213 protein-coding genes, 2 tRNA genes and 1 pseudogene (2 of these 216 only partly in view) are annotated in these 228,509 nt (G+C 61.6%); 100 read left to right on the forward strand and 116 right to left on the reverse strand.

Annotated features, from left to right (window positions below; translation table 11 throughout):
* From V6607_RS14845 to gloB, 7 genes are all read right to left on the reverse strand, one after another.
* Positions 1–1,544, reverse strand: the 5' portion of a protein-coding gene (locus V6607_RS14845; protein WP_134326412.1) for an ABC transporter ATP-binding protein. The gene continues 61 nt to the left of window position 1, outside the view; the window shows 1,544 of its 1,605 coding nt (coding positions 1–1,544); the start codon lies at positions 1,542–1,544; its stop codon lies off the left edge, out of view.
* 1 nt (position 1,545) lies between these two features.
* Entirely contained in the window at positions 1,546–2,565 is a 1,020-nt protein-coding gene (locus V6607_RS14850; protein WP_008435209.1) for an ABC transporter permease, read from the reverse strand.
* Between the two features lies 1 nt (position 2,566).
* Complete coding sequence (locus V6607_RS14855) at positions 2,567–3,640, reverse strand: microcin C ABC transporter permease YejB (RefSeq protein ID WP_134326413.1); 1,074 nt, start codon at positions 3,638–3,640, stop codon at positions 2,567–2,569.
* 1 nt (position 3,641) lies between these two features.
* A complete protein-coding gene (locus V6607_RS14860; RefSeq protein WP_134326414.1) occupies positions 3,642–5,480 on the reverse strand; it encodes an extracellular solute-binding protein in 1,839 nt (612 codons plus the stop codon).
* Positions 5,477–7,306 (reverse strand): extracellular solute-binding protein, encoded by a 1,830-nt coding sequence (locus V6607_RS14865; protein WP_008435204.1) that lies wholly within the window; start codon positions 7,304–7,306, stop codon positions 5,477–5,479. The genes V6607_RS14860 and V6607_RS14865 overlap by 4 nt, the downstream gene beginning before the upstream one ends.
* Before the next feature lie 168 nt (positions 7,307–7,474).
* On the reverse strand, positions 7,475–8,887 hold the full coding sequence (locus V6607_RS14870) for a lytic transglycosylase domain-containing protein (protein WP_008435202.1): 1,413 nt from the start codon (positions 8,885–8,887) through the stop codon (positions 7,475–7,477).
* A gap of 98 nt (positions 8,888–8,985) precedes the next feature.
* Positions 8,986–9,753, reverse strand: coding sequence for a hydroxyacylglutathione hydrolase (gene gloB, locus V6607_RS14875; protein ID WP_134326415.1), 768 nt, complete (start codon positions 9,751–9,753; stop codon positions 8,986–8,988).
* A gap of 65 nt (positions 9,754–9,818) precedes the next feature.
* Between gloB and V6607_RS14880 the strand changes: the two genes are divergently transcribed.
* The 3 genes from V6607_RS14880 (at position 9,819) to dnaQ (ending at position 11,941) form a co-directional block, all read left to right on the forward strand.
* Positions 9,819–10,577: a methyltransferase domain-containing protein gene (locus V6607_RS14880; protein ID WP_008435200.1), complete on the forward strand. Its 759-nt coding sequence runs from the start codon at positions 9,819–9,821 to the stop codon at positions 10,575–10,577.
* 101 nt (positions 10,578–10,678) lie between these two features.
* Complete coding sequence (gene rnhA / locus V6607_RS14885) at positions 10,679–11,140, forward strand: ribonuclease HI (RefSeq protein WP_134326416.1); 462 nt, start codon at positions 10,679–10,681, stop codon at positions 11,138–11,140.
* A gap of 60 nt (positions 11,141–11,200) precedes the next feature.
* Entirely contained in the window at positions 11,201–11,941 is a 741-nt protein-coding gene (gene dnaQ, locus V6607_RS14890; protein WP_162835175.1) for a DNA polymerase III subunit epsilon, read from the forward strand.
* Positions 11,942–11,944: 3 nt separating this feature from the next.
* On the opposite strand, the gene V6607_RS14895 is transcribed toward dnaQ, so the two are convergent.
* The gene (locus V6607_RS14895; RefSeq protein WP_032899368.1) at positions 11,945–12,811 is read right to left on the reverse strand and encodes a LysR substrate-binding domain-containing protein; all 867 of its coding nucleotides are present in this window, start codon (positions 12,809–12,811) and stop codon (positions 11,945–11,947) included.
* 233 nt (positions 12,812–13,044) lie between these two features.
* Here V6607_RS14895 and V6607_RS14900 point away from each other — a divergent pair, with 233 nt between their 5' ends.
* The 17 genes from V6607_RS14900 to V6607_RS14980 all read left to right on the forward strand — a co-directional run bounded on the left by V6607_RS14900 (position 13,045) and on the right by V6607_RS14980 (position 36,687).
* Complete coding sequence (locus tag V6607_RS14900) at positions 13,045–13,881, forward strand: transporter substrate-binding domain-containing protein (protein WP_134326417.1); 837 nt, start codon at positions 13,045–13,047, stop codon at positions 13,879–13,881.
* A gap of 3 nt (positions 13,882–13,884) precedes the next feature.
* On the forward strand, positions 13,885–14,691 hold the full coding sequence (locus V6607_RS14905) for a transporter substrate-binding domain-containing protein (protein WP_102605662.1): 807 nt from the start codon (positions 13,885–13,887) through the stop codon (positions 14,689–14,691).
* Positions 14,684–16,105, forward strand: a complete 1,422-nt coding sequence (locus V6607_RS14910; protein ID WP_134326418.1) for an FAD-binding oxidoreductase — start codon at positions 14,684–14,686, stop codon at positions 16,103–16,105. Before V6607_RS14905 ends, V6607_RS14910 begins: the two co-directional genes overlap by 8 nt.
* Positions 16,102–17,313: an aminotransferase class I/II-fold pyridoxal phosphate-dependent enzyme gene (locus tag V6607_RS14915; RefSeq protein ID WP_134326419.1), complete on the forward strand. Its 1,212-nt coding sequence runs from the start codon at positions 16,102–16,104 to the stop codon at positions 17,311–17,313. Before V6607_RS14910 ends, V6607_RS14915 begins: the two co-directional genes overlap by 4 nt.
* Positions 17,310–18,044 (forward strand): amino acid ABC transporter permease, encoded by a 735-nt coding sequence (locus tag V6607_RS14920; RefSeq protein ID WP_134326420.1) that lies wholly within the window; start codon positions 17,310–17,312, stop codon positions 18,042–18,044. Before V6607_RS14915 ends, V6607_RS14920 begins: the two co-directional genes overlap by 4 nt.
* The gene (locus V6607_RS14925; protein WP_003207487.1) at positions 18,034–18,726 is read left to right on the forward strand and encodes an amino acid ABC transporter permease; all 693 of its coding nucleotides are present in this window, start codon (positions 18,034–18,036) and stop codon (positions 18,724–18,726) included. Before V6607_RS14920 ends, V6607_RS14925 begins: the two co-directional genes overlap by 11 nt.
* A complete protein-coding gene (locus V6607_RS14930) occupies positions 18,713–19,537 on the forward strand; it encodes an amino acid ABC transporter ATP-binding protein (RefSeq protein ID WP_003207489.1) in 825 nt (274 codons plus the stop codon). The genes V6607_RS14925 and V6607_RS14930 overlap by 14 nt, the downstream gene beginning before the upstream one ends.
* A gap of 16 nt (positions 19,538–19,553) precedes the next feature.
* Positions 19,554–20,150 carry a cysteine dioxygenase gene (locus V6607_RS14935; protein ID WP_134326421.1) on the forward strand — a complete coding sequence of 199 codons (597 nt, stop codon included), beginning with the start codon at positions 19,554–19,556 and terminating at the stop codon, positions 20,148–20,150.
* 135 nt (positions 20,151–20,285) lie between these two features.
* Positions 20,286–20,933 (forward strand): glutathione S-transferase family protein, encoded by a 648-nt coding sequence (locus tag V6607_RS14940; protein ID WP_134326422.1) that lies wholly within the window; start codon positions 20,286–20,288, stop codon positions 20,931–20,933.
* Positions 20,934–20,958: 25 nt separating this feature from the next.
* Positions 20,959–23,673 (forward strand): cystathionine beta-lyase, encoded by a 2,715-nt coding sequence (gene metC, locus V6607_RS14945; protein WP_134326423.1) that lies wholly within the window; start codon positions 20,959–20,961, stop codon positions 23,671–23,673.
* A 108-nt stretch (positions 23,674–23,781) separates the two neighbouring features.
* The gene (tpx, locus tag V6607_RS14950) at positions 23,782–24,282 is read left to right on the forward strand and encodes a thiol peroxidase (RefSeq protein ID WP_134326424.1); all 501 of its coding nucleotides are present in this window, start codon (positions 23,782–23,784) and stop codon (positions 24,280–24,282) included.
* A gap of 230 nt (positions 24,283–24,512) precedes the next feature.
* Complete coding sequence (locus V6607_RS14955) at positions 24,513–25,823, forward strand: MdtA/MuxA family multidrug efflux RND transporter periplasmic adaptor subunit (RefSeq protein ID WP_003207498.1); 1,311 nt, start codon at positions 24,513–24,515, stop codon at positions 25,821–25,823.
* Positions 25,820–28,921, forward strand: coding sequence for an MdtB/MuxB family multidrug efflux RND transporter permease subunit (locus tag V6607_RS14960; protein ID WP_087692387.1), 3,102 nt, complete (start codon positions 25,820–25,822; stop codon positions 28,919–28,921). The genes V6607_RS14955 and V6607_RS14960 overlap by 4 nt, the downstream gene beginning before the upstream one ends.
* On the forward strand, positions 28,918–32,025 hold the full coding sequence (locus V6607_RS14965; RefSeq protein ID WP_003207502.1) for an efflux RND transporter permease subunit: 3,108 nt from the start codon (positions 28,918–28,920) through the stop codon (positions 32,023–32,025). Before V6607_RS14960 ends, V6607_RS14965 begins: the two co-directional genes overlap by 4 nt.
* Positions 32,022–33,500, forward strand: coding sequence for an efflux transporter outer membrane subunit (locus V6607_RS14970; protein WP_338743960.1), 1,479 nt, complete (start codon positions 32,022–32,024; stop codon positions 33,498–33,500). The genes V6607_RS14965 and V6607_RS14970 overlap by 4 nt, the downstream gene beginning before the upstream one ends.
* Positions 33,501–33,774: 274 nt before the next feature.
* Positions 33,775–35,868: an EAL domain-containing protein gene (locus V6607_RS14975; RefSeq protein WP_003207505.1), complete on the forward strand. Its 2,094-nt coding sequence runs from the start codon at positions 33,775–33,777 to the stop codon at positions 35,866–35,868.
* A gap of 72 nt (positions 35,869–35,940) precedes the next feature.
* The gene (locus V6607_RS14980; protein ID WP_008435175.1) at positions 35,941–36,687 is read left to right on the forward strand and encodes an SDR family oxidoreductase; all 747 of its coding nucleotides are present in this window, start codon (positions 35,941–35,943) and stop codon (positions 36,685–36,687) included.
* A gap of 49 nt (positions 36,688–36,736) precedes the next feature.
* Here V6607_RS14980 and V6607_RS14985 read toward each other — a convergent pair whose 3' ends face one another.
* From V6607_RS14985 to V6607_RS15000, 4 genes are all read right to left on the reverse strand, one after another.
* On the reverse strand, positions 36,737–37,108 hold the full coding sequence (locus V6607_RS14985; RefSeq protein WP_008435173.1) for a hypothetical protein: 372 nt from the start codon (positions 37,106–37,108) through the stop codon (positions 36,737–36,739).
* 188 nt (positions 37,109–37,296) lie between these two features.
* On the reverse strand, positions 37,297–38,706 hold the full coding sequence (gene mapR / locus V6607_RS14990) for a GntR family transcriptional regulator MpaR (protein WP_003207510.1): 1,410 nt from the start codon (positions 38,704–38,706) through the stop codon (positions 37,297–37,299).
* A gap of 170 nt (positions 38,707–38,876) precedes the next feature.
* Positions 38,877–40,292, reverse strand: a complete 1,416-nt coding sequence (ccoG, locus tag V6607_RS14995; RefSeq protein WP_023658783.1) for a cytochrome c oxidase accessory protein CcoG — start codon at positions 40,290–40,292, stop codon at positions 38,877–38,879.
* A gap of 184 nt (positions 40,293–40,476) precedes the next feature.
* Complete coding sequence (locus V6607_RS15000) at positions 40,477–40,716, reverse strand: DUF3203 family protein (RefSeq protein WP_003207514.1); 240 nt, start codon at positions 40,714–40,716, stop codon at positions 40,477–40,479.
* A gap of 120 nt (positions 40,717–40,836) precedes the next feature.
* On the opposite strand from V6607_RS15000, the gene V6607_RS15005 reads away from it, so the two are divergent.
* Complete coding sequence (locus tag V6607_RS15005) at positions 40,837–41,331, forward strand: MgtC/SapB family protein (protein ID WP_087692384.1); 495 nt, start codon at positions 40,837–40,839, stop codon at positions 41,329–41,331.
* Positions 41,332–41,417: 86 nt separating this feature from the next.
* On the opposite strand, the gene V6607_RS15010 is transcribed toward V6607_RS15005, so the two are convergent.
* Positions 41,418–42,254, reverse strand: coding sequence for a hypothetical protein (locus V6607_RS15010; protein WP_134326425.1), 837 nt, complete (start codon positions 42,252–42,254; stop codon positions 41,418–41,420).
* A gap of 195 nt (positions 42,255–42,449) precedes the next feature.
* Positions 42,450–42,608: a hypothetical protein gene (locus tag V6607_RS15015; protein WP_166742161.1), complete on the reverse strand. Its 159-nt coding sequence runs from the start codon at positions 42,606–42,608 to the stop codon at positions 42,450–42,452.
* A gap of 205 nt (positions 42,609–42,813) precedes the next feature.
* Between V6607_RS15015 and V6607_RS15020 the strand changes: the two genes are divergently transcribed.
* The 3 genes from V6607_RS15020 to glgB all read left to right on the forward strand — a co-directional run bounded on the left by V6607_RS15020 (position 42,814) and on the right by glgB (position 50,563).
* Positions 42,814–44,811, forward strand: coding sequence for an alpha-1,4-glucan--maltose-1-phosphate maltosyltransferase (locus tag V6607_RS15020; RefSeq protein ID WP_134326426.1), 1,998 nt, complete (start codon positions 42,814–42,816; stop codon positions 44,809–44,811).
* A gap of 173 nt (positions 44,812–44,984) precedes the next feature.
* The gene (treS, locus tag V6607_RS15025; protein WP_008435160.1) at positions 44,985–48,332 is read left to right on the forward strand and encodes a maltose alpha-D-glucosyltransferase; all 3,348 of its coding nucleotides are present in this window, start codon (positions 44,985–44,987) and stop codon (positions 48,330–48,332) included.
* On the forward strand, positions 48,329–50,563 hold the full coding sequence (gene glgB / locus V6607_RS15030) for a 1,4-alpha-glucan branching protein GlgB (RefSeq protein WP_003207521.1): 2,235 nt from the start codon (positions 48,329–48,331) through the stop codon (positions 50,561–50,563). Before treS ends, glgB begins: the two co-directional genes overlap by 4 nt.
* Before the next feature lie 129 nt (positions 50,564–50,692).
* On the opposite strand, the gene V6607_RS15035 is transcribed toward glgB, so the two are convergent.
* The 19 genes from V6607_RS15035 to V6607_RS15125 all read right to left on the reverse strand — a co-directional run bounded on the left by V6607_RS15035 (position 50,693) and on the right by V6607_RS15125 (position 75,283).
* Positions 50,693–53,278 carry an autotransporter outer membrane beta-barrel domain-containing protein gene (locus V6607_RS15035; protein WP_134326427.1) on the reverse strand — a complete coding sequence of 862 codons (2,586 nt, stop codon included), beginning with the start codon at positions 53,276–53,278 and terminating at the stop codon, positions 50,693–50,695.
* A gap of 95 nt (positions 53,279–53,373) precedes the next feature.
* Complete coding sequence (locus tag V6607_RS15040) at positions 53,374–54,135, reverse strand: PIG-L family deacetylase (protein WP_003207524.1); 762 nt, start codon at positions 54,133–54,135, stop codon at positions 53,374–53,376.
* Between the two features lie 187 nt (positions 54,136–54,322).
* Positions 54,323–54,982, reverse strand: a complete 660-nt coding sequence (locus V6607_RS15045) for a glycosyltransferase (protein ID WP_003207526.1) — start codon at positions 54,980–54,982, stop codon at positions 54,323–54,325.
* Positions 54,979–55,578: an SAM-dependent methyltransferase gene (locus tag V6607_RS15050; RefSeq protein WP_003207530.1), complete on the reverse strand. Its 600-nt coding sequence runs from the start codon at positions 55,576–55,578 to the stop codon at positions 54,979–54,981. Before V6607_RS15050 ends, V6607_RS15045 begins: the two co-directional genes overlap by 4 nt.
* Complete coding sequence (locus V6607_RS15055; protein WP_134326428.1) at positions 55,575–56,333, reverse strand: PIG-L family deacetylase; 759 nt, start codon at positions 56,331–56,333, stop codon at positions 55,575–55,577. Before V6607_RS15055 ends, V6607_RS15050 begins: the two co-directional genes overlap by 4 nt.
* Entirely contained in the window at positions 56,330–57,328 is a 999-nt protein-coding gene (locus V6607_RS15060) for an acyl-CoA dehydrogenase family protein (protein ID WP_134326429.1), read from the reverse strand. Before V6607_RS15060 ends, V6607_RS15055 begins: the two co-directional genes overlap by 4 nt.
* A gap of 1 nt (position 57,329) precedes the next feature.
* Positions 57,330–59,489, reverse strand: a complete 2,160-nt coding sequence (glgX, locus tag V6607_RS15065; RefSeq protein WP_003207536.1) for a glycogen debranching protein GlgX — start codon at positions 59,487–59,489, stop codon at positions 57,330–57,332.
* A gap of 123 nt (positions 59,490–59,612) precedes the next feature.
* Positions 59,613–59,879, reverse strand: a complete 267-nt coding sequence (locus tag V6607_RS15070; protein WP_003207537.1) for a DUF2934 domain-containing protein — start codon at positions 59,877–59,879, stop codon at positions 59,613–59,615.
* A gap of 23 nt (positions 59,880–59,902) precedes the next feature.
* Positions 59,903–62,659: a malto-oligosyltrehalose synthase gene (locus tag V6607_RS15075; protein ID WP_134326430.1), complete on the reverse strand. Its 2,757-nt coding sequence runs from the start codon at positions 62,657–62,659 to the stop codon at positions 59,903–59,905.
* A complete protein-coding gene (gene malQ / locus V6607_RS15080) occupies positions 62,656–64,740 on the reverse strand; it encodes a 4-alpha-glucanotransferase (protein WP_134326431.1) in 2,085 nt (694 codons plus the stop codon). Before malQ ends, V6607_RS15075 begins: the two co-directional genes overlap by 4 nt.
* The gene (gene treZ / locus V6607_RS15085) at positions 64,737–66,488 is read right to left on the reverse strand and encodes a malto-oligosyltrehalose trehalohydrolase (protein WP_338743961.1); all 1,752 of its coding nucleotides are present in this window, start codon (positions 66,486–66,488) and stop codon (positions 64,737–64,739) included. Before treZ ends, malQ begins: the two co-directional genes overlap by 4 nt.
* A 17-nt stretch (positions 66,489–66,505) precedes the next feature.
* Positions 66,506–68,065: a glycogen synthase GlgA gene (gene glgA, locus V6607_RS15090; protein ID WP_102605558.1), complete on the reverse strand. Its 1,560-nt coding sequence runs from the start codon at positions 68,063–68,065 to the stop codon at positions 66,506–66,508.
* A 439-nt stretch (positions 68,066–68,504) separates the two neighbouring features.
* A complete protein-coding gene (locus V6607_RS15095) occupies positions 68,505–69,458 on the reverse strand; it encodes a D-2-hydroxyacid dehydrogenase family protein (protein ID WP_134326433.1) in 954 nt (317 codons plus the stop codon).
* A 27-nt stretch (positions 69,459–69,485) separates the two neighbouring features.
* The gene (locus V6607_RS15100) at positions 69,486–70,499 is read right to left on the reverse strand and encodes an alpha/beta hydrolase (protein ID WP_087692370.1); all 1,014 of its coding nucleotides are present in this window, start codon (positions 70,497–70,499) and stop codon (positions 69,486–69,488) included.
* Between the two features lie 55 nt (positions 70,500–70,554).
* Positions 70,555–70,986, reverse strand: a complete 432-nt coding sequence (locus V6607_RS15105; RefSeq protein ID WP_134326434.1) for a YqaA family protein — start codon at positions 70,984–70,986, stop codon at positions 70,555–70,557.
* A 3-nt stretch (positions 70,987–70,989) separates the two neighbouring features.
* Positions 70,990–71,436: a DUF411 domain-containing protein gene (locus tag V6607_RS15110; protein ID WP_003207550.1), complete on the reverse strand. Its 447-nt coding sequence runs from the start codon at positions 71,434–71,436 to the stop codon at positions 70,990–70,992.
* Positions 71,437–71,590: 154 nt separating this feature from the next.
* Positions 71,591–72,046 carry an SRPBCC family protein gene (locus V6607_RS15115; RefSeq protein WP_003207553.1) on the reverse strand — a complete coding sequence of 152 codons (456 nt, stop codon included), beginning with the start codon at positions 72,044–72,046 and terminating at the stop codon, positions 71,591–71,593.
* An 81-nt stretch (positions 72,047–72,127) separates the two neighbouring features.
* On the reverse strand, positions 72,128–74,122 hold the full coding sequence (locus tag V6607_RS15120) for a methyl-accepting chemotaxis protein (RefSeq protein WP_134326435.1): 1,995 nt from the start codon (positions 74,120–74,122) through the stop codon (positions 72,128–72,130).
* A 165-nt stretch (positions 74,123–74,287) separates the two neighbouring features.
* The gene (locus tag V6607_RS15125) at positions 74,288–75,283 is read right to left on the reverse strand and encodes an aldo/keto reductase (RefSeq protein WP_102605556.1); all 996 of its coding nucleotides are present in this window, start codon (positions 75,281–75,283) and stop codon (positions 74,288–74,290) included.
* A gap of 118 nt (positions 75,284–75,401) precedes the next feature.
* Here V6607_RS15125 and V6607_RS15130 point away from each other — a divergent pair, with 118 nt between their 5' ends.
* Complete coding sequence (locus V6607_RS15130) at positions 75,402–76,319, forward strand: LysR family transcriptional regulator (protein WP_134326436.1); 918 nt, start codon at positions 75,402–75,404, stop codon at positions 76,317–76,319.
* Here V6607_RS15130 and V6607_RS15135 read toward each other — a convergent pair.
* Positions 76,310–77,215 carry an AraC family transcriptional regulator gene (locus tag V6607_RS15135; RefSeq protein WP_087692364.1) on the reverse strand — a complete coding sequence of 302 codons (906 nt, stop codon included), beginning with the start codon at positions 77,213–77,215 and terminating at the stop codon, positions 76,310–76,312. The two genes, V6607_RS15130 and V6607_RS15135, sit on opposite strands and share 10 nt — an antisense overlap.
* A gap of 102 nt (positions 77,216–77,317) precedes the next feature.
* On the opposite strand from V6607_RS15135, the gene V6607_RS15140 reads away from it, so the two are divergent.
* Genes V6607_RS15140 through V6607_RS15160 form a run of 5 tightly spaced genes read left to right on the forward strand, consistent with a single transcriptional unit; the run spans position 77,318 to position 81,745 of the window.
* On the forward strand, positions 77,318–77,878 hold the full coding sequence (locus tag V6607_RS15140; protein ID WP_003207562.1) for a carboxymuconolactone decarboxylase family protein: 561 nt from the start codon (positions 77,318–77,320) through the stop codon (positions 77,876–77,878).
* Positions 77,879–77,930: 52 nt separating this feature from the next.
* The gene (locus V6607_RS15145) at positions 77,931–78,992 is read left to right on the forward strand and encodes an acyl-CoA dehydrogenase family protein (RefSeq protein ID WP_003207563.1); all 1,062 of its coding nucleotides are present in this window, start codon (positions 77,931–77,933) and stop codon (positions 78,990–78,992) included.
* On the forward strand, positions 78,989–79,792 hold the full coding sequence (locus V6607_RS15150; RefSeq protein WP_134326437.1) for an ABC transporter ATP-binding protein: 804 nt from the start codon (positions 78,989–78,991) through the stop codon (positions 79,790–79,792). The genes V6607_RS15145 and V6607_RS15150 overlap by 4 nt, the downstream gene beginning before the upstream one ends.
* Positions 79,779–80,978 carry an ABC transporter substrate-binding protein gene (locus tag V6607_RS15155; protein WP_010171568.1) on the forward strand — a complete coding sequence of 400 codons (1,200 nt, stop codon included), beginning with the start codon at positions 79,779–79,781 and terminating at the stop codon, positions 80,976–80,978. The genes V6607_RS15150 and V6607_RS15155 overlap by 14 nt, the downstream gene beginning before the upstream one ends.
* Before the next feature lie 14 nt (positions 80,979–80,992).
* The gene (locus V6607_RS15160; protein WP_172834573.1) at positions 80,993–81,745 is read left to right on the forward strand and encodes an ABC transporter permease; all 753 of its coding nucleotides are present in this window, start codon (positions 80,993–80,995) and stop codon (positions 81,743–81,745) included.
* A gap of 47 nt (positions 81,746–81,792) precedes the next feature.
* Here the strand turns inward: V6607_RS15160 and V6607_RS15165 are convergent, their stop codons facing one another.
* Both V6607_RS15165 and V6607_RS15170 read right to left on the reverse strand, forming a co-directional pair.
* Positions 81,793–85,221 carry a membrane-targeted effector domain-containing toxin gene (locus V6607_RS15165; protein WP_134326438.1) on the reverse strand — a complete coding sequence of 1,143 codons (3,429 nt, stop codon included), beginning with the start codon at positions 85,219–85,221 and terminating at the stop codon, positions 81,793–81,795.
* A 247-nt stretch (positions 85,222–85,468) separates the two neighbouring features.
* A complete protein-coding gene (locus V6607_RS15170; protein ID WP_003207572.1) occupies positions 85,469–85,606 on the reverse strand; it encodes a hypothetical protein in 138 nt (45 codons plus the stop codon).
* 173 nt (positions 85,607–85,779) lie between these two features.
* Between V6607_RS15170 and V6607_RS15175 the strand changes: the two genes are divergently transcribed.
* On the forward strand, positions 85,780–85,974 hold the full coding sequence (locus V6607_RS15175) for a hypothetical protein (RefSeq protein WP_003207574.1): 195 nt from the start codon (positions 85,780–85,782) through the stop codon (positions 85,972–85,974).
* Position 85,975: 1 nt separating this feature from the next.
* Here the strand turns inward: V6607_RS15175 and V6607_RS15180 are convergent, their stop codons facing one another.
* Positions 85,976–86,353 (reverse strand): hypothetical protein, encoded by a 378-nt coding sequence (locus V6607_RS15180; RefSeq protein WP_032899365.1) that lies wholly within the window; start codon positions 86,351–86,353, stop codon positions 85,976–85,978.
* 243 nt (positions 86,354–86,596) lie between these two features.
* On the opposite strand from V6607_RS15180, the gene V6607_RS15185 reads away from it, so the two are divergent.
* The 5 genes from V6607_RS15185 (at position 86,597) to V6607_RS15205 (ending at position 93,326) form a co-directional block, all read left to right on the forward strand.
* Positions 86,597–88,894 carry an acylase gene (locus V6607_RS15185; RefSeq protein WP_134326439.1) on the forward strand — a complete coding sequence of 766 codons (2,298 nt, stop codon included), beginning with the start codon at positions 86,597–86,599 and terminating at the stop codon, positions 88,892–88,894.
* Positions 88,895–89,108: 214 nt separating this feature from the next.
* A tRNA-Cys gene (locus V6607_RS15190) sits at positions 89,109–89,182 on the forward strand.
* Between the two features lie 641 nt (positions 89,183–89,823).
* Positions 89,824–91,926: a TonB-dependent siderophore receptor gene (locus tag V6607_RS15195; protein ID WP_256662415.1), complete on the forward strand. Its 2,103-nt coding sequence runs from the start codon at positions 89,824–89,826 to the stop codon at positions 91,924–91,926.
* A gap of 69 nt (positions 91,927–91,995) precedes the next feature.
* The gene (locus V6607_RS15200; protein WP_134326483.1) at positions 91,996–93,147 is read left to right on the forward strand and encodes a PepSY domain-containing protein; all 1,152 of its coding nucleotides are present in this window, start codon (positions 91,996–91,998) and stop codon (positions 93,145–93,147) included.
* Complete coding sequence (locus V6607_RS15205) at positions 93,144–93,326, forward strand: hypothetical protein (protein WP_023658797.1); 183 nt, start codon at positions 93,144–93,146, stop codon at positions 93,324–93,326. Before V6607_RS15200 ends, V6607_RS15205 begins: the two co-directional genes overlap by 4 nt.
* Positions 93,327–93,396: 70 nt before the next feature.
* Here the strand turns inward: V6607_RS15205 and V6607_RS15210 are convergent.
* The 3 genes and pseudogenes from V6607_RS15210 to V6607_RS15220 form a co-directional block, all read right to left on the reverse strand.
* Positions 93,397–93,490, reverse strand: a pseudogene (locus tag V6607_RS15210) (DUF159 family protein); the annotation flags it as partial.
* A gap of 28 nt (positions 93,491–93,518) precedes the next feature.
* Positions 93,519–93,857 carry a hypothetical protein gene (locus V6607_RS15215; protein WP_008435088.1) on the reverse strand — a complete coding sequence of 113 codons (339 nt, stop codon included), beginning with the start codon at positions 93,855–93,857 and terminating at the stop codon, positions 93,519–93,521.
* Positions 93,858–93,978: 121 nt separating this feature from the next.
* The gene (locus tag V6607_RS15220) at positions 93,979–94,911 is read right to left on the reverse strand and encodes an alpha/beta hydrolase (protein ID WP_256346303.1); all 933 of its coding nucleotides are present in this window, start codon (positions 94,909–94,911) and stop codon (positions 93,979–93,981) included.
* A 172-nt stretch (positions 94,912–95,083) separates the two neighbouring features.
* Here V6607_RS15220 and V6607_RS15225 point away from each other — a divergent pair, with 172 nt between their 5' ends.
* Both V6607_RS15225 and V6607_RS15230 read left to right on the forward strand, forming a co-directional pair.
* Complete coding sequence (locus tag V6607_RS15225; RefSeq protein WP_166742164.1) at positions 95,084–96,040, forward strand: helix-turn-helix domain-containing protein; 957 nt, start codon at positions 95,084–95,086, stop codon at positions 96,038–96,040.
* A 263-nt stretch (positions 96,041–96,303) separates the two neighbouring features.
* Positions 96,304–96,840, forward strand: a complete 537-nt coding sequence (locus tag V6607_RS15230; protein ID WP_134326484.1) for a spore coat protein U domain-containing protein — start codon at positions 96,304–96,306, stop codon at positions 96,838–96,840.
* Positions 96,841–96,940: 100 nt separating this feature from the next.
* On the opposite strand, the gene V6607_RS15235 is transcribed toward V6607_RS15230, so the two are convergent.
* The 3 genes from V6607_RS15235 to V6607_RS15245 form a co-directional block, all read right to left on the reverse strand.
* Entirely contained in the window at positions 96,941–97,321 is a 381-nt protein-coding gene (locus V6607_RS15235) for a DUF1090 family protein (protein WP_003207691.1), read from the reverse strand.
* Positions 97,322–97,560: 239 nt separating this feature from the next.
* Positions 97,561–97,881, reverse strand: coding sequence for a hypothetical protein (locus V6607_RS15240; protein ID WP_134326485.1), 321 nt, complete (start codon positions 97,879–97,881; stop codon positions 97,561–97,563).
* Positions 97,882–97,887: 6 nt separating this feature from the next.
* A complete protein-coding gene (locus V6607_RS15245; RefSeq protein ID WP_134326486.1) occupies positions 97,888–98,844 on the reverse strand; it encodes a glycoside hydrolase family 6 protein in 957 nt (318 codons plus the stop codon).
* A 145-nt stretch (positions 98,845–98,989) separates the two neighbouring features.
* Between V6607_RS15245 and V6607_RS15250 the strand changes: the two genes are divergently transcribed.
* Positions 98,990–99,508, forward strand: coding sequence for a DUF1993 domain-containing protein (locus tag V6607_RS15250; protein WP_003207698.1), 519 nt, complete (start codon positions 98,990–98,992; stop codon positions 99,506–99,508).
* An 80-nt stretch (positions 99,509–99,588) separates the two neighbouring features.
* Positions 99,589–99,912, forward strand: a complete 324-nt coding sequence (locus V6607_RS15255) for a transcriptional regulator (protein WP_003207700.1) — start codon at positions 99,589–99,591, stop codon at positions 99,910–99,912.
* Between the two features lie 34 nt (positions 99,913–99,946).
* Here the strand turns inward: V6607_RS15255 and V6607_RS15260 are convergent, their stop codons facing one another.
* From V6607_RS15260 to V6607_RS15270, 3 genes are read right to left on the reverse strand one after another with little or no spacing between them, the layout of a single operon-like run.
* The gene (locus V6607_RS15260; protein WP_134326487.1) at positions 99,947–101,320 is read right to left on the reverse strand and encodes a hypothetical protein; all 1,374 of its coding nucleotides are present in this window, start codon (positions 101,318–101,320) and stop codon (positions 99,947–99,949) included.
* A 4-nt stretch (positions 101,321–101,324) separates the two neighbouring features.
* The gene (locus V6607_RS15265; protein ID WP_134326488.1) at positions 101,325–102,512 is read right to left on the reverse strand and encodes a DUF6384 family protein; all 1,188 of its coding nucleotides are present in this window, start codon (positions 102,510–102,512) and stop codon (positions 101,325–101,327) included.
* The gene (locus tag V6607_RS15270) at positions 102,512–103,651 is read right to left on the reverse strand and encodes a merozoite surface protein 3b (protein ID WP_134326489.1); all 1,140 of its coding nucleotides are present in this window, start codon (positions 103,649–103,651) and stop codon (positions 102,512–102,514) included. Before V6607_RS15270 ends, V6607_RS15265 begins: the two co-directional genes overlap by 1 nt.
* 216 nt (positions 103,652–103,867) lie before the next feature.
* Here V6607_RS15270 and V6607_RS15275 point away from each other — a divergent pair, with 216 nt between their 5' ends.
* Positions 103,868–104,476 (forward strand): LysE family translocator, encoded by a 609-nt coding sequence (locus V6607_RS15275; RefSeq protein ID WP_338743962.1) that lies wholly within the window; start codon positions 103,868–103,870, stop codon positions 104,474–104,476.
* 822 nt (positions 104,477–105,298) lie between these two features.
* A tRNA-Leu gene (locus V6607_RS15280) sits at positions 105,299–105,385 on the forward strand.
* A gap of 165 nt (positions 105,386–105,550) precedes the next feature.
* Here V6607_RS15280 and V6607_RS15285 read toward each other — a convergent pair.
* Both V6607_RS15285 and V6607_RS15290 read right to left on the reverse strand, forming a co-directional pair.
* Positions 105,551–106,378 (reverse strand): hypothetical protein, encoded by an 828-nt coding sequence (locus V6607_RS15285; RefSeq protein ID WP_134326554.1) that lies wholly within the window; start codon positions 106,376–106,378, stop codon positions 105,551–105,553.
* Between the two features lie 82 nt (positions 106,379–106,460).
* Positions 106,461–106,595, reverse strand: a complete 135-nt coding sequence (locus V6607_RS15290; RefSeq protein WP_023658805.1) for a hypothetical protein — start codon at positions 106,593–106,595, stop codon at positions 106,461–106,463.
* Positions 106,596–106,814: 219 nt separating this feature from the next.
* Between V6607_RS15290 and V6607_RS15295 the strand changes: the two genes are divergently transcribed.
* Positions 106,815–107,843, forward strand: coding sequence for an alpha/beta hydrolase (locus tag V6607_RS15295; RefSeq protein ID WP_134326555.1), 1,029 nt, complete (start codon positions 106,815–106,817; stop codon positions 107,841–107,843).
* A 73-nt stretch (positions 107,844–107,916) separates the two neighbouring features.
* Here the strand turns inward: V6607_RS15295 and xth are convergent, their stop codons facing one another.
* A complete protein-coding gene (xth, locus tag V6607_RS15300; RefSeq protein WP_102368989.1) occupies positions 107,917–108,735 on the reverse strand; it encodes an exodeoxyribonuclease III in 819 nt (272 codons plus the stop codon).
* A 354-nt stretch (positions 108,736–109,089) separates the two neighbouring features.
* Here xth and V6607_RS15305 point away from each other — a divergent pair, with 354 nt between their 5' ends.
* Together V6607_RS15305 and V6607_RS15310 are read left to right on the forward strand one after the other, a co-directional pair.
* Positions 109,090–109,251 carry a hypothetical protein gene (locus V6607_RS15305; protein ID WP_166742167.1) on the forward strand — a complete coding sequence of 54 codons (162 nt, stop codon included), beginning with the start codon at positions 109,090–109,092 and terminating at the stop codon, positions 109,249–109,251.
* 5 nt (positions 109,252–109,256) lie between these two features.
* Complete coding sequence (locus V6607_RS15310) at positions 109,257–109,574, forward strand: hypothetical protein (protein WP_032899360.1); 318 nt, start codon at positions 109,257–109,259, stop codon at positions 109,572–109,574.
* A 51-nt stretch (positions 109,575–109,625) separates the two neighbouring features.
* Here V6607_RS15310 and V6607_RS15315 read toward each other — a convergent pair whose 3' ends face one another.
* Positions 109,626–110,084, reverse strand: a complete 459-nt coding sequence (locus V6607_RS15315) for a GNAT family N-acetyltransferase (protein ID WP_134326556.1) — start codon at positions 110,082–110,084, stop codon at positions 109,626–109,628.
* A 92-nt stretch (positions 110,085–110,176) separates the two neighbouring features.
* On the opposite strand from V6607_RS15315, the gene arr reads away from it, so the two are divergent.
* The 5 genes from arr (at position 110,177) to V6607_RS15340 (ending at position 112,349) form a co-directional block, all read left to right on the forward strand.
* Complete coding sequence (arr, locus tag V6607_RS15320) at positions 110,177–110,593, forward strand: NAD(+)--rifampin ADP-ribosyltransferase (protein WP_023658807.1); 417 nt, start codon at positions 110,177–110,179, stop codon at positions 110,591–110,593.
* A gap of 71 nt (positions 110,594–110,664) precedes the next feature.
* Positions 110,665–110,871 carry a DUF1737 domain-containing protein gene (locus tag V6607_RS15325; RefSeq protein WP_008435062.1) on the forward strand — a complete coding sequence of 69 codons (207 nt, stop codon included), beginning with the start codon at positions 110,665–110,667 and terminating at the stop codon, positions 110,869–110,871.
* 48 nt (positions 110,872–110,919) lie between these two features.
* Entirely contained in the window at positions 110,920–111,288 is a 369-nt protein-coding gene (locus V6607_RS15330; protein WP_008435061.1) for a VOC family protein, read from the forward strand.
* A 104-nt stretch (positions 111,289–111,392) separates the two neighbouring features.
* Positions 111,393–111,815: a hypothetical protein gene (locus V6607_RS15335; protein ID WP_003207738.1), complete on the forward strand. Its 423-nt coding sequence runs from the start codon at positions 111,393–111,395 to the stop codon at positions 111,813–111,815.
* Between the two features lie 132 nt (positions 111,816–111,947).
* A complete protein-coding gene (locus tag V6607_RS15340; protein ID WP_003207740.1) occupies positions 111,948–112,349 on the forward strand; it encodes a TonB family protein in 402 nt (133 codons plus the stop codon).
* A 138-nt stretch (positions 112,350–112,487) separates the two neighbouring features.
* On the opposite strand, the gene deoC is transcribed toward V6607_RS15340, so the two are convergent.
* A complete protein-coding gene (deoC, locus tag V6607_RS15345; protein WP_003207741.1) occupies positions 112,488–113,168 on the reverse strand; it encodes a deoxyribose-phosphate aldolase in 681 nt (226 codons plus the stop codon).
* Between the two features lie 143 nt (positions 113,169–113,311).
* Here deoC and deoR point away from each other — a divergent pair, with 143 nt between their 5' ends.
* The 10 genes from deoR to V6607_RS15395 all read left to right on the forward strand — a co-directional run bounded on the left by deoR (position 113,312) and on the right by V6607_RS15395 (position 123,257).
* Complete coding sequence (gene deoR, locus V6607_RS15350) at positions 113,312–114,070, forward strand: DNA-binding transcriptional repressor DeoR (protein WP_134326557.1); 759 nt, start codon at positions 113,312–113,314, stop codon at positions 114,068–114,070.
* 171 nt (positions 114,071–114,241) lie between these two features.
* The gene (locus tag V6607_RS15355) at positions 114,242–115,216 is read left to right on the forward strand and encodes a substrate-binding domain-containing protein (RefSeq protein WP_003207745.1); all 975 of its coding nucleotides are present in this window, start codon (positions 114,242–114,244) and stop codon (positions 115,214–115,216) included.
* A 93-nt stretch (positions 115,217–115,309) separates the two neighbouring features.
* Entirely contained in the window at positions 115,310–116,326 is a 1,017-nt protein-coding gene (locus V6607_RS15360; RefSeq protein WP_023658808.1) for a galactitol-1-phosphate 5-dehydrogenase, read from the forward strand.
* A gap of 96 nt (positions 116,327–116,422) precedes the next feature.
* Positions 116,423–117,943 (forward strand): FGGY-family carbohydrate kinase, encoded by a 1,521-nt coding sequence (locus V6607_RS15365; RefSeq protein ID WP_134326558.1) that lies wholly within the window; start codon positions 116,423–116,425, stop codon positions 117,941–117,943.
* Entirely contained in the window at positions 117,940–118,926 is a 987-nt protein-coding gene (locus tag V6607_RS15370) for a sugar-binding domain-containing protein (protein ID WP_003207750.1), read from the forward strand. The genes V6607_RS15365 and V6607_RS15370 overlap by 4 nt, the downstream gene beginning before the upstream one ends.
* On the forward strand, positions 118,919–120,415 hold the full coding sequence (locus tag V6607_RS15375) for a sugar ABC transporter ATP-binding protein (protein ID WP_003207752.1): 1,497 nt from the start codon (positions 118,919–118,921) through the stop codon (positions 120,413–120,415). The genes V6607_RS15370 and V6607_RS15375 overlap by 8 nt, the downstream gene beginning before the upstream one ends.
* A complete protein-coding gene (locus V6607_RS15380; RefSeq protein WP_003207754.1) occupies positions 120,412–121,440 on the forward strand; it encodes an ABC transporter permease in 1,029 nt (342 codons plus the stop codon). Before V6607_RS15375 ends, V6607_RS15380 begins: the two co-directional genes overlap by 4 nt.
* A gap of 10 nt (positions 121,441–121,450) precedes the next feature.
* Positions 121,451–122,134, forward strand: a complete 684-nt coding sequence (locus V6607_RS15385; protein ID WP_008435051.1) for an HAD-IA family hydrolase — start codon at positions 121,451–121,453, stop codon at positions 122,132–122,134.
* A gap of 87 nt (positions 122,135–122,221) precedes the next feature.
* Complete coding sequence (locus V6607_RS15390; RefSeq protein ID WP_023658809.1) at positions 122,222–122,413, forward strand: hypothetical protein; 192 nt, start codon at positions 122,222–122,224, stop codon at positions 122,411–122,413.
* A 208-nt stretch (positions 122,414–122,621) separates the two neighbouring features.
* Positions 122,622–123,257, forward strand: coding sequence for a LysE family translocator (locus tag V6607_RS15395; RefSeq protein ID WP_134326559.1), 636 nt, complete (start codon positions 122,622–122,624; stop codon positions 123,255–123,257).
* A gap of 1 nt (position 123,258) precedes the next feature.
* Here the strand turns inward: V6607_RS15395 and V6607_RS15400 are convergent, their stop codons facing one another.
* On the reverse strand, positions 123,259–123,543 hold the full coding sequence (locus tag V6607_RS15400; RefSeq protein WP_003207761.1) for a hypothetical protein: 285 nt from the start codon (positions 123,541–123,543) through the stop codon (positions 123,259–123,261).
* 99 nt (positions 123,544–123,642) lie between these two features.
* Positions 123,643–124,608: an AraC family transcriptional regulator gene (locus tag V6607_RS15405; protein ID WP_003207763.1), complete on the reverse strand. Its 966-nt coding sequence runs from the start codon at positions 124,606–124,608 to the stop codon at positions 123,643–123,645.
* Between the two features lie 100 nt (positions 124,609–124,708).
* Between V6607_RS15405 and V6607_RS15410 the strand changes: the two genes are divergently transcribed.
* Both V6607_RS15410 and V6607_RS15415 read left to right on the forward strand, forming a co-directional pair.
* Positions 124,709–125,548 (forward strand): SDR family oxidoreductase, encoded by an 840-nt coding sequence (locus tag V6607_RS15410; protein ID WP_087693916.1) that lies wholly within the window; start codon positions 124,709–124,711, stop codon positions 125,546–125,548.
* A gap of 77 nt (positions 125,549–125,625) precedes the next feature.
* A complete protein-coding gene (locus V6607_RS15415; RefSeq protein ID WP_134326560.1) occupies positions 125,626–126,081 on the forward strand; it encodes a GFA family protein in 456 nt (151 codons plus the stop codon).
* A 1-nt stretch (position 126,082) separates the two neighbouring features.
* On the opposite strand, the gene V6607_RS15420 is transcribed toward V6607_RS15415, so the two are convergent.
* Positions 126,083–126,610, reverse strand: a complete 528-nt coding sequence (locus V6607_RS15420) for a DinB family protein (protein ID WP_134326561.1) — start codon at positions 126,608–126,610, stop codon at positions 126,083–126,085.
* 124 nt (positions 126,611–126,734) lie between these two features.
* Between V6607_RS15420 and V6607_RS15425 the strand changes: the two genes are divergently transcribed.
* Positions 126,735–127,454, forward strand: coding sequence for a tellurite resistance TerB family protein (locus V6607_RS15425; RefSeq protein WP_134326562.1), 720 nt, complete (start codon positions 126,735–126,737; stop codon positions 127,452–127,454).
* 156 nt (positions 127,455–127,610) lie between these two features.
* On the opposite strand, the gene V6607_RS15430 is transcribed toward V6607_RS15425, so the two are convergent.
* From V6607_RS15430 to V6607_RS15475, 10 genes are all read right to left on the reverse strand, one after another.
* A complete protein-coding gene (locus V6607_RS15430) occupies positions 127,611–128,414 on the reverse strand; it encodes a hypothetical protein (protein WP_134326563.1) in 804 nt (267 codons plus the stop codon).
* Between the two features lie 144 nt (positions 128,415–128,558).
* On the reverse strand, positions 128,559–128,906 hold the full coding sequence (locus V6607_RS15435; RefSeq protein ID WP_003217865.1) for a DUF2493 domain-containing protein: 348 nt from the start codon (positions 128,904–128,906) through the stop codon (positions 128,559–128,561).
* Between the two features lie 31 nt (positions 128,907–128,937).
* Positions 128,938–129,129 carry a hypothetical protein gene (locus V6607_RS15440; protein ID WP_134327673.1) on the reverse strand — a complete coding sequence of 64 codons (192 nt, stop codon included), beginning with the start codon at positions 129,127–129,129 and terminating at the stop codon, positions 128,938–128,940.
* Between the two features lie 71 nt (positions 129,130–129,200).
* Positions 129,201–131,915: a magnesium-translocating P-type ATPase gene (mgtA, locus tag V6607_RS15445; protein ID WP_023658814.1), complete on the reverse strand. Its 2,715-nt coding sequence runs from the start codon at positions 131,913–131,915 to the stop codon at positions 129,201–129,203.
* Between the two features lie 246 nt (positions 131,916–132,161).
* Complete coding sequence (locus tag V6607_RS15450; RefSeq protein WP_003219143.1) at positions 132,162–132,455, reverse strand: hypothetical protein; 294 nt, start codon at positions 132,453–132,455, stop codon at positions 132,162–132,164.
* Positions 132,456–133,320: 865 nt separating this feature from the next.
* On the reverse strand, positions 133,321–133,932 hold the full coding sequence (locus V6607_RS15455) for a LysE family transporter (protein WP_008432477.1): 612 nt from the start codon (positions 133,930–133,932) through the stop codon (positions 133,321–133,323).
* Positions 133,933–134,006: 74 nt separating this feature from the next.
* Positions 134,007–134,798 (reverse strand): AraC family transcriptional regulator, encoded by a 792-nt coding sequence (locus V6607_RS15460; RefSeq protein ID WP_023658815.1) that lies wholly within the window; start codon positions 134,796–134,798, stop codon positions 134,007–134,009.
* A gap of 80 nt (positions 134,799–134,878) precedes the next feature.
* The gene (locus V6607_RS15465) at positions 134,879–135,349 is read right to left on the reverse strand and encodes an arsenate reductase ArsC (RefSeq protein WP_087693911.1); all 471 of its coding nucleotides are present in this window, start codon (positions 135,347–135,349) and stop codon (positions 134,879–134,881) included.
* 13 nt (positions 135,350–135,362) lie between these two features.
* Entirely contained in the window at positions 135,363–136,646 is a 1,284-nt protein-coding gene (locus tag V6607_RS15470; protein WP_003212605.1) for an arsenic transporter, read from the reverse strand.
* Between the two features lie 18 nt (positions 136,647–136,664).
* Complete coding sequence (locus V6607_RS15475; protein WP_003212604.1) at positions 136,665–137,021, reverse strand: metalloregulator ArsR/SmtB family transcription factor; 357 nt, start codon at positions 137,019–137,021, stop codon at positions 136,665–136,667.
* 177 nt (positions 137,022–137,198) lie between these two features.
* On the opposite strand from V6607_RS15475, the gene V6607_RS15480 reads away from it, so the two are divergent.
* The 3 genes from V6607_RS15480 to V6607_RS15490 all read left to right on the forward strand — a co-directional run bounded on the left by V6607_RS15480 (position 137,199) and on the right by V6607_RS15490 (position 138,490).
* On the forward strand, positions 137,199–137,414 hold the full coding sequence (locus V6607_RS15480) for a hypothetical protein (RefSeq protein WP_003212603.1): 216 nt from the start codon (positions 137,199–137,201) through the stop codon (positions 137,412–137,414).
* A 72-nt stretch (positions 137,415–137,486) separates the two neighbouring features.
* Positions 137,487–138,182, forward strand: coding sequence for an AzlC family ABC transporter permease (locus V6607_RS15485; protein ID WP_003212602.1), 696 nt, complete (start codon positions 137,487–137,489; stop codon positions 138,180–138,182).
* Positions 138,179–138,490: an AzlD domain-containing protein gene (locus V6607_RS15490; protein WP_008432487.1), complete on the forward strand. Its 312-nt coding sequence runs from the start codon at positions 138,179–138,181 to the stop codon at positions 138,488–138,490. Before V6607_RS15485 ends, V6607_RS15490 begins: the two co-directional genes overlap by 4 nt.
* A 152-nt stretch (positions 138,491–138,642) precedes the next feature.
* On the opposite strand, the gene V6607_RS15495 is transcribed toward V6607_RS15490, so the two are convergent.
* Positions 138,643–138,903, reverse strand: coding sequence for a hypothetical protein (locus tag V6607_RS15495; protein WP_003212600.1), 261 nt, complete (start codon positions 138,901–138,903; stop codon positions 138,643–138,645).
* A gap of 109 nt (positions 138,904–139,012) precedes the next feature.
* Between V6607_RS15495 and V6607_RS15500 the strand changes: the two genes are divergently transcribed.
* Positions 139,013–139,366, forward strand: a complete 354-nt coding sequence (locus V6607_RS15500) for a hypothetical protein (protein WP_087693907.1) — start codon at positions 139,013–139,015, stop codon at positions 139,364–139,366.
* A 141-nt stretch (positions 139,367–139,507) separates the two neighbouring features.
* Here V6607_RS15500 and V6607_RS15505 read toward each other — a convergent pair whose 3' ends face one another.
* The 7 genes from V6607_RS15505 to V6607_RS15535 all read right to left on the reverse strand — a co-directional run bounded on the left by V6607_RS15505 (position 139,508) and on the right by V6607_RS15535 (position 146,114).
* Entirely contained in the window at positions 139,508–140,212 is a 705-nt protein-coding gene (locus tag V6607_RS15505) for a YoaK family protein (protein ID WP_003212598.1), read from the reverse strand.
* Between the two features lie 77 nt (positions 140,213–140,289).
* The gene (locus V6607_RS15510) at positions 140,290–141,318 is read right to left on the reverse strand and encodes a DNA topoisomerase IB (protein ID WP_008432490.1); all 1,029 of its coding nucleotides are present in this window, start codon (positions 141,316–141,318) and stop codon (positions 140,290–140,292) included.
* A 91-nt stretch (positions 141,319–141,409) separates the two neighbouring features.
* Positions 141,410–142,489: a molybdenum ABC transporter ATP-binding protein gene (gene modC, locus V6607_RS15515; RefSeq protein WP_134326564.1), complete on the reverse strand. Its 1,080-nt coding sequence runs from the start codon at positions 142,487–142,489 to the stop codon at positions 141,410–141,412.
* Between the two features lie 5 nt (positions 142,490–142,494).
* Complete coding sequence (gene modB / locus V6607_RS15520; RefSeq protein WP_003212595.1) at positions 142,495–143,175, reverse strand: molybdate ABC transporter permease subunit; 681 nt, start codon at positions 143,173–143,175, stop codon at positions 142,495–142,497.
* Entirely contained in the window at positions 143,176–143,943 is a 768-nt protein-coding gene (gene modA / locus V6607_RS15525) for a molybdate ABC transporter substrate-binding protein (protein WP_134326565.1), read from the reverse strand.
* 117 nt (positions 143,944–144,060) lie between these two features.
* Positions 144,061–145,125 (reverse strand): nitronate monooxygenase, encoded by a 1,065-nt coding sequence (locus tag V6607_RS15530; protein ID WP_102604917.1) that lies wholly within the window; start codon positions 145,123–145,125, stop codon positions 144,061–144,063.
* A 110-nt stretch (positions 145,126–145,235) separates the two neighbouring features.
* A complete protein-coding gene (locus V6607_RS15535; protein ID WP_134326566.1) occupies positions 145,236–146,114 on the reverse strand; it encodes an alpha/beta hydrolase in 879 nt (292 codons plus the stop codon).
* A 176-nt stretch (positions 146,115–146,290) separates the two neighbouring features.
* Here V6607_RS15535 and V6607_RS15540 point away from each other — a divergent pair, with 176 nt between their 5' ends.
* Positions 146,291–146,875: an ABATE domain-containing protein gene (locus V6607_RS15540; RefSeq protein WP_087693903.1), complete on the forward strand. Its 585-nt coding sequence runs from the start codon at positions 146,291–146,293 to the stop codon at positions 146,873–146,875.
* 6 nt (positions 146,876–146,881) lie between these two features.
* Here the strand turns inward: V6607_RS15540 and ada are convergent, their stop codons facing one another.
* From ada to V6607_RS15565, 5 genes are all read right to left on the reverse strand, one after another.
* Complete coding sequence (gene ada, locus V6607_RS15545) at positions 146,882–147,946, reverse strand: bifunctional DNA-binding transcriptional regulator/O6-methylguanine-DNA methyltransferase Ada (protein WP_008432501.1); 1,065 nt, start codon at positions 147,944–147,946, stop codon at positions 146,882–146,884.
* A gap of 76 nt (positions 147,947–148,022) precedes the next feature.
* Positions 148,023–148,703: a DNA oxidative demethylase AlkB gene (alkB, locus tag V6607_RS15550; RefSeq protein WP_134326567.1), complete on the reverse strand. Its 681-nt coding sequence runs from the start codon at positions 148,701–148,703 to the stop codon at positions 148,023–148,025.
* Positions 148,693–149,409, reverse strand: coding sequence for a 2OG-Fe(II) oxygenase (locus V6607_RS15555; RefSeq protein ID WP_134326568.1), 717 nt, complete (start codon positions 149,407–149,409; stop codon positions 148,693–148,695). Before V6607_RS15555 ends, alkB begins: the two co-directional genes overlap by 11 nt.
* 82 nt (positions 149,410–149,491) lie before the next feature.
* Positions 149,492–149,656, reverse strand: coding sequence for a hypothetical protein (locus V6607_RS15560; protein WP_166742130.1), 165 nt, complete (start codon positions 149,654–149,656; stop codon positions 149,492–149,494).
* An 11-nt stretch (positions 149,657–149,667) separates the two neighbouring features.
* Positions 149,668–149,970 (reverse strand): DUF1883 domain-containing protein, encoded by a 303-nt coding sequence (locus V6607_RS15565; protein ID WP_003212586.1) that lies wholly within the window; start codon positions 149,968–149,970, stop codon positions 149,668–149,670.
* A 212-nt stretch (positions 149,971–150,182) separates the two neighbouring features.
* Here V6607_RS15565 and V6607_RS15570 point away from each other — a divergent pair, with 212 nt between their 5' ends.
* The 4 genes from V6607_RS15570 to V6607_RS15585 all read left to right on the forward strand — a co-directional run bounded on the left by V6607_RS15570 (position 150,183) and on the right by V6607_RS15585 (position 152,592).
* Positions 150,183–150,533: a hypothetical protein gene (locus V6607_RS15570; protein WP_003212585.1), complete on the forward strand. Its 351-nt coding sequence runs from the start codon at positions 150,183–150,185 to the stop codon at positions 150,531–150,533.
* Between the two features lie 194 nt (positions 150,534–150,727).
* A complete protein-coding gene (locus V6607_RS15575) occupies positions 150,728–151,378 on the forward strand; it encodes a c-type cytochrome (protein ID WP_134326569.1) in 651 nt (216 codons plus the stop codon).
* Positions 151,375–152,298: a c-type cytochrome gene (locus tag V6607_RS15580; protein WP_134326570.1), complete on the forward strand. Its 924-nt coding sequence runs from the start codon at positions 151,375–151,377 to the stop codon at positions 152,296–152,298. Before V6607_RS15575 ends, V6607_RS15580 begins: the two co-directional genes overlap by 4 nt.
* A 63-nt stretch (positions 152,299–152,361) precedes the next feature.
* Positions 152,362–152,592 carry a hypothetical protein gene (locus V6607_RS15585; protein WP_003212582.1) on the forward strand — a complete coding sequence of 77 codons (231 nt, stop codon included), beginning with the start codon at positions 152,362–152,364 and terminating at the stop codon, positions 152,590–152,592.
* On the opposite strand, the gene V6607_RS15590 is transcribed toward V6607_RS15585, so the two are convergent.
* Positions 152,593–152,877: a hypothetical protein gene (locus V6607_RS15590; RefSeq protein WP_003212581.1), complete on the reverse strand. Its 285-nt coding sequence runs from the start codon at positions 152,875–152,877 to the stop codon at positions 152,593–152,595.
* A gap of 144 nt (positions 152,878–153,021) precedes the next feature.
* Positions 153,022–153,207, reverse strand: coding sequence for a hypothetical protein (locus tag V6607_RS15595; RefSeq protein ID WP_003212580.1), 186 nt, complete (start codon positions 153,205–153,207; stop codon positions 153,022–153,024).
* 307 nt (positions 153,208–153,514) lie between these two features.
* On the opposite strand from V6607_RS15595, the gene galU reads away from it, so the two are divergent.
* The gene (gene galU, locus V6607_RS15600) at positions 153,515–154,354 is read left to right on the forward strand and encodes a UTP--glucose-1-phosphate uridylyltransferase GalU (protein WP_003212579.1); all 840 of its coding nucleotides are present in this window, start codon (positions 153,515–153,517) and stop codon (positions 154,352–154,354) included.
* 55 nt (positions 154,355–154,409) lie between these two features.
* On the opposite strand, the gene V6607_RS15605 is transcribed toward galU, so the two are convergent.
* Entirely contained in the window at positions 154,410–155,177 is a 768-nt protein-coding gene (locus V6607_RS15605) for a helix-turn-helix transcriptional regulator (RefSeq protein ID WP_134326571.1), read from the reverse strand.
* Between the two features lie 133 nt (positions 155,178–155,310).
* On the opposite strand from V6607_RS15605, the gene V6607_RS15610 reads away from it, so the two are divergent.
* Positions 155,311–157,449 (forward strand): TonB-dependent siderophore receptor, encoded by a 2,139-nt coding sequence (locus V6607_RS15610; protein WP_134326572.1) that lies wholly within the window; start codon positions 155,311–155,313, stop codon positions 157,447–157,449.
* Positions 157,450–157,505: 56 nt separating this feature from the next.
* Positions 157,506–158,864 carry a glutathione-disulfide reductase gene (gene gorA / locus V6607_RS15615; protein WP_134326573.1) on the forward strand — a complete coding sequence of 453 codons (1,359 nt, stop codon included), beginning with the start codon at positions 157,506–157,508 and terminating at the stop codon, positions 158,862–158,864.
* Here the strand turns inward: gorA and V6607_RS15620 are convergent, their stop codons facing one another.
* Positions 158,865–159,872 carry a DNA-binding protein gene (locus V6607_RS15620; RefSeq protein ID WP_134326574.1) on the reverse strand — a complete coding sequence of 336 codons (1,008 nt, stop codon included), beginning with the start codon at positions 159,870–159,872 and terminating at the stop codon, positions 158,865–158,867.
* Positions 159,873–160,033: 161 nt separating this feature from the next.
* Between V6607_RS15620 and V6607_RS15625 the strand changes: the two genes are divergently transcribed.
* The 3 genes from V6607_RS15625 (at position 160,034) to ahpF (ending at position 163,367) form a co-directional block, all read left to right on the forward strand.
* A complete protein-coding gene (locus V6607_RS15625; RefSeq protein WP_008432517.1) occupies positions 160,034–160,960 on the forward strand; it encodes a tyrosine-type recombinase/integrase in 927 nt (308 codons plus the stop codon).
* Between the two features lie 149 nt (positions 160,961–161,109).
* A complete protein-coding gene (ahpC, locus tag V6607_RS15630) occupies positions 161,110–161,673 on the forward strand; it encodes an alkyl hydroperoxide reductase subunit C (RefSeq protein ID WP_003173835.1) in 564 nt (187 codons plus the stop codon).
* A gap of 128 nt (positions 161,674–161,801) precedes the next feature.
* A complete protein-coding gene (gene ahpF, locus V6607_RS15635) occupies positions 161,802–163,367 on the forward strand; it encodes an alkyl hydroperoxide reductase subunit F (protein ID WP_003212573.1) in 1,566 nt (521 codons plus the stop codon).
* A 63-nt stretch (positions 163,368–163,430) separates the two neighbouring features.
* Here the strand turns inward: ahpF and gloA are convergent, their stop codons facing one another.
* Entirely contained in the window at positions 163,431–163,952 is a 522-nt protein-coding gene (gene gloA / locus V6607_RS15640) for a lactoylglutathione lyase (protein ID WP_008432524.1), read from the reverse strand.
* A 193-nt stretch (positions 163,953–164,145) separates the two neighbouring features.
* Here gloA and V6607_RS15645 point away from each other — a divergent pair, with 193 nt between their 5' ends.
* Positions 164,146–164,682, forward strand: coding sequence for a DUF4946 domain-containing protein (locus V6607_RS15645; protein ID WP_008432526.1), 537 nt, complete (start codon positions 164,146–164,148; stop codon positions 164,680–164,682).
* A 170-nt stretch (positions 164,683–164,852) separates the two neighbouring features.
* On the opposite strand, the gene V6607_RS15650 is transcribed toward V6607_RS15645, so the two are convergent.
* From V6607_RS15650 to V6607_RS15660, 3 genes are all read right to left on the reverse strand, one after another.
* Entirely contained in the window at positions 164,853–165,218 is a 366-nt protein-coding gene (locus V6607_RS15650; RefSeq protein WP_003212570.1) for a histone-like nucleoid-structuring protein, MvaT/MvaU family, read from the reverse strand.
* A 196-nt stretch (positions 165,219–165,414) separates the two neighbouring features.
* A complete protein-coding gene (locus V6607_RS15655; protein WP_134326575.1) occupies positions 165,415–166,959 on the reverse strand; it encodes an EAL domain-containing protein in 1,545 nt (514 codons plus the stop codon).
* 124 nt (positions 166,960–167,083) lie between these two features.
* Entirely contained in the window at positions 167,084–167,956 is an 873-nt protein-coding gene (locus V6607_RS15660) for a LysR substrate-binding domain-containing protein (protein WP_003212568.1), read from the reverse strand.
* Positions 167,957–168,033: 77 nt separating this feature from the next.
* Here V6607_RS15660 and V6607_RS15665 point away from each other — a divergent pair, with 77 nt between their 5' ends.
* From V6607_RS15665 to V6607_RS15675, 3 genes are all read left to right on the forward strand, one after another.
* Positions 168,034–168,957 (forward strand): EamA family transporter, encoded by a 924-nt coding sequence (locus V6607_RS15665; RefSeq protein WP_134326576.1) that lies wholly within the window; start codon positions 168,034–168,036, stop codon positions 168,955–168,957.
* Between the two features lie 249 nt (positions 168,958–169,206).
* Complete coding sequence (gene hppD, locus V6607_RS15670) at positions 169,207–170,283, forward strand: 4-hydroxyphenylpyruvate dioxygenase (protein ID WP_003212566.1); 1,077 nt, start codon at positions 169,207–169,209, stop codon at positions 170,281–170,283.
* Positions 170,284–170,441: 158 nt separating this feature from the next.
* A complete protein-coding gene (locus V6607_RS15675; RefSeq protein WP_256662422.1) occupies positions 170,442–171,674 on the forward strand; it encodes a DUF6543 domain-containing protein in 1,233 nt (410 codons plus the stop codon).
* On the opposite strand, the gene rarD is transcribed toward V6607_RS15675, so the two are convergent.
* The 3 genes from rarD to V6607_RS15690 all read right to left on the reverse strand — a co-directional run bounded on the left by rarD (position 171,643) and on the right by V6607_RS15690 (position 174,651).
* On the reverse strand, positions 171,643–172,524 hold the full coding sequence (gene rarD / locus V6607_RS15680) for an EamA family transporter RarD (protein ID WP_023658818.1): 882 nt from the start codon (positions 172,522–172,524) through the stop codon (positions 171,643–171,645). The genes V6607_RS15675 and rarD overlap by 32 nt on opposite strands.
* Positions 172,525–172,661: 137 nt before the next feature.
* Complete coding sequence (locus V6607_RS15685) at positions 172,662–173,672, reverse strand: aldo/keto reductase (protein ID WP_008432538.1); 1,011 nt, start codon at positions 173,670–173,672, stop codon at positions 172,662–172,664.
* A 76-nt stretch (positions 173,673–173,748) separates the two neighbouring features.
* Positions 173,749–174,651, reverse strand: coding sequence for a LysR family transcriptional regulator (locus V6607_RS15690; protein ID WP_008432540.1), 903 nt, complete (start codon positions 174,649–174,651; stop codon positions 173,749–173,751).
* A 100-nt stretch (positions 174,652–174,751) separates the two neighbouring features.
* Between V6607_RS15690 and V6607_RS15695 the strand changes: the two genes are divergently transcribed.
* Positions 174,752–175,456, forward strand: coding sequence for an SDR family oxidoreductase (locus tag V6607_RS15695; protein WP_087693891.1), 705 nt, complete (start codon positions 174,752–174,754; stop codon positions 175,454–175,456).
* A gap of 65 nt (positions 175,457–175,521) precedes the next feature.
* Here the strand turns inward: V6607_RS15695 and V6607_RS15700 are convergent, their stop codons facing one another.
* Positions 175,522–175,875, reverse strand: coding sequence for a hypothetical protein (locus tag V6607_RS15700; protein WP_023658819.1), 354 nt, complete (start codon positions 175,873–175,875; stop codon positions 175,522–175,524).
* Between V6607_RS15700 and V6607_RS15705 the strand changes: the two genes are divergently transcribed.
* Positions 175,841–176,128 carry a hypothetical protein gene (locus V6607_RS15705; protein ID WP_134326577.1) on the forward strand — a complete coding sequence of 96 codons (288 nt, stop codon included), beginning with the start codon at positions 175,841–175,843 and terminating at the stop codon, positions 176,126–176,128. The two genes, V6607_RS15700 and V6607_RS15705, sit on opposite strands and share 35 nt — an antisense overlap.
* A gap of 1 nt (position 176,129) precedes the next feature.
* Here the strand turns inward: V6607_RS15705 and V6607_RS15710 are convergent, their stop codons facing one another.
* A complete protein-coding gene (locus V6607_RS15710; protein WP_003212559.1) occupies positions 176,130–177,440 on the reverse strand; it encodes an MFS transporter in 1,311 nt (436 codons plus the stop codon).
* 161 nt (positions 177,441–177,601) lie between these two features.
* Between V6607_RS15710 and V6607_RS15715 the strand changes: the two genes are divergently transcribed.
* Both V6607_RS15715 and V6607_RS15720 read left to right on the forward strand, forming a co-directional pair.
* Positions 177,602–178,708, forward strand: coding sequence for a sugar diacid recognition domain-containing protein (locus V6607_RS15715; RefSeq protein WP_134326578.1), 1,107 nt, complete (start codon positions 177,602–177,604; stop codon positions 178,706–178,708).
* Positions 178,709–178,799: 91 nt separating this feature from the next.
* A complete protein-coding gene (locus tag V6607_RS15720; RefSeq protein ID WP_134326579.1) occupies positions 178,800–179,942 on the forward strand; it encodes a glycerate kinase in 1,143 nt (380 codons plus the stop codon).
* Here the strand turns inward: V6607_RS15720 and V6607_RS15725 are convergent.
* The 4 genes from V6607_RS15725 to V6607_RS15740 all read right to left on the reverse strand — a co-directional run bounded on the left by V6607_RS15725 (position 179,939) and on the right by V6607_RS15740 (position 184,218).
* Positions 179,939–181,051 carry a class II histone deacetylase gene (locus V6607_RS15725; protein WP_134326580.1) on the reverse strand — a complete coding sequence of 371 codons (1,113 nt, stop codon included), beginning with the start codon at positions 181,049–181,051 and terminating at the stop codon, positions 179,939–179,941. The genes V6607_RS15720 and V6607_RS15725 overlap by 4 nt on opposite strands.
* A gap of 13 nt (positions 181,052–181,064) precedes the next feature.
* Positions 181,065–182,240 (reverse strand): MFS transporter, encoded by a 1,176-nt coding sequence (locus tag V6607_RS15730; RefSeq protein WP_134326581.1) that lies wholly within the window; start codon positions 182,238–182,240, stop codon positions 181,065–181,067.
* Positions 182,241–182,262: 22 nt separating this feature from the next.
* Positions 182,263–183,138: a transporter gene (locus V6607_RS15735; protein WP_087693884.1), complete on the reverse strand. Its 876-nt coding sequence runs from the start codon at positions 183,136–183,138 to the stop codon at positions 182,263–182,265.
* A gap of 108 nt (positions 183,139–183,246) precedes the next feature.
* Positions 183,247–184,218, reverse strand: a complete 972-nt coding sequence (locus tag V6607_RS15740; RefSeq protein WP_134326582.1) for a helix-turn-helix transcriptional regulator — start codon at positions 184,216–184,218, stop codon at positions 183,247–183,249.
* A gap of 204 nt (positions 184,219–184,422) precedes the next feature.
* Between V6607_RS15740 and V6607_RS15745 the strand changes: the two genes are divergently transcribed.
* Positions 184,423–184,935, forward strand: coding sequence for a GNAT family N-acetyltransferase (locus V6607_RS15745; protein WP_003212556.1), 513 nt, complete (start codon positions 184,423–184,425; stop codon positions 184,933–184,935).
* Here the strand turns inward: V6607_RS15745 and V6607_RS15750 are convergent.
* Positions 184,932–185,627 carry an aspartate/glutamate racemase family protein gene (locus V6607_RS15750; RefSeq protein WP_003212555.1) on the reverse strand — a complete coding sequence of 232 codons (696 nt, stop codon included), beginning with the start codon at positions 185,625–185,627 and terminating at the stop codon, positions 184,932–184,934. The genes V6607_RS15745 and V6607_RS15750 overlap by 4 nt on opposite strands.
* A 126-nt stretch (positions 185,628–185,753) precedes the next feature.
* Between V6607_RS15750 and V6607_RS15755 the strand changes: the two genes are divergently transcribed.
* The gene (locus V6607_RS15755; RefSeq protein WP_003212554.1) at positions 185,754–186,248 is read left to right on the forward strand and encodes a hypothetical protein; all 495 of its coding nucleotides are present in this window, start codon (positions 185,754–185,756) and stop codon (positions 186,246–186,248) included.
* 110 nt (positions 186,249–186,358) lie between these two features.
* On the opposite strand, the gene V6607_RS15760 is transcribed toward V6607_RS15755, so the two are convergent.
* Complete coding sequence (locus V6607_RS15760; RefSeq protein ID WP_102369024.1) at positions 186,359–186,580, reverse strand: CcoQ/FixQ family Cbb3-type cytochrome c oxidase assembly chaperone; 222 nt, start codon at positions 186,578–186,580, stop codon at positions 186,359–186,361.
* On the reverse strand, positions 186,580–188,007 hold the full coding sequence (gene ccoN / locus V6607_RS15765) for a cytochrome-c oxidase, cbb3-type subunit I (RefSeq protein WP_008432550.1): 1,428 nt from the start codon (positions 188,005–188,007) through the stop codon (positions 186,580–186,582). The genes V6607_RS15760 and ccoN overlap by 1 nt, the downstream gene beginning before the upstream one ends.
* A 208-nt stretch (positions 188,008–188,215) precedes the next feature.
* Here ccoN and aldA point away from each other — a divergent pair, with 208 nt between their 5' ends.
* The 4 genes from aldA (at position 188,216) to V6607_RS15785 (ending at position 193,884) form a co-directional block, all read left to right on the forward strand.
* Positions 188,216–189,640: an aldehyde dehydrogenase gene (gene aldA / locus V6607_RS15770; RefSeq protein ID WP_134326583.1), complete on the forward strand. Its 1,425-nt coding sequence runs from the start codon at positions 188,216–188,218 to the stop codon at positions 189,638–189,640.
* Between the two features lie 76 nt (positions 189,641–189,716).
* Entirely contained in the window at positions 189,717–191,027 is a 1,311-nt protein-coding gene (locus tag V6607_RS15775) for an MFS transporter (protein ID WP_087693879.1), read from the forward strand.
* Between the two features lies 1 nt (position 191,028).
* Positions 191,029–192,246: a mandelate racemase/muconate lactonizing enzyme family protein gene (locus V6607_RS15780; protein WP_008432553.1), complete on the forward strand. Its 1,218-nt coding sequence runs from the start codon at positions 191,029–191,031 to the stop codon at positions 192,244–192,246.
* A gap of 27 nt (positions 192,247–192,273) precedes the next feature.
* Positions 192,274–193,884: a GMC family oxidoreductase N-terminal domain-containing protein gene (locus V6607_RS15785; RefSeq protein ID WP_003212548.1), complete on the forward strand. Its 1,611-nt coding sequence runs from the start codon at positions 192,274–192,276 to the stop codon at positions 193,882–193,884.
* A gap of 114 nt (positions 193,885–193,998) precedes the next feature.
* Here V6607_RS15785 and V6607_RS15790 read toward each other — a convergent pair whose 3' ends face one another.
* From V6607_RS15790 to V6607_RS15800, 3 genes are all read right to left on the reverse strand, one after another.
* Positions 193,999–194,919 (reverse strand): pyridoxal-phosphate dependent enzyme, encoded by a 921-nt coding sequence (locus tag V6607_RS15790; protein ID WP_102604900.1) that lies wholly within the window; start codon positions 194,917–194,919, stop codon positions 193,999–194,001.
* A gap of 37 nt (positions 194,920–194,956) precedes the next feature.
* Positions 194,957–196,360 (reverse strand): sodium:solute symporter family protein, encoded by a 1,404-nt coding sequence (locus V6607_RS15795; protein ID WP_134326584.1) that lies wholly within the window; start codon positions 196,358–196,360, stop codon positions 194,957–194,959.
* A gap of 480 nt (positions 196,361–196,840) precedes the next feature.
* Positions 196,841–197,950: a DSD1 family PLP-dependent enzyme gene (locus V6607_RS15800; protein WP_134326585.1), complete on the reverse strand. Its 1,110-nt coding sequence runs from the start codon at positions 197,948–197,950 to the stop codon at positions 196,841–196,843.
* A gap of 57 nt (positions 197,951–198,007) precedes the next feature.
* On the opposite strand from V6607_RS15800, the gene V6607_RS15805 reads away from it, so the two are divergent.
* Positions 198,008–198,634: a PAS domain-containing protein gene (locus tag V6607_RS15805; protein ID WP_003212543.1), complete on the forward strand. Its 627-nt coding sequence runs from the start codon at positions 198,008–198,010 to the stop codon at positions 198,632–198,634.
* 1 nt (position 198,635) lies between these two features.
* On the opposite strand, the gene V6607_RS15810 is transcribed toward V6607_RS15805, so the two are convergent.
* From V6607_RS15810 to V6607_RS15875, 14 genes are all read right to left on the reverse strand, one after another.
* Positions 198,636–199,013 carry a RidA family protein gene (locus V6607_RS15810; RefSeq protein ID WP_008430534.1) on the reverse strand — a complete coding sequence of 126 codons (378 nt, stop codon included), beginning with the start codon at positions 199,011–199,013 and terminating at the stop codon, positions 198,636–198,638.
* Between the two features lie 12 nt (positions 199,014–199,025).
* On the reverse strand, positions 199,026–200,273 hold the full coding sequence (locus V6607_RS15815) for a dicarboxylate/amino acid:cation symporter (RefSeq protein ID WP_008430531.1): 1,248 nt from the start codon (positions 200,271–200,273) through the stop codon (positions 199,026–199,028).
* A 122-nt stretch (positions 200,274–200,395) separates the two neighbouring features.
* A complete protein-coding gene (locus V6607_RS15820) occupies positions 200,396–201,355 on the reverse strand; it encodes a threo-3-hydroxy-L-aspartate ammonia-lyase (protein ID WP_134326586.1) in 960 nt (319 codons plus the stop codon).
* 105 nt (positions 201,356–201,460) lie between these two features.
* The gene (locus tag V6607_RS15825; RefSeq protein WP_023658820.1) at positions 201,461–202,249 is read right to left on the reverse strand and encodes an ABC transporter ATP-binding protein; all 789 of its coding nucleotides are present in this window, start codon (positions 202,247–202,249) and stop codon (positions 201,461–201,463) included.
* 11 nt (positions 202,250–202,260) lie between these two features.
* Positions 202,261–203,019 carry an ABC transporter permease gene (locus tag V6607_RS15830; protein ID WP_134326587.1) on the reverse strand — a complete coding sequence of 253 codons (759 nt, stop codon included), beginning with the start codon at positions 203,017–203,019 and terminating at the stop codon, positions 202,261–202,263.
* Between the two features lie 9 nt (positions 203,020–203,028).
* The gene (locus V6607_RS15835; protein WP_008430524.1) at positions 203,029–203,790 is read right to left on the reverse strand and encodes an ABC transporter permease; all 762 of its coding nucleotides are present in this window, start codon (positions 203,788–203,790) and stop codon (positions 203,029–203,031) included.
* A gap of 259 nt (positions 203,791–204,049) precedes the next feature.
* Positions 204,050–206,512 (reverse strand): TonB-dependent receptor, encoded by a 2,463-nt coding sequence (locus tag V6607_RS15840; RefSeq protein ID WP_003212536.1) that lies wholly within the window; start codon positions 206,510–206,512, stop codon positions 204,050–204,052.
* Between the two features lie 199 nt (positions 206,513–206,711).
* Positions 206,712–208,976, reverse strand: a complete 2,265-nt coding sequence (locus V6607_RS15845) for a TonB-dependent receptor (RefSeq protein WP_338743963.1) — start codon at positions 208,974–208,976, stop codon at positions 206,712–206,714.
* 330 nt (positions 208,977–209,306) lie between these two features.
* Complete coding sequence (locus tag V6607_RS15850) at positions 209,307–210,365, reverse strand: ABC transporter substrate-binding protein (protein ID WP_003212534.1); 1,059 nt, start codon at positions 210,363–210,365, stop codon at positions 209,307–209,309.
* Between the two features lie 126 nt (positions 210,366–210,491).
* Entirely contained in the window at positions 210,492–211,541 is a 1,050-nt protein-coding gene (locus V6607_RS15855; protein ID WP_003212533.1) for an ABC transporter substrate-binding protein, read from the reverse strand.
* Between the two features lie 20 nt (positions 211,542–211,561).
* Complete coding sequence (locus tag V6607_RS15860; protein ID WP_102606528.1) at positions 211,562–212,713, reverse strand: LLM class flavin-dependent oxidoreductase; 1,152 nt, start codon at positions 212,711–212,713, stop codon at positions 211,562–211,564.
* 635 nt (positions 212,714–213,348) lie between these two features.
* The gene (locus V6607_RS15865; protein WP_134326588.1) at positions 213,349–215,196 is read right to left on the reverse strand and encodes an ABC transporter ATP-binding protein; all 1,848 of its coding nucleotides are present in this window, start codon (positions 215,194–215,196) and stop codon (positions 213,349–213,351) included.
* Entirely contained in the window at positions 215,189–216,955 is a 1,767-nt protein-coding gene (locus V6607_RS15870; RefSeq protein WP_134326589.1) for an ABC transporter ATP-binding protein, read from the reverse strand. Before V6607_RS15870 ends, V6607_RS15865 begins: the two co-directional genes overlap by 8 nt.
* A gap of 146 nt (positions 216,956–217,101) precedes the next feature.
* Positions 217,102–218,334 (reverse strand): acyl-CoA dehydrogenase family protein, encoded by a 1,233-nt coding sequence (locus V6607_RS15875; RefSeq protein ID WP_338743964.1) that lies wholly within the window; start codon positions 218,332–218,334, stop codon positions 217,102–217,104.
* Positions 218,335–218,746: 412 nt separating this feature from the next.
* Between V6607_RS15875 and V6607_RS15880 the strand changes: the two genes are divergently transcribed.
* The 7 genes from V6607_RS15880 to V6607_RS15910 all read left to right on the forward strand — a co-directional run bounded on the left by V6607_RS15880 (position 218,747) and on the right by V6607_RS15910 (position 227,074).
* Positions 218,747–219,790 (forward strand): ABC transporter substrate-binding protein, encoded by a 1,044-nt coding sequence (locus V6607_RS15880; protein ID WP_134326591.1) that lies wholly within the window; start codon positions 218,747–218,749, stop codon positions 219,788–219,790.
* 16 nt (positions 219,791–219,806) lie between these two features.
* Positions 219,807–220,538, forward strand: coding sequence for a class II aldolase/adducin family protein (locus V6607_RS15885; RefSeq protein WP_003216972.1), 732 nt, complete (start codon positions 219,807–219,809; stop codon positions 220,536–220,538).
* A gap of 159 nt (positions 220,539–220,697) precedes the next feature.
* Positions 220,698–221,873 carry an LLM class flavin-dependent oxidoreductase gene (locus V6607_RS15890; RefSeq protein WP_134326592.1) on the forward strand — a complete coding sequence of 392 codons (1,176 nt, stop codon included), beginning with the start codon at positions 220,698–220,700 and terminating at the stop codon, positions 221,871–221,873.
* Between the two features lie 3 nt (positions 221,874–221,876).
* Positions 221,877–223,427, forward strand: a complete 1,551-nt coding sequence (locus V6607_RS15895; RefSeq protein ID WP_134326593.1) for an ABC transporter substrate-binding protein — start codon at positions 221,877–221,879, stop codon at positions 223,425–223,427.
* The gene (locus tag V6607_RS15900) at positions 223,420–224,466 is read left to right on the forward strand and encodes an ABC transporter permease (RefSeq protein WP_032898649.1); all 1,047 of its coding nucleotides are present in this window, start codon (positions 223,420–223,422) and stop codon (positions 224,464–224,466) included. Before V6607_RS15895 ends, V6607_RS15900 begins: the two co-directional genes overlap by 8 nt.
* Entirely contained in the window at positions 224,463–225,299 is an 837-nt protein-coding gene (locus V6607_RS15905) for an ABC transporter permease (RefSeq protein ID WP_008430947.1), read from the forward strand. The genes V6607_RS15900 and V6607_RS15905 overlap by 4 nt, the downstream gene beginning before the upstream one ends.
* On the forward strand, positions 225,296–227,074 hold the full coding sequence (locus V6607_RS15910; protein WP_134326594.1) for an ABC transporter ATP-binding protein: 1,779 nt from the start codon (positions 225,296–225,298) through the stop codon (positions 227,072–227,074). Before V6607_RS15905 ends, V6607_RS15910 begins: the two co-directional genes overlap by 4 nt.
* Positions 227,075–227,171: 97 nt before the next feature.
* Here V6607_RS15910 and V6607_RS15915 read toward each other — a convergent pair whose 3' ends face one another.
* Positions 227,172–228,251, reverse strand: a complete 1,080-nt coding sequence (locus tag V6607_RS15915) for an LLM class flavin-dependent oxidoreductase (protein WP_134326595.1) — start codon at positions 228,249–228,251, stop codon at positions 227,172–227,174.
* A 19-nt stretch (positions 228,252–228,270) separates the two neighbouring features.
* Positions 228,271–228,509 carry the 3' portion of a TonB-dependent receptor plug domain-containing protein gene (locus tag V6607_RS15920; RefSeq protein ID WP_087693862.1) on the reverse strand. The gene runs 2,323 nt beyond the window's last position, so 239 of the gene's 2,562 nt are visible here — the last part of the coding sequence; its start codon lies beyond the right edge, outside the window; its stop codon occupies positions 228,271–228,273.

Genomic DNA, 228,509 nt, shown 5'->3' on the forward strand with positions numbered 1-228,509 from the left:
TTGGCGAAGATCGCGGGTGCATCTCCCTGTTCAACCGCCTGCCCGTGTTTTACCACCATCAGTTGGTGACTCAAGGCCTTGACCACCGCCAGGTCGTGGCTGATGAACAGGTAGGTCAGGTTGTACTTGGCCTGCAGGTTGCGCAGCAGTTCCACCACCTGGCGCTGCACGGTACGGTCGAGGGCCGAGGTCGGTTCATCCAGCAAAATCAGCCGGGGCTTGAGCACCAAAGCGCGGGCAATAGCGATGCGCTGGCGTTGGCCGCCGGAAAATTCGTGGGGGTAGCGATTGCGGGTTTCCGGGTCCAGGCCCACTTCCTTCAGCGCGGCGATAATCGCCGCTTCCTGCTCGGCGGCAGTGCCCATCTTGTGGATACGCAGGCCTTCGCCGACGATCTCGCTCACGCACATGCGCGGGCTCAGGCTGCCGAACGGATCCTGGAACACCACCTGCATTTCCCGGCGCAGCGGGCGCACTTGTTGCTGGCTGAGCTTGTCCATCTGATGGCCTTCGAAGCGAATGCCACCCTTGCTCGCAATCAGCCGCAAAATTGCCAGGCCCAGGGTGGATTTGCCCGAGCCGCTTTCACCGACGATGCCCAGCGTCTGGCCCTGGGGCAGGCTGAAGTTGATGCCATCCACCGCCTTGACGTAATCGACGGTATTGCGCAGGAAGCCTTTCTTGATCGGGAACCAGACCTTCAGGTCATCGACTTCCAGCAACGGTGGGCCGACTTCATTGGTGGCGGGGCCGCCGCTGGGTTCCGCTGCCAGCAGCTCCTGGGTGTATGAATGTCGGGGAGACTGGAACAGGGTTTCGCACTCGGCCTGTTCGACGATGCAGCCTTTTTGCATCACACATACCCGGTGGGCAATGCGCCTGACCAGGTTCAGGTCGTGGCTGATCAACAGCAAGGCCATGCCCAGGCGCGCCTGCAATTCCTTGAGCAGCTCCAGGATCTTCAGCTGCACGGTGACGTCGAGTGCCGTGGTCGGTTCGTCGGCGATCAGCAGTTCCGGCTCATTGGCCAGGGCCATGGCGATCATCACCCGCTGGCGCTGGCCGCCGGACAGCTCATGGGGCAGCGCCTTGAGGCGTTTGTGGGGCTCGGGGATGCCCACCAGTTCCAGCAACTCCAGGGTGCGTTTGGTGGCCACCTTGCCGGTAAGCCCCTTGTGCAGGCCGAGCACTTCGTTGATCTGCTTCTCGATGGAGTGCAGCGGGTTCAACGAGGTCATCGGCTCCTGGAAAATCATCGCAATCCGGTTGCCGCGGATATGCCGGATGGTCTTTTCCTTCAGGGTCAGCAAATCGTGGTTGGCGTACTGGATCGTGCCCGACGGGTGACGTGCCAGCGGGTAGGGCAGCAGGCGCAATATCGAGTGCGCCGTGACCGACTTGCCCGAGCCGCTTTCGCCCACCAGTGCCAGGGTTTCGCCGCGCTTGATATCGAAGCTGACGTTGTTCACCACCCGCTGGTGGCTGTTGCCTACGACGAACTCGACGGAGAGGTCGCGGACTTCGATCAGATTGTCCTGATTCATCTCATTTCCTCGGGTCGAAGGCATCGCGAGCGGACTCGCCGATAAACACCAGCAGACTCAACATGATCGCCAGTACGGCAAACGCACTCATGCCCAGCCACGGCGCCTGCAGGTTGGATTTGCCCTGGGCCACCAGTTCACCCAGGGACGGCGAGCCGGCCGGCAGGCCAAAACCCAGGAAGTCCAGCGCGGTGAGGGTGCCGATCGCCCCGGTCAGGATGAACGGCATGAAGGTCATGGTGGAGACCATGGCGTTGGGCAGGATATGGCGGAACATGATCGCGCCGTTCTGCATCCCCAGCGCCCGCGCCGCCCGCACATATTCCAGGTTACGCCCGCGCAGGAACTCGGCGCGCACCACGTCAACCAGGCTCATCCAGGAAAACAGCAGCATGATCCCCAGCAGCCACCAGAAGTTGGGTTGCACGAAGCTGGCGAGGATGATCAACAGGTACAGCACCGGCAAGCCGGACCAGATTTCCAGGAAACGCTGGCCGGCCAGGTCGACCCAACCACCGTAGAAGCCCTGCAACGCGCCGGCGATCACGCCGATGATCGAGCTGAGCACGGTGAGCGTCAGGGCAAACAGCACGGAAATCCTGAAGCCGTAGATCACCCGCGCCAGCACATCGCGGCCCTGGTCATCGGTGCCCAGCAGGTTGTCCCGTGACGGCGGGGCGGGGGCCGGAACTTTCAGGTCGTAGTTGATGCTCTGGTAGCTGTACGGAATCGGCGCCCACAACGTCCACGCGTCCTTGGCCTTGAGCAGCTCTTGGATATACGGGCTCTTGTAGTTGGCTTCCAGCGGGAATTCGCCGCCGAAGGTGGTCTCGGGGTAGCGCTTGAGCGCCGGGAAATACCAGTCGCCGTCGTAGTGCACCGCCAGCGGCTTGTCGTTGGCGATCAGCTCGGCGCCCAGGCTCAGGCCGAACAGGATCAAAAACAGCCACAGCGACCACCAGCCACGCTTGTTGGCCTTGAAACGCTCGAACCGGCGACGATTGAGGGGGGATAGATTCATCTCAATGCTCCCGGCTGGCGAAGTCGATGCGCGGATCGACCAGGGTGTAGGTGAGGTCGCCGATCAGCTTCACCACCAATCCCAGCAGGGTGAAGATAAACAGGGTGCCGAACACCACCGGGTAGTCGCGGTTGATCGCCGCTTCAAAGCTCATCAGGCCCAGGCCGTCGAGGGAGAAGATCACTTCCACCAGCAACGAGCCGGTGAAGAAAATGCCGATGAAGGCCGACGGGAAGCCGGCAATCACCAGCAGCATCGCGTTGCGAAACACATGGCCGTACAGCACGCGGTGGTTGGTCAGGCCCTTGGCCTTGGCGGTGACCACGTACTGCTTGTTGATTTCGTCGAGGAAGCTGTTTTTGGTGAGCAGGGTCATGGTGGCGAAGTTGCCGATCACCAGGGCGGTCACCGGCAGGGCAAGGTGCCAGAAGTAATCGAGGACCTTGCCGCCCCAGCTCAACTCATCAAAGTTGTTGGACGTGAGCCCGCGTAACGGAAACCAGTCGAAGTAACTGCCGCCGGCGAACACCACGATCAGCAGGATCGCAAACAGGAACGCCGGGATCGCGTAGCCGACGATGATCGCCGAGCTGGTCCACACGTCGAAGTGGCTGTCGTGCCGCGTAGCCTTGGCGATCCCCAGGGGGATCGACACCAGGTACATGATCAGGGTGCTCCATAATCCGAGGGAGATGGACACCGGCATCTTTTCCTTGATCAGGTCGATGACCTTCGCATCGCGAAAGAAGCTGTCGCCAAAATCCAGCCGGGCGTAGTTCTTGACCATGATCCACAAGCGTTCCGGCGCCGACTTGTCAAAGCCGTACATCTTCTCGATTTCCTTCACCAGCGCCGGGTCCAGGCCCTGGGCGCCGCGGTAGCTGGAACCGGCCACCGAGACTTCGGCGCCGCCCCCGGCAATCCGGCTGGTGGCGCCTTCAAAGCCTTCGAGCTTGGCGATCATCTGCTCCACCGGGCCACCCGGGGCGGCCTGGATGATCACAAAGTTGATCAGCAAAATGCCGAACAGGGTCGGGATGATCAGCAGCAGTCGACGAAAAATATAGGCCAGCATCTCAGTCGCCCCCGCTCGCCGGATCGGCGCTCTGGTTGGTGTCCACGGTTATCGCAGGTTTCACGTCGGGTTTGCTCCACCAGGTGGCGGTGCCGACGTCATACCGTGGCGAGACCTTCGGATGGCCGAGGTGGTCCCAATACGCCACGCGGAAGGTCTTGATGTGCCAGTTGGGGATCACGTAGTAGCCGAACTGCAGCACGCGGTCCAGGGCCTTGGCGTGGGCCACCAGGCTCTTGCGCGAGTCGGAGTCGATGAGTTCTTCCACCAACTGGTCGATGGCCGGGTCTTTCAGGCCGATGTAGTTGCGGCTGCCGGGCTTGTCGGCGCTGGACGACTTCCAGTACTCGCGCTGCTCGTTACCGGGCGATGAGGATTGCGGGAAGCTGCCCACCACCATGTCGAAATCCCGGGAACGGATGCGGTTGATGTACTGCGAGATGTCGACCCGGCGAATCACCAGGTCGATCCCCAGGTCTGCCAGGTTACGCTTGAACGGCAACAGGATGCGTTCGAACTCGGTCTGTGCCAGCAGGAACTCGATGGTCACTGGCTTGCCGGTGGTGTCGACCATCTTGTCGTCGACGATCTTCCAGCCGGCCTCTTGCAGCAGTTGATAGGCCTCGCGCTGCTGGGTGCGGATCATGCCGCTGGCGTCGGTCTTCGATGGCTCGAAGGCTTCGGTAAACACCTGGGGCGGGATCTTGTCCCGCAGCGGTTCAAGAATCGCCAGCTCATCCGGGCCGGGCAGGCCGGTGGCGGCCATCTCGGAGTTTTCGAAATAACTGCGGCTGCGGGTGTAGGCGCCGTTGAACAGTTGCTTGTTGCTCCATTCAAAGTCCAGCAACAGGCTGATGGCCTTGCGCACTCGCACGTCCTGGAACATCGGCTTGCGGGTGTTGAACACGAAGCCCTGCATGCCGGTGGGGTTGCCGTTGGGAATTTCTTCCTTGATCAGGCGGCCCTGGGTGACGGCGGGGGTGTTGTAGGCATTGGCCCAGTTTTTCGCGCTGATTTCCAGCCAGTAATCGAACTGCCCGGCCTTGAGGGCTTCGAGGGCCACGGTGTTGTCGCGGTAGTAATCGGTGACCCGGTTATCGAAGTTGTAGAAGCCCTTGTTGATCGGCAGGTCCTTGGCCCAGTAGTCCTTGACCCGCTCGTAGCGGATCGAACGCCCGGCCTTGACCTCGGCCACCTTGTACGGGCCGCTGCCCAGCGGAATCTCCAGGTTGCCCTTGGAGAAGTCGCGGCCCTCCCAGTAATGCTTGGGCAACACTGTCAGTTGCCCAAGGATCAGCGGCAGTTCGCGGTTGTTGGTGCGCTTGAACTTGAACAGCACCCGCAGCGGGTCTTCGGCGATCACTTCGTCGACATCGGCGTAGTAGGTCTTGAAGATCGGCGAGCCGTCCTTCATCAGCGTCTGGAAGCTGAACACCACGTCTTCGGCACGGATCGGGTGGCCGTCGTGGAAGCGCGCTTCGGGGCGAATGTAGAAGCGCACCCAGCTGTTGTCCGGGGCCTTTTCGATCTTGCCGGCCACCAGCCCGTATTCGGTGATGGGTTCGTCCAGGCTTTGCTGGGCGAGGGTGTCGTAGATCAGGCCGATATCATCTGCCGGCACGCCCTTGCTGATGAATGGGTTGAGGCTGTCGAAGCTGCCCATGCTGGATACGCGGAAGGTACCACCCTTGGGGGCATCCGGATTTACGTAGTCGACGTGTTTGAAATCGGCGGGGTACTTGGGCGGTTCGTTGTAGAGGGTCAGGGCATGTTGCGGGGCCGCATTGGCCGCGGCGCAAAACAGCAGGCTGCCAAGGATCGCAGTACGCAAAGGTATCATTGGGCTTTCTCCGAAGCTTTCAGCCACCATGCGCTCAGGCCCAGGCTGTAGGGCGGCGTGGTGACGAAGGCGAACCGGTTGCGGTACGCCAGGCGATGATAGTTGAGGTACCAGTTGGGAATACTGTAGTGCTGCCACAGCAGGACGCGGTCCAGCGCCCGGCCGGCGGCCAACTGTTCTTCACGGGTTTGCGCCGCCAGCAGTTGGTCCAGCAGGTGGTCGACCACCGGGTTGGCGATGCCTGCGTAATTCTTGCTGCCCTTGATCCCCGCCTGGCTGGAGTGGAAATACTGCCACTGCTCAAGGCCGGGGCTGAGGGTCTGGTTGAGGGTCATCAGAATCATGTCGAAGTCGAACTGATCGAGGCGTTGTTTGTACTGTGCGCGGTCTACCGTGCGCAAGCGGGCATCGACGCCGATGCTTGTCAGATTCTCGACATAGGGCTGCAGGATGCGCTCCAGGTTCGGGTTCACCAGCAGAATCTCCAGCCTCAGCGGCTGCCCGTCACTGTTGAGCAAGCGTTGCCCGGACAGCTTCCAGCCGGCGTCCGCCAACAATGCGAGGGCGCGGCGCATCGTGTCGCGAGGAATGCCGCGACCGTCGGTCTGGGGCAGGCTGAAGGGCTGGGTAAACAGGTTGGCCGGCAGTTGGTCGCGATAGGGCGACAGCATCAGCCACTCATGACCGGTCGGCACGCCGGTGGCGGAGAATTCGCTGTTGGGGTAATAGCTGAGGCTGCGTTTATAGGCGCCGCTGAACAGGGTGCGGTTGGTCCACTCGAAATCGAACATCAGCCCCAAGGCTTCGCGGACCTTGGCCTGGCTGAAGGCCGGGCGCCGGCTGTTCATGAACAGTCCCTGGCTCTGGGTCGGTATCTGGTGGGCGATCTGCGCCTTGATCACATCGCCGCGGTTGACCGCCGGGAAGTTGTAGCCGTTGGCCCAGTTCTTCGCCTGGTGCTCGATATAGATATCGAACTCGCCGGCCTTGAACGCTTCGAAGGCCACGTCGCTGTCGCGGTAGAACTCCACCTCGACCTTGTCGTAGTTATACAAACCACGGTTGACCGCCAGGTCCTTGCCCCAGTAATCCTTGACCCGCTCGAACACCAGTTGTCGCCCGGGGCTGACCTTGCTGATGCGGTAAGGCCCACTGCCCAGCGGCGGCTCGAAGGTGGTGGCCTTGAAATCGCGGTTTTTCCAGTAATGCTGGGGCAATACCGGTAGCTCGCCCAGGCGCAGGATCAGCAACGGGTTGCCGGCGCGCTTGAACACAAAACGAATGCGATGCCGGTTAAGAATGTCGACCCGGGCCACTTCCTGCAGGTTGGTGCGGTACTGCGGGTGGCCTTCGGTCAGCAGCGTGCGATAGGAAAACGCCACGTCGTAGGCGGTGATCGGCTTGCCATCGTGAAACCGCGCTTCAGGGCGCAGGTTGAACACCACCCAGCTGCGGTCCTCGCTGTATTCCACCGATTGGGCAATCAGGCCGTAGCTGGAGGTGGGTTCATCGCCGGAAGGGGCATATTGGCCGGTGCCGACCATCAACGGCTCATTGAGCTCGTTGACGCCATATTGCAGGAAATTGGCGGTGGAAACCGGGCTGGAACCCTTGAAGGTGTACGGGTTGAGGGTGTCGAACGTGCCAAACGCCATGACCCGCAAGGTGCCGCCCTTGGGCGCTGCGGGGTTTACCCAGTCGAAGTGGGTGAATTTGGCCGGGTACTTGAGCGTGCCGAACTGCGCATAACCGTGGCTCTCGGTAATGGTCGCGTTCGCGGAAAAGCTCAAGGCCAGACTTATTAGTAGAAGGAGGGGACGCTTCAAGTCAGGGATCCGATCCAGGCGGCTTGGGCTTTATGAACCGTACAGTAACAGCTTGTTCCGATTGGAAAAAGGCTGGCGCCGTAGGAGGGAGGCTACAGGCTTGGGTGGGGGTTGGCAGGGTGAAGAACAAAGGGGGAGCTGTTGCCAGTTCCCCCTCGTGTTTGCTGCTTAGCGCGGCCCGGAAACCACCAGCATCTGCCCAGGTTTCAGCGCCTGGCCAGTGCGTGGGTTCCAGCGCTTGAGATGTTGCATCTCGACGTTGAAGCGCTTGGCGACGATGTACAGCGAATCGCCTTTCTTGACCTTGTACTGCACCGGCTTCTTGCTGTCGGCCTTGGCCACCAGCTTGCGGGTGTCCTGCATCACCAGGGTCTGGCCGACCTTGAGCGCCTGCCCATTGAGCTTGTTCCAGCGCTGCAGGTCATGTACATCGACCTTGTTGGCCTTGGCGATCAGCGTCAGGTTGTCGCCGCTGCGCACCTTGTAGTTGCGGGTGCGACCGGCAATGGCCTTGTGCTCAACGTCGTCGAACACCGGCTTTTTCGGGCGCATGCTCAGCAATTCTTCGGGCTTCATCGCCGAAAGGCTGCTGGCCAGCAACTGCGCCTTGGACGTCGGCACCAGCAAATGCTGCGGGCCGTCCAGGGTGGTGCGCTGTTTCAAGGCCGGGTTGAGCTGGAACAGTTCGTCTTCGTCGATCTCGGCCAGCGCGGCGACCCGTGACAGGTCCATGCTGGTCTTGATTTCTACCACTTCGAAGTACGGCGTGTTGGCGATCGGGTTCAGGTTGACGCCATACGCCTCGGGGGCCAGCACTACCTGGGACAGCGCCAGGAACTTGGGCACGTAGTCCTTGGTTTCCTGGGGCAGTGGCAGGTTCCAGTAGTCCGTCGGCAAACCGAGCTTCTCGTTACGCTCGATGGCCCGGCTGACCGTGCCCTCACCGGCGTTGTAAGCCGCCAGGGCCAGCAACCAGTCGCCGTTGAACATGTCATGCAGGCGAGTCAGGTAGTCGAGGGCGGCGGTGGTGGAGGCGGTGATGTCGCGGCGGCCGTCGTAGGCGCGGGTCTGACGCAGGTTGAAATAGCGCCCGGTGGCGGGAACGAACTGCCACAGGCCGACCGCATCGCTGCGGGAATAGGCCATTGGGTTGTAGGCACTTTCAATCACTGGCAGCAGCGCCAGCTCCAGCGGCATGTTGCGTTCTTCAAGGCGTTCGACGATGTAATGAATGTAGAGGCTGCCGCGTTCGCCGGCGTTCTCGAGGAAGGAAGGGTTGCTGGCAAACCACAATCGTTGCTGTTCAATGCGCGGGTTGACGCCTAACCCGTCCTGCAATTGAAAGCCCCGGCGCATGCGTTCCCAGACATCCTGGGGCACTTCCGGGCTTGGCTTCTCTGATAGCCAAAGGGGTTTTTGCTTGATCTTGGCGGTAAGGTTTGGCTTGGGTTGCACGGTGGATTGTGCGGCAAAATGGGTCGATTGGCAGCCCGCCAGAGTAGCGGACACAGCCACCGCCACGGCTTGAGCCAGGCGGGTCAATGCGTCTGAATGGTTGGTTTTACGAATAGATGACGACATTGGCTGGAAGTAAGTTCCGGGCAAAAATGTCGGGCGATTCTAGAAAGCGCGTGGGTTGCGGTCAACCATTCAGAAATTACGTACTAAATTCCGCGCGCTTAGAACGTATCTTTCCACGACCTCAAGCTAGCAAACACCTCACTCCCGGACCGGTTATCGCGGCCATTCCGTTCGTCCGCTTTTTCTTTAACGGATGTTTCAGAGGTCCGCAGAAAAGGGTTGGTGCGTTTTTCCAGGGCCAAAGTCGAAGGCAATGTTATCTGGCCGTTCGCCCGCAGTTGCCGCACGTTCTCCACCCGTTCGGCGATATCCGCGTTATGCGGTTCCACGGCCTGGGCGAATTTCAGGTTACTTTGTGTGTATTCGTGGGTGCAGTACACCAGCGTGTTGGCCGGCAAGGCCGCCAGGCGCTCCAGTGAGGTGTGCATTTGCTGCGGGGTGCCTTCGAACAGGCGGCCACAACCGGCGGCGAAGAGGGTGTCGCCACAGAACAGCACGCCCTCGTGATAAAAGGCGATGTGCCCCAGGGTATGGCCGGGTACGGCAAACACCTCGAAGTCCCAACCCAGCACGTTGATGCGGTCGTTATCCTGGAGTGCCACGTCCCGCGCCGGGATCTTTTCATTTGCCGGGCCGTAGACCGTGGCGCCTGAAACACTTTTAAGTTGCTCGACGCCGCCGACATGATCATGGTGATGGTGAGTCACCAGGATGTCGCTGAGGGTCCACTCGGGATGCTGCTGGAGCCAGGCCAGCACGGGCGCGGCATCACCGGGATCGACCACCGCGCAGCGCTTGTTCGGCTGATCCTGTAACAACCAGATGTAGTTATCGGTGAAGGCGGGCAGGGCACTGATCTGTATCATTCTTTGATTCGCCAAGCTGAACACATTGGTGCATCTTAGAGCTTCTTGGCGCGTTGGAGAATGCAATGACTGATAAAGCGTTCGCCCAGGCCGATCCCGAGTGGCTGGCACTGATCGGTGCCGCCCGTGAATGGCTGTCCGGGCCTGTCGGGCAATTTTTACTGGATGAAGAACGGCGCATGCTCGAAGACGAGCTGGGTCGGTTCTTTGGTGGTTACCTGGTGCATTACGGGCCGTCGGCACAAACCCCGCCGTCGGCACCCCAGGTGCAACGCAATGTGCGCCTGGGGGCGCCGCTGCCGGGGGTTGAAATCGTCTGCGAGGAGCAGGCCTGGCCGTTGAGCGAGCATGCGGCCGATGTGGTGGTGATGCAGCATGGCCTGGATTTCTGCCTGTCGCCCCACGGTTTGCTGCGCGAAGCGGCCAGCAGCGTGCGCCCTGGTGGCCATTTGCTGATCATTGGCATCAACCCCTGGAGCAGTTGGGGCTTGCGCCATGTGTTCGCCCATGACGGGCTGCGCCAGGCGCGCTGCATCTCGCCGTCGCGAGTCGGCGACTGGTTGAACCTGCTGGGCTTTGCGCTGGAGAAACGCCGCTTCGGGTGCTATCGTCCGCCGCTTGCGTCTGCCAAGTGGCAAGGCCGGCTGGCCGGCTGGGAACGCAGGGCCGGCGCCTGGCAATTGTCCGGCGGGGGTTTCTACCTGTTGGTGGCGCGCAAGATCGTCGTTGGCCTGCGCCCGGTGCGCCAGGTGCGTCGCGAGCCGATGGGCAAGCTGGTGCCGATGCCGATGGCCAAGGTCAATCGCAAGCAGAGCGAACAGTAAACATACCTTTTTGATTTCAGGTCGAGCCTCTCGACCTCGGGCACTTGTCGGTCGATTATCGGCAACCCGCTTTGATGGATCCCGCTTTAATGGACAGTGAAATGACCGATACCGTAGAACTCTTCACCGATGGCGCCTGCAAGGGTAACCCCGGCCCCGGCGGATGGGGCGCCTTGCTGGTGTGCAAGGGCGTGGAGAAGGAACTGTGGGGCGGCGAAGCCAACACCACCAACAACCGTATGGAACTGATGGGCGCGATCCGTGGCCTGGAAGAGCTCAAGCGCCGTTGCGACGTATTGCTGGTGACCGACTCCCAGTACGTGATGAAGGGCATCAACGAGTGGATGGTCAACTGGAAGAAGCGCGGCTGGAAGACTGCGGCCAAGGAGCCGGTGAAAAACGCCGACCTGTGGCAATTGCTCGATGAGCAATGCAATCGCCACAACATTACCTGGAAATGGGTGCGCGGGCACATCGGCCATCCCGGCAACGAGCGGGCCGACCAACTGGCCAACCGCGGTGTGGATGAAGTGCGCGGCACAAACAGAGCTGATGCCGGCTGACGTGTTAAGATCCCGCCCCTTGAAATGTACCAAACCGTTGAGAGCTGAACCCTGATGGCCATCCGATCTGTTGTACTCGATACCGAAACCACCGGCATGCCGGTGACCGACGGCCACCGGATCATTGAAATCGGCTGTGTCGAACTGATGGGCCGCCGCCTCACCGGCCGGCACTTCCACGTCTACCTGCAACCGGATCGGGAAAGTGACGAAGGCGCCATCGGCGTCCACGGCATCACCAACGAATTCCTGGTGGGCAAGCCACGGTTTGCCGAAGTGGCGGATGAGTTCTTTGAGTTCATCAACGGCGCGCAACTGATCATCCATAACGCGGCGTTCGACGTTGGCTTCATCAACAACGAATTCGCGCTGATGGGGCAGACCGACCGGGCTGATATTACCCGGCACTGCTCGATCCTCGACACCTTGATGATGGCGCGTGAGCGTCACCCGGGCCAGCGCAACAGCCTCGATGCGTTGTGCAAACGCTATGGCGTCGACAACTCCGGCCGTGAACTCCACGGCGCGTTGCTCGACTCCGAGATTCTCGCTGACGTCTACCTGACCATGACCGGTGGCCAGACCAGCCTGTCCCTGGCCGGTAATGCCTCGGACGGCAATGGTTCGGCGGAAGGCTCGGGCAATCGTCCTTCGGAAATCCGCCGCCTGCCAGCGGATCGCCAGCCCACTACGATTATTCGCGCCAGCGAGCAGGACATGGCCGAACACGCGGCGCGCCTTGAGGCGATCGCCAAGTCTGCTGGCGCACCCGCGCTGTGGACCCAATTGACCCAGCAATAACCTTTAGCCCAGCGCCAGCCCCTGGCTGGCCCTGATCAGGTCATATGCCTTGCGCGCAATCGGGTTCGCCGTGTTCGGACGGATCCACAGGTAGTACGTGACCTCCGGCATCCTCGGCAATCCATCGTTTTCCCCCAATACCCGCATATCCGGCCCTAGCATCTCCATGCTCCGAGGGGTCACGCCGAGCCCTGCGCGGGTTGCCGCCTTGATACCGATCAGGTTCGATGCCAGGTACGCCTGGCGCCACGGGATATTCGCCCGTTCCAGCGCCTCAAGGGCGTAGCGCCGATAAATGCTCGGCTCATCCACCAGAATCAATGGCAGCGGCTCGCTTGGCGAGTGAATGTATTGCGCCGAACAAATCCACCACACCGGCGAGGTGCGCAGCGCAAAGCCTTCGAGGTTGGCATCGGCGCGGGTGGAAATCACCATGTCGACCTTGCCCCGGTGCAGGTCATCCATCAGGAACGGGCTGCGCCCGACGTCGATCTCCAGGCGCAGGCGCGGTGCCGAGCGGGCGATGTGGCTGAGGATCGGCGGCAGGATGGTGTCGGCGATGTCGTGGGGCGAGCCGATACGCAGTACGCCGCTGAGGCTGCTTTCCCGCAGGGAATTGAGTGCATCGTCATTCAGCGAGAGCATCTGCCGCGCATGCCGCAACAGTTGCATCCCGGGTTCTGTCAGTTGTTTTTGCCGGCCACGTTTTTCAAACAGGCTGACGCCCACTTGTTGTTCCAGACGCTGCATATGCTGGGTGACGGAAGATTGTGTGCGTGCCAGGTGAGTGCCGGCTTCGGCAAAGCTGTGGTGGTCGACCACGGCGATAAAGGTGCGGAGCAGTTCAAGATCGAGGGTCGACATGGCCATTCCAGGGCGTTTTTATATCAAGGGTGCGAAGATAAACATTACAGATGTTTATGTTTTGTCGCGCCGGGTTTTTACGAGGGCTAATGAATTCGAGTATATGGCCAAAAGTAAGCGCGTCCATATACGGGAAGTTATAACGATATTAGATATTTGAATTTCCGTTAGCCCGGCACTCTCCCTAGCATGCCCCCACATCAGGTCGGGGTACGCCGATCGCTAATGAGGGGAGTTCCATGGGGTTTGTGCGCGCGGCGGTAAAACGAAGGTTGCCTGTGGTCCTGGGCGCGTTGATCGCCCTGGGCGGCAGCGCAGTGGCTCAGGCCGATGCGACCCTGGACAAGATCCAGCAGCGCCATGTGCTGGTGGTCGGCGTGCTGCTGTCTGGCGGGCCGTTTGGCGGCATCGACCCCACCACCCAGAAGCCCAGGGGCTTGAACGTCGACCTGGCCAACGAGCTGGGCCGTCAGTTGGGCGCCGAGGTGCAGCTGGTGCCGGTATTGCCGGCCAACCGTGTGCAGTTCCTGCAACAGGGCAAGGTCGACCTGCTGATCGCCAATATGGAATGGACCGCCGAGCGTGGCGAGATCCTCGGGTTCGTGCCGACGCCGTTCTACAAGATCGGCGGCACTGCTGCCGTACTCAAGGACAGCAAGATCACCCGCTGGGAAGATCTCAAGGACCAGCCGGTGTGCACCTCCCAGGGCAGCAGCTACATCAAGCCGCTGACCGAACTGGGCGCGCAGATCAAGGCCTTCAAGAGCTCTTCGGAATCCCTGCTGGCCCTGCGCGGCAACAACTGCGTCGCCGCGGTGCATGACTCCACCCTGGTCAACCCGCTGATCAACGACAGCGCCGAATGGAAGGATTACCGCACCCTCAGTCCCGAGCTGAACCCGGCGCCATCGGTAATCTGGACCCGCCGTGGCGAGAGCGACACCCAGGCCAAACTCGACCCGATCGTCAAGGACCTGCACCGCAGCGGCTGGCTGATCGAAGCCCAGACCCGCAACCACATCACCCCGGCGTCCCCGGCGCTGGTGGAGTTGCAAAAACAGTTCAAGGGCGCCTGACACATGACATTGAGAACCCTGACCGCCTTGGGCCTGGCACTGTGCGCCAGCCTGGTCCACGCCGACGCCACCCTCGACAAGATCCAGCAACGCCACGCCATCAGCGTCGGCGTGATCCTCAGCGGTCCGCCGTTTGGCACCATCGACCCCAAGACCGGCGAACACCTGGGCTACAACGTCGAACTGGCCAAGGGCCTGGGCCAGGCGCTGGGTGTGGAGACCAGGACCGTTTCGGTACTGGCGCCCAACCGCGTGCAGTTCCTGCAACAGGGCAAGGTCGACGTGCTGATCGCCAACATGCAGTACACCGACGAACGCGCCGAGATTCTCGACTACGTGCCCACGCCCTATGAAGAGGTCGGCGGCGCGGCGTTGATCCGCAAAGGCGCCGGCATCACCCAGTGGGCCGACCTCAAGGGCAAGCCGGTGTGCGTGTCCCAGGGCAGCAACTTCATCAAGCCGTTGCAGGAAACCTACGGCGCGCAGATCAAGGCGTTCCGCAGCCAGTCCGAATCTTTGCTGTCGTTGCGCGGCAATGGCTGTGTGGCGGCGGTGCACGTCAGCCCGACCATGCACGCGCTGCTCGGCGATGCCGAATGGTCCGGCTACGAGATCCCGTTGCCGGGGGATTTGATCCCGTCCAAATCCGTGATCTGGATCCGCAAAGGCGAACACGACACCCAGGCCAGGCTCGACGCCATCGTGCGCGACTGGCATCGCAGCGGCTGGTTGATCGCCCTCGGCGAACGTACCGGCATGGCTCCGTCCCAAGCCCTGCGTGATCTGCACGAGCAGTACAGCCATGAGTGAAGCGCTATTCGCCACCCTGCAACAACTGCTCGGCGCCGCCCATGTGCAGCGCAGCGAAGACGCCGCCCAGTACCTGACCGACAAACAGGGCCGCTACACCGGCCAGGTGATCGCCGTGGTGCACCCGGCCAACACCGAGGAAGTGGCCGCCGTGGTGCGTGCGTGTGTCGCCCTGGAAGCGCCCATCGTGGTCCAGGGCGGCAACACCGGCCTGATGGCGGGTGCCACACCGGATGCCAGCGGCCGCGCGGTATTGTTGCTGCTCGACCGCATGAACCGGGTGCGTGTGATCGATACCGACAACGACACCCTGACCGTCGAAGCCGGCTGCATCCTGCAAAACATCCAGGACGTGGCCCGTGAAGCCGATCGCCTGTTTCCATTGAGTCTGGGCGCCGAAGGCAGTTGCACCATCGGCGGCAACCTTGGCACCAATGCAGGCGGCACCGCCGTGCTGCGTTATGGCAACACCCGCGAGTTGACCCTGGGCCTGGAAGTGGTGACCGCCGAAGGCGAAATCTGGAATGGCCTGCGAGGGTTGCGCAAGGACAACACCGGCTACGACCTGCGGGATTTGTACGTGGGCAGCGAAGGTACCCTCGGGATTATCACCGCCGCGACCCTGAAGCTGTTCCCGCTGCCCAAGGCCCAGGCGACAGCGCTGCTGGCGTTTGACGAGTTGGCCCAGGCGGTGGCGTTCCTGTCCCATGCCCGCGCCGGTTTTGGTGCAAACCTCACTGCATTCGAATTGCTCAGCGCCGATTGCCTGGCGTTGTTGCGCGAGCAATTTCCCGAGGGCCCGCAACCATTTCTCAACGCCAGTCAACCCTGGTTTGCCTTGCTGGAGCTGTCGGATAACCACGGTGAAACCCACGCCCGCGAAGCCTTCGAAACGGTCCTCGGTGAAGCCTTCGAACAGGCACTGCTGGCCGACGCACTGATCGCCGAAAGCCTGGCGCAAAGCGAAGCGCTATGGCTGCTGCGGGAGAACATGAGCGAAGCGCAGAAGCGTGCCGGACGCAATATGAAGCACGATATCTCGGTGCCCATTTCGCAAATCGTCGCCTTCGTCGCCCATACCGATGCGCTGTTGCAGACGCATTTCCCCGGTGTTCGCAACTTCACGTTCGGGCACCTGGGGGACGGCAACCTGCATTACAACGTGGCCCATCCGCTGGATTCAACGGTTGACGAGCACATGCGCAACTACGCCGAATTGAGCTTGCTGGTACACGACAGCGCCCATGCCCACGGCGGCTCCATCAGCGCCGAACACGGGATTGGCCAGCGCAAGGTCGGCCTGCTGGGCCGCTACAAAAGCCCGGTGGAACTGGACCTGATGCGCCGCATCAAGCGGGCCCTCGACCCGAAAAACCTGCTCAATCCCGGCAAAGTCATTGAGGTGCAGCCATGACCGTTCGCTTGTCCAAGCGGGTGCAGCGCGTGTCGCTGTCGGCCAATGCGGCGGCCAAATCCCGCGCCACGGAACTGCGTGACGCCGGCCGCGACATTCTGGACCTGACCACCGGCGAGCCGGATTTCGATACCCCGGAGCACATCAAGCAAGCCGCCTGCGCAGCCATTGCTGCGGGCGCCACCAAGTACACGCCGACACCCGGGGTAAAAGCCTTGCGCATGGCCGTGCAGCGAAAACTGGCCGAAGAAAACCACCTGGACTATTCGCTGCCGAATATCGTGATCGCCAACGGCGCGAAACAGATCATCTTCAACGCCTTCGCCGCAACCCTCGACGACGGCGATCAAGTGCTGGTGCCGACGCCTTACTGGCCGTCGTTCCCCGACAGCGTGCGCTTCAACGGTGGCGAGCCGGTGTTTATCGAGTGCGGGCTGGAGCAGGGCTGCAAACTGCTGCCCGCCCAGCTGGAGCAACACATCAATCAACGCACCCGCTGGCTGATCCTTAACGGCCCGGGCAACCCGAGCGGTGCGGTGTATAGCGAGGCTGAACTGCATGCGCTGGCCGAGGTGCTGCGTCGCCATCCCCAGGTGCTGGTGCTGCTGGATGAACTCTACGAACACATCCGCTTCGACGGGCGCCCGGCCCAGAGCCTGCTGAACGTTGCGCCGGATTTGCAGGACCGTTGCCTGCTGGTGGGCGGCGTGTCCAAGACCTACGCCATGACGGGCTGGCGCATCGGTTTCGGCGCCGGGCCGCAGGCCTTGACCCATGCAATGGCGGTTGTTCAGTCGCAATCCACCTCCGGTGCTTCCTCCGTGGGCCAGGCTGCTGCATTGGCGGCATTCACCGGCGGACTGGGCTTTTTGGCCGAGCAGGTAGCGGCCTATCAGCTGCGCCGGGACCTGTTGATGATGGCCCTCGGCACCGTCGTGGGCCTGGAAGTACTCGAACCCCAGGGCGGCTTTTTCGTGTTCGTGCGTTGCGCCGGTTTGCTTGGCCGCTATCGCCCGGACGGTCAGTGCCTGAACGATGACGGCGATGTCGTCGCGTACTTGCTGGAGGAGGGCGTCGCCGGAGTAGCGGGCAGTGCCTACGGCCTGTCGCCGTGGTTTCGCCTGTCCATCGCCACGGCGACCGACAGCGTGGCCGAGGCCGGCCGCCGTATCGCTGTCGCCTGCGGCAAGCTGCGGGGCGTCGAATGAGTCATTGGCTGGAGCTTTTTGTGCACTGGGCCGCCGGTATCGGCCTCAACTACAGCTTCCTGCTGGATGCCTATCAGCGCGGCACCCTGGAGCAGGGCGCGTTGACCACCGTGCTGTTGTGCCTGTTCACCGTCGTTGGCAGCCTGCTGGCCGGGATCAGCCTGGCAACGCTGCTGACTTCCGGCAACCCGTGGCTGGCCAAACCGGCGCGGGTGTTTATCGAAGTCACCCGCAACACGCCGACCCTGGTGCAGCTGTACTGCGCATTCCTGGTGTTGAACATGCTGCTGACCCAGGCCGTCGGCGCGGCCAACCCGCTGACGCCGTTTGCCTGGGTGGTGATCGTGATTTCGCTGCACAAGGGCGCGTTCCACGCCGAAGCCCTGCGCGCCGGCATCGAAGCGGTGCCCGCCGTGACCCTGGAAGCCGCCAGCTCCCTGGCGTTCAGCAGTCGGCAATTGCTGTGGAATGTGCAGTTGCCGTTGGCCCTGCGCTTCGCGCTGCCGTCGCTGATCAACAACCTGATCGACCTGGTGAAAATGACCGCCGTGGCCTCGGCCATCGCCGTGGGCGACATCACTTACGCCTCGATCATGATCTGGACCCAGAGCGATAACGTGCTGGAGCTGATGATTCTGATCCTGAGCTTTTTCGGCTTGCTGAGTTTTACCGTCAATTGTGTGGGGCGCTGGCTGGAAGCGCGCCTGAGGATGCCCGGCTATGGCCATTGATTCATTCCCGGTGCTGTCGGCGTTGCTGCAATGGTCGCCGGCGCTGGTGACTGGTTTCGGCCAGAACATCCTGATCAGCCTGGTGGCGATTGGTCTTGGTTCGCTGCTGGGCCTGATGGTGGGCGCGTTGGCCCTGTCACCCCTTCGCCTGCTTCGGTTGCCCGCGCGGATCTGGGTGCAGGTTTTCCGCAATGCACCGTGGCTGGTGCTGATCTATTTCACCACCTACGTGTTCCCGTTCGAGATCCATATCGGCAGCAGCTACGTGTCGTTCCCGGACTGGGTCAAGGTGACGATTGGCCTGGCATTGCCGGCCAGCGCCAACGTGGCGGAGATCTTTCGCGGCGCCATCGGCTCGATCCCCAGCACCCAGTGGGAGGCGGCGCGCTCACTGGCATTTACCCGCGGCCAGATATTCAGCTCGATCATTCTGCCCCAGTGCTTCAAGCGCATGTTGCCGCCGTGGATGAACCTCTACGCGGTGGTCACCATGGGCACCGCCCTGGCGTCGCTGGTGGGCGTGCACGACGTGATCGACACCGCACAGATCGCCAGCAACACCGTGAACATGACCGGCTTTACCGTGGTGATCTACCTGAGTTTGCTGGTGCTGTTCTTTGCCTACTGCTACCCGATTTCCCGTTTGACCCAACGCCTGGAGCGCCGTTATGCCTTCTATTGAACCCCTGGTCAGCCTGCGGGATTTGCAGCTGTCGTTCGGTGACAACCGGGTGCTCAAGGGCATCGACCTCGATGTGCATCGCGGCCAGGCGGTGTCGATCATCGGCCCGTCGGGCTCGGGCAAGTCGACCATCCTGCGTTGCATCACCGGCCTGTTGCAGCCCCAGCGCGGCACCATTCGCGTGGGCGAAACCCGGGTCGATACGCTGACCCAGGAAGCGCAGCGTATCGAGTTGCGCAAGCGTGTGGGTTTTGTGTTCCAGCAATACAACCTGTTCCCGCATTTGTCCGTGCTGGAAAACCTGGTGATCGCCCCGCGCAAAGTGCTCGGTCGCAACCGTGCCGATGCCGAGAAAGATGCCCGGGCGCTGTTGGCCAAAGTGCGCATGGAGCACAAGGCCGATGCCTATCCGGGCCAATTGTCCGGCGGCCAACAGCAGCGGGTGGCGATTGCCCGGGCGTTGGCGATGCGCCCCGAGCTGATCCTGTTCGATGAAGTGACCTCGGCCCTGGACCCGGAAACCGTCGGTGAAGTACTGACGGTGATTCGCGAGCTGACCGAAGAAGGCATGACCTGCGTGCTGGTGACCCACGAAATGCGCTTTGCCGAAGAGATCAGCGACATCGTCTATTTCACCGAAAACGGCGTGATCGTCGAGCACGGCAGCGCCGAGCAGATCTTCCAGCGCCCCACCAGTGAACGGACCCAGGAATTCCTGCGCCATGCCTTGGGCGATCCCGGCCGTCGGCCGCCGATCGCCAACGATCCGTACCTGTTGACCAACCTGAGCCGCTACACCCTGTCCGTCTAACAAGAGGAACCTCGTCATGAGTACCGCAAACCGTGCCGCCGTTATCGAAGACTTCCTGCAGCAGATCCGCGTCATCAACCAGCGTGGCGTAGACCGCGCGGCCCTGGTGGAAATCGTCGGGCTGCTGGAAACCCTGGCCGAGCGCCGGGACCTGTTCAACTTCAGCGAATTCCCCGCGCCGGTGCCGGGCCAGGGCAGTACCGCGTTCCGCTATCGCCTGAACGACGACGGCGACACGCCCACCCTGTACCTGAACTCGTTGCTGCCGGGCAAAAGCACCCTCCCGCACAACCACGAAACCTGGGCGATCATCAGTGCCGTTGAAGGCCAGGAAATCAACTACGTGTATGGCCGCAACGATGAAGGGCGTGAGGAAGGCTTCACCACCCTGACCCTTGAGAAAGAAGTCGTCGTGCAGCCGGGCACCTCTATCTCGTTCCTCGGTGAAGACCTGCACGGGATTCGCGTTGAGGGTGAGCAGCCGACCTTGCATTTCCACCTGTACGGCTTGCCGCTGGAATCCCTCAATGGCCGTTACGGCGTTGAAGCAGACGGCCGGATCCTCAACTACAACGCATCGCAGATGGCGCCTTCAATCCGGGCCTATTCCTGAGCACAACACACATCAAATGTGGGAGCGGGCTTGCTCGCGAATGGGGTGTGTCAGCCAATGAATGCGTTTCTGGCCCACCGCATTCGCGAGCAAGCCCGCTCCCACAATTGGATCCGCGTTCATCCAGGGTTTTTTATGATTGATCTGTATTACTGGCCTACGGGCAACGGCCTGAAAGTCGGCATCCTGCTGGAAGAGCTGGAGGCGGAGTACCGCCTGATTCCGGTCAACATCCGCGAAGGCGCGCAGAAGCAGGAAAGCTTCCAGCGCATCAGTGCGAATGGGCGGATTCCGGCGATTGTCGACCACCGCCTTGAAGCACCCCTGAGCCTGTTCGAGTCCGGGGCGATCCTGAACTACCTGGCGGACAAGGCCGGGCGCTTCCTGCCGCCCGCCGGCAGCGCCGAGCGCCAGAAGGTCCAGGAGTGGCTGTTCTGGCAGGTAGGGCATATCACCCCGTACCTGAGCCAGTTGCAGCTGTTCAAGGAGAAGGCCCCGGAACCGATTCCCTTTGCCCTGGACCTGCTGAACGCCGAAGCCACGCGCCTGTATCGGGTGCTGGAGCAGCGCCTGGCCGAGGTGCCGTATGTGGCGGGCGAATATTCGGTGGCCGACATGGCGATCTTCCCGTGGATCCAGCCCCTGCGCCAAGGCCAGGACCTGGCGGACTACCCGAACATCCAGGCCTGGCGTCTGCGCATCAAGGCGCGCCCGGCAATCCAGCGGGCCTATGCCAAGGGCCGTGAAGTGGCCGCCGGCGAGCGTTCGCTGGCCTTGCAGTAACCCATCTATTTTTTGCGGGACTTCCATGAGCCAGACCATCACACCCGGGCAATTGCAACAATGGCTGTTTGACGGCCAGGAAATCGCCCTGTTCGACGTACGCGAGCACGGCCAATACGGCGAGGCCCACCTGTTTCACGGGGTGAACCTGCCCTATAGCCGCCTGGAACTGGAGGTGCAGCGCCTGGCACCGAATCCCCGGGTGCGCCTGGTGATCTACGACCAGGACGGCGGCGATGTGGCTGCGCGCACGGCACTGCGTTTGCAAGCGCTGGGCTACCGCCATGTGCATGTACTGGAAGGTGGTGCGAACGCTTGGCAGGCGGCGGGTCTGCAGTTGTTCGCCGGGGTGCATGTGCCGTCGAAAGCCTTTGGCGAATTGGTGGAAGAGGCCAGCCACACACCCCACGTCACCGCGCAGCAACTGGCGGACTGGCAGGCCACGGGCGAGCCGCTGGTGGTGCTGGACGGTCGGCCGTTCGATGAATACCGCAAGATGACCATTCCCGGTTCGATCTGCTGCCCCAATGGTGAGCTGGGCTACCGCGTGCACGACCTGGTGCCGGATGAAACCACGCCGATCGTGGTCAATTGCGCCGGGCGTACCCGCAGCATTATCGGTGCCCAGACGTTGATCAATCTGGGTGTGAAGAACCCGGTTTATGCATTGGAAAACGGTACCCAGGGTTGGTACCTGGCGAATTTCAAACTGGAGCATGGCAGTACCCGGCGTTATGCCGATCAGGTCTCGACGGATCTGGCCCGACAGCGCGCGGCTGCCCGGCAATTGGCGGAGCGGGCAGGGGTAGTCAGTGTCAAGGCGGAGCAGGTTCGCCAATGGGCAACGGACCCGGCCCGTAGCCTGTTCCTGTGCGATGTGCGTACCGCTGAAGAATTTGCCGCCGGCAGTTTGCCGGGGGCGCAACACACGCCGGGCGGGCAATTGATCCAGTCCACCGACCTGTACATCGGCGTGCGTCAGGCACGGGTGGTGCTGCTGGACAGTGATGGTGTGCGTGCGCCGATTGTCGCCAGTTGGCTGCGGCAGTTGGGACATGAGGCGTATGTGCTGGAGGGTGGCGTCCACAGTGGATTGGCGCTGGAGGTCAAGGAGGCCGTGCCCTTTGACGCGCTGCCGCTGATCTCGGTGCAGGCGCTGGCCGAGGCGCTGAAGGACGACACCGTGGACCTGGTGGACCTGCGCCCGAGCATGATCCATCGCAAGGGCCGGATTGTCGGTTCGCGCTGGTCGATTCGTTCGCGGTTGACCGCTGGTGGGCGTCCACTGGTGCTGCTGGCTGATGATCCGGCACTGGCCGCTTTTGCTGCGTTGGGCTTGGGCGGCGATGTGCGTTTGCTCGACGGCGGCTATGCCGCGTGGGTTGCGGCCGGTTTGCCGGTGATCGAGGATGCGCAAACGCCTCCGGACAACCAGTGCATCGACTTCCTGTTCTTCACCCACGACCGCCACAGCGGCAACAAGGACGCTGCCCGCCAATATCTCGCCTGGGAAATTGGCCTGTTGGCACAGATGAGCGAAGCGGAAATCGCCAGTCTCAAGCCGTTGTTGCCCGCGTCACGGGTGCGTACCCGGCTGATTCACGCGGCGCGTACCGAAGGCGGCAATGGTGGTCGGGCGGTGAACGTACCGATCACCCGCCTGAGCACCGTGCTGTTCGACAACCTGGCCCAGATGCGTGACGCCCGCTCCCGACGCGACAGTGAGCGGGTCCTGAGTTACGGCGCACGCGGCAATCCCACTGCTTTTGCCCTTGAAGACCTGGTCACCGAACTTGAGGGTGGCTATCGCACACGGCTGTATGGCACCGGGCTCGCCGCCGCGGCGCAGACGTTCCTGGCCTACCTGCGGCCCGGCGACCATGTGTTGATCACCGACGCCGTCTATTCGCCGGTGCGCAAACTGGCCCGGGAGTTCCTCCAGCCATTCGGCATCGAAGTCAGCTATTTCGCCCCGGACGGCAGCGGCCTGGAAGCGCAACTGCAGGCCAACACCAAAATGGTCTACGCCGAAGTGCCGGGTTCGCTGCTGTATGAGCTGTGTGACCTGCCCGCGCTAGCCGCACTGTGCAAGCCGCGGGGCATTCTGTTGGCGGTGGACAACACCTGGGGCTCGGCGTACCTGTACCGCCCGCTGGCGCTGGGTGCCGACATCTCGATCATGGCCTTGACCAAGTACCTTGGCGGCCACAGTGACGTGATGATGGGCAGCGTCTGCACCACCGAAGCGGCATGGCCGGCCCTGGCGAAAATGAGCGATACCTTTGGCAATGCGGTGAGTGCCGACGATGCCTACCTGATCCTGCGTGGCGCACGCACCCTGGCCTCTCGGCTGGACGTGCACGAGCGCCAGGCGTTGAAGATTGCCCAGTGGTTGCAGGCGCAGCCGCAGGTCAAGCGGGTGTTTCATCCGGCACTGGCGGAGCATCCTGGCCACGCGCTGTGGAAGCGTGACTTCAGCGGGAGCAACGGTTTGCTGTCCTTCGAACTCGACCGCGCGGATGCCGGCTACGTCGAACGGTTTATCGACGGCCTGCAGCTGTTTGGCCTGGGCGCATCCTGGGGCGGCTTTGAAAGCCTGGTGACCCTGGCCGATACACAGGATCGCCAGAGCGCCGCCGACCGTGGATTGAACCCGGTGGTGCGCCTGCATGTGGGGCTGGAGGATGTGGAGGCGTTGATCGAGGATCTGCAGCGCGGGTTCGTGGCGGCGGGGCGTTGAGCCTCGCACCATGACAATTTGCGTCCGCCCATAGGTGCCAATCGAACTTTGTGTTTAACTTCGGCACCTGAAATTCGTTTCACTACCACCACTAGAAGGATTCCGTTCATGGCTCAAGTTACCCTCCGAGGCAACCCTGTCCAGGTCGAAGGCGATTTGCCGAAAGTCGGCGCCAAGGCGCCAGACTTCACCCTGACTGCCGGCGACCTGTCTGACGCGACCCTGGCGACTTTCGCCGGCAAGCGCAAAGTGCTGAACATTTTCCCAAGCGTTGATACCCCGACCTGCGCCACTTCGGTTCGCAAGTTCAACGCTCAGGTCAACGACGTGAACAACACCGTAGTGTTGTGCATCTCCACCGACCTGCCATTTGCCCAGGCGCGTTTCTGCGGTGCCGAAGGCCTGGAAAACGTGAAGAACCTGTCGGACTTCCGTGAGGCAGCCTTTGCTGTCGACTACGGTGTAGCGCTTGCTGATGGCCCGCTCCGCGGCCTGACCGCCCGTGCCGTCGTGGTACTGGACGAGAACGACAACGTACTGCACAGCGAACTGGTCAGCGAAATTGGCCAAGAGCCGAACTACGAGGCAGCCCTGGCTGTTTTGAAGTAACTGTTACTACGCATTACTGTCGTTTTGCAGTAACACGCGTGATGCAGTATTACGGCCTGGCCTAGTCCAGGCCGTTTTTATTTGTGCTTCAGAGGCTTAGCCAGATAGCGAATGGACTAAGCACAGAAGTTAAAAGTTGTAATCCAAGGTAAATAGCCGGTAAAGGCGCTTTTCTTAACGCGCCCCAGTGCTTATCTTTCAGCCTCCCGAAGAAGAAGCTCTCGCACCCAATGGTTGATCACTCCATGCAATCCACCCCTCGTCACTCCCGCCGCTGGCTGTTCGGCCTCCTTGTGCTGCTGGTCATTGCCGGCCTGTGCTGGAAGTTCTGGCCTGGCACCAGCCACAAGGACAGCGCCGAGAAGAAGCCCGCCGGGCATGCCGGCAAGTCGGGGATGATGCGCCCGGGCTTTGGGGGTTCTACCGGCCCGGTGCCGGTGCGTGTGGCGCCGGCGGTGCTGGGCGAATTCCCGGTGTACTACAAGGCGCTGGGTACGGTGACGGCACTCAACACCATCAATGTGCGCAGCCGGGTTGGCGGAGAGCTGGTCAAGATCGCCTTTGAAGAGGGGCAGATGGTCAAGGCCGGTGACCTGCTGGCGGAAATCGACCCGCGCAGTTACCAGAATGCCTTGCTCCAGGCCCAGGGCACGTTGCTGCAGAACCAGGCCCAGCTGAAAAACGCCCAGGTCGACGTGCAGCGTTATCGCGACCTGTATGCCCAGGACAGTATCGCCAAGCAGACCCTGGACACCGCCGAAGCGCTGGTGTTGCAGTACCAGGGCACGGTCAAGACCAACCAGGGCGCGGTGGATGACGCCAAGCTCAACCTCGAATTCACCAAGATCCGCGCACCGATTACCGGGCGTGTCGGCCTGCGCCAGGTGGACGTGGGCAACCTCGTCGCCGCCAACGACACCACCTTCCTGGCGGTGATCACCCAGACCCAACCCATCAGCGTGGTCTTCACGTTGCCGGAAAACACTCTGGAAACCGTGCTGGCGCGTTATCACGCCGGCAACAAGCTGCCGGTGGAAGCCTGGGACCGTGGCGATGTCGCAGTGAAAGCCACGGGCGTGCTGCAGAGCCTCGATAACCAGATCGACGTCACCACCGGCACCCTGAAATTCAAGGCGCGGTTCGATAACAAGGACCAGGCGCTGTTCCCCAACCAGTTCGTGAACGTGCACTTGCTGGCCGACACCCTGCACAACGTGGTGCTGGCGCCGTCGGCGGCGATTCAGTTCGGCAATACTGGCACCTTCGTCTACGTGCTCGATGGCGACAAGAAGGTCAAGGTGCGTCCGCTGGTGATCGGTGATTCCGACGGCGACAACACCGTGGTCAAGCAAGGCCTGGCCGCCGGCGACCGCGTGGTGCTGGAAGGCACCGACCGCCTGAAGGACGGCAGTGACATTGAAGTGGTCAACGACAGCACTGAAGTGCCGACCACGCCGACCGAACACCTCCAGGGTCAACCGGCAGCCAAGACGCAACAAGGCCCGGCTGATGCCGCCAAGGCGCAAAAGGGCGGCGCATGAACCTCTCGCGGCTGTTCATCCTTCGCCCGGTAGCCACTACCCTGAGCATGCTGGCCATTGTCCTGGCTGGCGTGATCGCTTATCGCCTGCTGCCGGTCTCGGCCTTGCCCCAGGTGGATTACCCGACCATCCGGGTGATGACCCTGTACCCCGGCGCCAGTCCGGACGTAATGACCAGCGCGGTCACGGCGCCCCTTGAGCGTCAGTTCGGGCAGATGCCCGGCCTGACCCAGATGGCGTCCACCAGCTCCGGCGGCGCCTCGGTGCTGACCCTGCGTTTCAACCTCGACATCAACATGGATGTCGCCGAGCAACAGGTGCAGGCCGCTATCAACGCCGCCACCAACCTGCTGCCCAAGGACCTGCCGGCGCCGCCGGTGTACAACAAGGTCAACCCGGCGGATACCCCGGTGCTGACCCTGGCCATCACCTCCAAGACCATGTTGCTGCCCAAGCTCAATGACCTGGTCGACACGCGCATGGCGCAGAAGATCGCGCAGATCAGCGGCGTCGGCATGGTCAGCATCGCCGGCGGCCAGCGCCAGGCGGTGCGGATCAAGGTCAACCCCGAGGCCCTGGCGGCCAACGGCCTGAACCTGTCGGATGTGCGCACCCTGATCGCCGCCTCCAACGTCAACCAGCCCAAGGGTAACTTTGACGGCCCCACGCGGGTGTCGATGCTCGACGCCAACGACCAGTTGGTCTCGCCCAAGGAATACGCCGAACTGATCCTCGCCTACAACAACGGCGCGCCGTTGCGGCTCAAGGATGTGGCGCAGATCGTCGACGGCGCCGAGAACGAACGCCTCGCGGCCTGGGCCAACGAAAACCAGGCGGTCCTGCTGAACATCCAGCGCCAGCCCGGGGCCAACGTCATCGAGGTGGTGGACCGCATCAAGGCGCTGTTGCCAAGCATCACCGACAACCTGCCGGCGGGCCTGGACGTGACGGTGCTTACCGACCGTACCCAGACCATCCGGGCCTCGGTCAAGGATGTACAGCACGAATTGCTGATCGCCATTGCCCTGGTGGTGATGGTGACGTTCCTGTTCCTGCGCCGCTTCAGCGCGACCATTATTCCGTCCATCGCCGTGCCGCTGTCCCTGGTGGGCACCTTCGGCGTGATGTACCTCGCCGGTTTCTCCATCAACAACCTGACGCTGATGGCGCTGACCATCGCCACCGGTTTTGTGGTGGACGACGCCATCGTGATGCTGGAGAACATTTCCCGCTACATCGAGGAAGGCGATACACCGCTCAATGCGGCGCTCAAGGGCGCCAAGCAGATCGGCTTCACCCTGATTTCCCTGACCCTGTCGCTGATCGCGGTATTGATCCCGCTGCTGTTCATGGCGGACGTGGTGGGGCGCTTGTTCCGTGAATTCGCGATCACCCTGGCGGTGGCGATCCTGATTTCCCTGGTGGTGTCCCTGACCCTGACGCCGATGATGTGCGCGCGGTTGCTCAAGCGTGAGCCGAAAGAGGACGAGCAGGGCCGTTTCTACAAGGCCAGCGGCGCCTGGATCGACTGGCTGATCGAGGCCTACGGGCGCAAGTTGCAGTGGGTGCTCAGGCATCAGCCGCTGACCCTGCTGGTGGCCATCGCCACCCTGGGCCTGACCGTGGTGTTGTACATGGTGGTGCCCAAGGGCTTCTTCCCGGTGCAGGACACCGGTGTGATCCAGGGCATTTCCGAAGCGCCACAGTCGATTTCCTTTGCGGCGATGAGCCAGCGCCAGCAGGAACTGGCGAAGATCATCCTCGAAGACCCGGCGGTGGAGAGCCTGTCGTCCTATATCGGGGTAGACGGTGATAACGCCACCCTCAACAGTGGTCGCCTGCTGATCAACCTCAAGCCCCACGGCGAACGGGACCTGAGCGCGGCGCAGATCATCACGCGCCTGCAGCCGCAACTGGACAAGCTGGTGGGGATTCGCCTGTTCATGCAGCCGGTGCAGGACCTGACCATCGAAGACCGCGTCAGCCGTACCCAGTACCAGTTCAGCATGTCCTCGCCGGACGCCGAGCTGCTGGCCTTGTGGAGTGAAAAGCTGGTACACGCCCTCAGCCAGTTGCCGGAACTCTCCGACGTCGCCAGCGACCTGCAGGACAAGGGCTTGCAGGTGTACCTGGTGATCGACCGTGACGCCGCATCGCGCCTTGGTGTGTCGGTGTCGACCATCACCGACGCGCTGTACGACGCGTTCGGCCAGCGGCAGATATCCACCATCTACACCCAGGCCAGCCAGTACCGCGTGGTATTGCAGGCCCAGTCCGGTGAAACCCTCGGCCCGGACGCCCTGAACCAGATCCATGTGAAAACCACCGACGGTGGCCAGGTGCGGCTGTCGAGCCTGGCCCATGTGGAACAGCGCCAGGCCCAGTTGGCAATCGCGCATATCGGTCAGTTCCCGGCGGTGATGATGTCGTTCAACCTGGCCCCCGGCGTGGCGCTGGGCAAGGGCGTCGACCTGATCAACCAGACCCAGAAAGACATCGGCATGCCGGTGGGCGTGCAGACCCAGTTCCAGGGCGCGGCCCAGGCATTCGAGGCTTCGCTGTCGAGTACCTTGCTGCTGATCCTGGCGGCGGTGGTGACCATGTACATCGTGCTCGGGGTGCTCTACGAGAGCTACATCCACCCGATCACCATCCTCTCGACCCTGCCGTCGGCAGCGGTGGGCGCCTTGCTGGCCTTGCTGCTCAGTGGCAACGACCTGGGGATGATCGCGATCATCGGCATCATCCTGCTGATCGGCATCGTGAAGAAGAACGCGATCATGATGATCGACTTTGCCCTCGACGCTGAGCGCAACCAGGGTCTGGACCCGCAAACCGCGATCTACCAGGCGGCGCTGTTGCGCTTCCGGCCGATCCTGATGACCACCCTGGCGGCGCTGTTCGGTGCCGTGCCGTTGATGCTCGCCACCGGCTCCGGCGCCGAGTTGCGCCAGCCGCTTGGCTTGGTGATGGTGGGCGGGTTGCTGGTGAGCCAGGTGTTGACCCTGTTTACCACCCCGGTGATCTACCTGTATTTCGACCGCCTCGGCCGTCGCTGGCGCAAAGAGCCGGTGCGCCTGGAGCCGGTTGAGTCATGAACCTGTCCGGACCTTTCATTCGCCGGCCGGTAGCCACCATGCTGCTGAGCCTGGCGATCATGCTGCTGGGCGGCGTCAGCTTCAACCTGTTGCCGGTGTCGCCATTGCCGCAGATCGATTTCCCGGTGATCGTGGTGTCGGCCAGCTTGCCGGGGGCCAGCCCCGAGGTGATGGCGTCTACGGTGGCCACGCCGCTGGAGCGTTCCTTCGGCGCGATTGCCGGCATTACCACCATGAGCAGTTCGTCGAGCCAGGGTTCGACCCGGGTGATCCTGGCGTTCGACTCCAATCGCGACATCAACGGCGCGGCGCGGGAAGTGCAGGCGGCGATCAACGCCTCGCGTAACCTGCTGCCCAGTGGCATGCGCAGCATGCCCACCTACAAGAAGATCAACCCGTCCCAGGCGCCCATCATGGTGCTGTCCCTGACCTCGGACGTGTTGCCCAAGGGCCAGCTGTACGACCTGGCCTCGACCATCCTGTCCCAGAGCCTGTCCCAGGTGCCGGGCGTGGGTGAAGTGCAGATCGGCGGCAGCTCGTTGCCCGCCGTGCGTATCGAACTGGAACCCAAGGCCCTCGACCAGTACGGCGTGGCCCTGGACGATGTGCGCAATACCATCGCCAATGCCAACGTGCGCCGGCCCAAGGGTTCGCTGGAGGACAGCCAGCGCAACTGGCAGATCCAGGCCAACGACCAGCTGGAAAAGGCCAAGGACTATGAACCGCTGCTGATCCGCTACCAGAATGGCGCGGCCTTGCGCCTGGGGGATGTGGCGAAGATCAGCGACGGCGTCGAGGACCGCTACAACAGCGGCTTCTTCAACAATGACTCGGCGGTGCTGCTGGTGATCAACCGCCAGTCCGGCGCCAACATCATCGAGACGGTGAAGCAGATCAAGGCACAACTGCCGGCCTTGCAGGCGGTGTTGCCGTCCAGCGTCAAGCTGAACCTGGCCATGGACCGTTCGCCGGTGATCACCGCCACCTTGCACGAAGCCGAGATGACCCTGCTGATTGCCGTGGCCCTGGTGATCCTGGTGGTGTACCTGTTCCTCGGCAACTTCCGCGCCTCGCTGATTCCCACCCTGGCGGTGCCGGTGTCGCTGGTGGGTACGTTTGCAGTGATGTACCTGTTCGGCTTTTCCCTGAACAACCTGTCGCTGATGGCGCTGATCCTCGCCACCGGCCTGGTGGTGGACGATGCCATCGTGGTGCTGGAGAACATTTCCCGGCACATCGACGAGGGTGTGCCGCCGATGAAGGCGGCTTACCTGGGGGCCCAGGAAGTCGGCTTCACCTTGCTGTCGATGAACGTCTCGCTGGTGGCGGTGTTCCTCTCGATCCTGTTTATGGGCGGTATCGTTACCAGCCTGTTCCGCGAGTTTTCCATCACCCTGGCAGCGGCGATCATCGTCTCGCTGGTGGTGTCGCTGACCCTGACCCCGATGCTCTGCGCCCGCTGGCTCAAGCCCCATGTCAAAGGCCAGGAAACAGGCTTGCAGCGCTGGAGCCAGAAGATCAACGATCGCATGGTGGCCGGCTACGCCCGCAGCCTGGACTGGGTGCTGCGCCACAAGCGCCTGACGCTGCTCAGCCTGTTGGTGACCATCGGAGTCAACGTCGCGCTGTATGTGGTGGTGCCGAAAACCTTCATGCCCCAGCAGGACACCGGGCAACTGATCGGCTTTGTGCGTGGCGACGACGGGCTGTCATTCAGTGTGATGCAGCCGAAGATGGAAATCTTCCGCAAGGCGGTCCTGCAGGACCCCGCGGTGTTGAGCGTGGCAGGCTTTATCGGCGGCAACAGCGGCACCAACAACGCGGTGATGCTGGTGCGGCTCAAGCCCATCAGCGAACGCAAGATTTCTGCCCAGGCGGTGATCGAGCGCATGCGCAAGAATGTGCCACTGGTGCCCGGCGGGCGCCTGATGCTGATGGCTGACCAGGACCTGCAATTCGGCGGCGGCCGCGACCAGACCACCTCGCAGTATTCCTACATCCTGCAGAGCGGCGACCTGGCGGCCTTGCGCCTGTGGTACCCGAAAGTGGTTGCCGCGTTGCGTGAGCTGCCGGAGCTGACCGCCATCGATGCCCGTGAAGGGCGCGGCGCGGCCCAGGTGACGCTGATTGTCGACCGCGACCAGGCCAAGCGCCTGGGCATTGACATGGACATGGTCACTGCCGTGCTCAACAACGCCTACAGCCAGCGGCAGATTTCCACCATCTACGACAGCCTCAACCAGTACCAGGTGGTGATGGAGGTCAATCCGAAGTACGCCCAGGACCCGATCACCCTCAATCAGATGCAGGTGATCACGTCCACCGGTGCGCGCGTGCCGCTGTCGGCCATCGCTCACTATGAGAACAGCCTGGCGGACGACCGGGTCAGCCATGAAGGCCAGTTCGCCTCGGAAAACATTGCCTTTGATATGTCGCCCGGCGTCACGGTGGAGCAGGGCACGGCCGCCATTGAGCGGGCGATTGCCAAGGTCGGCCTGCCGGAAGAGGTGATCGCGAAGATGGCCGGTACGGCCGACGCCTTCGCCGCCACCCAGAAAGGCCAGCCGTTCATGATCCTCGGTGCATTGGTGGCGGTGTACCTGGTATTGGGGATTCTGTATGAGAGCTATATCCACCCGCTGACCATTCTGTCGACCTTGCCGTCGGCGGGGGTGGGCGCCTTGCTTTCGATTTACCTGCTGGGGGGCGAGTTCAGCCTGATCTCGCTGCTGGGGCTGTTCCTGCTGATCGGGGTGGTGAAGAAAAACGCGATCCTGATGATCGACCTTGCGCTGCAACTGGAACGCAAGGACGGCATGAGCCCGCTGGAATCGATCCGCGCCGCCTGCCTGGTGCGGCTGCGCCCGATCCTGATGACCACGCTGGCGGCGATTCTTGGCGCCGTGCCGCTGCTGCTCAGCACGGCCGAAGGCGCGGAAATGCGCCAGCCCCTGGGCCTGACGATTATCGGCGGGCTGGTGTTCAGCCAGATCCTGACCCTCTACACCACGCCTGTGGTTTACCTTTATCTCGACCGCCTGCGCCACCGTTTCAACGGTTGGCGCGGAGTGCGTACCGATGCTGCCCTGGACACTGCGCTATGACCGATTCAACGTTTCCCACCGTGCAACGTCTGGCGATGACTCGCGGCTCAAAGCTGCTGAGCCTGGCCCTGTGCGGCGTGATGCTCAGCGCCTGCGCCGTCGGCCCGGACTACAAACGCCCCGAATTGACCGAGCCTGCCCAGTACAAAGAGGCCCAGGGCTGGCGCCAGGCCGCGCCCAGCGACTCGCTGGCCCGGGGCGCCTGGTGGGAGCTGTACGGCGACAAACAACTCAATGAGCTGGTAGAAAAACTCAACAGCTCCAACCAGACGGTGGCCCAGGCCGAGGCGCGTTATCGCCAGGCCGCCTCGCAGGTGCGCAGTGCCCGTGGGGCGTTCTTCCCCACGGTTGACCTGAGTGCCTCGAAAAGCCGGGCCAGCCAGGGTACCGGCAGCAGTAACGCCAGCCTCAGCAGCTCCAGCAGCGGTATTCGCGACACCCTCAACACCCAGTTGGGCGTGAGCTGGGAAGCCGATATCTGGGGCAAACTGCGCCGGGGCCTGGAAGCCAATGAAGCCAGCGCCGAAGCCAGCGCGGCGGATCTTGCGGCGATGCGCCTGAGCCAGCAATCGGAACTGGTGCAGGATTACCTGCAACTGCGGGTCATGGACGAACAGACCCGTTTGCTGCAAGCCACGGTGGACACCTACCAGCGCTCCCTGCAGATGACCCAGAACCAATACCGCGCCGGTGTCTCGGGCAAGGACGCCATCGCCCAGGCCCAGACCCAGCTGAAAAGCACCCAGGCCAGCATGATCGACCTGATCTGGCAGCGGGCGCAGCTGGAAAACGCAATTGCCGTGCTGATCGGTGTGCCGCCGGCCAACTTCAACTTGGCGGTGAGCAAGGACATTCCGGCGCTGCCGCAGATTCCGGTGAGCTTGCCGTCGCAACTGCTGGAGCGCCGCCCGGATATCGCTCAGGCGGAGCGCTCGGTGATCGCGGCCAACGCCAACATCGGCGTGGCCAAGACCGCCTACTACCCGGACCTGACCCTGAGCCTGGCCGGCGGCTACTCCAGCAGCACCTACGCCGACTGGATCAGCCTGCCGAACCGCTTCTGGTCGGTGGGGCCGAAACTCGCCATGACCCTGTTCGACGGGGGCCAGCGTTCTGCCGAAGTTGACCGCGCCGAGGCGTCCTACGATGAAACCGTGGCCAAGTACCGCCAGACCGTACTCGATGGGTTCCGTGAGGTGGAAAACTACATGGTCCAGCTCAAGGTCCTGGAAGACGAGGCGGTCGTGAGTAACGAGGCCCTCGAAGCGGCCCGGGAATCCCTGCGCCTGACCCAGAACCAGTACAAGGCCGGGTTGATCGCCTATCTCGATGTGGTCACCGTGCAAGCCACCGCCCTGAGCAACGAGCGTACGGTGCTGACCCTGCTGCAAACCCGGCTGGTTGCCAGTGTGCAACTGATCGCTGCACTGGGCGGTGGCTGGGATGGCCAAATTCAGCTGAGCGACAAGAAGTAAACACCGCTCTGGCTGGTGTACGGGCTTGTGTGGGCGCGGGCTTGCTCGCGAAAACGGTGGGGCAGTCAACTGTGTATGAACTGACCCGCCGCTTTCGCGAGCAAGCCCGCTCCCACAAGGGTTCTGCGGTGTTTTTGAGCCAGCGGATTGGCGTCAAATTTTGAATGATGGCTATACGACAATATTTCAGGTGTACAAGATTTATTCTCGCTACAATCCCTGACTTTTCAGCCCGGCACGGATGCCGTTCGGCCCATAGGTCACGAGAAGTCCCATGCTCACCGGTAGTTATTCCCCCGCGCTGGTCCTGATTTCCCTGTTCGTCGCGATCCTCGCATCCTATACGGCGTTGGACCTGACCGGCCGCATCGCCACTGCCAGGGGCCGCGCGGTGTACCTGTGGATGGGCGGCGGCGCGCTGGCGATGGGCGTGGGGATCTGGTCGATGCACTTTATCGGCATGCTCGCCTTCCGCCTGCCCATCAGCCTCGGCTATGACGTCGGCATCACGGCGCTGTCGTTGTTGATCGCGATCCTGTCCAGCGGTTTTGCCTTGTGGCTGGTGAGCCAGCCGCGTTTGCCGGCGTGGCAACTGGCATTTGGCGCATTGATCATGGGCGCCGGCATCAGCGCCATGCACTACACTGGCATGGCCGCCATGCGCATGACCCCCGGCATCGACTACGACCCCACGCTGTTCACCGCCTCGTTGCTGATTGCCGTGGGTGCGTCGGCGGCGGCGTTGTGGATTGCCTTCAACCTGCGGCGCAACACGCCGTATGTGCGGTTGGCCCGAGGCGGGGCGGCGATGGTGATGGGCGTGGCGATTGTCGGCATGCACTACACCGGCATGGCCGCCGCGCGTTTCGCCGATGGCAGCTTCTGCGGCGCGGCCCTGGACGGCTTGAGTGGCAAGGGCCTGGATAACCTGGTGCTGGTTACCACCCTGGCAGTGTTGATCATCGCGCTGCTGACCTCCCTGGCCGATGCCCGCCTGGAAGCCCGCACCGCGGTGTTGGCCGACTCCCTGACCCAGGCCAACCAGGAACTCACCCACCTGGCCCTGCACGACATGCTCACCGGCTTGCCCAATCGCACCCTGCTCGCCGACCGGATCCAGCAGGCGATACAGCGGGTGAACGAAGAGGGCGGCTGCTTCGCGCTGATGTTTATCGACCTGGACGGCTTCAAGCCGGTGAATGACGCTTTTGGTCACCATATGGGCGACCAGCTGTTGCAGCAAGTCGGCCTGCGCCTGCGCGAAGACTTGCGCAGCCAGGACACCCTGGCCCGCATCGGCGGTGACGAGTTTGTATTGCTGGTGCAATTGGGCCAGCCCGACGATGCGTTGCGCTTGGCCGAGCGCCAGGTGGGCATGATCAACCAGGCCTTCCACGTCGCCGAGCATGAGCTGAAAATCTCCGCCAGCATCGGCATCGCACTGTTCCCCGGCAACGGCGCCACGCCCCAGGAACTGCTGATGAACGCCGACGCGGCGATGTATCACGCCAAGGGCATGGGCAAGAACGGCTACAGCTTTTTCGACGTGTCGATGAACACCAATGCGCGCAAGCAACTGCAACTGCTGCAGGACTTGCGCAATGCCGTGGAGCACGAGCAGTTCCGGCTTTATTACCAGCCCAAGTTCGACGCCATCAGCGGCCGCCCGGTCGGTGCCGAGGCGCTGCTGCGCTGGGAGCACCCGCAACAAGGCCTGTTGTTGCCGGACAAGTTTATCGAGCTGGCGGAAAAGACCGGGCTGATCATCCCCATCGGCGAATGGGTACTCAACGAAGCCTGCCGCCAGATGCAGGTGTGGTATGCCCAGGGCTATCACGACTGGCGCATTGCCGTGAACCTGTCGGCGTTGCAGTTCTGCCACGCCGGGCTGGTCAAGAGTGTCGCCGCTGCCCTGGAACGCCACCGCTTGCCAGCCAACAGCCTGACCCTGGAAATCACCGAAACCACCGCCATGAGCGATGCCGACGCGAGCATGACGGTGTTGCAGAAGCTTTCGGACATGGGCGTCGACCTGTCCATCGACGACTTCGGTACCGGCTATTCGAGCCTGATGTACCTCAAGCGCCTGCCGGCCAATGAGCTGAAGATCGACCGGGGATTTGTGCGTGACCTGGAGCACGACAGCGACGACGCCGCTATCGTCTCGGCCATCGTCGCCCTCGGTCAGGCCCTGGGCCTGCGCATTGTGGCCGAGGGTGTAGAGACCGACTCACAGCAGAGCTTCCTCACCCGGCTGGGCTGCGATTCGCTTCAGGGGTATTTGCTGGGGCATCCGTTGCCGGCCGAGGGTTTCATGGCCGACATCCAGCGCGCCGAGCAGGTGGTGAGTGTGCATTCGGTGATGTGAGCCCATGCAAAACCTGCAGGGCGCAGGTAGTATTGGATCCATCAGCTCACGTTGAACCAGGAGACCTTACACATGGACAAAGTCGTCGTCATCACCGGTGGCAGTCGTGGGATCGGCGCCGCCACGGCGCTGCTGGCCGCCGCCCAGGGCTATCGCATCTGTATCAATTACCAGGCCGATGAAGACGCCGCCCACCGCGTACTTGAGCAAGTGCGTGCCCTCGGCGCCCAAGCGATTGCCGTGCGGGCTGATGTCAGCATCGAAGACGAAGTGATTGGCCTGTTCCACCGGGTCGATACCGAACTGGGCCGGGTGACGGCACTGGTCAACAACGCAGGTACCGTCGGGCACAAGTCGCGGGTCGATGAGATGTCCGAGTTCCGCATTCTGAAGACCCTCAGGACCAATGTGTTGGGGCCGATCCTGTGTGCCAAGCATGCGCTGCTGCGCATGTCGCCCAAGCATGGCGGGCAGGGCGGCAGCATCGTCAACGTTTCATCGGCCGCCGCGCGGTTGGGCTCGCCGGGGGAGTATGTGGATTACGCCGCGTCCAAGGGCGCGCTGGATACCTTCACTCTCGGGCTCTCCAAGGAAGTGGCGGGCGAGGGGATCCGGGTCAATGGCGTGCGTCCCGGGTTTATTTTCACCGACTTCCACGCCCTGAGCGGCGACCCGGATCGGGTCAGCAAGCTTGAACCGGGCATCCCCATGGCCCGTGGCGGGCGTGCAGAGGAAGTCGCGGAAGGGATTATCTGGCTGCTCTCGGACAAGGCGTCCTATGCGACGGGAACCTTTCTTGACCTGGCGGGCGGTCGGTAGTTTTGTACCGCCTGTGGCGAGGGGCACGCCGCTCGCCACAGCCCAGGTATCAGGCGCCGCGCAGCGCTTCATAGCCCCTGAGGGAAAACGCCTTGAGCAGGCTGGCCTCCGAGTCTGGATGAATGGCGTAGCCGTGATTCGAAAAACCGTCCAGGACACCGTTGCGGCTATGGCTGGCGCTTAATTTGAGATCGTCCACGTTGTCGATAAATCGCAGTACCTTATCCAGGTTGTAGGTGGCGTCGGCGCGAGAGTCCGGGTCTTGGTTGGCCGCGCTCCAGTCACCCACCTGGCGCTTCAGGTCATCGCTCACTTCGTAGTGGTCGCGGTTATCCAGGAAGTTCTTCAGCACAGGGCTTTGTTCGGTAATCTGGTCACTCGATCGATGATCTCCCGCGGGGCGCCCGGTAGCGCCTGTCATTTCGCGCACCTGTTGCTGTTCTGCGGCACGCATATAGTGGGGAGGAACGGGAAGGGGTCGCAGGCCGGCAGCTGAAGAAATAGTCATAAGGCATCTCTGATGTGAACCAAGTGAATGCGTTCTTTCTATCGTAAGAAATAGCGCACTCCTGTGTGGTTCTTAGCCCGGCTACGGTTCCCATCCGTAGGTTAAAACGAACGCACAATCTTCCCCAGCGTCTCCATCGCCTTCTCACACGACTCATCCCACGGGCTGCCGTAGTTCAAGCGAATGCAGTTCCTGAAGCGCTGTGTCGGCGAGAAGATCGGTCCCGGTGCGATGCTGATGCCCTGGGCCAGCGCCATCTGGAACAACTTCAACGAGTCGGTTTGTTCCGGCAATTCCAGCCACAGGAAGTACCCGCCGGCAGGCTGGCTGACCCGTGTCTGCGCCGGGAAATAGCGCGCGATGGCGGCGAGCATGGCGCTTTGCTGTTCTTCCAGCGCGTAACGCAATTTACGCAGGTGCCGGTCGTACCCGCCGTGTTGCAGGTAATCGGCAATCGCCGCCTGGGCGGGCATCGAGGCACACAGCGACGTCATCAATTTCAGCCGCTCGATCTTCTGCGCATAACGTCCGGCGGCGACCCAGCCGATGCGGTAGCCCGGAGCCAGGCTCTTGGCGAACGAGCCGCAATGCATCACCAGGCCTTCGGTGTCGAACGCCTTCGCCGGTTTGGGCGCCTGTTGACCGTAGTACAACTCGGCGTACACGTCGTCTTCGATCAGCGGCACCTGGTGGCTGCGCAGTAACTCCACCAGTTCCTGTTTCCGGGCCTCGGGCATGGTTGCGCCCATCGGGTTCTGGAAACTGGTCATGCACCAGCAGGCCTTGATCGGGTAACGCTCCAGGCTTTGCGCCAGCACCTTGAGGTCGATGCCATCGCGCGGGTGTACGGGGATTTCCACCGCCTTGAGTTTCAGGCGCTCGAGGATTTGCAGGCTGGCGTAGAACGCCGGTGCTTCGATGGCCACCAGGTCGCCCGGCTCGGTCACGGCTTGCAGGCACAGGTTCAGTGCTTCAAGGGCGCCGTTGGTGATCAACAGTTCTTCCATGGGCAGCATCAGCCCGCCCACCATGTAGCGCAAGGCAATTTGCCGGCGCAGTTGCGGGTTGCCCGGCGACATGTCGGTGACCACCATGCGCGGGTCCATTTCCCGGCTGGCGCTGGCCAGGGAACGGGCCAGGCGTTGCAGCGGGAACAGCGTCGGGCTGGGGAAGGCCGAGCCGAAGGGCACGGTTTGCGGGTCCTTGATGGAATCGAGCACCGAGAACACCAATTCGCTGACGTCCACCTCGGTGGACTCGTGCACATGGGCACTCACCACCGGCTCGGAAAACGGGCTGGGCGCATGGGTGTTGACGAAGTACCCGGAGCGCGGGCGGGCGCGGATCAGCCCGCGTCGCTCCAGCAGGTAGTACGCCTGGAACACCGTGGACGGGCTGACACCGTATGTCTGGCTGGCATAACGCACCGAAGGCACGCGCTGGCCGGGCCCGAGCACGCCGGAGCGGATCAGTTCTGCGATGTCGTCGGCGAATTTTTCGTAGCGTTTCATTGGGGCTCAGTGCTTTGAACAGATTTTGCTGATTGAACACAGATCAAACGGTGGGAGCGGGCTTGCTCGCGAAAGCAATCTTTCAGTTGATGTATCCATTGACTGGCACACCGCTTTCGCGAGCAAGCCCGCTCCCACATTTGATCTCCAGTGTTGCTGAAAGCTTGGGCTCAGCGATTCAATGGCGCCACAAACCGGCTGTCCGCCGCGCTGTAAATCCACGGCTCATCCACATCCGAGACCTTGAAGCGGATCGTCTGCGAACTGCTGGCCGGCTTCTCTGCGGTCATCGCCACCGACACCGGCACATCGGTAATCTCACCTGGTGCCAGGCTGATCTCGGTCTTGCCCTGCAGCTGGAAGCCGTCGCCGTCCATCAGCTCCAGGCGGTAATCCTGGCGCTGCTGGGTCTTGTTGATGACCTTGAGGCTGTAGATGTTCTCGATCAAGCCGTCACTGTTCTCGCGGAACATCCCCCGGTCCTTGGTCACGTCCAGCGACACCATCGGGCGTTCCACCAGCGCCACCACCAGCGCGCCGATCATCACCAGCAGCACGGCACTGTAGCCGATCAGGCGTGGCCTGAGCAGATGGGTCTTGCCACCTTGCAACTGATGCTCAGAGGTGTAGCTGACCAGGCCGCGGGCATAGCCCATTTTATCCATGATCGAATCACAGGCATCAATACACGCGGCGCAGCCGATGCATTCCATTTGCAGGCCGTCACGGATGTCGATGCCGGTGGGGCATACCTGCACGCACAGCTGGCAGTCGATGCAATCACCCAGGCCGACGTCCGCCGGTTGCACGTCTCGTTTGCGCGGGCCACGGTTCTCGCCGCGGGCTACGTCGTAGGAAATGGTCAGGGTGTCCTTGTCGAACATCACACTCTGGAACCGTGCATACGGGCACATGTGCATGCACACTGCTTCCCGCAGCCAGCCGGCGTTGATGTAGGTGGCGCCGGTAAAGAACAGCACCCAGAACAGGCTTACGCCGCCCATTTGCCAGGTCAGCAGCTCCTCGGCCAGCGGCCGGATCGGCGTGAAGTAGCCGACAAATGTCAGCCCGGTCAGCACGCTGATCCCCAGCCACAGCGTGTGCTTGGCCGAGCGCCGCGCCAGCTTGTCCAGGCTCCAGGGCGCAGCTTGCAGCTTGATGCGTTGGTTTCGCTCGCCTTCAGTGACCTTTTCGCACCACATGAACAACCAGGTAAACGAGCTTTGCGGGCAGGTATAGCCACACCACACACGCCCTGCGAATACGGTAATGGCGAACAGGCCGAACGCGCAGATGATCAACAGCGCCGACAGCAGGATGAAATCCTGGGGCCAGAACGTGGCACCGAAGATGTGGAATTTGCTTTCAGCCAGGTCCCATAACACCGCCTGCCGTCCGCCCCAGTTCAGCCACACGGTGCCGAAAAATGCCAGGAACAGAAAGCCTGCGCCTGCCACGCGCAAGGTACGGAACAGGCCGGTAAAACTGCGGGTGTGAATCAGGTTGTCGCTGGATTTGGCCTTCATCTTCTTTGGATGTGCAGGCTCAAACACTTCTACGGTTCGGACGGGGATTCTATCGCTCATGGTCTTTCGCTCATCAGCCTCCATCAGGCAGATGAACTATGACCGGCGCTCTGTTTGCATAACAGACTCAGGTATGGCGATAAAAAGCGGATCAGATGGGCCGCCCGTGCATGCCTGCGACAATGTGCTGCACCCGGTGGTGCGCGGGGTGCAGCGCTTTTGAGGCGGGGCTGATCCAGGTCAATCAAATCACCGAATCACCGTCGGTAGCTTTCAAGTGCTTACGGCCGTCTTTGGCACCCGCTACGGTCAATGCGTCGGCTTCGGCTTCGGTGATATAGGTGCGGTCACCGTTCAGCTTCACGAACGACATGGATTTTTCGCTGTCGGTTTCGACCGTGACATGGGTGGCTTCCAGTTGTTTCTCGTGGCCGTCCACATCGACGGTGAAGAAACATTGCTGACCTTCGATACGTACGGGCATATCGATCTCCTTTTTGTGGGCTATTACTGATTAGGGTGGGATGCGCAGGCAATGGTTCTGCGCAACTGACTGACGGTCGATGCTGTCCATGTTCTATCGACCCCCAACAAGGAAACGTCCATGGACGCCTGGTGGCATGAAGTCTGGGTAACCCTGCAAGCGGAATTTGCCGATATCGGCGATGCCCGGCAACTCACGCAAATCACCGTTCGGCTGCTGATTGCGGCGATATTGGGCGGGATCCTGGGTTACGAGCGCGAACAGAAAGGCAAGGCCGCCGGGGTACGCACCCACATGCTCGTGGCCCTGGGCGCCGCGCTGTTCGTGTTGGTGCCGAGCATGTCCGGCTCCCAGGCAGACGCCATGAGCCGTGTGCTGCAGGGCGTGATCGCGGGCATCGGCTTTCTTGGCGCCGGCACCATCCTAAAGGGCAAGGAAGACGAGGAGGGTCAGCACGTCAAAGGGCTGACCACCGCCGCCGGCTTGTGGATGACCGCCGCCATTGGGGTGGCGGCGGGAATGGGGCGGGAATCCACGGCGGTACTCAGCACGTTGTTGGCCTTGGCGGTGTTCAGTGTGATGCCAAGAATCGTCAGGCTATTGGAAAAGAATTAGTCGCCGTATGTTTCATCAGGTCGCGCGTGAATGGGCTGACAGCGTGATATCGAGGCGTGTGCAACTTCACGCTCCTGCTGGACTGATCACTGTACCGGAATGGTGATTTGATCTTCTTTGTGATACGCGAATATGCGTTGGTCTTGAGCGAGCAAGTCAACACGAACCACCGGAAGCAGGCGCTGCGTATAGCCGTAATACTCGCGCTGAAGTTTCTTGGCCGCATCTCTTCCTGGCAAGTTGGCAGCGTTATAGAAGAAAGCCTGGAAGGGGACTTTATCAATCTCGGACACTGTCCAGGCTGAGGTGACGACTTCATTCCAATCTTCAATATAGTTTGCCGGCATCAGTTTTCTGACAGTGATGCTTAGAGAAAACTGCTGCGCCGATCCACGAAACGCACACATAAAAAAATAAGCCGGTTTGACTTTGTTGAAGTGGGCCAGCCAGGTGGGGCCATCCACCACGCCTTGCTCATCGCAGTGCCGGCTCCATTCACGCTGGTAGCCTGGCAGCTCCCTGGAAGTTTCGCCGCATCCATCCGGGCGGTCACCTGTCGCACCATTGGTGGGAAAAGAGCAGCGCACGCTGATTGGGCCCGCTGCGGTGGAGGGCAATGCCGACATTATTACGCCAGCGTCCCGTGCAAACAGCTTCCTGATACCCAGGTCGGCTCGCAGGTAAGAGAATGCGGCGGCATTGCGCTCAAGCTCGCCGGGCGATGCTATGAGGCTGTCAGTGACGCGAATAAGCACCCCATTGCAGTGATACAGGGCCAGGCCATCGGCACACTGAGCAGCGGTGTCCTGGTAGCGGTTGTTTAATTTGCTTGCGATTTCCGTATCGAACGGGCCGGAGGGTTCGGTGGTGCAGGCGGTCAAGGTGCAAAGGGAAAGCAGCAGGTAGGCGGCTGTTCTTTTCATGAGGTATCTCCGAGAGGTTTTATTGTTCTGTTGTTCGCGCGTCGCGCACTTTGATCATGGGCGGCGTTCGTCTCGGCTGATACTGTCGGTTTTGACAGTTCTTTATAATTTTTTGTGAATGAAGTTGCAGCTTATAGATTCAAGTAAACGCGGAAGCCTGAAGCTTCCGCTTTTTACTTCCTGTGATCGGTCTCTTCAGACAATCACCGGCGGCATGGTCGTCGGTGGTTCCTCCACCGGTGGTGGCTGTGTGCCTGGCGGTTCCTGCTCGGGAACCGGGTCGGGTTCGGTCGGCGGTAATGTGGGCTTATCTATATTGGGATCAGGCGTTTCAGCCGGAATAGGGATATTCATCGGTATGGCCTCCTTTGTGCTTTGCTCTATCGGTGGACAATCGCGTGGTGGATTTGATTCCCCGCCCGATGGCGGGATATCCGCCTGAACTTTTCACTCGTCGGCATGCTCGGAACCTAGACGGCCCTGCTCAGGGAGAGTGGCGTCGTTTCAGAATTTGAATCAAGCACAAGAGCGTCCACTGGGCGTTAAGGGGAGATGCTCGATGACTGCTGAAACACTGACTCAAGACGATTCAACCTCCACATTACCGCTGTCCCAGGCATTGTTGCTGCCAAGGATCGCGATTGAAAGCACGACCCCGGTGATCGATGGCGGCGAGTTCGCGGTCAAGACTGTGGTTGGCCAGCGCGTGCAGGTTGCCAGCAAGGTGTTCGCTGATGGCCACGACAAGCTTGCGGTGATGATCCGCTGGCGCCCGCGCAGTGAAGAAAGCTGGCACAGCGTGGTGATGACCGATGTCGGCAACAACGGCTGGGAGGGCGCATTCACCGTGACCGCCCAGGGCCCGCATGAGTATTGCATCGAAGCCTGGATCGACACGTTTGCCAGCTTTCGCTACGAACTGAGCAAGAAACACGAGGCCGGGGTGCCCGTCAGCCTGGAGTTGCAGGAAGGTCGCAGCCAGGTCTTGCAAGCCGCCGAGCGCAGTGACAATGAGCTGCGTGACCGCTTGATGTTGCTGCACCACGAACTCTCCGGTTTGCTGGAAACCGAGCAGGTCGCGTTGTTCCTGCACGAAGACAGTGCACACCTGATGACCCAGGCCGATCACCGCGCCTATTTGAGCATCAGCCCGGTGTATCCGATTGATGTAGAGCGCGAGGCTGCGCAATTTGCCAGCTGGTACGAGTTGTTTCCCCGCTCGATCACCGACGATCTCGCGCGCCATGGCACATTCAACGATGTGCACTCACGGCTGTCGATGATCCACGACATGGGCTTTGACGTGCTGTACTTCCCGCCGATCCATCCGATCGGTCGCAGCCACCGCAAGGGCAAGAACAATTCCCTGACCGCCGGGCCGGACGACCCGGGCAGCCCGTATGCCATCGGCAGCGAAGAGGGCGGCCACGAGGCGATCCATTCGCAGTTGGGCACCCGTGAGGATTTCCGCAACCTGGTCAATGCCGCCGCCGACCATGGACTGGAAATCGCCCTGGATTTTGCCATCCAGTGCTCCCAGGACCACCCGTGGCTCAAACAGCATCCGGGCTGGTTCAACTGGCGGCCCGACGGCACGATCAAATACGCCGAGAACCCGCCGAAGAAATACCAGGACATCGTCAACGTCGACTTCTACGCGGCCGACGCGATTCCCAGCCTGTGGGTCGAGTTGCGCGACATCGTGGTCGGTTGGGTGGAAGAGGGCGTGAAGACCTTTCGCGTCGACAACCCCCACACCAAGCCGCTGCCGTTCTGGCAATGGCTGATCAGCGATGTGCGTTCTAAATACCCCGAAGTGATCTTCCTCGCCGAAGCCTTCACCACCCCGGCGATGATGGCGCGCCTGGGCAAGGTTGGTTACTCCCAGAGCTACACCTACTTCACCTGGCGCAACACCAAGGCAGAGTTGAGCGAGTACCTGAGCGAACTGAACGAGTCGCCGTGGCGCGAGTGCTTCCGGCCGAACTTCTTCGTCAACACCCCGGACATCAACCCCGGCTTCCTGCATGAATCCGGCCGCGCCGGCTTCTTGATCCGCGCCGCGTTGGCCACCATGGGCTCAGGCCTGTGGGGCATGTACTCGGGTTTTGAACTGTGCGAAGCGGCCCCGGTGCCGGGCAAGGAAGAGTACCTGGACTCGGAGAAGTACGAGATCCGCCCGCGAGACTTCACGGCGCCGGGCAACATCATTGCCGAGATCGCCCAGCTCAACCGCATCCGCCGGCAGAACCCGGCCTTGCAGACGCACCTGGGGCTCAAACTCTACAACGCGTGGAACGACAACATCCTGTACTTCGGCAAACGCAGCGAGGATGGCAGCAACTTTATCCTGGTGGCCGTGAGTCTCGACCCGTTCAACGCCCAGGAGGCCAATTTCGAGTTGCCGCTGTGGGAGCTGGGCTTGCCGGACGATGCCCAGACCCAGGGCGAAGACCTGATGACCGGCCACCGCTGGACGTGGTACGGCAAGACCCAGTGGATGCGCATCGAACCGTGGCATCAGCCGTTTGGCATCTGGCGCATTACCGTTTCCTGAATCGACACCGATCTCCAAACCACTGGAGATCAAAGGTGGGAGCGGGCTTGCTCGCGAAAGCGGAGTGTCAGTCTCCGAATCGGTCCACTGATATACCGCTTTCGCGAGCAAGCCAGCTCCCACATTGACCGAGTTCCTTCAGGCAGAATTTTTCGAATTCCCAGGAGTTTCCAATGGCGAAGAAACCCAAGGCTGCCACCTTTATCAAAGATCCGCTCTGGTACAAGGACGCGGTGATTTATCAGGTTCACGTCAAATCCTATTTCGACTCCAACAACGACGGCATCGGTGATTTTCCCGGGCTGATCGCCAAGCTCGACTACATCGCCGACCTTGGTGTGAACACCATTTGGCTATTACCGTTCTACCCCTCGCCACGCCGTGACGATGGCTACGACATCGCCGAATACCGCGGCGTGCACAGCGACTACGGGACCATGGCCGATGCCAAGCGCTTTATCGCCGAAGCCCATAAACGCGGGCTGCGGGTGATCACCGAGCTGGTGATCAACCACACCTCCGACCAGCACCCATGGTTCCAGCGCGCCCGCAAGGCCAAGCCCGGCTCGGCGGCGCGGGATTTCTACGTATGGTCCGATGACGATCAGAAATACGACGGCACCCGGATCATTTTCCTCGACACCGAAAAGTCCAACTGGACCTGGGACCCGGTCGCCGGCCAGTACTTCTGGCACCGCTTTTACTCCCACCAGCCGGACCTCAACTTCGATAACCCGCAGGTCATGAAAGCCGTCCTGTCGGTGATGCGCTACTGGCTCGACATGGGCATCGACGGCCTGCGCCTGGACGCCATTCCGTACCTGATCGAGCGCGACGGCACCAACAACGAAAACCTCCCCGAAACCCACGACGTGCTCAAGCAGATCCGCGCCGAGATCGACGCCAACTACCCCGACCGCATGCTCCTGGCCGAAGCCAACCAATGGCCGGAAGACACCCAGCTGTACTTCGGGGACAAAAAGGGCGACGACGGCGATGAGTGCCACATGGCGTTCCACTTCCCGCTGATGCCGCGCATGTACATGGCGCTGGCCCAGGAAGACCGTTTCCCGATCACCGACATCCTGCGCCAGACCCCGGAGATCCCGGCCAATTGCCAATGGGCAATCTTCCTGCGCAACCACGATGAACTGACCCTGGAAATGGTCACCGACAAAGAGCGCGACTACCTCTGGAACTATTACGCTGCCGACCGCCGTGCACGTATCAACCTGGGGATTCGCCGCCGCCTGGCGCCGCTGATGGAACGCGACCGCCGGCGCATCGAGCTGCTCAACAGCCTGCTACTGTCGATGCCGGGCACGCCGACCCTGTACTACGGCGATGAGATCGGCATGGGCGACAACATCTACCTCGGTGACCGCGACGGCGTGCGTACGCCGATGCAATGGTCCATCGACCGCAACGGCGGCTTCTCCCGCGCCGACCCGGCCAGCCTGGTATTGCCGCCAATCATGGACCCGCAATACGGCTACCAGTCGGTCAACGTCGAAACCCAGACCCAGGACCCGCACTCGTTGCTGAACTGGACGCGGCGCATGCTCGCGGTGCGTAAACAGTCCAAGGCGTTCGGTCGCGGCAGCCTGAAAATGCTCTCGCCCAGCAACCGCCGCATCCTGGCGTATACCCGCGAATACGCAGGCGCCGATGGCAAGAATGAAATCATCCTGTGCGTGGCCAACGTGTCCCGCAGTGCCCAGGCCGCAGAACTGGACCTCTCGGCGTTTGCCGGCATGGTTCCGGTGGAGATGCTCGGTGGCAATGCCTTCCCACCGATTGGCCAGCTGAATTTCCTGCTGACCCTGGCGCCGTATGGCTTCTACTGGTTCGTGCTGGCGGCGGAAAACCAGATGCCAAGCTGGCACGTGGAACCGGCACAAAGCATCCCGGACTTCACCACCCTGGTGCTGAAGAAACGCATGGAAGAATTGCTCGAAGCACCGTGCCGCACCACCCTGGAACAGAATGCGTTGCCGGCGTGGCTGCCCAAGCGCCGCTGGTTTGCCAGCAAGGATACGGCAATCGACAGCGTGCACATCGCTTATGGCGTGCGCTTCGGCGACCCGCAGCATCCGGTGCTGCTTAGTGAAATCGAAGTCACCAGCGCCGGCCAGGTCAGCCGCTATCAGCTGCCGTTCGGCTTCCTTGGCGAAGACCAGTTCACCAGCGCCTTGCCGCAACAACTCGCGCTTGCCCGTGTACGGCGAGTGCGTCAGGTAGGTTTGGTGACCGATGCCTTCAGCCTCGACACTTATATCCGCGGCGTGATCCAAGGCCTGCAGGCCAAAACCGTCCTCGACTCCACCGATGGCGAGATTCGCTTCGAGCCCACGGCGCAACTGGCCAAGCTGGAATTGAACGACGAGTCGGAAGTGCGCTACCTCGCGGCGGAGCAGTCCAACAGTTCCGTGGTGGTGGGCGGCAGCCTGGTGCTCAAGTTGATCCGAAAAGTCAGCGCCGGGGTTCACCCCGAGCTGGAAATGGGCGCCTACCTGACCGAGGCCGGCTACGAGCATATCTCGCCGCTGCTGGGCTCGGTGATCCGCCACGACGCCGATGGCCAGGACAACCTGCTGATGATCGCCCAGGGTTACCTGAGCAACCAGGGCGACGCGTGGGGCTGGACCCAGAATAACCTGGAGCGAGCGATTCGCGACGAACTGGCCGAAGCCATGTCCGAGCAGGAACAGCACTACAACGCCCTTGGCGAGCTGGCGGATTTCGCCGGCTTGCTCGGCCAGCGCCTGGGCGAGATGCACCTGGTGCTGGCGGCGCCCACCACTAACAAGGCGTTCAAGCCCGAGGTCACAACCCTCAAGGACAGCCAGGGCTGGGCCAGGCACGTAGGCGCACAAATCGACCACGCCTTGCAGTTGCTCAAACAGCATCAAACCAAGTTGAACCCTGCCGATCAGGCGTTGGTCAGTGCTTTACTGGAGCAGAAAAAGGCCATCGCCAGTCACGTTCAGGACCTGGCGAAAGCCACGGTGGGCGGGTTGCGCATTCGCGTGCACGGCGACCTGCACCTGGGCCAGGTACTGGTGGTCAAGGGCGATGCCTACCTCATCGACTTCGAGGGCGAACCGGCGCGGCCGTTGCCTGAGCGTCGCGGCAAACACAGCCCGTACAAGGATGTGAGCGGGGTGCTGCGCTCGTTTGATTACGCGGCGGCCATGGCGGTGAATGTGCAGGGCGTCGACCAGTCGCCCGAGGCCAATGCGTCCCGGCAACGTGTGGCGGATCGCTACTTGCATGAGGCCAGGCAGGCATTTATCCAGGCCTATCACGCTGCCACGACTACACTGGCCCATGACTGGCAGGACGCCAAAGGCCAGGACGCAGCGCTGGCGTTGTTCAGCCTGGAGAAGGCCGCGTACGAAGTGGCCTACGAAGCAGAGAATCGCCCGAGCTGGTTGCCGGTGCCGTTGCAAGGTTTGCACGGGCTGCTCAGCGGGTTGAAACCAATATCGAAAACTGCACGCGGTGGGGAGACGTCATGAGTTTTACAAGCAAAGAACCGCTGCAGGAAAAGTTGAGTGTGATGCCCAAGCCTGCTGATATCGAAGCCCTGGTGCGGGCCGAGCACCATGATCCATTCTCGATCCTGGGTCCCCATGACGACGAGCAGGGCGGCCAGTTCATTCGCGCCTTCCTGCCGGAAGCACTGAGTGTCCAGGTCCTGGCCCGCGACAGCGGCGAGCACATCGGCAGCCTCGATGCGACCCAGGTGCCGGGCTTGTTTGTCGGGCATTTCGGCAGCCGTCAGGCGTACTTGCTGAAGATCCAGTGGGCCGGTGGCGAACAGATCACCGAAGACCCTTACAGCTTCCAGCAACTGCTGCTGGGGGAGATGGACCTGTATCTGTTTGCCGAAGGCAATCACCGCGATCTGAGCAGTTGCCTCGGGGCACAAGTGACCAGCGTCGACGGGGTCCAGGGCGTGCGTTTTGCGGTATGGGCACCGAATGCCCGCCGGGTCTCGGTGGTGGGCGACTTCAATATCTGGGACGGGCGCCGTCATCCGATGCGCCTGCGCCATCCGTCCGGGGTGTGGGAGATTTTCATCCCGCGCCTGCAACCCGGCGCGGCCTACAAGTATGAAATCCTCGGTGCCCACGGCATTCTGCCGCTCAAGGCCGACCCCATGGCCCTGGCCACGCAGTTGCCGCCGGATACTGCGTCCAAGGTCGCTTCGCCGCTGCAGGTCGACTGGCAGGACCACGACTGGATGCAATCGCGCAGCGAGCGACAAAAGCCTAGCGCACCCTTGTCGATCTACGAGTTGCATGCCGGTTCCTGGCAGTGCGAGCTGGATGAAGTCGGCGAGGTGTCCCGCCAGTACAGTTGGCGCGAGCTGACCGAGCGGTTGATCCCTTATGTACAGCAGTTGGGCTTCACCCATATCGAACTGATGCCGATCATGGAGCACCCGTTCGGCGGCTCATGGGGTTATCAGGCGCTGTCGCAATTTGCCCCGACGGCACGTTTCGGCTCGCCGGAGGATTTCGCGTTTTTCGTCAACGCCTGCCATCAGGCCGACATCGGCGTGATCCTGGATTGGGTGCCGGCGCATTTCCCCACCGATACCCACGGCCTGGCGCAATTCGACGGCACCGCGCTGTACGAATACGCCAACCCGCTGGAAGGCTTCCACCAGGATTGGGACACCCTGATCTACAACCTCGGCCGCACCGAAGTCCACGGCTTCATGCTGGCGTCGGCGTTGCACTGGCTTAAGCATTTCCATATCGACGGCCTGCGGGTGGATGCCGTGGCGTCGATGCTGTATCGCGACTATTCGCGCAAGGCCGGTGAATGGGTACCCAACCGCCACGGCGGGCGGGAAAACCTCGAGGCCATCGACTTCCTGCGCCACCTCAACGATGTCGTTGCCCTTGAGGCCCCCGGCGCGCTGGTGATCGCCGAGGAGTCCACCGCATGGCCGGGCGTAAGCCAGCCGACCCAACAGGGCGGCCTGGGGTTCAACTACAAGTGGAACATGGGCTGGATGCACGATTCGCTGCACTACATCCAGCAGGACCCGGTGTACCGTGCCCATCACCACAACGAGCTGAGTTTCGGCCTGGTGTATGCCTGGTCCGAGCGTTTTATCCTGCCGATTTCCCATGATGAAGTGGTGCACGGCAAACACTCGTTGATCGACAAGATGCCCGGCGACCGCTGGCAGAAATTTGCCAACCTGCGGGCGTACCTGAGCTTCATGTGGATGCACCCGGGCAAGAAGCTGCTGTTCATGGGCTGCGAGTTCGGCCAATGGCGCGAGTGGAACCACGATCAGCAACTGGACTGGTACCTGCTGCAATACCCCGAACACCGGGGCGTGCAGAAACTGGTGGGCGACCTCAACCGTCTGTACCGCGAAGAGCCGGCGCTGCATGACCAGGACGACGCACCACAGGGCTTCCAGTGGTTGATTGGGGATGACGCGATCAACAGCGTCTACGCCTGGTTGCGCTGGAGCAAGGATGGCAGGCCGGTGCTGGTGGTGGCCAACTTCACGCCGGTGCCGCGTGAGGCCTACAAGGTCGGCGTGCCGTTTGCCGGGCGCTGGAGCGAGGTGATCAACAGCGATGCCGACACCTATGCCGGTTCCAACTTCGGCAACGGTGGCGGGGCGTTTACGGAGGAGGAGCCCAGGCATGGGCAGCCGTTGTCGCTGTCGTTGAACCTGCCGCCGCTGGGTGTGCTGATACTGCGACCGGACGCCTGAATTCCAGACGATGAAGACCCCATGTGGGAGCGGGCTTGCTCGCGAATGCGCAGTACCAGTGCCAGATTTTTTGGCTGACACACTGCATTCGCGAGCAAGCCCGCTCCCACAGTGGGGATGTGTTGTGGCTTAGAAGTCGACCCTTATGCCAATCGTGCCTTTTCGCCCATTCAGCTGATTACTGTCCAGATTGCTGTTGTACCCCACCTCGCCATACACACTGACCGTACTCGATACCTGCAGCGTTGCCCCGGTGCTGACGTCCAGCGTGGTGGATTTCTGTTCGGTGTTGATGTCCGTGCTGTCATTGAACGTGACGGTGTTATTCCCGGCGCTGGCGTGCCACACGTTGGTACGCACATAAGGCAGCAGGGGCATGCCGCTCACGCTGTAGCTGCCCTTGAGGCGGACACCGAGACGGGTGACGACGTTAGTGTCGGCGCGGAATGAGACATCCGAGATTCCGTCATTCTGGCTGTCCACATAGCTTCGATCGACAATCACCTGGGCCTGCGGCTCGACCTCCCACTGTTCAGACACCGCAAACGGCATTCCCACCTCCACAGACCCCAGCACGTTGTGGCCCTTGGTTGGGAGTTTGACGCCCCGGTCGGATTCACTGTGGCCATCGAACCGCGTGCCCATCAGCACGACATCGATATAGGCGCGGTTGGCGCCGATTAGCGTCCAATACGCGCCCAGGCTGTCACCGCGCAGGGTGGTGTTGCCGGCGTCCTTGCCCTGAAAACCGCCATTGAAACCCGCCACATTGCCGGTCAGGCGGCTGTGGCCGACAAAGAAGCCGAAGCGTTGGGTCAGGCCAGCGTCGTTGGTCCAGGCATACAGGTCAGTGCCAACCTGGAAACCGGACAGGGAGCTGTCCAGCGACGGGCTGACGGTGCCGGCGAATGATTGCCGCGTGCTGCTGCCATACACCCGGCCCCAACCGGCCGCTAGTGCACCAGGTTGGCGTTGCAGGCTTTGGTCGCCCATGCGTTCGTGGTAGGTGCCCAGCATGCCCTGGACCATCTGCTGCACGGCGGGAAACAACACGGCATACACCGGGACTTCCGGGCGATAGATGGGTATGGGTTCTTCTCCCGGGAAAATCCCCGGGAGGTCCGGCGTGCCATCGGCGGGGACGGGGGGGAGAATGCCCACTGGGTCGTCAGGATCCTCAGGGTTGGGCAGCGGCGGCGCCACCACCGAGGACCGCAGGAACCAGTTTTGCCCGGTGCCCGGCGTTACGCCTCCTTTGAACAGGTAGTACTCATAGGCGCCTGCGGAAACGGATCCACCGCGCAGGGTAAACGCCAGGTCGCTGCTCGTGGCACCGTTAAGCGCTTCAACCACCTGGATGCCGTTCTGCAGCGTCATGGCGCCGGGGCCGGCAAGGTTGGTGACGGTGATGGTAGTGCCGCCTTGCAGCGTGCCCTGGCTGACTACCAGCTTGTCACTGGCCGAGCCGTCGGCGCCGAGTACCGATTGCAGCGCGAGTTCGCCACCATTGCCGGTGTAGTTGCCGTTGACGGTCAGGCTGTCGGTGGCGCTGGAACTGCCGGTGGTCATGTCGATCAGGCCGCCGTTGTTCAGGTTGGCTGGTTGCCCGGCCGTGAAGGGGCTGATGCTGCCCTGTGTTACCTGCAGGGCGGCACTGCCAAAAATATTCAGGGTACCGGTGGCTGTAGCGCTGTCACCGAGCTTGAAGTCGCCGCCCAGGGTCAGGCGCGAATTGTTGTCCAGGTTGACGGTTTCCCAGTTGACATAGCGGGTTGGCGTGGCGGATCGGGTGTTGTCGAATGTCAGGGTGTCGTTACCCAAACCACCGTCCAGAAGTGGTGTGGAGGCCAGGGTGGTTTCGGTCAGGTTGAGCAGGAAACCCCTGTCAGCGCCATCACCCATGAGGATTTCCTTATGGATCAGACCGCCGCCTTCCCAAGTGAACTCATCGTTGCCAAAGCTGGCGAGGATCTGCCCACTTATTTCCCCTCCGCTGACGTTGATGATGTCGTCGCCGCCGCTGACGCTGATGTTGCCACCAACCGTTCCTCCGGAAACCAGGATGGTGTCGTTTCCGAAGCCAGTAACGAGGTTGCCGATGATCGCTCCACCCCGCAGGTCAAACAGGTTGTTGTCGAGCTTCATGTCGACCCGCCCGATGCTGCCACCGGTCATCAGCGCTACATCTCCATCTTCAAAAGCACCGACAATCCTGCCACTGCTCATGGTGAACTCGTCACGGCCGTCGCCCTGAGCCAGTGAGGCGACGGTGCCACCGCTCTGGAAGTACTGGTCTACCCCGTCACCCTGGGAGATTGCACCGGAGCTGCCGCCGCTGATTTGCGCAATATCACCGCCCGCGCCTTGCGTCACCGTGCCGGAGATATTGCCATTGAACAGCTGGAAAATATTTCTTCCGTCACCTTGATTGATCGCACCGTTGATCGCGCCGGAATCCATCGTGACCCGATCATCTCCCGCTCCATAAGTCACGTTGCCGACGATGATGCCGGTGCCGCCGACGGGGAACTCAAGGATGTTGCTTCCTTGTAAATCCGTCAGCGCGCCAGCACTGCCATCGCTGCACAGGGTGGTGTCGTTGCCTGCGGTTATGACCAGCGTACAGGCGGCGTGCGCGGGGAGGGGCCAATTGAGCAACAGCGTCGTCACGCTGCAGACGCTCAGATACGTCACTGATGAAAACCGCGTGCTCATGATTCGCCCTCCCTGCAAGCCGGTGTTCCAAGCTAGCCACACAGAAAGAGCGTTCGCTACTGTCAGAAGTTACAGGTATAGACGAGTGGGTGCGCCTACAAAAATACAATCTCATAGGGCTCGCGCATGCGCTCCAGCAGCACCTGCGCCAGGATCGGCGCCAGGCCGATTTCCGGGTCGCCTGCCAGTTGGCTGGCATAGGCGTGGGCGGCGTGCAGCTTGCGGGCGACGCTCCAGGTGTCGAGCCGCACCTTGCGCGCGCGCTGCCAGGGGATGGCGGCGGTTTCCCGAAGCGGCCAGTGCCACGCCCAGATCGGCAGTTCGTGCAAGCGCACGCCCTTGACTGCGCAGGCTTTGGCAGCGGCACGGCCGACGGCGTCGTGGTCGTCATTGCCGTCGTTGCGCCAGGTGGTGAACACCACGTCGCCGGGTTGCAGGTAGCGCGCAATGAACTGGCTCATTTGCTGTTCCCGCGCGGCCAGGGCGTTGTCGGCGAAACCGCCGCGGATCCATTTCAGGCTGTGCAGGGGCACGCCCAGGCGGCGCAGGGCTTCGACACTTTCCTGGGGCCGCACCACGCTCAAGCGTTTGGCCGGCCACACGGCAGACCCCGGATGGCTGGCGCTGCCGTCGGTGATGGAGATCAGTTGCAGGGAGTATTCAAGGGTGCTGAGCAATTGCAGCAGACCGCCGCAGGCGATCACTTCATCGCCGGGATGCGGGGCGATGATCACCACGCGGGCGCCCTTGGGCACCAGGGTTGCGGGGTTGATGGCAGGGATTTGCGCGAGTTGCGGGGCGCTGTTCCAGATTTGCGCGGGGCCCCGGCGGTTGTCACTTAACAGTGCAGGCTTCATGGGTGTCACGTCCTTGTTTATCGGTGGTGCAGGCCGTACCCCGTTGACGGGACGGCTCTTGTGGTACGCGAGCGTCAGGTACTGCACGCTCGCGGCGCGACGGCGTTCCAACCCTGGATTGCCGTGCAAGGAATAGTGATGATAGTTATGAATCGCCGCTTTAACACCGCCGGGTGTCGCAATTTTTTCAGGAGGCCTGCATCAGGCTCTTCAGGTAATCACCGAAGCCGCCCTGGGCGCGACAATCCAGGCGGGCACTGGTAATCACCTGGGGCGAGTGGCTCCAGGCAATGGAAGCCCCGCAGCGCTCCAACTGGCGCACCAGCTCCACGTCTTCATGGCAGGGCAGGGGCTCGAAACCGCCGGCCCGCACGTAGGCGCCGGCACTGACGCCCAGGTTGGCGCCGTGGATATGCCGATGCCCGTCCCGGGCGGTGTAGGCCTGGTGATAACGGATCTGCGCCGCCGGGTCGAAGCCCTCGCTCCAGGCGTCCACCGTCACCGTGCCGCACACCGCATCCACGCCCAGGGCCAGTTGCGCCACCAGCCAATCGGGAGCGACGCGGCTGTCGGCGTCGGTGCAGGAAATCCAGCGCGCGCCGTTGTTAAGCAGGTGCCGCGCACCCACACCGCGCACGTGGCCCACGTTTCGCGCCTGCACTTCCAGGCTGTGCACCTGGTATTCGCGGGCGATCATGGCGCTGCGGTCGCTGCAGCTGTCGAGCACTGTCAGAATCTGCACCTCTTCACCCAGCAGGCCCGGATGACTGGCGGCGACCATCGCAGCTTTCAGGCATTCGGGCAGCAGTTTTTCTTCGTTATGCACGGGTATCAGGATGCCGATCATCGCAGTCCCTCCAGGGTCGCAACCGTGGTGCCGTCGCGGCTCCACAAATCCAGTAGAAAATCGCTTTCGTGATGCTGCGCCAGATGTGGCATGCCCAGGCGCTGGCCGAGGCGCGCATGCACCTGTTCGGCGGTCTGCGGGCAGCCTTCGATGATCGGGCGCCAGTGGCAGGCGAGGATTTGTCCATCAGGCGTCAGGGAGGCGAGGGCGCGATCGATCAGCCCATCGAAATCCTTCGGGTCCAGGTAGTAGCAAAGCTCGCTGAGCACGATCAGCTCGAAGGTTTCGCTGGGCCATTGCTGCGGCAGGCGGCTCTGCTGCACGGTGGCATGGCTGAAACCCCGCAGCCGCGCCTGTGCCAGGCTGACCGCCGCTAGCGCCGTGTCACAGCAGAGCAGGCGGTCACAGCGCGGGGCCAGCTCGAAGCTCAGCTCGCCGTTGGCGCAGCCGGGTTCAAAGATCGAGGCATAGCGCGGCCGGGTCAGCAGCGCCAGGGTCAGGGCCCGCTTGCGCTGTTCATACCAGCGTTGCCGAAAGGCCCAAGGGTCGTCGTTGCCGGCAAACAGCTCGTCGAAATAGGGCGTGGCGACACTCATACGAACACCACTTCAAAAGGTTGCAGCAGGCGCTCCAGCACATAGGGCGCGAGCACCGGCGGCAGGCCGATCTGCGGGTCGCCTTCCAACTGGCTGGCGAAGGCATGGATGGCGTGCCGTTTACGGGCCACGGCTTCAGGTGTCAGGAGAATTTTACGAGCGCGATCCCAGGGCACCTGGCTGTCTTCCGGGGTTGCCCAATGCCAGGTCCAAACGGGCAACTCCAGCAGGGTTGCGCCCACCGCCCGGGTCGCCTTGGCACTGGCACGGCCCACAGCCTCGTGGTCGCAATGGCCGTCTTCGCGCCAGGTGGTGAAGACCACGTCGCCGGGCTTGAGGTAACGCTCGATGAAGCGGCTCAGGTCTTCTTCACCTGCGGCGACCTGGCTGTCGCTGAACCCGGCCCGCAACCATTTCAGGCTGTGCAACGGCAATCCCAGCCGGTGCAGGGCCTGCGCCGACTCTTGCGGCCGCACCACGCTCAGGCGTTCCACCGGCCAGCGGCGGGAGCCGGGGTGACTGGCGCTGCCGTCGGTGACGGAGATCAGCAGGATAGGGCGATCCAGCGCGGCAAGGCCTTGCAACAGGCCGCCGCAGCCCAGGACTTCGTCATCCGGGTGTGGCGCGATGATCACGGCGCGGCTGCCTTCAGGCACCAGTTCGGCAATGTCTACGCAAGGCAGCTCGGCCAGTCGCGACGAGCCTTGCCACACATGCAAGGGCGTGCCCTGGCCGACGATTGGATTGATCTTCATAGTTCCCATCTCCCTGGGCGCTCATCGGCGACTTGTTGACCAAGGGCGGCCAGGTCGCGCTCGGCATGACTTTGCCGCAGGTACACCGGCAAGTCGGCCATCAACTGGGCAAAATGCGGGTCCTTGCAATACGGCCCGGCGCCCAGTGCTCGGCCGACATGGTGAATCACCTGGTCGACGGTTTCTTCGATACAGGCCCGTGCCTGTTGTGCCAACAGCCGGGCATCTGCCTTGGGCTGCCGGTCGATATGGGTGGCGCTGTCGCGTAGCACACAGGCCGCGCTGTGCAAGGCACTGTCGACGCTGCCAAGGTGCGCCAGGGCGTGGGGCTCCGGGCGTTTTGCGCACTGCTCGCGCAAGGCCTCCGCCAGGCGTTGTGCCGCGCCGTACCAGCAGGCGGCGATGCCGATGCCGCCTTGCCAGAAGCCCGGGCGCGCCAAATAGTCCCCAGGCTTGCCGATGGCCAGGCCAACGGCGTCCTGGAAAAGCACTTCAACACTGCCGGTAGCGGCCATGCCCACGGCGGCCCAGCCCTCATCGGTGACGGTTACGCCGGGCTGGTGCATTTGCACTGCAACCAGTTGCTGGCGATCCTCTTCATCCCACGCCGTGAGCAACCCGTGGCTGACCACCGCCGCGCCCGAGCACCAGGCCTTGCGGCCCTCCAGCCGCACACGTTGGCCGTCACGCCGGATCCGCACCTTGGCGGTGGGCGGCTCGGCCGCCCACATGCCCCACGTGCTGCCAACCGGCGGCAAGGGGCTGTCGAGTTCAGCGATGATCGCCAGGGCGTCCGTGTGGCCCTCGAACAACTTGCACAACCGCAGGTCATGGCCGGCGACTTGCGCCAGCCGGCTGAAGCGTTCCAACGTTTGTCCGCTGCCCGGCAAGGGCAACTGGTCCAGGCCTTCCTCCACCAAAGCCCTCAGCGCAGCGCCAAGGGCCTGGGTGTCCGGGTAATCCCGGTAGCCGCGAAGAAACTCATGCAAGGCCATGTCACACCTCGTCCTCATGCTGCAATTCAAACAGCAGCAGCGAACGCCCGGTGACCGCGTATTCGTGATCGAAATCGAAGCGTTCCTGGCCACGCACTGCCGGCTGGTTGGTGTCGAGCATGCAGGTCCAGAAGCCGCCATCCGGCACCGGTGGCAGGCGGAAATTGACCATGTCGTGGTGGGCATTGACCACCAGCAACAACGTGGCATCGGCCCCCGGGCGGCGAATCCCGGTTTCCTGGGCGCGGCCATCCATCAGCATGCCCAGGCAACGGCCATGGCTGTCCTGCCATTGCTCGATGGTCATTTCATCGCCGCTCGGCGCGAGCCAGGTGACGTCCTTGACCCCGATATCTTCGTTGTAGTCGCCCACCAGGAAGCGCCCGCGACGCAGGATCGGGTACGCCAGGCGCAACTTGATCAGGCGCTTGACGAACTTGAGCAGGGCCTTGCCGTCTTCATCCAGTTCCCAATTGATCCAGCCGATCTCGCTGTCCTGGCAGTAGGCGTTGTTGTTGCCGTGCTGGGTCCGGGCGAACTCGTCACCGGCTACCAGCATTGGCGTGCCCTGGGCCAGCAGCAGGGTGGCGAAGAAATTGCGCATCTGGCGCAGGCGCAGCGCGTTGATTTCCGGGTCGTCGGTAGGGCCTTCGACACCGTGGTTCCACGACAGGTTGTTGTTGCTGCCATCCTGGTTGTTCTCGTCGTTGGCTTCGTTGTGTTTGTCGTTGTAGGACACCAGGTCGTGCAGGGTGAAACCGTCGTGGGCGGTGATGAAGTTCACCGAGCTGTACGGCCGGCGGCCGCGCTGGTTGAACATCTCGCCCGAGGCGGTCATGCGTCCGGCGAAGTCGGCCAGTTGGCCGTCGTCACCTTTCCAGAACGAGCGCACGGTGTCGCGGAAACGGTCGTTCCATTCCACCCAGCCCGGCGGGAAACCGCCGACCTGATAGCCGCCGGGTCCACAGTCCCAAGGCTCGGCAATCATTTTCACCTGGCGCAGCACCGGGTCCTGGCGGCAGGCCACGAGGAAACTGTGGCGCTCGTCGAAACCGTCGCGGTAGCGGCCAAGGATGGTTGCCAGGTCGAAGCGGAAACCGTCGACGTGCATCTCGGTCGCCCAGTAGCGCAACGAGTCGGTGACCATTTGCAGCACGCACGGGTGGCTCAGGTCGAGGGTGTTGCCGGTGCCGGAATCGTTGATGTAGAAGCGCTTGTCATCGGGCATCAGGCGGTAGTACGAGGCGTTGTCGATGCCGCGCATGGACAGCGTCGGGCCTTGCTCGTTGCCTTCGGCGGTGTGGTTGTAGACCACGTCCAGGATCACTTCCAGCTTGGCTTCGTGCAGGTGCGCGACCATTTCCTTGAACTCGGCGATCTTGCCGCTGGCCAGGTAGCGCGGGTCCGGGGCGAAGAAGGCGATGCTGTTGTAGCCCCAGTAGTTGGTCATGCCTTTTTGCAGCAGGTGCTGGTCGTTGACGAAGGCGTGCACCGGCAGCAACTCGACCGATGACACACCCAACTGGCGAATGTGCTTGAGCACATCGTCGACCATCAGCCCGGCGCAGGTGCCGCGCACTTCCTCAGGCACCGAAGGGTGGCGCATGGTGATGCCGCGCAGGTGGGTTTCATAAATGATCGTGCGATCCCACGGCGTGCGCACTGGCTGGTCGTTGCCCCAGGTGTGGGCCGGGTCGATGACTTTGCACTTGGGCACGAAGGGCGCGCTGTCGCGCTCGTCGAAACTGAGGTCGGCGTCCGGATGGCCGATGGTGTAGCCAAACAGGGCCTCGGACCATTTGAGCTCGCCCACCAGCTGTTTGGCGTAGGGGTCGATCAGCAATTTGTTGTGATTGAAGCGATGACCGTTGGCCGGGTCATAGGGACCGTACACGCGGTAGCCGTAGATCAGCCCGGGGTGGGCGTCGGGCAGGTAGCCGTGGAAGGTTTCGTCGGTGTATTCCGGCAGTTCGATGCGCTCCAGCTCGACTTCGCCGCTGTCGTCGAAGATGCACAGTTCGACTTTGGTGGCGTTGGCCGAGAACAGCGCAAAGTTGACCCCCAGACCGTCCCAGGTCGCGCCGAGAGGGAAGGGCAAACCTTCACGAATCCGCGACGGCTCGTTTTCCGGCGTCGAGTTGGGCTTGTTGGGTTTGCTCATTGAGATGCTCCTGCAAAAGGGTTTTTCCGGGCCGAACGGGGCCATTCCGGCGTGATGCCGGGTAGATATCGGTAGTTGGATAGCCTCCTGCGGTGCGGGCGCACCTGCAGGAGGATCTTTGGGTCAGGGGGCCTTGGGCTTCTTCGCAGCAGGCTTCTTCGCCGCCGGCACTGCGCTCGGCTTGGCTGCCGGTTTCGGCGCTGCCGCTGCGGGCTTGGCTTTTGGCTTGGCCTTGGCGGCGGCCTTCGGTGCCTTGGATGGCGTCAGCGCTTCGGCTTCCGCCAGTTTGCGCGCCATTTCCCAGTGTCGTGCGTCCTCGCCATGGGGTTTACCTTCAGATTCCCAGATCTGATGTGCCAGTTCGCGGATGCGTTTGTCTTCAGTACTCATCGCAATGCTCCTCACAGAAAATTTCAGCTTTCTTGATCATCAGGATTGATAAAGACATTGACCGGGAAATCCCCCAGGGCAGCGCTGATCATGAGCTCCTTGTTTGGTGTGACTGCGCCTGTTCGGAAAAGTCCCTTCCAATTTTGTGTTGGAGCGGCGAACGGTAATCGGACCCGGGTATCGCCCCAAATCTGCGCGTTGATCAGGGGATACACACCGTTTTCAAGCAGCCGGTGAGGCCAGCGTGGCACCACCACCAGCAGCTGTTTGCCCTGGTATTCGCGGTAGAAAGCGACCACCCGCTCGGCGTGTTCGCCCACCACTTCCAGAGGCTCGTACGTGCCCTGGCGAAACAGTTGCGGATGCGCCTTGCGCAACCCCAGGACCAGGCTGATCAACGCCTGTTTTATACGCCCGTCATGCCAGTTGAACATCAGCTCGCCGATGTCCGGCGGCGTGTGCAGCCCCTGTTGCCGTGCGGGGTAGTCCACCGGGCGGCGGTTGTCGGGGTCTACCAATGTGAAGTCCCAGAACTCATCGCCCTGGTACAGGTCCGGCACGCCCGGCACGGTGAGGCGAAGCAAGGATTGCGCCAGCCCGTTGAGCGCGCCGGCCGGGGCGATGGCCTGGGCGGCCTCGCCGATGGCATCGCGCAGGGTCTTGCCGGCGTCCTCCAGCAGCAGCCGTGACAGGAACGCTTCGACACCTTGCTCGTACAACTCGTTGGGGGCGCTCCAGCTGCTGTTGAGCTTGGCTTCACGCAGGGCTTTTTGCTGCCACTGCCACAGGCGCTGGTGATAGTCCGCCAGGCCCTCGGTATCGTCGCGGTGCAGGTCCAGCGGCCAACTGCCCAGCAGCACCTGATAGAGGATCAGTTCGTCACCCGCGGACGGCGTGTTGGCATCGCTGCGCAGGCGGGCGGCGAGGGGGCGCCATTGCTCCACCTGCTCGGCATACCAGTCGGCGGCCTCGCTGAGCACCGCCAGGCGCGCACGGGTATCTTCGCCGCGCTTGTGGTCGTGGGTGGCGGTGGCCAGCAGGTTGTCGGGGAAGGTGCGCAGTCGTTGCTGGTTGACCGCGTGGAAGTCTTCCAGCGGGGCGCTGAATTGTTCGGTGCTGAAACCCACGTCATTGCGCGACAACAACACACCCGAGCGGTAGAACGCAGTGTCTTCCACGGCCTTGGCCGCCGCCGGCGAGGTCAGTTGCTGGAAGCGTACGCAGGCGTGCTTGAGCATCTTGCGTTTGCGGCCCAGGGGGCGGTCGCGCCAGGGTTGGCCGCCGAGCCATTTTTCCAGGTAGTCGAGCACCGGCCAGTCGCCTTCGCTCAAGGTGCTGCGGGCACCGGCCAGGGCTTGCAGGAAAAACACGTCATCCAGTTCGCTGCGGCCCCGGGCGCTGATGTAGGTGCGGTACACCGGGAAATGCACGATCAGTTCCTGCAACGCGCGGCGAATTGCACCCAGGGTCAGGTCGCGGCTCATCACATCGTCCCGGGCCACTTGCAGCAGGGCCTGGGCCACACTTTCAAAATCCCCGGCCAGGGAACCGTTGAGGATCTGCTGCCGGGCCAGCCAGGCTTCTTCGATAAATGAAGACGGGCGTTCGGTGTGGCGGGTCCATAACTCGGCCAGGGGTTCGAAGCCCTTCGGGTCATGTTGCAGCAATGACAGCTGGTTCATGAATTCGTAGCCGGTGGTGCCGTCCACGCGCCAGTCTTCACGCAAGGTTTCGCCTTCGCCGAGGATCTTCTCGACGAAGATCGGCAAGTGCCGCCCACTCGCCAGCGAGTCCACCCGGCGGCGCAGCTTGCGGCAGTAACCGCGTGGGTCGGCGAGGCCGTCGATGTGGTCGATGCGCAGGCCGTCGATCAGGCCTTCGCTGATCAGCTGGAAGATCTTGCCGTGGGTCGCTTCGAACACCGCGCTGCGTTCGACCCGCAGGCCACCCAGCTCGTTGACGTCGAAGAACCGCCGCCAGTTGATATCGTCCGCCGCCGTGCGCCAGCTGGCCAGGCGATAGCTTTGTTGCTCCAGCAGGTGGTGCAGGCGGGCGAAACCTTCGGGCTGGCGGGCGTCGTAGAGGTCGAGGTTCGCTTCGATGGCCTTCAGGGTTTCGGGGTCGCGGGCGGCCTCGATCAGTTCCTGTTTCAGCGCGGCGGCCTGGGGATAGGCGTCCGGCTGGTAGGCCAGGCTGCTGAAGCGATCGGCCAGTGACTTGACGGGCACCAGCTCGCCATATTCCCGCGGGCAGATCGGGAAGCGATGTTCGTAATGCTCGACGTAGAAGCTGCCGTGCTGCGGGTCGAAGCGCAGCGGCAGGGCACCCGATTGCAGGGCTTCGCCGTAGTCGCTGCCAAGGAACGGCATCAGCAGTTGGCCCTTGAGCAGCGGGTCTGGCGAGTGCCATTGAATGTCGAAGAATTCGCTATAGGGACTCAGGCGACCCCATTCCAGCAAGTCCAGCCACCACAGATTATCGGCACCGCCGACGGCCATGTGGTTGGACACGATATCGAGGATCAGCCCCATGTCATGTTCGCGCAACGCCGCAACCAATCGCCGCAGCGCCGGTTCGCCGCCCAGCTCGGGATTGACGGTGGTGGGATCGACCACGTCATAGCCGTGCATCGAACCGGCGCGGGCGCTCAGCAATGGCGAGGCGTAGAGGTGGCTGATGCCCAGTTCGGCGAAGTACGGCACCAGCGGCACGGCGTCGTCGAGGGTGAAGCCCTTATGAAATTGCAGGCGCTGGGTAGCCCGAAGCGTCAATGCTTTCATCGGTCACGCTCTTGGGCCTGGATGCGCGCCACGGCCAGCAGCTCAAGGCGGCGGGCGGCATTGTCATCATCGAGCAGGGTGGCGGCATCGCCCGGCAGGCGGCGGCGCCAGTTCGGGTGGGTGTCGGTGGTGCCGGGCAGGTTGGATTGTTCCTCGACCCCCAGGGCGTCCTCCAGCGGCAGCAATACCAAGGGTGCGCGGGTGTGGCCCAGGTAGCGCACGCTGGCGTCGATGACGTGGTCGGTTTCGTTGCGCACTTCGTCGATGAAGTTCTGCGGGTCCTGGCTCAAGGCCTGGCGCAGCGCCTGGCGTTCCCGCAGGCGGTGTTCGCTCCATTGCTCGACGGTGGGTGCATCGATCAGGCCCAGCTGGACATTCCAGTCGATATCGCGGCTATGCCACCAACCGTTGAGGGTCGGCAGGTCGTGGGTGCTGGTGGTGGCCAGCGCGTTGTCCGGCCAATCGAGGATCGGCTTGAACTGGCCGTCGTGGTCTTGTTCGAACAGCAGCACGCGCATCCCAAGGATTGAGCGCGCGATGAGTTTTTCCCGCAGGCCGTCGGGTACGGTGCCGAGGTCTTCACCGAGGACGATCGCCTGGTGGCGGCTCGACTCCAGGGCCAACAGCCGCAGCAGGTCATCCACCGGGTAATACAGATAGGCGCCGTCCCGTGGCGAGGCGTCCATCGGGATCACCCACAGGCGTTGCAGGCCCATCACATGGTCGATGCGCAAGCCGCCGGCGTGGGCGAAGTTGGCCCGCAGCATTTCGATAAACGCGCGAAAGCCGTTGCGCTTGAGGCCTTCGGGGGAAAACGCGGAGATACCCCAGCCCTGGCCGGCACGGTTGAGGATGTCAGGTGGCGCACCCACGGTCAGTTCCGCCAACAGTTCATCCTGGCGGCTCCAGGCCTGGCTGCCGCCGCCGTCGGCGCCCACTGCGAGGTCGGCGATCAGGCCGACACCCATGCCGCTGCCACGCGCCGCTTGTTGCGCGCGTTCCAGGCACCGGGCAATCAGCCATTGGCTGAAGGCGTAAAAGCCGATTTCGTCCCGATTGGCTTCGGCAAATTGCACCAGGGCCGGGCTTTGCGGGCTGTGCCAGTCCTCTGGCCAGTGGCGCCAGTCGAGGCTCTCGCCGTTGGCCGCGCGTTCGGCTTGTACGGCTTCGAAGCGGCAGTGGTTTTCCAGGGCTTCACCGCCAGCCTGGCGGAAGCTCAGGAAGTCGGCATGTTGCGGGTGGTCGCCCTGGCGGAAGTCGTCATACAGGGTGCGCAACAGGCGCTGCTTGGCTTTGGCCGCGGCCGGCCAGTCGATCAGGCTTTGTTGCTCAAGGTCATACAATTCGTCGGCCAGCCCGCTGGCTTCGATGGCACTTTGCACGGCACGTTCGCCGAGTATGCAGCCGGGGGACGCGTACAAACTGTTGAGGAACAGGCGGCTGGACGGGGAATAGGGGCTGAAGCGCTCGGTGTCGGCGCTGAACATCGCGTGCATCGGGCTGATGGCCAGGGCGTCGGCGCCGCGTTCGGCGGCGGCGCGGGCCAGTTGTTCCAGGGCCTGGGTATCGCCAAAGCCGCCGTCGCCGCTGCGGCGCAGGGAATACAGCTGGGCGCTCAGGCCCCAGGCGCGGGCGGTCTGGGTGTCGACCGCTTCTGCAACGGTGTAGCAATGCGTCGGTGCCACGGCCAGGGTGAAATGCTGGTCGGCAATATGCACTTGTTGGTAGCCGACCGGAATCGAGCCGGGCAACACCGCGTTATCGTCCAGGCTCAGGTCCAGCACGCTGGAATCTTCGAGGTGAATCTGGCACGGCGTACCGGGGGCGAAGTAGCGCGCCAGGTCCAGGCCGGCGCCGCTGTCGACGGTCATCAGGGGCGGCAGGTGCTTGTCTTGTTGCACGCGTTCGAGGTCCAGCAGGCTGGCTTCGATCTCGGCGTCGCTGTCGGCCGGGTGGCCCAGGCCTTTGAGCACGGCGCGCAGGGCGTCGGGCTTTACATGTTGCGGGCGGCCATTCGCGTCGATCCAATCGACGGCCAGGCCCGCTCGGCTGGCGAGTATTTCCAATTGCGCGTCGCTCAAGGGTGCTCTCCAACAGGGGAATGGGTGAGGCTGACGCGGGCGCTGAGGGGAGCCAATTGTTCGGCCCCGCTGGCCTGCGTCACAAATAGGAGGTGCTCGGCAGCCGGGTAGTTCAGAGAATCGGCGCTCAGGTTGAGGTCGATCTGCAACAGGCTGCCATTGCCCAGGCGCCAGCGCGCCGTGACCGCGCCCTGCGCCAGCACGTGCGCACCCAGGGCCATGCTGCCGGGCAGGTGCGGCACGATATGTTGGTGGCGCAGGCTCAACAGGTGCCGGTAGAGCTGCGAGTCGCCGCAGTCGGCGAGGGCGGGTGCCGAGCGGCGGAAGGTCTGCAGGGAGTTGGGGTCGGGAATGCGTTCGCGGCGTTCGGGGTCGCTGAACGCGGCGAAGTCGGCAAACTCATTGCGCCGGCCTTCACGTACCGCCTCGGCCAGTTCGCCGTGATGGTCGGTGAAGAACAGGAACGGCTCCTCGGCGTTGACTTCATCGCCCATGAACATCAGCGGGATCATCGGCGACATCAGCAGCAAGGTCGTCGCGGCGCTCAGGGCCTGGGGCGAACACAGTTGATGCAGGCGTTCGCCCAGGGCGCGGTTGCCGATCTGGTCGTGGTTCTGCAGGAACAGCACAAAGGCGCTGGGCGGCAGGTGCCCGCTGGGCTCGCCGCGCGTGTGGCCGTGGCGCGTGGTGTGGCCCTGGTAGATAAACCCTTCGCTCAGGCAGCGCGCCAGTTTTCCCGTGGGGTCCTGGGCGAAATCGCTGTAGTAGGCGTCGGTTTCGCCGGTGAGCAGCACGTGCAGGGCGTTGTGGCCGTCATCGTTCCACTGGGCGTCGAAACCGCTTTCCAGCAGGCTGGCCTGGTTGAATTCGTTTTCCAGCACCAGCCACACATGCCGCCCCGTGTCGACTTGCTGGCGTACTTTTTGCGCCAGCTCCTGCAGAAATTCGGGATCGTTGATGGCGTGCACGGCGTCCAGGCGTAGGCCGTCGAAGCGGTATTCCAGCAGCCACATCAGGGCGTTGTCGATGAAGAAATCCCGGACCTCCCGGCGATCAAAGTCGATGCCCGCGCCCCAGGGCGTGTGCACGTCTTCGCGAAAGAAACCCTTGGCGTAGGTGCCGAGGTAGTTGCCGTCGGGGCCGAAGTGGTTGTAGACCACATCGAGGATTACCGCGAGGCCATAGTGGTGCGCACTGTCGATCAGCTGTTTGAGCTGCTCGGGCGAACCATAGGAGGATTGGGGAGCGTAGGGCAGGACACCGTCGTAACCCCAGTTGCGTTCGCCGGGGAACTGCGCGATGGGCATCAGCTCAATGGCGGTGACCCCCAGTTCGGCGAGGCGCGGCAGTTGTTTCTCGACCTCGGCGTAGCCCCCCAGTACGCCCACGTGTATCTCGTAGATCACCGCTTCGTGCCACGGCCGGCCTTGCCAGTGGCTTTGGCGCCACTGATAGGCCAGGGGGTCGACCACCAAGCTGAAGCCGTGAACGTCCGTGGCCTGTGCCCGGGAAGCCGGGTCGGGAACGTCCTGTTCGCCGTCGATGTTGTAGCGGTAGCGGGTGCCCGGCGGGCATTGCAGCTGCACCACAAACCAGCCATCGGCCTGGGGCAGCATCGCTACCGATTTTCCTTCCTCAAATTCAACGCTGACATAAAACGCGTCTGGCGCCCATAACGCGAAGCGGGTGTGTTCCGCATCCAGCATGATCGCGCCGTGGGGCCAGGTTTCCAGAGTCCGTGACGGCATCTATGAAGACCTCTTTTTTACTGTTTCCCCGATCTTCCCAGCGCTTTCGCTACCAGTTGCTCATAAAGTTCGGCATAGGGTTCCACTGCCTGGCACCAGTTGAACGGTGCGGCCATGGCCCGGCAACGCATGGCGTTGAGCAAGCCTGGGAAGGCGAAAACCTTGAACGCGCGGCTCAGGGCCGCTTTGTAGCTTTCGACAGTGGATTCGTTAAACAGGAAGCCGGTGACGCCATCCTCGATGGTGTCGGCCAGGCCGCCGGTGTTGCGAGCGACCGGCAACGAGCCGAAGCGCTGGGCATACATCTGGCTCAGGCCGCAGGGTTCGTAACGGGATGGCATCAACAGGAAGTCGCTGCCGGCAAACATGCGCCGGGCGTCGGTCTCGTTGAAGCCGATGCGCACGCCGATCTGGCCGGGAAAGCGCAGGGCCAGTGCACGCATGGCTTGCTCTTCTTCCGGCTCGCCACGACCGATGATCGCGATCTGGCCGCCGTTTTCGACGATAAAACTGGAGACCGCTTCGGTCAGGTCCAGGCCTTTCTGGTAGACCAGGCGCGATACCACGGCGAACAGCGGGCCGGTGGAGTCATCCAGACCGAACAGGTTGCGTACATGGGCGGCGTTCTGTGCCTTGCCTTCCCAGTCACCGATGTTGAAGGGGTGAGTCAGGTGCGGGTCGGTGGACGATTCCCAGCTTTCATCAATGCCGTTGGGAATGCCGCTGAGCAGGCCTTGCTGGGTCTTACTGGCGAGGAAGCCATCCAGACCGCAGCCAAATTCGGGGGTGGTGATTTCCTGGGCGTAGGTGGCGCTGACCGTGGTGATATGGCTGGAATACGCCATGCCGGCTTTCAGGAATGACAGCTTGCCGTAGAACTCCATGCCTTCTTGCTGCAAGGCGTGTTCTGGAATACCCAGCTCCGGGCACGAGGCGAGGCTGACCACGCCCTGGTAGGCGAGGTTATGAATGGTGAACAGCGTTGGAGTGCGTGACCCACGCCAGTGCATATAGGCTGGCGCCAGGCCGGCGGGCCAGTCATGGGCGTGCACCAGGTCCGGGCACCAGTGGATCTGCGCCAGGTTGGCGGCAATATCGGCGGCGGCCAGGCCCAGGCGGGCGAAGCGGATATGGTTGTCGGGCCAGTCGCGGCCGTTGTTGGCGCCGTAGGGCGTACCTTCGCGCTCGTAAAGCTCGGGGCAGATCAGCACGTAGATAACCAGGCCGTCCTTGAGGTCCATGCGCCCGATCTTGCACGGTGGCAGCGCGGCGTGGCCCCCCAGCTCACCGATGATATGAATCGGGTTGTCGCTGTCCAGCACCTGCGGGTAGCCGGGGATCAGCACGCGCACATCGTGCAGGTGCGCCATGGCGCGGGGCAGGGCGGCGGAAACGTCGCCCAGGCCGCCGGTTTTCACCAGGTCGGCCAGTTCGGAAGTGACAAACAGCACTTTTTTGCGATTGGGATTCACACGTGGGACCGGCCGCACCGTGTTGGGAAGGTCGGCCAATGAGGTCGGCCCGCCAACCGGCTGACTAAAACGCTCTCCCTGAGTATCTACAGCGGCACTGATCATAGTTCTCTCCCGAGTTCTGGTCGGCTGATGGCATATGGCAATCAGCGAAGGTTGACCGCGTCCTGCGGCCAGGCGCACAAGCGCTACACAGACTGGCAAGCCTTATGCCAGTTGTGCTGGAGTCTTAAATAGAGTGGATGGACGGGCGTTCGGTATGAACCGTCAGCACTCGCCTTACCTTAAACCTGACCTGTGGCAGAGTTGGAAAGTTTCGATTTTTTGCGGGGTTTTTGTTTTGGATCGGACCCATCGGTCATGAGTCTAGGACAGATCCCAGAGCCTGTGGGGTCTGTGGGGTATTTTTGTAGGACAAATTTTTTTCATGAGCCCGGTAGCAGCTGTCGAGCGCGCTCCGGTTCAGGATCGGCAGTGCGCCCGACGCAGCCTCGCTGAGGCTCGACAGCTGCTACGGGGGGGAGTGGGAGGTGAAATGTGTGCACTAGCTTAGTGCGCGAAGGGGCACTCCTTTGGCCCAGGCCTGGATGTCTTCGATCATTTGCTGGTAGAACTGGCGGTAGTTCTGCTCGCTGACGTACCCCACATGAGGGGTGGCTAATACGTTGGGCAACTGGCGGAATGGATGCCCGGCTGGCAGCGGCTCCTGGGCGTACACGTCCAGTGCCGCGCCCGCCAGCCGGCCATTGGCCAGGGCGTCAATCAAGGCGGCCTCATCGACAATCGGCCCGCGTGCCGTGTTCACCAGATGCGCTGTAGGTTTCATCCAGCCCAACGCTTCGGCGTCCACCAGCCCGCGGCTGCGGTCGCTGAGCACCAGGTGAATCGACAACACGTCTGCCTGTTCAAACAACTCGCGCTTGCTGACCCAGGTCACGCCGCTTTCGGCAGCGCGCTCTGGGGTAAGGTTTTCGCTCCAGGCAATTACGCGCATGCCGAAAGCCTGGCCAAATTTGGCGACCTTCTGGCCAATGCTGCCCAGTCCGAGAATCCCCAGGGTCTTGCCGTACAAATCGCCGCCCAGGCCCACTTGCCAACCCCCGGCGCGCAGGGAATTGGCTTCGGCCAGCAGGTTGCGGGTAGACGCCATGATCAGTGCCCAGGTCAGTTCCGGGGCCGCGTGCTTGTAACTGTCAGTGCCGCATACCTGGATACCCAGGGCCTTGGCCGCAGGAATGTCGATGGCGGCGTTGCGCATGCCGCCGGTCACCAGCAACTTGAGCCTGGGCAAGCCTTGCAACAGAGCCCGGTCGAAGGTGGTGCGTTCGCGCATCACGCAGATCACCTCGAACCCCTGCAAACGCTCGATCAACGTGGCGGTGTCCGCCGGGTAATCGTGGAGGAAGTGCACCTGGCCGACCGACGCCAGGACTGACCAGTCCACCACGCCACTGGCCACATTCTGCCAATCATCAATCACTGCGATCTGTACCGACATTCACGCATGCCTCGAAAAAAGGTTGGATTAAAGGGCGTTCAGCCCTTGCAACAGTGCCTTGTGAAACTGTGCCGGCTCTTCCATTTGCGGTGCATGGCCCAGGCCCGGGAACTCCACCAGGGTAGCGTGGGGAATCAACTTGGCCACTTGCTTGCCCAGCACCGCGTAGTTGCCGAGCTTCGCCTTGACCGCCGGTGGCGCCAGGTCTTTGCCAATGGCGGTGTTGTCGGAAGTGCCGATCAGCAGCAGGGTGGGCATCTGCAGGTCCTTGAACTCGTAGTACACCGGCTGGGTGAAGATCATGTCGTAAATCAGCGCCGAGTTCCACGCCACCTGGGTGTGGCCGGGGCCTTTGTTCATGCCGGCGAGCATATCGACCCAGCGGTCGTATTCAGGCTTCCAGCGGCCGACGTAGTAGGTGTCGAGCTCGTATTTGCGGATGCCTTCGGCGGTCAGTTTCAACTCGCGCTCGTACCATTGGTCAACGCTGCGGTAGGGCACGCCGATGGCCTTCCAGTCTTCCAGGCCAATAGGGTTTACCAGTGCAAGTTGTTCGGTTTGCTGCGGATAGAGCAGGGCGTAGCGTGTGGCAAGCATGCCGCCGGTGGAATGGCCGAGCAGGGTAGCCTTCTGAATACCAAGTTTTTCCAGGAGTTGATGGGTGTTGATCGCCAGTTGCTGGAAGCTGTACTGGTAATTGTCCGGCTTGCTGGAGGTGCAGAAACCGATCTGGTCGGGAGCGATCACCCGGTAGCCGGCGTCGCTCAGGGCCTTGATCGATTCATCCCAGGTGGCGCCGCAGAAGTTCTTGCCGTGCATCAGCACGATGCTGCGCCCGTTGGCCTTGCCCTTGGCCGGCACGTCCATGTAGCCCATCTGCAGGGATTTGCCCTGGGACTGGAAGGTGAAGTGCTCTACCGGGTACGGGTATTGGAAGCCTTGCAGCTCGGGGCCGTAGGTCGGACCTTCTTCGGCGGCGAAGGCGGGCAGGGCGCTGCCGAGCAACAGGCTGGCGACGCACAGAGAGCGGATCTTGGACATGGTTAGAGCTCCGGGAACAGTGCCCGGATGCTGTGGCGAGGGGATTAACGGGAGATTAAATCCAGTGCAGGGTGAGCATGGCCAGTACCCCGTAGCGCGCCCCTTTGGCCAGGGTCACCAGCACCAGGAACCGCCAGAACGGTTCGCGCATGACCCCGGCCACCAGGGTCAGCGGGTCACCAATGATCGGCACCCAACTGAGCAGCAACGACCAATGGCCCCAGCGCTGGTAATGAGTACGGGCCTTTTCCAGGTGCCTGGGGCTGACCGGAAACCAGCGTCGATCCTTGAAGCGCTCGACCGAGCGGCCCAGCAGCCAGTTCACCACCGAGCCCACTACGTTGCCGGCCGTTGCAACCCCGAGCAGCAGCCACACGCTGTAATGCCCGCTGATCATCAGCCCTACCAGCACCGCCTCCGATTGCATCGGCAACAGCGTGGCGGCGCCGAAGGCGGCGAAAAACAGTCCCAGGTAACCGGCAAGCATCAATCAGCGTGCCGGATAGTCAGCCACTACCACGTCTTTGCCATCGCGAGTCAGGCCGATGACCTGATAGGCATCGCTGCTGCCGTCCATCTCCATGCCAGGCGAGCCCATGGGCATGCCTGGCGCAGCAATGCCCAGCAAGTCGTCGCGCTTGCGCAGGGCCAAGACCTGGTCGGCTGGCACATGGCCTTCGACGAACTTGCCGTCGATCACGCCGGTATGGCAAGACGCCAGGCGCGGCGCCACGCCCAGGCGCTGCTTGACCTCGCTCATGTTGCTTTCCACATGGTCGTTGACCTTGAACCCGTTGCTTTCCAGGTGGGCAATCCACTTTTTGCAGCAACCGCAGTTGGCATCACGGTGCACGTCAATCGGGATCAGCTCGGCAGCCTGGGCCAGGGTGCTCATGAGCAGGGCCGACAGTGCGGCCAGTCGCAGGGTGGTTTTCATCGTCATCTCGTCGGATAAAGGGCAACAGCGGGGCATTCTCCCTGCTTTTTGGAAAAGGGTTTCCCGGGAGTGTTACGAGGTTTTACGAAAAACCGACAGCACCAGAATAACCGCCTGGTGCTGTCGGAAAACTGAGAGGGATATGACGGTTTTGTCAGGCTGGCGGGGATTCCAGGCGCTGCTTGAGCTGGTCAAGGGCCTGGTTGGACAGTGCGATCATGCGCTCATGCAGGGTGGTCAGTTGCAGTTCGGTTTCATAGGTCAGGATGCGCTTGAACAGCGTGCCGTTGCCCTGTACTTGCAGCAGATAATGAATACAGCCATCGACCGCCAATGAGGTGAACGCGGTCTTGAACTCCCGCGGTCGCTGCGCAATCTGCACGCGATAGCTCATGGGAACCCGCACACCCAGCAGGTCGATGGTTTCAGTGAAACGATGACCGGCAGGCAATGAGCCGGCAATACCGGTGTCGGCGCCCAGGGATGTCGGATGCCATTCATGCCAGCGATCCGGTTGGGTAACGTAGTCGTAAACATCGTCGATAGAGGCTTGTATATAGCGTTCCTGACTGATCCGCTCCAGACGGATCGGGTGCTCAACTGCGTGCATGACACACCTCCTGTGTGGCGGAGCGAACTGTCAGAATAGTCCGGCTCCCGCGCATTGCACGGGAGCTTTCAGGCTATTTTTTCAACGCACCTTGAAGCGACCCATCAATGCAATAACCCGGCCATTGGCATCCAGCAGGCTCTGGGTGTTGTGCTCCGTGGCGTGGCCGCTTTGCACCAGCTCTTCGACCATGTGGCGGATGTGCACCATGCTGCGGTTGATTTCCTCGGTCACCGCGCTTTGCTGTTCGGCGGCGGTGGCGATCTGGGTGCTGAGGTTGTTGATATGGCTGACGGAGCCGGCCATCTCGTCCAATCCGGTGTTCACCCGGGCCGTGGCGTCAGCCGCAGACTGGCAGCTGGCCTGGGTGGCTTCCATGGCCGTCACCGAGGAACTCACGCCCGTGGTCAGGCGCGCCAGCATCTCATTGATCTGCGAGGTGCTGGCCTGGGTGCGGGCGGCGAGGGCGCGGACTTCGTCGGCCACCACCGCAAAACCCCGGCCTTGTTCGCCGGCCCGGGCGGCTTCGATGGCCGCGTTGAGTGCCAGCAGGTTGGTCTGGCCGGCGATGGCGCCGATCACGCCGAGGGTTTCGGTGATGCGGGCGGCATCCTGGCGCATGTTTTCCACGGTGTGGGTGGCGCTGGAGACCTCGCCGATCAACGCGCTGACGCTGCGGGAAGCTTCGCCGACCACCACCCGCGAACGGTCGGCGTGCTCATTGGCGCGCTGGGTGAACGCAGCCGTTTCGGCGGCGTTCTCGGCCACGGTGTCGGCGGTGGAACTCATCTCGGTGATGGCCGTGACGGTCTGGTCGGTTTCCGAGGCATGGCGCACCAGGATCTGGTTGGTCTGGGCCGACGTCTGCTGCAATTGCGCCAGGCTCGACGACATGGCGCCGGTGGCCAGGGTCACTTCTCCGATCATGTTTTGCAGGTAGACGATAAAGCGGTTCACCGAATGGCCAATCGCCCCCAGTTCATCCTCGGCGCGGATGGTGATGCGCCGGGTCAGGTCGGCATCACCGTTGGACAGCGCGTCGATATTGGTCTTCAGCGCGCTCATCCGGTGCACGAGTTGGCGGATGGCGTACACCGCCAACAGCACCAACAGCAGGATCATCGGGATTTGCAGCATCGCCAACGTGCCCAGCACGTCATCACGTTGGGCGGTGATCAGCGAGGTCGGCAGCGCAGTGGCGAGGAACCACGGGGTGCCTTCGATCGGGCGCATGAAGAACGTGCTGGCCACGCCCTGGTTGTCGAACTCGCTGCGTTGCAGGGTTTGATCACGATGGGCCAGGCCGGCGCTGACCTGGGCGGCAAAGGCCGAGGTGCCGACCAATTCGCTGATGTTCTTCAACACCACGGGGCCGCTGATGCGCGTGCTGTTGCTGATGATCTTGCCGTCGCCTTCGACGATCAGCATTTGCCCGCCGAGGTCTTTTTCCTTGCTGGCCACCAGGTCGTTGAAGAAGCCCAGGGTCACGTCGATGGTGGCGACGCCATAGGCTGCGCCGTCACGCTGGATCGCCATCGCGCAGTTGGTACGCGGTTCCTGGCTGGCGTCATCCTTGTAGGCCGCCGCCCAGGCGCACTGGCCGCGGGGCGAAGCGAGGCCGCCCTTGTACCAGCTCTGGTCGTAGTAGTTGGGGGCCGCGTCGCTGTTCCAGAAGGTGTTCACCGCCAGCTTGCCCGAGGCATCGCGGTGCCAGAAGGTGCTGTGCTTGTTGCGTCCCGGGGTGCGTTGGTTGGGCAGGGGCCAGATGCCGCCGCCGAACACTTTCAATTCGCCGTACTGGTCCACCAGGCCTGGTAGCACCTTGTCGATGGCGTCGCTGTCCAGCAGCGGGATGGTTTGGGTGATGCTGCGTTGCTGGGCCTGAACCTTGTTCAGTTCGCCCTGGATCTGCTCGGCCACTTCGGCAATGCGATTGAGGGCCACCTGTTCTTCGGTGTGGCGCAGCTTGGGGGCCACCAACTGCCCGATGCCCACCACCGTCAAGACGAATAACAACAGGACGAACAGCACCAGGAACAGGGTGTAGCGGGCTTGGATAGAGCGCAATGAGGGCATGGGGTCGTCCTTACGAAGCGTTTATTGTGCGACGCGGCTTTGTTAGAGCTTCGAAGGGCTATCGGCTTGGGACGGGCGAGCTTGAGGCACTATCGTGCAAGAAAACCCAGGGCAGGGATTCAAGGCGCGGAGCTGGCGAGCCAGCCCCGATCCGGCGTGGCAGGATTATTTGTCCAGCATCTGCATGACCGCTTCCGGGTAGCGCAGCCCGGCTGTGGCGTTGGCCGGGAAGATGGCCTCTAGCGCCGCCAGCTCGGTCGGGCTGAGCTTGACCTCCAGTGCCGCGACGTTCTCTTCCAGGTATTTGCGTTGCTTGGTCCCCGGGATCGGGATCAGGTAATCCCCTTGCGCCAGCACCCAGGCCAACGCCAGTTGCCCGGCGGTCACGCCCTTGTCGGCGGCCAGGGCTTGTACCTGTTTCACCAGCAGCAGGTTCTTCGCAAAGTTCTCGCCCTGGAAACGCGGGCTGAAGCGGCGGTAATCATCCGCCGCAAAATCATCCGGGCTTTTCAGCGCGCCGGTCAGGAAGCCGCGGCCCAGTGGGCTGTAGGGCACAAACGCGATTCCCAGGCGTTGGCAGGCCGCGAGGCAACCGTTGTCTTCCTGATCGCGGCTCCATAACGAATATTCGCTTTGCAGGGCGCTGATGGGATGCACCTTGTGAGCGCGCTCCAGGGTAGCCGCCGACGCTTCACTCAAGCCCAGGTAACGCACCTTGCCTTGCTTGACCAATTCGGCCATGGCGCCAACGGTTTCTTCAATCGCCACTTCGGGGTCGATGCGGTGCTGGTAATACAGGTCCAGGGTTTCCACGCCCAGGCGCTTCAAGGTGCCGTCGATGGCCTCGCGAATGTATTCCGGGCGGCCGTTGACGCCACGCAGTGCCGGGTTCGCCGGGTCACGCACGATGCCGAACTTGCTGGCGAGGAACACCTGGTCGCGCTTGCCGGCGATGGCCTTGCCAATCAGTTCTTCGTTGGTATGGGGGCCGTACATGTCGGCGGTGTCCAGCAGGTTGATCCCCAGTTCCAGGGCGCGGTGCAGAGTGGCGATGGCTTCGGTGGTATCGGTGCCGGTGGTGTAGAAATCGGTCATGCCCATGCAGCCGAGGCCGATGGCGGACACCTGGGGACCATTTTTACCGAGTTGACGTGTGTGCATGGGTCCAGCTCCTGTGTGGGAAGGCCTCCATTGTTGCCCTCGACAAAAGCGGGATAAACCGGCTAAAACCGCTATCACTATTATGAAATTCTAAATAATCCCTGAAGGAAACCGGCCCGTGGACCGTTTTAATGCGATGCGAGTGTTCGTGCGGATTGTCGAACTAGGCGGGTTTGCCAAGGCGGCTGACAGCCTGCAACTGCCGCGTGCCTCGGTGACCATCCTGATCAAGCAACTGGAGGCGCACCTGGGGGTGCAACTGTTGCAGCGCACCACACGCCAGGTCAGCCCGACCCTGGACGGTGCCGCCTACTACCAGCGTTGCGTGAGCCTGCTGGCGGACCTTGAGGAAACCGAGGCGGTGTTCTCCACCAGCCGGCGCAACCCGCGCGGCACGTTGCGCATTGATATGCCGTCGGGGATCGGGCGCTTCCTGGTAATTCCGGCAATGCCCGAGTTCACCACGCGTTACCCGCAGATCGATCTGGAAATCGGGCTCAATGACCGCCCGGTGGACCTGATCCGCGAAGGCGTGGATTGCGTGTTGCGCGGCGGCCTGGCGCTGGACGAGTCGCTGGTGGCCCGGCCGCTGGCGATGATGGATCAGGTGACCTGCGCCAGTCCCGGCTACTTGCAGCAGTTCGGCGTGCCATCGACGCTGGATGAGTTGGCCGGCCATCAAGTGGTGGAGTATTTCTCCAGCACCAGCGGCAAACGCTATGGCCTGGAGTTTCAGATCGACAGCGACATCCGCTTGGTCGACCTGCCCAAGCAAGTGGCGGTCAACAGTGCCGATGGTTACCTGGCGGCCTGTGAGGCGGGTTACGGCCTGGTACAGACGCCGTACTACCACGCCGTTCGCCAGTTGGAAGCGGGCACGCTGGTGGAGGTGCTGGCGCATCAGCCGCCGCCCAGGTTACCGCTGACGGCGCTGTACCCGCCGCATCGCCAGCTGTCGCAACGGGTGCGGGTGTTTGTCGATTGGCTGGTGGAGTTGTGTGCCCGGCCGGGCAATGGGTTGCAGCGTCAACCTTGAGCCTTGCGGTAGGCGCCGGGCTGGAAGCCGGTGACCTTATGGAAGGCCCGGGTAAACGCCGCCACCGATTGATAACCCACGGCGAGGGACACGTCCGCTACGGTCTGGTCCTGCTTGAACAGTTGGCAGGCGTGGCGCACACGCATCATCAGCAGCACTTGCCCCGGCGACTGCCCGCACAGTTCATTGAAGCGCTTGAAGAACGCCGAGCGCGACAGGCCGGTGCAGGCCGCCATGCTTTCCAGGGTCCAGGGCTCGGCCGGGCGTGCGATCAACTGCTCCAGCAGGTTGGCAAATGCCGGTTGCCGAGCCAGCGCCGCCAGGCCGCCGAGGTCGGTGTTGTCCAGCACCTGTTGGCGCAGCACATACAGGAACAGCAGGTGGCACAGGCGCTCCAGCAGGGCGGGCGAGGGCGCCGGCGTGCGCTCGCATTCCTGCAGGATCAGTTCGAACAGGTTGCGCGCGGCGGTCAGCGATGGATCACCGGCCCGCAGGATGATCCAGGCGGGCAGGGTGTCGACAATCATCGCCGACAGCCCGGACTGGAAGTGAAAGAACCCGCACACCAGGCCCACGCCGTCACTGGCCTGGCTGTCCAGTGGCAGCATCGGTTTGCGCGGGCATTCCTGGGCGCCGGTGGCGGTGCCATCGCTGGACAAGCGGTACGCCAGGTCCCGCAGCAGGAAGACTGCATCGCCGTTGTTCAATGGGTAAGGGGTCGAGTCGCCGTCGATGTGCATCCAGCACTGCCCTTGCACCACCAGATGAAAACTCGCGCTTGCCAGGCCATGGGTGCTGGCGTGCCAGTCGCCGCAGTAACGCCCGACGTGAAACAGGCTGGTGTTGAGTTCAAGGCTATCTAATAACCAATCGACGAGTGAACTGGACGAATTCATCTAACGGAAAGACTCTAGAGCAAGTAATCGCTACTTTAGACTATTGAGCGGATTTTTTATAACCAACAGACTTGGTACACGAATCCATGAGGAGACCACTCCATGTCCCGCGTACCGATGCTAACCCTGGAAACCGCTCCTGAGGCGGCCAAGCCCTTTCTGGAAAATGCCCTGAAGGGTTCCGGGTTCATCCCCAATCTGTTGGCGGTGCTGGCCAATGCCCCGGCGGCACTGGAAACCTACATCACTGTCTCCGGCCTGAATGCCAAATCCGACCTGAGCCTGGCCGACCGCGAAGTGGTGCAACTGATTGCCGCCACGAACCACGGTTGCGATTTCTGCGTCGCCGGGCACACTGCCGTAGCGCGCAACAAAGCCAAGCTGCCGGAAGACGTGATCGACGCCCTGCGCCAGCGTGGCGAACTGCCCAACGAGCGTTATGAGACACTGGCCGCGTTCACCCGTGAAGTGATCGCCACCCGCGGTGATGTCAGCGACGCCGGCTACACCGCGTTCCGTGAGGCAGGCTACACCGACGGTCATGCCCTTGAGGTTATTCTGGGTGTGAGCCTGGCCACCCTGTGCAACTTCGCCAACGTGTTTGCCCGTACCCCGTTGAACCCGGAACTGGCGCAATACCGTTGGGAAAAACCGGCTAGCTGAAGGCGCGCAAGCGTTCGCGATGGTAAACATGCTGCAACAAGGAGAAACATGAATGCTTGACCCAATCTTGAGCCGTTGGCTCGATGTTCAAGCGCAGGCCCTGGATGTGGGCAGTTGCGATCCGCAGGAAGTGCTGCCACGGCTGGCAGAGGCCAATGTATTACGTATCGGTGTGCCCAAGGACCTCGGTGGCCTGGGCGGCGATGTCACCGGCGCGGTGGAAGCTATCGCCGATGTGGCGAGCCATTCCCTGGCGTCGGCATTTGTATGCTGGGGCCAACGCTCGTTTATCGAATACCTGCTGCAAAGCCCGAACCAGCGCCTGCGCGAGCAACTGCTGCCGGACCTGCTGAGCGGCAAGCTGGCCGGGGCGACCGGGCTGTCCAACGCGATGAAGTTTTTGTCTGGCATCGAGTCGCTGCAAATCAGCGCCGAGCCGACCGACGACGGCTGGAACCTCAATGGCCGCCTGCACTGGGTGACCAACCTGCGCAAGAACGGGTTTGTGGTGGCTGCCGCCATCGAGCATGCCCAGGGCGGCGCGCCGTTTATCCTGGCGATCCCGGACTCGGTGTCCGGCCTACAACGTTCCCGCGACCTGGAACTGCTGGGCCTGCAATCGAGCAATACCGCGGCCCTCGGCTTTGAAGCCGTGGAGCTGAGCCGCGACTGGTTGCTGCATGAAGATGCGCGCAAGTTCCTGCCGGCCGTGCGCCCGGCGTTTCTGGGCTTGCAATGCGGCATGTCCATCGGCCTGGCGCGGCGCTCGCTGGCGGAGGTGGCCAATCACCTGGGCTCCAGCCGCACCGTATTGCGTGAGGAGCTGGAAGTGTTGCGTACCTCCCTGGAGCAGGCGGTCAACGACCTGAAGAAAGGCCTGCTGGCCGGCCGCTTCGGCACTGAGCCGGTACCGTTGTTCCGCCTGCGCATCGCCCTCGCGGAAATCGCTGCCAGCGCTGTGCAACTGGAGCTGCAAGCCAGCGGCGGCAAGGCCTACCTGACGGCCCACGGCAGCGGTTTTGCCCGGCGCTGGCGCGAGTCGGCGTTTGTGCCGATCGTGACCCCGAGCCTGGTGCAGTTGCGCACCGAGTTGAACCGTCAGGCCAATCTATGAACCAGGCGGTATTGCACGCCCAGGGAATTTGCCTGGGCTATGCGGGCAATTCGGTGCTGGAAGGTTTCGACCTGCAATTGCAGCCCGGCGAAGTGGTGTCGATCCTCGGCCCCAGCGGCGTTGGCAAGTCCAGCCTGCTGCGGGTGCTCGCCGGTTTGCAAGCGCCCCAGGGTGGCAGCATCCGCCTGCTGGGCGAGCCGTTGAATGGCCCGCACCCGCGGGTGGCGGTGGCGTTCCAGGACCCCAGCCTGCTGCCGTGGCTGAGCCTGGAAAAGAACGTCGCCTTCGGCCTGGACTTTGCCCGCCAGCCGCACCTCAGCCCTGAAGAACGTCGCAGCCGCGTCGACCATGCGATCCACGCCGTAGGCCTGGAACACGCCCGCCAGCAATTCCCGGCGGCGCTGTCCGGCGGCATGGCCCAGCGCACGGCGCTGGCGCGTTGCCTGGCACGCCAGCCGCAGGTATTGCTGCTGGACGAGCCCTTCGGTGCCCTGGATGAAGTGACCCGTGCCGACATGCAGCACCTGCTGCTCAAGGTCAATCGCGAGCAAGGTTCGGCGGCGGTGCTGATCACCCACGATATCGACGAAGCGCTGCTGTTGTCCGACCGGATTCTGCTACTGGGTAACCGCCCGGCGCGGACCCTCGGCGAATGGCGCATCGACTTGCCGCAACCGCGGGAAGAACAGGTGGAAGCCATCGGCACCCTGCGCATCGAGATTCTCAAAACCCTACGGCGGGCGAGCCGCACTGACCCCCAACCCCCTGAACTGCTGGAGCCTTGCCATGTGTCTGGATGACCTCACTCACTCGCGCCGTGACTTTCTCAAACTCTCGGCCGTGCTCAGTGCCGCCGGAGCCTTGCCACTGCTGAGCAGCTTGCAGGCCCGGGCGGCCAGTGAGCCGGACGCACCGGTACGCATCGGCTATTTGCCGATCACCGACGCCACGCCGTTGCTGGTGGCCCACAACAATGGCCTGTTCGAGGCCGAAGGCATCAAGGCCGAGCGCCCGGTGCTGCTGCGCAGTTGGGCGCAGGTGATCGAGGCGTTCATTTCCGGGCAGGTCAACGTGATTCACCTGCTGTCGCCGATGACCGTATGGGCGCGGTATGGCAGCAAGGTCCCGGCCAAGGTCGTGGCCTGGAACCATGTGGGTGGCTCGGGCTTGACCGTGTCGCCGGGCATTACCGACGTGAAGCAACTGGGCGGCAAGTCGGTGGCGATTCCGTTCTGGTACTCGATTCACAACGTGGTGGTGCAGCAGTTGTTCCGCGACAACGGCCTGACCCCGGTGGCCCGCGCCGCCGGGAGTGCGATTGCCGCCAACGAGGTCAACCTGATCGTGTTGCCGCCCTCGGACATGCCGCCGGCCCTGGCCAGCAAGCGCATCGACGGCTACATCGTCGCCGAGCCGTTCAACGCCCTGGCGGAAAACCTCAACGTGGGCCGCGTACAGCGCTTTACCGGCGATGTGTGGCGCAACCATGCGTGCTGCGTGGTGTTCATGCACGAGCATGACCTGACCAACCGCCCGGAATGGTCGCAGAAGGTGGTGAATGCAATCGTCAAGGCCCAGGTCTGGACCCGCGACAACCGTGAAGAGGCGGTGAAGCTGCTGTCCAAGGACGGCGAGAACCGCTACACCCCGCATGCCGAACCAGTGCTGCGCAAAGTCCTGGCGCCGGCTGCCAGCGACCGTGCGGCTTACCTGGCTGACGGCGCGATCCAGCACGCCAACTGGGATGAGCATCGCATCGACTTCCAGCCGTATCCATTCCCCAGCTACACCGAGGAGCTGGTACGCCGCCTGAAAGACACGCTCATCGAGGGCGACAAGAAATTCCTCGCCGACCTGGACCCGGCGTTTGTCGCCAAGGACCTGGTGGACGACCGCTTCGTGCGCAATGCGATCGCGGCGGTGGGCGGCATGAAGACCTTCGGCTTGCCTGAGGGCTTTGAGCGAAACGAGGAGATTGGCGTTTGAACAACGGCAAAACCTTGGGGTTGCCGGGCTGGTTGCTTGGCTTGAGCGGGTTGGCGGGGTTGTTGTTGCTCTGGTGGCTGGGGGTGAAGGTCTTTGGCAGCGCGGACGGTTTGTCTGCGCGGTTTTCGCTGTCGGCGACCCTCGCCAGCCTGTGGGAGTTGCTGGGCCGCAGCGAGCTGTACCTGAACATAGCCGTGAGCCTCAAGCGGATCTTCGTCGGGCTGTTCCTGGCATTGCTGATTGGTGTACCGCTGGGCTTGCTGGTGGGTAGTTCGCGCAAGCTGGAGGCGGCGACCACGCCGGCGTTCCAGTTTCTGCGGATGATCTCGCCGCTGTCGTGGATGCCCATCGTGGTGATGTTGATGGGCGTGGGCGACCAGCCGATCTACTTCCTGCTGGCGTTCGCAGCGGTGTGGCCGATTCTGCTGAATACGGCGGCGGGTGTGCGTCAGCTCGATCCGCGCTGGTTGCAACTGAGCAAGAGCCTGAGCGCCACGCGCTGGGAAACCTTGCGCCGGGTGATTATTCCCGGGGTGATGGGGCACGTGCTGACCGGCGTGCGCCTGGCCATCGGGATCCTGTGGATCGTGCTGGTGCCGTGCGAGATGCTCGGGGTCAGTGCCGGGCTGGGTTATTACATCCTCGACACTCGCGACCGGCTGGCCTACTCGGAGCTGATGGCGATGGTGCTGCTGATCGGCTTGTTGGGGTTTGCCCTGGATGCGTTTGCGCGCTGGTTGCATCAGCGCTGGGTGCATGGAGGGTGAACACCTCATGCAAAGGCTCGGAGGCTTTCCGGGCCTTTGCGATGTGCTCAGGGTTTCACGTAGATGCGCAGGTCGCCTGGAATATCGTTGGGCTGTAATGGCCGGTTCGGGTCTGGCGCAGGGTTTTTTGCTTTAAGCCCGATGCTGCTGTGGGTCATGTTCCGGTTGTCAAAAACCCCGATGCCGATGCTTTCCGTCAGTTCCGCCAGGCCCGGAACACCTTCGGAGGTGTTCATGTGCGCGCTCCCCACTAACGCGACCCACTTTTCGGTGCCCGAGTTTGCCTGGATGGTTTCCGCAGCGTAGTAGTTGAACTCCTTGAGCCGCTTTTCAGAGTTGACGCCAGTCCGGGTGCGATCACGGGATTTGTCGTGTCTATGTCGCGTCAGGTAATAGTGATCGAGGGGTAAAAGCTCTATTCCATTGTCTTCAAATTTTTTCTTGAGTTGCTCCAGTGTTGGATTCGTGCGGCGAGTGTTGCTGTTTCCGAGCATTCCGATTCCATCATCAACGGGGCCACCGATGTAGTCGATATACCCTTCGAAGTAGACTTTTTTTACACCCTGGTTTTTTAGCGTATCGACGTTGTCGAACAGCATTTTAAAGCTGGCCATCTGCGAGTGAGACTCTCCAAACACCACGCCGTTTGATGCTTTCAATGCCTTTGTGATCAGATCGGCTGCGGGGATCGGTACGGGAACATCGGGGATTGTAGGGCGCGGCGGAAGGCCTCCGTCTTTTATCGCATCGTAATAATCCTCCATTTCCACCCGAAACTTATCCAGCGTTGCCTGGCGTGTGTCGGATTTGAAATGGGATGATTCGAGCCTGCCTTTCAAACTTTCCACGTATTGGCCCTCGGGTAACGGCTTCCTGATTGGAGGTGGGCGGTTGACGGTGTTTATCGGGTTAAACCGGTGAGTGCTCTTGCTCGAAGAGGCATAGGCGTTGGGGGAGGGCTCCAGCGTATCAGCGCTACTGAACGCTTGCAGGGGGCTGCCGTACGGCTGGTGCGTTTGTGCGTCGAAAGCGTACCACTTGCCCTTGATCTGCACCGCGCTGCCCTCGACCGTCTGCTCGCCCATCTGGAATGAGCCGGTAGCGGCTGCGTCATATCGAGTGCCGGCGGCGGCAAGCTCGCTGTTGCTCGCTGTACCCTTGAGCGTTTTCAAGCCCTGGGTGGCTGCGTTTGCGCCGTCGATGGCGAGTTTTCCCGCGCCGACTACCAGGTCGCCAAGTCCGCTCAGCGGATTGAGTTCCGAGAGTGCGGTAACCCCGAAAATCTTGCTCAGCTTGAGGGCTTTGCTGGCCGCGCTGCTGGCAGTGCTCAGGGTTTTTCCGACCTTCGCGGCGACGCCTGCACCTGCCGTGAGAAAGCCGAACACATCAAATGCCAGGTCAGAGAACCCATCTTTATAGTTGCCATTACTGAAGTTGACGATGGCCGACCTGAGCGGAACAAGGTCGAGAAAAAAGTCGCCGATGGTGCTGGCGACCGTCCTTCTATGCTCATCCGGCGTACTTCCGGCCGCTTGTTGCCTGAAGGTTTCCAGATCGAGCCCCTCGACGATTGAATCCGCAAGGTACTCCGCCCGGAAATTCCTGAACAGGTTGGGATTGGATCCCTCGAGCGGGTTCTCTTGCTTTATATAGTCGCGCTTGGCATCGAAGGTGGAGAACTCTTCTATTCGGGTTACTTCGTTGGCGATCTTCTGGTCCTGGCGCGTGATAACTGCGTTGCTGACTTTCCTGATGCTGCCTTTTTCGGTATCGAACTCATAGGTGGACGGCTTGTTCTGGTGTTTTGTGGTGACCAGTATTTTTTTGCTTGTATGGAAGAGGGTTTCTCCCGCGAATGGTGTCCAGCTGACTCTGTAGGATTTTTCTTTGTAGAAGTTCAGCTTTCCTAACCGCAAGTTTTCTTTGTCCTCCGGTGGAAGGTTGGCGAGGGCGTTCAAGATGGAATATTTCTTGACGGTTTTATAGTCGCTTATGGTCTGGCTGATGGCTTTGTCAAAGGTGTCGGGGACTTTAAAGCCGGGGCCATGGGTAAAGGTGGCGAAGGCATCAAGGTCGACGCCATGCGTTCCAGGTTTGAGCTCCCAGTCTGATGCCGTTATTTTCTCGCCTTGCATGGTCAGGTCCAGCATGGAATAAGGGCCGCGAGTGGGGATCGTCTTGTTGGCGGTTTTGTTGGGCTTGAGCAACACCTTCTCTTCAAAGGGGACGCCTTCGCCAAATTTTTCCTTGAGCAGGTCCAGCGCCATCTGCTTGCGGCTGGGCATCGGGGTGTCAAGCAAGCCGGAGGCGTGTTTCAGCTTGCCCAATTGATAGTTGAACGCGTCCATGGCGGTATCAATGTCTGGTTTTTCGTAAAGCGTGTCGTCTTTCGCCTCAAGCACCCCATTGACCACGGCCCAGTCCAACAATGCCGCAGTTTGGGCAGCTTCGGGCGCGGGCCCACTTGAGTCGGCGGCGATCATCACTTCGGCAAAACTCATGTTCGCTACGCTGCCAGGGGACCTGGCTTCGATGGCGGCCGCCGCGATGCACAGGTTGGCCCAGGCCAGGCTGCCGTAGACCACGCTGTCGGGAATATCCTTGATCAGCAACTGCGGTGCCGCCCGCATCAACAGCAGATGCGTACCCAGCGAGGCGTTGGCAGGTGAGGTTTTGCCGGTATCACTCAAGTGCTCACGCAGGCCGGCGACGATCGCCGAGGTGGGTTTGCCCCAATATTGTTTATGTGACAGGTCGAATCCGGCCACTTTGTTGCGATGCGGTTGGGTGATGGATTCCTGATCCAGATCGAGGTTGATGGCCGCCAGTACGTGATCATTCACACTGCTATCAGTCGGAATGCTCTCCAGTTTGGTCTGCAAGGCCTCTCCCAGCGCCTGGCCTCGGGGGGAACGGATGAGGGCTTCCAGCGTTTTGGCCGGATCGCTCGAGGCGTCGCTGGAGAGCGGCAGGTTACCGTTCAGAAACTCCAGGAGCCCCCGCTGCTGGCTTGCTTGCTGAACATCCGGAGCGCCAGCGGCATGTTCTCTGGCGGCGGTGAGCAGTTCGTTCTGCTGAGGTGTGCTCAAGGGCAGGGGCCAGGACAAGGCGCCGCCCAGATTTCCCCATGGATGGGGGTGGGAACGTGTCAGCGATGTGCGCGCCAGGGTCAGCAGCTCATCATGGGTGGTTGGCTCGGGCAGGCCCATAGCCTTGAGAAAGTTTGCAAGACTCACGGCGTTAGCACTATTTGGGGGGTAAGAAGAGTTGGGCGCGAGGTCCATCAGCGTGCTTCCCAGCGCAGATCGCACCACCAGAAACGGCGCGTTCGGTCCTGCCAACGTGGCGACATGAGTGAGCTGCTGCGCCAGTGCCTGCCAGTTTTTTCGGTCAGCCAGCGCGGTCTCCAAGGCTTTCGGGCCATTGGGGGGCGGCGTGTCAGCCGCGGGGTCCGGAATGTCCGTTGCGCTTTGCAATATTTCATCGGGGTATGACGGTATATCGGGGAGTGGTATCGGAGGAGGGGGCGGTGGTGGGTATGCAGTGGAGGAAGGAACCGAGTTGCTGACTATCATCGTGAACACCTTTAGGCACGCTCATTCAGGAATGCGCCTTTCAGGAAAACCTCCCTGCTTCCTGGACGCTCTTGCTGAGTGTCGGAAGCAGGGGGAATGGCTCCGCCTGTAAAGTGTTCAAGATGTCAGAAAATGTACGGATGACCGATCAGCGATGGTAATACCCCGGTCCGCCTTCGCTGTAGCGATGGTCATGCCAACCGCCGCCGCCGTGGGGGAAAATAATGCAGCCGCTCATGCTCAACATGATCAGCAAGGGAATCAGCAGTGTGATTCGACGAAGCATTTCAAAATCCTCTAGGGGGCTCTCAGGTTCAATCAGGCGTTGGGCAAGCCAAAGTTTTTCATCGCCTGTAACATGAGACCCCGCCGACCCCAATCCATCCCCGCTAACAGGTATGTGCTTGGTGTGGTAGTCGATACAAAGTGGACACAATTTTTTAGCTTCAGGAACCCGTCATGACCCAAAAGCAACGTTTGAAATACTCGATTCTGATCTCCCTGCTGGTGCTGGGGACGATGTTTGGCCTGTCCTACTTGCAGAACAACGGGGTCATCAGCGAAAAGACGTTCCAGTACATCGCGATTGCGGTAGCGGTAACCGTGGTGGTGATCAACGGTGTGATGCGTCGCAAGGTCAAGCCTAACCTTTGAGTCAGGCCCGGCCTTCCAGGACTTTGGCAGCCTGCTCGTGCAGGCTGTAGCTCTTGTCGGCGTTGAGGGTGATCACGCCTTCGGTGCACAGGCGCTTGAGCACCTCACGCACGCTGAGAAACGACAACGGGATGCCCAGCTCCAGCAAATGGCTGTGCACGCCGCGCACGCCGAGGGTGCGCTGGTTGTCGGCGGCGGTCAGCAGGGCGTCGATGACCTTCAGCCGGATCAGGCTGGTGCGCAGGCCAAAGCATTTGAGCAAATGACGAATACGCTGGTTGCCATGTTCCGGCGCCTTGCCGAACGCCTGGTTGCCGGTGGCAAAACCTCCGTCATGCATGGGTGAGTGTCCTTCCGTGGGCAGTTGCGAGTTGTACATGCAGAAACTCCTTATCAGAGCCTGATCAGGAAAATGATGGCGCTCTTAGTTAATAAGACGTACGAGCTGCACAAATCATGAAGCGGGGGATGTAGAAATTTTGTCGGTAACATCCTGGAGACATACCGACCTGTCCGAATAAACGCCTGCGGCTGCTAAAATTATTCCCGGTATTTACGTCTTAACTGAGGTGTTGGCGAAGCTGTCCCTCGTCGCGGTGTTTAATTTGGCTGTGGAGTCTGCGTGATTATTTCCAACGGGTTGTTCAGGATGTGTGTGGCAGGGGCGTTGCTGGGGCTGAGTCTTTCGGCCGCGGCGCGGGTGCAGGAGCAACAGGCCACCGCCGAGATCCGTCGCACCAGCTTTGGTGTCCCGCATATCCGGGCCAACGATGAGCGTGGGCTGGGGTTCGGCATCGGTTATGCCTATGCCCAGGACAACCTGTGCCTGCTGGCCAATGAGGTGGTAACGGTCAATGGTGAGCGTGCCAGGTACTTTGGTCCCGAGCAGGCGACCCTGGAAGGGCGTAACAACCTTGCCAACGACGTGTTCTTCACCTGGCTGAACACCCCCGAGGCAGTTGCGGCATTCTGGAAGGCCCAGCCCCCGGCGATGCAGCAGCGCATTGAAGGGTATGTTGCCGGTTACAACCACTACCTCAAGGAGCGCACTGCCCAGGGTTTGCCGGCGCAGTGCCAGGCGGCCTGGGTACGGCCGATCACGGCCGAAGACCTGGTCAAGCTGACCCGCCGGCTGCTGGTGGAAGGTGGCGTCGGGCAATTTGCCGAGGCCCTGGTGGGGGCCACGCCGCCCAACACCGTCGCCCAGGTGGACAGCAAGGCGTTTGAGGTCGCGGCGGCCAACCAGCAACGTTTCGCCCTGGACCGTGGCAGCAACGCGGTGGCGGTGGGGCGTGACCGTTCGTTCAACGGCCGCGGCATGCTGCTGGCCAACCCGCATTTTCCGTGGGTGGGCGGCATGCGTTTCTACGAGATGCACCTGACCATCCCCGGCCAGCTGGATGTGATGGGCGCTGCGTTGCCGGGCCTGCCGGTGATCAATATCGGCTTCAACCAGCACGTTGCGTGGACGCACACCGTTGATACGTCCAAGCACTTCACCCTGTATCGCCTGACTCTGGACCCCAAGGACCCGACTCGCTATTTGCTGGACGGCAAGTCCGTGCCCATGGATAAAACCACGATCAAGGTAGCGGTAAAAACTGCCGACGGCGGTACCCGGGAACAGTCCCGCACGGTCTACAGCTCGCAGTTCGGCCCCATCGTGCAATGGCCGGGCAAACTCGACTGGGACGCCAAATATGCCTTCAGCCTGCGGGATGCCAACCTGGGCAACGACCGTGTGCTGCAACAGTGGTACGCGATGAACCGCGCGGCGAACCTCAAGGAACTGCAAACCTCGGTACACACCCTGCAAGGTATCCCGTGGGTCAACACGGTGGCAGCGGATGACCAGGGTCAAAGCCTGTACATGAACCTGTCGGTGGTGCCGAACGTTAGCGCGAAAAAGCTCGCACAGTGCAGTGACCCACGGGTCGGGCTGCAATTCATCATGCTCGACGGCTCTCGCAGCGCCTGCGCCTGGGACGTGGACCCGCGTGCCGCCCAGGCCGGGATCTTCCCCGCCGAGCAACTGCCGCAACTGGAGCGCACCGACTACGTGCAGCACTCCAATGACTCGGCCTGGCTGGTCAACCCCAAGGCACCCTTGACCGGGTTCTCGCCCGTTATCAGCCAGGACAAGATCGGCTTGGGCCCGCGTGCGCGCTTTGCCTTGCAACGCTTGCAGGAGCTCGACAAGCAACCGATCAAGGTCGCCGACCTGCAGAATATGGTCATGGACAACCAGGTGTATCTTGCCAGCCAGGTGATGCCGGACTTGCTGAAGTTCTGCGCGGGTGCCGATGCCAGCGTGAAATCGGTGTGCGACAGCCTGAAAAACTGGGACCAGCGCGCCAACCTCGACAGCGGCCTGGGCCTGGTGCACTTCATCAACCTGGCGGAGCAACTGGCGCAAGCGCCGGACGCGTGGAAGGTGGGTTTCGATCCGGCACAACCCCTGACCACACCACGTGGGCTGGCGGTCGATCGGGCAAACGTGGCCAAGGCACTGCATGAAGCGATGCTCGCGTCAGCCGCCGACGTGGCCAAGCGCGGGCTGACGGCGGACAGCCGCTGGGGTGATATTCAGGTCTCGGGCCAGACACCGATCCACGGCGGCCCGCAAGAGCTGGGCGTTTATAACGCCATGCAAAGCGTGCCTCGGGCCGATGGCAAGCGCGAGGTAGTCAGCGGCAGCAGTTACCTGCAGATCGTGACGTTCGACGAGAAGGGGCCCAATGCCGAAGGTGTGCTGGCATTCTCCTTGTCCAGCGACCCCGCGTCGAAATACTTCAAGGACCAGACCCAGGCGTTTTCCGAGAAAAAACTCAGCCCGCTGCCGTTTACCGAACAGCAGATCAAGGCGGACCCGCAGTATCAATTGCAGGTTATCCGTGACAAGGAAGAAGCCGGGCGGTAGGGTAGCCCACCAGGAATGCCTGCCCCTTGAGAGAATATTTTTTGAAATCAAGGGGTTGCAAGCCCTGGCAAATGAGTACATAATTGCGCCCATCGAACGCACTGAAGCATTAAAAACTTCAATGTTTTCAATGAGATAGAGTAGAGGTAAGCTTCACATAGCCCACTCAAGTTTGTATGCGGTGAATGTCGGTTGTAGGGCATTGATCGTTTGAGGCCGAGTAGCAAAATGGTTATGCAGCGGATTGCAAATCCGCCTACGCCGGTTCGATTCCGACCTCGGCCTCCACTCTTAGAAACCCCGTAGATTAACGTCTACGGGGTTTTTTATTGAGCTCGAAAAAAAGAACCGCCACCCGGATCTTTTCCATTTTGTCGTTTAGCGATAGCTCCAACGCAGGCATCAATCTTCTTTGCGGTCTTCGGCCGGAGTTCATGAATTGACCCCGGCGATTCCTTCCACGACTACGGTACTAGCGCCCTGGCTCCCCAGCCAATCTCAGTCAGACGCTGTTCCTGAACCTTCTTTCTGAGGCATGTGAATACCCTTGTGCCCATAAAAAGGAGTGTGCGGATGGGTTCTTACTGGAGTGACGTTGCTGACAGGCCTTCGCGCTTCATCAGCTTCAGCTCCCGACGAATCTACTGGGTAGTACATGGCTCGATGTGGAATCGGAGCCACTCGGTGCAGAATCAGTCGCCCTCATTCAATCTCGCGGCCTGAGCCGCGGCCGAAATCTTCTCAACGGCGAATCTTCAGTGTTCCGCGCCTTCCCATTTTCAAACGACAAATGTAGCCAAATGTACCCGACAGTAAATGTTTCGAAATGTGAAAAAAATGTCCGACATAACTTGGTAATTGAGTTAGATTCCTATTAGCATTCTCGAAATGTTAACGCGCTTGACCCACTCGTCGTAGGAATCCTCGTTTTGAAACATCACTTTTCTGCCAGTCTGTTGCTTGCTGGCGCTTGCAGCGCTGCGTCCCTCGTTCACGCCACCGAAGACTTGACGTTGCCGACTACCCAGATCGAAGCGAGTAGTGAACCTATTGACGGTCCAACCGTGGGCTACAAAAGCAACCCGTCGTCCAGCACTACCCGTCTGGGCTTGACGGACAAGGAAACCCCGCAGGCCGTGACCACCATCACTCGGCAAGCCCTGGATGACTTCAAGATTACGGGCATCAAGGATGCGCTGCGTGCTGCGCCCTCGGTGACCGTGGAGCAAACCGAAACCGATCGTACGGAATTCACCTCGCGCGGCTTCGATATCAACAACTTTGAATACGATGGCGTGGGCATGCCCTTCGTGGGAACCGTATTGGTCGGTGATCAGGACTTGGCCGAGTTCGAGCAGATCGACATCCTGCATGGCGCCAATGGTTTGATGAGCGGGGCTGGCAACCCGTCGGCCACGGTCAATTTCGTACGCAAACGTCCGACCGAGACCTTCCAGGCGCAAATCGATACCAGCGTCAGCTCATGGGATGGCCGTCGTGTGGACGTGGACGTTTCCGGGCCGTTGACGGATACCGGCAACGTACGCGGCCGCTTCATTTACTCCCACGACAAGGGCAACTCGTGGATGGATCGATACAGCCATGAGCGCAACGTCGCTGCCGGGTTGTTGGCGTTCGATGTGTCCGATGCCGACACCGTAACCGTGGGTTTCTCCCAGCACGACAGCAATTCAAACGGCAGCACCTGGGGTAACTTGCCGTTGGTGGATAACGATGGCAACGCCATTCACTATGGCAGCCGCAGCTCCAGCATCGGCCAGCCATGGACCTATTGGAACCTGCGTACCCAGCGCACATTCGCTGAGCTCAAGCATGATTTTGGCAACGGCTGGAACGCTACGGTCACCGCCACGGGCATCACCGAAAAGCAAGACACCAACATGATGTATGTCGCCGGGGTCAGCGGTGATGACGCCTCAGTGTTTGCCGCCAATACCACCAGCGAGGCTCATCAGTTGCTGGGCGAGGCCAAGGTCTCCGGCCCGTTCAGCCTGTTTGGCCGAGAGCATGAGTTGACCCTCGGTGCCGCCTATGGCCGCACCCATCAGAAGGCCCGGGAATACGATGCGGCTGCAGATGGCTACTACGACGTTTCATTCTCGGATGTGCTGGCGGGCAATCTGGCGCATCCGTCGTTCCTGTTTACCAGCGACGCCAATACGCAGAATTTCACGGACACTCAGAAAAGCGTGTACGCCGGTGCCCGATTCAGTCTGGCCGATGATCTTCACTGGATCGCCGGCGCGCGGATGATCAGCCTGGACGCTTCCGGCGACAGCTATGGTTCCGACTACTACACCCGCGCACATGGCAAGGTGACGCCTTACACCGGCCTGGTCTACGACCTGGACAAGCAGTGGAGCGTGTATGGCAGCTGGACGAAAATCTACAGCGCTCAGTACAACCTGGGCAGGGACGGCAAACTGCTTGCTCCGCTTGAAGGCAAAAGCATGGAAGCCGGTGTGAAGGGCAGCTTGCTGGATGACCGCCTCAACGTCACCGCCGCGGCGTTCAAGACCGAACAGCAGAATGTCGCGGAGTATGTCGGCCTGGTGGGTGGCCGGTCCGTTTACGACCCCATGGATTACAAGAGTCACGGAGTAGAGCTGCAAGCCTCTGGCGAAGCGCTACCCGGCCTGGACGTGCTCGCCGGGTATACCTACGTGCGCATCGACAACGACGATGGCGACAAGGCCCGTAAGTATGTGCCAACTCATAGCGTGCGCGGCATGCTCACCTATCGCTTGCCAAGTTTGCCCCAAGCCAAGATCGGTACACGGGTAAGCTGGCAGAGTGCAGTGGAAAACGACACGAACAGTGCCATCCACCAGAACGCCTACGCGTTGCTCGATTTCATGGCCAGCTATGACATCGACAGCAACTGGAGCACGTCGCTGAACCTGAACAACGTCACCGATCGCAAATACCTGCTATCGCTGTACAACAGTGCCACGACCGCCAGCTACGGCGCCCCGCGTAACCTGGTAGCGTCTATTACCTGGAAATACTGATACCGCCTGGGGGCTCGCCGTGCCTCGTGACGCGCGGCGAGCCTGGCGCTTTAAGGAAAACCACCGAGCATGACTGCACGCACCTTGCGTATCTGGTTTCTGGTCCACAAATGGACCAGCCTGATCGCTACCGTTTTCCTGTTGTTGCTGTGCCTGACGGGGCTGCCACTGATCTTTCATGAAGAGATTGAGCACTACTTCGAGCCGCCGCCGCCCCTGCGCCCGCTGACCGCCGATACACCAACAATCGACTACGACACCGTCATTGCCAGTGCATTGGTGGCGCAGCCGGGGGAGGTCGTGCGTTTTGTCGGTTTCGATCCGGAAAGTCCGCTCGGTACGGTGTACACGGCAACGAGCATTATGCCGCCACCGATCGAGGGGCATTCGCAGTCGTTCGATACACGCACTGGCGAGTTATTTCCTGCGGTGCCGCCAGACGAAGGGTTCATGAACCTGATGTTGCGCCTGCATACCGATTTATTCATGGGGTTGCCCGGTTATCTGTTTCTCGGTTTCATGGGGCTGCTGTTGGTCGCGGCGCTGGTGTCCGGCGTGGTGGTGTACACACCGTTCATGCGCAAGCTGGACTTCGCCACCGTGCGCAACGGGCGCAGTTCACGCTTGAAGTGGCTGGACCTGCATAACGTGCTCGGCATCGTCACCCTCGCCTGGGTGTTGGTGGTGGGGCTGACGGGCGTGATCAATACGCTGGCATTGCCCATTTTCGACTTTTGGCAGAGTGACCAGTTGGCGCAGATGACCGCGCCCTACAAGGATGCGCCGCCGCTGGAGCGCCTCGGGTCGTTGCAAAAAGCGCTGGATACCGCGCGTAAGGCGGCGCCAGGCATGGAGCCCAGCTTCATCGCCTTTCCCGGTACTCAGTTCAGCAGCCAGCACCATTACGCAGTGTTCATGCGCGGCACCACGCCGCTCACTGCGCGATTGCTCAAGCCGGCCCTGGTGGATGCGAGTACCGGCGAGCTGACCGACATGCGTGAGATGCCGTTGTACGTGAAAACCTTGCTGGTTTCGCAGCCGCTGCATTTTGGTGATTACGGTGGTGTGCCGCTGAAGATCATCTGGACGCTGCTCGATCTCATCAGCATCGTCATCCTCGGCAGTGGGCTCTACCTGTGGCTGAGCCGTCGCAAGGTACCGTTGCAAAAACGCTTGGATGAATTGCATGCCAGCGGGCCGGAAATGGGGGGCCGATCATGAGGCGCGGACTGTGGATGATCTTTCGCTGGCCGCTGTTGCTCTTTGTTCTAAGCCTGTTCGGATTGCTCTCGGCGCTGATCGGTGACGGCGTCTATGACCTGCTTTCATGGCTCAGCCTGGGGGTGCCGTTGGGGCTGGTCGGGGTGGTTTGGCTGCGTTTGCGTTCAGCCAAACGATGATTGGCGCGATCCTCAGCGCCGTCATCAACAGCGTCAGCTTCCACTCGGTTGCAGGTCGATTTTCTCCCCGCGGCAACTCACCCACGGAGTTCGCCAGGGCATTGCATGCTCAGCGCCGCGACGAAGTCGTGAATGCCGCTGTACTGGGAAAGTCTTCCGCACATGGCCAAGCCCTCAACCTGAAACCTGAGCTTAGACGATGGTTTTCGGGTGAGACATCAGTTCGTTCAGCACACTGCGCAGCCTCTCGGCCTCGCGCGTGCTGAGTCGATCTGAAGTGGTGAGGTTGGCGATCTGCTTCCTCATCGCTGCAGCTTCGGCACCGCGCAGCCTGAGGTATCCGGCAAACTCTTCGTTCTTTGCCTGTGCTTCTGTCAGCATCGCGACCAGGCCGAAGATATCCGCCCGGGCCTTGCGCAGTTGCAGGTTCAGTTCCTGGATCTCGTTCTCGAGCAGCCGGGCATGTTGTTTGTGCATTTCGAGAGGCGTGGGGATGCCAAGCCACCCGCAGGTGTCTTCGTCGATATTCATAGGAGGTATTTCGAGTGCTGTATGTGTATACAGTATTCGAGATTGAGTGAAGTGGAATGCTTGAGGCGACGAACTGCAGGGTTACCCGACGATCAGTCGGGCGCGGGCCTCCCACTCTTTACTATTTACCGGCGGTGATACGCGCCATGAACTGACGCGTCAGGCTGGCGATCTGCTCGGTTTTTTCATCGAGCGCGAAATGCCCCGCGTCCAGAATATGAACCTCGGCCCCCGGCACATCATCCTTGTAGCGCATCGCCCCCGGCACAATGAACGACGGGTCGTATTTTCCCCACATGACCAACATCGGCGGTTGGTTGTCTTTCAACCATTGCTGCCATTTTGGGTAAGAGGCCACGTTGTTCTGGTAGTCCAGCAACAACGCCGACTGTATCGCCCGCTGGCCCGGACGGGATAAGGCGGCAAACTCGTCCTCCCAGGCATCAGGGTTGTAACGCTCGGGATGAGGGCTGGTGCCCAGATGGCGCTGCTTCGTGCCCTCGTACCCCGTGAACCCATCGACTTGTTCGGGATGTTCGGCGGGAGCCTTCCAGTACTTGGCGATGTTCGCCCACTTGGCACCCAGGCCTTCGTCATACGCATTGGCGTTCTGGATGATGATGCCGTGCAGTTTTTGCGGCGCGTTGAGGATCATCCGAAAGCCTACCGGGCCGCCGTAGTCCTGCATAAACAGGGTGTATTCATGGATTTGCAATTGCGTGAGCAGCTTGCTCATGGTGTCGGCCAGATGGTCAAACGTGTAGGTGTAGGTCGCGGGCGAGGGCGCGTCGCTTCTGCCGAACCCGGGGTAGTCGGGTGCGATCACGTGATACCGGTCAGCAAGCAGCGGGATCAGCGAATCCCACATGCGCGAGGACGAAGGGTAGCCATGGAGCAGCACCAGGGTCGGCGCGTCCCTGGGGCCGGCCTCGCGATAGAAAACCCTCACGCCGTCCACACTGGACCAATGATAGCCAGTGGACTCGGTGGTATAGGGGACGGACGGCACCGGTTCGCTGGCGTGTGCCGGTGCGGTCATCGAAAGAGTGGTCATAAGTGCTCCCAGCGTGCAAAAGGTGGCGATGTTCATTGAGGCCCTGAGCTCTGATTTGCGCATTTCCCGGTGAAATGCAGCTGCGATCAGAGTGAACGCATCCGGGAACTCACACCATTGGCCCAATGACCATTTTCATTAGAATCGGGCCAATCTCGATCAGGCCCGCCCTATGAAAAAAAGTGTGAAAGTTGCAGTCATCGCTTTTAACGGCATCAGCCCCTTTCACCTTTCTGTGCCGTGCCTCGTATTTGGTAAAGATCGCCGAGTGGGGGATTCGCCCTGGTTTGAATTGGTGGTCTGCGCGGGCGAAGAGGGGGCGCTGGTTACCAACGCCGGTTTCGCGATCCACTGTGACCATGGTTTGGACCAGGTTGCAGGAGCTGACATCGTCATCATTCCCAGCTGGCGGGACGTCACCGAAAGGCCGCCGTGCGCACTCCTCGAAACGCTTCAGGCAGCCCATGAACGGGGCGCGCTGGTGGTCGGCCTGTGCCTGGGGGCGTTCGTGCTTGCCCATGCGGGCCTGCTGTGCGACAAGCGGGCAACCACGCACTGGGCGTGGGCGGCGCATCTGGCGCGAGATTTCCCACGCATTGAAGTGGACCCCAAAGTGCTCTATGTCGAGGCGCAGCAAATCCTGACCTCTGCAGGCGTGGCCGCAGGGCTCGATTGCTGTATTCATATCGTCAGGCGGATCTATGGGCGGGGGGTTGCCAACGCGTTGGCGCGTCAACTGCTGGTTTCCCCCCATCGCGACGGAGGCCAGGCCCAGTTCATCAGCCAGCCTGTTCCTCAAGGCGCAAGCGACCAGCGTCTCGGCCAGTTGCTGGACTGGCTTCGGGCAAACCTGGAACAACCGTTGTCAATCGATCAGGTGGCGACGAGGCTGGCGATGAGTCGACGCAGTTTCACCCGGCACTTCAAGCAACTGACCGGCTCGACGTTTGGCAAGTGGCTCACGAATGAGCGAATCAAGGCCGTCCAACTGCAACTTGAAACAACCGACCACAGCGTCGAGTCGATCGCTGACGCTTGCGGGTTTGGTACAAGCCTGTCGTTACGTCAGCACTTTTTCTCGATCGTGGGCGTGAGCCCCACAACCTACCGGAAGGCTTATCATCGATAGGGAGGTACCTGTAATTTCCGGGTTCCGATACCCGTTCGCTGACGTGCAGCGACGGAGCGAAAACTGGCCAGTGATTCCTGCGGGTACAAGGCCGAAAAGCTCTCCAGGCAACCTCCCGCAAGTGAAAGCGATTGGCCTCGGGCTGGCAGTTTCCTCCTGACTGACTAACCTTCTACGCAGCGGCCATCCTTGTACAAGTGTCAAGGGTCCACCTCAGGGAACTGAGCCGGCGCGCTGGGTTGGCAAGTCATAAGGAGAGCTTCATGAATGGACTTATCTCAAGAGTCTTACTGGCGTTGACGACACTGGCCTGGGTGTCCGGCTCCCAGGCCGCGACCACCGTCACCGGGCAAATCAGTGCGTCGCTGATATTGATCAATAGTTGCCTGGTCAACGGCGTAGGAGGCACCACAGGCTTGAATTTCGGTGCGTTGAACTTTGGTACCGCCAACACCCTGTATACAGAGGCTGATGGGCAAGTGCTGGGCGGCGGCGGGGCGCCTTTGTCTATTCAATGCTCGGCGGGTACTTCGCCGGTATTGACCATCACGTCCGGCGCCAATGATGGCAAATCCACCGGTGGAACGCGTGCCCTGGCAGACGGTGCCGGCCACTTTGCGCCCTATGACATCTACACCGACGCCGCCCACACGCAAATTCTTGCCAACAACGGCACTATCAATCTCACGGCCAGCACCGGGGTTGCGCAAACGGTGAGCATTTACGGTAAATCACCGGGCAAGGTGGGTTTGCCTGCCGGTACTTACACCGACACAATTGCCGTCACGCTGACGTTTTGATTATGAGGCGTGTCGCCTGGGGTAAAGGGGACTGATTTACCTGGACAGTGCGATGCAGAAAAAAGCCCGCAAGCGCGGGCTTTCTGCCGGGCAGCCCGACTTACTTGAACAAGCCGCCAATTGCGTTGATCGCATCCGCAGCCTTGTTCACGTTTTGCTGGCGCTGAGGGTTAGTGTCCACTTGTGCCTGGGTGTTGTAGGTGCTGTTGCTGCAGCTCTTGTTGGTTTGTGTCAGTGCTGCCTGGAACGCGGTCGCGCGCAACGTATCGCCCTTGGCATTGGCCGCATTGATATTGGTCTGCAGGTCGCGGATCTGTTGCTGGCAGGAGGCACTGTTGGCGTTGACGGTGTTGTTGCTGTTGCCGGCACCCCCCAAGGCAGATGACAGGGCACCGGTGAGGGCAGACAGGTCGGCGGCGTGGGCGGGCAAAGTGAACAGGCTGAACAGGGCGGCGGCTGGGGCGAGTTTGGAAAGACGCATGGCAAACCTCAATGTTTTATTGCCTGCGCATCTCCGGGGGCCCGAGCAGGCGCAGAACAATATCCGTATAGAGGTGAGCGCTCGGGTGGGGCGAAATATATTTGGTCAAATTTTGACCTTCAACCGTGAAACTCCATAAATGTGAGTTGTTTCACGTTGTTTGTCTGGCATTGACGACGTATCAAGGTGAGGGCACGAGCCCGAGTGATGCGCGATGCAAGCTGAAACGCCTGGGTGCTTCACTTGGCGCAACAAACACCCGATAGCTTCACCAGCAGTGTCAGCGCGACGATTGCCCAGCCAAAGTTGAGTGCGACAAACATCCATTCCGGCGGATTTGTACCCAGGAAAATCGTCGAGGTAATCGTCAAGAAAACCATCAAAAGACCAATTGGGAGCCAGAACCAGAGGTGTTTCTGGCGCTGGCACACCTCTATGTGCAGCGGGCTATCTTCATGGAGCGTCATGTGTTGTCGGCCTCGGTAACCTGCTGCTTCCCTGCCGATGTTCAGCTCAAGAGCGCTATCCTGAGCAATGAGTCCAGGTGATGCAAGGCTCATTCGCCGTTAGTGTCCATCAATCAGGCGAAGTGCCAGTTCGGCACTGAAGGTGCCTGCCGCCGGGCCTTCATGACAATCGGTTTTCGTCGAAGACGCACCGTCCGAATTGCCCGGGAGTTTGATCCATAGGGCAACCAACCGTGGCGAAAGCACTTGCGGTGGCATGCCCAGTCTGCGCCCCACCGGGTTGCACCAGTCTCCAGGATTCGCACCATTGCCGTTGCGGCTGGTATCCACCGCCACGGCTTTTGTATAGGCGTATTCGCTTAACAACCTGGCATTGATGGCATCACCATAACTGCGCACCTGGGCGAGGGTGTAGAAGTTGGCGATATTCAGGGCAAACCCCCGGATCTGTTTCACCCCGGCTGCATTCAACGCATCGGCCATGGCGCCTGGGGATTTCCAGCCTGGATTGCCAGCGTCCAGATAAACATCGGCATGGCGTGCGCGCTGGTTGAACCCCGATACGGCGTAATTGATTAGCCCCAGCCGCTCGGCGCGCTTGTCCTTGTCCAGGCACTGCAGGTCTGCCAGTGCGTCCGGCTCCAAGATAACCAGCGCCGGCTGGTCTCCAATGCCTTTGATCAGTTGGTCTATCCAGCCCCGGTACTCCGCCGCTGCCGGTGCGCCACCCTTCGAGGCGCCACCGCTGCAGTCGCGGTGGGGCAGGTTATAGGCCACCAAAATCGGTGTTTTATCAGCACTGGCGGCAGCGGTTACATAGCGATTGACGCGTTCGGTCAGCGTTCCTATGGCCTGGCTGGTGCCGGTCAGCCACAGGGCACTGGGCACCTCGGCAATGGTTGAGCGGATGCTTGCAGTGGCAGGCGTATCGGGGTGCTGCTGGACCCACTGTGCGGCGGTGGACTGCGGGTTGACGTAGAACCCATCACTCGCCTGGGCAGCAGGCAGCATCGACAAGCAGATAAAGCCGGCGGCAAGGGTGGCGATCTTTAGCACGCTCTACACCAGTAAGAGGGGCGGGTGGCCAAGGTAAGTCGGCTCGCCGCTGACGTCACGTGAAGCTGCATGAAGCTTGCCGGCTAGCCGCGTAGACCGTGCCCATGGCATGCTCCCACGCTCAGCATCCAGTCAAGGAAGAACGATGTCGACCTATGTAATCACCGTCCCTTGCTTTGCGCAGATGTTGCGCTCGCTCAAGGGGCTTTTGTCCAAAGGCGAGGCGCATGCCGGCGAGTTGGGCTATGACCCGCGAAACCTGCTGAGCGCGCGGCTGGCGCCCGACATGCACACCCTCGCAACGCAAATCCGGTTTGCGTGCACCCAGGCCCAGGAATCGGTCCAGCGTCTCACCCATCAACCGCTGCCGGTTCTGAGCACACCCGCAACCCTGAGCGAGGCGCGTGGGTTGATCGAGCAAACCCTGCAAGCCCTCGCCTCGGCAGATCGCGAACTCATCGACAGCAGCGAGCGCGCTATCTCGATAGAACTTCCCGACGGTACTATTTTCGACATGACTGCCTACGAATACGCGGTCAATTGGGCCATTCCACAGTTCTATTTTCACCTGATGACCGTCTATAACATCCTTCGCCATAACGGTGTGCCGCTCGGCAAGGCCGATTACGTGCCGCATATGTTCGCCTTCGTGCGCACGCAATAGGTAGCCACCCGAATGAATAGACCCCGCTCCTGCGCATAAGCGTATGGTGGGTGTTAAACACGTTTATTGAGGTACCCGCCATGGACGATAAACTCGGCATCCGCCTGAAAGAGGAACGCAAGATCCTGGGGCTCTCCCAACAGGAGTTTGGTGCGATTGGCGGTGTGGGTGCGAATGCTCAGGTGCACTACGAAAGTGGCGCGCGGGCGCCCAAGTCCGATTACCTGATTGCCATCCGGCATAAAGGCGTGGACGTGCTTTACGTGTTGACGGGGGAAAGGGCGGTTATCAACCAGGCCACCCTGAGTGACAAGGAGACGTTGATCATCAACCACTACCGCACGCTGGACGGGCTGGATCAGGATGCGATTGCGCAGATCACTTCCTCGTTGTCTGACAGCTAGCAACGAGGAAGTCCCGGATTTGCTTCGCGCCAGGCTAGAAGCTGTCGGTCGTCCTGAAGCTGCCGCCGCCTGTACTGCCTGACGTCGAAAAGCTGGCCGTGTTGTTATTGCTGCTTTCGACGGTGGCGACGCCAAGGACGACAGGGCTGATCGATGCGCTGACATAGCCTCGCGTCGCCCCTGCCGCTACCTGACTGCGGCGCACGATTTTAAGGCCCCGGCCAAGCACATCCACAACCTGGCCAAGGGTTGCACCCTGGGTCATGTAGCTCTCTACCAGACGCTCGAAGTCAGTCGACAGGTCAAAATAAACATCGCGGCCGGTAAACGCATCGTTGCGAACTTTGCGCTCCAGGTCTTTGGCACGCTGGTAGCTGTTCTGGTGTACCACGGCCTCTTCCTGGGTATCCGCCAGTTGCTGTACCACCGCTTTCAAGCGCAGGTTCAGGGTTTGCAGTTGCTCGACGATCAGGTCGTCGGCGTCGTCCGGGGTGTGGCTGGCCAGGTCGATCAATTCGCCGATGCTGCGGGTTTTCAACTGGTCAGTGAGCAACTGGCGTGCGCGCTGGTACTGCGGGTCTTCGTTGCGTGAGTAGCTGCCGAGTTTTTCCTGGATGGCATTGGCCTGGCGCTTGGCGTTGTCGACTACGCGTTGCAGGGTGTCGAGCTCGGGTTGAATTGAGGCCTGTCCCAACTGGTCACGTGCCTGAGCCAGTTGCGCATCGACGCTGGCACTCAAGGTGCTGATCAGGGCGATGCGCTCGGCCTGCAAGGCCTCGTTTCGCTCACCAAGGGCGATCAGGCTCAGCTCGTTCTTGCGGTTGGCGAGGTAGTTCACCTTAGTCGCCAGCCAGTTGTCCATCCAGCGGTTCAGGCGGTTGCGCCGGTATTGGTCGGTGCCGAAGGCGTGTCCGCGCAGGTAGACGTAGACCAGGTTGGTATCAAAGGTCGGACGCTTCAGTGCGCACTCCTGGCGCAAGTCTTCATAACCGCTGACGTGTTCTCGGTGGGCGGCCTGGGCCAGGTCCAGTTGCTCGACCTGGCGGGCGTAATCGGGGTTTTGTTCCAGGGATTGCCGGGCTTGCTGGTCGAGGGTGTCGGCTCGCGCTTGCAGTTTTTCCTTGCCCGCCAGCGCCTGGGCCACGGTCTGCTCAGCGTCGCGCAGTTGCTGGTGGAGCAGGTCCTGGGACTGTTGGCGCAGGTTCAGGGCGGCGGCGACTTGCTCGTTCTGCGTGTTGCCCTGGTCCAGGTGCAGGGCCGCGATTTTACCCAGGCGCTGGGTAATGTCCTGCTCCAGCGCCAGTTGCTCGCCGAGCAGTTCAGACAGGTGTTGCTCGGCCGTGCGAATCCTCAGCTCGGCGTTGCGGGAGTTACGTTCGGTGATGCCGATCAGGGTGTCAGGCGTCATGTCTTCACCACTCCAATATCGTTTCGAGCGGGTCGGTGGTCCGTTGGCTCAAGTAGGTGACTTCCATCCTGCCGGCCGGCTTGCGGCCGATCACACGGTTGGTCAGGTGGCCGTCGTCGAGTTTGTCGGCCTTGACCTTCAGGTATTCGGCCTGCGGTACCCGCACAGCGAACTGGCTGGCCCACGCGCCGGTGCCGGTCTCACTGCTGACGGTGGGCAGTAGAACCGGTCTGTCCGACAGGTCGACGGCTTCGACAACCAAATACCAGCTCTTGCCCTGGATCGAACCAGGATTGGAATTACACAGCGCCTTGTCGTAGCAGCGCTCGACACCGGACGGCGTGCCGGGCCGGTCGACAACCCGAATGGTCACCTCCTTGGGGATCAGTTCGGTGTTGGCACGCAGGGCCCTGAGTTGGCCGCCGGCTTTTTCGATTTCGAATTTCCCGATGAGGTCTTTGATCATGACCAATTCGGCCTGCATGCCCCGCGTCGCTTTACTGTCGGCGGCGGGCAGCTGAATGTCGGCGACTTTGCGGGTCAACTCGTTGAGCTGGTCGGTCATCGGCTGGACTGCCTTGACCTTGGCTAAAAACGCCTCCAGCACGCCGATCTGCTCACTGGCGTAATCGACCCCGGAGGTATCGACCATGGCCAGGGCATGTTCGGCCTTGGTATTCAGTCGGGGCAGGGCACTGAACAGGTCGCCGCCCTCAATATAGGCCGGGTCCTGTTGCACGGCGCTCAAGCGAGCCTTCAGGTGGGCGATGTCTGATTGTTTTTGTGCCGCGTTCGTCTCGACGGCGATGGCCGCTCTTTGAGCCTCTAGGATCTCGTGTCTGGCGACCATCACCCGGCTGCATTGCACCACCAGCAAGGTGACCGCGATGAGCTGGATGACGAGTATGCCGCGATGCCGCCTGAGCAGTACTTTGCTCCAGAAGCGGTCAAGCGCACTCAGTTCCGGGGCCTCGAACACCAGGCGTTTGGAAAAGAATTCGCGCACGCCCTGATCGATCTGCGCTTCGGTAAATTGAATGCCGTTGTTCTGGTAATACTCGCGGATGCGCGCCGCCACTTCTGCGCGGCGTTGGGGCAGGCTCAAGTCCTTTTCCACCGCCATCTGCTGGTGGCGCAGTTGATCCACCAGCGCCATCGCGCCGAGTTGCTCGGAGAGAAGAATGTCGCTCATCAAGCGGCCTTGGTCAGCAATGCGGCGAACTTGCGTTTGGCCTCTTCGACGGCTTCGGCGATGTCACGGGACGCGTTGCTGGATTCAGCGCGGTAGGTTTCCGTCAGGCCGTGCATGTCCGTCTGGAAACTCAGGGTGGCGTCGGCCAGGGCGCGCACCGAGTCGACCTTGATGGTGGAGCCATAGCTGGCCTTGACCGCTGCTTCCAATTGGGTGTTGCCGGTGCTGCCCAGGGCTTCAAGACCCTTGCTGATGCCCTCGGTGGTGGCGTTCAGCGTGTTGGTGGCTTCGGCCAGTCCACTGTTGCTGGTGAACGACACCGCGAGGCCGGTCAACACCACTTCGTTGGTAGAGAAGAACGAGACCATGCGCTGGTACTGGCGCTCCTTGATCACATGCACCTGGTTGATCCGGGCGAAGACCATTTCGGCCGTGTTGTAGCCGACCTTCAGGTCATCGGCGATGTCCTTGACGATCTGGTAGCGCTTGTCTTCGTCCTGCAGCGCGCGTACGGCTTCGTCACGGCGCAATTCCAAGGCCGCGCGTTCGGCCGGCGCCAGGGTTTCGGCAGCCGTGACTTGGGCGTTGGCCTCGTTCAAGGCCTGGGTACGCTGCTCCAGGACCTGGCCGGCCAGGGCGAGCACTTGTTGGGCATCGACCTCGGCCGCTTTCATGGCCATGCGAAAATCCAGGTAGGCTTCCAGAATCACCGTTTCCCGGGAGATCTGGTCATTGGCCGACTTGCACACCTGCAGGTAGTTTTCACGGATCTCGCTGAAGCGGCTGGGGATCGAGCCACGACGCAGGTTCATCCAGCTCAGCTTGAGCTTCTCCAGCGTATCCAGGCGCCCGTCATCCATCCAGCCGGCCATGGCGGCCGCGTCTTCGCGGATTGAGGTGAAGCTCTGGGTGATGTCCATGAAGCGTGTGGAGATATCCATGCCGGCAATCTGCTCGCGAACCACGCTGTTGAAGGTGGTCGACTGTTGCAGCACGGCAGCGATAGCGGTGACTTTGGCGGTGTCGTACTGGGCCACGCGGTCCAGCAATACCAGTACCGGTGCATCTGGAACCGGCTGCAGAAGATTGATGCCCAGGGTCCGCAGGCCCGTCAGCGCGCGGTCGAGGTAGTTGCTCATCGAGTGTCCTTTCAGGATGTGTTCAGCACAGTGTGCAGTGCAGAGAAGGGCGCAAGTATACCGATCAATGAAGGCAAACCAATGGCAGTTTGGTTGGAGGGCGCTTGTTGGCAGGCCTGGCGAAGTGTATGACCGTATCTACCCGTAGCTGTACGGGGCGCAGGCTGGCGCAACGTTCTACTGTCACGGCCACAGTACTCGTTCGGATGTCGCGCCATGCTCATGTCTTCAAGCCTGCTTTCAGCCTTCGCGCTGTTCGCCTTTGTGTCCTCAATCACCCCAGGTCCCAATAACACCATGTTGCTGGCGTCCGGGGTGAACTTAGGTTTTATTCGCTCGATTCCCCATGCACTGGGCATCAGCATTGGCTTCATGTTGTTGGTGATCGCCGTGGGCCTGGGCCTGGGAGAAGTGTTCAAGGCGTTGCCGTGGGCCTACACCGTATTGCGTTATGTGGGGGCGGCGTATTTGCTGTACCTCGCCTGGAAAATCGCAACGTCCAGCGCGATGTCCGATGACACCGATAACAAGCGCAAACCCATGACGTTTCTCGGTGCGGCGGCCTTCCAGTGGGTCAACCCCAAGGCCTGGGTCATGGCATTGGGCGCGATCACCACCTACACGCCTGCCGAGGGTTATGTCGCCAACGTGCTGTTGATTGCTGCGGTGTTTGCCTTGGTAAACCTGCCCAGCGTTTGCGTATGGGCCGGCTGTGGCAGCGGCTTGCGCAATGTACTGCGCGAGCCACGCTGGTTGCGGGTGTTCAACTGGTCGATGGCGGCGCTGTTGGTGCTGTCGTTGTATCCGATGTTTTTTGCCGGCTGACACTCCCTCTGACCTCCAGCGGGTTGCGTCAGCAGGCCATGGATCCTAGACCGGTGAGATGGTGGCCAGCAGACCAATTGCGATGGTCAGCGCAAGAAAACCGAACAGGAAAAATGCCATCTTAGCCATAAGGCCTCCGAAATGAACGGGCCGGCAGGACGGTTCCTGCCGGGCTCCACGGGCGTGTCGGGAGTGGGAGTATTGTCAGGGCAGGGCGGTTTTCGATACAGGGGCAGATGCAGAAGAAAAAAGCGTATCAGATGGGCCGGGGCGCTGCAGGAGCAGGAAAGCCGGGGATGATCATTTTGAGGTATCAGGGAATAAACAGCGGCTCGGTAACGTGTGGGCGGGACTGCTGAAGGAACTAACCTTTTGCGTGGAGTATCGTATCCACGATTTTCGTGGGAGGTTGAAGGCGAACTGCGTCGTGCGTGGCTATTCTCAAGCGGCGCTGGGAGGGTTCCTTGAAGTGATTTCATCGGGGCGAGTAGGCAAATGGGCAAGACATTGGCTGCGCTGTCGTTTTTGATGACCCTGGTTTGGGTTTCAGTGGTTATTGCGGTAATGACTTATTTTTCCTGATGCACGTGGGGCACGAGTGCGGCACCTGGTGAAGCGGTCGGTATCGCCATTGCCCACTCCCGCCTGCAAAATCTGTAGATGACTGATCTGGCGAGCTTTTTTGTTTGCCAGGGCGCCGCTTGATTGTTTGAAAAAGCCCACACCCGACCTTGCATCGAGGGGGCTGGATCTATATATTCCCTAGCCTGCTGCAACGCTCAAGGGCTTTTAACGCTGCTTGGCCTGCTGCATAGCGCTACCGCCCGAATGGCGAAACTGGTAGACGCATGGGACTTAAAATCCCCCGCTCGTAAGGGCGTGCCGGTTCGATTCCGGCTTCGGGCACCATCTAAAACCAAGGGTTTGCGGGCGAAAGCTGATGCAAGCCCTTGTTTGTTTCCGGTCGGCAATTGTTCAACAGGTCCGCAATCCACTTCGTTTGCGAGGCTTCCTTGCCTTCTGCGTTGCAGATGCACCGCCCGGTCATCGCAACAGTACTGCGCTACCTCGACCTCAGTTCTTCGCCCGGCTCAATGGAAATTCGTACCGGCGCTTATCGATAAAGATCGAATAACGTAATCCTCCGTCGCCGCTCGGCTGAAGAATGCTGTGGGTCTTGGATTTATGGAAAGGGTGGCTGTAAAGAGAGGGAAGGTCTGAATAGGCATAGCTTTCAAAATGCAGTTCGTCGCCTACCCAATGCACCTCGTTGTACAGGAAGTGCCAGTTTTTGCTGGAAGCCATGTAGAGGTAGGCACTGCCGTTGGGACCCATGATGACTTCTACCTCCGGCTCGCCTTTGTCATTTGCCCACTTGCCAATATATCGCTCCATACCGGAGTGGGCAGGTATCCCGGGATCCGCTACAAAATCACTGGCCTTGAAAGGGGTTTTGCGCGCAGCTTCAGCGGCGGCGTTTGGATAAAGGGCACACAGCGGTGCGACGTTACTGACTTTTACGTAGTTGAAGGTCAGGCTCGTATCCGAAACATCCATGCTCAGCGTCATGGTCTGCGGGTCGAATGCCAGGACCTTCAGGTCGAAGTTGTCTGAAGGTGATTTGAGATGGATGACTTTTCCATCGTCGGACACCTTGAAGTCGCTCACTTCTTTTTCCTGGTGCTTCCCGGGTTCAGCGCAGTTGAATGGATGCAATGTGGCTTTGGCATCAGCGCTGTATTCGACCACGTTGGCAATTCCGTTGCGCAGAGGAACCATGGCCCAGATGCCAACTACGTTATCTTGAGTCGCCAGCGCGTGCGTCGAAGGCTTGGCGCCATGGTTGGCACATCCGGTCATCATCAAGGTGGCCAGGGAAATTGTCAGAACGTTGATCCGCATCGGGCTTATCCATAAGAGTGTTCGCATTGATCCATCTGTCGCGGTTGGCGACCTTCTGGCAGGCAAGCATCATAAGGGATCGTTACGCTACGGTGCAGACCCAGAGGTGATTCTGCCGATAGGGCGCGCGGGTGAAGTGAACATCTGAAACCAGATGCATGCCTCGCTCTTGCAGGGCTTCGGTCAGTTGTACGAGTGTCTCTGCCTGGATAGTCATTGCTGTTACCTCGTCAGATTTACTGCGTTCATAATTCTTGACCGGCCGGGCAACTGGCTAATTCAAATTTTCTACAACGTTGATTGACGTGTGGTTGCTTCAGTTCTTTTGGTCCCGATCCCAGGATAAGCGCGACCTGGAAATACGCGGGCAGTGGTGCTCACGCACTCGAGGTGACCTACAGTGAAACATCGCGCCGGTATGACATGAGGAGATCCTATGTCCACTTTCAAGCTGACTTCGCGCGTCTTCAGTACGCCCCGTCACACAACGCATTATCTGGAGTCGGGACCTGCCGATGGGGCATTGATGATGTTCCTGCATGGCTGGCCCGAACTCGGTTTGATCTGGCGTGCACAGATGGAAGCGTTCGCTGCCCAAGGCTGGCACTGTGTCGCACCCGACATGCGCGGCTATGGCGGCTCTTCGGCGCCGGCCGCGATCAATGCGTACACGATTGAAAACATCGTGGCAGACATGACAGAGCTGCATGACCATCTCGGTGGAACGCCCGCCATCTGGGTGGGCCACGATTGGGGCAGCGTCGTGGCCGGTGAACTGGTCGCCCATGAACCTTGGCGCAGCCGCGGCGTTGTGCTGGTTTCGGTTCCGTACTTTCCTTCCACGAACGCGCTGGCGACGCTCATACCGCTGGTTGACCGAGGGATTTACCCGGTCGACCAGTATCCAGACGGCCAATGGGACTATTACCGCTACTACAACACGCATTTTGCGTCCGCCGTGGCTGATCTTGACGCGGACAAAGCAGCATCGCTGGCGTCGATTTATCGAAGAGGCGACCCTGCAAGCATCGCCAGGGTCGCCTCCAATGCCGAAGTGACCCGCAAAGGCGGGCGGTTTGGCGAAGCGCACCGGGCTCCCCCGACCCCACCAGACTCGGCGCTCTGGCCCGAGACGGACTTCGCGGCACTGGTGCGCACGTTCGAGGAGCATGGTTTCCGCACGCCCTGCGCGTGGTATCTGAACGACGATGCCAACATCGAATATGCCCATCGCGCACCCAATGGCGGCCGCCTGTCCATGCCCGTCCTGTTTGTGAACGGTGATTACGACCCGATGAATACCATCAACGGCAATCAGTCGGGCGATCCAATGCGCGCGGCCTGCGCAGACCTCACAGTGACGAGCCTGCCTGGCGGGCATTGGCTGCCGGTGGAGTGCAAGACCGAACTCGTCGCGGCCATAAGTCGCTGGCTGATGCTCGCGAAATTCGTGCCCCATCAGTAAGCCCGGATCACACCTTGGGATGGGTGAGTCGGGGACCGGCACGCGTGCCGGTAGTCAGCGTCGTGGCTTGTGATCAACTGCGTTTTGGCTTCTTTCTTGACCGGGTTTGCCGTGATGAGATCTCGATCCACGTCGGCGCATGATCACTGGCATGCTCTTCACCCCGTACCCATGCATCTACGCCGACGTTTTTCAGGTACGGGGCGAGTACCGGGTTGAGCAGCAGATGGTCGATGCGCAGCCCGGAATTCTTCTGCCAATGCTGACGGAAATAATCCCAAAACGTGTACACCCGCTCTTCCGGGTACAGGTGCCTCAGCGAGTCGATCCAGCCCTGGGAAAGCAGCCTTTGAAAGCACTCACGGCTTTCTGGCTGGAGGAGGGCATCCTTGAGCCATGAGCGGGTGTTGTAGATGTCCAGGTCGGTGGGCACCACGTTGTAGTCACCCGCGAGGACCACTGGATGTTCGCTGGCCTGCAGTGTTGCAGCGTGGGAGATCAGGTGTTCGAACCACGCGAGCTTGTAATCAAATTTTGGCCCAGGTTGCGGGTTTCCGTTGGGCAGGTACAGGCATCCGACAATCACGCCATGGACAGCCGCTTCCAGGTATCGAGACTGCGAGTCGTCCTTGGCTCCCGGCAGGCCCTTATGGATCAAAAGGGGTTCGGAATCCCGCGCGAGAATTGCCACTCCGTTCCAGGAAGCCTGGCCATGGTGCAATGAACCATAGCCCGCCGCCTCAAGTTCTCCAGCGGGGAACGCGTTGTCTTGCGCCTTCAGTTCCTGCAGGCAGACGATGTCCGGGCGCTCCTTTTCCAGCCACTGCAGAAGGTTGGGCAGTCGCGTCTTTATGCCGTTGACATTGAATGTCGCGATCTTGAGGTTCTGCATGGCGTCGGTCCTTCAATGTGCCGGGTGCGCCGGGTGTTCGGCCACCGTGGGGGTAGGGGGCCTACCCTTGCTCATTTGGCGATGTCCCCTATACCGGTTTAGTCGCAAAGCCTCTTTTCGACTACAGCAAGCCTGCTTTTGCTCACTGACATTACGACCGGAACCTGTTTTTGAAACGACCATTGGTGTCATTTTCCGGTTGTGCCCCCGACTGGTTCAACGCTCACTGATCCAGCACAAGCACTTCGCGGCAGACCGAGAGGGGGCAGGTTGTTCAGGCGGGCTGTCGGAACGTATGATCGCAGCGAGCGCCCTTTTCCGGGCGCTGAGACTCACCCTTTGAAGGACATGAGCATGGAAAAGCACTTCGGTAATTCAGGCCTGTTCAAGGCTGCTTCGTATCACTGCAACACGCTCCTGGGCAGCGGCATTGCTCGCTGGGAGCTGAAAAATATTGCGTTGAATACGAAGGAGTTTTTGATATGTCCAAAGAACTACTCGGAGTTTCTGCTCTAGGGTTGATGGTGGTGGGGGAGTTTTGTGCAATCTACAGCGAGGTGGTAACCGCCAGGCTTGCCCAGACAGGGCATGGTTCATGGGAGGCGTTCGTCCTTCCCGTTGTGCTGATGTGTTTTGCCGGGCTTTGCCTGTTGGGTGCGTATTGGCTGGGTTACGTGGCGGTCGGTGATATCTGGGTCGTCACCGTGGTCTCAGTCACCTCCCTGTTGCTGCTTGAGCCCGTGGTGGTCTGGGCGCTGTTCCATGAAGCACCAGGGCGTGGCGCACTCATCGGGTTTGTCCTCGGCGCCTTGGGCATGCTTGCTACTGTATTGCTTTGACTCCGCCCTCTGGCCCGGCAATCAAACGCCGGGCCAGCTCGCCTCAAATGGTCACAGCTTCATCTTGAAGCCTGTGTGGGTTGGCAAGAACCCCAGGGACTCATAAAACCTATGAGCATCTGGCCGCGTACGATCACAGGTAAGCTGGATCAGTTGGCAGTGGCGCTGACGTGCTTGCTCAAACGACCATTCGAAGAATTGCCGGCCCAATCCGCTCCCACGCATTCGCTCGTGCACGCGGACGGCTTCGATTTGAGCTCGCCATGCGCCCCGATGAGAAATATTCGGAATGAAAGAAAGTTGGAGAGTACCGACCACCTCTTCATCAGCCACAGCGACGGCAAGAAACTGGTTCGGGTCTGCGTCGATGGCCTCAAACGCTCGTGTGTAGGAACGCTGAAGCGGAAGACTGCTATCTTCTCGAACAGCCCCCAGGGAGTCATTTGCCAGCAGCAAAACAATGAAAGGCAAGTCGTCGATACTGGCGCGTCGTATGGTCAGATTCGTCACAACGGTTTCCTGAGGTGCGGTGGTATAGAGGAACCCAGCCGATGGGGGCATTCGCATCCAAACATAACATTCATCCACGGAGCAACGAGCCCATGTCAAATACCGCTGGCATGTTCATCCGTCAGTTCTTTCACGGCACCCGGGCCGACCTGGAGCCGGGCGATCTGATCCGCGTCGGCTACCCGTCCAACTTTACAGAAGGTAAAGCACTGTCCTGGGTCTACTTTGCGGGCACGCTGGATGCCGCCATCTGGGGGGCTGAGCTGGCGCTCGGCAGTGGGCGGGAACGGATTTATGTTGTGGAGCCAACGGGGGCGATCATGGATGACCCCAACGTGACGGATAAGAAGTTTCCCGGCAATCCCACGCTTTCCTATCGCTCCACTGACCCTTTGCGCGTCGTGGCGGAGGTGACGAAATGGCACGGGCATCCGCCTGAACGGTTGCAGCAGATGAAGGACAACCTCGCGCGCTTGAAGGCCGAGGGGCGCGATGTGATCATCGACTGATATCATCGGGCACAAGCCGGCGTCACCCGATCGCCAAGTGGCTTTCCTTAACTGTTCCAGCAGGTGCTCCCATGCAGAATTCCCCTCCTGAAGGCCTACCTACCTATCGGATCCTGACAGGCAAGGACGATGCCTCCTTCTGTCACCGGGTCTCTGAAGCGCTTGCGCTGGGTTACCAGCTTTACGGCTCGCCAGCGGCAACCTTCAATGGCGAGTACGTGGTGGTGGCACAGGCTGTCGTTTGGAACGCCGATAACAACACTACTGTCAGGAACTGACGCGGGCTTGAATTAAGGTGAGTTCTCTCACTCCTGTCAGGTCAAATGATGAAATTCTCGTCTGTTCGTCTCGTTACCAACCACTTTGAACGGCTCGTTCAGTTCTATCACAACCTCTCGACTGTCGAGCCAAGGCACCTGGCTGACGGGTTCGCTGAAATTCACCTCGACGGCGTCGTCCTGGCCATAGCCGATGAGCGCCTGGTCCGCCTTCACAACGATGGACTGGCAGTCGCCGCCAGCAACCGTTCGGCGATCCTGGAGTTTCAAGTGGACGATGTGGAGGCCGTCCTGCTGCGTATCGGTCGGGCTGACGTGGTGATGCCGGTGACGGTCATGCCATGGGGCAACACTTCGGTATTGCTGCGTGATCCGGATGGAAGCCTGGTCAACGTCTTTTCGAGACCTTGCCGCTGAATTGGTCCGCTGTTGTCGCCAGGTTCGGTAGGGTCGATAACGGGTTAAAGTAATCAGCTTAAGCGCCGATCAATTAACATCGATACCGGAATTGGATATTTGACATGATCACGAACGTCAGCAGTCTCGCTTCAGTACCCGCCAACCCAAGTCCGGCCAGCGTCAGCGATAGCTCCAAGACCGAAGACTCTGGAACCTTGAGTCTCAACCCGGACACGGGTGCCAAAAGTGCGCCCGCTGCAGGTGGCGGCCAGGCGGCATCCACGTCGCAGGAGTCCGACACCGTCAAGGCGCTGAAAAAGCAGATTGCGGAGTTGCAAAAGCAGCTTCAAGAGCAGCAGCAAAACATGCAAAAGGCCCAGGCCAGCAATCAAAGCGCAGACGCCAAAGCGGCCGCCGTGGCTGCCGCCCAGGCGCAGATTGCCGCAACGGCAGCTGCATTGCAGTCTGCGTCTTCGGCGTTGTTGCAGGCACTGACTTCCGACGGTGGAAGCGGTACCGGTTCCATCGTCAGTACCACCGCCTGAGAGGCAGATTTGGTTTTCCACAAGAAGCATTCGTGTACCCACGGGCCATTCTGTTCGACCTGGATAACACGCTGACGCACCGAGCCTTGATTAGCCTCACCTTGCACACCAAACGTCAACGGAACTGCGTTTATGAAATACAGCTGGATCGCACTTGTCTTACTGCTTTGTGCCTGCACGAGCGGCCCCACCCGGGAACAACTGGCAGAACAACGCTTATGGGAATACCAGTTGCTTACTCACCTCAATCACTTCAAGTCGTACCCCGAAGAAGCTCGCCTGCAAGGATTGACCGGCCTGGTCAGGGTTGAATTCGTGGTCGACGCCAAAGGCAACCTGATACGCCACAAAGTCATCAGCCATACAGGTTCGGATCTGTTCGTCAGCGCCGTGGAGAGATTCGTTCCGGCGGCGTCGCCAGTGCCTGCGCCTCCACCCTCAATGCTGCTCAAAGGCGAAATTCAAGTGGTAGCCCCGTTTGTATTCTGCCTGGAGGGCGTGGCCTGCGCCGGCTCACCGCCACGCCGGCTGTAGCTGACCTGCGGATAAATTCCGGGCAAAGAAAAGCCCGCGATGGGGAGCGCGGGCTTAAAGGTTTTCACCAGGAGCTGAGATGACCATAGGCGCCCGACTGTGAAAGGGTTGTGAAAGGGCGCCAGCGCTGCACTCAACTCAGTAGGCGCCCGCGGCCGCCTTTGCGCCGCTGACGATGGCGATCCCGGAGCTGCTGCCCAGGCGCGTAGCACCGGCTTCGATCATCGCCTGGGCCGTCGCCAGGTCGCGCACGCCGCCCGACGCCTTCACGCCTATCTGCGCCCCCACCACGCCGCGCATCAGGCGCACATCCGCCAATGTCGCGCCGCCATGGCCGAAACCGGTGGAGGTCTTGACGAACGCCACGTTCAGCTCGCGGCACAGGCTGCAGGCATGGGTTTTCTGCTGGTCATCGAGCAGGCCGGTCTCGAGGATGACTTTCAGCGGCACCGCGCCGCAGGCCGCCAGCACCTGGGCAATATCGTCGCGTACCTGGTCCAGCAGGCCATCCTTCAGCCAGCCGATGTTCAGCACCATGTCGATCTCGCCTGCACCGGCCTCGATCGCAAGCTTTGCCTCATAAGCCTTGGCTGCACTCAAGCCCGCACCCAGGGGGAAGCCGACGACGGCACAGACCAATGGCGCGGCGTCGCGCAGGCATTCGGCGGCCAGCGGCACGTTGGCGCTGTTGACGCACACGGACTTGAAGCCATGCTCGCGGGCCTCGGCGCACAGTTGGCGAATGCTCGCCTGGGAAGCATCGGCGGCCAGCAGGGTGTGGTCGATATAGGCCGCGAGCGGCAACGGATCAGTCGGCATGGCAAGTGTCCTGTAAGGATGAGGTGCTGGGAAAAGCCGGTTTGTGTTAAGTTGGATGCATTAAATGTGAAATAAATAACATTGTAAATGGAATTTGTGACTGCCCTGATCAAGGGCACGCATTCAACGAGGGTTGGAACGCAGTGGATTCAAAGAAAAGCGAAAGATTTCGGGCCATGCACAAGGCCTTGCAGGGCGAGTCGGCGATTCACTTGCGTGACATGGCCGCATTGCTGGGCGTATCGGAAATGACCCTGCGCCGCGACCTGGCAGACAGCCCCCAGGGCCTGCGCCTGTTGGGCGGGCACGTAACCCGCAGCGGGCCGCCGGAGCCCGATTACCAGGTCGCCGAACAGGACCAGCGCCACGTCGCCGAGAAGCGTCAGATCGGCGTGCTGGCCGCCAGCCTGGTGCGCCCCGGCGACACGGTGTTTATCGATTGCGGCACCACCACGCCGTTCATTATCGAGGCGTTGCCGGATGACCTGGAGTTCACCGCGCTGTGCAATTCCCTCAACGTATTGCTCAAGCTCCAGCAAAAGCCCCACTGCACCATCATCCTCTGCGGTGGCACTTTTCATCGGCGCAACATGGTCTTCGAGAGCCATGCCGAGGTGGGCATCCTGGATGGCATCCGTGTGGCGTGGGCGTTCATTTCCGCGGCCGGCGTCAGCGCCGCCCACGGTGTGACCTGCTACAACCTCAACGAAGTGGAGGTCAAGCGCCGGGTCATGGCGCGGGCGCAGACCTGCGTGCTGGTGGCCGACCACAGCAAGTTCGACGAAGTACGTGCGGCACACTTTGCCGAGCTGTCGGACTTCCAGCGGGTGATCAGCGACCCCGGGCTCGAGGCGGCACAGCAGCAGGTGATCAGGGACAGTGGGGCGATCCTGCTGATCTGACTCAAACAGAATTGTGATTTTTATTTCATTTGTTTGGAATTTAACAAATTGGCCTTGACACTCTCGGGAGCAAGGCATAGTTTTTCAAATGTGATCGCGGTTCACATTTGTGAGCACGGCCTCCCTGAAGGCCGTGCCCGAATCCTGACAACAATAAAAATAGGAATCACCATGCTCCAGATAGCCCGTAAACCTGTTCATGTGCTGGCCCTTGCACTGGCTGTCGCGGCCTCGGCGCTGGCGCTGAACGCCCAGGCCAAGGATCTGAAGATCGGTTTCAGCCAGGTCACCCTGCAATCTCCCTTCTACGTGCAACTGCGCGACGGCGCCAAGGCTGCAGCGGCCAAGGGCGGCGACGAGCTGATCTTCCTCGACGCCAACGGCGATATCAGCAAGCAGAACAACGATATCCAGGACCTGCTGACCCGTAAGGTCGACATCCTCATCATCAATGCCGTGAACCCCGACGCCGTGGGCGCGGCCCTCGACGCCGCCAAACGCGCCAAGGTGCCGGTGATTGCCGTCGACCGCGCAATCAATGCCCCGGTCGCCACCACCATTGGCCGTAACAATGCCGAGATGGGCGAGCTGTCCGGCAAGGCGCTGCTTGCAGCGCTCAAGCAGCGCGGTGTGACCAAGGGCAAGATCATCGAGATCCAGGGCGACGCCGGCGGTACGGTGATGAAAGAACGCCGCAAGGGTTTCCACACCGCTTTGGCCGGCACCGACTTCAAGATCATCGACGGCCCCTACAGCGAGTACATGCGCGCCAACGCAGTCACGGCAATGCAGGATTTGCTGCAAGCGCACCCGGACCTCAAGGCGGTGATCGCGCATAACGACGACATGGCCATGGGCGCGCTGCAAGTGCTCACCGAAAGCGGCAAGAAAGACGTACTCGTGGCCGGGATCGACGGCTTGTCCGAGGCCTTGAATGCCATCCAGAGCGGCGATCAATACGTGGCCACCGCCCTCAACGACCCACGCTACCTGGGCGAGGTCGCCATCGAGGCGGCGCGGGCCCTGGCGGCCGGCAAGTCGGTGCCGAACTTTGTCGACGCCGGCACCCAGGTGGTGACCAAGGCCAACGTGGCCGAGGTCAAGCATGACTCTACCTTCGGCGAATACCGCCCCGGCGCGCTCTGACGGATCTGCGCCGCCACGCTATGGATTTTTGCGGGCACCTCTTGCGGGAGGTGCCTGGTCGAACGCACTCGTCACTCAACAGAGGAATTCACTGTGAAAGCTGCCGTCATGTACCAACCGGGCGATATCCGGGTCGAAGATGTTCCAAAACCTGCGGTCAAGGCCGGCCACGCGCTGGTTCGGGTCGCCGCCTGCGGCGTGTGCGGCTCGGATATCCCGCGCATGCTGAGCAAGGGCGCCCATGTGATGCCGCTGATTTGCGGCCATGAATTCGCAGGCTTTATCGAAGAGATCGGCAGCGGTGTCGAAGGCTATGCCATCGGCGAATTGGTGACAGTGCCGCCGATGATCCCGGACGTCAGCAGCGACCAATATGCCCGAGGCTTTCCGTCCCGCTCGGAGCGCTACGATTACTTCGGCAGCCGCCGCGACGGCGCGTATGCCGAGTACGTCAATGTGCCCCTGAGCAACCTGATCAAGGTGCCCCAAGGCATGGACCCGATTGCCGCGTCCCTGGTGGACCCGGCGGCGATTGCCCTGCATGCGATCTGGAAAGCCGACTTCAAGGCCGGGCAGAGCGGGGCAGTGGTAGGCTGCGGGCCGATCGGCCTGTTTGCGATCCAGTGGCTGCGGATCATGGGGGCCAAGGACATCGTCGCCATCGACATCGCCGAAGAGAAACTCGCCATGGCCCGCGAAGCCGGTGCCACCCACACCCTGCTCAGCGGCGCGGCGGATGCCGAGTTGCCCCGTTGCCAACTGGTGATTGAAGCGGCAGGCCATCCCAGCTCGATCAACCAGGCCGTGCAACTGACCAAGGCTGGCGGGCATGTGGTGTTTATCGGCATTCCCACCAGTGACGTGGCCCTCAGCACTGCGACGTTCTCGCACTTCCTGCGCCAGGAAATCTCCCTTCACGGCGCCTGGAACTCGTTCTCGGCACCGTTCCCGGGCGATGAGTGGACGGCCTCCATCGACAAGCTGGCTTCCGGTGAATTGCAGTGGCAGTTCATGATTACCCACGACTTGCCGCTGGATGAATTGCCGGCGATGTTCAAGCGCTATGCCGATCGCAGCGAAGTCGCGGCCAAGGTGATTTTCCGTCCCTGAGCCACGCCGTCAGCTGTGTGTCGCCAAGCCCGACGGCGCTGTGCGTTGCCGGGCTTAAAACAAAAAGCGTTGTTACAAGACGCAGGAGAACTACCGATGACCTTGTTGTTGGGACTGGATTTCGGAACAGGTGGGGTGCGGGCCGGTTTGTATGACCTGCACAGCCACAAACTGGTACACGTCGCCGAGGCGCCGTATGCCACGCAATACCCGCAGTTGGGTTGGGCCGAGCAGGCGCCGGCGGACTGGTGGTCGGCGCTGGGCAAGGCCTGCCGGCAGTTGATGGCCCAGGCCGGGCACCCGCAGGTGGCGGCGGTGTGCGTCGCCACCACAGCCTCCACCGCGGTGGTTGCCCAGGTGGACGGCCAACCCCTGGCCCCGGCGTTGTTATGGATGGATTGCCGCGCCGCTGCCGAGTCGGCGCGCACCGCCCACGTCAGCCACCCGATGATGAACCAGGGCGGTGACGCGGTGGAATGGCTGGTGCCCAAGGCCATGTGGCTGGCCGAGCACGAGCCTCAGGTTTACCAGCGCGCCGAGCGTATTTGCGAGGCCGTGGACTGGATCAACTTTCAGTTGACCGGGCGCTGGGTCGCCTCCCAATTGAATGCCAGTTGCAAGTGGAATTACGACACCCTGCAGCAGCGTTTTCCGGTGGAATTGTACGCCGAACTGGGCGTGCCTGAACTGGCGCAAAAACTCCCTCAGGAAGTGATCAAGGTCGGTGGCCGGATCGGCCCATTGAGCGCCGATGCCGCCAATCATCTGGGCCTGAGCCGCGACACGCTGGTGGCCCAGGGCGGAATCGACGCCCACATGGCAATGCTCAGTGCCGGCACCACTGGCGCCGGCGAGCTGTTGTTTATCGGCGGTACCTCGGTGGTGCAACTGATGCACACCCCGCAACGCATCGACGTACCGGGCATCTGGGGCCCATACCCCGGCGCCTTGCTCGACGGCCAATGGTTGATGGAAGGCGGGCAAGTCTCCGCCGGTTCGATCCTCAACTGGCTGGCGCAAAAGATGTTCGGCCTCGACGATGCCGGGCACCAGCGCCTGATCCGCCAGGCCGCAGAACTGCAGCCCGGCTCCACCGGCTTGCTGGTGCTCGATTACTGGATGGGCAACCGTACACCTTACCGCTCACCGGACATGCGCGGTGCGATCATGGGCCTGTCGCTGAACCATGACCGGCATGACCTGTACCGCGCCTCGGTGGAAGCGATTGCCCTGGGCTCGGCGAACATCTTTCACACCTGGCGCTCCGAGGGCATCGAGATCACCCGGGTGGTCGCCGCCGGTGGTTTCCAGAAGAACCCGTTATGGTTGCAGGCCACGGTGGATGCCACCGGTGTGCCGTTCGAAATGGTGCCCCACGACAACCTCACCCTGATCGGCACCGCCGCCGCTGCCGCCTGCGCCCTCGGCGAGTTCGGCACCTTGCAGGAAGCCGCTACCGACTTCACCACCATCGGCCGGCTGATCGAGCCCGACCCTTACGCCCACGAGCAATACATCGAGCTGTTGGGCCGCTATCGCGCCGCCACCGACAGCGTCGCGCCCATCAGTTGCAAGCCACCGGCGAACCGCACGCTCGGCGTAAGGCCGGCAGCATGAGCGCCCATCCTGAAGAAACGTTTGCCACGCGGTTGTCGGCCGATTCCCAGCGTGATGACTTGATGGTCCAGGTGGCCAAGCTGTATTACGACCTGGAAAAGACCCAAAGCGATATCTCCCGGGAGACCGGCCTGACCCGCTGGCAAGTCAGCCGCTTGCTGCGCGAGGCGCGGGATTGCGGGGTGGTGCGCATCGATATCGTCGCCCGCTCGGCGCGCTTGCCGCAGCTGGAAGTGGCTTTGCAACGGCGTTTCGGCCTGCGTGAAGCATTGGTGCTGGATGTGGAAGATGCCGACACCGCGCTGAACGTGGTGACCCAGGCCGCCGCCCGTTACCTGTGCAACTTGCAGCCGATGCCGGCGCTGATCGGCGTGTCGTGGGGCCGCACCCTGACCAAAATGGCCCAGTGGCTGGTGCCGCGCTGGAACGAGGGGGTCAACGTGGTGCTGCTGAACGGCGCGATCAATACCCGTTCGATGGGAGAGTCCAGCCATAACGTCGCCGAGCGCTTCGCCCAGGCTGCCCGTGGCCAGGCCACGTTGCTGCCGGTGCCGGCGATTCTCGGGCATGCGCATACCCGCGAGGCGCTGGAGCAGGACCCGGTGATCGCCCAGGTATTGCGCCTCGGGCAACAGGCGCCGGTGGCGTGTTTCAGCCTGGGGGAGTTGTCTGATCATTCGGTGTTGATGGAGTCGGGTTACATCGACCGGCCATTGCTCGAAGAGCTGGAACGCCTGGGCGCCGTCGGCGACATCATGGGCCGCTTTATCGGCATGGACGGTGAACCGGTGATGCCCGAACTCGACGCCCGCACCCTAGGCCTGCCGTTGGCCGCCTTGCGCGACAAGGCCTGGTCCATTGCCGTGTGCGTCGGCGCGCAGAAGCACCGCATCGTCCACGCCAGCGTCAAGGCCGGCTATGTCAATGTGCTGGCCACCGACGCGGCCACCGCCCGCTATTTGCTGGAGCAGGATCATGAGTGAGTTGGCCCTGGATATCCGTCATGTCAGCAAGCGTTTTCCGCCCAATGTGGTGGCGCTGACCGATGCCTCCCTCGACGTTCGGCCCGGTGAGGTGCATTGCCTGCTGGGTGCCAATGGCGCGGGCAAAAGTACCCTGTTGAAAATCGTCGCCGGCGCCCATCGCCCGGATGGCGGCGAGATGTCGGTGGCGGGCCGGCGGGTGGAACTGAAGAATCCGCAACAGGCGCGCCAGGCCGGGATCGCGATGATCTATCAGGAGCTCGACCTGATCCCGCAGATGACCGTCGAAGAGAACCTGATGCTCGGCTATGCGCCCCAGCGCTTCGGGATTATTTCCCGGGGCAAGCGCAGTGCGTTGGCCAAGGCCGCACTGTTGCGGGTCGGGGCCAACTTCTCGAGTTCCGACCGGGTGGGCAGCCTGTCGATTGCCAACCAGCAATTGGCGGCCATCGCCCGGGCACTGACCTGTGAGGCCCGGCTGGTGGTGATGGATGAGCCTTCGGCGGCGCTGAACGAGACCGAACTCAAGCGGGTGTTCCAGGTGATTCGCGAGATCACTGCGGCGGGTGTGGCGGTGCTGTATGTCAGCCACCGCTTGAATGAAATTCGCGAGATCGGCGACCGGGTCACGGTGCTGCGTGCCGGGCGAACCCTGCAAACCCACGAGCTGGCGCAGATCGACGACCAGGCGCTGATCGCCGCCGTGGTCGGCGAGCACCGCGACCTGCTGGAACGCAGCCCGCGTCAGGCGCCGCGGGACAACCTGGCGCTGAATATTCGCCGCCTTCAAGGCGAGCAGGGCCTGGACGTGCAGGGGCTGGAAGTGCGCCAGGGCGAAATTGTCGGGCTTGCCGGGCTTAACGGGGCAGGGCGCAGCACGTTGCTCAAAGCCTTGTTTGGCGTGGGCCGCAACGACAGCGATGTTGAACTGTTTGGCCAGCCTTATCAGCCGCAAACCTCGCGCCAGGCGATCCGCCAGGGCGTCGGGTTGGTGCCGGAAAACCGCAAGACCGAAGGCCTGCTGCTGGATGCGCCGATCTACCGCAATGCCTGCCTGGTGCACACCCGGCACTTGAACTGGTTTTCCCATCGCCAGGCCAAGGACCGCGCCGGCCCGGTGCTGCAGCGCTTGCAGACCAAGCTCGACAACCTTGAGCAACCGGTACGCCAGCTCTCCGGCGGCAATCAACAGAAGGTGGTCATGGCCAAGTGGGTGATCGACGGCGCGCGCCTGTTGCTGCTGGACGAGCCCAGTCGTGGCCTGGATGTCGGCGCCAAGGCCGACCTCTATGCCCTGGCCCGCAGCCTGGCGCAGGAAGGGGCGGCGGTGCTGGTCGCCAGCAGCGAGCTGGACGAGTTGTACGTCAATTGCGACCGCATCTGGGTGATGCATGAGGGGCGCAACGCGCTGTGTTTCGACCCCTTGACTGCCAGTCGCGACCAGATCGACCAGGCCATCCTTATCGGTAGAACGAGTGTAGAACCATGACTATTGCAAGCAACCCAAGCCCGGTTTTCGATAAGCCCGTCACCCTCACCAGCCGCCGTCGCAGTGCGGTGCTGGAGTGGGTGATGCGCTACAACTTTGTGTTCATTTTCCTGTTTGCGGTGGTGGTGGCGACGTTCCTGTCGGACGACTTCCTGACCTTCGGCAACATCGCTAACCTGTTCCAGCAGGGGGCGATTGTCGGGATCATCGCCATCGGCATGACCTTCGTTATCCTTACGGCCAATATCGACCTGTCGGTGGGCAGCCTGTGTGCCTTCGGCGGGATCCTGGTGGCGGTGCTCCTGCAGCAGCAGGTCAGCGGCTGGCTGGCGGTGCCGGCCACGTTGCTGGTGGGACTGGCCATCGGCACCTTGATGGGCAGCCTCACGGTGTTTGGCAAGGTGCCGAGTTTTATCATCACCCTGGCCGGGCTGGTGTCGCTGCGCGGGGCCACCTTCCTGGCATCCGACGGTGCGCCGATTGGCGGATTGCCGGCCAGCTTCACCTCGTTCGGCTCGGCCATGATCGACATCTGGCCCAGCGCTGGCATTGCGTTTCCGGTGCTGGGGCTGATCTTTATCCTGATCACCGTCATCGCCTGGCTGGTGCTGCGCTACACGGTGTTTGGCGAGTATGTGCTGGCCACCGGCGGCAACCTGGAGGCTGCGCGGCTGTCCGGCGTGCCGGTGCGGGCGGTGACGATTGCGGTGTTCGCCATCTGCGGCGGCCTGGCAGCATTCGCCGGCTTGTTGATGACCTCACGCCTGCACGTCGGCCAACCGACCGCAGCCCAGGGCCTGGAACTGGATGCAATTGCCGCCGTGGTGCTGGGTGGCACCAGCCTGTTCGGCGGGCGCGGCAGCGTGGTAGGCACGGCGGTGGCGGTGATGCTGCTGCAGGTGTTGCGCAATATCTTCAACCTGCTGGGGCTGGGCTCGTTCTACCAGATGGCGATCACCGGGGTGATCATCGTGCTGGCGATTTTGCTCAACCGCTTGATCGACCATTACGCCGGGCGCACCTGAGGACACCGTGATGAATGCACCGCTACCCGCGCCGATCAAGGCCGTGATCTTCGACATGGACGGCCTGCTGCTCGACACCGAAGGCATCTACACCGAAGTCACCCAGCTGATTGCCGACCGCTACGGCCGCACGTTTGACTGGAGCATGAAGCAGAACACCATCGGCCTGGGGGCTTATGAACTGGCCAGCTATATCGTGCAGGCCGTGGGCTTGCCGATGAGCCCCGAGACGTTCTTGCAGGAACGCACACCATTGATGAATGCGCGGTTTCCCCAGGCGGCGGCCATGGCCGGGGCGCAGGCGCTGGTGCGGCATTTGTCGGCCCACGGTGTGCCGATTGCGGTGGGTACCAGTTCGTCGCGGCACTATTTCGAACTGAAAACCACCTTGCACCGCGACTGGTTCTGCTTGTTCGATGCCATCGTCACCGCCGATGACCCTCAGGTAGGCGCTGCCAAGCCGGCGCCGGATATCTTCCTGGTGGCCGCCCAGCGACTGGGAGTGACGCCCGCTGAATGCCTGGTGTTCGAGGATTCGCCATTCGGTATCACTGCGGCCAAGGCGGCCGGCATGTACGCCGTGGCCATCCCGGACCCGGCGATGCCGCAGGAGAAGTTCCTGCATGCGGATGGAAGACTGCTGAGCCTGGAGGCGTTTGACCTCGCGCGATGGGGGTTGCCAGCCTACCGCTGACTCGACGTCCGGTAGGCTGCCTCGTCGTCAGCGGGTGTATGGTAGACCGGGCAAACACCTGGATTATCTCTGGAGAGAGAGGTGACTATGAGCACTCCCATGCTGAACAAGCTGCATCTCAACGGTTATGACATCGTGCAGGTCAACAGCGGCCCGTGGCGCGTCTGTACCAAGGCTGATCGCCTGGCATCCTTCGGTTCCCGTGAGCAGGCGCTGGCGTATGCCGCTGCGCTACCGGGGTACAAGGCACGGTCGAGGCCGGTCGCCAATGATGCATGAGCCATCAACAGCCTCGGTCAATCCGGGGCTTTTTATTGGCACCCAATTGAGCAATACATGACCGGTGGCGAGGGAGCTTGCTTCCGCTGGAGTGCGAAGCGCTCCCAGGATTTTGGGGCCGCTACGCAACCCAACGGGAGCAAGCTCCCTCGCCACACAGAGGATATGGTGGGATGATTCGCAGCTGATCAGCCCGTAGGAACCTGTCATGTCCCTGGCAACCTTATTTCTGTTCGTCATGATGAGCGCCGCGATTATCGTGATACCTGGCCCGACGGTTTTGCTGGCCCTGCAAAACGGTTCGCGCCACGGTTTGCGGGCGGCGTTCTGGGGCATGGCCGGGGCGGTGTTGGCCGACGCGTTGCTGGTAACGGCGGTGGCGTGTGGCCTGGGATTGCTGCTCGCGGCCAGCGAAGGGCTGTTTCAGGTGCTGAAATGGATCGGTTCGGCGTACCTCATCTGGATCGGCTGGCAGATGTTGCGATCACCCCAGGCGGCGTTGCCATCGGTGGGCGAAGGTGAGGACGGCGGCACCCGCTCGGCGAGTATTTTCACCCGCAGTTTCCTGGTGGCGATTTCCAATCCCAAGGCGTTGTTGTTCATGTCGGCATTCCTGCCGCAATTCGTCGACAGCACCCAGGCGCAACTGCCGCAGTACGCGTGCCTGTTGCTGGCGCTGTGCGTGCTCAATGTCAGCATCATGATGTTCTACGCGGTATGCGGGGCACGCTTGCTCAGTCGCCTGCGGCCCGCACATTTGCAGCATTTCAACCGTGGGGCGGGTGGGTTGTTGATGACGATGGGCGTGCTGTTGGCCGCTTACCGTCGTGCCCCGGCTGCGTAACTTAAACGAATGGCTGGCCGTGGAACCCGCGTGGCAGGCGCTGACGGCCTGGCAGGTCGGTCAGGCGCTGGGTCCAGGCACTGCGCCAGTCACCGGCGGCATGGGCGGTTTTGGACTTGCGCGCGGCACGCCGAGCGGCGTTGCGTTGGGTGCGGCGGGCTTCCTTGAAGACTTCGGTGTTACGGCAGGTACGACACTTGACCCGATTCAGCTCGGTGCTGGAAGGCAGGTTGTTGCCGTGATGACCGCAGGCAAGATGCCCGGCGACCTTGAAGTGAATGACCATGTAAGCGTCTCCTTCTTGGGGGATGCGTCGCATCGGTAATCTGCTGATGCGCGCGGGCAGGGCGGGGCAGCCATTGGCTGATGTTCACCGCTCTGTCTTTTATGACAGTTCGCTGCTCCATGCGTTCGTTTGAGGGTATTGCGTCTCCGTCGACACCCGTAGCGCCTGCTGGTAATGCAACGGCGAGCGGCCGATCTCACGTTTGAAGGCATGGCTGAATGCGCTCTGGGAGTTGTAGCCCAGCGAGAGCGCGAGCTCGATCAACGAGCGTTTGCCCTCAGCCAGCGCCCGCGCTGCCAGACGCATGCGCCACTGGGTGAGGTAGGCCATCGGCGAGACCCCGGCGACGTCCTTGAAGTAGGCCGCAAAGCTGGCTCGCGACATTGCACACGCCTTGGCCAGTACCTCCAACGGCCTGGTTTCGCCCGGCTCGCCATGGATAAGGCGCAGCGCCGGCGCCAGGCGTTTGTCGGTCATGGCGCGCAGCCAACTGCCGGACAGCGGCGGTGCGGTTTCGAAATGCAAACGCAGAATTTCGATGAACATCAGGTGCGCCAGTTGCGATGAGGCCACTGCTGCACCCGGACGATCATGCTCCCGTTCACGCACCAGTTGATTGAGCAACCAATGCAGTGTTTCGAGCGCATGGGTCCTGGCATTCAAATGGATGAAGGGCGCCAGTGCTGCACGTAGCAGGTGTTCGGAGTCAGGGCTGAGTTCCACCTTGCCGCCAATCATGAAGAACTCATCCCCATCGCCGTGATACGCCAGGGCACCCACTCGCTTGTCGAGGATCTGTTGCAAATCCACCGGTGTTGCACTCAGGTCACTGGCCATGACATGGGGCCTTTCGGCCGACAGTAGAAACACATCGCCTTCGTTTACCGCAATGGGCGTGCTTTCGCCTTTGATCTTCAGCCAGCACGTCCCTCGCAACACGCCCCAGAACTTCAATTGGGTAGCCGGTGGAAAGGCGATCGCCCAGCGTCCGCCCGCCACCAGGCCGCCGGACATCACGGAGCGGGCTTGCATGAAGGTGAGCAACTCGGAAAATGGATCAGTCATGATTTAGACGATTGCTTATAAAAACTGGAGTCTAGCGCATTCATCGTCTAGGTCGGATGAATATGCTGGGGTCTCCAATGTCACTACAGAGGGTTTGATCATGACATTACGCACTTGGTTGATCACCGGAGCCAACAGTGGCTTTGGACGCGAGATGACCGAGCAATTATTGGCACGGGGGGAGCGCGTTGCGGGCACGGTCCGGGATTTGGCGAGCATGGCGGACCTGCGAGCGCTTCATGGCGAAAGGCTGTGGCTGGCCGAGTTGGATCTGACTGATACCCCGGCGATTCGCCGGGTGGTCGATCAGGCATTCAAGGCGCTGGGGTCCATTGAGGTGGTGGTCAGTAACGCAGGCTACGGCCTTTTCGGCGCCGCAGAAGAGATGACCGATCAGCAGATCGAGCATCAATTGGGTACCAACCTGCTGGGTTCCATTCAACTGTTGCGCGCCGCGCTGCCCCACCTCAGGGCCCAGGGTGGCGGGCGGATCCTGCAACTGTCCACCATGGGCGGGCAGGCCGTTTTCCCGGGTGGTTCGCTGTACCATGCGAGCAAGTGGGGAATTGAAGGCTTTGTCGACGCCTTGGGCGAGGAAGTGGCTTGTTTCAACATCGGCTGCACCCTCATCGAACCCGGTAGCGCCCGCACCGGTTTTCGCTACCGCAGCGCGCAACTGGCGCCACGCCTGGAAGACTACGACCGTTCTCCTTCCAGCCACGCACGGCGGATGATCGAAGGCGGCACGACGGTGTCGTCGGGTGACCCGGCCAAGATGGTTGCGATCATGCTTGCCAGCGTCGACCAGTACCCTGCGCCCAAGCGCATTGCCTTGGGGCCAGACGCCTACACCGTGATGCACAAGCAGCTCAGCGACCGTCTGGCAGCACTGGAAGCGCAAAAGGACCTGGCATTTTCGACGGACTTCTTTGTGCCGTAACGAAACCGGCATCGCTGTTCGCGACGCACCCGCTCGTTTATCCTCCGGTCACACACACAATGTGACTGGAGTGGAAGATGAGCAATCAAGAGTCCCAGGAAGGCGGCTGCCGTTGTGACCGGGTGCGTTTTACCGTGACCGAAAAACCATTGATCACCATGGCGTGCCACTGCACCGGGTGCCAGAAAATGTCATCCAGCGCGTTCTCGCTGAGCGCGCTGATCCCCAGCCACGGATTCACCATCACCCAGGGCAACCCGGTGATCGGCGGGTTGCATGGCGTAGACCGCCACTACTGCTGCCCCCACTGCATGAGTTGGATGTTTTCCCGCCCCAATGGCGTGGAAGATCTGATCAACCTGCGCCCCACCATGCTGGATGACGCCAGCGGTTATGTGCCATTCATAGAAACCTGGACCAGTGAAAAGCTGCCGTGGGCGACTACCCCGGCGCAGCACAGCTTTGCGCAGCTCCCGGAGAGGGAGAATTTCCCCGCGCTGATACAGGCGTACGCCGAGTACAGCGACGGTTGAACTAGTCCATCAGTGCCAGCAGGTCGGTGTCGCCCACGTCGCGCCCGGCCTGGGTCAACAGCGTTGTCACCTGGCCCCGGTGGTGGGTCTGGTGATTGAAGAAGTGCACGAGCAGTGCATGAAAATTCTTGTTCATGGGCGTGCCCGCCATGTTGTGGTACTGCAGGGGCTGATCCAGGTCCGACTCACTGATCGACTGCACCCAGTCGATGATGAGCTGGTCGAGCCAGGCGCGGTGGGCCGACAGTTCACGGATATCGGCGAAGGCCAGTTGATTCAGACGTGGCGGCAACCCCAACGCGTCTAACGGTACCAGCGCGGCAAAGCCTGCCGGATGCTCGGCGAAACGCTTGAGCCAGACGCGATCACCCAGGGCGAGGTGGTTCAGCGTGCCAAGGATCGATCCGAAGAACGCGCCACGGTCGGCAATCAAGTCTTCGTCGCTCAGGCCATGGGCCGCTTCATACACCTTGCGGTTCATCCACTGGTTATAGGTCGCCATCAAGGCAATCTGCTCGGTACGGGTCACGTGAGGTTCCTCGATGGGGCGCGCGTCGCCATGATAATGCGAGCCTGCCGGGCGGTCATGGTGTTCTCGCGCAGCGCAGCTATTGTTGTTGATCTGGAACTCTGCGCCCTGGGAGGGTGACACCATGAATACCGGCGATCTACTGGAACAATTGCTGCGGGCGGGCCAGGCCTCGTCCAGCCAGCAGGGCGGCGCTGCACCCGGGTCTCAGGGCGGGCTCGGTGGTTTGGGCGGCTTGCTTGGCGGTTTGCTGGGCGGCAGCGGTGCTTCGGCTTCCGGCGGTGGCGGCCTTGGTGGCTTGCTCGGTGGCCTGGGCGGCATGCTCGGCGGAACCCGTGCGGCGCCTCAGGGGCGCACCGGCGGCACTAACTACGCGGCGCTGGCGTCGTTGGGGATGATGGCGTTCCAGGCGTATCAGGCCTGGCAGCGGCAACAGGCGTCGGCGCCGCAGCAGGCGTTGCAGACGGTTGACCAGTTGTCTGGCGCGCAGGTCGAAGAACACAGCCACGCCGTGCTGCGTGCATTGATCGCGGCAGCCAAGGCGGATGGCGAGATTGATGAGCGGGAGCAACAGATGATCTCGGCCGAGATCGGCAAGCACACCGATGATCCGCAATTGCAGGCGTGGCTGGATGCCGAGGTGGCCAAACCGCTGAATGCGGCGGATTTTGCCGAGTTTTCCGGCGACCCGGCGGTGGCGTCGGAGGTGTACCTGGTCAGTGTGCTGCTGGTGGATGACCAGCGGGACGCGGAGCGCAATTATCTGGATGAGCTGGCGGCGCAGTTGAAGATTGATCCTGCGTTGCAGGTGCATCTGGAGCAGCAGGCCAAGGGGCAGGTTTAAATCGCTATTACGGTCATACCAAGCCTGTGGCGAGGGAGCTTGCTCCCACTGGGCTGCGTAGCGGCGCCGGAATCTTTGGGAGCGCTTCGCACTCCAGCGGGAGCAAGCTCCCTCGCCACAGCAAGCTCCCTCGCCACTGGGATCATCGTCTGCGGGTTAGAACCGCAGTGTGGCCCCCGTCGTGAGCCATTGATGCTGATCCCCGATCAAACTGCGTCCTACCACCAGGTCCACGTCCACATTCTTGCCGATATGCATCCTCGGCCCGGCTTGCCACGCCTGGTCGCCGCCTTGCTGGCCGTAGCGTTCGGCGATCAGTGTCAGTGAGTCCATCAGGCTGTATTCAAACCCGGTGCCCCAGGTCGGCCGATGGGTCTGGTCGCCGTCGTTATAAGCGTGGCTCCAGCCGGCGTTGAAGTTAAGCCGCAGGGCCTCCATGGGCTGCCAGGTAAACGGCACATTCAAGTCCGCGCCATCAAATGAGTGCCGGCGGTTCAGCGCGTAATGCACGCCGGCAGACGCGGCCAGTTCCAGGCCCAGGTCTTCCCGGGCCCACAACTGCGCCTTGAGCTGCGGATTCACTTGGGTTTCGCCGTCGCCATCATGGTTGGCCCGGGACACGGCGGCAGTCCACTGCAACCAAGGAATGGCAGCGGAGGTGCAGGCCGGCGCCAGGGTTTCACTGTGGGTTGAGCCAGCGTGCCGGTTGGCGGTGAACCAGGCGTCGACATTGCATTCGCCCGGGGCGTTGATTGCGCCGTCGTCGACCACGTAGGAGCCGCCGGCCGCATGGGCATTCGACATCAGGCTGAGCACCAGCACGATGCCCGCGGTCACGCCGACGAAAATCAGGTTGCGCCGCACTGCCCGAAGCTTGGAGGCGGGCAGGGGATGGAAGGTAACGTGGGTGGTGCGGTTGCGGTATTTGGCGAAACCGTCAGGGGTGTGTTTCTTGTACATGGTGAACCTCGATCAACAGCCGGTGGCGCGCCCCGACCGGACTTGGCAGGGACGCGCCGTGTTTCAAATAGAAAAAAGTGTGCAACGGGGTACCGCTACAACGGGGTTCTTCGTTCATGCCTGGATACTCCAATAAGGGTTGATTCAGCTGTCTACAGTCAGCACATGGATGCCACTGGCCCTGGCCTGGCTCACCAGTTCCGAGGTGTCGTCGCCACCGGGCAGCGCGATGATCACGTCGGGCCGGCTGTCGGTGAGCATGAACTGGTTGCGATGGCGTTCGGCCTGCTTGCCATGGCGTTGCCAGTTGGGTGGGTAACGCACCACATCCACTCCGGTTTCCCGGGCCCAGTCTTCCACGTCGCTGCCCAGGAACTGGCTGCCACCGTGGATCAACACCTGCACCGGGCGCAGGCGGTGGTAGGCGTCCAGCACCTGGCGGGACATTTTTGTATCGGCGTAATGACGACCTGCACAGATCAAGACGCGCATGGTGATCTTTCCTTGTAGTGCGTATTGCCATTTATCGACGCGGGCGCAGCAAGCGGATGCAGGTGCTGTTCAAGCTGCTGGAAAAACCCAGCATGAAGCGCATTTCCACGGCGCTGAGCACGTTGCGCACGTACAGCCGTACGCCCAGCACCATCACCGCCTTGGCCGCCTGGGCGAGGCCGTACACCAGCAGCGCGCGAGCAGCGTTGTCGAGGTAGCTCATAAGTGTGTTCATTGTCTGTCTCCGCGTGCACTGGCTATCTACCGATAGCCAGCGCTTTCAGGGGCGGTTGATCAGTACCACTGCTTGAAGCGGCGGATGTAGAGGGTTTTCATCAGTTGTGCCACGCAGCAGTAGGCGACCAGGGTGCCCACCAGCCATGGGAAGTACGCAAGTGGCAGCGGCTCCAGGCCAACCATCGCGCCCAGCGGCGAGAACGGTACGTAGATGCCCAGCCCGATCACGATGCAGGTCATCATCATCACCGGCCATGCGGCGTTGCTCTGGAAGAACGGGATCTTGCGGGTGCGCAGCATGTGCACCACCAGGGTTTGCGAGAGCAGCCCCTCGATGAACCAGCCGGACTGGAACAGGGTCTGCATTTCCACGCTGTTGGCCGAGAACACGTACCACATCAGGGCAAAGGTGGTCATGTCGAAGATCGACGAGGTCGGCCCGATCCAGATCATGAAGCGGCCAATGTTTTTCGCGTCCCACTTGCGTGGCTTGGCCAGGTATTCCTTGTCCATCTTGTCCCACGGCAAGGCCAGCTGGGAGATGTCGTACATCAGGTTTTGCAGCAGCAGGTGGATCGACAGCATTGGCAGGAACGGGATGAATGCACTGGCCACCAGCACCGAGAACACGTTGCCGAAGTTGGAACTGGCGGTCATGTTCAGGTACTTCATGATATTGCCGAAGGTCTCGCGGCCTTTCAGCACGCCTTCTTCCAGCACCATCAGGCTCTTTTCCAGCAGGATGATGTCGGCGGATTCCTTGGCAATGTCCGTCGCGCTGTCCACCGAGATGCCCACGTCGGCATCCCGCAAGGCCGGAGCGTCGTTGATGCCGTCGCCGAGGAAGCCCACGGTGTGGCCGTTGGACTGCAAGGTCTTGAGCACCCGCGACTTCTGCAGCGGCGTCAGCTTGGCGAACACCGTGCGCTCCTCGACCCGCAGCTTGAGGGTGGCGTCGTCCATCGCTTCGATTTCCGTCCCCAGCAACGGTACGCCTGGCTCAAGGCCTACCTGGCGGCAGATCTTGCTGGTGACGATGGCGTTGTCGCCGGTGAGCACTTTGACGGCCACGCCAATTTCGCGCAGGGCAGCGATCGCCGGGCCAGCGGTTTCCTTTGGTGGATCAAGGAAGGTCAGGAAGCCACGGATCACCAGGTTGCGCTCATCGGCCGTGGTGTACTGCTTGCGGGCGAGTGCCTGGGGAATGTTGCGGGTTGCCAGCACCAGCACCCGGAAGCCGTCTTCGTTGTAGTCCTGGGCAATCGCCAGCAACTCGTTGCGACGCCGATCATCCAGCTCGACGGCCACGTCGCCTTCCATCACGTGGGTGGAAATGCTCAGCATCTCCTCGACCGCACCCTTGCACACCAGCAGGTGGTCGTTTTGCGCGTCCTTGACCACGATCGACAGGCGACGGCGAATAAAGTCGAACGGCAACTCATCCACCTTGCTGTAGGCAAACGGCACCTGGAACTTCGGATTCTGCTCGGAGAACTGTACGACCGCCTGGTCCATCAGGTTCTTCATGCCGCTCTGGTGATGGCTGTTGAGCCAGGCGAGGGTCAGCACTGAATCATCACGGTTGCCAAAGGCGTTGACGTGGTGCTCGAGGATGATCTTGTCCTGGGTCAGGGTGCCGGTCTTGTCGGTGCACAGCACGTCCATCGAACCGAAGTTCTGGATCGCGTTGAGGCGCTTGACCACCACCTTGCGCTTGGCCATGGCGGTTGCACCCTTGGCCAGGTTGGCGCTGACGATCATCGGCAGCATTTCCGGGGTGAGGCCTACCGCCACTGCCAGGGCGAACAGCAACGCGTCGCTCCAGTCACCCTTGGAGAAGCCGTTGAGGAAGAACACGATCGGCGTCATTACCAGCATGAAGCGGATCAACAGCCAGCTGACGCTGTTCACCCCGCGGTCAAATGCGGTTTGCACCCGGGAGCCGACAATCGCCTTGGCCAACGAGCCAAAGTAGGTACGCGGGCCGGTGGCAACCACCACGGCTTTCGCCCGGCCGCTGACCACGTTGGTGCCCATGAAACAGATGTTCGGCAGGTCCAGCAGGTTGCCCTGGTCGGCCGCCGTGGACGTGGCGGATTTTTGCGTCACATCCCCGAGGGTGTCGTACTTCTCTACCGGCAAGGCTTCGCCGGTCAGCACGGCCTGGCTGATGAACAGGTCACGGGACTCGATCAGGCGGATGTCGGCCGGGATCATGTCGCCGGCAGACAGTTGCACGATATCGCCGGCCACCAGGTCGCGCATCGGCACTTCCCGCAGGGTCGGCTTGGAGCCCACTTGCTCGCGGCGCAACACCGTGGCGGTGGTACGCACCATGGCCTTCAAGGCCTCGGCGGACTTGGCCGAACGATGCTCCTGCCAGAAGCGCAGTAGGCTGCTGAGCATGACCATGGTCATGATAATGATGACCTTGGTCAGGTCGGCTTCTTCACCGGCCTGCAGTGGCAGCCAGTAGTCAGTGAAGAAACTGATGGCGCCGAGGGTCAGCAGCACATAGATGAACGGGTTGTTCAGGGCCTGGAGGAATTGCACGATGGCGTGAGGCGGCTTGTCGTGGGCCACCTCGTTGTAGCCTTCACGTTGCAGGCGAGCAGAGGCATCCAGTTCGGTCAGGCCATCCTTGGTTGCCCGGACATTGGCGAGGGTTGCCGAGAGGCCGTTCTGGGCTTCGCGGGCGGCACGCATCGACAGCTTGGTGTCGGTATCCGTGCCGTTTTTCTTGTGCAGTTTCGGGTTTTTTACTGCGCTCATTGTGTGTACTCCTGTCGCCAATTTTTCGACAAAACATACCCGGTACTTACCTGATGACAGGCGAGCGAAAGCATGCCGAGTCGCTGACTTCGCGATCGGTTTAAATAAGGTGTTGGGTAACTTTCTATGGGCCCGCTAACAGCGCGTTAGTTAACTAGCGCGCAGCGGGCTACTACTGGCTTCGTCCATAGAGAACTCCAGCTAATCAATTAACGGATAATCAGGAAGTTGCTGTTTCCAGCTGGCTTATGCCGCGCGAGCGTCCACGTAGAGGCTCAGCATCAGGCTCGCTTGCGCGACCAGGCTGGAAACGTCCCGTCTCTGTGGGTCTTGAGGGTCGGCGTGATCCCATTGCTGGACCAGGTGGCCGGTGGTGGGGCAGATACGCCAGTGTGCCCGGGGAGTCGGGCACACGCGGGGGGATGAGGTCACAAAGGTGCTGCGGGTAGGGGAAAAGCCTACGGGCTCGCGGCACAATTTGGCGCGCAGGGCGTTAGCCAGCGTACGCAGATCAGGTAAAACAATCAGTTGAAAGGTCATAACACACCTCGGGACCGGACTGGCATCCGGTGAGGCAGTTACGTTGGAGCGTCAGGCTCTAGCGCAGCTTACTCGGCCGGAAAGGCGAGTCCCGTCATTTTTTCTGGGTTTGGCGCCCGATTCGCCGCATTCACGGTGATCGGACAACGACTAGATACTGTGTCCATTGGCTTCTTTTGTGAGGTTGAAAAATGGCCCTGAGTTGCAGGCACGGGGAATTTACTCAGGCAGTTGCCGGATGTCAACGTTTAATGACTTAAATTGTTACTGGTTCAGAGTTTGTTCAGATAGAAGGTTGGGGAAGTTGCAACATCAAGTGTGCTTATTGATAAGTGGCCGGTGTGTGGAAGGTAGGTGAAGTAACAATAGCCGGATAACTTATGCGGGGTTCCGAAGCCTGCGTTCGGCCAGCGTGGTTTAACGGGGCGCCCAAGATCAACAGCAAGAGCACAGCGGCCTACCGGCCGGCTTGAGTGTTGTAGAGCAAAAGCCAAATCAAAAGCTAAAGCGGGCACGGTCCAAATGTGGGAGCGGGCTTGCTCGCGAAGGTCGTTAACGATGACGTGGGTATTCTGGATGAACGCGGCGCTCTCAGGTTTTTCGCGAGCAAGCCCGCTCCCACAGAAAGCAGATCTGTTTTCGCTCTGGTCTTTGCTTTTGCTTTTAACACTCAGGTCGGCTTTCAGGCCGCCGTGCTCTTGCTTTTGATCTTGATCTGACTGCCCCAATAAGCCCGAGGCCGAACGCAGGTATTGCGGAGCCCTTTGCCTACTTTGGGCTGGGCCGGCATTCCGGCTTTTCCAAAGTGAGCCGCTGTAAGAGCGGAACCATAGGCCGCCGTTACCCAAATAACGGATATGCCCCCTCAAATCCCCCGCAACGCCAACATCGCCAGATACAGCAGCACCACCCCACAGGCCCCATAGCTAACCCTCTGCCACATGGGCGAAGCATTCCGCCGCAGCAAATTGACCAACCCCGCAATCAAAAAACACGACAACACCGAAGCCAGCATAAACCCCGCAAAAAACATCAACGTCTGCCCATGGCTAGGCGCCGCCCCGACTATCCCCGATAACGCACTCCCCAGCGCCCCCCAATAGACAATGTTCTTCGGATTGGCCAGGGAAATCGCCGCCCCCACCACCAGCGCATTCTGCCCGGACCTGGCCGGCGCACTCCCGGCCTCTGGCAAGCGCCAGGCATCCATCAGGCTGCGAATCCCGAGCCAGGCCAGATACAGCCCACAAACGGCCGTCAGCGGCACCCGCACCGACTCATGCTGGATCAACAACGCCATGCCCGTAAGCCCGATCACCGCCCACACGGCATCGCCCACCAGCGAACCGATCTGCACCAACAGCGCAGGGGTAAACCCATGCAGCAGCCCACGGCGCAGCGTCTCCGCCAGCACCGCCCCCGGCGACAGGCAAAACACAAAACCGAACACCAGCGCCGAAAAAAAGATCGTCAACATGCCTGCCTTCCTTCAAGTGATGGCCGGCATTTTAGGGAAGGGTGTGTAAGTCGTCTTGAACCAGATTGCGCTTTTCAGCCCTTGAGCACGCGTTGATAGCGCCCCGGTGTGATCCCGTAGGCCGCCCGGAAATGCCGATTCAGATGGCTCTGGTCAGCAAACCCCAAGGCATGGGCAACCTGCGACGCCGCAACGCCTGAGCGCAACAGCCCCTTGGCGCGCCTGGTACGCAGTTGCATCGCCCACTGGCGTGGACTCAGCCCGGTTTCTTTCTGAAAAGCCCGCAGCAGATGGAATTTCGACAGGCCCAACTCGTCACCAAGGGTCTCGAGTGCCACCGCCTGGTGCAGGTTTTCAGCCAGCAATTCCTGGGCCTTGATCACCAACCCGCGTCCCACCGCAGTGCTGCCAGGCAAGCGGACGCCGCTGCAACCGACGACTTCGCCGAGCAGCACCACCAGGGCTTCCTCACTCAGCTCACGGGCCAGCGGATCGACACTCAACGCGCCTTCAATCGCCCCGGCGAGTTTCATCGCCAACGCCGGCTGGAAGCACAGCGAACGGTCGAACTCCAGGTGCGCCAGACCCAGATCAGCCGCCAATTGCTCGGCAGTCGCATACAAGCTGACAAACCGCCACGGCTGCCCTTCGGCCGCGCCGCCGCCTTGAATCTGCCCCGGGTTGTACAGGGTGATGCTGCCGGGGCCGGCCTCGAAGGTGCGACGATCCAGCCACACCTGTTCCTCGCCGAGCAGGTTGACGCCGATCACGCATTCATCATGGCTGTGGCGGGCAAATGTCAGGCCGGTGCAGGCGGTGCTGCTGACTTCGTAGTTGCCCAGCCAGGCGTGCTGCATGGAACTCATTGAGGGGGCTCGCTGTGACCGTTGCCCGCGAGCATACGCCGGAAAAGACCTTCAGATCGACTACTCGCCCGGCTCTTCGGTTACGGCGTGGCGATGCGATCAAGCTCGGCCTTGATTTCGATGGGACTGAGGCTGGCGAACGGAATCTCGAAAAAAGCCCGGCAGCGCCGTTCAATGATTTCCAGGGTGGCGCGGAACGCGGCGTCGACCTGGGCTTCATCGCCTTGAACATCCGACGGGTCCTCCAACCCCCAATGTGCCTTCATGGCCGGGCCGAAATACACTGGGCAAGCTTCTCCAGCAGCCTTGTCGCACACGGTGACGACGATGTCCGGCGGGCTGCCTTCAAAGGCGTCGTTGCCCTTGCTGTACAAGCCTTCGGTGCTGATGCCGGCGGCCTTCAGCGTGGTCAGGCTGCGTGGCAGCACCTGGCCCTTGGGGAAACTCCCGGAGCTGATGGCCTGGAAACCGTCCGGCGCCAGATGGTTGAACAAGGCTTCCGAAAGAATGCTGCGGCAGCTGTTGGCGGTGCACATGAACAGGACTTTCATCAAGCGAACTCCGTCAGAAACTCAGGCGCAAGGCCAGGGCGGCGAGGGTGATCAACAGTACCGGCAGGGTCAGCACGATCCCGACCTTGAAGTAGTAACCCCAGGTGATGGTGATGCCTTTGCGTGCCAGGATGTGCAGCCAGAGCAAGGTCGCCAGGCTGCCGATAGGGGTGATTTTGGGGCCTAGGTCGCTGCCGATCACGTTGGCGTAGATCATCGCGTCCTTGACCACGCCCACGGCGTGGCTGGCCTCGATGGAGAGCGCGCCGATCAGCACGGTTGGCAGGTTGTTCATCGCCGAAGACAGCAGCGCGGTGAGTACACCGGTGCCCAAGGCCGCGCCCCATACGCCATAGCTTGCGAAGGTGTCGAGCCAGGTCGCGAGGTAGTCGGTCAGCCCGGCGTTACGCAGGCCGTAGACCACCAGGTACATGCCCAGGGAGAAAATCACGATCTGCCAGGGCGCTTCCTTCAGCACCTTGCGGGTGGAGATTTTGTGGCCCTTGGCGGCGATCACCAGCAGTAATATGGCGCAGGCGGCAGAAATTGCGCTGATGGGAATGCCCAGCGGTTCCAGGGCAAAGCAGCCCACCAGCAGGATGCCCAGCACCCACCAGCCGGCGCGGAAGGTGGCGCGGTCGTGGATCGCACTGGCAGGGTCGTCGAGGTCTGCCGGGTCGTAGGTTTGCGGAATGTCCCGGCGGAAAAACCACAGCAATACGGCGAGGGTCGCGGCGACGCTCACCAGGTTCACCGGCACCATCACTGCGGCGTATTCGTTGAAGCCGATCTTGAAGTAGTCGGCCGAGACGATGTTCACCAGGTTGGAGACTACCAGCGGCAGGCTCGCGGTGTCGGCGATAAACCCGGCGCCCATGACGAACGCCAGCGTGGCTGCCGGGGAAAAGCGCAACGCCAACAGCATCGACATCACGATGGGCGTGAGGATCAGCGCCGCGCCGTCGTTGGCGAACAAAGCCGATACCAGCGCGCCCAGCAGCACCATGTACGCGAACAGTCGCCGACCGCGCCCACGGCCCCAGCGCGCCACATGCAAGGCAGCCCAGGCGAAGAAGCCCGCCTCATCCAGCAGCAGGCTGATGACGATCAGCGCGACGAAGGTCCCGGTGGCGTTCCAGATGATGTGCCACACCACCGGGATGTCGGCCAGGCTGATAACCCCGCACGCCAGGGCCAGGATCGCGCCCATCGTGGCGCTCCAGCCCACGCCCAGGCCCTTGGGCTGCCAGATGACCAAAATGATGGTGAACAGAAAGATAGCAACGGCAACAAGCATGAAAAGCTCTCCGCAGGATCAGCAGCAGGCGCTGGCCCGTTGTGGTCGGTCACCCATGGTTTCCAGACGCTGGGCGTCTGTTTTTAACCAGGCTTGGTTGGCTTGCAGGGTGGTGTCGAGCACTGCCGTCACCCACTCCGGCAAGGCCGGGTTGAGGCGGTAATAAATCCACTGGCCCTGGCGACGGTCCAGCAGCAACCCGCAACTGCGCAGTTGCGCCAGGTGGCGGGAGATTTTCGGCTGGCTGTCGTCCAGAGCATGGATCAATTCGCACACGCAAAGTTCGCCTTCACGCAGGATCAACAACGTCAGCCTGGCGCGGGTGGCGTCGGCCAGGCATTTGAAGACGTTGGGCGGGGAGAAAAGATCTGACATGGTCAGTGCCTTGATACATATGGAAATACGAATATACGGATTACCATATGTATTGGTCAAACCTTGTTTCGATTGACCTGCGTCAAGTGCCCGACAATCGATGACAAGTGGTTGAAATTAAACTGAAACACAAATGTCCTAAAGTGCCTGCCCATTGGTGATGAAGGAAGAAAACGTGTGACCCGTGCCACTCGCAACCTGCGCAAGACCCTGGATTCCGTCGCGGACAATAACGAAACCGCGGCGTTTGACCTGATGCGCGCCGTCGAAAAGCTCAGCGATGAAGTGCTGCGCCAGCGCCTGCTCAATACCATCCACCGGCTCAACCAGGACGCCCACGAACTGCGCGAAGCCCGGGACGCGGTGGAGCGGGTGTCGGTCAAACTGGCTTGAGCACGATCGTTCAAGACAATCCCTGATACCGCTGGCATGCTTGTCGACTGACTGTCGATGAGCTTGTTGTGTATGCCTAACGCTCTGCCTCTGAATGCCTTTTCCCGTGGCGCGATTGCGATCATTCCATTGTCCCTGGCGTGTGCGCCGTGGGGATTGCTGGCCGGTTCGACTGCAATTGATGCCCAATTCACGCCGCTGGAAGCCCAGGGGCTGTCGACCATCGTGTTTGCCGGTGCCGCACAATTGGTGGCCATCGGTATGGTCAAGAGCGGCGCCAGCCTGATTTCGATCCTGCTGACCACCTTGCTGCTGACCTCCCAGCATTTGCTCTACGGCATGCACATGCGTCCCACGCTGTCGCCGCTCAAACCACGGTGGCGCATGAGCCTGGGCTTTTTGCTGACCGACGAATTCTTCGCCCTGGTCAGCCAGTACGACCGCCAGACCTTCAATCGCTGGTACGCCCTGGGCGTCGGCCTGACGTTCTATATCATCTGGAACGTCTTTACCTTCGCCGGCATCGTGCTCGGCAAAAGCATTCCCGGGCTGGATCAACTGGGCCTGGAATTCTCGATCGCAGCGACCTTTATCGCCCTGATCACCCCGGTAGTGCGCGACGTGCCGACCATCGTCTGCGTAGCCGTGTCGTTGCTGTGCTCGGTTTGGCTGAGCTACTTGCACTGGGAATCGGCGGTGGTGGTGTCCGGTGTGTTGGGGATGAGCGCAGGGTTTGCCTGCAAGCGGCTGGGAGTAGGGCAACAATGATCTTCGTGATGATTTTTGGCATGGGCCTGATCGTGTTTCTTAACCGCTACCTGTTTCTCGAGCCGCGCCTGCCGGTGCGCCTCAATCGCGGGGCGCGGGAGTTTCTCGGGTTTGCCGTACCGGGGATGCTCACCGCCATCTGCGGCCCGATCATTTTCCTGGCTGATCACAAGCTCAACCTGAGTGTGGGCAACCCCTACCTGCTGGCCGGAATCAGCGCCGTTGCGTTGATGTTCTGGACCCGCAGCGTGCTGATCACCGTGTTGCTGAGCATGGCGCTGTTCTATCTGTTCCGCTGGCTGCTCTGACCAACAAACTCCTGCTACGGGGGGAGCAAAACCAAGGCAAAAAAAAGCCTGCGGGAGGGCAGGCTGGAAGGGAGACTTCTTAAAAATGAGCCTGCCGACTATAGGCGGCGAGGTCTTCCTTCACAGTGAAACAAAGTTCATGAATCTGTCAGCTATTCGATAACCGGGGCGGCGGCTTTCTTGTTGGCTTTCGCCTCGGCCGCCAGGCATTCCAGGGCAAATTGCTCGGTGTAGGTCATCTGGATCGGGGTGCTTTCGCCCTTCACGGTGCGCTCGCCGTCAAGGATGTAGCGGATGCGCTTGTCGGTCACGCCGATGCGTTTGGCGATCCACGAAGGCGTCTGGCCGATGCGGCTGATCAGCTTGTCGGCGTAGTCGGTGGAGGGGTTGTAGCGCTCGGCATTGGGTGTCATGGGGTTTCCGGGTAAAAGCGGGTTCGTAAGTAGGCGGCAGGGTGACGCAATAATCCTTCGGTGTCGCCTGCTAATGGTACAGTCGCGTTTTTTCCAAGGAAGCTTCGGTATGCGGATGGTGGTAATTGGCGCTTTGGTCCTGGCATCGCTGGCCGGTTGCGCGGGCTCGAAGATGAAAGAGGCGCGTACCGGCGCGCCCTACAAAACCCTGGCCTCGGACAAGGCTCCGCTGGTGGTTGCCCAGTGCATCCAGTTCGGCTGGCAGGATGAAGCGGTGTTCGGGGTGGATGCCGGTGGTTTCATGGAGCCTGCACAGGCTGGTGGCTTCACCATCTACACCACGGCAGGTGACTATTTTGTCGACGTGCGCAGTGCCGGCGCCGGCGCCTCCGTCAACTATTACGCGGCCCAGGATGACTATCCGGCCAAGCGCCGCCTGGCGGCACTGGCGACCTGCCTGTAATCCATTCCGTTAGAAAAGTTCAGAAATGCCCTGCGGACAGTCCCGCAGGCATTGTTTTAGTATTTTCCCGCTCACCCGGCGTGACGGCTCTTTACCGGTACAGGGATGTCGAGGCCGGAGCGTCGGGAGGGCAACTGTTTTCTAGCGGGGCATGTACCCCAGGTGCCAGCGCCGCGGAATCTTCAGCGACACCAGCCCCAACAGCGCCGACAGCACCCCGCTGACCAGCAGCGCACGAATCCCCATGTGGTGCTCCAGCAACGCACCGATCACCGCACCCACAAACATCCCGGCCCACGGGATCAGTTGCACGCGCCAGCCGTTGCGGCGTTCACCGAGCATCCAGCGGCCCAGTCCGCGACCAAAGCGTGACAGCGCCCCGGTGACATAGGTAAGCCCCACGGGCAACCCGTTCACTTCTTCGACGGCGGCATTCAACATGCCCATGGCGATGATCGCTGCCAGCAACGCCGGCAATTGATCGGCAAACGGCCAGGCCGCAGCCCCGCACAGCAGGGTGGCGATGCACAGCAACAAGGGCAGGGCGTGGCGCCGGCTGACGCGGCTGACCATCACGCCCAGCGCATTCCCGGCGATAAACGTCGCCACCAGCAACGTCAGGCGCCCGGTAAGGCCCAGGTCGCCTTCGCTGATCGCCACGGCGAGGCGCGTGGTGTTGCCGCTCATGAACGACACAAAATCCCCGCTGGCCATGAAACCAATCGCATCGGTCATGCCCGCCAGCACGGAAAGGCTGGCCACCAGCAGCAACCCGACACGCCCGCGCCATTTGTGGCGATGCAGCAAGGCGGCGTTGGTGTAGGGCTTCAGGGATGAAGGCAGCATGGGGCCGGGTTCCTCGGTGAGATTATCCGGCCACTACCGTAGGGCGCTTCGTGCTCCGCTGCAATGACTTGGCGCACTTACAGGCGTTCGGCCAGTTGCTCCAGAAACATCGCCAGCCCGACTTCCTCGGCTTTCAAGCCTTTGCGCACTCGGGGCTTGGGCAGTTTCGCCAGTTCGCCCAGGCTGAAATGCTCCAGCACCGCCGGGTGGATGTAGCACTTGCGACACACCGCCGGCGTGTTGCCCAGTTGCTTGGCAACGTTCTTGACCATCTCCACCACATGTTTCTTGGCGTCGGATTCCGGCTGCCACTCAAGCTCGCGCAGCACTGCCAGCGCCAGGGCGCTGCCGGCCCAGGTGCGGTAGTCCTTGGCGGTAAAATCCGCGCCGGTCAGGGTGTGCAGGTAGGCATTCACATCGGTGGAACTGACGGTATGGCGCTCGCCGTTCTCGTCCAGGTACTGGAACAGGTTCTGCCCCGGCAACTCCAGGCAACGCTTGATCACCGTGGCCAGGCGCCGGTCCTTGACGCTGATCTGGTGCTCGATGCCGCTCTTGCCGCGAAACTGGAACAGGATCTCACTGCCCTTGATATCCACATGGCGGGTGCGCAGGGTGGTCAGGCCGTAGGAGCGGTTGTCGCGGGCATATTGGGTATTGCCGACGCGGATCAGGGTGGCGTCGAGCAGCAGCACCACCGTGGCCAGGACCTTTTCCCGATTGAACCCTGGCGCCTCGATCTGTGCTTCCAACTGTTTGCGCAACTTGGGCAGCGCGCTGCCGAACTGTTGCAGCCGGGAGTATTTGTCGGTGTCGCGCACCTCGCGCCAGCGCGGGTGGTAGCGGTACTGCTTGCGCCCCCGGGCATCCCGCCCGGTGGCTTGCAGATGGCCGCGCGGGTCGGCGCAGATCCACACATCGGTATAGGCCGGCGGCACTGCCAGTGCGTTGATGCGTTTGATTTCGTCGGCATCGGTTATGCGTGTGCCGTCGGCCTTGAAGTATTGGAATTTGCCCCGCAGCTTTTTGCGGGAGATCCCGGGCTGGGTATCGTCGACGTAATGCAGGTCGCGGGGCAGGTCGGCAAGCAACGCAGGATCGGGCATGGCGCAAATTCCTTGGCAGGTATTTCTGATTGACCGCAGGGTTTTGCGGTCGTGCCAACAAGTTTGCTCCCCCGTAGCAGCTGTCGGGCAGTCAGGCCAGTACCGCCACCGCCTTGATTTGCGCCCACAGCGTCTGGCCGGGATGCAGCTGCAACTGGTCCCGCGAGTAACGGGTGATGCGCGCCAGCAGCGGCGTGCCGGCGGCGTCCAGGCTTACCAGCACGTGGGCTGCGTTGTCCGCCGGGATTTCCTGGGTCACCGTCACCGGCAGGCGATTGAGGATGCTGCTGTGTTCCTCGGCCTGCAGGCTCAAGCTGACGTCCCGCGCCTGGATCTTGAAACGCAACGGTTTGCCCAGCGCCAATGGTGCATGGGCCACGCGCATCTGCAATTGGCTCGCGGGCAATTGCAGGGTGAGCAACTGGTAGTGCGCGTCGTAGGCGCTGACGGTGCCGTTGATCACCACACCGGCGTCGTCGCCCAGGGCCATGGGCAGGTCCAGCCGGGCCAGGGTTTCGCCGATAGGACCGCTGGCCAGGGCCTTGCCGTCGCTGAGCAACACGATGTGATCAGCCAGGCGCGCCACTTCGTCCTGGGCATGGCTGACGTACAGCACCGGAATCTCCAGTTCGTCATGCAGGCGTTCGAGATACGGCAGGATCTCGCTTTTGCGTTTGCTGTCCAGCGCGGCCAACGGTTCATCCATCAGCAACAGGCTCGGGCTGGTGAGCAGGGCGCGGGCGATGCCTATGCGCTGGCGCTCACCGCCGGAAAGGTGCTGCGGATGGCGCTCCAGCAGGTGGCCGATGCCCAATAGTTCGGTGGCGTGGCTCATCTCCACCCGGCGTTGCTGGCGCGGGATGCGCTTGAGGCCGAACTCCAGGTTGGCCAGCACCGACAAATGCGGGAACAGGCTGGCTTCTTGAAACACGTAGCCCAGGGCGCGTTTGTGGGGTGGCACGAACAATCCTTTGCGGCTGTCTTGCCAGACCTCGTCGTTGATCTGCACGAAACCCTCTTCAGCCCGCTCCAGCCCGGCGATGCAACGCAGGCAGGTGGTCTTGCCGGAGCCGGAGTGGCCGTACAGCGCCGTCACCCCGCGACCGGGCAGTTGCAGGTCGACATCCAGGGCAAACCCGGAATACTTCAGTTGCAGGCGTACCTCGATCATCGACATCAGCTCCAGCCCGCCTTGGTTTTACGGCTGGAGTAGAGCGCCAGCAACACCAGGAAAGAAAACACCACCATGGACCCGGCCAGCCAGTGGGCCTGGGCATATTCCATGGCTTCGACGTGGTCGTAGATCTGCACCGAGACGACCCGGGTCTTGTTGGGAATATTGCCGCCGATCATCAGTACCACGCCGAACTCGCCGACGGTGTGGGCAAAACCGAGAATCGACGCGGTGATAAACCCCGGGCGCGCCAGGGGCAGGATCACCGTGAAAAAGGTGTCCCAGGGATTGGCCCGCAAGGTCGCGGCCACTTCCAGCGGGCGAGTGCCAATAGCGGAGAAGGCGTTTTGCAACGGCTGCACCACAAACGGCATGGAATAGATCACCGAGCCAATCACCAGCCCGGCGAAGCTGAAGGTCAGGGTGCCCAGGCCCAACCATTGGGTGAACTGGCCGAAGTAGCCGTTGGGGCCCATGGTCAGCAGCAGGTAGAAGCCGATCACCGTGGGTGGCAACACCAACGGCAAGGCCACCACCGCGCCAATGGGGCCGCGCCACCACGAGCGGGTGCGCGACAGCCAGAGGGCTATCGGAGTGCCGATGATCAGCAGGATGACCGTGGTCAGCGACGCCAGTTTCAGGGTCAACCAGATCGCGGAAAAATCGGCACTCGACAGCGGCATTTACAGCTCGTAACCGTAGGACTTGATCACCGCGGCGGCTTTCGGACCTTTCAGGTATTCAACCAGGGCCTTGGCGGCGGCGCTGTCCTTGCCCTTGTTGAGGATTACCGCGTCCTGCTTGATCGGGTCATGCATCGACGACGGCACGATCCAGGCCGAACCGCTGGTGACTTTGCCGTCCTTGTAGATCTGCGACAGCGCTACAAAACCCAGTTCGGCGTTGCCGGTGGAGACGAACTGATAGGCCTGGGTAATGTTCTGGCCCTCAACGAGCTTGTCCTTGACCTTCTCGGTCAGGCCTTCCTTCGCCAGCACCTGGGTGGCGGCCAGGCCATAAGGCGCGGCTTTCGGGTTGGCGATGGACAGGTGCTGGAACTGGTTTTTCTTCAGCACTTCGCCCTTGGCATCGACGTAGCCTTCCTTGGCCGACCATAGCGCCAGGGTGCCGACCGCGTAGGTGAAGCGCGAGCCCTTGACGGTGTCACCTTCGGCTTCGAGCTTCTGCGGGGTGGTGTCGTCGGCGCTGAGGAACACTTCAAACGGCGCGCCGTTCTTGATCTGGGTGTAGAACTGGCCGGTAGCGCCGTAGGCAGCGACCAGTTTATGGCCCGTATCTTTTTCAAAGTCGGCGGCAATCGCCTGGATCGGTGCGGTGAAGTTGGCAGCCACGGCCACCTGTACTTCATCGGCATTCGCCGAGGAGAAGCCAAACGCGGCGATCAGGGTGGCGAGGGCCGTGTGGGCCAGGCGTGAGGCGCGAATCATCATCAAGAAGCTCCTTGGGGTTTGCGGCTTGTTAGGCAGAGGGGGACTACCGCTATGTATGGGAATATATAGCGGTTGGCCACTGCCGGTACAGCGCAAAGTTGTCCCGGGAGTTCAGGTTCAGCGTCGGCCGAGTTTTTCCAGGGTTTGCGCGGCCAGTTCGAGCGTCAGGTCATAGCTGGAGATGTCTTTGCCGAGGCGCAGCGCCTGGCCCGACCACAAGTTGCTGAAGCCGGCTTCGTCCTTGGCCTTGAGCGGCATCAACGCACCGCCGGACAGCGGGAACGCCGGCGCCGTGGGGTTGATCGCGCCCAACTCACGCATTACGCGGTTGATGATGCCCCGCGCCGGGCGCCCGGTGAACAGGTTGGTCAGCGCGGTTTCACTGGCCTGGGCAGTGCGCAAGGCGTGGTGGTGTGACTTCGAGACGGTGGCCTCGGGGGTAAACAGGTACGCGGTGCCAATCTGCACCGCTGACGCGCCAAGGGCGAAGGCCGCGACAATGCCCCTGGCATCCCCGATGCCGCCGGCCGCAATCACCGGCACGCGCACGGCATCGACAACCTGTGGCACCAGCGCCATGGTGCCGATCTGGCTATTCAGGTCGTCGCTGAGGAACATCCCGCGATGGCCACCGGCTTCGTTGCCCATGGCGATGATTGCATCGCAGCCGTGCTGTTCCAGCCAGATGGCTTCTTCGACGGTGGTAGCCGACGACAGCACTTTCGCCCCGGTGGCCTTGACCCGGTCCAGCAGGGATTTTTCCGGCAGGCCGAAGTGAAAGCTCACCACTTCCGGGCGGAATTCTTCCACCACTTCACAGGCGGCGTTGTTGAACGGTGCGCGGTTGGAGACGGGCGTCGGCGCGTCAAAATCGGCGCCCAGCTCGCGGTAGTAGGTTTCCAGCAGGTTCTTCCACTGAAGGTCGCGGTGAGCATCCGGCGTCGGTGGCTGATGGCAGAAGAAATTTACGTTCAGCGGCCGCGAACTGGCCTGGCGAATCGTGGTGAGTGCTTCGCGCAGTTGCTCGATGCTGAGCGCCGCCGCCGGCATTGAACCGAGGGCGCCGGCCTGATTGGCCGCAATCACCATGGCCGTGCTCGTGGCATTGGCCATGGGCGCCTGAATGATCGGTAAATCGATGCCCAGCAGGTCAAGAATTCGGGTGTCTGGCCAGGTGCTCATGGGACGCTTCTCCAACGGTGGAATGCTGTTCCGTCGTTTTAGCAGGGCCAGGCAGCACCAGGCCAGTCTGTATTATTCACTGGACGAATCCAGTGTTTCATGGGCGGTTATCAGTTGATGGCGTCGCCCAGTACTGCATGAATCCGTTGGGCAATGTGCGCGGCGTGGGTTTCCAGGGCGAAGTGGCCGGTGTCGAGTAATTCCACCACGGCGTTGGGGTTGTCGCCTTTGTAGGCATGGGCGCCCGGCGGGATGAAGAAGGGATCGTTCTGGCCCCAGATCACCAGCGCCGGCACTTGCGTGGCCTTGAAAAACGCCTGGAACGCCGGGTACAGCGTCAGGTTGTTGCGGTAGTCGAGGAACAGGTCCAACTGGATCTCGTCATTGCCGGGACGCTGCATCAGGAGCACGTCGAGCATGTAGGACTCCGGCGCCACCAACTCCGGTTGCGACACGCCATGCAGGTACTGATAACGCGTGCCTTCCAGGCTGATGACCGCGTTGCGAATCACCTCGCGATTGGCCTGGCTCGGCTCGGCCCAGTAGGCCCGGATCGGAGCCCAGGCGTCACCCAAACCTTCCAGGTAGGCATTGCCGTTTTGCGATATCAGCGCGCTGACCCGTTCCGGGTGGGCCACGGCCAGGCGCAGGCCCACCGGTGCGCCGTAGTCGAACACATAGAGGGCATAGCGACTGAGGTTCAGGGCGTCGACGAAGTGGCCAACGGTGATCGCCAGGTTATCGAAGCTGTAGTGGTAATTGCGTTCGGCGGGGACTTCGGTGAAGCCGAAGCCTGGCAAGTCCGGGGCGATGATCCGGTAGCGGGTGGCAAGCAGCGGGATCAGGTCACGGTACATATGGGACGAACTGGGAAAGCCATGCAGCAGCAGCAACACCGGCGCGGACGGGTCGCCGGCTTCACGGTAGAAAATGCGCACACCATCGGCATCAACGTGCTGATAGCGAACAACCGGGGCTGAAATCGACATGATCGTAGTCCTCTTTGTAACTGGTTAAATTGATTTGTTGGGTTACTGGTTTTGCAGGCTGCGCTTGAAAATGTAACCTGTCAAATTAATTTATTGGGTTACTGATTAGCAAATTTAGTAACTATTCAAAAGCGAAATCAGCGGTTACGATGGCGCGGACTTGAAGAGGATTTACCATGCCCGCCATCACCCCATCCCCGTTGGAACCCTACGTCCTGGCTGATCATCCCGTGCTGGACATGCTCAATACCCGGGCGAATGTCGACGGTGTGCCCTTTGAATTCTGGCAAGGCGATGCCGATGTCGAGCGCTGGCTGGTGCGGCTTGGCTGGGCCGAGGAGGGCGCAGTACCGGTATTTGAGGAGGGGGCACTGCTGGGCGCGGCGCGGGGATTGCGGGAAGTGATCCGCGTGTTACTGGAACAGCGCAAGGCCGGCCAGCAGGGCGATCCCGGCGCGCTGAATGCGTTCCTGCGCAAGGCGGTCAGTCACCCGCAACTGGCTTGGCCGGCGCCTGGCGAGTTGCGGCTGGAGCGCCAGCGCAAGGTGCAGACTGCCGAGCAGTTCCTGGCGCCGATTGCCGAAGCCGCCGCGACGTTACTGGTGGAAGGGGATTTCGGCCTGGTCCGCACCTGCGAACATCCCGAGTGCGTGCTGTGGTTCTACGACCGCACCAAGGGCCACAAGCGCCGCTGGTGCAGCATGGCGCTGTGTGGCAATCGGCATAAGGTGGCCGAGTTTCGCAAGCGCAAACTGGTGTAGACGTCCTCAGGATTCTGCCGGGCTTTCGCGCTCCAGCAACTGCCGCTTGCGCTCGACACCCCAGCGGTAGCCCGACAGATTGCCGTCGGCGCGCACCACGCGATGGCAGGGAATCGCCACTGCCAGGCTGTTGGCACCACACGCCTGGGCCACGGCGCGATAGGCGGTCGGCGCGCCGATGCGCTGGGCGATCTCGGCGTAGCTGGCGGTGCACCCCACCGGGATTTCCCGCAAGGCTTGCCACACGCGTTCCTGAAACGCAGTGCCGCGCAAGTCCAGGGGCAAGTCCAGGCCCAGGGCCGGCGCTTCGATAAAGCCCACCACCTGGGCGATCAATTGTTCGAAGTCGTGATCGGCACCCAGCAGATTGGCGCGGGGAAACTGGTCCTGCAGGTCGCGCACCAGTTTGTCCGGGTCATCCCCCAGCAGGATCGCGCACACACCGCGATTGCTCTGGGCCACCAGAATGGCGCCCAATGAGCATTGGCCAACGGCAAAGCGAATATCCGTGTTGGTGCCGCCGGCTTTGTAGTCGCGGGGCTTCATGCCGAGTAATTGGTCGGCAGCCTCATAAAAGCGGCTGTTGGAATTGAAGCCGGCGTCGTACAGCGCATCGGTCACCGAGTGCTGGTCCTTGAGGCCGTCCCGTACCTTGCGCGAGCGATGAGCGCTGCCGTAGCGCTTTGGCGTCAGGCCGGTCACCGCCTTGAACACCCGATGAAAATGGAACGGGCTCAAGCCGGCGAGGGCGGCCAGATCTTCAAGGGGCGGCAGGGTTTCGGCCTGTTCGATGTGCCGACAGGCCGCTGCCACCAGTTGCGCATGGCGTGCGGCCACCTGGGTCTGGTCCCCCGACGCGCGCTTGTTGGGCCGGTAGCCCGCCGCTTCAGCCTGTTGCGGGGTGTCGAAGAACTCGACGTTCTCCGGGCGCGGCCGCCGTGCGGAACTGCTGGGGCGACAGTACACACCGGTGGTTTTCACACCATAGACGAAGGTCAAGTCGGCCTTGGCGTCTCGGGCGACAATCGCTGCCCAGCGCGGGTCTTGTTCGGTGGCGTGGCGCGCGGTCATGGTGGTGGCTCCTGGTTGAAGAATGCCAGGTTAGTCCCGTGGGGCATTCCCATCACTCCGATGCTTGCGGTCAAATTCATCCGGCCGTGCGAAACGTCAGGTTGATGCGCTGCGGCCCCATGACCGGATGCGTGCCGGGCTTGATCGGCATCACGCCGTGAAAGCGCAGGCGGTCCACGCCGCCCCATACCACTACGTCGCCATGGAACAGCGAGACTTTTTGCGTCTTGTCGCTGCGCTCATGGCCGCCGAACAGGAAGATCGCCGGTAAACCCAATGACACCGAGACCACCGGGGCGGCATAGCGCCGCTCGTTCTTGTCCTGGTGCAGGGACATTTTCGCGCCTGGCACATAGCGGTTGATCAAGCAGGCATCCGGCTCGAAATCGTCGAAACCTGCATCTGCTGCGGCCATCACGGCCAGTTCGCGCAATGCGGCCGGCAGGGCTGGCCAGGGTTGTTGGTTATTCGGGTCAATCGGGGAGTAGCGATAACCGGTGGAGTCGGTCGTCCAGCCCAAGTCACCGCAACTGCTTAACGCCGCCGACATGGTAAAACCACCGGGCGTGACCATTTGCCGGAAGGGCGATTGAGCCAATACCCGTCGCAGTTCCGGTAGCAAACGCTCGAGCCAGGGCAGGGCATAGCCCCTGAGGACGTAGGATTGTTCACCGATTTGCTCGCGCCCCGGGGGCTGTTGCAGCGCCTCATCGGCGAACAAATCGGCGGTTGATCCGGGAAGGGTCTTACTGCGCATCGTGAAAAATCACTCCCAAGGTATGCCGGGTACCACTGTGCAGAACACTGACCCCATGGCGCAAGGTCACCCGATGAAACCCCCTCACACTCGGCATGGGTCGCTGATTGACCGCGAAGATTACCGCGTCACCCTGGTTAAGAGGGACGACCTGAGCCCGGGATTGCATTCTTGGCCGCTGCTCCGTCAGCACCAACTCCCCGCCACGAAAGTCCTCTCCCGGCTGCGACAACAGGATGGCTACTTGTAGGGGAAACACATGTTCCCCGTACAGATCCTGATGCAGGCAGTTGTAGTCGCCTGGGCCGTATTGCAGCAATAACGGGGTAGGGCGTTGCTGCCCGGCAGCGTGGCAGCGGGCAATGAAGTCGGCATGGTGCGCCGGATAGGTGATCGGCAGGTTCATCTGTTCGTTCCAGCGATTGGCCTGGGGCGCCAGGAACCCATACAGCTGTTCACGCAGCGCGCAGATCGGCGCTGGCAGCGGGTAGCGGAAATATTTGTATTCGCCCCGGCCAAAGCCGTGCCTGGCCATCGTCACATGGGAGCGAAACAGTTCGGGTCGGGGGTAGTGGCCGCTCAGTTCAGCGCATTCCTGCTGATCCAGCAGGGCCGGAATCAGTGCGTTACCCTGTTCATCGAGGGCTTGCTCGATGGCGGCCCAGTCCAGCTTGGCCAGGCGTTCATGCAGTGGAGTGGAAGGCATCGACAAGTTCCTGTGGCAGCGCATTAGGGCTGCCAGTCTAGAAAGTCGTCAGCGTCAGAACACTCCGATGCTTGCGCTCGAATTACAGCGCCTTGCTCACATTGATGTCGGTAATCTCATCGCTGGCATCGTGGATTTTCGCCAGGGCTTCCTTGGCTTCCTCCACGCTGCCTGCTTGCAGTTGGGCGAACTCGAAGCGGCGCTCACCGTTGAGTTTGTACTTGATCACATATTTGGTGGTAGTCACGGGCATTCCTGTCAGCTCAGTTTCGAATTGGTGCGGCGCACAATGCGGATCTTGTGGGACAAGGTCGGCTTTTTGGTCACGCTGATGGCGCGGCGGGTCACGACGTCCAGGGTGATGTTCCAGAACCCGGTGCTGGGCGCAGTGATTTTTGCCGGGAACTTGTCGAACGCGCCGCCGTGGTAAGTATGGCGGCCGCCGTTCTTGAAGCTGCGAAAGTTGGCATCGCTCATCAGGCGGATGTTGCAGGTTTGCGAGCATTCAATGACGACAATATCTCCTTCATTGAGGTGCTCACGCTGGTGGATGAATTTCATAAGGTGTCTCCAGAAGGGCTTTTTCTGAAAAATCAGAACGATACGTAGGTTAAGATGGAGTTTATCAGCCCCAGCACGTTTATTATCGGACCGTCGTCGACGACTTCGACAATTTAAAACAGTTATTTACCGAGTTATCAGGGATAAATCCTACGTGGGCGGGAGAAAAATACCTTCTTCGCTGTCGTAGGGTCTTTATCGGAGGTTTTTATATGAAGTGGAGTGTGTTGGTTCTGGCCCTGGCGTTGGGTGGATGTGCTTCGGTGGCGGATATCAAGCAGACCCCACCAACGCTGGCAGTGATCTCCGGGAAAAAACCACAGGAATACGCGGCGTGCGTTGTCCAGAAATTGTCTAAAACCCGCAGGCCTTCGCAGATCGAGCCTCACAAGGATGGTGTTCAAGTTATCGTACCGCAGAAGTTTTCTGCCGACCCGTCGGCCATTTTTGAAATTGAAGAGCGCTCCAGCGGGAGCAGTATCAAGCTCTACGAGAGCATGTCCAATGTGCCTATTCGTCCAGGTGACGTGAAGGCTGCGGGGGAAGCGTGCATTTCCGGCTGAGTCTGTAGCCGCCCACCTCGAATCCGATCAAGAAGCCCGTCCCTGCTGCCGCAGCGTCGGGCTTTTTTGTGCGCGATGTTCAGTACGCCGTCCTTTACTCGCGGATGAGTGTTGTCGCGACCGGGCCATTGCCCTACCATTTGTAGGCTTATGCCTAATTCGCCTAAGCATATAACTATAAAAATGGAGTCGTGATGATGTCTCTGGAACGAGTTCTGATGGGTAGCGCGTTGTTGCTGATGTTGGGCAATGCCCACGCGCTGGAGGGGAAAAACGTTTATATGCAGGGCGGCTCGCAGCCGGGAGCTGCGCCGTGCGTGGCCTGCCACGGGGCTGATGGCCTGGGGCTGGCAGCCGCGGGTTTTCCGCGTTTGGCCGGTTTATCGGCGGTGTATTTGCGTAAGCAGCTGCAGGATTTTAAAAGTGGCGCCCGGAACAGCCCGGTGATGCAGCCACTGGCCAACGCCCTCACGGAAGAGGAAGTCAGCGCTGTAACCCGGCAGCTGGCGGCAATGCCTGCGCCCGCACCTGTGCCGGTGCACCGCAGCGAGATGCCTACTGACGCTGCGCAAAAGATTGCCCTGCAAGGTGCGTGGGAGCGCCAGATTCCGGCCTGTGTCAGCTGTCATGGCCCGGCCGGCGTGGGCGTCGGCGACGGGTTTCCACCCCTGGCCGGACAATCTGCGGCCTACCTCGCGGCGCAGTTGAACGCCTGGCGCAGCGGCACGCGCCATAACGATCCGAATGATCTGATGGGCCATATCGCCAAATCCCTCAGCGCTGAAGAAGTGCAGGCCGTGGCCACCTATTTTGCCTCGTTGAGCGGCCAGGAGGCCAAGCCATGAAGCGCTTCTTGTTTGCTCCGCTGCTGGGAAGCCTGATCGGCGTACCCGTCCATGCCGCCCCTATTGCCATGGAAGACCAGTCACAGTTGCAGCCAGCCGGCGCTCATGGGGCTGTCGTGCAGTTCCAGCCGCCCAAAGAAAGCGAGCTGCCGGACAACGCCTACGGCAAGCTGGTGAAACAGGGCTACGCGCTGTTTGTCGACACCAAGCGCCTGGCGCCGCAATTTGTCGGTAATGGCCTCAATTGCAGCAATTGCCACCTGGACCAGGGTCGCCTGGCCAATTCGGCGCCGCTGTGGGGTGCCTACCCGATGTACCCGGCGTATCGAAAAAAGAACGACAAGGTCAACACCTTCGCCGAGCGTTTGCAGGGCTGTTTCCAGTTCAGCATGAATGGCGGCACGCCACCGGCTGCAGACAGCCCGGAGATTACCGCGCTGTCGGTGTATGCCTACTGGCTGGCGAGCAAGGCTCCTTTGGGCGTCGAACTGCCGGGCCGTGGCTACCCGGACGTGCCGGCACCCGCCAAGGGTTACGACCTGGCCCAGGGCGCAGAGGTCTACAAGGGCCAGTGCGCGGTGTGCCATGGCGCCGAAGGCCAGGGCCAGAAAGTGGGCGACAACTACGTGATGCCGCCGCTCTGGGGTAAAGACTCCTACAACTGGGGCGCCGGGATGCATCGAATCAATACGGCAGCGTCCTTCATCAAGCACAACATGCCCCTGGGCCAGGGCGGCAGCCTGACCGACCAGCAAGCCTGGGACGTGGCGGCCTACGTCAACCGTCACGAGCGTCCTCAGGACCCGCGCCTCGTGGACGGCTCCGTGGAGAAAACCCGGGTGAAGTTCCACGCCAATGACGGCGTCAATCTTTACGGGCAGACGGTCGATGGCGTACTGATCGGGCAAGGCATCCGTTAAACTGTCGATAACCCATAAAAAATGCCGCTGAATCAGCGGCATTGTCTTTTCGGAAACTCAGTCATGAAACGTGAGCAAGTCAGGGAACAGCATGCAGGGGGGCATATTTCTGCGACCCATGTGATTCAAAATCCCGCGGATACGGGCGAGTGGATCGTGTTCTTCAAGAAGAGCGGCGGTCGCAGTTACTTCCTGGTGGATGACCAGGATGAAGTCGAATCCTTCTCCCGCCTGGACGACTTGATCGAGACCATTCGCGGCCTGGGCATCAAGTTCGCCGAAATTCACATGTAATTATTTGCAGACCACCGTCACGCTGCGGGTCTTGTAGTTGCCGACATCCTTGCCCAGGGTCTTGTCGCTTTCTTTCAGGGCCGGTGTGCCTTCGGTGCCGACAATCCGGTAGCCGGTGCCCGCGCAGGACGCATCAGCCTTTTCATAACAGCTGGCCCAGGAGTTGGCTTCGCCGGAGCAGTCGATGGCCAGTCCTTGTTCGCCGTTCTTCAGGACCGTGTCGGAAGTGGTGGTGCAGCCACCGGTAAGCGCCAGTACCGCAATCAGTGCCAGGATCTTGTTCATGTAGGAGTCGTCATCAGGGTGTTGGAGGGGAGCGCTGACACTGTCGTGGGGCGTTACAGGCGAGATTATAGCGAACCGCCATCAACGTACAGACAAACACAAAAAAGCCCCGTCAAACGAGGCTTGATTGGCGTTACCGCGGTGTTACTTGGTTTTCGGACGCTTGCTCGACGCGTGGCCGGCCTCATCCACAAACACTTCGGCCACGGCACAGGCTTGAGCTTCGGTCGCGAATGCGCCGGCAACGCTGTCGCCATGGAAGTTGATCAAGTGCCAGCCGTCCGCTCGCTTGGTGATCAGGTAGCCGTTCACGCCTTTTGGTTCTGACATCTATCAATCTCGTTGTCTGGTTCAAGGGCGTAATGATAGCGCCAAACGGCGTGGGACGGCGCAAGTTGTTGCAGGTCAGTGCCGATCGTCATAAAGCGTGCTAAAAAGGTTGGAGCCCTTTGAATGACGGGCACAAGCCGACGATTTCTAACAGCGGCGAAGGTACTTGATTGAATGCCGGCGGAACTTACGCCGACATTTTTTCTCTATGTTGACATCGCAACGCCAGCAGGACCCATTGTAAGGTGACTGCGGCCTGATTAGACTGCGCCGAATTTCGTACGCACAGCCCTTTGTAAGGACTCATATGATCAAGAAATGCTTGTTCCCAGCAGCCGGTTACGGCACTCGCTTCCTGCCAGCGACCAAGGCCATGCCCAAAGAAATGCTGCCGGTGGTGAACAAGCCACTGATCCAGTATGGCGTGGAAGAAGCACTGGATGCCGGCCTGAACGAAATCTCGATCGTGACCGGCCGTGGCAAACGCGCCCTGGAAGACCACTTCGACATCAGCTACGAGCTGGAAAACCAGATCAAGGGCACCGACAAGGAAAAATACCTGGTCGGCATCCGTAAGCTGCTCGACGAGTGCTCGTTCTCCTACACCCGCCAGACCCAAATGAAAGGCCTGGGGCACGCGATCCTGACCGGTCGTCCGCTGATCGGTGACGAACCGTTCGCCGTGGTACTGGCCGATGACCTGTGTGTAAACCTGGAAGGCGACGGCGTCCTGACCCAGATGGTCAAGCTGTACCAGAAGTACCGTTGCACCATCGTCGCGGTTCAAGAGGTCGATCCTCAGGAAACCAACAAGTACGGCGTGATTGCCGGCGACGATATCGGTGATGGCCTGATCCGCGTACGCGACATGGTTGAAAAGCCAGCGCCGGAAGATGCTCCGTCGAACCTGGCGATCATCGGCCGCTACATCCTGACCCCTGACATCTTCAAGCTGATCGAAGAAACCGAGCCAGGCAAGGGTGGCGAGATCCAGATCACCGACGCCCTGCTGAAGCAGGCAAAAGACGGTTGCGTGATTGCCTACAAGTTCAAGGGTCGTCGTTTTGACTGCGGTGGCGCTGAAGGCTACATCGAAGCGACCAACTTCTGCTACGAGCACTTCTACAAGACTGGCAAGGCTTACTGATTCATCGTTGCCAGCCCGTTGAAAAAGCCTGCGAGTCGAAAGACCGCAGGTTTTTTTATGCCTTGCCCAAATAGCGGCTGGGGGCTTCGCCCAGTACCCGCTTGAACATTGCACCAAACACATTGCCGTTGGCATAGCCCATGTCCCGTGCAATAGCCCCCAATGGTCGGCCCTGGGCTAACTGGCAAACGGCTTCGGCAATCCGTAGCTGCTGGCGCCATTGGTTGAAGCTCAGCCCGGTTTCATCCCGAAACCGCCGGCGCAGGGTGCGCACGCTGGCGCCGATGGATTCACTCCAGTCTTCCAGGGTGGCCGGGTTCGCCGGGTCTTCCAGAAGCATTTCACACACACTGAGCAGGCGTTTGTCCCGGGGCAATGGCAGGCTGCAGCCTTCGGTTTGAGTCGCGGATATCAACTGGTGCAGCAGCAATGGCGTGAGCAGGGCAGTGTGGGCGTCGGGTGCGAGCATGCCCAGAATCAGCTCCCGCAGCAGCGGCTCTACCCTGATCAATCGGCAGGATTGCCACGCCGCGGGTAATTGATCGCTTTCCACGTACAGTGCGCGCATCGCAACCTCACCGACCATGTGCAATTCATGGTCGACACCCGGCGCAATCCAAAAGCCGTATGCCGGCGGGACGGTCCAGGCGCCCATGCGGGTCAGCACCCGGATCACGCCTTGGGTGGCGTGCACCAGTTGGCCATATTCATGGCTGTGCCAAATCTCCCGTGCGCCATCGACATAGTCATGGGCCCGAACCCGCAATTCCTCGCTGGTGCTGCGAGCGGGCGCCCCAAAGCGTTTACGCCAGATGTTGTCCAATCAAGAATGATTCCTGAGATGTAGGTTGGAACGGTCATTAATTGACCCGTGCGCGTAGAAGAATGACCGGATCTTTAACGCGATTCAATATTAAATAAGAACGATTAACAAAAAGACTTTTCAAGGAATCGTCATGTCCGGTGCGTTGTCTTCTCCTCCGTTTTACCTTTCCAGGCTGGCGCTGGTGGTGTTGGCGCTTGCTCCTGTTGTGTGGGCCGATGACGCGCCCATCGTGTTGAAGGACACCGCGGTGACAGCCGCCGAGGCCGAGCCGGCAGACGGCGTGGTGCCAGGCTATGTGGCGCGCAACACCACCGTGGGCACCAAAACCGGCGCGCCGATCGTGGAGACGCCGCAATCGATCTCGGTGGTCAGCCGCCAGCAGATGGATGACCAGGCGGCGCAAACCGTCGACCAGGCATTGCGCTACACACCAGGGGTTTACTCCCAGGATAACGACCTGCGGTTTGACCAGTTGAGCATTCGCGGCTTCGATGCCGACTCCTACCTCGACGGGCTCAAGCTCAATCGCACGACCTGGTTCGCTACGCCTCGGGTCGACCCTTGGTTTCTGGAGCGCATCGACGTGCTGCGCGGGCCAGCTTCCGTGCTGTACGGCCAGAGCGGGCCGGGCGGCCTGGTGGACATGCAGAGCAAGCGGCCGACGGATGAGCCACTGCACGTGTTGCAAATGAGCGTGGGCAATGACAACCGCTATCAGGCCGGCTTCGATTTTGGCGGGCGCCTGGACGAGCAGGGCGATGTGACCTATCGGCTGACCGGGCTGGGCCGCATGGCCGATACCCAGACCGATCACATCAAGGACCAGCGCATCGCCATCGCGCCGGCCATCACCTGGAACATCGACGACGACACCAGCCTGACCCTGCTGGCCAACTATCAATACGACCCGGAAGGTGGGCTGTTCAACCCGGTACCCGCGTATGGCACCGCGCTGCACAACCCGAATGGGCGCTTGCGCCCCGATGATTACCTGGGCGACCCGGACCGCGATCGCTTCAAGCGCAATCAGTTTTCCCTGGGCTACGCGTTCAGCCACCGGTTCAACGACACCTGGAGCTTTCGCCAGCACCTGCGCTATATGCATGATGACGTCGACTACTACCAGACTTCCCTCACCGGGCCGCTGGACGCCAACCTTGCCACCGCGCCGCTGTGGGCCAACGTCAATCATGAGCACCTTGGCCAGTTCGCCCTTGATAACCAGTTGCAGTCCGACTTCAGCACCGGCCCGGTCAAGCACACTGTGCTGATGGGGGCGGACTTCCAGCGGCTGTTGCAGACCATCAACCGGGGCGGTCAGTATTTCCCGAGTGCGATCAATATCTACAACCCCGACTTCAGCGCCTTGCCGAGGGTGCCGGTGTCCATCAACCAATACACCACCCAGAGCCAGTTTGGCGTGTACCTGCAGGACCAGCTCAGCTTCGACCATTGGCGCTGGCTGATCGGTGTGCGGCAAGACTGGGCGCGTACCTACGACAATCAGGACAGCGCGTTGACCGGCGCCAACCTGAGCAACACGCGCCAGCACGACGAGAAACTCACCTGGCGTTCGGGCCTGAGCTACGTGTTTGATAACGGCGTTGCGCCGTATGTCAGCTACAGCGAATCGTTCCAGCCGCAACTGGGCACTGACCGGCTGGGCGCGACATTTGTGCCGACCACCGGCAAGCAGTACGAAGCCGGCGTTAAATACCAGCCTGTGGGCTCCCGCAGCCTGTACAGCGCGGCAGTGTTCGACCTGCGTCAGCAAAACGTCCTGACCACCGACGATGTCGACCCCAATTTTGCCACCCAGAAAGGCGAAATCCGCTCCCGCGGCATCGAGCTGGAAGCCCATGCCGAGGTCACCTCGAACCTCAGCCTGATCGGTTTTTACACCTGGATGGACCAGCGCATCCTCAAATCCAATGATGGCGACCAGGGCGAACACCCGACCGGCATCCCGGGCAAGAGTGCCTCGCTGTGGGCGGACTACACCTTCCACGACGGCCCGCTGCAGGGCGTCGGTTTCGCGGCGGGTGCGCGCTATTTCGGGCCGAGCTACGGCAGCGCCGACAACACGCTGGAGGTGTCATCGCGCACGCTGTTTGATGCCGCGGCGCACTATGACGTGCAGAACTGGCGCCTGGCCCTCAACGCCAGCAACCTGTTCAACAAGGAATACCTGGCCTACTGCAGCAACGGTTTCCTTTGCTACTGGGGCGCAACCCGTTCGTTGCAGGCCAGCGCGACGTATCGCTGGTAAGGCGCTGACCTCTGGCGCGGCAGCAGGTATGCTGTTGTCCTGCCGAGGAGAGTGAAATGGCCTACGATTTTGACCTTTATGTAATTGGTGCCGGTTCCGGCGGTGTGCGCGCTGCACGATTCGCTGCGGGTTTTGGCGCCAAAGTGGCGGTGGCTGAAAGCCGCTACCTGGGCGGTACCTGCGTGAATGTGGGCTGCGTACCGAAGAAACTGTTGGTGTACGGCGCGCATTTCGCCGAAGACTTCGAGCAGGCCAGCGGTTTTGGCTGGTCCCTGGGTGAAGCGAATTTCGATTGGGCGACCCTGATCGCCAACAAGGATCGTGAAATCAACCGTCTCAATGGCATCTACCGCAACCTGCTGGTCAACAGCGGCGTGACCCTGCACGAAGGGCATGCGCGGCTGGTGGACCCGCACCAGGTAGAAATCAACGGCGAGCGTTTCACCGCCAAGCACATTCTGGTTGCCACCGGTGGCTGGCCGCAGATCCCGGAAATCCCGGGGCGCGAGCACGCCATTGGCTCCAATGAGGCGTTTTTCCTCAAGGAGCTGCCCAAGCGTGTGCTGGTAGTCGGCGGTGGCTATATCGCCGTCGAGTTCGCCGGGATTTTCCATGGCCTGGGCGCACAGACTTCGCTGCTGTATCGCGGCGACCTGTTCCTGCGCGGTTTTGACGGCTCGGTGCGCACGCACTTGAAGGAAGAGCTGACCAAGCGCGGCCTGGACCTGCAGTTCAACGCCGACATCGAGCGTATCGACAAACAGACCGATGGCAGCCTCAAGGCCACCTTGAAAGATGGCCGCGTGCTGGAAGCCGATTGCGTGTTCTACGCCACTGGCCGACGCCCGATGCTCGATAACCTGGGGCTGGAAAACACTGGCGTCAAGTTGGACAAGCGCGGCTTTGTCGAAGTGGATGAGCTGTACCAGACCGCCGAACCGTCGATCCTGGCGATTGGTGATGTGATCGGCCGCGTGCAACTGACGCCAGTGGCCCTGGCTGAAGGCATGGCCGTGGCACGTCGCTTGTTCACGCCTGAGCAATATCGTCCGGTGGACTACGCGATGATCCCGACGGCGGTGTTCAGCCTGCCGAATATCGGCACCGTGGGCCTCAGCGAAGAGCAGGCCCGTGAAGACGGGCACAAGGTGCAGGTGTTCGAAAGCCGCTTCCGGCCGATGAAACTGACCCTGACCGACTGCCAGGAAAAGACCCTGATGAAGCTGGTAGTCGACGCCGAGACCGACAAGGTCCTGGGTTGCCACATGGTCGGCCCCGACGCTGGCGAGATCGTGCAGGGCCTGGCGATCGCGCTCAAGGCGGGCGCGACCAAGCAGCATTTCGATGAAACCATCGGCGTGCACCCAACGGCGGCGGAAGAGTTCGTCACCATGCGCACGCCAGTGGCGCAGTAATCAGCCCTCGGTAGTTGCTTCCGGCACCGTCGCAACGACGGCTGCCAGGCGCAGCGCATCAATACTGGCCTGGGCCTTGATCAGGTCCAGTTCCAGGGTTTTGTTGGTCTTCTGATGCTCGGCCAGCGCTTCCTGGCGCGCCTGATTCTCCAGTTGGGCAACCCGCAAGCGTTCCTGCAACAGGGTGCGCTCGCTGTCGATCACACTCACTTGTTCGCTTAATTGACGCTGCTGTTCACGGTCCTGGCGAGCCTGTTCCTGCAGTGCGCTCAATTCCTTCACGGTCACTCGATGCTCGATCAGCAGGCGCTCGTTATCGCGGTGCAACTGAGTGATTTCATCCTGGCGCACCATCGCGCTCTGCTGGGCCTGGCGCAGCTCTGCCTGGACCTGCTGCAACTGGCCTTCATGGCGACGCTGTTCCTGTTCACGCTGGTCCTTGATCGCATTGCGGTAATGCTCCAGGGCGTCCCGGGCATGCAGGTGCTTTTCTTCCAGTGAGCGAATCTGCTCGTCCTTGTCGTTGATCCGCAACTCGTAATCGCTGCACGCCTGGCTCAGCCCGGCGTTGCGGGTTTGCTCGGTTTGCAGGCTGGAGCGAGTGCTTTGCAAGGCCGCGCTTTCATCGGCCAGAGCGGCGGACTGGATATCGAACTGCTGCTTGAGCTGGGAGTGGGCCGCTTCCAGCTCCTCAACCTGGGCGAGCAGGGCGGTTTTCTGTTGCTGGAACTGCGCCAGGGCCAGGTCGATAGGCTCCTGGGCCTTCTCCTTCAAGCGCTGGGCCAGTCGCGCCACCAGTTCACCCAATTCGTCGTCAATGGGCGCTTCGGTGATGGTCTGGCGGGTTTCGCTTTCTTCCAGCTCCTTCAGATAGCGATGAATCGTGGTTTTCGAGCCGGTATTGCCCATCTCGATGCGTACTGCATCGATGCTCGGGTTTTCGCCACGGGCAAGGATCGCCAGGCGTGCCGTTTGAACTACTGCTTTATTGATGCCGCCGCGAGCCATGGAGTCTCCGTCGATTTGGTACTGTGGTACGTAGTATGTATATACGTACTATATCACGATTGTTTTAAAGCCGAAATTGATGATTTATCAGATGGGATATTGGCGTATTATCCCGTGTGATACAGGTTTTGAAATGGACAACAGCCAATGGCAGTACAGGCATGAGTGAGCTGGACCGTTATCTGAATGCGGCCACCCGCGATAACACCCGCCGCAGCTATCGAGCGGCAATCGAGCATTTCGAGGTGAATTGGGGTGGATTCCTGCCGGCGACCAGCGACAGCGTGGCGCGCTATCTGGTGGCGCATGCGGGCGTGCTGTCGGTCAACACGTTGAAGCTGCGTTTATCGGCGCTGGCCCAGTGGCACACCAGCCAGGGGTTTCCTGATCCGACCAAGGCGCCAGTGGTGCGCAAAGTCCTGAAAGGCATTCGCGCCCTGCACCCGGCTCAGGAAAAACAGGCGGAGCCATTGCAACTGCAGCACCTGGAGCAGGTCATCCAGTTCCTCGAACAGGAAGGCCACGACGCCCGGCGCGCAGAAGACCATCCTCGATGGCTGCGGGCCAAGCGTGACGCGGCGTTGATCCTGCTGGGTTTCTGGCGTGGCTTTCGCAGCGATGAGTTATGCCGGTTGAATATCGAGCACGTGCAGGCGGTGCCCGGTTCGGGCATCACCCTGTATCTACCGCGCAGCAAAAGTGATCGGGAAAATATCGGCCGCACCTACCAGACGCCGGCGCTGTTGCGGCTGTGCCCGGTGCAGGCCTATAGCGAATGGCTCAGCGCTTCAGCGCTGGTGCGCGGCCCGGTGTTTCGCGGCATTGATCGCTGGGGCAACCTGGGCGAGGAGGGCTTGCACGCCAACAGCGTGATCCCGCTGTTGCGCCAGGCGCTGGAGCGCGCCGGGATTGCGGCCGATCAGTACACCAGCCACTCCCTGCGCCGGGGCTTCGCTACCTGGGCTCATCGCAGTGGCTGGGACTTGAAGTCGTTGATGACTTACGTCGGCTGGAAAGACATGAAATCGGCCATGCGCTATGTTGAAGCGACGCCCTTTCTCGGCATGACCCGGGCATCCCTCGAGTGATTCAAGGTTTCTTCTATTAATACAGTCTCTTGATAGTGAAAACCAATCGTCAGCATCAGGTTTGCCAATGAGCCATCGGCCGGAAGAGTGGGTAGGATTCACCTCATCAACTTACTAAGCCCTTCTACAAACCTGACGGAGAGTCAACGATGCCTATCATCAACAGCCAAGTAAAACCGTTCAAAGCTACCGCCTACAAAAACGGCAACTTCGTAGACGTGACTGATGCTGACCTGAAAGGCAAATGGTCTGTCGTCTTCTTCTACCCAGCCGACTTCACCTTCGTCTGCCCAACCGAACTGGAAGACCTGGCTGACAACTACGCCGAATTCCAGAAACTGGGCGTCGAAATCTACAGCGTTTCCACCGACACCCACTTTGCCCACGCTGCCTGGCACAACACCTCGCCAGCCATCGGCAAAATCCAGTACACCATGATCGGCGACCCGACCCTGACCATCTCCCGCAACTTCGACGTGCTGATCGAAGAAGCTGGCCTGGCAGACCGTGGCACCTTCGTGATCAACCCTGAAGGCCAGATCAAAATCGTTGAACTGAACGATGGCGGCGTTGGCCGTGACGCTTCCGAGCTGCTGCGCAAAATCAAGGCGGCCCAGTACGTTGCTGCTCACCCGGGCGAAGTCTGCCCAGCCAAGTGGAAAGAAGGCGAGGCCACCCTGGCTCCGTCCCTGGACCTGGTCGGCAAGATCTAAGTCTGTGAAATGCCAAGGGCGGGTTACCGCACCTAAGTAAGCTGCATCCGCCCTCGAAACGCCCGGGCGAGATTCGCTCGGGCGTTTTTTTTGTCTGCAATAAACCGAATTAATAGGAAATCGCCCGTATGTTGGACGCCAATCTTAAAGCTCAGTTGAAGTCATACCTGGAACGGGTCACCCAGCCGATCGAGATCGTCGCCTCCCTCGATGACGGTGCGAAATCCCAGGAAATGCTTGCCCTCTTGCAAGATGTAGCCAGCCTTTCGACGCTGATTACCCTGAAAAGCGATGGCAATGATGCGCGCAAGCCATCGTTCTCCATCAACCGCCCGGGTGCCGATATCAGCCTGCGTTTTGCCGGCATCCCAATGGGCCATGAATTCACTTCGCTGGTGTTGGCGCTGCTGCAAGTCGGCGGCCACCCCTCGAAGGCCAGTGTCGAAGTGATTGAACAGATTCGCGCCCTTAAAGGCGAGTTCAGCTTCGAGACTTACTTCTCGCTGTCGTGCCAGAACTGCCCGGACGTGGTCCAGGCGCTGAACCTGATGGCAGTACTGAACCCGAACATCCGCCACGTCGCCATCGACGGTGCGCTGTTCCAGGCAGAAGTCGATGATCGTCAGATCATGGCCGTGCCCAGCGTTTACTTGAATGGTGTGAACTTCGGCCAGGGCCGCATGGGCCTGGAAGAAATCCTCGCCAAGCTCGACACCAGCGGTATCGAAAAAGCCGCCGAGAAAATCAGCGCCAAAGATGCGTTCGACGTACTTGTCGTCGGCGGTGGCCCAGCGGGTTCGGCAGCGGCTATCTACGCTGCACGTAAAGGCATCCGTACCGGTGTTGCAGCCGAGCGCTTCGGCGGGCAGGTGCTGGACACCATGTCGATCGAGAACTTTATCTCGGTACAGGAAACCGAAGGGCCGAAACTCGCCAGCGCCCTGGAGGCCCACGTGCGTCAGTACGACGTGGACATCATGAACCTGCAGCGTGCTACTGCGCTGATCCCGGCGAAAAACAACGGTGAGCTGCACGAAATCCGTTTCGAAAGCGGTGCGACCCTCAAGTCCAAGACCGTGATCCTGGCCACCGGTGCCCGCTGGCGCGAAATGGGTGTACCGGGTGAGCAGGAATACAAGGCCAAAGGCGTGTGCTTCTGCCCGCACTGCGACGGCCCGCTGTTCAAGGGCAAGCGCGTGGCGGTGATCGGCGGCGGTAACTCCGGCGTTGAAGCAGCCATCGACCTGGCCGGTATCGTCAGCCACGTGACCTTGCTTGAGTTTGACAGCAAGTTGCGCGCCGACGCCGTGTTGCAGCGCAAGCTGTACAGCCTGCCGAACGTTGACGTGATTACCAGCGCGCTGACCAGTGAGGTCAAGGGTGATGGCCAGAAAGTTACCGGCCTGGCCTACAAGGATCGCGACAGTGGCGAATTCAAGACTATCGACCTGGAAGGCATCTTTGTACAGATCGGTTTGCTGCCCAACACCGACTGGCTCAAAGGCACTGTGGAGTTGACTCCACGTGGCGAGATCATCGTCGATGCACGTGGTGAGACTTCGCTGCCAGGCGTTTTTGCCGCCGGCGACGTAACGACTGTGCCGTACAAGCAGATCGTGATTGCAGTAGGCGAGGGCGCCAAGGCTTCCCTGAGTGCTTTCGATCACCTGATCCGCACTTCCGCCCCGGCGTAAATTCCGGCCCGGAAATGAAAAACCCCATGAGTGATCATGGGGTTTTTTATTGCCGGCGGAACCTTACAGCGGCGTTGGCTGAATGATTTCAACCCAGTACGCATCCGGGTCTTTCACGAAGGCCAGGCTTTTCATGCGGCCGTCACTCAGGCGCTTCTGGAAGTCGCAGCCCAGTTCTTCAAAGCGCGCGCAGGCAGCAACGATGTCCGGCACCGAGATGCAGATGTGGCCAAAGCCACGCGGGTCGGTGTTGCCGTTGTGGTAGGCAAAGTCCGCGTCGTTTTCGGTGCCGTGGTTGTGGGTCAGTTCGAGGATGCCCGGGATCGACTTCATCCACTGGGTGCGGGCGGCAGCGTCGGCCGGGATCTGGGCCTTGTCGACCAGGGCCAGGAAGTACAGGCTGAATTCGGCTTCCGGGAAGTCACGTTTTTCAACCAGGGAAAAACCCAGTACGCGGGTGTAGAAATCCAGCGACTTGGTGATGTCCTTGACCCGCAGCATGGTGTGGTTGAACACGAAGTTCGTGGTGGCGGCGTCAGGCTGGGCGGTGACGCCCGGGAAAGTGTTCAGTTCGTGCAGGCTCATGGGCCCTCCAGAGAAAAATGGGGCAAACGTGGCTCCGGTTGGAGCATCCCTTGGCTTGCGGCTGGCATCCGTGCAGCCGGTCCATGATACGCAGCCCTGCCGGTTGCGCCAAATGAAAAAGGTCACGCAACCCTTGCGGCCAGCGGGTGCAGGGGCCCAAACTTTGTCGCTTGAACCTTGAGTGTTTTTCGTAATGACCGGATTTCGCGCACCGTTGTTGAGTACCCTGGGCCTGTTGCTGGGCAGCACCGCTGCATGGGCGGCTGACCCGGAAATTCATTGGCCCAGCGGCTGGCAGGTAGAGGAAGTGGCGCCCGACGACCAGGCCCCGGCACAACCGTCGGCGGTGTCCCGCCAGCGGGCCATAAAGAATGATGAGAATGGCGCGACCTTGATGGTCATGGAGTTGACGGGCACGCCAATCGAAGCGGGGCATACGGTCAACCTGCAAGGTGTGCTGCTGGAAATGCGCAAATCCATCCAGAAGGACTTTGCCCAGGGTGGTTATCAAAGTGTGTGCACCAAGATGCACCCCACAACATTGAGCCGGCTTGAGGCATTGGAAACTACCTGTGTAATCACCGAGAACGGTCGGCATGTGCTGTCGCAAACGTTGGTGGGGGCTGTCGATACCGATAAGGCCTATGTTTTTTCATACGCAGGCCAGGCCGACGCTTACGAATCAAGCAAGGATGAAGTCAGTTCGGTGCGTGACAGCCTTAAACTTTGAGCGTTGTAGGCATCGCGACAAATAAGTCGATTTGAACAAAGTGAAATGTTTTTTAAAGTTCGTTTTTGAAAGTGCCAGCGTCCTGATTTGTTTCACTATCGATGCCTGTAAACAAAAAAGCCCTGCATGTGCAGGGCTTTTCTTAGTGCGTTTGTACTAGCCGCAAAGCATTAGCCGCGAAGCCAGGAGTCTACAGTGGCTGCGCCGTACTGTTCTTTCCACGCCTTCAGGCCGCGATGGTTGCCGCCCTTGGTTTCGATCAGTTCACCCGTGTGCGGGTTGTGGTAAACCTTGACGACGCGGGCACGGCGCTGTTTGGGTGCGGCAGCGACGGAAGCGCCGGACTTGCCCGGGTTAGGATCCAGGATGGAGATGATGTCGCGCAGGCTTTTGCCGTAGGTCTTCATCAGCCCTTGCAGCTTTTCTTCGAATTCGATTTCTTTCTTCAAACCAGCATCGTTCTTCAGGGATTCCAGCTGGGCAAGCTGCTCTTGAAGGGCTTTTTCTGCTGCGCGAAATTCGGCGAGTCTGGACAAAATCTATACTCCAATAGTGTATTTGGCTGATATCTACTGCAAACAAAGCGATAAGCCAAGAGCCTTAAGGCGACTCAATGAAAGTGGCCTTCCTGCCAATTCAGCACAGGCAGGAAAAATTGTAGTAGTTAATCAGTCATGAGTAAATCATGTCTTTTGTATAAATAACAATATTTCCGTTGAAGTGGCTGGCTATTCAATGGCTGTTCAGGAATCTAATGAACTCGTCGCAAGGTACAGGCTTGCCAAACAGGTAGCCTTGCAAGAAATCAACGCCTTGGGCCGCCAGATAGTCGCATTGTTCTTGTGTTTCGACGCCTTCGGCAACGATGCCCAGGTCCAGCTTGGCAGACAGTTCAATGATGCTGTCGAGTATATGCCGCGAGAGTGCATCAACACCGATCATTGCCACGAAGCTTTGATCTATCTTCAAGTAATCGACATTGAAGTTGCGCAAATAACCCAGGCTGGAGTGGCCGGTGCCAAAGTCGTCGATCGCGATCATTACCCCCATTTCATGCAGCGCCTGGAACAGCTGGCGGGTGATATCCGTGGGTTCGATCAACTCGCGCTCGGTCAACTCAAGGACCAGGATCACCTTGCCCGGCGGGAAGGCAGCGAGGAACTCCCGGCAGTCCTCCACCAGCTCCAGGTCGTGACAATGGCGAGCGGTAATGTTGATGCCCACGTGAAAATTGTCGGCAAACTGCGCGGTGTGGGGCGCCAACTGTGCGGCGGTCTGGCGCATCAGGGCGCGGGTCATCGGTACGATCAGGCCCGAATGTTCGGCCAGGGGAATGAACAGGTCCGGGCGCACCAGGCCTTCCCTGGGATGATTCCAGCGCATCAGCACTTCACAGCCGGCCCACTGCCGGATGTTGTCGCCACGCACCACTGGCTGGTAATAGGGCACAAATTCATTGGCGCCCAGGGCCCGTTGCAGTTCCAGGGTCGGTGCCGATGAGCGCTTTTGCAGCCAGTGGGCGAGGATGCCTGCCAGCACGCCGAAAAACACCACCAGAACGAACAGTGCAGGATACCGCGCCTGCATGTAGCGCCAGGTTTCACCCTCCGGCATCCCGGCTTCCACGCTGTAGGTATACCGTGTGGAGTCGAGATGATGATGCGCGACGGAAAATGTCGGCAGCGTTGTGCTGTGCACCTTGCCATCCGCCGCCAGCCAGTTAGGCCCCACCTGCAACACCAGGTCGGTATATCGGCTGATCAGGCGCAACGCGTTGGTCAAGTGGTAGCCATCAATGGAGGCGAAGGCCCCCCGGTCTCCCTCGGTGAGGCGATACACCAGCAATGCGGTGTCGGGTGTCACCGGGTTGCCTTTCATCAGCCAGAGACGACCGCCGACGTAGTCCTCAGGGTTGACCGGTGACTGGTAGTTGCCACCAAACAACGAGCTGCAATAGATGTTGCGCTGCCAGGACAAGGTGGTGGCGCGCACGAACGGCCGGCGGGTGACCTGTTCCCGCAGCTTCAGTTGAGTCGGGTTATCACATTCATGGCCGGCCAGTGGCAGCAGGTCCTGGGCGGCGAGGGCGGTGTTGTCGAGCATCAGGTCAAACTGGCGCACGGCCTCCTGGGCGGTTTGCGCGGTGCTGTGCTCGAGGGTGCGCCCGGCTTGCCAATACAGGATAAGCACACCCAGCAAAATGGGCAGCGCGCCACTGAGCAGGGTGATCAGATGGCGAGTGGAGGCCTTTCGGGGGCCTTTGACGGTCAGTGGCATTTGCGCAGCCTGTAGCGGGAGAGGGCAATAGGACGCTCAAATGCGGTCGGGACAACCTCGGTGGCCTTCCAACAAAGCGTATTGGTATTGGCCATGATAGATGGCGGCAGGCGTCTGTGCATGTTCAATAAAGCTTCAACCGTGTGGCCAGTTGAATAAATGCCAGGGTTGCCGGTGAGGACTGCCGACGGTCCAGTACCGCCAGCCCCACCTGGCGTTTGACGGCAGGCTTGAGCGGTTTGATCAGGTAATCCGCCTGCGTGGATTCAGGCAGCGACAACTCGGCGACAATGGTCACGCCGTCGCCCCGGCGCACGGTGTCCAGGGTGCTGAGCAGCTGTGAGCAGCGGTAACGCACATCCGGCTGCAACCCTGCACCGACGAACAGCCTTGAGACCAGTTCGGCCGAACCGGCCTGGGTCAGGATAAAAGGTTCACCACACAGCGCTTTCAGGCTGACACTTGGCTGCGCGCCCAAGTGATGCCCCAAGGGCAGCAGCGCGACCAGTTGGTCCTCAATCAACGGGAACGTATCGAAGCGCTCTTCAGGCAGCACCACAAACCCAACGTCGACGCGCCGCTCTTCCAGCCACTGCGTCACCTGGCGATCGGGGCCTTCGTCGACATGCACCTCGATGCCCGGATGCTGCTCGCGAAAATGCTGCAGGATCGCGGGCAACAAGCGAATCGATGAGGTCGGCCCGAACGAGCCGATGCGCAGCGTGCCGCGCTTCATCCCGCGGGCATCGGCGGCTTCCTGTTGCAGCGTGTTGGCCAACCCGAGCATGGCCCGGGCGCGCAACAGCAGTTGTTGGCCGATATCGCTGAGTTCGACCTGGGACTGATGACGTCGGATCAACTCCACACCCAGTTCCTGCTCCAGGGATTTGATCGCATGGGACACCGCCGATTGGCTGATGCCCAGGCGATTGGCGGCGCTGGTGAAACCTTGCAGTTCGGCCACCAGGGAAAAGATTTCCAGTTGGGTAAGGGTCATGAGTATTTACTCATTTTACGATGATCGGGGATTAGCCGAACAATAAGCCAATCCCGTGTCTTGTGAGTAGAAATCTGATGAACCCGAGCCCTGACCGTCTGACGTATCTGAAGCTGGCGGCCGTGACCATGATCTGGGGCGGCACCTTCGTTGCCGGGCGCTATCTGGCGGCAGGCCTGGACCCACTGTTGGCGGCGACCGTGCGCTTTGCACTGGCCAGCCTGGCGCTGCTGGCCTTCCTGGGCGTCGCGCGTATTCGCCTGGTGCGTCCGACCACCGCGCAATGGATGCAATTGATGGTGCTGGGCTTTTTCGGGATCTTTTTCTACAACCTGTGTTTTTTCTACGGCCTGCATTACATCAATGCGTCCCGGGCGTCGTTGATCGTGGCGCTGAACCCGGCAGTGATTGGCCTGGCCTCGTGGCTGCTGTTCAAGGAACGCCTGGGCTGCTTCAAGCTGGTGGGGATCGCGCTGTGCCTGGGTGGCGCAGGGCTGGTGATCGTCAGTCGCAACCCGCAGTTGCTGCAGGGCACGGCAGATGCGTGGGTCGGTGACCTGCTGATTTTCGGCTGCGTGGTGGGGTGGGGCGTGTACTCGCTGTTTTCCCGGGGTCTCAACCAGCGCCTGGGGCCGTTGCAAACCGTGACCTGGTCGATCCTGCTGGGCACGCTGATGCTGACGATCACCACGCTGGTGACGGGTCGGCTAACGATGGCCGCATTGGGCCGGATTGATCTGCCCCAACTGATGAGTTTGCTGTACCTGGGCGTGCTGGGCTCGGCACTGGCCTACATCGGCTACTACGATGGCCTGCGCCGCATTGGCGCCACCCGTGCGGGTGTATTTATCGCCCTCAATCCGCTGACGGCAGTGATCTGCGGCGCATTGCTGCTTGGCGAGCAACTGACCGTGCCGATGCTGCTGGGTGGGGCGGTCATCCTGCTGGGCATCTATCTGTGCAACAAACCCCTTGCGCGGGTCAGGGCAATGGGGATTTGATAAGAGTACGGACAAATCTGTTTACGCTGTGTAGAATCGATTTACGCATACAAGAATAAGGACTTGCGCTAACGCAAGCCTCGTCCGTCAGAGACTGATGTAACCATGAAGCTACTCGGGTCCCCCCTCATCTTTGGTGACTTCCTCGCCCGCAGCGTGCGGGGTATCTCCTGTGCGCCACCCGCTGACCTCATCCTTGCTCGCAAATAAACATTTGTTAATTACAAGAATGATGATGAGGCACCGAAAATGGCAGACCTGTACGAAAACCCAATGGGCCTGATGGGCTTTGAGTTCATCGAATTCGCATCGCCAACCCCGGGCACCCTGGAGCCGATCTTCGAGATCATGGGCTTCACCAAGGTCGCGACCCACCGTTCCAAGAACGTACACCTGTACCGGCAGGGCGAGATCAACCTGATCCTCAACAACGAACCCAACAGCATCGCCTCCTACTTTGCGGCCGAGCACGGCCCGTCGGTGTGCGGCATGGCGTTTCGCGTCAAGGACTCGCAACAGGCCTACAACCGGGCCCTGGAACTGGGCGCCCAGCCTATCCATATCGAAACCGGCCCGATGGAGCTGAACCTGCCGGCGATCAAGGGCATTGGCGGCGCGCCGCTGTACCTGATCGACCGCTTTGGTGAAGGCAGCTCGATCTATGACATCGACTTCGTGTACCTCGAAGGTGTCGAGCGCAACCCGGTGGGCGCGGGCCTCAAGGTCATCGACCACTTGACCCACAACGTGTACCGCGGCCGCATGGCCTACTGGGCGAACTTCTACGAGAAGCTGTTCAATTTCCGTGAGGCGCGCTATTTCGACATCAAGGGCGAATACACCGGCCTGACCTCCAAGGCCATGAGCGCCCCGGACGGCATGATCCGCATCCCGCTGAACGAAGAATCGTCCAAGGGTGCCGGGCAGATCGAAGAGTTCCTGATGCAGTTCAACGGCGAGGGCATCCAGCACGTTGCCTTCCTCACCGATGACCTGGTCAAGACCTGGGATGCGTTGAAGAAGATCGGCATGCGCTTCATGACCGCGCCGCCAGACACCTATTATGAGATGCTCGAAGGCCGCCTGCCGAACCACGGCGAGCCGGTGGATCAACTGCAGGCACGGGGCATCCTGCTGGACGGCTCGTCAGTGGCGGGGGACAAGCGCCTGCTGCTGCAGATCTTCTCGGAAACCCTGATGGGCCCGGTGTTCTTCGAGTTCATCCAGCGTAAGGGTGACGACGGCTTTGGTGAAGGCAACTTCAAGGCGCTGTTCGAATCCATCGAGCGCGACCAAGTGCGTCGTGGTGTGTTGACCGCTGACTGATCGCCTGGGCGATACACAAAAAAGCCCGACCGGGATTGCACCCGGCCGGGCTTTTTGTTGCCCGGCAGAAACATCGGGACACAGGCGGTTGCCAGCGGCCAGGAACGGAATTCACTGCCAGCGTTACTCAGTGTCATATGCCCAGTTGAGGTTCATGTATGACAGTCATTGCGCACACCGGTAGTCCACCTCCAGGTTTGAATCAGGCAGCAGCCGTCAACGACGAACCGGCCATCAGTCCCTTGGCCCCAACTGCTCTCTCCCCATTAAGTCCTGCCACTGTCGCCCGCGTGACGTTTTCCTCGAACGTGGAATGGAGCAGTGCGCAGGGCGAGCTGACCGCCGCAGGCGTCGAACTGGCCAATGCCGTATTGGCCCCGGGTACCTCATCAACCGTCGGCGCGCAGGTCTGCACGTTCGCGGTGGACGGGATCCAGTCGAGCGACATTCTGGTGGTCAAGCGCGTACCCGCCTCTGAAACCGGAACGAATATCCTGTTGTACATTCCTGACGTTGAGGGCAATTCGTTCTTCGAATTCAATAACCTTGAAGAAATGAACGCCTGGCTCAAAGAGGTCGCCATCGACCCTGACACGTTGGATGTATTTGCCGGGCATTTTTCCCGCAATGCGCCTGCCGATCAGACAAAGCGGGTAAAAGACACGATGACGCGCTTCGCCGCAGGCGATATCAATGCCGTGGTCGGGCCTTTTGGCTACGAAAAGGGCGATATTTTCAATCGCCTGGACAAGCACCCAAGCGTGCCGCCGGTACCGGTCAACGGGCTGACGGGGACCTACCTGAAAGTTGAGACCCGTGATGGCCGGGTGACTTTCGCAGGCACACGTCCGGACGGAGAAACCGTACTCTATCAGTACGATGCCTACGGCAACTTCCATGGAGGAGGTAACAAGGGCAACTTCTACTTTGTGAAAAACGGCCTGAACAATGACCAGCCGCTGTCGCCTGTTTCGCGAGAGCAATACTTGAAAACGGTCGTCAGTGTCAGCCTGGATAATGTGGGTGCCAACGATTTATGGGGGCTGTTCGACGAGTTCATCCGCCAACTGAAGAATCCGGGTTCAGGCATTGGGACGGCCTTGATCGCACTGGGCGTGCCTGAGGATGTGGCGCAGTCCATCGAAAAAATCGTCAAAAACCCCGTCACCGGCACCTTGCTTGAACTCAACCATGGCAACCGGCTCGGTAAGCTGTTTGGCGTTGAAAAGGCGCAAATGGACGCCGCACTGACGCAAATAGGCGACGAAATCCAAGGCAGGATTCCGTATTACGGGGCCATCCGAGGGGGGTTGTCGCAAACGGCTGTAATGCTCGAAATGGCAGCAAAAAAAAGCGCTGTCAGGCCTTCTGCTGACGCACCAAATGCTTGAAGCCTTCAAACACCAGCACCATCACCGCGAGCCAGATCGGAAGATACGTCAGCCATTCCCCCGCCTTGATGCTTTCACCCAACAACAAGGCCACGCCGAGCAGCAGCACCGGTTCTACATAGCTGAGCAGCCCGAACAGGCTGAAGGCCAACAAGCGGCTGGCGACGACGTAGCACACCAGCGCCGACGCACTGATCAAGCCCAGCATCGGGATCAAGGCGTACAAGCCCTTGTGGGCGTCGAGCACGGCAAAACCCTGTTCGCCGCTTTGCACGAACCACAGTGCCACCGGCAACATCAGCGCCATATCGAGCCACAGCCCGCCGAGGTGGTCGGTCTTCAGGCGTTTGCGCAGTACGAAGTAAACCGGGTAGCCGATGATCACTACCAGGGTTGCCCAGGAGAATCCGCCCACCTGATACAACTCGTTCAGCACACCAGCACCGGCGAAGAACACCGCAATCTTTTGCAGGCGTGACAATTGTTCGCCATACACCAGCCGACCGGTCAGCACCATCGTCAATGGCAGCAGGAAATAGCCCAGCGATACATCCAGGCTGCGACCGTTGAGCGGCGCCCACATGAACAGCCACAACTGCACCCCCAGCAGGGCCGAAGACACCACGACCCCGCCGATCAGCGCGGGTTTGGCCGCAACCAGGCGAACCAGTTCCCACACCCGTCGCCACTCGCCGCTGACAATCATGAACACGGTCATGCAGGGCACCGTCAACAACATGCGCCAGCCGAAGATCTCCAGGCCGCTCAAGGGCGTAAGCAGCGACGTGAAGTAATACATCACGGCAAACAACACCGAGGCCAAGACCGATAACACAACACCTTTAGACACACTGTCCTCACGAAAGCCGATTGATACAAAAGAAGGGGGGATTTCAGGGAGGGAATATAGTGCTTTTGAGGTGAGATGTTTGCTCTGTTTTGGAGCGGTTTATGGGAGGATTTCTCAGGTCCCCCCATAAAAGGGACTTATGGCCGGGCAACTCGCCCCGACACAAAGTGGCTCACATCATTGAACCCTGGCGTCGACGCATGCCCTGGCGTGACCAGCGAGTCGATGAATGCTTCGTCCTCCGCCGTGATCTTCACCTCCAGCGCGCCGGTGTAGGCATCCCACTGCGCCTCGGTGCGCGGCCCGACAATCGCCGAACTGACCGCCGAGTTGTTCAGGACCCAGGCAATCGCGAACTCGACAATCCCCACGCCACGGCCCTGGGTGTATTGCTGGATCTGCTGGGCGATGCGCAGGGATTCAACGCGCCATTCGGTTTCCAGGATGCGCTTGTCCTGGCGCCCGGCACGGCTGCCGGCTTCAGGCGTTACGTCCGGCGCATATTTGCCGCTGAGCACGCCACGGGCCAGCGGGCTGTAAGGCACCACGCCCAGGCCATATGCGGCGGCGGCGGTGATCTGCTCCACCTCGGCCTGACGGTTGACGATGTTGTACAGCGGCTGGCTGATGATCGGTTTGTCCACCCCGAGGCGCTCGGCCACGCGGATCACTTCGGCGATCCGCCAGCCGCGGTAGTTGGACAAGCCCCAGTGGCGGATCTTGCCCTCGCGGATCAAGTCGCCAATCGCTGAAATCGTGACTTCCAGTGGCGTGTTGTGGTCTTCGCGGTGCAGGTAATAGATGTCCAGGTAATCGGTGTCGAGGCGCGTCAGGCTGGCTTCCAGCGCATTGAAAATCCGCTTGCGACTCAGGCCGCTGCGGTTCGGCAGGCCATCCGCCGGGCCGATGCCGACCTTCGAAGCCAGCACCCAATCCTGGCGCTGGCGGGCGATGGCTTCGCCGACGATTTCCTCGGAGCGCCCGCCGGTGTAGACGTCGGCGGTGTCGATAAAGTTGATGCCTTGATCCCAGGCCTTGTCGATGATGCGCAGCGAGTCCTCGGTGTTGGTCTGCTCGCCAAACATCATGCTGCCCAGGGTCAGTGCGCTGACCTTCAACCCGGACTGGCCCAGTGTGCGGTAAATCATCGTGAACACCTCAAAAGGGGGAGACAGGCCCTATCCAATACCAGAGAGCAAGGCTCTGGAACAAGCCCCGCGACGGTTATTGCGGTAATAGTTCGGCGCAGCGCAGTTGCAGGAAGCGGTGCAGTACCTTGACCCGCTCCGACACCTGCAACCGATGGGGACACATCAGATTGAACGGGGTCGGTTCGCCTTGCCAATCGGTGAGCAACGGCACCAGGCGCCCGGCCTTGATATCGCGCGCTACATCCAGCCGCGCTTTATAGGCGATGCCGTGCCCGGCCAATGCCCAGCGCCGCACGATCTCGCCGTCATCACTGAGGTAGTCGCCGCCGACCTCGACTTCCTGCAGCACCTCGCCCTGGCGAAAGTACCAGGTGTTGTTCGCCCGACCCTGGCGCATATAGCGCAGCGTGCTGTGTTGTGCCAGGTCCTGGGGGAGGCGTGGCGTACCGTGGCGCGCGAGGTAGTCGGGGCTGGCGCACGCCACCCGCGTGTGGTCGGGCACCACCGGCAACGCGACCAGGCTGGAGTCCCGTGGTACGCCGAAGCGCAGGGCGATGTCGACGGTTTCGCGGAACAGGTCGGCATTGCTGTCATTGAGCAGCAACTGAAGGCGCACGTTCGGGTGTTCGAGCTTGAACTCATCCAGCCAGCCCAGCAGCACATTGCGCCCGAAATCCGAGGGCGCGGCCAATTGCAGTAATCCGCTGAGGCTCTGGCCTTGCTGCTTGACCGCCTGTTCGCCTTCCGACAGCGCCTCCAGGGCCACGCGCACACTGTCGAGGTAGCGCCGGCCTTCTTCGGTCAGGCGCATGCTGCGGGTGGAACGCGCCAGCAGCCGGATGCCCAGGCGGGTTTCCAGGCGCTTGAGGGCAATGCTCGCTGCGGCCGGGGTCAGGCTGAGGCTGCGGGCGGCTGCCGACAGGCTGCCGGTGTCGGCGGTGCGTACGAACACTTCAAGGTCGAGGATTGAGCTCATTTGTAAAAATCCTTTAAAGATCTTGTCGTTTTACCGGGATTTTTCAACGATTGCCAAGCTGGGAAGATGAAAGCTCATTTTCTCAGCCAGGTATTTCCCCATGACATCTCCCCTCAACGGCAAAACCATCATCGTCATTGGCGGCAGCAGCGGCATTGGTGCCGCGGTGGCCAAGCAGGCCGTGGCACGCGGTGCCCATGTGGTGCTGGCCGGGCGGCGCTTGTCTTCAACCGTGGAGAACGGGGTGCGCAGCGAGCAGGTGGACGTGACCGACGCAGCCTCATTACAGCGCTTGTTCGAAACCGTGGGGCAGTTTGACCATCTGGTCTACACCGCAGGGCCTGCGGTGCAGGCCAAGGCGTTGATCGAGACCGACCTGAACCTGGCGCAAGACAACTTCAACGTGAAGCTCTGGGGTTCGCTGCGGGCGATCCAGTCGGCGCTGCCATTTCTCGCCGAGCGCGGCAGCATCACCCTGACGTCGGGGCAGTTGGGGCGCAAAACGGTTGCGGGGCAATTCATCAAGACCGGCATCAATGCGGCGACCGAAGCGCTGGGCAAGCAACTGGCCAAGGAACTGGCGCCACGCCGGGTCAATGTGGTCAGCCCGGGCGTGATCGACACCGAGGCGTATGCCGGGTTGTCCGATGAGCAGCGACTGGCAATGTTTGCCAAGGCGGGCGGGGCGTTGCCGGTGGGGCGCGTGGGGCAGGCCGAAGAAGTGGCTGCCGGGTATGTGTTGGCGATGGAGAACGGGTTTATCACCGGTAGCGTGATTGATGTCGACGGCGGCGGATTACTCTAAAGGCAACTGAATAAAAAAGGTCCCGCTTTCAGGCGGGACCTGCATTATCAGTAATAGGGCCGTGCTTAATAACGTGGCACCGGAACCGGTTGTGGCGGGTAGTAATAGCCTGGAGGCGGCGCCTGGTAATAGACCGGCGGCGGCTGTTGGATGTACACCGGCTGCGGTTGCACGTAAACCGGTTGCTGCTGCACATAGACCGGAGGCTGAGAGTTGGCGACCACCGAACCCACTACGAGACCGCCGACAACCGCACCCAGCAAAGCCGGGCCACCCCAGCCCCAACCACCGCCATGCCCGTACCCATAACCGTGACCCCAGCCATAGCCATATCCTCCACGGGCTTCTGCTTGCCCTGCGATGGCGAGGGTGGCAATGAGCAACATGGCTACTTTCATTTTTGAGAGTCGACTGATCATGATAAGTCCTCTACGTATGCACCGAACCGGTCTTGATAATATCCCCGGGCATAGGCTTCAGACAGCGGTTTCGGACGGGATGATGGAGTACGAAAGTAAAGGCTGGGTAAAGGTTGTAGCCTATTTGTTACCTGGAATGGGCGTAGAGGTTAATACGGCTGTCAGGCAGTTGTTTGCCTATAAAAACACGCCTTTATATGAGCAGATAGATGACCGGCGCCGCCCTCGATATCGCGGCACCGGTCAGCGCTGATTCAAGCCTTGAGTGTGCGCGTCATGCGCAACGCCAACACACTGCCCGCGACGATCACCGCCGCCAGCAGGTACAGCGCCAGGTCCGTAGACCCGGTGGCATCTTTCACAAACCCGACGATATACGGGCTGAGGAACCCCGCCATCTGGCCCATGGAGTTGATCAACGCCAAGCCACCTGCTGCCGCACCTGCGCTGAGCATCGCGGTTGGCACCGGCCAGAACATCGGCAGGCCGGTGAGGGCACCCATGGTGGCGATGGTCAGGCCGAGGATCGCAATGGCCGGCGTGGTTGCAAAGTTCACCGCAATCACCAGCCCGATCGCGCCCATCAGCATCGGCACCACCAGGTGCCAGCGACGCTCCTTGCGCAAGTCGGCAGAGCGGCCCACCAGCAGCATGAACACCGCCGCCAGCAGGTACGGGATCGCACTCAACCATCCAATCACCAGGTTATCGCTGAAGCCCATGTTCTTGATGATCGATGGCAGCCAGAAGTTGATGGCGTACACACCGCTCTGGATGCAGAAGTAGATCAGGCCGAACGCCCAGATCGCCGGGTTCTTGAACACTTCCAGCAGCGAGTCGCTGGTGGTCTTCGGCTTGTTGGCCAGGTCGGTCGCCTGGTCGGCTTCCAGCACCGCGCGCTCATGGGGCGTGAGCCACTTGGCGTTGGCAAAGCTGTCGCTGAGCAGGAAGTAGGCGAGGGCGCCGAGGATCACCGTCGGCACGCCTTGCAGCAGGAACATCCACTGCCAGCCCGCAAGCCCGCCCTGGCCGGCGGCGAAGTGGTTGAGGATCCAGCCGGAGAACGGGCTGCCGAGCAGGCCGGATACCGGAATCGCCGACATGAACAGCGCCATGATCCGCCCACGGCGGAAGGTCGGGAACCACTGCGAGAGGTACAGCACCACGCCCGGGAAGAACCCGGCTTCAGCGGCGCCGGTCAGCAGGCGCAAGCCGTAGAAGTGCGTCGGTGTGGTAACGAACAACAGGCAGGTGGACAGGGCGCCCCAGACGATCATCATCAGCGCAATCCAGCGCCGTGGACCGAATTTGGTCAACGCCAGGTTGCTCGGCACGCCGCACAGCACGTAGCCGATAAAGAAGATCCCGGCACCGAGGCCGTACACGGTCTCGCTGAATTTCAGGTCGTCGAGCATCTGCAACTTGGCAAAGCCGACGTTGACGCGGTCGAGGTAGTTGAACAGGTAGCAGATGAAAATGAAGGGGATCAGGCGCAGGGTGATGCGCTTGTATACGGCGTTTTTATCGTCATCGGTGGCCTGGGTAACAGCGGCGCTCTGTGACATGGCAGTCTCTCTTTATTATGATTTTTCGCGATGCGAGGGTAACGTTGATCGCCCAACGAGTCTCGGCCACCTCAAGGGGTGCTGTCTTTGTGCTCGCGCACAGTGAAGCATGGTTTGCGCTGTGCCTATGAACAACCGGTTTTTTTCAGGAATTTAGCCCCATGTTCGAGCTGGATCATGACCTGGCGCAGGATATCGTCAATCGCACCATGGCGATCCTGCCCTATAACGTCAACGTCATGGACAGCCAGGGCCTGATCCTGGGCAGCGGCGAACCCGAGCGGATCAACACTCGCCACGAAGGCGCGCAGTTGGTGCTGGCCAACGGGCGGGTGGTGGAAATCGACGGCCAGACCGCCAAGCACCTCAAGGGCGTGCAACCCGGGATCAACCTGCCGCTGCTGCACGACCAGCGCCTGATCGGCGTGCTGGGCATTACCGGTGAGCCGGAATTGCTGCGCACCTATGCCGAACTGGTGCGGATGACGGCCGAAATGCTGGTCAGCCAGCGTCACCAGCAAGCCGAGCAGCAATGGCGGCGCCAGCGCTGCGATGATCTGCTGGCACTGCTGCTGGCCGAGACCGGCGATTCGCCGCGCCTGGTGGATGAAGCCCAGCAACTGGGCCTCAAGCCGCAGCTGGCGCGCACGCCGTACCTGTTCGAGCTGGGCAGCGGCCAGTCGGCCGAGGCCTTGAGCGCCTGGCTGACCTCGCGCTACCCCGACAGCTGGTGCGTCAGCTCCGCGCAGTTTTCCCTGCTGTGGTGCCGGCCGGCGTCGGTGCAGGTCGATAACCCGCGCCTGCTGGAAAAGCTCGACGGCCTGGGCTGGAACATCCTGCGGGTCGCCGTCGGCGGGCAAGCGGACGGGCTGGCCGGCCTGCGCCGTTGTTACCGGCGGGTCGGCGACCTGCTCGCCTATGGCCGTGATGTGCTGCCCAAATCGCGGTTGCTGACCCTCAATCGCTACCGCCTGCCGGTCATGCTCTGGCGCCACCGCAACGACGACGCCCTCGACGAACTGCTCAACCCGCTGCGCAAGGTACTGGCCAAGGACAGCAACGGCCAGTTGCTGGCGACCCTGCGCAGCTGGTGCGACCACGACGGCCAAAGCCAGGCCTGCGCCGATGCCCTGGGGATCCACCGCAACAGCCTGCGCTACCGCATGGAACGCATCGCCGAGCTGAGCGGCGTCGACCCGCTGACCCTCGACGGCATGCTCGCGTTGTACCTCGGCGTGCAGCTATTGCCGCAAGCTTTGTCCAAATGAACAACAAACCCCAGCCACTCTTGTGCAATGGACCGGCGTTATTGCCGGTGCCAACTGGCAGCATGGGCGTTATAAAAACCGGAGAAAGCCCATGAAAATCATCATCGCCCCCGACTCGTTCAAGGACAGCCTGAGTGCTGAAGGCGTGGCGAATGCCATTGCCGAGGGGTTGGCCAGCGTGTGGCCCGACGCCGAGCTGATCAAGTGCCCAATGGCGGACGGTGGTGAGGGCACGGTGGAATCGGTACTCGCCGCCTGCCAGGGCGAGCTGCGCACCAGCCGTGTGCAAGGGCCATTGGGCGGCAGTGTCGACGCGCATTGGGGCTGGTTGGCCGAGAGCCACACCGCAATCATCGAAATGGCCGAAGCCAGCGGCCTGCAACTCGTGCCACCGGGTCAGCGAAATGCGTGTTCCAGCAGCACCTTCGGCACTGGCGAACTGATCCGCGCCGCCCTGGATGCCGGCGCCCAGCGCATCATCCTGGCCATTGGCGGCAGCGCCACCAACGACGGCGGCGCCGGGGCGATGCTAGCCCTGGGTGTGCAGTTGTTTGATGCCGAGGGAGCAGCGCTGCCCCTTGGCGGCCTGGCGCTGGGCAAGCTGTCGCGCATCAGCCTTGAGCAACTGGACCCCCGCCTGAACGAAGTGCGCTTCGAAATCGCCGCCGACGTGAACAACCCTTTATGCGGTCCTCACGGGGCCTCGGCGATTTTCGGCCCGCAAAAGGGCGCCACTCCCCAGCAAGTCGAGCAACTGGATGCGGCCCTCGGCCATTTCGCCGATCACTGCGCCAGGGTATTGCCCAAAGACGTACGCGACGAACCCGGCAGCGGCGCCGCCGGTGGCTTGGGTTTCGCCGCCAAGGCGTTCCTTGGCGCGCAGTTTCGCGCGGGTGTTGAAGTGGTCGCAGAGCTTGTTGGGCTTGAGCAAGCCGTGCGTGGCGCCGACCTGGTGATCACCGGCGAAGGCAGGTTCGACGCCCAGACCCTGCGCGGCAAGACCCCGTTTGGAGTGGCGCGAATCGCCAGGCAGCACAACGTGCCGGTGATCGTGATCGCCGGCACATTGGGTGATGGCTATGAGCAAATGTACGCCCACGGCGTGGATGCCGCGTTCGCCTTGCCGTCGGGTCCGACTACTCTGGAACAGGCCTGCAGCGAGGCCCCGCGCCTGTTGCGCGAGCGCGCCTCGGACATTGCCCGGGTTTGGCGTGTGGCCGCCCTGGCGGTCTAAGCCTCAAAGCCCTGCGCCAGTCGGTCGATCCACTGGCGCTGAAACCCCAGCAGTACGTCCTTGGGCTGCTGCAACTGGACAAACTCCAGCATCGGGTCTTCCACCGCCGTGCGCACGCCGGCCAACTCCTCCAGCGCCGCCAGCCCGCAAAACGGCACATAGGCTTCGCTGTAACCACCTTCATGCACCAGCACCAGGCGCCCTTGGCACAGGCGCTCGGCGGCTTGGCGTACTGTGCGGGTCATCAGGCGGAACGACTCGCTGTGCAGCAGCATGCGCGCCAGCGGGTCCACGGCGTTGGCGTCATAGCCGCAGGCGACGATGATCAGTTCAGGCTCGAAGCGCTCCAGGGCCGGTACCACGATGCGCTCCATCGCGTGCAGATAGGCTTCGTGGCCGCTGCCTGGCGGCAACGGGATATTGATATTGGCGCCCAGGCCGGCGCCACGGCCACGGTCCTGTTCACCGCTGTAGCCCGGCGGATAGCAACCGTCCTGGTGCAGGGAGATCGTCAATACATCGCCACGTGTTTCGAAGATGGACTGGGTGCCGTTGCCATGGTGCACGTCCCAGTCGATCACGGCGACCTTGCCCAGCCCGCGGCGCGCCTTGGCGGCCTCGATGGCGATGGCGATATTAGCCAGGAAGCAAAAGCCCATGGCGCCGTCCGCCAGGCAGTGATGCCCCGGCGGCCGCGACAGTGAGTAGGCATTCTCGACCTGCCCGCTCAGCACTGCGTCCACTGCAGCGATGGCCAGCCCGGCGGAGAGTCGGGCGATCTCGTAACTGCCCGGACCGATCGGTGCCTGTGGGCCCAGTTCGCCACCGCCGGCATCGCTCAGGGCCTTGAAGCGTTGCAGGTAGTCGGCACCGTGTACCCGTCGCAAGTCCTCGTCAGTGGCCGGAACTGCGCTGTGCTGTTGCAGGTGACGGCTCAGCCCGGATACGTCCAGCAGGCTTTTCAAGCGCCGCTTGGTCTCCGGCGACTCGGCATGCCCGCTGCCGGCAGGCGGCTGCACCCAACCGCCCACCGGCAAGGTCAGTGCGTGGGCGCCGGCGCTGTGCCAGAGGCTTAGTTCATCAAAGAAAAACGCGGTGGTTCGGTTCATCAGAGTCTCCAGTTCAGCGGGTTAAAACAGCGTCAGGCGTGGCGCGGCTGCCGAGCATCAGCGCCAGGGACAACAGGGTGACGGCGGCGCCGCCCACCAGCAGCGAGGCAAACCCGCCGCTGGCTTCGATGAGCCGCCCGGCAATGGCCGGCCCGATGGCCAGGCCCGCACCGATCACCAGGTTTGAGGTGTTCATCAGCTTGCCGCTGCGGTCGAGGTCGGCGAGGCAGGCGAGAATCAGCGGCAGGATGAAGGTCCAGGTGAATTTGAACAGCAGCGCTGCCAGGGCAAAGCGCAGCAGTGTTGGCGTACCGCTCAGCAAAAGCACCGCACCGGCCATCAGGGCGTAGCCCACCAGCAACAGCAGCAGGCGTGGCAGGCGCGTACCGATCAGCGAGGCACAGCCGGCGCCGACGATGCCCATCACGGTGGCCAGGGCCAGCACTTCACCGCTGTGTTGCGCGGAGATTGCGGCGCCACTGCTGATGGCGCCGATAAAGGTCCAGACACCGCCGAGGCTGACGTAGAAGGCCAGGATCCCGGCGATGCCCAGCGCAGCCTTCACCCGGGAGACAGGTATCGGCGCTGCATCGGTTTGCTCGCGCGGCGGGCTGCCGGACGGGAAACACCGGGCGAGTGGCAACAGCAGCGTCATCAGTCCCGCAAGAATCAGGTAGCAGGCGCCGAGGCCATAGCGCGCAAACAGTCCGGGCAGCACGCCAAGGCCGACCGCTCCGACCACCAGTTGCCCCATCACCCACAAGCCGTAGACCCGGCTTGGATTGGCAGTGGCAGCCGCGCTGGCCAGGCAGATGATCATCAACGAACCGCCCGCCAAGGCACTCATAAAACGCAAGGCAAGCAAGGTGGCGTAGGTGTCGGCGAGCATCGACAACAGGTTGGCGGCAATGAATGCCACGGCGGCGACCAGGGCTGCCAGGCGCCAGTCCACCCGTTTCAGCCACCAGAAGGCGGGCAGGGTGGCCAGGCTCATCGCCCCCAGCTCGGTGGAGAACAGGTCGCCGATGTGGGACGGGCTCAACTGCCATTGGCTGGCCAGTTGCGCGGCCACCGCCGGTGCGGTCATCAGGATGGTCGGGGTGATGGCGGCGAACAGAATGATCGCCGCCAGCAACGGCCATGACCGTGCTGAAAGGCCGGCGGTTGCAGCGTGGGTCTGAGTGTTCATGGGCAAGCTCCGGGAAAGTGATTCAGAACACATGGACCAGCCGCAACAGGGCGTCGGTGCCTGCGTAGCCGTTGGATGCCGCGACGTTTTGCGAAAGGCTGAACATCACTTGGTTCTGCCGGTCGAGCCAATGCCCTACCTCGAAACCCACCTGGGTGTAGCGCTTGTGGGTGTCGTCGATGCGCTGGTCGTTGATGCGCAGCTCGCCGCCATCGGCGTGGATCAAACGCAGGGCGCCGTAGGTGGCCGGGCTGAAGTCGTAGGAGGCGAAGGCTTGCAGGCGGTACAGCGGGTCTTGCTTGAGGTCGCTGCCGAAATAGTCGTCATTGGTGCCGTACAACTGGGCTTCGAGGTTGGCTTCCAGCACCCATTTCTCGCCAATGCCCTGGGTGTAGTTGTAAACGAAGGTCGCGCCCCAGCGATTGGCCCCGGGGGACACGTCGGGGTTTTTACTGTGGTACTCGCCCACCGGCACGGTGATCAGGCTCAACAGTCCGCTGTAGGTGCGTGAGGCCGGGTCGTTGATGAAAAACAGCGTGCCGCCCACCTGCGGGTCACCAAAGCCGCTCTCGCCGGTGTGCTGGCTGGCGCCGGGCAAGCGCGCATTGATGTCGGCGAAGGGCAGGATAAATTGCGGGGTGCACAGCGTGCCGCAGACGTCAGTGAAAAACACCTGGCGGTACGCCACGGCGTTGACCTTCAAGTCGGCCTTGCCGGTGGTGTCGGCCGGGCCGTGGAAATCATCGTAGCGCGTCGCCGGCAAGTACAGCACGCCGAGGCTGGTACCGGACGGCGCGCCGAAAAAGTCCCGGGCGTTGAGGTCGGCGGCCTGGCTGTCGAGGCTCAGTAGGGTGCCGCCCAGCAGCATGGCCAGGTGACGCAAGGTGGAGTGATTCATCGCAAGGCATCTCTTATGGAATGTGATGGATGGCAGCGGAAAATGGGCAAAGGGCGCCCGAGGCCGTCAAAACGACAGCGCAAAAAAGCAACGAATTAAGGGGTGAGGTCAGTCGGGCGGGGCGTGCAGCAAGTGCGCGATGCGCGCCTTGTCCTTGACCCCGAGCTTGCTGTAGATGGCGCGGATGTGATGGCGCACGGTGTTCGGCGACAAGCCCAGGTCGCGGGCGACTTCCTTGTAGGTCTTGCCTTCGCCAAAGCCCTGGGCCACGTCGTTCTCTCTGGGACTGAGCTGGGGCAGGGCGCGGTTGAGGCGCGCGGCCAACAGAAACTGATCGCCCACGGCCGAGGCTTCGATATGGATGTGCTTGCCCTCATGCCCGCGCTGATTCAACGGCACCGGCAGGGCGGGGCCGCTCCATTGCGGCCACTCACTGAGCAGCAGGTCGACAAACCCGCGTTCGGCACACTGCAACACCCCGCGCTGGTCGCAGACCGCCAGGGCCAGGTTGCGCGGGCTGGTAAGGGTTTCGCGCATGGCCACCAGGGTGCGGATCTGGTTCGCCGAGACGGCCGCCACCAGGTGCAGCATCAGGTTGTTCAGCAGTTGGCAGTCGTCCTGGTTGAACCGTGGCGCTCCCGGTTTGCGGTACAGGCTCAAGTGGTCACTGAGGCGGGTTTGCGGGTCGACGTGGATCACACACAACAACTCGCCAATGTCATGGCGCTGACCCAACCAATTCTGGCCCGGGCCGTTGGCGGGGTCGAGCATGTCGACAATCACTGCCTGGCCGGGTGCTTCGTGCACCAGCCCGACCGTCACGTCCACATGGCGGATCGACTGCCAGTCGGCCAAGTACGTGTCTGGCAGGTGATGCAGGTAGCTGCTGTGTTCTTCCGGCAGGCCATCGATGATCGCGGCACGCCCCCACCATGCGCTGTCGAAGGGCAGCAGTTGACTGATGCGCGACAGGGCATGGCGATGAAACTGTTCGATGTCCTGATGCTGGGCCAGGCGTTGCAGATCAAGCGTCAGGGTGCTGAAAGCCTGTAACAGGCCGGGGGGATCAAGACGGCTCATGGGCGTTCCTCTGTGGGACTTTTTTATTGTTCTAGTCACAGGGTTTAAAGGCCGAAACGGGGCAGGGCCTGGGTGAAGTATCGGCGCTGCGGGGGCTGATCGCTATCCTACAGATGCATGATGTGCGGCAGGATTTGTACTCGCCAAAAAACCGCTGTGCCGCCTACACTGGTCGGCCACGTGTTTTTCAAAGGACGAAACACCATGCACACACCTGAACCCAAGATCGTTATCACGCGCTTCACCGAGGCCCACCTTGAAGGCGTCGCTGCGCTCTACAACGACCCGGCTGTCTGCCGTCAGGTGCTGCAAATGCCTTTCCAGTCAGTCGAGGCCTGGCGCAAACGCCTGGTGCAGGACAACGAGCGGCGGCTACAGCTGGTGGCGCTGCATGCCGGTGAAGTGATCGGCCAGCTGGGTTTGGAACAGTATTTGCGCGTGCGCCAAAGCCACGTCGGTTCATTCGGCATGGGCGTCGCCACCGCCTGGCAGGGCAAGGGCGTGGGCTCCCGGCTGCTGGGCGCGGCGCTGGAGGTGGCGGATAACTGGATGAACCTGCACCGGGTGGAACTCACGGTGTACGCCGACAACGAAGCCGCCCACCGGCTGTACCACAAGTTCGGCTTCGAGACCGAAGGCCTGCTGCGCGACTACGCCGTGCGTGACGGCGCATTCGTCGACACGCTGACCATGGCGCGCATCCGCAAGCCGGCCTAGTCGTCCTGCAACGCAAACGCCACCGCAGCCTGCGCATGCAGCTCGGTGGTGTCCAGCAAGGGCAGGTCGCTGTGCTGCGGCTTGATCAACAGGCTGATTTCCGTACAGCCGAGGATGATGGCCTGGGCGCCACGGGCGGCCAAAGACTCGATCACCCGCTGGTACACCTCGCGCGATGCGTCGCTGATCACCCCGACGCACAACTCTTCGTAAATGATCCGGTGCACGGCCTGGCGCTCTTCAGCGTCCGGCACCAGCACGGTCAGCCCCTGTGCCGCCAGGCGTGACTTGAGAAACTCCTGCTCCATGGTAAACGCGGTACCCAGCAGGCCAACGCTCAGGGTGCCAGCTTCCACGGCCGCCGCGCCGGCAGCGTCTGCAATATGCAGAAACGGTATCGACACCGCCGCTTCAATCCGCGGCGCTACCAGGTGCATGGTGTTGGTACACAGCACGATGCACTCGGCGCCCCCGGCTTGCAGGCGGCGGGCGGCGTCTTCGAGGATCAGCGCCGCATCGTCCCAGCGCCCGGCGTGCTGGGCCTGCTCCACCGGGCCGAAGTCGACGCTGTACATCAACAGTTGTGCCGAGCGCAGCGGCCCGAGCTGGTCGCGCACGTTCTGGTTGATGATGCGGTAATACTCGGCGCTGGACTCCCAGCTCATGCCGCCGATAAGGCCGATGGTGCGCATGCGATGCTCCTGAATTGGACGGGCGAGGGCACCACATTACCCGCGCGCTGCGCTTTAGTCATACGCCGGTGTGCGGCATCTGCCATGATCAAGGCTCGCAACATGGGTCACCCAAGGAACACGGCAATGGACGATGTACAACAACTGGGCGAGATGCTGCGTCATTACGCCGACAGCGAAGCCCACAAGAAACAGCAGTTCGAAGTGCAGTCGGCCCATTGGGCGCAGAAGATCGGCGAGTTGTTCGGCCAGATCGAGCAGTGGCTTGCGCCTGTGAAGACGGTCGGTTTGCTGGAAGTGCAGCGCGAGGCGTACGTGGCTTCCGGCCCCAGCGTGCCGGTGGAGACCTCCACCTTCAAGACCGAGAAACTGACCATCCATATCGCCGGCAAACCGGTGGAGTTCGTGCCGGATGTGATGGGCGCCGGCGGTTTGATTTCGCTGTCGGTGATGGGCTTGACCGCCGCCCGCTACGGCAGCATTTCCCTGGTATTGCTGCCGGGGAAAAACGACTGGCTGTGGAAGAAAACCAACGGTTTGAAAGACCCGGATACGTTCGGCTTCGATGCCAACTTCCTGGCGTTGCAGTTGCAGAGCCTGATTCCCCGCGAACGCGGCTAGTCGCTCAATGTGGTGCTTGTGTGGGAGCGGGCTTGCTCGCGAAAGCGGTGTGTCAGTCGCTGTATATGTTGACTGAACCACCGCATTCGCGAGCAAGCCCGCTCCCACAATTAGATCTCTATATTGCCCCAGTCCTGCTTTGTTTCCTCAGGCGCCACCGCGTTGACCCGCTTGCCCGTGGCCAGCTCCACCCGCCGTGCCACTTCCGGGTCATCGGCGAACGGCGTCAGGCTGGCCTCATCCAGGCTCTCCTTCGACTGGCCCCGCAGGCAATACTCCACCGCGCCATACAGGCCGATCACCGCCGCCAGGTTCAGCGCTATCTCCCACATCAGGCGATCTGCGCGTCAAGCTGCGCTACCTTCAAATCCGCCACACGCACGGTGCGCCAGGTGTTGTACGCCATCAGCAACATGCCGCTGAGGAAGAACACCCCGCCGACGAATCGCACCACAAATCCCGGATGGCTGGCCTGTAACGCTTCCACAAACGAGTAGGTGAGGGTGCCGTCATCGTTCACCGCCCGCCACATCAGGCCCTGGGTGATGCCGTTGACCCACATCGACGCGATGTACAGCACCGTGCCGATGGTCGCCAGCCAGAAGTGCATATTGATCAGCCCCACACTGTGCATCTGCGCGCGCCCGAAGATTTTCGGGATCATGTGGTACAGCGAGCCAAACGTGATCATCGCCACCCAGCCCAGGGCGCCGGCGTGGACGTGGCCGATGGTCCAGTCGGTGTAATGGGAGAGGGCGTTGACGGTCTTGATCGCCATCATCGGCCCTTCAAAGGTCGACATCCCGTAGAACGCCAGCGACAGTACAAGGAAGCGCAGGATCGGGTCGGTGCGCAATTTATGCCAGGCCCCGGAAAGCGTCATCATGCCGTTGATCATCCCGCCCCAGCTCGGCGCCAGCAGGATCAGCGACATCGCCATCCCCAGCGACTGCGCCCAGTCCGGCAGCGCGGTGTAGTGCAGGTGGTGCGGACCGGCCCAGATGTACAGGGTGATCAGCGCCCAGAAGTGCACGATGGACAGGCGATAGGAATACACCGGTCGCCCGACCTGCTTCGGCACGAAGTAGTACATCATCCCCAGGAAACCGGTGGTCAGGAAGAACCCCACGGCGTTGTGCCCGTACCACCACTGCACCATCGCGTCGGTGGCCCCGGAATACACCGGGTAGGACTTGAACCAGTCCACCGGGATCGACAGGTGATTGACCACGTGCAGCATCGCGATCACCACGATAAATGCACCGAAGAACCAGTTGCCGACGTAGATGTGCTGGGTCTTGCGCTGCACCACAGTGGTGAAAAACACGATCGCATAGGCCACCCACACCACGGTCATCCACACCGCGCCGCTGAACTCGATCTCGGCGTATTCCTTGGTGGTGGTGTAACCCAGTGGCAGGCTGACCAGCATGATCACGATCACCGACTGCCAGCCCCAAAAGGTAAAGGCAGCGAGCTTGTCCGAGTACAGCCGTACCTGGCAGGTGCGCTGTACTGCGTAGTAGCTGGCGGCGAATTGCGCGCTGCCGGCAAAGCCGAAAATCACCAGGCTGGTGTGCAGCGGGCGCAGGCGGCCGAAGGTGGTCCACGGCAGGTCGAGGTTCATCTCGGGCCACACCAGTTGCGAGGCGATCCACACGCCCATGGCCATGCCGACCACGCCCCAGACGATGGTTGCAATGACGAATTGACGCACGACCTTGTAGTTGTAGGCCTGTGCGGTTGATGGTGGTTGCATGCTTAGTCCTCCCACGGTTCCAAGTGGGCGGCACTGTAGGAAGTATGGGTAGAACAATACAGACTCAGACCCGGGTCATTACTACGGATCAGCCACTAACCTGCATTTTTCGCACGTTACCCCCGTCAATAAATCGTTTGTCCAACCCCCGCCCAATGACAAAACTGCAAGTCACTCGCAAAACAACAACGATTGGGCAAAAAACCATATGCAAATCGAGCGCAACTTTTACAACGGCCACTTCGCCGAACCTGCCAGCACCGCCCAAATCGCGGTCTACAACCCCGCGACCGAGGCCCAGGTAGGCCGGGTGTCCGCCGCCACCCCTGATGAAGCCATTGCGGCCGTCGATGCCGCCGCCAGCGCACAGAAAACCTGGGGCAAGCTCACCAGCATCCAGCGCGCCGAACACCTGCGGGCTTTCGCCGCCGCCCTCGAAACCTGCGCTGAAAGCATAGGCCGGGCGCTGGCCAGCGAATCCGGCAAAAGCCTCGACGACGCCAGCAACGAAGCGCGCTACGCCGCCCAGATCACCCGCTACCACGCCGAATGGGCACGCCGCATCGAAGGCGAAATCATCCCCAGCGACACCCCGGACGAAAACCTGTTCCTGCAACGCGAGCCCATTGGCGTCGCGGCTTGCCTGATTCCGTTCAACTACCCGGTCTATACCCTGCTGCGCAAAATCGCCCCGGCGCTGATTGCCGGCAACACCGTGGTGGTGCGCCCGAGCAACAACACGCCGTTGTCCGCCTTTGAAATCGCCCGTGCCGTCGAGCAGTCGGGCATGCCGGCCGGCGTGATCAACATCCTGACCATGGACCACGCCACCGCCGCCGCCCTGTGCACCCACAAGGCCGTGGGCCTGATCACCCTGACCGGCAGCGTCAACGCCGGGCGCATCGTGCTCGACTACTGCAAGGCCAACATCGCCAAGCCGTCCCTGGAGCTGGGCGGCAAGACCCCGGCGATCATCGAGGCCGACGCCGACCTGGAAAAAGCCGCCAGCGACATCATCGCTTCCAAGACCACCCACTGCGGCCAACTGTGCACGGCCGTCGAGCGGGTGTATGTGCAGGAAAGCGTCTATGACCGATTCCTGGCCCTGCTCAAGGCCAAGATCGGCGCCGTCAAATTCGGTGACCGTGCCACGGATGCGGGCCTGATGGGCCCACTGGTCAACGCCAGCTCCCGGCAGAATATTCACGCCATGGTCGAGCGCGCCATCGCCGACGGTGCTGTACTGGAAACAGGCGGCGTACTCCCCGAAGGTCCGGGCCATTTCTACCCGCCGACGCTGCTCAGCGCCTGCCGCCAGGACATGGAAATCATCCAGGAAGAAATCTTCGGCCCGGTGCTGCCGGTGCTCAAGTACCGCGATATCGACGAAGCGCTGGCCATGGCCAACGATCACCAGTTCGGCCTGTCGTCGGTGCTCTATACCGAGAACTACCGCACGGCCATGAAAGTCGCCAACGCCATCGAGGCCGGCGAGTTGTACGTCAATCGCACCCCGGCCGACCCTTACCAGGGTTTCCACGCCGGTTGGAAACGCTCAGGGCTGGGCGGCGATGACGGCAAGCACGGGATGCTTGAATTCACCCAGACCCGTTTGGTGGTCATGAAGTACTGATTCACCGACCACCGGCTTCACCTCAATAAAAACAATTATCGGGGCACCTGCACAGTGGGTGCCCGAGGTCTACAAGATGTCCAAGCCTGCACCCGTTGCCCAGGGTTTCGATGCCGTGTCCGCGGCTAAAAGTGACAAGGCCAGTCGCTACTTCCAATTGATGTTGCTGGTATTGGCTGCCGGGGCGATCTACCCGATCCTCTACCTGCGCCAGGTCTACCAGACCACCATGCTCGAGGTGTTCCAGATCAACCACAGCCAGCTGGGTTATCTGTACTCGATGCTCGGTACGATCTTCCTGCTCAGCTACCTGCCGAGCGGCTGGTTGGCCGATCGCCTGCCGCCACGCTTCCTGATCTTCTTTTCGTTGGTGGCCACCGGGGCCCTGGGTATCTGGTACTCCACCGTGCCGTCGATGACCGGCCTGATGATCATCTTCGGCTGCTGGGGCCTGACCACCGGCCTGACCTTCTGGGCTTCGGTGCTCAAGCGGGTGAAGATGATCGCCCATCACAGTGAGCAGGGCCGTTTCTTCGGCATCCTCGACGGCGGCCGTGGCCTGGTGGAGGCCTTGCTGGCGACCGTGGCCCTGGGGCTGTTCGCCTACGCCACCGAGACCCGCAGCCAAACTGCGGCCGAAGGCTTCAAGCACGTGGTCTACCTGTATTCGTTCGTGTGTATCGCCATTGGTTGTGTGCTGGTGCTGCTCAAGGACCCCAAGTCCATGGCCGAAACTGCGGCGGTCGAGAAGGGCAAGTTCAACCTGATCGCCGACCTCACCACCCTGGTGAAAATCCCCGAGCTGTGGCTGGTGACCGCCATCGTGTTCTGCGGTTACCACATGTTCTGGGCCACCTACAGCTTCTCCGATTACCTGCAAGGCAGCGGCATGACCGCCGTGATGGCCGGCACCATCACCACCATCAAGTTGTGGATGCGACCCATCGGCGGGATCGGCGGCGGCTGGCTGGGGGACAAGTTTTCGAACATCTCGGTGCTGATCGCCGCGCTGCTGCTGGTAACCCTGGCGATGGTTGGCCTGATCGTGTTCCCGGCCATTGGCAGCCTCGGCTTGCTGATCGGCACGGTGATCTTTATCGGCCTGATGACCTACGCGATTCGCGGCCTGTACTGGGCGATCCTCGACAGCTGTGACATCCCGCTGCGCATCACCGGCCTGGCCATCGGCATCGTCTCGGTGGTGGGTTACCTGCCGGACACCTTTATCCCGCTGATCAATGGCTACCTCACCGACACATACCCGGGGCAGGTCGGCTACAACCTGTACTTCGGCTACATCGCCTTCATCGGCGTGCTCGGGACCCTCGCGGCCCTGACCTTGCGCGCCCGGATCAATCGTAAAAAATTCAACCAGACAGGTGCCTGAGATGAAAATCGTCGCCCTTGAAACCCATATTGTCGCCGTACCGCCGCCGCACATCGGCGGCATGTATTGGCTGTTCGTCAAACTGAAAACCGACTGCGGCATCGAAGGCGTGGGCGAGATCTACGCCGCCACCTTCGGCCCCAAGGCCATGCTGCCGATCATCGAGGACGTGTTCGAGCGCTACCTGCTCAACCACGACCCGCACCACATCGAGCGCTTCTTCCGCCAGGCGTACTCCAGCGGTTTCACCCAGCGCCCCGACCTGACCATGATGGGCGTGGTCAGCGGCCTGGAAATGGCCTGCTGGGACATCATCGGCAAGGCCGCCAACAAGCCGGTCTATGAGTTGCTGGGGGGCAAGGTCAACGAGCGCCTGCGTTCCTACACCTATCTGTACCCGGTCAACAGCAAGGGCGAGTACGACTATGACGACCCGGACCTGGCCGCCGAATGCGCGATCGAGAACATGAACAAGGGCTTCACCGCCGTGAAGTTCGACCCGGCAGGCCCGTACACCGCGTACTCCGGCCACCAGATCTCCCTGGAAGTGCTGGAACGCTGCGAAACCTTCTGCCGCAAGATTCGCGAGGCGGTGGGCGACAAGTGCGACCTGCTGTTCGGCACCCACGGGCAGATGGTGCCGTCGTCGGCGATTCGCCTGGCCAAGCGCCTGGAGAAATACGACCCGCTGTGGTTCGAAGAACCGGTGCCACCAGGCCAGGAAGAGGCCATGGCCCAGGTCGCGGCAAAGACCAGCATTCCCATCGCCACCGGCGAGCGCCTGACCACCAAGTACGAGTTCTTCAAGCTCTTGCAGGCCGGTGGTGCATCGATCCTGCAAATGAACGTGGCCCGCTGCGGCGGCCTGCTGGAAGCCAAGAAAATCGCGAGCATGGCCGAGGCCTACTACGCGCAGATCGCCCCGCACCTGTACAACGGACCGATCGGCGCAGCGGCGAGTTTCCAGTTGGCCACGTGCACGCCGAACTTCCTGATCCAGGAAAGCATCATGACCTGGGGCGGCTTCCATGCCGAAGTGCTGACCAAGCCGCTGCAATGGGAGGACGGCTACATCATCCCGTCCACCGAGCCGGGCCTTGGGGTGGAGCTGAACATGGACGTGGTGCGCAAGCACACGCCGTACACCGGCGAGCGGCTGCACCTGCAAATGGCGCCCACGCCTGCTGACGTGAAAGACACTTCGCCCGCCAAGGGCTAAAAAAAACGACTTATGCGGTAACCGTGAATGACATACGACTACATCATCGCCGGCGCCGGCGCCGCAGGTTGCGTCCTGGCCAACCGACTCTCCGCCTCGGGCGAGCATTCGGTATTGCTGCTGGAAGCCGGCGGCAAGGACAGCTCCTGGTGGTTCAAGATCCCGGTCGGTTTCGCCAAGATGTACTACAACCCGACCTTCAACTGGATGTACTACAGCCAGCCGCAAAAACAGCTGGCCGACCGTGCCATCTATGCCCCGCGGGGCAAGGTGCAGGGCGGTTCCGGCTCGATCAACGCCATGATCTACGTGCGCGGCCAGGCCCATGATTTCGATGACTGGGCGGCTAATGGCAACGACGGCTGGGGCTTCAAGGACGTGCTGCCGTACTTCCGCAAGCTGGAAAATCACCCCCTGGGCGACACCGAATACCACGGCAGCAGCGGCCCCATCAGCATCACCCCGATGAAGGGCCAGACTCACGCCATCTGCGATGTATTTCTCAAGGGCTGCGAGCAATTGGGCTATGGCCTGAGCGATGACTTCAACGGGCCGAACTTCGAAGGTGCGGGCCTCTACGACGTCAACACCCGCAACGGTGAGCGCTGCTCCAGCAGCTTTGCGCACCTGCACCCGGCGTTGGGTAGGCCGAACCTGACCGTGGAGTTGCATGCGCTGGTAGACCGCGTGCTGTTCGACGATCAACAACGCGCCACCGGCATCAGCGTGACCCAGCACGGCGTGGTTCGCACCTTTACCGCGCGCAAGGAGGTGATCCTGTGCGCCGGGGCGGTGGATACGCCGAAGATCCTGCAACTGTCGGGTGTGGCGGACAAGCAATTGCTCGCCGAACACAACATCCCGCTGGTCAAGGACCTGCCTGCAGTGGGGCAGAACCTGCAGGACCACCTCTGCGCCAGTTATTACTACAAGGCCAATATCCCGACCCTGAACGACCAGCTCAGTTCGCTGTTTGGCCAGTTCAAACTCGGCCTCAAATACCTGCTGACCCGCAAGGGCGCGCTGGCCATGAGCGTCAACCAGGCCGGCGGGTTCTTTCGCGGCAACGAAGGGCAGGCGCACCCCAATCTGCAGCTGTACTTCAACCCGCTGTCGTACCAGATCCCGAAAAACAACAAGGCCAGCCTCAAGCCCGAGCCGTATTCAGGCTTCCTGCTGTGCTTCAACCCGTGCCGGCCTACCAGCCGCGGGACGATCCGCATCGCCTCGAAAAACCCACGGGACGCGGCCTTGATCGACCCCAACTACCTGAGCACCCAAAAGGACATCGACGAGGTGATCCAGGGCAGCCGGCTGATGCGCAAGATCATGCAGGCGCCGGCGCTCAAGGGCGTGACGGTGGCCGAGGTATTGCCGGGGCCGGCGGTGCAAACCGATGAGCAGATGCTGCAGTACTTCCGCGAGAACAGCGGCTCGATCTATCACCTGTGTGGCTCTTGCGCCATGGGCTCGGACCCGCTGGTGTCGGTGGTGGACAAGCGCCTGAAGGTGCACGGGATGCAAGGACTGCGGATTGTCGATGCGTCGATTTTCCCCAACGTGACCTCGGGCAATACCCATGCGGCGGTGTTGATGGTGGCGGAGAAGGGCGCGGATCTGATCCTGCAGGATGCCTGAATTGATCGTTCCCACGCTCTGCGTGGGAATGCATCCTGTGACGCTCCGCGTCACGACTTCAAGAGCAGACGCGGAGCGTCCAGGGCGGCGTTCCCACGCGGAGCGTGGGAATGATCATAGAGAGACCGTGTTCTGCCACTGGGCAACCGTTTCGGCACTGATGCTCACCCCACCACACACAATCACCACCACATCCTCAATCCCGGCAATCGCCCCATGCTCCAGATACGCCACGGCCAACGAAACCCCACATGCCGGTTCCACCAACTGGCGTAAATCATCGGCGTACCGCGCCACACCCATCATCGCGTCGGCATCACTCAACACCACGCATTGATGGGCAAACCTGCCGATATGCTGCACCGGCCACGCCGCCACCTGGGTCGCGGCCAACGACTTGGCCACGGTATCGATCTTCGCCAGCCGCACGGGCTTTCCAGCCTCTACGGCAGCAGCAAACGAAGCCGCGCCCGCCGTTTCACACGCAATCACCTTGCAGCCGAACCGCCCATGACGCTCCAGGCCCGTCAGAACGCCCGCGAGCAGTCCACCGCCACCCACCGAGGTCACGATGGCGCCCACCTGAGGGCAGTCCTCGAGAATCTCATCGATCATGCTGCTGTGGCCTTCCCACAACAGCGGGTGATCAAAGGCCGGCACATACAGTGCCTCAGGTGATTCGGAGAGTTGCAGCGCCAGCTCATTGGATTGATCCCACAGATCACCGTGCACCACCACCTCGGCCCCGGCCTGGCGGATGCGTGCGCGGGTGGCTTCGGGGGTGGTGGTCGGCACCACGATCCGCGCCTGTAACTCCAGGCCGCGCGCCGCGAAGGCCGTGGCCAGCCCGGCATTGCCCCCGGAGGGGCATACCACCGTGGTCTTGCCCTGGCTCGCCGCGTAGGCGCACAGCGTGGTCATGCCGCGCAACTTGAACGAGCCACAGGGTTGCAGGTTCTCGAGCTTCAGCCAGACCCGCCGGGTAGCGGTAGACAAGCCGGGGTGCAGGATCAACGGGGTGCGAATCGGCAGCATTTCACAAGTTCCTTTTGGGTGAGGCTGCCATCCTACCTCAGCTCGTGGCTGCCACCAGGGGGGCGGCCGGTGTCCTGCGGCGCGTCACATGGCTGATGCCCATGATGATCAACGGCGTGAACAGGGCGATGTAGGCGTTGTCGATGCCCCACGGATTACCGGCGAGGAACCAGCCCACGGTCGCGAGCAACGAGGCAATGATGCTCAGGAATGCCCCGGCCGCCGTGCCGAATTTCGGCGCGTAGAACACCATCAACACCAGCACGGCCAGGGAGGCGCGCAACGCCTTGCCGAGGAAGGCGATCATCAGCACCTTGTCCGAGGTCAGTGCCAGGGCAATCGGCAACAGGCCGACAGCGATGGTCGCCAGGCGCACGAAGCGCAGGGACTTGGCGTCGCTTTTTTCCGGGTTGAACCATGGCTCGTAGAAGTCCCGCAGCAACAACGTCGCCGAGCCCATGCTCACCGCCGAAATGGTGCCGAACAGCGAGCCGGCAAGGCCTGCCACCACCAGCCCGGCCGTCAGTTGGTCCATGCTGGCGATCAGGGTGGGGAAGGCTTGCAGGGAGTCGACATGGGGGAACAGCACCGCGCTGCACATACCGATCAGTGCTGCGCCGATGCCGAACGGCACCATCAGCACCGCCACGTAGAAGCAGGCGCGCTGGGCCTTGCCTGCGTGGCTGACGGTGTTCACCGCCTGGATTACGTATTGGGTGGAGAAGATCGAACCGATCCCGGCGATCATCCAGGCGATGATCTGGCCCCAACCCACGGCGGTCCAGTCAAACATGCTGGCAGGCAATTGCGCTTGCAGCTGGCCGATGCCGCCCACCTGCTTCAAGCCGAACCACAAGGCCAGGCCGACGCCCAGGTATTTCAGGGCGGCGTGGACGAAGTTGGTGTAGATCACTGAGCGCATGCCGCCGATGCTGACGTATGCCACCGAGACTACGCCGACGATCACGATCGCCAGGGTTCGGTCTACTTGCATCACGCTGGCCAATACGGCGCCGCCGCTGGCGTAGATCGAGACGGCGACGATCTCCAGGGCAAAGATGGTGATGATCGACGTGGCGAAGCGGGTGCGTTGGCCGTAGTTGCGCGCGAGTACGCCGGAGATGGTGTTGTCGCCCAGGTCCTTGTATTTGCGCGCCAGTAGCCAGGCGAAGAGTACGAAGCCCAGGGCCAGGGCGAACAGGTTCCAAGCGGCGGAGATGCCGACCTTGAAACCGGTTTGGGCGGTGCCGATGCTGACTGCGGTGCCGATAAATTCCGAGAGCATCAGGAAGCCGATCAGGAACGCCGGGAAGTGGCCGCCGCCGGTGGTGTAGTTGTTGGCGCTGCGGGAGTGGCGGCGGACGCCGTAGCTGATCAGTGCCAGGCTGAGCATGTACAGGCCGGTGATGGACAGTACGATCCATGAGGAGTGGGTGGGCATTTTTTATACTCTTTAGGTATTTTTGTAATTGTGGGTAGTTTCCTCTGCTGGTTTTGCTTTCGTCTAATATCGGGTTGGTATGGTTTGATACTCTTTTGGTATGGGTGTATATCCGTTATCTGGGTAACGGCTACCTATGGTTTCGCTCTTACAGCGAGGGCCGCTGCGCAATACCTGCGTTCGGCCTCGAGCTTATTGGGGCAGTCAGATCAAGATCAAAAGCAAGAGCACGGCGGCCTGAAAGCCGACCTGAGTGTTAAAAGCCAAGCGCTTTTCTGTAGGAGCTGGCTTGCCTGCGATGCAGACACCTCGGTGCATCAGGTACACCCAGTTGATGCCATCGCCGGCAAGCCAGCTCCTACAGAGGACCGTGCCCGCTTTAGCTTCTGATTTGGCTTTTAACACTCAAGCCGGCTTTCAGGCCGCTGTAAGAGCGGAACCAATATCGGCCATCACCCAAATAACGGATATGCCCCCGATCTACCACCCCCGCAACCGCTCCCAAACCTGCACCTCACCATTCTCCAGCAGCGCGCCATAGCTGCCGAACTGCGCCCCCGTAGCACACGCATGGTTAGGCAAAACCCTCAGCCGCGTCCCCAGCGGAAACCGCTCAACCACATCCACCGCCACCCCGTCGAACCAAGCCACCCCATGCTCCTGATTCGCGCTGCCCACCAGCAACCCCTCGATCACCTCACCACCCTCGGTACACACCTGCCCATAACCAAAATCCCGCTTCTGCGACTGCGTCCCACGATCCCGACTCATCGCCATCCACCCCGCGTCGGTAATGATCCAGCCCTTTTCCACCTGATGCCCGATCACCGTAGTCAGCACACTCAACGCCAGCTCATCAATGCGGCACACCCCAACGTTATGCATCACCAAATCAAAAAACGCATAAACCCCAGCCCGCAGCTCAGTCACACCCTCCAGGCTCACCGCCGACAGCGCCGTGGGCGTCGAACCCACACTCACCTGCAAGCAAGGCAACCCTGCCCCCCGAATCACCTCGGCCGCTGCAACACAGCGCGCCCGTTCCTGCTCGGCAATCGCCCGCAACGCCTCAGGCGTATCCAGCCCGTAACTTTCCCCGGCATGAGTCAACACCCCGGCAAGCATCCCGCCGCCATACAGCAGCCTGGCGATCTCCAGCAACAGCGGATCCTGAGGCTTCACCCCGGACCGGTGCCCATCACAGTCAATCTCAATCAGCACCGCAAAAACCTCACCCTGCAGCGCACCAAACTCGACAATCGCCCGGGCCCCGGCAAGGCTGTCGGTGATCAGCGTCAGCGCACACCCCTGACGACGCAACGCCAACGCCTGAGGCAATTTATGCGGCGCCATCGCCACCGCATACAGAACGTCCCGAATGCCGAGGTCGAAAAAATACTCGGCCTCCTTCAACGTCGAAACCGTAATCCCCGTGGCCCCGGCGGCGATTTGCGCCGCCACCACCTCGGCACATTTATGGGTCTTCACATGGGGCCGCAAGCTCACACCCAAGTCATCGGCACGCTGCTGCATACGCAGGATATTGCGCTGCATCCGGCTCACATCCAGCAAAGCTGTCGGGGTTTCCATCGTGCACACTCCAAAAGGTAAATTGACGGTCTATCCAGTACTGGATATGTTGTCTGAATGAAAAAACACACTCCCGAACAAGCGGCCTTGATCAGCCAACTCGAACAGATTGCCGAAGGCCTGAGCAAGACCTTCAGCCCGTTTTGCGAGGTCGTGCTGCACGACCTGCGCGACCCGCAGCACGCAATCATGGCCATCCACAACAACCTCTCCGGGCGCCAGCCGGGTGACCCGGCCACCGAGCTGGGCCTGGCGCGGATTGCCGATCCCGAGTACCCGCAGGTGATCGCCAACTACCAGAACCAGTTCGCCGACGGGCGTCAGGTCAAGAGCACTTCCATCGGCATCAAGGACTCCACCGGCAAGTACGTGGCGGCCTTGTGCATGAACGTCGACCTCTCGTTGTTCCGTGGCTTGCAGGGCATGCTGGAACAGTTCGGCTCGGTCAGCGGCGATCGGCCCGCCGAGTCTCTCGACCCGTCCGGTGCCGACGCCATTCGTGCGCGCATCGACCAGTTCGCCGCACGCCTGGCGACCACCCCACGTGCCCTCAAGGCCGCCGACCGGCGCCTGCTGATGCAAGAGCTGAAAGAAGCCGGCGTGATGGACATCCGGCGTGCCATGGAAACGGTTGCCTCACACCTTGGGGTCTCGCGGGCGGCGGTCTACACCTACGCCAAATGACCTATGCCGAGCGCGCCACGGCTTCGATTTCAATCAGATAGCCGTGGTGCAGTTCCGGCACCGGCACCACCGCGCGGGCGGGGCGGTGATCCCCCAGTGCAGCGGCGTACAAGCCATCAAATTCAGGCCAGTGTTTTACCCCCACCACGTACACCGTGACTTTCACCAGGTCTGCGGGTGAGCCGCCTGCGGCCTTCAAAATCGCCAACAGATTGTCCAGGGCCACTTGAGCCTGTTCGGCAAACGAAGCCTCGAGGTTATGACGCCCGTCAGGGCTCACCGGCAATTGCCCGGAGATGTACAGCGTGCCCTGGTGGCTTACGGCCTGGGAGTAGTGCCCGGCAGGCTGGGAGGCAGTGGCTGTGTGGTGAATCTTCATGATCGGCAGTTCTCAAGCAAGGGAGGGAAGGGGAGCAGGTTGTTCATCGGTGGCACCGTGGCCAATCACCGCCGTGGCCACGCCGCAGCCGAACACGTTGGTGGCGGTACGGCCCATGTCGAGGATCGGGTCCACGGCGAGGATCAGCAGCAAACCGGCTTCCGGCAGGCCGACCATCGGCAGGCCCGCCGCGAGCACCACCAGTGAGCCGCGCGCCACGCCGGCGGTGCCTTTGCTGATGACGAGCAAGGTCAGCAGGATCATTACCTGATGGCCGAAGCTCATCTCGATGCCATAGGCCTGGGCGATGAACATCACGATAAACGCCTGGTACATCATCGAACCGTCGAGGTTGAACGAGTAACCCAGGGGCAGCACAAAACTGTTGATGCGCTTGGGCGAGCCGAAGCTGTCCAGGGCTGCGATGGTCTTGGGGTAGGCCGCCTCGCTGCTGGCGGTGGAGAACGCCAGCAACACCGGGCTGCGCAGCAACTGCAACAGCTGTTTGAAACGTGCGCCCAGCGCCAGGTAACCCACGCCGCTGATCACCAGCCACAGTACCGCCAGGCCCAGGTAGAATTGCGCGATCAACTTGCCAAAGCTGCCCACCATCCCCAACCCGTACAGGCTGATGGTGGCGGCAATTGCGGCAAACACCGCCAGCGGCGCGATCACCATCACGTATTCGGTGATGCGGAACATCACCTGGGTCAGTTCTTCCAGCACGTGCAGGATCGGCGACCTGGCGCTGCCCTTGACGAACGCCAGCGCTGCGCCGAAGAACAACGAAAACACCACGATTTGCAGCACCTCATTGTTGCCCATGGCCTCGACGATGCTGCGGGGGAATACATGGGACAAAAAACCCGACAGGTTGAAGCTGGCGGTGTTCAAACCGCTGTTGCCGTTGGCCGCCACACTCAGGTTGAGCCCCGCGCCTGGCTGAAACAGATTGGCCAATGTCAAACCGATCAGCAGCGATACCACGGACGCAATCAAAAACCAGGTCATCGCCTTCAACCCGACACGGCCGATGGAACCGCTGTCGGCCATGCTCGCCACGCCACTGATCAACGTCGCCAGCACCAGCGGCGCGATGACCATCTTGATCAGGCGCAAAAACACGTCGGTGACCATGCTGAAGTAACCCGCGATGGTCTTGGCGGTGTCGGCGTCCAGTTGGGCATGCAGCACGGCCCCCACCAGCACGCCAAGGATGATCGCAATCACAATGGCCCGGGCCAGGTAACGATTTTTCATAAGCACCTCTTGTTGTTAACGCTCAGGGAACACCCGGGCATTTTTTATAGGCGGCAGAAATTGCAGGCAGCAGGAAGCCATGTGGCAAGCACGCTCGCCACAGTATTTTCTTGTTGGAGGTTTTAGCCCTTTATCAGGCTCGCGTACTTCTCGATATCGACGTTGCCACCGGTCACGATGATGCCCACGCGCTGGCCCCGGAACTGCTGCTTGAGGTTGCGCAAGGCCGCAAGGCCGAGGCAACCGGTGGGCTCCACGACCATCTTCATGCGTTGCATGAAGAACCTCATCGACTCCACTAACTCGGCGTCCGAGACCGTAAGGATGTCATTCACGTTCTCGCGGATGATCGGGAAGGTGTGATTGCCAAGGTGCTGCGTCTGGGCGCCGTCTGCGATGGTCGCGGGCGTGTCGATGTGCACGATGCTGCCGGTCTGGAAGGAGCGCTGGCCGTCATTCCCGGCTTCGGGCTCGACCCCGTACAGCAGGCAATCAGGTGACAAGGCACGGGTGGCCAATGCCGTACCGGAGAGCATGCCGCCACCGCCCAGGCCGACAAACAAGGCATCCAGTGGGCCGGTGAATTCCAGCAGCTCCTTGGCGGCAGTGCCCTGGCCGGCCAGCACGTCCGGGTGGTCGTAGGAGGGGATCAACGTCATGCCGTGCTGCTCGGCCAGGGTGCGGCCGATCTGCTCGCGGTCTTCGGTGATACGGTCGTAGAACACCACGGTCGCGCCGTATTCCCGGGTGGCGGCGACCTTGGCAGCCGGGGCGTCGGTGGGCATTACGATGGTGGCCGGCATCTGCAACAGGCGGGCGGCCAGTGCGATGCCTTGGGCGTGATTGCCCGAGGAAAACGCCACTACACCCGCCTTGCGCTGCGCCTCGTCAAACCGGGAAAGCGCATTGAACGCACCGCGAAACTTGAATGAACCGGTGCGTTGCAGGTTTTCGCATTTGATGAACACCTGGGCGCCGGTCTCGGCATCGAGGGTGCGCGAGGTGAACACCGGCGTGCGGTTGGCGAAGCCCTCCAGGCGTTCGGCGGCTTTGATCACGTCATGGTACGAAGACAGTTGCATGGAAAGGACCTCTGAAAATGAACCGGGCACGAGCGCATTGCATTTGCTGTTTGGATAAAATATCCATAACTATACAAAATGTAAAGCTCGGCATGCCCACTGTCTTCAGTGCCCGACCAGCTCTTCCAGCAACCGGTCCTTGTAGCCCTGCAAGACCGGCGAACTGCGCTCCCTCGGATGTGGCAAGTCCACCCGGATTTCATGCTTGATCCGCCCCGGGTGGGCGTCCATCACGATCACCCGGTCACCCAGGTACAGCGCCTCTTCGATGTCATGCGTGACCATGATCACCGTGCAGCGCTGTTGCACCCAGATCCGTTGCAGCTCCCGCTGCAGGTGCACACGGGTCAGGGCGTCGAGGGCGCCCAGTGGTTCATCGAGCAACAGTACCTTGGGTTTATTGATCAGTGCCCGGGCGATTGCAGCACGTTGCGCCATGCCGCCGGAGAGCTGGTGCGGGTAGGCGTTTTCAAAGCCGGTGAGGTTGACCAGAGCGATATGTTCGGCCACTTGCCGATCCTTTTCGGACTGGGGCAGGTTGTGGTTTTTCAGGGCCAGGGCGATGTTCTGGCTGACGGTCATCCACGGGAACAGGCGGTGATCCTGGAACACAATGCCGCGCTCCAGGCTGGTGGCGGCGATGCGCTGGCCGTCCAGCAGGATATCGCCTTCGTACTCGGCCTCCAGCCCGACAATCAGGCGCAGCAAGGTGGATTTGCCGCAGCCGCTGGCGCCGACGATGCTGACAAACTCCCCTGGCCGCACGTCGAGGTTGATGTTGTGCAACACCGGCAGCGGCTTGCCTTCGATCCGATAGGCCTTGTTCAGGCCGCGAATCTGCAGGGCGCCGGTCTGCACGGCGGTGTGGAGGGCGTGGTGGGCGATTGCGTTCATGTTCATGGCCTTCAACGAATATTGCGCCAGCGCAGCACGTGGCGGCTGAGGCGGGTAAACAGCAGGTTCATCAGGTAGCCCAGCAGGCCGATGCACAGCACGCTGAGCACGATCACTTCCATGCGCGATCCAGCCTCGGCATTCATCATCAGGTTGCCCAGGCCGGCGCCGGAGGACAGGAACAGCTCACTGCCGATCGCCGTTACCCAGGCGAAGGCGAGGGCATGCAACACGCCGGTGGCGATGCTCGGCAACGCCGCCGGCAACAGCACGTGCACGAACTGCTGCACCTGGCTGAGCACCAGCACCTGGCCGACTTCACGATAACGCTGCTCCACATGGCTGAAGCCCTGGTAGGTGTTGAGCACCATCGGGTAGAACGCCGCGAGGCTGACGATCAGCACCTTGGAGAGCTCGCCGTTGCCGAACCACATGGCAATCAACGGGATCCAGCCCAGCATCGGCACCTGGCGAATCGAATGGAACAGCGGGCCGATCAAACGGTTGGCCACACTCGACAGCGCCATCAGCACCCCCAGCACCACGCCGAACAGGATGCCCAGGGCCAGGCCGCCACTGGTGCGGGCCAGGCTGGCCAGCAGGTTGACCAGCAACTCGCCGTTACCGAGCATTTCCAGCAACGCCGAGCCGATCGCCGACAGCGGCACAAAGGCGTAGGCGCCGGCCGCGTCCTGGCGCGAGGCGTATTCCCAGGCGAGGATCAACAGCAGCGGCAGCAACAGGCCGCGGGATTTTTTCAAGAGGGTCATGCCGGGCTCCTAGCGGGTCTGCCAGCGAAACAGCCGCTGTTCCAGTGAACGAAAGCCAAAGTCGAGGGCAAAACCAATCAGCCCGGTGACCACCACACCCACCATCACCACGTCGATGCGCAGCATCTGCCGGGCCATCTCGATCATCTGCCCCAGGCCGCTGTCGGCCGCCAGCAGTTCGGTGGCCACCAGCACCACCCAGGCGCGGGTCAGGCTGATACGAAAACCGGTGATGATCGGCGGCGCGGCAGCGGGCAGGGCGATGCGCCAGACGAAGGTCGGCCAGCGCAGGCGGTACACGTCGGCCACTTCGAAGTAGCTGCGGGGAATGCCCTTGACGCCTTCGCTGGCGGCCAGGGCCACCGGGAAAAATGCGGTCTTGGCGACGATGATGATCTTGAAGGTTTCATCAATGCCGAACAGCAGCACGAACATCGGGATCAGCGCGATGCTGGGGATCTGGCGCAAGGTGTGGAACAGCGGGGCGCAATACACCTCGACGTTCTTTGACAGGGCCATCAGCACCCCGAAGGCCAGGCCGCACAGCGAGCCGATGCCAAAGCCCAGACCGAGCCGGGACAGGCTGTTGCCCAGGTGTTCAGCGAGTTCGCCGCTGGCGAGCAGTTCTTCAAAGGTTTGCAGGACCTGGGCCGGCGGTACCAGCAGGTTGCGCGGGAAGATCCCGAGGTGCGCCACCAGCGTCCAGGTGGCGAGCAGGGCCAGCGGCGAGATGAGCCAGGTCAGGGCAGTGAGCAATCGGTAAGGGCGCATGGCGGGTCTTATTTCAGCGAAGTACCCGGGGGCTATCGCAAGACATGTGCCAGTGAACACAACAGGGGAGAACAATGAAGGCCAAATGTGGGAGCTGGCTTGCCTGCGATGACGGTGGCCAGTAAACATTGAGGCTGGCTGATCCACCGTCATCGCAGGCAAGCCAGCTCCCACAATGGATGGGTGTACATCCGAATGCCCGAATGATGCCTGGCCAACAATGGGGTGCTGCTGCAGCAACACCCCATCAGCAATTACCTCAGAAGTCGTAGCTCACACTGGTGTAGTAGAACGCACCCTGGGCGCCTTCAGGACTGGTGATCGAGTAGATCGGCACACCGTACAACTGCGCGCCGGAAGCCTTGTCCGGGTGAGTGTTGAACAGGTTCGTCGCACCGGCTGAAAGCTTGATCCCCTTGCCAAGGTTGTAGGACACGTCCAGGTCGGTGACCCATTGCGGGCTGAAGGTCTGGTCGAGGTTCGGGTTGGCGGCGTTGAGGCTTTTCCATTCGCCATAACGGCGCTGGGCCACGGTGACTCCCCACTTTTCATAGGCCCAGTTGGCGCTGAGGGTCAGCTTGTAGTCCGGGGTGCCGTGCTCGATCAGGCCTTGGGTGGTGCGGCCGATGATCTGGTTGCCCGCGATGTTGCCGACGTTGCGCAGGTCGGTGATTTGCGTGCGATTACGCGCATAGCCGGCGTTGAAGTTCACCCGGCCCCATTGCTGCAGGTCGAGTTTGTAGTTGCCGGTCAGTTCGATACCGTCGGTGCGGGTGTCGGCGATGTTGGTGTAGAACGCGGCGCTCTGGATATTGGCGTAAGGCGTCCCGGCGAAGATCGGCGAGACCACCGAGGCCGGCAATTGGTCGGAAAGGGTAATGCGGTTGTTGATGTTGATGCGGTAGGCATCCACCGTCACCGATGCGTTGTCCAGTGGTTGCCAGACCAGGCCCAGCGAGTAGTTGGTCGACTCCTCGGGCTTGAGCTGTGTGCCGCCCAGGGCCTGGGCTTCCGGGCTGTTGGCGCGCAAGGTGCGCTGCTGCACCTCGACGTAGTTGCCGCTGCCCGGCGGCTGTTCCACCACCTGCACACTGAACGACGACATGCCGCTCTGCGCCAGGGACGGTGCGCGATAGCCGGTGCTGGCGCTGGCCCGTGCGGCGATCTGCGGGGTGAAGTCGTAGCGCAGCGACAGCTTGCCGTTGGTGGTGTCGCCAAAGTCCGAATAGTGCTCGGTACGCACTGCGACACCGGCCTGGAACTTCTCGGTGACCTGGCCTTCGACATCCAGATACGCGCCCAGCACCTTGCGTTGCAGCGAGTCGGCATCCACCGGGGTGATACCCGAGTAATACCCGGTGAGCCGGCGTCCGGTCACCGGGTCAACGGTGTTGAACAGCGGGCCGTTCTGCGAGGCGGCCGGCGCGCCTGCGCTCAACTGGTAATTTTCCTGGCGCCAGGCCAGGCCTGCGGAGACGGTCAGCGGCTTGAACAGCAAGTCGGTGGGGAAGTCCCGCACCCAATCCAGGGTCACGTTGGTCTGGTCGTTCTTGCGCTCGCCGGTGTAGATCGTCGCCGGGCTGTTGGTGCCCCAACTGGGGTTGATCGCGTTGTAGTCGGTGGACTTGACGATGTTGGTGCCGTGGTTCAGCGCCAGGTCGAACTTGCCCAGTTGCTCGTTTTCGTACCGCAGGCCACCGGTGGCGGCATAGTCTTCCAGGGTGTAGCGCGTGATCGGCAAACGGCCGTCCGGATAACGCTGCAAGGAAACGCTGCCGTAGTTGTTGTACAGCGCGGTGGGCGGGTCAAAAAAACCGGTGGAGTCGGTGTTCTTGTGGGAATAGGTGGCGAACCCGTAGGCGGTCAATCCTTCGCCCACACCCATCTCGCCGTTGGCCAGGAAGTTGTACTGGTCGGAGACACTGTTGGAGCCCCAGTTCCAGGTGCGATAGCGGTTGTTCTGCTCGCGCGGCGTGTTCACGCTGGTGTCGCCGCGATAAAAGATTCGGTTGTCCGGGTTGGTGTCGCTGGCCGGGTCCTGGCTGCCGGCATCGAAACTCAAAGTCAGGAAACCGTCATTCGGCAGTTCGAAGCCTTTCCAGCCGCTGTACTTGCGCTGCATGCCATCGCCCTTGTTGTAGCCACCGAAACGGTAGCCGACGTTGCCGCCGTCGTCCTTTTGCTTGAGCACGATGTTGATCACCCCGGCAATCGCATCGGAGCCGTATTGAGCGGCGGCGCCGTCACGCAGGATCTCCACGTGGTCGATCGCGCTCAACGGGATCAGGCTCAAGTCCACCGCTGCCGCGCCACGACCGTTGGCCAGGCTCTGGCGGGTGATGTTGGCGCTGGTGTGGCGGCGCTTGCCATCCACCAATACCAGCACCTGGTCGGAAGCCAGGCCGCGCAGCGAGGCGCCCTGGGCGATGGAACCGGCAAATGCACCCTGGGGCGACTGCGGGAAGCTGAAGGACGGCGACAGTGCGGTCAGTGCGCCGGACAGGTCGGCAGCGCCGGTCTGCTGCAATTGCTCGCCGCTCAGCACATCTACCGGTGCGGCGCTTTGCAGGGCGGTGACGTCGCTGCGGCGGGTGCCGAGTACCACCACGGTGTCGAGCTTGTCGGTCTTGGCAGTGGGCTGCGCATCGGCGGCTACAGCAGGCACGGCAAGGCTGCCCATGACCAGCGCGATGGCGCCGGCCAACGGAGTACGTTGGAACATAGAAAGGTCCTTTCGAAGCGTGTTGACGATGGCGGCCGGGCGCTATGGCTCAAACAAAGAAGGTCAACTGTGGGAGCGGGCTTGCCTGCGATGATGGCGGCACAGCCACATAATGGTTGGCTGACCCACCGCTATCGCAGGCAAGCCAGCTCCCACAGTTGATCTCCGGCGTTTGGTGAATAGTGTCCGGCGGCTGAAGTTAGAAGCGGCTGGTCACGCTCAGCCCCACGGTGCGTGGGTCGCCGTAAGTGATCACGTACTGCCCCAGCCCGCCGTTCGGCCGGCCATGCACCTGATAGCGGCGGTCGGTGAGGTTGTTCACAAACCCGGTGACGCTGAGTTTTTCGTCGGCGCTGTACCAGGTCAGGCGGCTGTTGGCCAAGGTGTAGTGCGGCTGGCTCAAGTCCTTGTCGGCGCTGCTCTGGCGGTCGGCGAGGAAGTATTCCTTGTCGCGAAAACTCACGTCGGCACCGGCCACCAGCTTGCCGCCGATTTCCAGCGGGATGGTGTAGTCGCCACCCAGCGACACCACGTTGCGCGGCGAGCGCACGAAGCTGTTGCCGCTGTAGTCACCCGTGACCGCACCGGTGTTGGGGTTGGTGTTTTTGAAGTCGGTGTATTCGGTATCCAGGAACGAAATCGCCGCCCGCAGGTGCAGGTAGTCGGTGGGTTGGCCTTCCAGTTCCAGCTCGGCGCCCTTGACCTTGCCCTTGGCGCCGTTGGTCAGCGCGGTGGTCAGTACGCCGTTGTTGACAGTCAGCAGGTTGACCTGAATGTCCGAGTAGTCGTAGTAGAAGATGTTCGCGTTGGCCGTCAGGCGATGGTTGAACCACTCGGACTTCACGCCGAATTCGTAGGCATCGAGTTGTTCCGGGTCCACCGTGGTCAGCTGCGACAGGCTGGTGGACAGCCCGGTGTTGAAGCCGCCCGAGCGGAAGCCGTGGGCATAGCGGAAGAACACCCGCACGTTGTCGTTGATCCGGTATTCCGGGGTCAGGTCATAGGTCCAGGCTTCCCAGGTCTTGTCTTCCTGGCGGTTGCCGTTGGTACCGACGCCGCCCAGGGGAATCAGCGGGCCATTGGCGGTGGCGCGCGTCAACTGAGTGAGGTTGAGGTCGATGTCTTTCTTTTCCTGGGTCCAGCGCAGGCCACCGGTCACGCTGAAGTTGTCGGTGAGGTCGTAGGTCAGGTTGCCGAACAGCGCGTAGCTGTCGGTGGTGTGGTTGTAATTGAGGTCGCGAAAGTCCGTCGCGCCGTTGACCTGGTTCGAGCCGGTGCCATTGGGTGTCGGGCCCGGGGCGATAAAGCGTCCGGCGCTGCTGTCCAGGTCTTCATGGAAATAGTGCGCGCCGGCCAACCAGCGCAGGGTTTCCTGCTGGGGCGAGGCCAGGCGGATTACCTGGGAGTACTGGGTGTATTTGTTGTCGGCGGTAGAGGTGCCGTTGACCTCGTAGGGCGTGTAGTCGGCATCGCCACTGGACTGGCCGCGGATGTAGTCGTAGGCGCTGATGGACGTGAGGGTGTAATCGCCCAGGTGCCAGTTGAGGGTCAGCGAAGTACCGTCATGGTTGAGCTTGGAGTCGTCGTCCACGTTCAGCGCAATATTGCGCCCGGCGGGGCGGGTGTAGCCCACGTTGTAGTAGCGGCCGAGGGTCAGCGCACCGTTGGCGCCGTCGCCCTTGAACTCGCGGCTGTGGATCTTCCACAGCGCGTCCAGGTCCGGGTTGAGCTGGGCGAAGAATTGCAGGCGCACGGCCTTTTTGTTGACGTCGCCGTAGGTGTGATCGTCGATCAGGTTTTTCTGGAAACCGTCGCGTTCCTCGGAGTACAGCGAGATCCGCGCCGCGAGTTTTTCCGGAACCAGGGTGCCGCCGATGGCGCCGTTGACGATGCGTTCGTTCTTGCTGCCAAAACCGATCGTGCCATAGCCGTCGGTGTCGAAGGTCGGTTTCTTCGAGATGATATTCACCGCGCCGGCCGTGGTGTTCTTGCCATACAGCGTGCCTTGGGGGCCGCGCAGGATCTCGATGCGTTCGAGGTCAAACAGCGGGCCGCCACCGGCAATCGGTGCGTTCAGGTACACGTCATCGGCGTAGATGCCCACCGGGTACACAGTGGCCGCGCCGGTGTCGCCGGTGCCCAGGCCACGGATGTACCAGCGCGGGCGCCCGTCGCCGTCGGGGTTTTTCGCCGAGGCGTTGGGAATGAAGGTGGTGATATCGCCCATCGACCGCACGCCGTCGGCAATGATGCTGGTGCCTTGTACCGCCGACACCGCGACCGGAACCTCTTGCAGGGTTTCTTCCCGGTGTTGTGCGGTGACGGTCACGGTCTTCAGCGACGGTTCGGTTTTGCCGGCGTCGTTTTCGGCAGCGTCGGCGGCCAATAGAGGTTCGCTGGCGGTGCCGCCTGCCAGCAGTAAAGCGAGCCATAGGCCCTTGGTGATTGGATTAAGTGTGTGCATGAAATCTCCCCCGGAAAAGTTTCCTTGAAGGGGCTAGAGCAGAGATCGTGCCAAGCAGATTTCAGGGTCGATACATGTTTGTAAGATATTGATATATAACGATTAAAAAATTAAGGAAAAGGGCGTTTTCGAACCATTGGAAGCGCAGCCGAAGGCCGCTTGAAAAGCCTGTCGAAGATTCAGCAGAAGTTGCTTGGAGGGTGCTGCTGGAGCAGCAGGGGAGGTGTTGCCGTAGCAGCTGTCGAGCCCCGGCGAGGCTGCGTAAACGGTGTATCTGACACACCGCAAACGCAGCCTCGCCTGGGCTCGACAGCTGCTACGTGGGGGAGGTCAAACAGCCACGCGGGAGGTGGAGCCGATGACCTTTTCCAGCACGCTGAAATCAATCCAGTCGCGCACATCGAAGCGCCGTGGAATGAAGTTCCAGCGATGCAGGAAATCGGTGAAATCCTGCAAGGCTTCGATGGAGCGCGAATCGAGCGTGGTACGCAGCCGACGATGGGCATCTTCGCCGTAGGCCGCGGTTACCCAGTACTCGCTGGTGTTGAGTTCCTGTGCCAGGAAGCGCCGGGTCTCGTCCGGATTGGCCCAGGCCCATTGCTCGGTGCGCAGCACGGTGTCGACGATTTTCACGCTGGCGTCGAAGTGCTCCTGCAGCAGGTTGATGTCCACCGTCAGGGTGCGTGGCGTGCCGTTGTTGGAGCGGATCAGCGGGTCCGGGTGCGAACCGGTGTCCACCACCACATGCAGGCCGAACTCGTTGGCCAGGTGCACGGCGTGGGCACCCTTGAGGAAGATCGCGTCGATATCACCGCGCAGCAGGCCGATCAGTTCGTTGTTGCGCCGGCTGAAGCGGCTCACCCCAAGGCTCGCCGGGGAGCCGTAGACGTATTGCACCTGGTTGTCGCTGTAGGTGCCGCCGTAGGGGTAGTCCACCAGCTCTACGTCCGAGACTTCCAGGCCTTCGAGCTTGAGGGCGTTTTCCAGGCCGCGCAGGGCCTGGGCACGGGTGAAGTCGATCTGCACGTTGGCCCATTTCGGCAGGCCGAAGCGCCGGTTTTTCAAGTCGCGCACGCTGCGCACACCGCTCTCGGCGGTGGTCAGGATCAACTGCACCTCGTCGCTCCACGACAAACCCAACACCCGGGTTTCCACGCCACTGGCGTAGGCCCAGATCGCCGGGATATTACCGCCGTGGCGCACCGAGTTTTTCAGGTGATGGTCGTAATGCGCCTCGCGAACTTCCCGTTCCGTGGACTCGCGCAACGACTGGATATTGGTGCCAAAAGGCAGGAACGCCTCGGCCAGGCGACCGGACTGCACAGCAATGCCAAGGCCGGTGGGAACCGGGCTGTGGGTGTACCAGAGAGTATCGAGTGGTTTGCTCATAAGGGTCTTCGTTCAAATCCATGAAATAGGAAACCTTTGCAGGAGCCCGGTTTGCCGGCGATGAGGCCCGAAAGGTCAATACCCCATTCAAGGCCGTCATCGCCGGCAAGCCGGCTCCTACAGGGGTTAGCCTGCCAGCGCGGTTTTGCCGTTCAAGAGTGCTTCCAGCGGCCGTGCATCAATCCATTCACGCACGTCGAAGCTTTTCGGGATAAAGCGCCAGCGGTGCAGGAAATGCGTGAAGTCCTGCAGCGCGGCAATTGCCTGTTCATCAAGTTCGGTGCGCAGGCGCAAGTGGGCGTCGTTGCCGTAGGCGGCGGTGACCCAATACTCACTGCTGTTGGTTTCCTGGGCCAGGTAGCGCCGGGTTTCCTCCGAGTGGGTGTGGGCCCATTGCTCGGCGCGCAGGACCGAGTCAAGAATGCCGGTGGCTACGTCGAAGTGGTTTTCCAGCAGGTTCAGGTCCACCGCCAGGGTGCGCGGCGTGCCGTTGTTGCTGCGGATCAGCGGGTCCGGGTGCGAGCCGGTGTCGATCACCGTGTGCAGGCCGAAATCATGAGCCTGTTGGGCGGCGTGGGCGCCCTTGAGGAAGATCGCATCGACTTCACCGCGCAGCAGGCCTATCAGCTCCAGGTTGCGTTCGCTGACTTTTTGCGTGACTGGCGTACCGGCGATATTGCGCACCGGGGTATCGCTGAAGGTGCCGCCGTAGCGGAAGTTCTTCAGCTTCACGTCGCCGACTTTCAGGCCTTCCAGTGACAACGCGTTTTCCAGCCCGCGCAGGGCCTGGGCGCGGGTGAAGTCGATCTGTGCGCCGGCCCAGTCCGGCAAGCCGAAAGTACGGCCCTTGAGGTCCTTGACGGTTTTGATGCCGCTGTCCTGGCGGGTCAGGATCAGTTGCACTTCATCTGCCCACGACAGGCCGATCACTCGGGTTTCCCGGCCCTGGGCGCGGGCCCAGATCGCCGGGATATTGCCGCCATGGCGTACCGAATTGCGCAGGGTGTGATCGAAGTGCGATTCGCGCACCGCCTTGTCATCGGACTCGCGCAGCGACTGCACCTCGGTGCCCAGGGCACCGACGGTGTCTTGCAGCCAGCCTTTTTGCACTGCAATGCCCAGGCCGGTGGGCACGGGGCAGCGGGTGTACCAGAGCGTATCGAGAGGTTGGGTCATCAGGAGTTCTCCCACAGCGTTCAGGCGCTGGCTTTCAAAGGTTGGATCGCCGGGCGTTGGTGCACAAGCGGCAGGACTTCCTGGCCAATGCGCAACGCTTCTTCCAGGTGTGGATTGCCGGCGAGGATGAAGGTCGAGAAGCCGGCGTCGCGGTATTCCACCAGGCGCTCGGCGATGTTCTGGTGGCTGCCGACCAGGCCCACGGTCGGACCCGGTTTGGCTTTGGCGAAACCGGCCCACAGGTTGGGACCGATGATCAGGTCATCGAAGCGGTCGACGTTCTGGTGGTACGCGGTCTGGCGTGCGCCGCCGACCGAGTCCGAGCCGCTGGTAAAGCCCTTGGCGACCTGGCTGCTCTTGCCTTCGAGCTTGTCGAACTGGCGACGCAGGTCTTTCCAGGCTTGCTCCTCGGTCTCCCGGGCGAACAGGTCTACCCGCAGGCCGAAGCGCACGGTGCGGCCTTGTTTGTCGGCCAGTTCGCGCACGCGCTCGATGTGTGGCTTGAGCTTGTCGAGGGGTTCGGCCCAGTTCAGATACACGTCGGCGTGTTTGGCGGCGACGTCGAGGGCGGCGTCGGAGAAACCGGAGAAGTACACGCCGGGCTTGCGTTCGTGGTGCAGGCCGTGGGGCAGGGCGCCGTTTTCCAGTTGGTAGATATCACCGTTGTAGGAGAATTTTTCGTGCTCCCAGAGGCCCTGGATGATGTCGAGGAATTCGCCGGTGCGCTTGTAGCGCAGGTCGTGTTCGAGGAAGTCACCGTTGGCGCGCTGGCTGGCGGGGTTGCCGCCGGTGATGATGTTCCACTCCAAGCGGCCACGGCTGAGGTTTTGCAGGATCGCAGCTTGTTGGGCGGCGTAGGCGGGCAGGGTCCAGGTGGCCTGGAAGGCGATCAGGAATTTGATGCGCCGGGTTTCTCGGGCCAGGGCGGCGGCGACGATCCATGGTTCGGGGCCGGTGGGCAGCAGGGCGCCTTCGAAGCCGGCGAGTTCGGCGGCTTTGGCGACCTGAGCGATGTAGTCGATGTAGGTGAAGTCGTCGGGTTGGCCGTTGGGCAGGCGGCCTGGTGCGATGTTGCCGGGGCGGTAGGTGGGGTTGCCGCGGTTGTGTTTGTCGGTGGTGAGTTGGGGGCCGTCGGTGCCCAGCGGCAGGCGCCAGAAGAATTCAGTGGTCATGGGTGCTCCGGTTCAGTCGTGTTGGGTGCGGGGACCTTTGGGGATTGGGACTGCAACGGGCATGCCATGGGGGCTTGGGCCAACGGGGGCAGGGGGTTGTGGGTTTTTTGGGGGTGGGGGTGCGTCTGTAGCAACACTGGGTCAGCAGTGGGTGCTGTAGGTGAAGCACTTTGTGTACATATCCGTTGTTGCGGTCCGAACAAAAAGCGGCAAAGTAACCAAAGCGCTCTGCCCCGCCTGTCGGCGCCTCGCTCCTACATTTGGACCGTGCCTGCTTTAGCTTTTGATTTGGCTTTTAAACACTCAAGCCGGCCGGTAGGCCGCTGTGTTCTTGATCTGCTTTTGATCTTGATCTTAGGCGCCCCGTTAAACCACGCTGGCCGAACGCAGGCTTTGGAGCGTGGGTAACCCGGCAGGACGCCGGGTTAGCCGTCCTGGGCCAGGGATGGCCCATGACGGCGGCCCACGGTCCAAAGCCGGAGTGAGGGCACTCCGAGCCTAGGCGAGGAGCCGAGTGGTGGGGCAAGAGCGTTTTGCTTACTTTTGACTGGGCCGGCATTCCGGCTGTTCAAAAGTGAGCCGCTGTAAGAGCGGAACCAATCTCAAACATCACCCAAAAACGGATATACCCCCAATCACCCAGCCACCAAATCCCCCACCCGAGCACTCTGCAAATACGTCTGATACAACGCCGCATAAGCCCCCCCACGATCAATCAACGCATCATGCGCCCCAAGCTCAACGACCTGCCCATGCCGAACCACAGCAATCCGGTCCGCATCCCGGATCGTCGCCAGCCGATGGGCAATGATGATCGCCGTACGCCCCAGACACAGCCTGCGCAACGCCCGTTGAATCCGCCGCTCTGTGTGAATGTCCACCGCCGAAGTCGCCTCATCCAGCACCAGCACCGCCGGGTCCGCCAGATACGCCCGCACCAGGCAAACGAGCTGCCGCTGCCCATGACTCAAATGCGCCCCCAAAGGCCCAACCTCGGTGTGATACTGATGCGGCAACCGCTCCAATACCTCATCGGCGCCCAGCTCCCGGGCCGCCGCGACCAGGGTCGCGTCATCCGCCAACGGCGCCGCCAACCGCAAGTTGTCGAGAATGCTCCCGCTGAACAACACATTGTCCTGCAACACCACCCCGACATTGCGCCGCAACGCATGCTGGGCCAGCTCCCGCACATCAATCCCGTCCAGCCGCACCACGCCCGACTGCACCTCATAAAACCGCGTGAGCAACTGCACCAGCGTGCTTTTCCCATGCCCCGAAGGCCCGACAATCGCCAACACCTCACCCGCAGGAATATGCAAATCCAGCCCATTGATCACCGGCGCCTGCGCACTTGGCACATAACTGAAACCCACCTGCTCGAACCGCACCTCACCCCGCGCTCGGCCCAAATGGCGCGGTGTAGCGCTGTCGGTAATCTGCGCCTGGGTATCGAGCAACAGGAAAATCCGCTGCGCCGACGCCGATCCGGTGGCGTAGCGTTCAAACAGGTCCGACAGCTCCTGCAACGGCCCCAAGAACAGGAACACGTAAAACAGACTTTCGGCCACTTGCCCGACCGACACTTCACCGGCCGCCAGCCCATAGCCGCCCACCAGCAATAACAAGGCGATTCCCGCCGAACTCAGCAGCGCCGTAAAGGGCGCAAACCACCCCGAGCGCAAGCTGCCGCGAATCAGTGCATGGTTGAAGTCATCCAACAGCCCGCGATAACGCCGCAGGTTCGGCGTCTCCTGGGCGCACTGCTGCAGCATCCGCGCGCCGCTGACGCTTTCCACCAGGTGTGCGGTAAAACGGCTGCGGTTTTCCGCAACCCGCGCCCAGTTGCGCTGGGAGATCCGCTTGAAACTCCAGGTCGCCAGCACCAGCAACGGTACGGTGGCCACCAGGCTGAGGAAGAAACGCGGGTCGATACGCCACAACATCACCGATGCCAGGCCACAGCGCAGCAAGGCACCGAGCAGTTCAGGCGGGCCCTGGATCACCAAGGGTTCGAGGGCGTCCACGTCGCGGTCAACCCGGGAAATGATCCGCCCGGCACGGGTCTGGTCGAAGTAGCTGACGCTCAAGCCCTGGACATGCGCAAACACCTGCACCCGCAGGGCGTTCAACACGCGGATCGCCGCGCCACCGGCAACAAACTGCGAGACCCCGGCCAGCAGGAATCGCACCAGCCAACTGGCGGCCAGCCCCGCGCCCAGCCATAGCACCAGGCGCTCGTCCAGCAGCCAGTGGTCGGCCTGCTGAATCAAGCCACGGTCCAGCAGTTCACGCACGAACCAGGGTCGCAAAAACACCGTGAACACCAGCAACAGCTCAATGCCGATCACCGCGAAAATCGAGCGGCGGATTGGCCTGAGCAGCGGCAGCAAGCGTTTGAACATGCTGCGGTCGAGGGCCTTTTTCGCGAGCATTTCTTCAATTTCGATATCGCTCAAGGCTTTGCCGGCGATTGGATTAGCCATGGTCGATCCCCAGCAGGTCGCGGTAGTGCGGGTTGGTGTGTTGCAGTTCGGCGTGGGTGCCTGTGGCGGCGATTTTGCCGTCCGCGAGCATCAGCACCCGGTCGGCCAGGAGGATGGTCGACAACTTGCTGGAGATCACCAGCACGGTGGTACCGCGCAGTTCTCGCAGGTTGTTCAGTACGTGCCGTTCGCTGATGGCGTCGAGGGCGCTGGTGGCGTCGTCCAGGCACAGGATGTCCGGTTGGCCCAGCAGCGCCCGCGCCAGGCACAGGCGCTGGCGCTGGCCGCCGGACAAGGTCACGCCACGATCACCCAGCGGCGTGGCCAGGCCGTGGGGCAGGCGCAGCAAGATGTCGTCCGCTGCGGCGAGGCGCAGGGCTTCAAGCAATTGCTCATCAGTGGCGTCGGGAGCGTTCAGGCGCAGGTTGGCGGCGAGGCTGCCGGCGAACAGGAAGCTCTCTTGCGGCACCACGTGCACCCGTTGGCGCAACGCACCGAGGTCAAGTTCGCGAATGTCTTGCCAGCCAGCGCCGTCATAGCCCAGCAGCACGCGCCCGGTGCTCACATCAGTGAGGCGTGGCAACAGGCTGGCCAGCAGGCTTTTCCCGGTGCCGGTGGCGCCCACGAACGCGACAATTTCGCCGGGCACCAGGGCCAGCGAGCAGTCATGCAGAATGTCCCGCCCACCGCCGGGAGCGCTGACACTGACGTGCTCCAGGCGCAACCCCAGGGGCGAAGCGGGCAGGGTGGCGCTGCCGCTGCGTATCGCTGCGGGGGCGTCCAGCAGTTGCCAGATACGTTCGGCACTGGCCCGGGCATCGGCGAAGGTTTGCATCACCCGGCCAATGCCTTCGATGCGAAATACCAGGGTGGTGGCGATCAGCAGCGAGGTCACCAGTTCACCGATGCCCAACTGACCGGCCGCCACCAGGTGGGCGCCGTAGACCAGGATCCACACATGTCCGAGGGCTACCACCGCCTGGGGCAGCGGAATGCGTGAACTGGAATAGGCCAGCGCCTGGCGGGCCAAGCCTGCGAACACTGCAACCTGTTCCGAAAAACCCTGGATACGGCTCTGCTCAAGGGCAAAGGATTTGATCACACGCACCCCGCCGATGCCTTCACTGAGGTCCTGGTTGACGCGGTCGTAGGCCGCGCCGACGCTGCGGTCGAGTTCAACCAGGCGTTCGGTTTGCAGCACGAAAATCCACAATCCGGTGACGGTCAGCAGCAGCGGTACCAAGCCCAGCCACGGGTTGTACCAGCTCAACAGGCCCACGGTGGCCAACACCACCAGCGGGGTTTCCACCACCTGGCGCCAGAAGGTGATCAGCGCGTCACGCACCTTGTCGGCATCGCGGGTGGTGCGGGTGATCATCTCGCCCATGCCGTGCTGCCAGTGATAACCCAGGTGCAGGCTTTGCACCTGGGCGAGGATGCGTTCGCGCAGGCGCGTCAGCAGTTCCTGGCTGAGCACCAGGGACATGACGCTGGCGGCGTATTGCAGCGCGCCACGGCCCAGGGCCACGGCGAGCATCAGCCAAAGCCAGTGCCAGCCAAGGCTGGCATCGAGGCTGCCGTCGGCGTGGCGGATCACTGCGCGACCGGCGCTGACATCGTTGACCGCATGGCCGATCAGCCATTGTTGCCAGACCAGGCCGAGGTTGATGGCCACGAACAGCCCGGCGACCAGAGCGAAGCGCCAGGGCATTTCGCGGTAGATCGCCAGGCTGCGCAGAAGGGGGTGTTTTTCGATCATGAAAAGCTCATTGGGTTTATTGATCCTTCCCAAACTGTGGCGAGGGAGCTTGCTCCCGCCGGGTTGCGAAGCGACCCCAAAAACAGGGTCCGCTGCGCAGTCCAGCGGGACCAAGCTCCCTCGCCACAGGGATGTGTTGGGTTGGTCTAGCGAGTGGTAGCGCCCTGGGCTTCCTTGGAATTGAGGATCGCCGTGTACTCCCCCGGATCAATCCCGTTCAGGTAGTAGTTGCCCACATGGTGCAAGCGCCAGCGAATCGGGTCGTGGGTGGTATGCACCCGGGCGTTGCGCCAGAACCGGTCGAGGTTCCATTTGCTCAGCGACGAACTGGCCCCCAGCAACGAGAAAATATCGCTGGAGATCTTCAACGAAGCGCTGTCCGAATGCGCCCGTGCCGTGGCCACCGACAGGATCAATTCGTCCTGCAGTTCCTTGTTCTCCGGGTCCAGCTCATGTGCGTCGAACACCCGCGCCGCATCCCGCAGCAGCGACTCGGCTGCACGCAGGGCCACCGCGTATTCACCGATTTGCTTGATGATGTGCGGCTCTTCATTGGCGTGGTCCACGCCGCTTTCCACCCAGGGCCGGGCGTTGTGCTTGAGGTACTCCACCGCCGCGGTCAGCGCGCCCGAGGCAATCCCGGTATCGATCGCCGCATGCAGGATCTGCGGGAAGGTCAGGCCGGTGCGTTTCATCGGGCCCTTGCGCTTCGAAACGAAGTCTTCATCCAGCTCGATATTGTCGAAATTCACCGTGCCGCTGACTGAGTTTTTCTGGCCGAAGGCTTCCCAGTCATCCACCAGGGTCAGGCCCGGTGCGTTGCGGTTGAGCAGCACGCCGGCGCCGCCGTCATCCGAGGCCGCGGTCAGGGAGATCCATTCGGCAAGGTAGGAACCGGTGGAGTAGAACTTGCTGCCATTGAGCACCAGCTTGCCATCTGCACGCCGCTCGACGCGGGTCTTGAGGGCGAACTTGTTCTTGCCGCCGACTTCCGCCAGGGCATTGCCAAAGCGCTTGCCGGCCAGCACATCGGCCACCAGGCGATCACGCACCGCATCCGGATAGCCGTTGAAGATGCCCCGCAGCATCACGTTGTGAATCTGCAGCAACTGGCCCACACCACCATCGGCCACCGAGACCAGGCGCACGGTTTCGACGATGGTTTGCACCGAGGCCCCCAGCCCGCCGAATGCCTTGGGCACACCGATGGCGGTCAGGCCGCTTTGGGACAGCAGTTGCGCCTGGCGCCACGGCAACTGGCCGTTCTGGCTGCTGTCGGCGGCAATCGCGGCGATCTCCACGGCGATTTCCTTGGCTGCGGCAATGGCTTCGGCCTCGCTGAGCAATTGGCGTACCGGTACCTGTTCGAACGTACTCATAGTTTCTTCCCCTGATTTGGCCCGTGTGTTTAAGCCCCTCTGCAGGAGCCGGCTTGCCAGCGATGGACTCAAGTGCACCGCGTAAACCCGTCAGTACACGTCATCGTTAACCACCATCGCTGGCAAGCCAGCTCCTACAGGGGATTGCGCTGGATGTCGGGCATTGAAGGTGCCTTGAGCAAGTTCTGCGCCAATGCCGAAAACCACCCCTGGCGGGGCCTGCGATAACGGGGTGTTGCTGGGGCAGCAGTGGCGAACGGGTGACTGCTGGGCCAGCAGCAGCGCTGCTGACAGGCCAGCAACAGTACTTCGACTCTTTGCGCCAAAGCCCTGCAAACCGGGGCTTTGGCCAATTGGCACGGCCTCTGCAATACCTCCATGGACTGCCTTGCCCAATTCAATGGAGCTGCCCATGACCCTTTCCGCGATCCTGCCCAAGCCTGCGCTTGAGCAGATCTGGTTTACCCGCTGCCCGGTACCGACCGCCTCCGGCATCGCCTACAAACTCGGTTGGCTGGGCGACGAATTCGCCGCCGACGGCCTGCCGGTCTCGACCTTGCAGGAGGCTCGTCAATTGGGCCATCACCACTACGATCACGAGCTGCCGGGGCTGTTTCGCGAAGGCGGTAATGTGCCGGCATTGGCCGCCCGTGCCGCCGGCGCGCCGAGCCGTTTGATCGGCCTGACCTGGATCGAGGAATGGCAAACCATCCTGGTCCGCCCGGACTCCGGCATCACGCGTCCCGAGCATTTGAAAGGCAAGCGCCTGGCCTTGCCGGCCTGGGGTGATAGCCGTCCGGGGAGCATCGCCCGGGCCATGAGCCTGCACGGTTACAAAGGCGCGTTGAGCCTGGTCGGCCTGGGCTTTGATGATGTGCAACTGGTGGAGGTCGCGCTGCACGATCAGGAGCAGGCGCCCAACCCACAGGAAGGTTTGCAACGCCTGTGGTCGGGCCTCGATTACCTGGCGCGCGGCGAAGTGGACGCGGTGTACGTCAAGGGCGCTTCGGCCGCCGATGCCGCGCGCCGTCTGGGCCTGGTGGTGGGCATCGACCTGGACCTGATCGCCGAGCCGCGCTACCGCATCAACAACGGCACGCCGCGCCCTATCACTGTCCACCAGAGCCTGCTGGACAACCACTTTGACCTGGTGGTGCGTTTCCTCGCACAAACCCTGAACGCGGCTGACTGGGCCGCGAACAATCGCGACGGCCTGAACGCGATTCTCGAAGAAGAAACCCGCGCCGGCAGTGCCGGTGTGGCCGAGGCCTATCGCGGTGATTTCCATACCACCCTGGCGCCGGACCTGTCGGCCCAGCGCCTGGATTTCCTCGGCATCCAGAAAGACTTCCTGTACCTGCACGGCTTCCTGGAGCGCGATTTTGCGATCGCCGACTGGGTCGACCCGCGCCCTCTGCAAGCTGCCCATGAACTGTTGGCCAAGCACCGCGCCTGAACCCGGAGAAATTGCCATGACTGCCATTGTCCACGCCCAACCGATCACCCAGGAACTGCAGGCCTTTATCGACAAGGTCCTGCTGGAAGCCGAAGAAGCCTTCACGGTCTTCCGCGAAACCAACACCATCACCGCCAACGGCACCGTGGGCTTTATTGAGCGCGTGCCGGGCCAGGAACTGCTGGTGTCGGTCAACTACGGCGGCCCGTGGAACTACCGCAAGCCGCTGCAGGCCACCGTCACCGACTTTGCCGGCAACGTGATTGTCGGCAAGGGCAAGGGCGGCCTGGGGCGCTACACCAAGCTGTTCCAGCAGCATGCAGACGTGACCACCGTGTCCCACGTGCACTCGCCGTACCTTGGGGCCTGGGCCCAGACCCACCGCACGCTGCCGTTCCATTACGTGCCGGTGCAGCGTTACCAGTTGGCGCGGGAACTGCCGGTGTACATCGACCGTCGCCAGCAGGAAGTGGATTTCATCCTCGACAAGATCGCGGAAAACCCCTTCAACCTGGCGATCCTCGAAGCCAACGGCGGCTCCACGGTGTGGGGCAAGCAGGGGTTGCGGGCCACGGCTGAGTTCATCCTGTTGCTGGAAGAGGGCGCGCAACTGCAATTGCTGGCGGATGCCCTGGGCGGTTCGCGGGCATACGGGCCGGGGGTGTTGACCCAGCAGTGGAAGATGAGTGGGTTGTTTGAGCAAGCCACGGCGCTGGGCCTGGTCCCCGCCATCGACCGCAAAAACTGAACACACCCTTATCACGGTGACTGAAACCACCACGACCCCTGTAGGAGCCGGCTTGCCGGCGATAGCGGTGCATCAGGCGACATTCCTGTTGGATGTGCCACCGTTATCGCCGGTAAGCCGGCTCCTATAAGGGGCGGTTCCATTCAAGGATGTTGCCCCATGGCGGTAAAAATTCTCTGGTACCTCACCACCCCCGACGGCCCTTATCCCTGGGAGCCCGAAGGGCGCTGGAAGACCGACTTCCAGCACCTCAAGCAACTCGCGGTCGCCAGTGATCGCCTGGGTTTCTACGGCTCGCTGCTGGGCTCCAGCCCCAACGAAAGCCTGGCGGTGGCCGCCTCGCTGATCGACGCCACCCAGCGCCTGCGTTTCCTGGTGGCGCAACACCCGGGCGAGCTGTCACCGGCAGTTCTGGCCAAGTGGGCCCTGACCTTCGACCAATTCTCCAATGGCCGCCTGCTGTTCAACGTGGTCAATGGCAATGATGCGGGCCTGGCGACCCTCGGCGTGCATTACCCCCACGATGAGCGCTACGCCTTCAGCCTCGAATACTGGCGCGCCTTCCAGGGCTTCTATGCCGGCGATACTCGGGGTTATGACGGCCAATACGTCAAGCTCGCACCGCGTGCGCCCGGAGCGGCCAAGCATCCGCTGGGCGGCTGGCATCCGCCGTACCAGAAACCGGGCATCCCGCTGTGGGGCGCCGGCACCTCGGGGCCAGGGGTGGAACACTCGGTGCAATTGCTGGACGTGTACCTGAGCTTCGCCAATACGCCGCCAAAGCTGGGGGACAAGTTCCGCAAGGTCGCCGCCGAAGCCGCGAAGATCGGCCGTGAGCTGATCTTCGGTACCCGCCTGCAAATCATCGTGCGCGAGACCGAAGAAGAAGCCTGGGCCCACGCCGAGAAACTGCTGCAACGCACCTCGCTGCAAACTGCGCGCAATGCCATCGAGCGCCAGTTGCCACCCGGGGTGAGCTTCGAGGATTACCACAGCGACGACCCGCAAACCCAGCGCAACGTCGAGACCATTCGCGCCGGCCGCCTGCCCACGGCTCGCGAGCTGGAGATCTACCCCAACGTGTGGCTCGGCCCGAGCCTGTTCGGCTTCAACATCCTCGGCCCGGCCGCCGGCACTTACCTGGTGGGCAGCGCCGAACAAGTGGCCGAGCGTATCCGTGAGTACGAAGCCCAGGGCACCTCGGCGTTCATCCTGTCGGGTTTCCCGCTGATCGATGAGGCGCACCGGGTGGCAGACCTGCTGTTCCCGTTGCTCGACCTGGACCATGGTTTTGATGTGCCGCGTCTGAACGCCGTGCAGCAGCAAGAGGCGTAGCTGATGAGCGAAGGATTTTCCCGCCGAGTGTTTCTCGGCAACAGCCTGGCCATCGGCGGCGGCTTGCTGCTGGGTGGTTGTGACAGCGGGGCGGCGCCGACTGCGGTGTTGTCGACCACACCGACCACCGGCGGACGCCTGCGCATCGGCATTATCGACGGCGACCAGTCCGGCAACCTCGATGCCCACAAACCGGTGGGCGGCGGGATCATTCGCGGCTGGGCGCTGTACAGCAAGTTCTGGGAATGGAACACCGACGTCAGTACCCGCCTGGCCCTGGCCGAGTTCGCCGAGCCGAACGCCGATGCCAGCGCCTGGACCATCCGCATCAAGCCGGGCCTGGAGTTCCACCACGGCAAGACCATCGGCGCCGACGACATGCTGTTCTCGCTGCTGCGCCTCACCGATCCGAAACTTGCCTCGCCGTTTGCCGGACTGGTGGGCGCCATCGACCGCAATGCGCTGCGCAAGCTGGATGAGCGCACCATCGAAATCCGTTTCAAGGAGGGCCAGAGCTTTTTCCCGCTGGATGAAACCCTGATCAGCTTCGGTGGCATCGTCCCCACCGACTACGACCCAATCACCAATCCGGTGGGCGCCGGCCCCTACAAACTCAAGCGCTTCGTGCCCGGCCAGCGCTCGCTCTACAGCCGGTTCGAGAATTACTACAAACCCGGCCAGCCTTATGCCGACGAACTGGAAATCATCGAATTCAAGGACCAGGTCTCGCGGGTGGCCGCATTGCGTGCCGGGCAGATCGATGTCGCCAGCGGCGTGCAGGCCGAGCACAGCGCGCTGCTCAAGGCCGACTCGCGCCTGTCGCTGTGCGTGTCGCCCAGCACCTCGTTTACCGGCTTCAACCTGAACCTGGCCAAGCCGCCGTTTGACGACGTACGGGTGCGCCAGGCGTTTCGCTTGCTGGCTGATCGGCAAGAGTTGGTGGACCGGGGCCTCAACGGTTTCGGGCGCATCGCCAATGACCTGTATTCGCCCCACGACCCCACCTACAACCACGACATTGCGCAGCGCCCCCATGACCTTGAGCAAGCGCGCTCGCTGCTGCGCCAGGCCGGGCAGACCGATCTGCGGGTGGAGCTGACGACCCCATCCGGCGCCGGCGTGAATGCCGCTTTGGTGTTTGCCCAACAGGCGAAGAAGGCTGGCGTGGAGGTTCGCGTGACCCAGGTCGACGGCGCGGTATTCAACGGCCCGCAGCGCGAGCAGTGGCAACTCTCACCGGGTTCGACCCCGGCCCGTGGGTTCCTTGCGTCGGCGTTGCACAACGACGCGCCCTTGGCGATCTACAACCGCAGCAACTTCCATGACCAGCGTTTCGATGCGCTGTATCGCCAGGCCCTGGCCCAGCCGGATGTGCAATTGCGCAAAGGCCTGGTGCACGAGGCCCAGCAGATTCAACACGAACGCGGTGGCCTGCTGATCTGGGGTTTCAACGATGTGCTGGACGCCGCCTCGGTACGGGTCGGCGGCCTTGCGCCGGAACAGACCACCTTCGCCTCCTGGCGCTTTGACGAGCTGTGGTTGAACCATGTCTAAACCCCTGCGAACGCCGGCCTGGTTATCGTGGTTTATCGGCCGCCTGGGCTACGGCCTGCTCACCGCGTGGGTGATCAGCCTGGTGGTGTTTATCGCCACCCAGGCGCTGCCATCGGACCCGGCCCGGGTGATCCTCGGCCCCGACGCGCCACTGGAAAGCATCCTCACCCTGCAACATCAACTGGGGCTGGACCAACCGATCCTGCGGCAATATCTGCGCTGGCTCGGCTCGGCCCTGAGTGGCGACCTCGGGGTGTCACTGGATTCCAACGCGCCGGTCGGCAGCATCCTGTGGGGGCGTTTCGGCTACACCCTGGCGTTGCTCGCCGGGGTGATCGCCGTGGTGGTGCCGGCGGCGCTGGGCCTCGGCGTGTACCTGTCGCTGCGCCGCGACAGCCACCTCGACCGCTGGAGCCTGTCGTTGCTGATTTTCCTCAAGGCCACGCCGGGCTTTCTGTTGGCCATCGGCCTGGTGCTGCTGTTTTCCATGCCGCATATGGACTGGTTGCCGGCGGTATCGATCCTCGACCCGGATCAGTCGCTGTGGCGCCAGTTGCCGTTCCTGGTGCTGCCGGTTCTGGCCCTGAGCCTGTCGGCGCTGCCGTACCTCACGCGCATGGTGCGCGCCGCGATGATCGACGCGCTGGAGTCCGACTACGTGATCGCCGCACGGCTGCGGGGCATTCCCCATTGGCGGATCGTGTGGCGGCATACCTTGCCCAACGCGCTGGTCCCGGCGATCCAGGGCGTGGCGCTGACCTTGCGCACGCTGATCGGCGGCGCAGTGCTGGCCGAAGTGATCTTCAGTTACCCCGGCATCGGCACCGCCCTTAACGCGGCGATCCAGATGCGCGACTTGCCGATGATCCAGGCCATCGTGCTGGTGATCACCCTGGCGGTGGTGCTGATCAACCTGTTGGCCGACCTGTTGACGGTGCTGCTCACGCCCAAGCTGCGCACGGCCCGTCGCGTGACCCTGATTTCGCGCAACCGCCGGGGCATCACCCCGTGGTGGCGGCGCTCCCGAGGTGATGCATGAGCAAGACGCGAATTTCCCACTGGCTGGCCGAACCGCAAACCCGCAAGGGCGCGCTGATCACCTTGCTGGTCATTGCCGTGGCGCTGTTCGGTCCGTTGCTGGCGCCCCATGGCTCGACGGACATGGTCGGGCCGGTGTACGGCGCGCCCACGGGGTGGGCGCTGCTCGGGTATGACTTCCTGGGGCATGACGTGTTGTCGCGGCTGCTCAGCGGCGGCCTCTCGGTGCTGTGGATGTCCGTGGCGGCGGCGAGCATTGCCCTGGCCGTCGGCAGCTCCCTCGGCTTGCTTGCGGGGCTGTCGCGGCGGCGCCTGGACCAGTTGATCACCTGGCTGGCGGACGTGTCCCTGGCGTTCCCCGACCTGATTCTGGTGCTGTTGATTGTCTCGATGCTCGGCCGCGCGCCGTGGTTGATCGTGCTCACGGTGTCGATTGCGTTTATCCCGGGGGTGATCCGCCTGGCGCGGGCCAGCGCGGTGGCAGTGGCGGGGCAGGAGTTTGTCGAGGCCGCGCAGATGATGGGCTACTCGCGGCGGCGGATCCTGTTCAAGGAAATCCTGCCGAACATCCTTACGCCGTTGCTGGTGCACTTTGGCAACATGCTGACCTGGGGGGTGGGCATGCTCTCGGGCCTGAGCTTCCTCGGTTATGGCGTGGCGCCGCCGGCGGCGGACTGGGGCTTGATGATCAATGAAAACCAGGCCGGGTTGCTGGTGCAGCCCTGGGCGGTGTTGGCCCCCGCCGTGCTGATCGGCGTGTTTGCCTATGGCACCAATATCCTCGCTGAAGGCATCGGCCGCAGCAGCGCACGCCTGGGAGAAAAACAGCCATGAATGCAATCGCGCAGATGACGACGACGGTGCTGCAGGTCAGTGGCTTGCGGGTTGAATTGGCGGGGCAGGTGGACGTGTTGTCCGGCGTGTCCTTCAGCCTGGAAGCCGGGGAAATCCTCGGGCTGGTGGGTGAGTCGGGGTCCGGCAAGACCACCTTGGCTACCGCGCTGCTGGCCCATGCCCGACGCGGCGCACGGATTGTCGGTGGCCAGGTGCATGTCGCGGGCCAGGCGTTATTGGGCCTGGAAGGTGAAGCGTTGCGCCGTGCCCGTGGCAGCCTGATCGGCTATGTCGCCCAGGACCCGGCCACGGCGCTCAACCCGGCGCTGCGCATTGGCAGCCTGTTGGATGAAACCCTGGCGGTGCATCAACTGCGCCTGGACAAGGCGGCGCAGCGACAGCGCATCATTGAAACCTTGCGTGATGTCGGCTTGCCGGATGACCCGCAGTTCTTGCGCCGTTTCCCTCATCAACTGTCCGGCGGCCAGCAACAGCGAGTGATGCTGGCCCTGGCGTTTGTGCTGCAACCGCGGCTGATCGTGCTGGACGAACCGACCACCGCCCTGGACGTCACCACCCAGGCGCATATCCTCGCCACCTTGCGCCGCTTGTGCAAAAGCCAGGGCGTGGCGGCGGTGTATGTGTCCCATGACCTGGCGGTGATCAAGGACCTGGTGGACCGGGTGATGGTGATGTACGCCGGGCGGATTGTTGAAACGGCTACCCGGGACGGCTTGTTCAGTCGGCCATCCCATCCCTACACCCGGGGCTTGTTGGCGGCGATTCCCGATGTGGCCGGGCGCCGAGAATTACTGGCGATTGGCGGGCATGCCCCGGCGCCGGGGCAGCGGCCTCAAGGCTGTGGCTTCGGGCCGCGGTGCGAGCGTTTTCGGGCAGGGTGTTCGCAGCAGGAACCGCTATTGCAGCCGCTGTCGCCAGGGCATGAAGTGGCGTGTCTTGCACCCCATGATCAGCCGTTGCAGCGCATCGCCCTGGCGCCGATTGCTGCGGTGGACGCGCGCACCGACAAGGCCTTGCTGGAGATCAGCGGGTTGAACGTGGCGTATGACCGCCAGGTGCTGTTTGACGTGTCCCTGCAATTGCTGCCGGGGGAGTGCCTGGCGCTGGTGGGCGAGTCCGGTTCCGGCAAGACCAGCCTGGCGCGGGCCGTTGCCGGGTTGGGGGAGAATGCCGAAGGCGAGCTGCGTTACGCGGGGCAACCGCTGCCGTTACAGGCACGGCAGCGCGAGGCGGGCTTGCGGCACCAGATTCAGTACATCTTCCAGAACCCGTACCGGGCATTGAATCCCCGGCAGACGGTGTACCAGACCTTGAGCGCACCGCTGGAGCACTTCTTTGCGGTTAAAGGCAGTGCCGCGCGTGAGCGGGTGGAGGCGGTGCTCAAGCGGGTGTCGCTGCCGGCTTCGGTGGGCGAGTTGTATCCCCATAGCCTGTCCGGCGGTGAGCGCCAGCGCGTGGCGATTGCCCGGGCATTGCTGTGCGAACCGAAGCTGCTGATCTGCGATGAAATCACCTCGGCGCTGGACGTCTCGGTGCAGGCGTCGATTCTGGATTTGCTGCGCCAGTTGCAGCGGGACGGGTTGACGTTGCTGTTCGTCACCCATGACCTGGGCGTGGTGCGGGCGATTGCCGACCGGGTGTTGGTGCTGAAGGTCGGGCGGGTGGTGGAGCAGGGCGCGGTGGATAGCGTGCTGGATCAGCCGCAGGCGGCGTATACGCAGACGTTGCTGGAGCATTCGCCATCGCTGGGCTGATTGGCACTGCTGCGCAGTGATCGCCGGCAAGCCGGCGCCTACGGTAAAAGGCGCACACCTGTAGGAGCCGGCTTGCCGGCGATGGCGGAGGCCGCCTTTACGCGGCCTTGCGGCGCCGAGCCTCTTCGCGCACCGCCGGGATGATCCACCGCCCATAATCCACGGTGTCATACAGCGGGTCATACCCCCGGTTCAAAAACGTCGTGACCCCCAGATCCACATAATCCAGCAGCGCCTGGGCCACGGTCTCCGGTGTGCCCACCAATGCCGTGGTGTCGCCATACGCCCCAACGGCCGTCGCCGTCGGCATCCACAACGCGCGGTCATGCCGATCGCCTAAAGCCGCCGCTGCCAGCAACCGTTCCGATCCCGTTCCCTTGATCCGCTTCTGCCACGGGCTGCCCGCCGCGAACTGCGGGTTGGCCTTGATCTGCTCCAGAATCTGCTCGGCCCGCTGCCACGCCAGTTCCTCGGTCGCGCCCAAGATAAGGCGCACCGACAAACTCACCCTTGGCGCCTGTCCACCCGCCGCACTGGCCGCCGCCTTGAGCTTGGCAATCTGCTCCGCCACACCGCTCAACGGTTCGCCCCACAGCGCATACAGGTCCGCATGCTTGACCGCAATCTGGTAGGCAATGTCCGACGAGCCGCCAAACGAAATCGGGATATGCGGCTGTTGCAGCGGCTTGACCGGGGAAAACGCGCCCTTGATGTTGAAGTACTTGCCCTCGAAGTCGAAAGGCTCCTCGGCGGTCCAGGTGCGCCGCACGATCTCCAGGTATTCGTCGGTGCGTTGGTAGCGCTCGGTCTTGTCCAGCAGGAAGTCGCCTTCCTGGGGTTCGGCGGTGATGCCGGTGATGGCATGCAGGCGAATGCGCCCGCCGCCGGTGGTGTGGTCCAGCGTGGCAAACGCGCGGGCTGCGACCGTCGGCGCAGTGAGCCCCGGGCGGTGGGCGATCATGAAGCCCAGGCGCTCGGTGTGCGCCGCCGCGTAGGCGGCGATTTGCAGGCTGTCGGCGCTGCCGGGCCCGCTGGCGATCAGTACCCGGTCAAAGCCTGCGTGTTCATGGGCGCGGGCGTGGTGGCGGATAAAGTCGAGGTCGAAATCCGGGCTGCGCACGCCACGGGTCTCGGACCATTGGCGGGGGAAGATCATGCCGACAAATTCAATGGACATGCTGGGGCTCCTTTGAGGGTTAGAACTGGTAGTCGACCTGGGCCAGCAAGGTGCGGCCCGGCATCGGTTGCAGGAAGGTGTTGGTGGAGCCGGCCAGGCCGCTGACGAAGTTCAGTTCGTTGGTCAGGTTCAGCACGCGCAAGGTGGTGCTCCACTGCGGCTGGCGGTAGTACACGGCAAGGTCGAGGTTGTATTCGTTGGGGATCTTTACGGTCTTGCTCAGGTTCAGGTACCAGTTGCTGGTCCACCAGCCGGACA

The organism is Pseudomonas sp. KK18 (genome assembly GCF_037094675.1).
In the GTDB taxonomy this organism is placed as follows: domain Bacteria; phylum Pseudomonadota; class Gammaproteobacteria; order Pseudomonadales; family Pseudomonadaceae; genus Aquipseudomonas.

Bases quoted from the DNA above. Each gene is read 5' to 3' on its own strand.
- V6607_RS14850 (WP_008435209.1), bottom strand. From the start codon at position 2,565: ATGAATCTATCCCCCCTCAATCGTCGCCGGTTCGAGCGTTTCAAGGCC.
- V6607_RS14855 (WP_134326413.1), bottom strand. From the start codon at position 3,640: ATGCTGGCCTATATTTTTCGTCGACTGCTGCTGATCATCCCGACCCTG.
- V6607_RS14860 (WP_134326414.1), bottom strand. From the start codon at position 5,480: ATGATACCTTTGCGTACTGCGATCCTTGGCAGCCTGCTGTTTTGCGCC.
- V6607_RS14870 (WP_008435202.1), bottom strand. From the start codon at position 8,887: ATGTCGTCATCTATTCGTAAAACCAACCATTCAGACGCATTGACCCGC.
- gloB (WP_134326415.1), bottom strand. From the start codon at position 9,753: ATGATACAGATCAGTGCCCTGCCCGCCTTCACCGATAACTACATCTGG.
- V6607_RS14880 (WP_008435200.1), top strand. From the start codon at position 9,819: ATGACTGATAAAGCGTTCGCCCAGGCCGATCCCGAGTGGCTGGCACTG.
- rnhA (WP_134326416.1), top strand. From the start codon at position 10,679: ATGACCGATACCGTAGAACTCTTCACCGATGGCGCCTGCAAGGGTAAC.
- V6607_RS14895 (WP_032899368.1), bottom strand. From the start codon at position 12,811: ATGGCCATGTCGACCCTCGATCTTGAACTGCTCCGCACCTTTATCGCC.
- V6607_RS14900 (WP_134326417.1), top strand. From the start codon at position 13,045: ATGGGGTTTGTGCGCGCGGCGGTAAAACGAAGGTTGCCTGTGGTCCTG.
- V6607_RS14905 (WP_102605662.1), top strand. From the start codon at position 13,885: ATGACATTGAGAACCCTGACCGCCTTGGGCCTGGCACTGTGCGCCAGC.
- V6607_RS14910 (WP_134326418.1), top strand. From the start codon at position 14,684: ATGAGTGAAGCGCTATTCGCCACCCTGCAACAACTGCTCGGCGCCGCC.
- V6607_RS14915 (WP_134326419.1), top strand. From the start codon at position 16,102: ATGACCGTTCGCTTGTCCAAGCGGGTGCAGCGCGTGTCGCTGTCGGCC.
- V6607_RS14920 (WP_134326420.1), top strand. From the start codon at position 17,310: ATGAGTCATTGGCTGGAGCTTTTTGTGCACTGGGCCGCCGGTATCGGC.
- V6607_RS14925 (WP_003207487.1), top strand. From the start codon at position 18,034: ATGGCCATTGATTCATTCCCGGTGCTGTCGGCGTTGCTGCAATGGTCG.
- V6607_RS14930 (WP_003207489.1), top strand. From the start codon at position 18,713: ATGCCTTCTATTGAACCCCTGGTCAGCCTGCGGGATTTGCAGCTGTCG.
- V6607_RS14935 (WP_134326421.1), top strand. From the start codon at position 19,554: ATGAGTACCGCAAACCGTGCCGCCGTTATCGAAGACTTCCTGCAGCAG.
- V6607_RS14940 (WP_134326422.1), top strand. From the start codon at position 20,286: ATGATTGATCTGTATTACTGGCCTACGGGCAACGGCCTGAAAGTCGGC.
- metC (WP_134326423.1), top strand. From the start codon at position 20,959: ATGAGCCAGACCATCACACCCGGGCAATTGCAACAATGGCTGTTTGAC.
- tpx (WP_134326424.1), top strand. From the start codon at position 23,782: ATGGCTCAAGTTACCCTCCGAGGCAACCCTGTCCAGGTCGAAGGCGAT.
- V6607_RS14955 (WP_003207498.1), top strand. From the start codon at position 24,513: ATGGTTGATCACTCCATGCAATCCACCCCTCGTCACTCCCGCCGCTGG.
- V6607_RS14960 (WP_087692387.1), top strand. From the start codon at position 25,820: ATGAACCTCTCGCGGCTGTTCATCCTTCGCCCGGTAGCCACTACCCTG.
- V6607_RS14965 (WP_003207502.1), top strand. From the start codon at position 28,918: ATGAACCTGTCCGGACCTTTCATTCGCCGGCCGGTAGCCACCATGCTG.
- V6607_RS14970 (WP_338743960.1), top strand. From the start codon at position 32,022: ATGACCGATTCAACGTTTCCCACCGTGCAACGTCTGGCGATGACTCGC.
- V6607_RS14975 (WP_003207505.1), top strand. From the start codon at position 33,775: ATGCTCACCGGTAGTTATTCCCCCGCGCTGGTCCTGATTTCCCTGTTC.
- V6607_RS14980 (WP_008435175.1), top strand. From the start codon at position 35,941: ATGGACAAAGTCGTCGTCATCACCGGTGGCAGTCGTGGGATCGGCGCC.
- V6607_RS14985 (WP_008435173.1), bottom strand. From the start codon at position 37,108: ATGACAGGCGCTACCGGGCGCCCCGCGGGAGATCATCGATCGAGTGAC.
- mapR (WP_003207510.1), bottom strand. From the start codon at position 38,706: ATGAAACGCTACGAAAAATTCGCCGACGACATCGCAGAACTGATCCGC.
- ccoG (WP_023658783.1), bottom strand. From the start codon at position 40,292: ATGAGCGATAGAATCCCCGTCCGAACCGTAGAAGTGTTTGAGCCTGCA.
- V6607_RS15000 (WP_003207514.1), bottom strand. From the start codon at position 40,716: ATGCCCGTACGTATCGAAGGTCAGCAATGTTTCTTCACCGTCGATGTG.
- V6607_RS15005 (WP_087692384.1), top strand. From the start codon at position 40,837: ATGGACGCCTGGTGGCATGAAGTCTGGGTAACCCTGCAAGCGGAATTT.
- V6607_RS15010 (WP_134326425.1), bottom strand. From the start codon at position 42,254: ATGAAAAGAACAGCCGCCTACCTGCTGCTTTCCCTTTGCACCTTGACC.
- V6607_RS15015 (WP_166742161.1), bottom strand. From the start codon at position 42,608: ATGAATATCCCTATTCCGGCTGAAACGCCTGATCCCAATATAGATAAG.
- V6607_RS15020 (WP_134326426.1), top strand. From the start codon at position 42,814: ATGACTGCTGAAACACTGACTCAAGACGATTCAACCTCCACATTACCG.
- treS (WP_008435160.1), top strand. From the start codon at position 44,985: ATGGCGAAGAAACCCAAGGCTGCCACCTTTATCAAAGATCCGCTCTGG.
- glgB (WP_003207521.1), top strand. From the start codon at position 48,329: ATGAGTTTTACAAGCAAAGAACCGCTGCAGGAAAAGTTGAGTGTGATG.
- V6607_RS15035 (WP_134326427.1), bottom strand. From the start codon at position 53,278: ATGAGCACGCGGTTTTCATCAGTGACGTATCTGAGCGTCTGCAGCGTG.
- V6607_RS15040 (WP_003207524.1), bottom strand. From the start codon at position 54,135: ATGAAGCCTGCACTGTTAAGTGACAACCGCCGGGGCCCCGCGCAAATC.
- V6607_RS15045 (WP_003207526.1), bottom strand. From the start codon at position 54,982: ATGATCGGCATCCTGATACCCGTGCATAACGAAGAAAAACTGCTGCCC.
- V6607_RS15050 (WP_003207530.1), bottom strand. From the start codon at position 55,578: ATGAGTGTCGCCACGCCCTATTTCGACGAGCTGTTTGCCGGCAACGAC.
- V6607_RS15055 (WP_134326428.1), bottom strand. From the start codon at position 56,333: ATGAAGATCAATCCAATCGTCGGCCAGGGCACGCCCTTGCATGTGTGG.
- V6607_RS15060 (WP_134326429.1), bottom strand. From the start codon at position 57,328: ATGGCCTTGCATGAGTTTCTTCGCGGCTACCGGGATTACCCGGACACC.
- glgX (WP_003207536.1), bottom strand. From the start codon at position 59,489: ATGAGCAAACCCAACAAGCCCAACTCGACGCCGGAAAACGAGCCGTCG.
- V6607_RS15070 (WP_003207537.1), bottom strand. From the start codon at position 59,879: ATGAGTACTGAAGACAAACGCATCCGCGAACTGGCACATCAGATCTGG.
- V6607_RS15075 (WP_134326430.1), bottom strand. From the start codon at position 62,659: ATGAAAGCATTGACGCTTCGGGCTACCCAGCGCCTGCAATTTCATAAG.
- treZ (WP_338743961.1), bottom strand. From the start codon at position 66,488: ATGCCGTCACGGACTCTGGAAACCTGGCCCCACGGCGCGATCATGCTG.
- glgA (WP_102605558.1), bottom strand. From the start codon at position 68,065: ATGATCAGTGCCGCTGTAGATACTCAGGGAGAGCGTTTTAGTCAGCCG.
- V6607_RS15095 (WP_134326433.1), bottom strand. From the start codon at position 69,458: ATGTCGGTACAGATCGCAGTGATTGATGATTGGCAGAATGTGGCCAGT.
- V6607_RS15100 (WP_087692370.1), bottom strand. From the start codon at position 70,499: ATGTCCAAGATCCGCTCTCTGTGCGTCGCCAGCCTGTTGCTCGGCAGC.
- V6607_RS15105 (WP_134326434.1), bottom strand. From the start codon at position 70,986: ATGCTTGCCGGTTACCTGGGACTGTTTTTCGCCGCCTTCGGCGCCGCC.
- V6607_RS15110 (WP_003207550.1), bottom strand. From the start codon at position 71,436: ATGAAAACCACCCTGCGACTGGCCGCACTGTCGGCCCTGCTCATGAGC.
- V6607_RS15115 (WP_003207553.1), bottom strand. From the start codon at position 72,046: ATGCACGCAGTTGAGCACCCGATCCGTCTGGAGCGGATCAGTCAGGAA.
- V6607_RS15120 (WP_134326435.1), bottom strand. From the start codon at position 74,122: ATGCCCTCATTGCGCTCTATCCAAGCCCGCTACACCCTGTTCCTGGTG.
- V6607_RS15125 (WP_102605556.1), bottom strand. From the start codon at position 75,283: ATGCACACACGTCAACTCGGTAAAAATGGTCCCCAGGTGTCCGCCATC.
- V6607_RS15135 (WP_087692364.1), bottom strand. From the start codon at position 77,215: ATGAATTCGTCCAGTTCACTCGTCGATTGGTTATTAGATAGCCTTGAA.
- V6607_RS15140 (WP_003207562.1), top strand. From the start codon at position 77,318: ATGTCCCGCGTACCGATGCTAACCCTGGAAACCGCTCCTGAGGCGGCC.
- V6607_RS15145 (WP_003207563.1), top strand. From the start codon at position 77,931: ATGCTTGACCCAATCTTGAGCCGTTGGCTCGATGTTCAAGCGCAGGCC.
- V6607_RS15150 (WP_134326437.1), top strand. From the start codon at position 78,989: ATGAACCAGGCGGTATTGCACGCCCAGGGAATTTGCCTGGGCTATGCG.
- V6607_RS15155 (WP_010171568.1), top strand. From the start codon at position 79,779: ATGTGTCTGGATGACCTCACTCACTCGCGCCGTGACTTTCTCAAACTC.
- V6607_RS15170 (WP_003207572.1), bottom strand. From the start codon at position 85,606: ATGCTTCGTCGAATCACACTGCTGATTCCCTTGCTGATCATGTTGAGC.
- V6607_RS15175 (WP_003207574.1), top strand. From the start codon at position 85,780: ATGACCCAAAAGCAACGTTTGAAATACTCGATTCTGATCTCCCTGCTG.
- V6607_RS15180 (WP_032899365.1), bottom strand. From the start codon at position 86,353: ATGTACAACTCGCAACTGCCCACGGAAGGACACTCACCCATGCATGAC.
- V6607_RS15200 (WP_134326483.1), top strand. From the start codon at position 91,996: ATGACTGCACGCACCTTGCGTATCTGGTTTCTGGTCCACAAATGGACC.
- V6607_RS15205 (WP_023658797.1), top strand. From the start codon at position 93,144: ATGAGGCGCGGACTGTGGATGATCTTTCGCTGGCCGCTGTTGCTCTTT.
- V6607_RS15215 (WP_008435088.1), bottom strand. From the start codon at position 93,857: ATGAATATCGACGAAGACACCTGCGGGTGGCTTGGCATCCCCACGCCT.
- V6607_RS15220 (WP_256346303.1), bottom strand. From the start codon at position 94,911: ATGACCACTCTTTCGATGACCGCACCGGCACACGCCAGCGAACCGGTG.
- V6607_RS15225 (WP_166742164.1), top strand. From the start codon at position 95,084: ATGAAAAAAAGTGTGAAAGTTGCAGTCATCGCTTTTAACGGCATCAGC.
- V6607_RS15230 (WP_134326484.1), top strand. From the start codon at position 96,304: ATGAATGGACTTATCTCAAGAGTCTTACTGGCGTTGACGACACTGGCC.
- V6607_RS15235 (WP_003207691.1), bottom strand. From the start codon at position 97,321: ATGCGTCTTTCCAAACTCGCCCCAGCCGCCGCCCTGTTCAGCCTGTTC.
- V6607_RS15240 (WP_134326485.1), bottom strand. From the start codon at position 97,881: ATGAGCCTTGCATCACCTGGACTCATTGCTCAGGATAGCGCTCTTGAG.
- V6607_RS15250 (WP_003207698.1), top strand. From the start codon at position 98,990: ATGTCGACCTATGTAATCACCGTCCCTTGCTTTGCGCAGATGTTGCGC.
- V6607_RS15255 (WP_003207700.1), top strand. From the start codon at position 99,589: ATGGACGATAAACTCGGCATCCGCCTGAAAGAGGAACGCAAGATCCTG.
- V6607_RS15260 (WP_134326487.1), bottom strand. From the start codon at position 101,320: ATGACGCCTGACACCCTGATCGGCATCACCGAACGTAACTCCCGCAAC.
- V6607_RS15265 (WP_134326488.1), bottom strand. From the start codon at position 102,512: ATGAGCGACATTCTTCTCTCCGAGCAACTCGGCGCGATGGCGCTGGTG.
- V6607_RS15270 (WP_134326489.1), bottom strand. From the start codon at position 103,651: ATGAGCAACTACCTCGACCGCGCGCTGACGGGCCTGCGGACCCTGGGC.
- V6607_RS15275 (WP_338743962.1), top strand. From the start codon at position 103,868: ATGCTCATGTCTTCAAGCCTGCTTTCAGCCTTCGCGCTGTTCGCCTTT.
- V6607_RS15285 (WP_134326554.1), bottom strand. From the start codon at position 106,378: ATGCGGATCAACGTTCTGACAATTTCCCTGGCCACCTTGATGATGACC.
- V6607_RS15290 (WP_023658805.1), bottom strand. From the start codon at position 106,595: ATGACTATCCAGGCAGAGACACTCGTACAACTGACCGAAGCCCTGCAA.
- V6607_RS15295 (WP_134326555.1), top strand. From the start codon at position 106,815: ATGTCCACTTTCAAGCTGACTTCGCGCGTCTTCAGTACGCCCCGTCAC.
- xth (WP_102368989.1), bottom strand. From the start codon at position 108,735: ATGCAGAACCTCAAGATCGCGACATTCAATGTCAACGGCATAAAGACG.
- V6607_RS15305 (WP_166742167.1), top strand. From the start codon at position 109,090: ATGGAAAAGCACTTCGGTAATTCAGGCCTGTTCAAGGCTGCTTCGTAT.
- V6607_RS15310 (WP_032899360.1), top strand. From the start codon at position 109,257: ATGGTGGTGGGGGAGTTTTGTGCAATCTACAGCGAGGTGGTAACCGCC.
- arr (WP_023658807.1), top strand. From the start codon at position 110,177: ATGTCAAATACCGCTGGCATGTTCATCCGTCAGTTCTTTCACGGCACC.
- V6607_RS15325 (WP_008435062.1), top strand. From the start codon at position 110,665: ATGCAGAATTCCCCTCCTGAAGGCCTACCTACCTATCGGATCCTGACA.
- V6607_RS15330 (WP_008435061.1), top strand. From the start codon at position 110,920: ATGAAATTCTCGTCTGTTCGTCTCGTTACCAACCACTTTGAACGGCTC.
- V6607_RS15335 (WP_003207738.1), top strand. From the start codon at position 111,393: ATGATCACGAACGTCAGCAGTCTCGCTTCAGTACCCGCCAACCCAAGT.
- V6607_RS15340 (WP_003207740.1), top strand. From the start codon at position 111,948: ATGAAATACAGCTGGATCGCACTTGTCTTACTGCTTTGTGCCTGCACG.
- deoC (WP_003207741.1), bottom strand. From the start codon at position 113,168: ATGCCGACTGATCCGTTGCCGCTCGCGGCCTATATCGACCACACCCTG.
- V6607_RS15355 (WP_003207745.1), top strand. From the start codon at position 114,242: ATGCTCCAGATAGCCCGTAAACCTGTTCATGTGCTGGCCCTTGCACTG.
- V6607_RS15365 (WP_134326558.1), top strand. From the start codon at position 116,423: ATGACCTTGTTGTTGGGACTGGATTTCGGAACAGGTGGGGTGCGGGCC.
- V6607_RS15370 (WP_003207750.1), top strand. From the start codon at position 117,940: ATGAGCGCCCATCCTGAAGAAACGTTTGCCACGCGGTTGTCGGCCGAT.
- V6607_RS15375 (WP_003207752.1), top strand. From the start codon at position 118,919: ATGAGTGAGTTGGCCCTGGATATCCGTCATGTCAGCAAGCGTTTTCCG.
- V6607_RS15380 (WP_003207754.1), top strand. From the start codon at position 120,412: ATGACTATTGCAAGCAACCCAAGCCCGGTTTTCGATAAGCCCGTCACC.
- V6607_RS15385 (WP_008435051.1), top strand. From the start codon at position 121,451: ATGAATGCACCGCTACCCGCGCCGATCAAGGCCGTGATCTTCGACATG.
- V6607_RS15390 (WP_023658809.1), top strand. From the start codon at position 122,222: ATGAGCACTCCCATGCTGAACAAGCTGCATCTCAACGGTTATGACATC.
- V6607_RS15395 (WP_134326559.1), top strand. From the start codon at position 122,622: ATGTCCCTGGCAACCTTATTTCTGTTCGTCATGATGAGCGCCGCGATT.
- V6607_RS15400 (WP_003207761.1), bottom strand. From the start codon at position 123,543: ATGGTCATTCACTTCAAGGTCGCCGGGCATCTTGCCTGCGGTCATCAC.
- V6607_RS15405 (WP_003207763.1), bottom strand. From the start codon at position 124,608: ATGACTGATCCATTTTCCGAGTTGCTCACCTTCATGCAAGCCCGCTCC.
- V6607_RS15410 (WP_087693916.1), top strand. From the start codon at position 124,709: ATGACATTACGCACTTGGTTGATCACCGGAGCCAACAGTGGCTTTGGA.
- V6607_RS15415 (WP_134326560.1), top strand. From the start codon at position 125,626: ATGAGCAATCAAGAGTCCCAGGAAGGCGGCTGCCGTTGTGACCGGGTG.
- V6607_RS15425 (WP_134326562.1), top strand. From the start codon at position 126,735: ATGAATACCGGCGATCTACTGGAACAATTGCTGCGGGCGGGCCAGGCC.
- V6607_RS15430 (WP_134326563.1), bottom strand. From the start codon at position 128,414: ATGTACAAGAAACACACCCCTGACGGTTTCGCCAAATACCGCAACCGC.
- V6607_RS15435 (WP_003217865.1), bottom strand. From the start codon at position 128,906: ATGCGCGTCTTGATCTGTGCAGGTCGTCATTACGCCGATACAAAAATG.
- V6607_RS15440 (WP_134327673.1), bottom strand. From the start codon at position 129,129: ATGAGCTACCTCGACAACGCTGCTCGCGCGCTGCTGGTGTACGGCCTC.
- mgtA (WP_023658814.1), bottom strand. From the start codon at position 131,915: ATGAGCGCAGTAAAAAACCCGAAACTGCACAAGAAAAACGGCACGGAT.
- V6607_RS15450 (WP_003219143.1), bottom strand. From the start codon at position 132,455: ATGACCTTTCAACTGATTGTTTTACCTGATCTGCGTACGCTGGCTAAC.
- V6607_RS15455 (WP_008432477.1), bottom strand. From the start codon at position 133,932: ATGTTGACGATCTTTTTTTCGGCGCTGGTGTTCGGTTTTGTGTTTTGC.
- V6607_RS15460 (WP_023658815.1), bottom strand. From the start codon at position 134,798: ATGAGTTCCATGCAGCACGCCTGGCTGGGCAACTACGAAGTCAGCAGC.
- V6607_RS15465 (WP_087693911.1), bottom strand. From the start codon at position 135,349: ATGAAAGTCCTGTTCATGTGCACCGCCAACAGCTGCCGCAGCATTCTT.
- V6607_RS15470 (WP_003212605.1), bottom strand. From the start codon at position 136,646: ATGCTTGTTGCCGTTGCTATCTTTCTGTTCACCATCATTTTGGTCATC.
- V6607_RS15475 (WP_003212604.1), bottom strand. From the start codon at position 137,021: ATGTCAGATCTTTTCTCCCCGCCCAACGTCTTCAAATGCCTGGCCGAC.
- V6607_RS15485 (WP_003212602.1), top strand. From the start codon at position 137,487: ATGCCTAACGCTCTGCCTCTGAATGCCTTTTCCCGTGGCGCGATTGCG.
- V6607_RS15490 (WP_008432487.1), top strand. From the start codon at position 138,179: ATGATCTTCGTGATGATTTTTGGCATGGGCCTGATCGTGTTTCTTAAC.
- V6607_RS15495 (WP_003212600.1), bottom strand. From the start codon at position 138,903: ATGACACCCAATGCCGAGCGCTACAACCCCTCCACCGACTACGCCGAC.
- V6607_RS15500 (WP_087693907.1), top strand. From the start codon at position 139,013: ATGCGGATGGTGGTAATTGGCGCTTTGGTCCTGGCATCGCTGGCCGGT.
- V6607_RS15505 (WP_003212598.1), bottom strand. From the start codon at position 140,212: ATGCTGCCTTCATCCCTGAAGCCCTACACCAACGCCGCCTTGCTGCAT.
- V6607_RS15510 (WP_008432490.1), bottom strand. From the start codon at position 141,318: ATGCCCGATCCTGCGTTGCTTGCCGACCTGCCCCGCGACCTGCATTAC.
- modC (WP_134326564.1), bottom strand. From the start codon at position 142,489: ATGATCGAGGTACGCCTGCAACTGAAGTATTCCGGGTTTGCCCTGGAT.
- modB (WP_003212595.1), bottom strand. From the start codon at position 143,175: ATGCCGCTGTCGAGTGCCGATTTTTCCGCGATCTGGTTGACCCTGAAA.
- modA (WP_134326565.1), bottom strand. From the start codon at position 143,943: ATGATGATTCGCGCCTCACGCCTGGCCCACACGGCCCTCGCCACCCTG.
- V6607_RS15530 (WP_102604917.1), bottom strand. From the start codon at position 145,125: ATGAGCACCTGGCCAGACACCCGAATTCTTGACCTGCTGGGCATCGAT.
- V6607_RS15535 (WP_134326566.1), bottom strand. From the start codon at position 146,114: ATGTCGATTTCAGCCCCGGTTGTTCGCTATCAGCACGTTGATGCCGAT.
- V6607_RS15540 (WP_087693903.1), top strand. From the start codon at position 146,291: ATGCCCGCCATCACCCCATCCCCGTTGGAACCCTACGTCCTGGCTGAT.
- ada (WP_008432501.1), bottom strand. From the start codon at position 147,946: ATGACCGCGCGCCACGCCACCGAACAAGACCCGCGCTGGGCAGCGATT.
- alkB (WP_134326567.1), bottom strand. From the start codon at position 148,703: ATGCGCAGTAAGACCCTTCCCGGATCAACCGCCGATTTGTTCGCCGAT.
- V6607_RS15555 (WP_134326568.1), bottom strand. From the start codon at position 149,409: ATGCCTTCCACTCCACTGCATGAACGCCTGGCCAAGCTGGACTGGGCC.
- V6607_RS15565 (WP_003212586.1), bottom strand. From the start codon at position 149,970: ATGAAATTCATCCACCAGCGTGAGCACCTCAATGAAGGAGATATTGTC.
- V6607_RS15570 (WP_003212585.1), top strand. From the start codon at position 150,183: ATGAAGTGGAGTGTGTTGGTTCTGGCCCTGGCGTTGGGTGGATGTGCT.
- V6607_RS15575 (WP_134326569.1), top strand. From the start codon at position 150,728: ATGATGTCTCTGGAACGAGTTCTGATGGGTAGCGCGTTGTTGCTGATG.
- V6607_RS15580 (WP_134326570.1), top strand. From the start codon at position 151,375: ATGAAGCGCTTCTTGTTTGCTCCGCTGCTGGGAAGCCTGATCGGCGTA.
- V6607_RS15585 (WP_003212582.1), top strand. From the start codon at position 152,362: ATGAAACGTGAGCAAGTCAGGGAACAGCATGCAGGGGGGCATATTTCT.
- V6607_RS15590 (WP_003212581.1), bottom strand. From the start codon at position 152,877: ATGAACAAGATCCTGGCACTGATTGCGGTACTGGCGCTTACCGGTGGC.
- V6607_RS15595 (WP_003212580.1), bottom strand. From the start codon at position 153,207: ATGTCAGAACCAAAAGGCGTGAACGGCTACCTGATCACCAAGCGAGCG.
- galU (WP_003212579.1), top strand. From the start codon at position 153,515: ATGATCAAGAAATGCTTGTTCCCAGCAGCCGGTTACGGCACTCGCTTC.
- V6607_RS15610 (WP_134326572.1), top strand. From the start codon at position 155,311: ATGTCCGGTGCGTTGTCTTCTCCTCCGTTTTACCTTTCCAGGCTGGCG.
- gorA (WP_134326573.1), top strand. From the start codon at position 157,506: ATGGCCTACGATTTTGACCTTTATGTAATTGGTGCCGGTTCCGGCGGT.
- V6607_RS15620 (WP_134326574.1), bottom strand. From the start codon at position 159,872: ATGGCTCGCGGCGGCATCAATAAAGCAGTAGTTCAAACGGCACGCCTG.
- V6607_RS15625 (WP_008432517.1), top strand. From the start codon at position 160,034: ATGAGTGAGCTGGACCGTTATCTGAATGCGGCCACCCGCGATAACACC.
- ahpC (WP_003173835.1), top strand. From the start codon at position 161,110: ATGCCTATCATCAACAGCCAAGTAAAACCGTTCAAAGCTACCGCCTAC.
- ahpF (WP_003212573.1), top strand. From the start codon at position 161,802: ATGTTGGACGCCAATCTTAAAGCTCAGTTGAAGTCATACCTGGAACGG.
- gloA (WP_008432524.1), bottom strand. From the start codon at position 163,952: ATGAGCCTGCACGAACTGAACACTTTCCCGGGCGTCACCGCCCAGCCT.
- V6607_RS15645 (WP_008432526.1), top strand. From the start codon at position 164,146: ATGACCGGATTTCGCGCACCGTTGTTGAGTACCCTGGGCCTGTTGCTG.
- V6607_RS15655 (WP_134326575.1), bottom strand. From the start codon at position 166,959: ATGCCACTGACCGTCAAAGGCCCCCGAAAGGCCTCCACTCGCCATCTG.
- V6607_RS15660 (WP_003212568.1), bottom strand. From the start codon at position 167,956: ATGACCCTTACCCAACTGGAAATCTTTTCCCTGGTGGCCGAACTGCAA.
- V6607_RS15665 (WP_134326576.1), top strand. From the start codon at position 168,034: ATGAACCCGAGCCCTGACCGTCTGACGTATCTGAAGCTGGCGGCCGTG.
- hppD (WP_003212566.1), top strand. From the start codon at position 169,207: ATGGCAGACCTGTACGAAAACCCAATGGGCCTGATGGGCTTTGAGTTC.
- V6607_RS15675 (WP_256662422.1), top strand. From the start codon at position 170,442: ATGACAGTCATTGCGCACACCGGTAGTCCACCTCCAGGTTTGAATCAG.
- V6607_RS15685 (WP_008432538.1), bottom strand. From the start codon at position 173,672: ATGATTTACCGCACACTGGGCCAGTCCGGGTTGAAGGTCAGCGCACTG.
- V6607_RS15690 (WP_008432540.1), bottom strand. From the start codon at position 174,651: ATGAGCTCAATCCTCGACCTTGAAGTGTTCGTACGCACCGCCGACACC.
- V6607_RS15695 (WP_087693891.1), top strand. From the start codon at position 174,752: ATGACATCTCCCCTCAACGGCAAAACCATCATCGTCATTGGCGGCAGC.
- V6607_RS15705 (WP_134326577.1), top strand. From the start codon at position 175,841: ATGGCTACTTTCATTTTTGAGAGTCGACTGATCATGATAAGTCCTCTA.
- V6607_RS15700 (WP_023658819.1), bottom strand. From the start codon at position 175,875: ATGATCAGTCGACTCTCAAAAATGAAAGTAGCCATGTTGCTCATTGCC.
- V6607_RS15710 (WP_003212559.1), bottom strand. From the start codon at position 177,440: ATGTCACAGAGCGCCGCTGTTACCCAGGCCACCGATGACGATAAAAAC.
- V6607_RS15715 (WP_134326578.1), top strand. From the start codon at position 177,602: ATGTTCGAGCTGGATCATGACCTGGCGCAGGATATCGTCAATCGCACC.
- V6607_RS15720 (WP_134326579.1), top strand. From the start codon at position 178,800: ATGAAAATCATCATCGCCCCCGACTCGTTCAAGGACAGCCTGAGTGCT.
- V6607_RS15725 (WP_134326580.1), bottom strand. From the start codon at position 181,051: ATGAACCGAACCACCGCGTTTTTCTTTGATGAACTAAGCCTCTGGCAC.
- V6607_RS15730 (WP_134326581.1), bottom strand. From the start codon at position 182,240: ATGAACACTCAGACCCACGCTGCAACCGCCGGCCTTTCAGCACGGTCA.
- V6607_RS15735 (WP_087693884.1), bottom strand. From the start codon at position 183,138: ATGAATCACTCCACCTTGCGTCACCTGGCCATGCTGCTGGGCGGCACC.
- V6607_RS15740 (WP_134326582.1), bottom strand. From the start codon at position 184,218: ATGAGCCGTCTTGATCCCCCCGGCCTGTTACAGGCTTTCAGCACCCTG.
- V6607_RS15745 (WP_003212556.1), top strand. From the start codon at position 184,423: ATGCACACACCTGAACCCAAGATCGTTATCACGCGCTTCACCGAGGCC.
- V6607_RS15750 (WP_003212555.1), bottom strand. From the start codon at position 185,627: ATGCGCACCATCGGCCTTATCGGCGGCATGAGCTGGGAGTCCAGCGCC.
- V6607_RS15755 (WP_003212554.1), top strand. From the start codon at position 185,754: ATGGACGATGTACAACAACTGGGCGAGATGCTGCGTCATTACGCCGAC.
- V6607_RS15760 (WP_102369024.1), bottom strand. From the start codon at position 186,580: ATGTGGGAGATAGCGCTGAACCTGGCGGCGGTGATCGGCCTGTATGGC.
- ccoN (WP_008432550.1), bottom strand. From the start codon at position 188,007: ATGCAACCACCATCAACCGCACAGGCCTACAACTACAAGGTCGTGCGT.
- aldA (WP_134326583.1), top strand. From the start codon at position 188,216: ATGCAAATCGAGCGCAACTTTTACAACGGCCACTTCGCCGAACCTGCC.
- V6607_RS15775 (WP_087693879.1), top strand. From the start codon at position 189,717: ATGTCCAAGCCTGCACCCGTTGCCCAGGGTTTCGATGCCGTGTCCGCG.
- V6607_RS15780 (WP_008432553.1), top strand. From the start codon at position 191,029: ATGAAAATCGTCGCCCTTGAAACCCATATTGTCGCCGTACCGCCGCCG.
- V6607_RS15785 (WP_003212548.1), top strand. From the start codon at position 192,274: ATGACATACGACTACATCATCGCCGGCGCCGGCGCCGCAGGTTGCGTC.
- V6607_RS15790 (WP_102604900.1), bottom strand. From the start codon at position 194,919: ATGCTGCCGATTCGCACCCCGTTGATCCTGCACCCCGGCTTGTCTACC.
- V6607_RS15795 (WP_134326584.1), bottom strand. From the start codon at position 196,360: ATGCCCACCCACTCCTCATGGATCGTACTGTCCATCACCGGCCTGTAC.
- V6607_RS15800 (WP_134326585.1), bottom strand. From the start codon at position 197,950: ATGGAAACCCCGACAGCTTTGCTGGATGTGAGCCGGATGCAGCGCAAT.
- V6607_RS15805 (WP_003212543.1), top strand. From the start codon at position 198,008: ATGAAAAAACACACTCCCGAACAAGCGGCCTTGATCAGCCAACTCGAA.
- V6607_RS15810 (WP_008430534.1), bottom strand. From the start codon at position 199,013: ATGAAGATTCACCACACAGCCACTGCCTCCCAGCCTGCCGGGCACTAC.
- V6607_RS15815 (WP_008430531.1), bottom strand. From the start codon at position 200,273: ATGAAAAATCGTTACCTGGCCCGGGCCATTGTGATTGCGATCATCCTT.
- V6607_RS15820 (WP_134326586.1), bottom strand. From the start codon at position 201,355: ATGCAACTGTCTTCGTACCATGACGTGATCAAAGCCGCCGAACGCCTG.
- V6607_RS15825 (WP_023658820.1), bottom strand. From the start codon at position 202,249: ATGAACGCAATCGCCCACCACGCCCTCCACACCGCCGTGCAGACCGGC.
- V6607_RS15830 (WP_134326587.1), bottom strand. From the start codon at position 203,019: ATGACCCTCTTGAAAAAATCCCGCGGCCTGTTGCTGCCGCTGCTGTTG.
- V6607_RS15835 (WP_008430524.1), bottom strand. From the start codon at position 203,790: ATGCGCCCTTACCGATTGCTCACTGCCCTGACCTGGCTCATCTCGCCG.
- V6607_RS15840 (WP_003212536.1), bottom strand. From the start codon at position 206,512: ATGTTCCAACGTACTCCGTTGGCCGGCGCCATCGCGCTGGTCATGGGC.
- V6607_RS15845 (WP_338743963.1), bottom strand. From the start codon at position 208,976: ATGCACACACTTAATCCAATCACCAAGGGCCTATGGCTCGCTTTACTG.
- V6607_RS15850 (WP_003212534.1), bottom strand. From the start codon at position 210,365: ATGAGCAAACCACTCGATACTCTCTGGTACACCCACAGCCCGGTTCCC.
- V6607_RS15855 (WP_003212533.1), bottom strand. From the start codon at position 211,541: ATGACCCAACCTCTCGATACGCTCTGGTACACCCGCTGCCCCGTGCCC.
- V6607_RS15860 (WP_102606528.1), bottom strand. From the start codon at position 212,713: ATGACCACTGAATTCTTCTGGCGCCTGCCGCTGGGCACCGACGGCCCC.
- V6607_RS15865 (WP_134326588.1), bottom strand. From the start codon at position 215,196: ATGGCTAATCCAATCGCCGGCAAAGCCTTGAGCGATATCGAAATTGAA.
- V6607_RS15870 (WP_134326589.1), bottom strand. From the start codon at position 216,955: ATGATCGAAAAACACCCCCTTCTGCGCAGCCTGGCGATCTACCGCGAA.
- V6607_RS15875 (WP_338743964.1), bottom strand. From the start codon at position 218,334: ATGAGTACGTTCGAACAGGTACCGGTACGCCAATTGCTCAGCGAGGCC.
- V6607_RS15880 (WP_134326591.1), top strand. From the start codon at position 218,747: ATGACCCTTTCCGCGATCCTGCCCAAGCCTGCGCTTGAGCAGATCTGG.
- V6607_RS15885 (WP_003216972.1), top strand. From the start codon at position 219,807: ATGACTGCCATTGTCCACGCCCAACCGATCACCCAGGAACTGCAGGCC.
- V6607_RS15890 (WP_134326592.1), top strand. From the start codon at position 220,698: ATGGCGGTAAAAATTCTCTGGTACCTCACCACCCCCGACGGCCCTTAT.
- V6607_RS15895 (WP_134326593.1), top strand. From the start codon at position 221,877: ATGAGCGAAGGATTTTCCCGCCGAGTGTTTCTCGGCAACAGCCTGGCC.
- V6607_RS15900 (WP_032898649.1), top strand. From the start codon at position 223,420: ATGTCTAAACCCCTGCGAACGCCGGCCTGGTTATCGTGGTTTATCGGC.
- V6607_RS15905 (WP_008430947.1), top strand. From the start codon at position 224,463: ATGAGCAAGACGCGAATTTCCCACTGGCTGGCCGAACCGCAAACCCGC.
- V6607_RS15910 (WP_134326594.1), top strand. From the start codon at position 225,296: ATGAATGCAATCGCGCAGATGACGACGACGGTGCTGCAGGTCAGTGGC.
- V6607_RS15915 (WP_134326595.1), bottom strand. From the start codon at position 228,251: ATGTCCATTGAATTTGTCGGCATGATCTTCCCCCGCCAATGGTCCGAG.